Genomic DNA, 230686 nt, shown 5'->3' on the forward strand with positions numbered 1-230686 from the left:
ACACTTTTTACTAGATTAAAACAGCAGGCAATAGCAGAGCCATATCCAAGCCTTGAGCAAAGACGTATTTGGTTGCAGCGCTTAAAAACCGCGTTACTCAGTGAACAGGCCGCGCTCGTTGAGGCCTTAAATCAGGATTATGGTTATCGAAGTCGCTTTGATAGTACGGTTTGCGATCTGCTACCGGCCGTTTCACACATTAATTACACGCTAAAACACCTCAAATCGTGGACAAAATCGCAATCGCGTCATGCAGGTTGGCTATTATTGCCGTCGACAGTGAGCGTTCACTATCAACCCTTGGGCCTTGTGGGGGTGATTGTGCCTTGGAATTTTCCTATCGTGCTCAGTATGGCTCCATTAGTCACAGCATTGGCGGCAGGTAATCGCGCTATGGTCAAATTGAGCGAACATACGCCTTGCACCAACCAAGTGTTGATGCGTATTTTTGCGACGGTCGATGAAGCGGTTGATACTGTAGAAGGCGGGGCTGACGTTGCCGCACAGTTCAGTGCGTTACCCTTTGATCATCTGTTATTTACGGGGTCAACACCAGTAGGTAAATTGGTTGCCCAAGCGGCTGCGAAAAACCTAACACCAGTAACGTTAGAGCTTGGCGGGAAATCCCCCGTGATCATTGCACCTGATGCTGACCTTGCGCGCAGCGTTGACAACATCATGCTTGGCAAAGCCATCAATGCAGGGCAGATCTGTGTTGCTCCTGATTATGTTTTACTGCCGGAAGGCAAACAACAAGCCTTTGTGGAGCTCTATCTGCAACGCTTTAAGCGCTATTTTTCCACTAAAGATGGCTATGATACGTCACATATTATTAATCAAACCCAGTTTGATAGGCTGCAGCAATACTTAGACGATGCTAAACAAAAAGGGGCCACATTGCATCCCGTAGAAGGCGATGCAAAAGCGGGCACGTATCAATTTTTGCCTTGCTTAGTGACGAATGTGAAGGTCGATATGTTGTTATCCCAACATGAGATATTTGGCCCCATATTGCCGATATTGAGCTACCACAGTTTGGATGAAGCGATAGCTTATATCAACGCTCGCTCACGTCCGTTAGCTTTATATTTAATGAGTGATGATCACGAGCTGATTAAACAGGTTAGTACACAAACGCATAGTGGTGGCCTAGCTGTGAACGATACTCTGTTGCATGTGGCCGCCGATGATGCCCCCTTTGGCGGTATTGGCGATTCTGGGGTTGGGCACTATCACGGGATTGAAGGTTTTAAGACCTTTTCACACGCCAAAACCGTATTGTTTTCTAAGCGTTGGTTGCCACGTAGCCAGTGGATGCTGCGTTATCGTTTAGTGATGCTGGCAATATTACGCAGGCTATTTATTCGCTAATCAATGGACCACACATTTTTAATATCAGGCCATCCCCAGTTGGTCAGTGCAACGTCTTTGAGCACTCCCTGAAAGCGTAATGTTTGCTTATGGTGGAACAAAGGGATGAGGCAGTATTCGTTGATCAAACTCGATGCTAGCGGTTCCAACGCGATAAGGTAGTGTGTCAATGGTGTCGTTGACCGAATGTCGATTAACGCTTTGAGCAGCCATTGGCTCTCTGCGAGGCCAATGCAATGGTGTAACATTGGGTTGCCAAATAAGTGGCTAAATGCACTGAAATGCCGGTTGTCATCTAAATTAATATTGGTGATGACTATGGTCTCGTACAATTTGTCTTGCTGGGCCAGAAAATTCAATTCTCGGTAGGAGTAAATGTTGACGGCAACAGTCAGCCCCATCTCCTCTAAAATATGTTTCACGCCGAAGGCGCAATGAATCAGTACCGTGTAGTCATAGACGGCAATTGAGATTTGATTGGGCAGGCTTGCTTGGGGCGCTGGTGGTCGCACCACAGGTTGCCATACTGGCAGTAGGTTACTGGCAACGACGGCGTCAAACTTAGCTGGTTGTTGTGCTAAATAGTGCTCCAGTTTTTCTCCAGATATCTCGGTAGCTAGGTAGCGTTTCTGATTTTCATTAAGAGGTGAATGAGCACCTTGATTGAACAAAATAAACATGCAGCCATCTTCCACTCTTGACGACTGATTAGAGGTGATGATCGCCAGTTCTTCAACGTTACTCAGCTCTACATCGTGGTGGCAAGAGATGTTTTGTTGCTGATTTTTTTGTTTGATATGCATGCCTTGAGGGTACAACTCGTCTTCATTTAAAATCCAAATTGTGACGTGATCCGTTAAAGCTCGGCAGCCATAGAATTGGTCAAATGCGCTTAAAATGAGTTTGTGAGGCGAGTGATCTTGAACTTGAAATGGGCCACAACCTGTCACCATTGGGGAGTATGCACTGTTCACTTGGCTGGCTGGTTGAATGGAATATTTGACGCCAGAGAGCAACCCTGCAAATCCTAAATCAGATTGATTAAGAGAAAATACTACTTTTTGTGGTTGTGGTGCGCTTACATCAACCAAATGCGCGAGCTCTTTTTTGTACTCTTCCAAACTAGAGAGTTTGGCAAATAAACTCACGATCGTATTAGCATCAATCGGTGAGCCATCGTGAAACGCTAATCCGGGGCGAAGATAAAATACCCACTGAAAATGTTGCGCATCATACTCCCAGTGATGGGCTAATTCTGGATGAAAGCGTCCTTGTTCATCACACTGGATGAGGCAGCAATAGATTTGCCTGAGCAGAAATCGCTCACTACTACGTTGTATTTGATGGGGCACTAGCCGTTCAAATGGTCGTTTATACGTCAGTTGAATGTGTAAGCGACCTTCGCGAATAGATGCGCCGGAAGTACTTTGCAACAAACGCCCAAACACTACCTCATCATTATCCAGTATGGTTAAGGCTTTTTCATATTTCCCAGCCAAAATTTGCTCTTTCGCGAGCGTTTGTTTGATTGTGTCTAAATCGAGGTTCAGGCGCAGTATCGAGCGTTGGTTACGTCCGACTTTGGGTTGCCACTTGAGCCAACCTTGTTGCTGCATTTTAGCCACCAGATTTCGTGCATGACGCGGTGAGGTGAATAAACATTCTGCAACCTGTGTTAACGACACTTTAATCTCTTGACCCACACCAAGCACGGTCAGGCGTGTGTAATAACGTAATAAAGTAAGATCAGACACTCGCAAATCCTCTGGATGAAAGGGAAGAGATAGGCAGTTCAGTTCTTCGCACGGCCTTGCGCTTTGCCCTCCTTTATGGCCAAGTTGTTTGGGTATAGTAGCGAATTTATGAAGAACTAAATAAGAAATATTAATGATCATTTGTTCCTCATTTATTGATTTTTAGTTTTTAAATATCGTTTTAAGGCTAATTTCGATGATATAAGGAATTAAAAAATAAAAAATTCTCAGTTTTTGTATTCCTTGTTTTGATTCACAATCAACGCATCGATAGCTGAGGAGGTGAATGATGAACGACCCCATAACGACTGACACCAAACAGCCAACACCGCTGGCGATCTATTACCGCCAGCGTTTAGAAAAATCACGTAACCCTATAGAGGTGATGGCGATTTTAGCTCTGATTCATTTATGTCACTGGTGACCATGAATAAAGGCATCTTGCATACCCTAAACTCTTGAGTTAGCTATGCTCCTGTTACCCCCAACTGCATAATTGCAGGATGCCTTTCCTTTTCGATGCACATCACTTTTTCGTCGTCCTACTTTTCATCTTTATCGTAAACGACTACCATGACATCGCTTTTTTAAAGCCAATTTATATTTTAAATTCTCAGGGCGGGGTGAAATTCCCCACCGGCGGTGTATTTGTTTTTTCAGTTGAGAAGGCAGATGAGCCCGCGAGCGCTCGATGTATCGAGGTCAGCAGATCTGGTGAAAAACCAGAGCCGACGGTTATAGTCCGGATGAGAGAGAATGAAGAGACGCCAGTTAGTTCGCTAGCTGGTGCAATTTGTTTTGGATTTGATCCCTCATAGCAGCCCTGATTCTGGTGATTTTTTAGGAGTACAACCATGAATCAGCTATCTCTACTTGCCAAATTTGGCGACCCTATTACTCGTGTTGAAAACGCACTGTCTGCGCTTAAAGAAGGGCGAGGCGTGTTGTTGCTTGATGATGAAGATCGTGAAAATGAAGGCGATATCATTTATGCGGTTGAGTCACTGACCACACAACAAATGGCACTGATGATCCGTGAATGCAGTGGCATCGTCTGCCTATGTTTGACCGATGAACAGGCTAATCAACTGCAACTGCCCCCGATGGTAATGCATAACAATAGCGCAAACCAAACCGCTTTTACTGTCTCGATTGAAGCAAAAACAGGTGTAACCACGGGCGTTTCAGCGCAAGACCGAGTGACCACAATAAAAACCGCGGCTCGCTTTGATGCTAAAGCCGATGATCTTGCACGCCCTGGCCATGTTTTTCCACTTCGCGCTCGGGCGGGGGGTGTTTTGGCTCGTCGTGGGCATACAGAAGGGACGGTTGATCTTATGCAAATGGCGGGTTTAATGCCTGCGGGCGTATTGTGTGAACTCACCAATCCTGACGGTTCCATGGCCAAAACACCCGAGATCGTTGCGTTCGGGCAAAAGCACAATATGCCTGTATTGACGATTGAAGATATGGTGCTGTATCGAACAAGACTTGAACTCAAACAGGCTTAATGAATGTCGAAGGGGGCTAGGTGCGTCCCTTCACATTACTCCGATTTAATCTGCTTATTTTGAAATGAGAAGTGCATAAAATTATTAACGTTCGATTAAACTTATGTAGATTGACGATGTTATTTTTGCCGAGGTTGAGCATGCTATTTAATAAGAAAATGCAAAAAGAAAATGATGATTTGAAGGCTCAGATAGCTGCATTACAAGCACAGCAAAGACTTGAGCAACAAAAGTGGCAAGATGAAATTCAGCAGCTAAAAGAACAGCTGGCCTTATTGCGTACATCAACTCAATTAGAGTCTGATTTGATGGCCAGCCATTTGAGTGGTAGCCACATGCTAGAAGCCATCCGTTCTGGTCTGGCTCACAATGCTGAGAATTTATTGCGTGAGAACGAATCACTGAAGCAACTGAATAGTATTTTTGGTCAGACAAGCACAGCAATTAATCACTTATCTTCTCGAGCAGAAAAAATTGCAGAATACGCTCACGCTAGTATGGAGTCGGTGACTGTTCTAGATAAAACAACCATTTCGATTGGCCAGTTAGTCGGCACGATCCAAGAGATTTCGCAACAGACCAATTTATTGGCACTGAATGCAGCTATTGAAGCGGCACGCGCAGGTGAAGCGGGTCGAGGTTTCGCGGTCGTGGCCGATGAAGTACGGGCATTAGCTTCCAAAGCCAATGATGCCAGCACTAAGATTGAATCTTTAGTTGGGCAAGTTCAGAACCAAACGGAAAGTATTAAAGGTTCAGTGAATCAGAGTCAAGAATGTGCAATCGAAGTAGAAAATGCTTCAAATGAATTAAAACAGACGGTAACAATCGTTTTAGACAAATCAAAACAAATGCAAGAAGTTATTCGTATTGCGACGGCGTGTTCTTTCCTTGATACGGTGAAATTGGATCACGCAGTTTGGAAAAATGAAGTGTACGATCACATCCTCAATCGTCGGTTTGAACATGGGATGAATACTCATCAAGAGTGCCGTCTAGGTAAATGGTATTTTGAGGGTGATGGTGCGCGTGAATACAGCCAGCTTCCCAGCTTTGCTGGTTTGAATGCTCCTCATAAATTGGTGCATGATTCAGGAAAGAGTGCACTGAAGTCTGGTCAGAATGGTGATTGGACACAACTGATTAAGCAAGTTGATACTATGGAATTGGCCAGTAAATCGGTGGTTGATTCGATAGACCGATTACTAAAAGAGGTAGTAAACACACATTAAACTCAGACGGTATTACGTAAAATAGATAGGTGTCCGATCGCTCTTCTGCTACAGTGGCGCGCTATTTCTTCACAGTCTGTCATCTTGATGGCACTGGAAATCTAACCCTAGGATCTATTTTGACCAATAACGATATTTTACGCCGTATTCGCTACACTTTTGACTTTAAAGACTCAGCTATGGTTGAGATTTTTGCTGCGGCGGACGGCTGCGTTACTCAAGAGCAAGTGACTACTTGGCTAAACAAAGAGACGGAATCTGTGTTGAGTGATGTGGATCTAGCGATATTTCTCAATGGTTTAATCAATACAAAGCGTGGTAAACGCGATGGTGAACAACCTCAGCCTGAAACACGCTTAACCAATAATATGATTTTCATGAAATTGCGTATTGCGCTGGATATGAAAGCAGAAGATATTTTAGACACATTAGCTTTCATCGATTTTCGTTTAAGTAAGCACGAGCTCAATGCATTTTTCCGCAAGCCTGACAATAAACACTACCGTGAATGTAAAGATCAGATCCTGCGTAACTTTTTAATGGGTGTTCAGCGTCAACTGCGCCCAGAAGATAAACGCGAATATCAAGAAAAAATCGATTAAACCAAAGAAATCTTCTGTAAGTCATTAGGGATCTCTTCATTGAAAAAAGCCATGTTGACATGGCTTTTTTACTTAGTGATCAACGATCTTCATTCTGACGCTTACAAGTCTCAGTTTTACCTCTTCTTGCTAAACTTTAAAGCGGTCCACCAACTCATAGAGTTCGTTGGCTCGGCTATTCAACTGCTGGCTACCCGCTTGGTTCTGATTAGCCAGTTCAGCCGATTGACTACTTTGATCAGATATCACCACAATGCGCTCTGATATCTCTTGCCCAACAATACTTTGCTCTTCTGTTGCCGTTGCGATCAGCGCGTTCATATCCATAATCGTGGCAATAGAGTCTTGAATTTTTTGTAATGCTGTCGATGCGGCATTGGCTTTTTCTACGGTGCTTAAGCTACGGCTTTGGCTTGAATCCATCGCTTTAACTGCGGCATCAGAGGCATTTTTCAGTTGCCCGATCATGGCATGAATTTGCCCTGTACTGTCTTGGGTACGGCTGGCTAATTTTCGGACTTCATCCGCTACCACGGCAAATCCTCGTCCTTGCTCGCCTGCGCGAGCCGCTTCAATAGCTGCGTTTAACGCCAGTAGATTGGTTTGTTCCGCAATATCTTGGATAACCGCAAGTAGAGACGAAATGTTTTTCACATCGCCTTCCAGTTTTGAAATCACAAGGCTCGCTTCAGCGACCTCTTTGGCGAGATCCTGTACCGATTTTGCTGCCGAATCAACAATCTCATGGGCATCTTTGGCGTTGTCGTCAGCATCTTTTGCTGATTGAGCGGCATGATGGGCGTTGTTCGAGATCTCTGTTGCAGTCGTGGTCATTTCTGTCATCGCTGTCGCTACTTGATCGGTCTCTTCACGTTGCCCTGATGCAATGGCGTCAACTTGTTGTGCTCGTTGTGTCATGTCATTGGTTTCATCCACAACCTGTTGCCCAACTTGGTGCACGCGCGCAATGATACTTTGCAAGCTGGAGACAAAGGCATTGAAGTTATCACTTAATCTTGCAAATTCAGGGGCGTTGAATTTTTCCATTCTTGCAGTTAAATCAGCGTCACCGCTTGCAAATGAACGAATCGATAAATCAAATAGCTCGAGAGGACGCATGATACTGCGATTTAAAATGATGGCGAAAAAACCGACGATGAGGATAATGATCAAGCTCATCAAACCGATATTGACTAAACTGCTTTGCATATTTTCCGCAGCGAGTGTTTCCATGTTGGCGATTACGGCATCAATGTCATCGGTGTAAAAGCCAGTACCTATCATTAGATCCCATTGTGGCAAATAGGTAGAATAGGCCAATTTAGGTAGTGGTGTCGTCTCTCCCGGCTTGGGGAAATAGTAGGTAGTGAACTTATCTACTTTGGCATTTTTGATTAAATCTTGGATTAAATAGTTGCCATGCGTATCTTGCATGTTCCAAAAGTTATCGCCTAAACCAGCATTACTTTGGCCCAGTAGTAGTCGATCCCCTTTGCTATTGTAGCCAAAGATATAGCCACTATTTTCAAACGCGATGTCACGCAGTATGGTGATGGCTTCGCTGAGGGGAGCGTTCTTTTGTTTGAGTGATTTGAGCGCTGTATCGGCAATTTGCAGATATGAACGCAGCTCATTTTGTTTCATCTCCATCATGCTAGCGCGGGTAGCAGCCATTTGTTCGTGATTCAGTTTTTGTGTTTCTGAAAAACTGAGATACATCATACTTAACGAAATAATCAGTAGCGGAACAATGGATAGCACGTAGAGTCTTTGGCGAATAGTCAGGCTCATGGTTATTTCCTGTTGTTATGTTATTGGCCTTGGTACTTTAACTGACGGTTGACATGCTCGTTGTTGTTATAAATATAGCTTAGCTAAGTTTGCGGCACCGCGTCTTACAAAGAGCATATTTTCATATGAAAAATGGGTGTTATGTCAAATTGGAATGCTAAGTAGAGTTGTTATGCCCTCTATGACTTGCCAGTGGCTTTCATTTCACCGGTTTAAGCTTAATTTCTATATAGAGTATAGATAGGCTGTGATATACTCCGCGCCCACTTTACTTTCGAAGAGCCAGTGACCATGAGCCTGAAAAATGAAATTCAACAACTCAATAACCGCTTAGATACGTGTCGCCATAAGCTCGATGCGGCTAAAGGTCGTGGCGATCAAGTAATGATCAGCAAATTTACCGATGAAGTAGAACAACTGACGAAAAAGCTCGCTCAAGCAAAACACAAGCAAAATTATACGGTGAGCAAAGAGCGTAAGAGTTTGCTCGATATGCCATTTTCTCGTGAGTTGACCAAAGCCGAACAGGCGGATTTAGGTCAATTGAAAAAGTCAGTTAAAGGTTTAATCGTGGTACACCCGATGACAACAATGGGCAAAGAACTGCGTTTAGAAGTGATGACTGGTTTCGCCCCAAAAACCTTCTAACCGTCATTTTTTACGACAGAAAAGAGCCAGATTATCTGGCTCTTTTTGATCGTACCTGCGACTCAATAGCCCATAAGTTGCAATAAATTCTCGGCGGTGTGGATTGCCTCTTTGCGGTTAGCAATATTCAGTTTTTGGTATAGGTTGCGGATGTGGGTTTTGATGGTGGTTCCTGCGACATCCAGCTCTTGTGCAATTTGCTCATTGCTAAACCCAGAGTAGATAAGCCCCAAGACTTGCCATTCACGTTGAGTGAGTGGGCTGGTACGAACCAGCTCAGGAATATTTGGGTGATTAACCAGCTTCTCAACAAACTCTTCGTCGAAATGGACTGATCGGCTGCGCTGAGTGGTAGAGATCTCTTTCATTAACTGTTGTGCGCGGTGGCGTTCCAGATCTCCCAATTCGGATCGGCTAGAGAGTTTTTCCAACAAGTGGCCGATCTGCGAACCATCGATTAAAAAGTTACCCACCATACCCGTCTGATTGGTTAGCTGTAGCGCCTCTTTGAGTTTTTCTTTCGCCACTTCTTCGTTGTGCACTGTGGTGGCTAGAACGGCTTCGAGGATCAAATTACGGTTTAGGTCAGTAATCAACTGATAAGTTTGCGCTTCGTGCTGCATAAACGTCAAAGTTTGAGTCGCATCTTCCAAATGACCTAAGTGAATCTGAACTCGAGCAATATTGCGCCATTGAAGCTGTGAAAAGTGATTGCATGCTTTTTCTGGTCGAATGGTGGTCTTGAGCCACTGCAACATTGCTTCATCATTGCCACGAGCTTGCCAAAATAGAATCAGTGAGAGCGAAGCATTCGCCGTCCAGTCTACGTGATAAGTCGATTGTTTCAGTAAGTGCTGTATTTGTTCGATGAACTTACCCGCTTTATCGAGTTCACCACGGCCAATAGCAATACGTGCCAGCATTGAATAACTGTGCAGATGCTTGCTTGGAGAGTGGTTGCCCAATACGCGTAGTCCTTTATAAGCGCACTCTTCCGCTTCATCCAAGCGGTTCCAGCACCACAGGATTTGGGCACGTATCCGTAGTAAGAACTCATGCAATGGCACTTGCTGTAATTGCTGCTCTTCAATTAATTTGAAGGCAATATCCTGCACTTCAAAAGCGGCTTGCACATAACCTTGGGCAATCAAGATCTCGCTTTGCTGTAGTAATGCCCATAGCGCTTGGTGGTAAACCTGATACTGGCGTGCCAGCTTTTCGGTTTGTTGCATCATCGAGAGTGCGCGGCTTAATTGACCGAGCACGTGGTTCACTTCGCCGACGACTGAAGTGGCGACAATACGACTGCGGTAAACGGTGTGATCCAGTTGGCTTAGCGCTAACTCCGCCAGTTCTAAGGCTTTTTCTGGCTCATTTTGGTTGATCGCGACTTGAGCACGCAGGGCATTGAATTCGCCTTGTTCTTTGGTGCTGAGCTGAACATTGAGCGCTTTCATTTCGTTGGTTGATTTGGTCAGCAGATCTCCAACGTCAAAGTAGCGGTGCTGACTTTGAGCCAGCCAAGCTTGTAGCATACACAGTTTAGGCTCGCGATAGAGCTGAGTGGGGGAGAGTTGGTTAATGGCCTCTTCGAGAGCCAAAAGCTCGCCTTGGTTGAACATCTTCCAGCCAAATTGCGTCAAGATAGTAGCGAGTAAGTCAGTATCGTTGGCGAGCGTGGCGTGACGCAACGCTTGATGAGGTGTGGCTTCTTGCAACCAAGCGTGCGCGGCGGCACGATGCAGATCGTGCTCCTGCTGCGGGATGCGCGCCAAGCGTTCATGAGAGAGGAATTCCGCAAATAAGTTGTGGAACCGGTACCAGTTGTGCTCACCTTCCAGTGGATAAATGAATAAACCATAGCGGTTGAGCGACTCAATCATGCTCAGCGCGTCGTCACGTTTGGTGAGTGCAGAGACTAACACGTCATTAAAGTGATCGAGCACCGAGCATTGCATCAAAAATTGGCGCGTTTCTTTATCCAGCAGATCAAACACTTCCTCAACTAAGTAATCCCATAAATGTGCATGATTAAACTGCGATACCGACTCCGCTGTTTGAGCCAACGTGCGCTTTTGGTGCTGTGCTTGTAAGGCAATCAATTGCAGTGCAGAGGGCCAGCCTTCGACATAGGTGCACAAGTTGTTGGCAGTATCATCATCCACGCCATCAGAGACCCGTTGATTAAAGAAGCGTGTTGTTTCTTCGGTATCAAAGGCGAGTAGCTCGTTACCAATTTCGATCATCAAATCGCGTACGCGCAAGTTGGCCGTACCTAATGGTGGTGTGGCACGGCTAGTGACGACCAGCGTTAGGTTGTCTGGCATGTGTTTGAGGAAAAAGCGCATCGCTTCGTGGATATCGTCATCGGCGATCAAATGATAATCATCGAGAACCACATAGCACTCTTTGTTAAAGCCAGACATTTCCGAAAACACTTCACTAAATAGCGAGTGTAAAGAAGAGAACTGGCGTCGCTCGGCCAGTTTTTGGGCATTTGGACAACTTTGCTGAGTCGCTTTATTAATCGCTTGCAGTAAGTAGTTGATAAATCGGAACGCATCATTGTCGCTTTCATCGATGCTATACCAACCTACATTGGTCTTGTCTGATAACCATTGCGCTGCCATGGTGGTTTTTCCATAACCAGCAGGCGAGCGAAATAGCACGAGTTTGTAGCAAGGTGCTTGGGCAAGCAGCTCTAACACGCGCGGGCGAACGATGGCGTTGTGTAGGCGGCCGGGACGAGTAAGCTTAGAAGGTATCCACATCTTCCAGATTCCATTTATTGTTCTTGTTACTGACTTAAAAGCTGATCGCAGCTTTGGAGGTGCTTAGTAAGAAGAGCATCATTATTTAGGAGTACACAAGTGAACTATCACTCATTTTGTGTGGATGTTACTTGATGTCGTGACGCACGTTTATTGATCCATCCCGAGATTCTTGCAGGATTCACATTTACTCATCATCTACGCCCTGTAATTGTGACTTTAATCACTAAAACTTCTTTGTTATGCGCTATATAAAAACTGAGCATGTACAAAATCTCATGTAATTTGTAAATGAAGCTCATTTTTTTGAGAGCCAATTCTCATATTGAGAGATTGATATTCCTGATCGAAACCTTAGCGTCATGAGCGGTATTTAGGCTAGTGAGCAAGGTGATGTGATCACAATCACTGCTTATGAACCGCTATGTGCAACGAATGAGAGATAGATCACTGCGACTCTGGTGCTCGCCCTCTACGCCCTGAGCCCTCCTCCTAAACGAGGTCATTTTTAGGAGGATGCCGACCTTGCGTAGCTGATGCACGATATGCCGAAGATGAATTAAAACGACTAAGTGAGATTTCGCTAATGAAACCTACGCAACAGAAGAAGTTTGATAAAGCTTCGTTCCAAGACAACGTAAAGAAACACCTGACTGCCACCTACGCCACCACCATTGAAAATGCAGATAGCCGTTCATGGTATCTCGCAATGGGGCGCGCACTGGCTGAATTAACGATGTTTGATCTACTCGAAACTGAGCAAGACGAGCGCATTGTTAACGCTAAGGGTCTGAACTACTTATCACTTGAGTTCTTGATTGGCCGTTTAACGGGCAACAACCTCATCAGCATGGGCCTGTATGAGCAAATCACGGAAGCGATGGCTGATTTAGGTCAGAACCTAACGGATTTATTAGAAGAAGAACGTGACCCATCCTTAGGTAATGGTGGTTTAGGGCGACTTGCGGCATGTTTCATGGATTCGTGCGCTGCGCAAGAGTACCCAACCGTAGGTTATGGTTTACATTATGAATATGGTTTGTTTAAGCAATCTTTTAGTGAGGGCCACCAACAAGAAGCTCCTGATGAGTGGCGTTGTGTTGAAGGCTACCCGTGGGAAGTGGCACGACCACACCTAGCACAAGAGATTGGTTTTTACGGCCATGTTGACGTTATCAATGACAATGGTGTGGAAAAACGCCGTTGGATTCCGAGTATGTTTGTCCAAGCAATGCCTTGGGATTTACCGATCGTCGGCTATGAAAGCGACACGGTTTACCCACTTCGTTTATGGGAATGTCGCGCAATTGCGCCTTTCTCACTGGCTGATTTCAACAACGGTAACTACTTTGAAGCACAGCATGCCTTGATTGATGCAGGCAACATTACCAAAGTACTTTATCCAAACGATAACCACGAAAAAGGCAAGACACTGCGTTTGATGCAGCAATATTTCCATAGCGCGGCGTCAATGCGTGACATTTTGCGTCGTCATGCGGCGGCGGGTCATGACATTGCTGATCTTCCTAAATATCAAACCGTTCAGCTAAACGATACTCACCCAACGATTTCCATTCCTGAATTGATGCGTATCTTGATTGATGAGAAAGGCATGGGCTGGGATGAAGCATGGGCGATCAGCTCAAAAACGTTCGCCTATACCAACCATACGCTACTGCCTGAAGCACTCGAAACGTGGAGCGAGTCGTTGATCCAGCGTTTGCTTCCTCGCCATATGGAAATCATTTACGAAATCAACCACCGCTTCCTGCAAGAAGTACGAGCCAAGTGGCCGGGTGATGTGTCGAAACAGCAAAAACTCTCCATCATTCAAGATGGTTTCCACCGTGTAGTGCGTATGGCAAACCTTTGTGTGGTTGGCTCTTACGCTGTGAACGGTGTGGCGGCGCTGCACTCGGAGTTGGTAAAACGCGATCTTTTCCCAGAATTCCACGAGCTTTACCCAACACGTTTGCACAACGTAACAAACGGCATTACGCCGCGTCGCTGGTTGAAATTTTGTAACCCAGGTTTGTCGGCGCTTATTTCGGAAAAAATTGGCACTGAGTGGCCAGCGCACCTTGACCAGCTAGAAGCGATTGCGCAATACGCTGACGATGCGAAATTCCAAAAAGAGTTTATGGCGGTTAAGAAACACAACAAGCAGCGTCTGGCTGATTGGGTATCAGAGAACATGGGTATTGAGCTTGATACCAATGCCATCTTTGATGTGCAGATCAAACGCTTGCATGAATACAAACGTCAACATTTGAATATGTTACATATTCTCTCTTTGTATCATCGTTTAGTGAATGACCCAACGTTCGATATGACGCCGCGCGTGGTGTTCTTCGCGGCTAAAGCGGCACCGGGTTACCACCTAGCTAAAGAGATCATCTACGCCATCAATAAAATTGCGGAAAAAGTAAATAACGATCCGCGCATTGGTAACAAGCTAAAAGTAGTTTTCATTCCTGATTACCGCGTGAGCATAGCTGAAATCATCATTCCTGCTGCCGATGTATCCGAGCAAATTTCTACCGCAGGTAAAGAAGCATCCGGTACCGGTAACATGAAAATGGCGCTAAATGGTGCTTTAACCATAGGTACGATGGATGGTGCAAACGTGGAAATTCGTGAGGAAGTGGGTGATGACAACATCTACATCTTCGGTTTGGAAGTGGACGGAGTCGAAGCATTAAAAGCCAGTGGTTATAACCCATATGATTACTACAATGCGGATCCGCTGCTTAAGGCTTCACTGGATTTGTTGGTGGGTGAAGAGTTTACCCCAGGCGCTCCGGGTAAATTGAAAGCCACGTTCGATAGCTTGCTTGATGGTGGTGATCCATACCTAGTGCTGGCTGACTTCGCTTCGTATGTACAAGCGCATCAGGCGATGGACAAGCAGTACCGTGACCAGGCTGGCTGGGCGAAGAAAGCGATTCTTAACACCGCGTTGGTGGGTAAGTTCAGCTCTGACCGCAGTATCCGTGACTACGTTAACAACATCTGGAAATTAGAAACCGTTAAACGTTAATTTTCAAGTAAGCCAAGGCCTTAGAGCCTTGGCTCTATGATGACTCATTATAATAAAACCCTACCCATTTGAAGGGGAAAGAAGTCCCTTCGGAGAAAGCGATGAAACAACTAAACGCATTAAAACAAGTAGCGGCGATGGCGAACATTGCCGACAGCTACATAAGCGCGTGGGGCGACGAAGCGAAAGTGGAAGATGAAACCATTATCCGCTTATTGGCGTCTTTGGGCTATGACACAACCAATGATGAAACGCTGCTGAAATCAGCAGAAAAGAAACACAAGAAAGATGTATTAGATCCTGTTCTCGTTATTCGTGAAGGTGAAGCGGTGGAAGTGCCACTTTATCTAGGTGCCAGCGCACGTGAAAGCGAATTTAACTGGCGCTTAGAAACCGAGCAAGGAGAGGTACTTGAAGGCTATCTTCAATCGCAAGTCGTTCGTGATGAACGCGCTGAGGGTGGCCCTTTAGTGTTTGCATTGCCAAGCGATTTGGCATGGGGATATCACAAACTGTTGGTGACACGGAAACGCCGTAAAACACCGTATGAGCTCACGCTGATAGTGACGCCAAAAGCCTGTTACAAACAAGCACCTATTACTGAAGGTAAAAAATTGTGGGGCCCGAGTGTGCAGCTTTACACGCTGCGTACTCAGCACAACTGGGGTATTGGTGATTTTGGCGATTTAAAACAGTTAGTGGCGGATATTGCCTCTCGTGGCGGCGATTTTGTCGGCCTTAACCCGATTCATTCTCTCTTTCCTGCAAACCCGGAAGGGGCGAGTCCTTACAGCCCATCGTCACGCCGTTGGCTCAATATTTTATACATTGACGTGAGTTCAGTGCCTGAATTTGCTTTGAGTGCGGATGCGCAGCAAAAAGTAGGCAGTGCGGAGTTTCAGCAACGTCTTCAGAAAGTACGTGAAGCGCATTGGGTAAACTACACCGAAGTTGCAACATTAAAAATGAGTGTCTTGCCACTCCTGTTCACCGAATTTAAAAAACGCCATTTAGATAAAAATAGCGATCGCGCACAAGCCTTTTTGAATTTCGTTGAAGAAGGTGGTGAGAGCTTAGTGCACCAAGCGGCATTCGATGCGCTGCATGTCGATTTACATGCCCAAGATCCGAATGTATGGGGTTGGCCGGTTTTCCCTGAAAAATATCGTCGTTTTGAAAACAGCGCAGTACAGAAATTTATCGAAGACAATCAAGATAAAGTTCACCTATACATGTACTTGCAGTGGATTGCTGATGGCCAAATTAATGAAGCCCAAGCACTCGCGGAAGAAAAAGGCATGGCGGTCGGCTTATACCGCGACCTTGCGGTGGGTGTGGCTGATTCAGGCTCTGAAACTTGGGCTGATGCCGGTAACTTGATTTTAGACGCCAGCATTGGCGCACCGCCCGATATTCTTGGACCACTGGGTCAAAATTGGGGCTTACCACCGCTTAATCCACAAGTATTACAAGCAACCGCTTACGATGCTTATATCAAGCTGCTGCGCGCCAATATGAAACATTGTGGTGCGCTGCGCATTGACCATGTACTTGGTTTACTGCGTTTGTGGTGGGTACCAAAAGGTGAAAATGCCACTAAGGGTGCTTATATCTACTACCCAGTACAAGATATGCTCGCGATTTTAGCGTTGGAATCTCACCGCCATCAATGCAGCGTGATTGGCGAAGATTTGGGTACAGTACCCGATGAAATCGTCGATATTTTAGCCGATGCGGGTGTTCACTCTTATAAAGTGTTCTTTTTTGAAACCGCAGAAGATGGCGGCTTTATCTCACCGAAACATTACGCCGCTCAATCGATGTCGGCACTGTGCACACATGATATGCCAACGTTGCGTGGTTTCTGGCATTGCGATGATCTCAAAATGGGGAGCGAAATTGGTTTGTACCCCGATCAAGCCCAGCTCGAAGCCTTGTTTGAGGACCGTTTGAAATGTAAACAAGGCATTTTGGATTCGGTGGCATGGCATGGTTATTTGCCTGAGGGTGTGGGGCGCGACGCAAGCCTTGTTCCAATGGATTCATATTTAAGTGAGGCGCTGCAACTGCACGTTGCATCTGGTGCATCGACCTTGTTAAGTATTCAGTTAGAAGATTGGTTGGAAATGGATAAACCCGTTAATATTCCGGGCACCGTTAATGAGTACCCTAACTGGCGTCGTAAACTTTCAATGAATTTGGATGAAGTATTTGCGCGTGATAATGTCAATCGCATTGCTGCACGTTTAACGGAAGTGCGAGCGAGTGTAAGTAAATAATCACTTACTGAATAAACCTTGATGTGGCTTAGTGTTATCTTTCTTAATCATGGCATGAAGAATTTTAGTCTAGGTCACTCAATGTAACAGCAGAGTTCGGTACACTGAACCTCGCTAGTATGCCCGCCATTTTAGCGGGCATTTTTATACGTTTAAAGAAAGTTAGGTTAGGAGTAGGGATATGAAAACAAAAAAGCTTTCAAAGCTAAAGCAGGCATATAGCCAACTTTCCCATGCATCATTTACAGATCCATTCTCATTTTTAGGCCCTTACCTCGCACCCGATCAAGGTGCGCTACGTGTTTGGATGCCGGGTGCCGAAAAAGTTGAGCTGGTGGTGGAAAATCAACCCCGCATTCTGCTTGGGCGTGAAGATGAGTCGGGTTTCATCCTAAAATCAGATATTGATTTACGTTTTACCCACTACCAATTGGCGGTCGATTGGGCAGGTGTCGAACAGCTCATCGATGACCCATATCAGTACCATGGTTTATACGCTGAATATGATGATTTACATACGCCGAAATCGATGTATCACCACATGGGTTCGCAGTTCGTGACCATGGAACGTGGTGGTAAACAAATCTCAGGTATCCGTTTTTTAGTCTACGCACCGCATGCCAAAGCGTGCAGTTTGATTGGCGCATTTAACCAATGGGATGGACGTCGTAACCCAATGCAGCGCCTTGATTACGGTATTTGGGGGATTTTCATGCCCAACTTACCCGAAGGTACGCAATACAAATTTGAATTGAAAGGGCCTCATGGTGAAGGGTTACCGCACAAAGCCGATCCTTGGGGTCACTATGCTGAGCAATACCCTTCGTTTGCTTCAGTGACGTATGATCATCGGCGTTATGAATGGCAAGACAGTACGTGGCAAGCTCGCCCCATCACCGAAAAGCGCAAGCAAGCGCTCTCTTTCTATGAGTTGCACGTGGGCTCTTGGCGTCGTAATTCGGCGGGTGAATTTTTAAATTATCGTGAGCTGGCTGATCAACTGGTGCCTTATTTGGTGAATTTAGGCTATACCCATGTAGAGCTTATGCCCGTTTCTGAACATCCATTTTATGGTTCTTGGGGCTATCAACCTGTTGGCTTATTTGCGCCAACGAGCCGTTTTGGTACGCCCGATGATTTTAAATATTTCGTTGATCAATGTCACCAAGCCGGCCTTGGTGTGGTGCTCGATTGGGTTCCCGCACATTTTCCTGCCGATAGTCATGGTTTAGCCAATTTTGATGGCACTCCTTTATTCCATGATCCTGATCCGCGCCGTGGTTGGCATCAAGATTGGAGTTCGTATATTTACGACCTTGGCCGTGAACATGTGCGCCGTTTCTTAGTCTCGAATGCGTTATATTGGTTTGAACAGTTCCATATCGATGGCATTCGGGTCGACGCCGTTGCTTCGATGCTCTACCTCGACTACTCACGCAGCCATGATCAGTGGATCCCAAATGTGGATGGCGGCAGAGAAAATTACGATGCGATTGCCACCTTAAAGTGGATGAACGAAGAAGTGTACAAACACTTCCCGAATGCTATGACCATTGCTGAAGAATCAACAGCTTTTCCCGGCGTTTCAGCGCCAACCTTTATGGGCGGCTTAGGTTTTGGTTTCAAATGGAATATGGGCTGGATGCACGACAGTTTGGCCTATATAAAAGAAGATCCCGTCCATCGTAAATACCATCACAACGTCATCACCTTCCCGTTAGTCTATGCACACAGTGAAAACTATGTGTTGTCGCTATCACACGATGAAGTGGTGTACGGCAAGGGTTCGATCCACAACAAAATGCCCGGCGATGAGTGGCAACAAACGGCAAACTTGCGTGCTTATATGGGTTACATGTATGGCCAGCCGGGTAAAAAACTCAACTTCATGGGCACTGAATTTGGTCAAACGGCAGAATGGAATCATGATGATCAACTTCAGTGGTTCTTATTGCAGTTTGAACGCCATCAAGGAGTGCAGAATTTAACGCGAGATCTCAATAAGATGTATCAAGCCGAGCCTGCAATTTTTGAGTTAGACAGTGAGCCTCGTGGCTTTGAGTGGCGCTTACAAGATGCGGCCGATGCGAGCATTCTTGCGCATGAACGCATGAGTGACTGCGGTGAACGTATTTTAATTATCACCAATTTTACCCCTGTTCCTCACCAAGCTTTTCGTTTAGGTATGCCTGTCAAAGGTGAGTATCAATTACTGCTTAATACAGATGATAGACACTATGGCGGTAGTGGTTTTGAAGTCAAAAACCGTGTACTGACTGAAAACGTTGAGAGTGAGGGTTTAGACCAATCTATTTTGGTCTGTGTACCGCCACTGGCAACTCTCTACTATAAGCTAGAGACAAGGGTATAGTTGTCAACCCCATTGCAATTTAATGAGTTGAATGGTTCCTTGTGAAGTCTCAACATCAAAATCCCGATTTACAGTGTGAATCGGGATTTTTACATCTGGCTGTCTCAGAATGAGGGTAAGTTTTTACCCATCGAAGCAATATCTTGCTCATACTGGGCAGGTTTTTGCTCAATCAAAAATACATACAATATAAGTGTTTGATTTTAAATAGTAATAGAGTTGGCACTGACTTTGCTCTATGACGAGTGAACTTGTTTCATACCATTCATCATTAAAGTAAGGAATTTGCAATGCCAACTCCATGTTATATCTCTATCGAAGGCGAAACTCAGGGCCTGATCACTGCTGGTGCTCTGTCTACTGATTCAATCGGTGATGCGTTCGTTGAAGGTCATGAAGACCAAATGTTGGTTCAACAATTTGACCACGTTGTAACTGTACCGACTGATCCACAATCAGGTCAGCCTTCTGGTCAACGTGTTCACAAACCATTTAAATTCACCGTAGCGCTAAACAAAGCGGTTCCTCTTCTTTATAACGCACTGGCGTCTGGCGAGAAGATGAAATCGGTTGAGCTAAAATGGTACCGCACTTCTATCGAAGGTAAGCAAGAGAACTTCTTCACTACTACACTCGAAAGCGCGTCTATCGTGGACATTCACTGTGAAATGCCACATTGCCAAGATCCAGCGAACGGCGACTTCACACAAAACGTTACGGTTTCTATGTCTTACCGTAAAATCCTGTGGGATCACGTGAATGCGGGTACTTCAGGCTCTGACGACTGGCGCAAGCCTGTTGAAGCGTAATCACGCTTAGTTTTTGGGTCGCTCACTCGTGTTTCATGTCCTTGGGGTGAGTGGCCCACACCAAAACCTTAAGCTCAGTACGTAGCCTAGTTATGTATTGAGCTTAAGGTTTTTCGACATTCAAATGTGGAAGGTAAAAAGATGGCAAGGTTAAGTTTTAGGCTCACCGTGGAGGGTTTGGCAGACGACACGTTGGTGGTGCGTGAATACCAAGGCGTGGAATCGCTGTCTGATAGCGCGCAAGCGGGCCTGCATTGCTACGGTTTTCGCTATGAGATAAAACTGGCCAGTCGCCAATCTGGCTTAACGGCGCTGGAGCTGGTGGACAAAACCGCTCAGCTTGAGATGTTGCGTGATGGCCTTGTCGTGCAGCGCGTGCACGGCATTGTGCGCCAGTTCAGCAAAGGTGACATCGGCCATCATCACACCTTTTACTCATTGACCTTAGTCCCGGCATTAGAGCGGCTATCACTGCGCCAAAACAGCCGTATTTTCCAGCTCAAAACCGTTCCCGAAATCCTCTCCATCGTACTGCAAGAAATGGGCATTAACGACTACGCCTTCTCGCTGAAACGTGAGTGCGCGCAGCGTGAATTTTGCGTGCAGTACCGTGAGACGGATATCGACTTCTTGCACCGCTTAGCCGCCGAAGAGGGCTTGGTGTATCACTTCATTCATGAAGAAGGGAAACACACCCTCTTTTTCAGTGACGACAGCCAAAGCCTGATAAAGCGAGAAACGCCTATCCCTTACAACGCCCTCGCAGGTGGCGTGATGGAAAGCCCTTATGTGTCGCAATTAACGCAACACAGCCAAACCGAAGTGAGCCACAGCGCGCTGCAAGATTACAGCTTTAAAAAGCCGAGCTACTCGTTTGCTCAGCAAGCGCAAGGGCGCGAGATGGATTACCAGCAAGCGACCTACGAGCACTTTGATGCACCGGGTCGCTTTAAAGACGACATCAGCGGCAAAGCCTTTAATCAAATTCGCTTAGAGTACCTACGACGAGAAGCGCGTACCGCGACCGGAAAAAGTAACCATCCTGGCCTGCAAGCGGGCACAAAGTTCGACTTACAAGAGCATCTTGACGACAGCGCGAACCGCGATTGGGTTGTAGTGCAAGTGCACCACCAAGGGCGTCAGCCACAAGCTTTGGAAGAAGAGGGCGGCAGTGGCGCGACCACGTACAGCAACCAATTCACGCTCATTCCTGCCGATGTCACGTGGCGTGCGACACCGCAAGCCAAACCTCAAGTGGATGGCCCTTGCATGGCGTTAGTCGTGGGCCCTGATGGCGAAGAAATCTTCTGCGACGAACATGGCCGCGTCAAACTGCATTTCCCGTGGGACAGATATTCCAACGGCGATGAACACAGCTCATGCTGGGTGCGCGTCTCACAAGGTTGGGCTGGCAGCCAATATGGCATGATAGCCATTCCGCGCATTGGTCATGAAGTCATCGTCTCGTTTCTCAACGGCGACCCAGACCAACCGATAGTGACAGGCCGTACCTACCATGCGACCAACAAAGCGCCGTACACACTGCCGGATAACAAAACCAAAACCGTGCTGCGCAGTGAAACGCACCAAGGAGAAGGGTTTAACGAGCTGAGCTTTGAAGACCAAGCAGCGCAAGAGAAAATCTACCTACACGCGCAAAAAGACTTAGACGCCTTGGTGCTCAATGACGCCACGGCGCACATCAAGCACGACCAGCACCTCACGGTGGATAACGACCAGTTTACGCACGTTAAACATAACCACCATCTCACGATGGAGGGCGAAAGCCGCGAATCGGTTAAGGGTAGCTGTATATTAATGGTCGATGGTTCCTTGCACGTAAAATCAGGGCAAGTTTGGACTAATGAAAGTGGAGATGAAATCCACATCAAAGCTGGACAAAAAGTGGTGATCGAAGCTGGATCAGAAATTACCGTGACAGCCGGCGGCAGTTTTGTCAAAGTCGATCCTGCTGGTGTCCATCTTTCTGGGGCGGGCGTTAATTTAAACTCAGGCGGAAGTGCGGGCAGTGGCAGTGGTTTTAGTGGTGATTTACCGTTATTACCTGGTGAGCTTGAACTGCAAAAATCCCCCGCGCCACCTCAAACCATTCTTTACCAAGCGCTATTGCAAGCTGAAGAGGCAAGTATCCCTGCAGTAAGAGTTTGTCCTTTAGAGCAAACTCAAGGGTTAGTGAGTCCCCCACCGCCTCCACCTCCGCCATTAGCACCACCGCAACCAGTGCTGGTACAAGCAACGAATTTAGCATCAGATGCTCGTGTTCGAAATACAACTAAGCCTGCTCCGGAGTTTGGTACTCATTTCCCGACTTCCTCAATCGGTATCGAGAATGAGCTGAGTGGTTTGATTGTCGCGATGCCTGCCAATTCATCACAAAAATTTGGTTATGTAAAAAATGCAAAAGGCGAAGCGCTATTCATGTTGACCAAAGATATGAATCAAGGCAGTTATCATTGCCCGCCGCATCTTAAAAATGGTCGAGATTATACAGGGTGGCAAACTCATACAATTGAGCTTATTACTTACCCTTGTGCAATGGATGATGAAAAAGCCGTCGAGGATCGTAAAGCAGGTATGCTTTGGTTAGCGAAGTATTTCACATCGCACATTAGCCAGTTTAACCATCAAACGCTTGCGGCTACGAGTAGTGATGATGGTCAGTTTATTCTAGAAATCTCGAACGTGAATCATATTATCGCTGCTGGAAATGGTGTCGCTGCCGATTACCAAGGTCAAACAATCTCGATGACCCCGAGTGGGCAGCAGGTTACAGTTGGAGTTAGCGCTAAATTATTTGGAACGGGCGCTAATGCAGAGCTTCGGTTACTTGAATTAGCCCCTTGGTATAAAAAATCACTCAAGGATAAGTTTTTGTCATTAACTCGCGGTGAGCGGTTGGATGATGAAGAAACGGCTTCCTCAGTATTTGCTTACTTAACGTCCATCTATATTAAAACCGCTGAGTTGTCGAAAAAATTTGGTATTTATATCAACGAGTGGCAGCCAGAATCAGAAGGCATTACACCTAATGCTAATGGTTTAACGGACCCTAAAGTGAAAAATGCTTGGGAGATATTACCAAGAACTAAGCCTTCGAAAATGTTAGAGGTATTAAGTGCTAAGGATTCTCGAGTCGTGCGTAGCAAAATAACTCCAGAACTTTATTCGGTGTGTTCAAATGATCTCGCCGTTAATGTATTTCAATACTTTCAAAATGGTGGAGAAGTAGCTGGGCATGGCATCAATAACGCCACCATCGGTGATCCTAAAAGCCCACAACCAGCGATACTTTTTGAGTTTCGAACGGTTCCAAACGCGCTGCAAGGTTATTTACCCAAGGTGGAATCTACTGCAAAAACAGACACCAAGCTACTCGATGCATTTGAGGGTAAAAAACGTACATTAGTCAATAATCAAGTTGACGATGTTATCCAAAATAGTGGCGATCAATTTGATCTCTGGTACCAAAACTATCGGCAGAGTATAAACATGCCTCCAGTCAAAAATGCGAAAAAAAGCGCTTCAGCTAATCATAAAGCTGAATGGGTCAAGGCGGAAAAACCACAAGAATGGCAACGCATTACTAGCCAATAACCATCAAAATACAGGGATGTAATGATGATTAATCAATGGGTAACGCAACAAAGCGGATCTGTGTATTGGCTTGTTGGATATAAGACAATCAAGCATGCGATGCTTGAAAACGGCGGTATGAGTTTCGAAAACATGGCCGTACTATTTCATGGAGATACTTTTTCTTCAGTAATGGGCTTATCTCCGTGGCTCGTTCCAGTATCTGGGAAAGTGTTAAACCTGCCAGTCGAGATTTTGCTGCAAGGTCTATTTCTAACCAGTTCAACCCGTACTGAAGTAATGCTCGATCATTTACAAAGCTTATTGATAGCTTCACTTGATGGCGAAGAAGTGATGTTTCGTTTTTACGATCGTGATGTGATTATTCCCATACTACGAGCGATGGATGAAGCCGAGGTGAATCACTTTTTAGGCAACATCAACCAATTGATGGCGATTGATCACCATAAAGAAGACGCTCTCATTACCTTCAGTAATACCTCATGCAGTGAATTTGTGCTTCGTCACGGGACTTGGTGGAAGATGTCACCTCACCACCTAGCGCCTTTGTACAACGTAAATGTTCATGCCAACTCCTTAGAAAGACGTTGGTGGGAGCTACTGCCGCATCTTTTACAACGCCTAGAATCACCGCAGCAGACGATATTATCAGCCTTGCAATCAGCATTAGAAAAGCAAAATAGCTACGAGGTCGCAGAGCAGCATGCGTTAGTTGCGCTCGTCACTGCAACCGATACCGCGCTTGATGATTTATCCCATCCTTTACATTTAACATTGGATGAATTGAAAGAGTTAAAGGCCATTAAGGAGAGCTGGCAATGAGAAGTACAACAGGAGTTAGCCCTTTTTGTGCGCCGTGTGAAAATCGAACGCATTGGATTGAAATTATCATCCGTGATGAGTTCAATAAGCCATTTGAAGGCATCACTGGCACTATAACTGACTCTGCAAAGCATGAATTTCCCGTCGTATTAGGTGAAGCACCTATCTTGCTTAAAACGCTTGCCCCCGGCCCGGTGACGCTCACTCTCGATGCTGAACAATGGTTAAGAGAGTCTCAGGGCAAACTGAGAACACCCAATAATGAAGCCGATCCCACTTTGGATTTTGCCAAGCAATACCAAGACCATTTAGGTAATAGTGCTAGTTTTCTAAATGTAACCAGTGGCGATCTAACCGAATTAACGCCAGAACAAGCTCTACCCGTAAGACACCAAAAAGGCCAAGCGGATGCTTGTAATTTACTGACAGATAAAAGTTATGTCCTTAAAGTGAGAGGATTTAACTTTATTACCTTACGTGTAGGTATATTTTTTGATGGTACGGCCAATAATAGCTACAGTGCGCAGTGGGGGAAAACTCAGTTAGAGAATTACTATCAAACATGGAAAATGAAATACAACGTTGACTGCGACATTATTTCCAGAAAAACAGGGCGGCTTAAAAACGACATTCCTGCTACTCACTTATCGAGCGAGTGTTTTGATTATCCTAAAAAAGACAATTTTTTTATCTCTTTATTTAAAAATGATGAAGGCGAAGTAGAGACAGTGGCAGGCAGCGCTACTAATGAGCTAACTAATGTACAGAAGTTGTTTGAATTATACTCACAAGATAAATATCTCAGCGACCTAAATGTTTTTACACATGCTGAGTATGTCACTGGTATTGGCACTGGTAATAGTAAAAACATTGAACCCGCTGATGAATCTACGTTTGGGCAAGGGTTAGGGATAGGTCAGTATGGAGTCACAGCAAAAGTAACAACTGGCGTAAAGCAACTATCGGATAATATGCATATGGTTGTAAGTCAAATCTTTGCTCAGTTAGGAGATGATGTTGATGGAATAAATAAAATTCAGTTCGATGTGTTTGGTTTTAGCCGTGGAGCTGCCGCGGCAAGACACTTCATCAATGTGGTTTTGGATGGCGAGCAGGGCGAGTTTGCTCAAGCGTTTAGCAAGGCGTGCCAAAAAAGTGGCGTTCCCTTGGCGTATGGGTTTGATTGGGATGAAGCAGATGAGGCTAAAGCCAACTGTGAGATTACTTTTGCAGGCCTGTTTGATACCGTAGCTTCTGTGGTTGACCTACTCTCTTTTGATTTTTCAACTCATCATGATAACGGTGATGTTAGGTTATGGCTTGATCCTCAGCGCATTCGGCGTGCTGTTCACTTAACCGCCGATCCTAGTATTGAGTGCCGCTATAACTTCAGCCTTAACCATCTTAACTCTGTGGATTCGGCTGCGCATTTTCATGAATTTGTTCTTCCCGGAGCCCATTCCGATATTGGTGGTGGTTACCATTCACGCCTAAACTACAACAATAGTGATTATCTCTTGCCGATCTTAGAGAAGAAGTTGGTGAAGCGTGCGAGTCGCTCTTTCTCTGACCGCTGGGATAAGGATCGCGCCGAGCAATACGTGAGAAGAAAGCTGGCTGAGTATAAACAGCGTGATTTAGCCACTGGTTGGCAGGAGAGTGATTACACAGAGCCAGAAATTGAATTTATCAATCATAGTAAAAAAGAGGGCGGAAGAGTGGTTGGTCGCCTTTATATACAGCGCAAAGTGGAAGGAGAGCTCTCCCGTTTATACCTCAGATTGATGTATGGTTTAGCTGAGTTTCACGGGGTACCAATAACTGATGATAATGGTTTTTTATGGCAAGACCCAGATCGTGGTTCTTATAGAGTCATGGACTTTCCTGCACAATCGAATAATAGTTTAGCTGCTAATTTTAAGGCATTAAATCAAAAAGTACTGGATATGGCGAAGCAAGGGCAATATGCCAAGTTAGAGAGTGAGTTTGATGCAAAACGTAAACAAGAGTTGATGCAGTTAAACTTATTTCATCATTCTTCGGATGATAGTTTTGCACTCAAACCGCTTTGGGACGAAAGTCAAGGCTGCTATAAACGGTCTAGCTACTCATGTGAGAAAGGAAAATAAGTTGAATATTAAAGCAATACTTATCATTTTATCTTTGTGCTTGCTGAGTTCTTGCGCCTCTAGTGCAACATATATACCAAGAGATAAATGGCGAGTGGGTGTTGTTATGCCCTCTTTTTACCCTGTTAAAGTTACTCAGGCGTATGGGGTAAATGAAAATGAAAATTGGACATCATTGCTGCATAGTTTTACACCGCAATCTTTTAGTAATAGTGAGTTAAGTAACGCGCGTAAAAAGCTGCCTAACTATGATGGTTTTGGTCTTCCTCTTCATGCCATAAGTATAACAAGTCGATACCAAATAGGTGGTACGAATCACTTGCCAGATAGTGTTTATTTATATTGGGTTTCGCTAGTAAATACTCAATTTTATGTGACGAAATATATTGTGCCAGAGTCTATAAAGCAACTTATGGCAAAACAAGACAGCTATACTCGAGCTAATGGTTTTGTCGTCAATCCCTGCTATCGCACGGACTTTGTATTTGGGTTATTGCCAAATGGGCAAGCCAAAGTTTGGCTAAGAGGTTGTGGCGAGACCGTATATCTAGCAGAATTAGCACCAGATAAAGTCATGGATCGTGATAGCAACGGTTTTACAGCTGACACATATAAAGAGGCTTCTTATTTAGGGCGTATTCACCAACGCGCAAAAGACGCAGGTGTATCAATTGACCCGATTCCTTGGGATAAAGTGGATAAGGTGTACTCGGCTCAGGAGATTAAGCTACTCCAGAACTAGAGATTGCTTTGAATCAGAGTAGTGATCTGAACGTGTTTGATGCACTACTATAGAGGCACTGCTGACTTGAAAAGGAATGACCATGGTTACTGCTCTATATGCATCGATACTTTCAATATTATTTTTGTGGCTAGCGATTAACGTTATTAAACAGCGTCGGGCTAACCAAGTGAGATATGCCGATGGTGGAGTACCAGCACTGCAATTAGCGCGCAGCGCGCAAGGAAATGCCGCAGAATACATTCCTATTACTTTAATCCTAATGGGGTTATTGGAGTTTAATGGTGCCAGCGTATGGTGGATCCACGGGGTGGGTATTACGTTTATCGTTGGCCGAATTTTACATGCCAGAGCGATTTTAAGTGATCAACTTAAAGGGCGGATTCGTGGTATGAAGCTAACGTTCAGTGCGATGGTTATCTTGATCGTGCTGAATATTATTTACCTTCCTTTTGGCCAAGTATTGGGTTAAGAATGCTATTCATTCACGGTAGGGTGAAGTTTATCTTGATAAGTGGCCAATTCTCGGCGCAAGCCTTTAAATGTGGTAAAGGCACTGTCAGTGGACAGTTTGTTCACTAACCAGTTAGGTAGCGCACCTCCTGGATTAGCGAAGGCAATATAATCGATGTGAGTCATACCATTAGTCAGTTTTTGCAGCGTCCAATGTGCGTTGACTTGAGTGATACGGATGTATCCCGGTTGTTCAGGCAAGTAATTTAGGGCATCCACTATGTCTAAACTTAAACCATTAGGTAGCATCTCAAATTTTGAATAAGTCACCATATCTCTGTTTTTAGCTGGCCATGGTGCCGAGAATTGGGTGTAAACAATATTCTCGGTATCTGAAATTTTTTGCAGCACACGGCTATTACTCACGTTATCTATCCAGTTTGGTACATGTTCACTGTCATCTAATAGCCGCATAAAAGCGAAATAGCTGGTGGGTACGAACATTTGCGCCCGTATTTGGACTAAGCCATCGCTATGGTGTCGCGAGTAGATCGTAATGCCGTCTTCTGATTTTACCTGTAACCAATCGACCGAAGTCGCTGCCAAACTAGCAACATTGCTAAATAGTAGGCTTAAACCAACTATCCATTTCATCATGGTTCTTTCCTCATTGATGTTGTAGTACGTGGCCTTATTTTTGTCGTGTTGGTTACAAAAAGTGGGTTTAAGAACTGCACTAGCATAAAAACATAAATATATTATGTATACGTTTTGTTTTATTAGTTTTTGTTATGTTACTTAAAAGTTTGCTCAATGTTCAGGTACGGCAATGAAATCTTTAAGATGGTATGAGGTTTGGCTCTGTCTCATCCTATCATGGATTTCTATCCCCGCATGGGCAGCGCCATCCTCAATACACAATGGTCATATTATTCGTATTAGTGCTGGTGAATGGCCGCCGTTTATTGGTCAACACCTTGAAAATAATGGTTTTGTTGCTGAGATTATCCGTAAAGTATTTAAGGATGCCGGCTACGAAGTTGAGTTTCATTTTTTCCCATGGGCGAGAGCATACGCCGAAGCCAAAGCTGGACGTTATGATGCAACTGCTATTTGGATGTTTAACCAAGAGCGGACGGTAGATTTTTATTATAGCGAAGCGGTGAGCGATGAACGCTTCGTGTTTTTTCACCATAAAGAAACTGACTTTCACTGGGAAAGCCTCTATGATCTTAAGGGGTTACATTTAGGAGGTGGCATTGCCTACAGCTATGGTGCCGAGTTAGACAGATTGTTAGAAACGCAGCAAATAAAAATGTCTCGAGTCAATGATCCAAAACAGAACTTCGAACGGCTGGCGAAAAAGCGGATTGATCTCATGCCAGAAGAAATTCATATTGGTTATTACACTCTGGATAAATACTTACCACAATGGCGAGAAATGATCACGCACCATTCCAAACCTTTTCTCATCAATAATAACTATCTGTTGTTCCCTAAAATGGGTGAACGAAGTGAACAATTGTTGACGCTATTTAATCATGGACTGAAAGAAAGTGATGTCTCCATGGTGGAATGATTCGCTCTTTTTTGAATAGCCCTTCCTTCTTACCTTTCCGCAGTGAATTAAAAGGCGGTTAGATTAAGTTCAGAGACGCGAGCAGGAAGATGCCTAGTGTACAAGTAAACAGTGAAAATACGGTCGTCAATGCAATGATGTTGGCCGCTAAGGTTGCATTTCCTCCCATTGCTCTAGCCATAACATAACTGGCCGCAGCGGTAGGGGATGCACTCATTAAAAAGACTAGCCCTAGATCTAACCCGCGAAAGCCAAAAAGTAACGCACCCGATGTGATCAATATCGGGGCGAGAATCAGCTTATGGGCAGTGGCAAACCAAGCCGGTGATTTGTCGCTTCTGAGTGAACCTATATTGAGTGAGCCGCCAGTACACAGTAGTGCTAATGGTAGTGTCATATTAGCAAAATATTGGCCAGCATCAGTGACCATTTTCGGGATTGGAAGGGATAAGGAATAGCATAAAACACCGAGCAGAATACCAATAATTAGTGGGTTTTTGGTGAGTGTTTTGGCAATCACTCCAGCGGCTTTGAGCCCGGAACTTTCCCCTTTTGGCGTGAGTGTTATCACCGCTTGAATATTATAAAGGATAGTGGTTGCGGCAACGTACATCGCCGCTAATGCTAGCCCTGGTTCGCCATAAGTATTTGCGACATAAGCCAAAGCGATAATGGCGGTATTTGCACGAAACCCGCCTTGGATGATCACGCCGTGATCCAGATGTTGTGGGAACGCTTTTTTGGTGAAAAACGTCGTGAAAAGAAAAAATAGGAAATTAGCGAGTAGTCCATAGCCGATCAGTGCTGCACTGGAAGAAAAATCGTGCTGTGATTTGACGATGCTAAGAAATAGCATGGCTGGTAAGGTAACTTGGAATACGATGCGTGACGCGACATCGATGAAATTGTCGTTGATAACCCCCGTTCGCTTCAGTACAACGCCCAGTACTAACATCAAACAGATAGGCCCTGTAATTGAGGCCGAAAACAAAAGTTGTTCGATAATCGTTGTCATATCAATCCATTGAAGTTGCTCATAGCGTTGCTATTCTTCCACAGTTCCTCATTTTGCAAAATCAAATTTGCAAAAAAGAACGAACGTGCTAAAAATAGCATGGTATGAATTGAGAGTCGGCATAATATGAGCAAAGGTAGAATTACAAGAGAAAATGTACTGAACAAAGCGTTCGAATTAGCCAGTGAAAACGGTTTGGAAAGTCTCACTATCGGTGAGTTGGCAAAACAGTGCGGTTTATCAAAAAGTGGTTTGTTTGCGCATTTTAATGCTAAAGAAAATTTGCAAATTGCAGTATTAGAGCATGCCCATTCTGTGTTTACTGAGCGTGTTATTACGCCGGCTCGCCTGATTGGCGACGAGAATATCGAAGCTAAATTGCGAGTGTTGTTAGAGCACTGGTTAGGTTGGAATCATTCATTCCAAGGCAGTTGTATGTTTTTAGATGCGTGGAAAGATGCCGCAACTTGTGATTGTGCAATTCAAAAAGTACTTAAAAAAACCATCGCGACTTGGATTCATTACTTGCAAATTCAAATTCAAAAAGGGGTTGATAGCGCACAGTTTCATCCGAAATTGGATGTAAAGCAGGCTGCTTATGAATTGTATGGACTCTATTTAAGTGCTCATCTGTTCTACTCGATCTACGGCCAAATGGAAAGTTATCAACATTTTTGGAAAGGCGTGGACGATTTAATGTCTCGATGGCGAAATATAGTGAAGCAGCAATGTTAGCTAATTCTCGCTTTTCACAGCGAGAAGAACGAATCCGCAACAGCGAAAATGCACTTTTATTTAACAAAATAAAATGCTTAGCAAAATAAAAATTTTTAATTAGAAATAGTACGAACGTTCTATTTTATCGAGAGGAAGGGCAACTCAGTGAGTGAAAAAATCTATTTCAGCACCTCAAACACATTCAGTGTGAAACGTACATTGGTCAATATGAGCACTCGTCTTCATCACACGCTCGCACCGTCACATGCCAAAAAAGTTGCACGAAATGTATTGTTGACTCCGGCAAGAAGTAAGCCTCAAAATCAGCCGCCAATTGGCCTGAAAACTGGCCGTGTAATGTGCGTCGAAGGGGCTCTGACGACTTATCAACTCGGAAGTGGTCCCATTTGGTTATTGACCCATGGTTGGTCTGGCACGGCAAGTCAGTTTTATCCACTGATGGAGCATATTGCGGCACGTGGTTATACGGCATTAGCTTATGATCACCCAGCACATGGTCAAAGCGAGGGAGTGTATGGTCACATTCCTGCGTTTGTTGGAGGGTTGGAAGCGATACTCGATAGTATTGACAATGTTGCTGGTATCGTTGGACACAGTATGGGGACGGCCGCCGCATTAGAATGCCGACATCATAAAATTGAGCATTGTCCAATGCTATTGGTCGCGCCCGTGCTGGATTATTTGGATAACTTATTCAGCAGTGTGGCAAGGTCTGGCTATTCGATGCGCTTATTTGAGGCCGTTGTTGCGGAAGTTGCCGATCAATATCGTTATCCCATTCAATCTATCGATCCTTACCATAAGCTTGCTCAGCGTCAATCTCGCAGCGTCATTGTTCACGATGAGAATGATAAGTTCACCAAATATTCTGTGTCAAAGCGAGCGGCAGAAGAAATCGAGAAAGTGTCACTTATTACCACCCAAAACCAAGGACATGGACGTGTGATGAAAGGTGAACAAGTTAAGTACGGATTTGATTTGTTGGCAGGAATACCATGCTAAGGTGTTCGTTTTAAGCTCATTTGAAGCCGTAATTGGATGGGTGTAATTTAACCAATAGTTTTCCATTTATTTCAAAGTGTTAAATTGTTAACCATAGTCTTGATAAGGTTAACAATTTCGCAATAATTATTATCTCCTTGTTTGAATATGTGTGATCATATTGTTGCCAGTAGGCCCTCATAAGGAAAAATAATAATGAATAGAAATGATAGTGTCCCTTTACCCTCCAACACCCGAGAATGGTTTTTTAACCGTAACAGCCTTATCATCCTAGCCGATATTGTCCTGTTTTTTGTCCTGTACAATGCCTTGCCTGTTGATTCTAATGTCGCTTTGGGCATTAGTATGCTGGCATTTATTGCTGTGCTGTGGTTAACGGAAGCTTTACATGTCACGGTCACAGCCATTCTTGTGCCTATCATGGCCATCGTTTTTGGTGTTTTTAACACCCAAACGGCGCTCAATAACTTTGCTAACTCGATTATCTTCCTATTTTTAGGTGGATTCGCATTGGCTGCTGCTATGCATCGGCAGGGTCTGGACAAAGTTATTGCCGATAAAGTTCTTATCATGGCGCGCGGAAAAATGAGCGTTGCGGTATTCATGTTGTTTGGTGTGACTGCCGCGCTTTCAATGTGGATCAGTAACACCGCCACCGCTGCGATGATGCTACCGCTGGTGCTTGGTGTACTCAGCAAAGTGGATAAAGACCGTGGTCATTCGACCTATGTTTTTGTGCTGTTAGGTATTGCTTACAGCGCCAGTATTGGTGGTATCGCAACCATCGTAGGAAGCCCTCCTAACGCGATTGCCGCGGCTGAGGTTGGTCTTTCATTTACAGATTGGATGAAATTTGGTGCTCCAACGGCGGCGATTATGCTGCCCATTGCGATTACTATTTTATATTTCGCATTAAAACCGGATCTTAATGGAGAGTTCGAGCTCAATTATGAACCTGTTACTTGGGATAAAGGTAAAGTCGTCACGCTTGGTATTTTCGCATTAACGGTTTTTTGTTGGATATTTAGCAAACCAGTCAATGCCATGCTGGGTGGTTTTGCGAGCTTTGATACTCTGGTTGCGCTGGGTGCGATTGTTTTGGTCAATTTTGCCCGAGTGGTGCACTGGAAAGATGTAGAAAAAACGGCAGATTGGGGGGTATTACTGCTGTTTGGCGGCGGTATTTGCTTGAGCAACGTACTTAAGCAAACGGGAACCAGCGTTTTCCTAGCCAATGAACTAAGTGCCCTGATCTCTCATTTAGGTCTGTTCTTTATTGTATTCGTGATTGCTGTTTTCGTGGTGTTCCTAACGGAATTCGCGAGTAATACAGCCAGTGCAGCGCTGCTTATTCCGGTGTTTGCCAGTGTTGCTGAAGCCTTTGGTATCTCACCCGTGATTCTATCTGTATTGATTGCTATTGCGGCTTCTTGTGCATTTATGTTGCCCGTTGCGACGCCACCCAATGCGATAGTGTTTGCCTCTGGACACATTAAGCAAAGTGAGATGATGCGAGTGGGTATGATGTTAAATATTGCTTGTATTGGCTTGCTGACCATGATTGCGATGCTGTTCTGGTAAGCTAAGCACAAACTACTTCAATACTAATGAGCTCTCAATTCAGAGAGCTCATATTGAGATGTTATTACTGTTGGTTAACGAATTCTTTAAAGCGTGCTTTCGTTTTCTCATCAGCCTTGTTGTACCAAAAATGCAGCATTTCTTCGGCGGCGTTTTGTACATTTCCTGACTGAGCTAGTTCATTTTGCAGCATAGCAACATCCGTCATTCCAATAGCTGCAATACCCCCTGCGCGATTATAGTCATTTGCTTCACGGATATAGTCACGGCCTACTTGATACCCTTCTTTAAGAAGGCGATCTTGCTTTATCTCTAGTGTTTGGCCTGCTTGGTCAATCAGTGACCATTGCATTGTTTTAATCTCTTTCTCTGCTCGATGTGCATCACGGTATTCAGGCATGGCAAAATTCAGTTTTGCATCCTTTGCGGTGAATGTGGCAATGACTGCATCGCTTTCGATAATCACGCGGTCATTCCCTTGCGTAAAATAAGGCGCGTATTTGAAGACGATTTGTTGTTCACCATCGGCCAGCTCAAGGCTTTTCGCTGAGGAAAATAGGCTGCCAGAAGTTTCGGGCTTCTGACCATTCACCGCTAATAAGTTAATGGTGTCTGGAATTTCAAGAGTGATATTAGCCAATACAGAGGCACTAAAGATCATGGTTAATGTACATAAAGCCAGTTTAATTAGGTTCATTATTTTATCCTTGCAAGCAATAGAGTAGAGGTTGCCGATAGTTGGTTGTAAAAGCAAGTTCTCAACGGCATAAGTGACTAATTTTCATTGAAATGTAACATCTTTAGTGCGAGGCATGCGTCATGCATTCGTCAATATTATCAGATCGTTAGTCACGTGATAATGTCATTCTCTTAATTTTAAATTATGCCATTTAGTCTTCTTCAAAGGCCTTAATTAGCGTAAAAAATTAAATTTACCTGCTTTGCTTTGTCAAAATTCTGAATTCCTGACTCAGAATTGCTTTTAAGATGTAACACGGTGAATCCCCATAACAAAATTTTAACGATGACTCGAAAAGCGTTTTTATTTTTTTGCTAAAAAAAATAAGTCTTGTAAATACTGAAATGGATGTTCTTCAATGCCTTATCAGAAGAGCAGCTTGCTTAAATGTAAGTGAAACATTCAGAAATGAGAGATATTAGGTATGAATCGTATTACTTTGTGCGCCGCAAGTATTGCAATGGCTCTTTCGGGCACGGCAATGGCAGCACCAGCAACCCCTAGCGTCGATGTCTATGGGTCGAATAATCTACAGTTTTCTAAAGTTGAATTAGCCATGGAAAGCACGGCTGGTTATAACCAAATGGTCAAATATTATGACCAAGCGCCGATTGCCGTTAAGTTTAACCAATGGAGTGGTACAACGGGCAACACGTATAAAATCTATTTTGATGGCGCACAGGTCGCGACAGGCCCAATCACTGGCAGCCAAACCACCGCAAACTTCAGTTATGCACAAGGTGGTGTTTACCAAATGACAATCGAAGCTTGCGACGCGACAGGTTGCAGCAAAAGTGCACCCGTTGAGATAACAATTGCCGATACCGATGGCTCACATCTCAAACCTTTGGTGATGAATATTGATCCCAATAACAAGACTTACACGACCGATAAAGATACGGTGGTTGGAACCTACTTTGTTGAGTGGGGCATCTATGACCGGAAATATACGGTAGATAACATCCCGGCTGATAATCTGACGCATATTCTATACGGCTTCATTCCAATTTGTGGCCCTAACGAATCATTGAAATCCGTCGGTGGAAACAGCTACAACGCGTTGATGACCGCATGTAATGGGGTGGATGACTACGAAGTGGTGATTCATGATCCTTGGGCGGCGTATCAAAAGAGTTTCCCGCAAGCGGGTCACCAATATAGCTCCCCGATTAAGGGTAACTACGCCATGTTGATGGCGCTCAAACAGCGTAATCCGGATCTGAAAATTATCCCTTCTATCGGTGGCTGGACACTCTCTGACCCATTTTTTGATTTTACCACCAAAGCCAACCGCGATACTTTTGTAGCCTCAGTGAAGAAATTCCTAACCACGTGGAAATTCTACGACGGCGTGGATATCGACTGGGAATTTCCAGGAGGCGGTGGCCAAGCGGCGGATCGCGGTGACCCCATCAATGATGGCCCGGCGTACATTGCGTTAATGCGTGAACTGCGCGCCATGCTTGATGAATTGCAAGCTGAAAATGGCCGCACTTATGAGCTCACATCAGCGATTGGTGTTGGTCATGACAAGATTGAAGATGTTAATTACGGCGAAGCCATTCAATATATGGATTACATCTTTGCCATGACTTATGATTTTTATGGCGGTTGGAATAACGTATTAGGCCACCAAACCGCGCTTTATTGTGGTTCATTCATGCGCCCTGGTCAGTGTGACGGAAAAGGTGTGGATGAAAATGGCGAACCTTATAAAGGCCCTGCCTATACGGCGGATAACGGTATCCAGTTACTGCTAGCACAGGGTGTCCCTGCTAATAAGTTAGTCTTAGGTGCGGCCATGTATGGCCGTGGCTGGGAAGGGGTAATGCCGGCTTCATTAAGTGATCCAACCGATCCGATGACAGGGGTAGGTAACGGAAAATTGAAAGGCACTTCCGCGCAAGGCGTGTGGGAAGCGGGCGTGATTGACTATAAAGGCATCAAATCATTCATGTTAGGGGCTAATAATACCGGTATTAATGGCTTTGAATATGGATACGATGCACAAGCTGAAGCACCTTGGATTTGGAATCGTACAACGGGCCAACTGGTTACTTTTGACGATAACCGTTCAATCAAAGCCAAAGGCGCCTATGCTCGAAACCTTGGTTTGGCCGGGTTGTTCTCTTGGGAGATTGACGCTGATAATGGTGACATCCTAAATGCGATGCATGAAAGCTTAGCAGGAGGAGGCACTACACCCCCCGCGAACCGCGTGCCCACTGCAAATGCAGGTGTTGATCAATCGGTGGTTGGTCCGGTGAGTGTTGTTCTTGATGGCGGTGCATCAAAAGACAGTGATGGCACTATTGTCAGTTACGTGTGGCAGCAAACGGCGGGCACAGCAGTGAGCTTAGTAAACGCTAATTCTGCACGAGCCAGTTTTGACGCGGCCGAAGTGGTACAAGTACAAACGCTGACGTTCAAGTTGACGGTCACAGATAACAAAGGCGCAACGGCTTCTGATGTTGTGACTGTAACGGTCAAACCTAAAGCAACTGAGCCTGTGAACACGCCACCAGTGGCGGTGATTACTGCGCCAAGCAATGCCAGTGCTGGTGAGGTTGTGGTGGTGGACGCTTCCGCTTCAAGTGACGTCGATCAAGACACCTTAACTTTCGCATGGGATGTACCTGCAGGCCTAAATGCAACCATTCAAGGTGCGAGTGTTTCGTTTGTTGCTCCTGAGTATACCCAAGACACCACGCTAAGCTTCACTGTAACTGTCAGTGATGGTAAAGCGGCGGCCTCTGCAAGTGCATCGGTTATCGTGGCGAAGAAAGATTCTGGTGGTGGTGACACTTGCAGTAACTTGTGGGATAAATCAGCGGTTTATACTGGCGGTCAACAAGTTTCTTGGGCAGGTAAAGTATGGGAAGCCAAGTGGTGGACAACTGGCGAAAACCCATCGACTACTGGTGTGTGGGGAGTATGGAAAGAGATTGGTCCTGCGAGTTGCCCAACAAGCTGATTGCTTTAATAAACCAGTTACCTCAATAAGCTAACGGGTTTTAATAAACTTTTTATCGCAAACAATGACTTCAAGCCTCGTTCTAACACGAGGCTTTTTTGTGCGTTTTTCTATGTTTTTTCATTCATCACTTGCAATTCAATATTTTTGCTTTAGTGTTATATATGTGTATAACACTATATCGGTATAAAATTGTGACAGATTGGCAAGATAACCAACCCATATTCCGTCAGCTAGCCGACAAAATTACCGAGCAGATCCTACAAGGTATTTGGCTAGAAGATAGTGCGTTGCCTTCGGTAAGAACCGTTTCGGCAGATATGAAAATCAATCACTTAACTGTCATGAAAGGCTATCAACTGCTTGTTGACGAAGGCATTGTTGAAAAAAGACGAGGTCAAGGTATGTATGTCGCGAAAGGAGCGCTAGCGCAATTACAGGCGAAACAAAAGCAGCACTTTTTAGAGCAACAGATCCCAGAAATTGCACAAACACTCAAGCTATTGGCGATGCCGCTTGAGGATTTTATCAACCAACTACAACAGCATATTGAAGGTGACCAATGAATCCATTAGTCGAAGTCAACGGTGTATCTAAAAAGTACGCAAAGCATGCCGAGTCGGAAGCTCTGCAGAATGTGAGCTTTAAGCTCTACGCAGGACAGGTGCTCGGTTTGCTCGGACATAATGGTGCGGGCAAGTCGACCTTAATTAAGTCGTTGCTCGGTGCTCACCATTATCAAGGTGACATTTTGATCCAGGGCTTAAATCCGATTACGGAACATGCGCAAGTGATGGCGCATCTTTCCTACATTTCAGACGTCAATGTGTTGCCAGATTGGATGACGGTTAAACAAATTTTGCGTTATACGTCAGGCGTGCATCCCAGCTTCTCGTTAGACAAGGCCACGCAAGTCCTTACACAAACCAACATTCGTTTATCAAGTAAAATTCGTACCTTATCAAAAGGGATGAAAGTACAACTGCATTTAGCCATTGTGATTGCCACCGATACCAAAGTGCTGATTTTGGATGAGCCAACTCTTGGTTTGGACCTAATCTACCGTGATACCTTCTATCGTCACTTACTCGAATGGTTTCATGATGGTGAGCGTGCCTTGATTATTGCTAGTCATGAAGTATCGGAAATTGAACATTTGCTAACGGATGTGCTGATCTTGAAGCAAGGTAAGGTCGTGCTGCAAGACTCAATGGAGGCGATTACACAAGGGTATTTTGTTCTAGAGGCCAGTAACGCACATCAAGACGTTATCCAAACCTATCGTCCTTTGGCATCTCAGCCAAGCTTGGGAACAACAAAGTGGTTGTTGACTTCAGAACACCGTCAAGCCGTTGAAGGGCTTGGTTCTATTTACAGTGTAAAACTTGCTGAACTATTTCTTGCCTTGCAGAAGGAGAACGCATAATGCACCCCAGTATTTATATGCTTGAAAAAGAGCTGATTGAAAACAAAAATGTTACGCGTATTCCTTTGTTTCTATTGGTATGCGGAACCCTATTGTTCATCAGTTTGTTAATGAACAATACACTGCAACACAACCTGTTTTTTGAGATGGAATTTGGTGGTGACATCAGTGATGTCCATATCGAATTTGTGGATGATTTCAACACCTTTATCATCATGCTTGTTGGTTTTATTTCGCTAATGCTCAGTTCACTCTATTTCCCCAGAACATTCCGCAAGGAGCGTAAAGAGGGAAGCTCTATGTTCTGGCGCAGCATGCCAGTGACGAACAATATGACCCACATAGTGAAACTGGGGTTTGGCTTATTTGTAATCCCTGTGGTCTGTTCCGTGTTAATCATTTGTGCGGACGTTCTGCTGTGGGGGCTTAACTTAGCGACAGAAAACCGTTTAGCCCTACTATTTGAACAACGTTCTCTAGGATATGCCCTTCAACACTGGTTGAATTACCTCAGTATCATGTGGGTGATTGCTGTGACGATGCTGCCATTAGCCTGCTTTACTTTAGTTATTTCACAGATATTTAATTCGCCGATCCTTGTGATGTTCGTGGGCGGTTTCGCGCTTAAATGGATCTCGATTGTTATGCTGAATTCTGACATTGTAGGGGAGTTTTACCACGCGATTTTCAACTTGCCGTTGCAGTTAATGACTTCTTCAAACATGTTCACGGCTTTTGAAGGTGCTGGTTGGGGTAATTTATTTGTGTATATCATGATTGGTATCGCCAGTTACTGGATTAGCCACAAGCTCTATAGTACTGATGAACTTTCATTGAAGTCACTGTTGACCCGATAAGTTTCTGGTTAAGCTTAATCAAAAAGAGAGCGTTTGTTCTCTTTTTTTCGCCTACTTCCTGCGGTTACTATGGTGAGGATAGAAAAGGTTAGACCAGAAAAATTCACTCAAAATTAGAAGTTAGTTCCAAAGTGATGAGTAATCAACTCTCTGACTCACATGATATAAATGTGTTAAATGCACTATGCTATTTTGTAGTCCTTTGTGAGCAATGACAAAGACGTGGACTGCTTCAAGTTTTATTTCGAGGCTTGAAATTATAATGTCCAATTGATCGAGAATTCTATCGGTTTGAGTTAAATTACTATTACAAATAGGTCTACCTATGTTTAAAAAAATGTCGTTAAAAAATAAACTGGCGATTTCAGCCAGCGCTGCCATTATTCTTGGGGGATTACTCGTTGAAGCATTGTCGTATCGAGCTGCACTGGAGCGATTAGATATTGATGTTGAACAACGATTACAAAGTACCACCGCTTCTTATAATCAGTATGTGACGGACTGGTTACTGTCGAAAGAGCGTGCTTTAACCTCGCTGTCGCAAGATGCCGAGAAACAAGCCATCGTGACACATTTAAAACAAGTTCGAGATTCTGCAGCGTTTGACAACGTATTTCTTGCTTACCCCGACGGTTCGCAAAACAACGCTAATGGTGTCATCTTGCCGCCGGGGAACGATGATCCGCGCAAATGGGGCTGGTATACAAACGCTAAAGCAAACCCATCAAAAGTGTTTATGGATAACCCAACCGTTGCTGCGGCAACGGGCGCTAATGTGGTTTCATTAGGTAAGGCACTGAATTTAAATGGCCAACAAGTCGTTTTAGGCGCCGACGTAGAAATTACTGACATCCTCAACAGCATGAAGCAAGTTATTTTGCCGGGTGAGGGATATATGTTTATTGCTAACGATAAAGGCAATATTTTTACCCATAGTGATACTAAGCTGCTCAATAAAAGTGTTTCTGATCTGGGTTTAAATTTCGCTGATATCCGCCAAGCGATTGCGAAAAGCAGCGATTTATTGGTGGATATTCGAGGTGAGGAGTATGTTCTCTACGCTCGAAGCATCAACGGAACGAATCTCAGTACTGTTGTGGTCATCAATCACGATTCGCTCATCGCACCTTTATCTGAAGCTACCTTCAGCCAGCTCATTGTTACTGCCGTTGTGGTCATACTCTGTACTCTGCTGTTCAACTTATTGTGTAATATTTTGTTCCGTCCTTTGAATAATGTTTCTCAAGCGTTGGCACAAATTGCAAACGGTAGTGGTGACTTAACCCAACGTATTGAAGTAGAGAACAGCGATGAAGTAGGTGAATTGGCCAGAAACTTCAATACCTTTGTGGAAAGTTTACAACAACTTATTGGCCATATTCGTCACCAGTCTCATCAATTGGAAGCGCAATCAGAACATGGCGCGCATCGCGCTAATCAATCGGCATCAGAGCTTAGTCACCAGCAGCAAGAAATTGTGATGGTCGCTACTGCGGTCACTGAAATGGCGTCGGCAACGCAAGAGATAGCCTCTCACGCAGAGCAAACGGCAAAAGCGGCGCAAGACTCGGCAACCAGCACCAACAATGGACATGCCTTGGTGATTCATACCAAAGGCTCGATCAATAACTTGGCAAAATCAGTGAGTGAGGCCAGTGGCGTGATTGCCGCACTAAACCAACACGCGCAAGAGATTTCGACCGTACTGGCAACCATTCAAGGCATTGCAGAACAAACCAACTTACTTGCGCTGAATGCGGCTATTGAAGCTGCGCGAGCCGGTGAGCAAGGCCGAGGTTTCGCCGTGGTAGCAGACGAAGTTCGTGTGCTTTCTCAGCGCACCCATACTTCTACCGAAGAGATAAAATCAACCATTGATACCCTGCAAGAAACCACTAAACGTGCGGTATCGTTGATGCAAAGCAGCTCAACGCTCGCTGAGAACTCAGTGGAAGATGCCGATAAAGCATCCGGTGCGCTTGAAGAAATTAAAGCAGCGGTTGCCTTGATCAGTGATATGGCGACGCAAATTGCGACGGCAGCCGAAGAGCAAACGCATGTGACTAGTGAAATTACACAAAATGTTACTTCTATCAAGGATGTGACGGAGCAACTGGTCATTGGTGCAGAAGATAGCTTGAGCCAATCCAATGAACTCAAGCAGCAAGCGGAAGAGCTGAGTGCAAAAGTGGCGACATTTAAATTAGCGTAACGGTTGTTTCTTTCTTATTCAAAAGGCTCTGCGGAGCCTTTTTTTGATCAGATTGTTATGTTTTCTCACTTGGTGAGAAAGCAAGTCTGTTATTAATCTTAAATTCTCGATATATAAGAATCATAGTTGAGGCGTGGAATAAATGAGGCTAAAAAGAAAACATGAACGAAACGAAATTATCGGCCAGCCAAGTTAATGAAAAGTCACTGCAATTATTGATGCAAGTGGCGGTAAATGAAGAGCCAGTATCAGCGAAAACCTTGAGCGAACAATTGCAAGTTCCGCTGAGTAGTTTGTACCGACATCTGAAGATTTTGAAAGAGTGGAACTTGATCGAAGAGAGCCCACACGACAAAACGTTGATCATCGGTTCGGCGGCTCTACTTTTAATGCGCAGTTATGAAACGAGTCAACACAATTTAGATGCAGTCGATGCGGTGTTAAGTCGATTACAGAAACAGACAGGCGAAATGGCGGCATACATGGTTCCGGTGGGATACCGAGCCTTGTGCGTTAGCCAAAAAGAAAGTATGCAGGCACTTCGATGCAGCTTCGTCCAGGGTCAAAGTCAACCCCTGCTTCGAGGTGCCTCATCTAAAGTGATGTTGGCGTATTTACCCGCTCCGCGCTGTGAAAAAATTCTTCGTTATTTTGGTGAAGACCACCAAATGGAAAAATGGCAGACAGAGTTGGAAAAAATACGTCGTAATGGGTACGCCGTGAGTACGTCAGAGATTGATCCTGGTGTTTCCGGAATTAGTGCCCCTGTAATGAAAGGGAGTAAGTTGATCGGCGCAATTTCAGTGATGGCTCCAGCCCATCGTGTTGAAACCAACAAGCAGCGGATCATTTTACATGTATTACAGGCAGCAAGAGCGTTGCCACCAGAAAGGTAATTCATAATGCTAAGTTTATTCAAACGCTACCGTATGAGTCGTACACAGAGCCAACCCGCTTATCCATTCACGTTCATGACACTCTGTGAACAGATAAAGCCAATGTCTCAAGTAGAGTTTGAATTTGCTCAGCAGAGCCTTGAATTTGCATCAGATTGGCTCTATCAGAGTCAATCCACGCCTTGTTACTCTGATGCGGGACATATAGTCGTCAAAGATAAAAATGCCACCCGTTTTCAAGATACCTTGAGTCATCAATTAGCACTGAGCTCAGTGCCCGTCGTACTAGCGAATTGTCACGAAATGCTGCTCAATGCATTACCAGTGATGGCTTTTGAGAATGACGAAGTTGGTATTGTGAGTATCGGACATCATTTTGAGCTGAAACAAACGCTGGACCTACAAGTTGGCTCTGCATTTCATTTTGCACTCTCTCGCTATAACAATACGCGCCTATTTTGTATTGGAATTGATGAAATGCATCAATCCAACCAAGTGTGGGAGTATGCAGAAGATTTAGGCTGTGATTGGTTAACGCTGAATGAGTGCAGTTTTCGTCATCGTAATCAACTAAAAAGCCAATTAGGTCACTACATAGAGCATTGTGATCAACTGATCGTGACGATTGATTTAGCCTCTTTAGTTCCGGGAGTGGGGGTTGATGAGAACAACGCGTTAGATAACCAAATGGTATTAAGAACGTTAAGGCAATGTGCGCTTTCGGGCAAGGTAAAGCTTATCCAACTGGTGGGGGCGAAGGATAAATTGATTTATTCTAAGCAGACCAAAGAAATTTTAGATGAGCTATGTGCTTTATCGCCAGATGTAATCCACGCTGCGTAGTGGCACTGTCACCGTTAAGCAATGTAAATTTAACTTATTTGTCACGATAGACCGCTAAGCTGCTTGCAAAATCCAATAACAAGACAAGTAAAGTCAAGGAGCAAACATGTGGAAGCGTGAAGAGCAAGAGTCTCAATTTAGTGAAATGATCGAAGCGAGGCTCTCTCGTCGTCGTTTTATGGCGGGTAGTGCGGCAGTCAGTGCAGGCGCGTTTTTATCTTTAAATCCAGTTGCTAAGGCTGTGGCGGCAAAGTCGAGCTCTTCACTGCTCAACTTTGAAGCCATTCCTGTCTCAACGGCAGATGCCATCGTTGTTCCTAAAGGGTATAAAGCGACTCCGTTGATTTCATGGGGTGACCCCATTTCTGTTGATGCTCCTGAGTTTGACCAAAGTGGTAAACAAGATTCACGAGCACAAGAGCTTCAATTTGGTGATAACACTGATGGCATGAGCTTCTTCCCAATTTCGGATGATCGCGGTGTACTTGCGATTAATAATGAATACACCAACTACGAATACTTGTTTGATCACAAAGGTAAATCGATGACAGCAGATGATGTGCGTAAAGCGCAAGCTGCGGTCGGCGTTACTGTCGTCGAAGTGATGAACAAAAATGGCCAGTGGACGGTTGACCGCGCAGGGAAGCGTAACCGTCGTATCACGGCAAACACACCAATGCTGCTCACTGGGCCAGCTGCAGGCCATACGCTAATGAAAACCGCCACTGATCCTAAGGGCTTAAATCCACTGGGAACTTTTAACAATTGTGCGAATGGTCAAACGCCGTGGGGGACATACTTAACGTGTGAGGAGAACTTTGATGATTTCTTTGGTAGTAACCAAGATGGCGTGAAGTTAACGGCTGATCATAAGCGTTATGGTATTGAAGCCAAACCCAGTGACTATCAATGGCACCAACATGATGAGCGTTTTGACGTTGCGAAAAATCCCAATGAGCCAAACCGCTTTGGTTGGGTGGTGGAAATTGATCCGAACGATCCAACATCGACGCCACTTAAACGCACGGCGTTAGGCCGTTTCAAACATGAAAATGCGGCGCTTACTCTCAACAAAGACGGCCATGCTGTGGTCTATCTGGGGGATGATGAACGCGGTGAACATCTATACAAATTCGTTTCAAAAAATCGCTACCAAGTTGGTAACGATGCGGCGAATCGCAATTTATTAGAAGAAGGAACCCTCTTTGTCGCTAAGTTTGATATGAATGAGAAAGAACTGAAAGGTTCGGGAAAATGGCTTGAACTGACCTTTGGTAAAAATGGTTTAACGCCAGAAAATGGCTTTAAGGACCAAGCAGAAGTGATGATTTTTGCTCGCCGCGCAGCGACTCAAGTGGGTGCTACGACAATGGATCGTCCTGAATGGGTTGCGATTCACCCTGATAATAAGCACGTGTTCTGTACACTGACCAACAATAAAAACCGAGGTAAAGAGGGGCAACCTGTTGGTGGTCCTAACCCTCGCGCTAAGAATAACTATGGCCAGATTCTGCGCTGGATGCCAGCCAATGAGGATCACACTAGCACTGTGTTTGCATGGGATCTGTACTTGATTGCGGGCAACCCAACGGTACATAAAGGCGATCTCTATGCGGGCAGCGACAATATCTCAGCAGACAACATGTTCAACAGCCCAGATGGTATCGGCTTTGACAAAGCGGGTCGCTTGTGGATTCAAACCGATGGCAACTATTCCAACAAAGGGGATTTTGCCGGGCAAGGCAACAACCAAATGTTGTGTGGGGATCCAATTACTGGTGAAGTCAAACGTTTCCTAACTGGGCCGATTGCTTGTGAAATAACCGGGTTAACTTTTTCACCGGATCAAAAAACCATGTTTGTTGGCGTTCAACACCCTGGGGAAGATGAAGCGCCATCGCATTTCCCATACGGCGGAACCACCAAGCCGCGTTCGACCATTATGATGATCACTCGTGAAGACGGCGGGGTGATTGGCGCATAAGCCCTGATCATTTTCCGCTGAAGGGAGCTGCGGCTCCCTTTTTAACATTCCTGCTGTCGGTCAACGCTGTTACCATCATCCATTCACGGTCTTGGAGCCTCCTATCTTGCACGAAAGAAGACGTTGTTTCGCTTAGGCAGGACATGGTCTGGTTTGCCTTTCCTACACGTTATGTATGAATTCTTTGTGTCAGGAAAATAAGTAAAAAAGGTGAGATCGGGGCGATTATTTTCCCTCAAATTGACAATTGCTTGATACGTTCTTTGCGTGTCGTCCGTTATTATGCTGATCTTCAATAATCCAGCGGTGTCTATTGAGCGTGAAAAAGCAAATCCAAATGAAAAAATCGGGCTTAGTACTCTTAGCCTTGTTCTCGTTGCTGTTAGTTCCCATCTCATTGGTTGGGTCTTCGATTGATTTGACCACGCCAGTGAGCGAGGGCGTCGGTGCATTTTTTACCTATTTAACCGATTCGGCTGGTTGGCAAGGTTTTGGCTTTACCTTTGCTTTGTTGGCTTTTTTGGCAACACGGACAGCGACTTCCCGCATTGAACTGCTTAACCGCATTATTCAAATTGGCTTGTTATTGGTGATTGGTATGGCTGCCAAAACGGGTTTAAAACATCTGACAGAGAGCCCGCGCCCGTACACTGAATTGATGACGCATCAACTGCTTATTCCAAACCCTGCGCATTTTTATAAATTGAGTGAATTACAAAAAGAAAGTGTGATGACCGACATCGCAACCCAAGTCAGTGACTGGCGCTTACGTCATTGGCAGGGTGAAAAGGACTATTCATTTCCTTCTGGCCATACGATCTTCGCTGCTATTTGTCTGGCTTTCTTTGGTGGTCTGTTTATTGAACAAAAGCGCTATTTTTTTGCGGCGGGTCTACTGCTTTGGGCCTGTGGGATTGCCTTTAGCCGCTTATGGTTAGGGATGCATCGTCCGGTTGATTTATACGGCTCCTTGCTGTTTGTCAGCATGATTTACCTTGTGATACCCAAAGTGTACCCCTTAGATCACCCTAAATTAAAACCACTATTAACGCGTCTTCATCTCTGTTAACGGGTCACGAGTCATCATAAAAAAGCCAGCACATTTAAACGTACTGGCTTTTTTGTAATCACATTTTACCATCACATAAGTAACGGCAATCAGGCAAAGAAGGAGGAAGCCATACCAATCAAACCACCGAATACTCCGCCCCAAACAACCAACCAGCCAAGGTGCTGTTTAATCATCTTCTGTACCATCTCTTTCACCAATTTAGGCGTGAGTTCATTGAGACGTTGATCGATGATGTTTTCGATGTTAGCGGTGATCTCTTCAATCATCTCAGGAGCTTCTAACTGCTCTTTGAGCGCTTGTTTAACGCTATCGCTTTGGCTGATATCAATCATAGATTGCTGCATTTTTTCGACAAACGGTTGCTTGAGTGGTTGTAGCGCGTCGGTTCCACCAAACATCGCCAGCATGCCGCCAAATGGAGAGTTTGCAATCACTTCGACCAAAGAATCAAAGGTTGGGTTGAAGTCAACTTTGGCAATCACAGGCTCAAGATCCAACGTTTTACTGCCCGTCATCTCTTTACTGAGGAAGCGGTCAATATTGGACTGGGTGAAAAATTGCTCCATCATCAGGCTCTTGATTGCGGTTTTGAACTCTTCAAAGCGAGCAGGTATCACACCCGAGCCATAGAGTCCTGGCACTTTTTCAAACAGCATGTGAATCGCAAGCCAGTTGGTGATTGCGCCAGAAAAGGCAAATAAGCCCGCATACAGCGCAATAGTGTTATCCAGTTGATAGCCCGCTGCTAGGAGCGCTAGCGCAATGATATTAGTGAGTAAGCTCTTGTTCATAATCCAAATCTAGTTAAATAAAGGGAATGGGCGAATTCTAAGGAAAAAGAGTCAATTGTGGAAGCATCAACGGAGCGCAAACTCCGTTGATAAACCATTAAGCAATCTCAATGTCGTCGCAACCGATAAAGCCACCGGTTTGGTGCGCCCATAGATGTGCATAAATGCCGTTTTGAGCGATCAACTCTTGATGTGTGCCTTGCTCAACGACGTTACCTTTATCGAGTACGATCAACCTGTCCATTGCGGCAATGGTTGATAAACGGTGAGCAATGGCAATCACGGTTTTGCCTTGCATCAGCTCATTTAAGCTCTCTTGAATTGCCGCTTCCACTTCGGAGTCGAGTGCGGATGTGGCTTCGTCGAGTACCAATAGTGGTGCATCTTTTAACAGCACGCGGGAAATAGCAATTCGCTGACGCTGGCCGCCAGACAGTTTTACGCCGCGCTCGCCCACTTGCGCATCATAGCCTAGGTTACCAAATGGGTCGGTGAGTGTTTCGATAAACTCATGCGCGTGTGCCTGTCGGGTGGCTTGCAGCAGTTGTTCTTCACTTGCATCAGGGTTGCCATACAAAATGTTATCGCGGATCGAGCGATGCAGCAGTGAAGTATCTTGCGTCACCATACCAATTTTGCTGCGCAACGAATCTTGGGTGACCTCATTGATCGCTTGCCCATCGATGCGAATTTGACCACCTTCAACATCATGAAAACGAAGCAGTAAATTGACTAAAGTCGATTTGCCAGCGCCAGAGCGCCCTACTAAACCCACTTTTTCACCCGGTTTAATGATCAGGTTTAAATGGTTAATAACGCCTTTATTCTCGCCATAGTGGAAACTAACGTCATCAAATTCGATGCCACCTTGTGCAACCTGCAACGGTTTTGCGTTGGGTTTATCTTCAATGGTGATCGGTTTTGAGAGGGTTTTCATGCCATCCACGACTGTGCCCATGTTTTCAAAGAGTGCACCGACTTCCCACATGATCCATTTCGACATGCCATTAATGCGCAATGAAAGGCTGATCGCAATCGCGATTGCACCAATACTGATGGCACTCTGCATCCATAGATAAATCGAAGTCGCCGCAATCACGAACACCAAAATATAGTTAGCGAGTTCAACGCACAGGTTAAAGCCAGTCACTAAACGCATTTGGCGGTGAACTGTGTCTAAAAAGCTCTCCATGCCTTGTTCGGCATAGTCGGTTTCTCGGCGGGTGTGTGAGAACAATTTGACCGTGGCAATATTGGTGTAGCTATCGACAATGCGCCCTGTCATGGTTGAGCGAGCATCGGCTTGTTCTGATGCCACTTTTTTAAGCTGTGGTACAAAGTGAAGTTGAATGCAAATGTAGGCCGCGAGCCAGACGAGCATCGGCACCATTAAACGCCAGTCTGCTTGCGCCAACATCACCACAATCGCAGTGAAATAGACTGACACATAGACAAACACATCCAAAGTCTTCATCACTGTTTCGCGGATGGATAACGCCGTTTGCATCACTTTAGTGGCAATTCTTCCCGCAAAGTCATCTTGGTAAAAAGAGAGGCTTTGCTTGAGCAGATAACGGTGCGCTAACCAACGGATCGACATGGGATAATTGCCGAGCATAGTTTGGTGGATCAACAGTGAATAGATGCCAATCAAAAGTGGCATGATCACGAGTACCAAAATAGATAAACCGATCAAGGTGTCTCGGTTCTCAGTTAGGAAAGTCTCTGGGTTACTGGATGAGAGCCAATCCACCAGTTGGCCCATAAAACCGAACAGTGATACTTCAACAACGGCAATTAACGTGCTGATTAACGCCATTAAAATGAGTGGTTTTTCAAAGCCGCGCGTGTAGTAACGACAAAAGGCCCATAAGGTCGCAGGAGGCTGTTTGGGTTCCTCTTTGGGAAAGGCTTGGGTAAAGCTTTCAAATTTTTTATACATCGAAAATCCTTATGCCAATTCTCGCTAAAGTATGAGAGACCAAAAGCCTAGAACGCGAGAATCTAACGTTGAACTCCTATAAGGGGAGCAAATGATGGAGTAAGCCGAACAGAAGTATAACGAAATCACAACATAAGTGGCGGATTACTTTTCGCGTTTGGCTCTAGAAAACGGCGCCTGATTAATACGGTGGTTAATGCCGCAAGCATCGGCTCGAATGGTCAGTAACGTCCATCGGGTGAAAAAGTGAAGCGAGTAAAATATCGTTATCGACGATAAGAGAACCATAAACGAGTTGCGTTACTTTTAAGTGAGTTTTTACTGTGAATATTTTTTGAATAAGGGTGAATATTTTTAGGTGTGATGAGGATTTTGCCGTAATTTTTAATGTGAAAAATAGTTTTCTCAGTAATTAATAGGAGTTATTCGATGAAATAACCCAAAATTCAGTCAATGTTGTTTTAACATTATGCTTACAATTGGCCTAAAGTGAGTAGAAGGGAAAGTTTCTATGATGTTGCAGGAACAAGTGATCACACAGCCAGCCGTGAATACGGTACAAAATGCCAATTGTGTCGTAATGGTGCCGCCAAAAGAGTTCAAATTTAACGCTCAAACGGCACAAGATAATGAATTTCAACACCAAGTTGCATTGAGTACCGAACAAGTTCGCATCCAAGCCATGGCCGAATATCAAAGCATGGTTGAGACACTGCGTCTCGAAGGCGTACAAGTAGTGGAGTTTGATTACCCATTATCTGAAGTGGAAACGCCAGATGCCGTCTTTCCCAATAACTGGTTTAGCACTACGCCAGAGGGAACCTTGTTTACCTTTCCGATGGCTTGTAAAAATCGACAGCAAGAAGTGCGCCCACAAGCGTTGGTTGAAGCCCTTACGTTGTCAGGTCGCAAGGTATTGGCGCAAGATTCGTTGCTCGCGTATCAAGACCAGCAGGCTTATCTTGAAAGCACCGGTGTGATGGTGATGGATCACCTTAATCGAACCATCTATTCGGCGTTGTCACAGCGCTGCGACCGTGAAGTGCTAGAGGAGTACGCCAAACGTATCGGTTATGATCGCGTGGTCTCTTTTCAAACGGCGTTGCCTTCAGGCCAACCGGTTTATCACACCAATGTGATGATGGCGGTTGGTGAAGCATTCTGCGTGATTTGCGATGAAGTGATCCCGGAGTTTGAACGTCGTTTTGTGGTTAAATCACTGGCTAAAGATAAACAGATCATCTCAATTTCACTTGAGCAGATGAACTGTTTCTGCGGCAACATTTTACAATTAGAAACGGCGGCAGGAGATAAAGTGATCGCTATGTCGCAATCGGCGTTTGATGCCTTTTCGCTGGCGCAGCGTGCGCAGCTGGCCAGTCACGGTAAGTTACTGCCGTGTAATGTGAAGACCATTGAGGATATTGGCGGTGGTTCGGTGAGATGTATGTTAGGGGAAGTGTTTTTGCCTTCTATTGGCTAAGATTGATGTACTCAACGCCATTTTTGCCATTTTTCTTCACCTGATACATTGCTTGGTCGGCCAATTCATATAAGGTTTCAAAAGTATGCGTTGAGGTTGTGAATTGGCAAACACCAATACTAAAGCCAATTTGCACTTCTCCGTGGCTTAATTTTAGTGGTGAATAGGCTTTGGTGAGCAAACTGTCGATAAACTGCTTTAACGTTTCTGTGCTTTGATTGATGCACAAGAGGACAAACTCATCGCCGCCCAAACGAGCAATCGATGATGGTTGAGGCGCATTTTCTTGAAGCCATTGAGAAACTTGGAGCAGCACGAAATCCCCAGCTTGGTGCCCAAGATGATCATTGACGGTTTTAAAGTCATCCAAATCGATAAAAATCAGTGCCGCAGGGTGTTCGACAAGATCATTCATCTCGTCAAACTTAGTTTCTAACGCCTTTCGATTTAATAGGTTGGTTAATGGATCTTGCGCGGCGAGTTTGGAGAGTTCTAATTCATAATGTTTTTCATTGGTAATATCCGTGTGGGTACCCATCATGCGCAGCGGCTTTCCATTCTCATCATATTCAACGATTCGGCCGCGATCCGACACCCAGCTTTGACCTCCATCTTTGCGGATCATCCGGTGTATGACCTGATAGGTGTCAGCCTTGCCATTCAAATGGTCCTCAAAAGCGCCCACGGCTAAGTCATAATCATCGGGGTGGAGTTTGCTTTTCCAAATGTCGACGGTGGCGTCTAGCTCGTGTGATTGATAGCCAAGCATATCACCCCATTCTCTATTGAATATTTTAAGGGTTCCGCTAGGAATGTGTTGTTCCCAAAGACAAAGTCCAGTGCCTTCTAGCGTTGCATTCAGCTTTTCTTCAAGAGAGCTGTTTTCTTTTTTGAGATGCTCAACTTGCTCTTCAAGCTGCTTGATTCGTTTTAAGTACTCTTCCATAAACCGTGATGAACCGAGTCTGCATTTATGTCGAGTGTGCCACAGTTTGCCGATGGATTCACAAGGTTGTTGATATCTTGTTCAACATACATCTCATTTTCCCGTGGGTCACAAAGCTTATTTGGTTTGAATAAATTTGCTGTAGGTACTGACTCGGCCGTTGATGTACTCAATACCGCAGTGAATGCTGTGTTCGTTATTGCCAACAATCTGATATTCGACAATAAATTCACCGCTGATCACTTTGATAAATAAGAAACCGTCGATGACTTTCCATAATCCTTGTAGCGTTTTTTCACCAAACAGATCTCGCTCGACCAACGTGCCATTAGGCTTTAAATGCAAAGCGGAAGAAAAACCGTCTACATTGACTTTTACCCAAGTATGCTGGTGAGCCTCAAAGCTTAATATTTTGCGTCGACACTTAACCCATTCTGCCAGCGCTTGCTCTTGGGTTGGGGTGAGCGTAGGGAGCGCTTCCATTTCTAAAAGGGTGTGATGCTTTTCATACCAGAAGAGTTGTAAGTGAAGTAATTTCATTGGTTCTCAGAGTGTTATGCATCGGGGCGTTATCAAAAAGCAACTCTGCGCGATTGTGTTGGTGATGTCAATATTTGCCAAGAAAAGCTACCGCGCTCACGGGGGAGAGGGCGCGGCATTATCCAATATGAGGATGAAGGATGCATAAAAGATGCACCCGAGCACAATTTATAGGTTGAATAAATGATCTATAGGTTGAATAAACGAGGCGAATCAGCAGCATCACAAGCTTGATTTAGCCGATGCTGCGCAACACGAATATTGTGTTTCCAATGTTCATCTTGCGCCCACATTTCGATCACCATCGGCACAACACAGTTTGCCTCTTTCAGCGTTTGGGAAATAGCATCGAAATTGACTTCTCCTTCACCAATCACCAAGTCTCGAAATTGGCCCGTGGAACTAGAGGTAACACAATGGGTATCTTTAAGGTGGATCTGAGTAATGTGTGGCATACCAAGTGCCAATTCAGTACACACATCGTAGTTCCAACCTGAAATGTTGCCTACATCTGGATACGCCATAAAATAAGGGGAGGGTACTTCCCGCTTTAGTATTTCGAACTTGCTCAGTGAATTAAGATAGCTGGTATCCATGATCTCCACTGCCAGCATCACACCAGCACGCTCGGCCAGTTTGGCGGCAAGCTGCATGCCTTCAATGAAACGTTGATGAGTTTCTTTATTAGCGGGTTCGTAATAGACATCATAGCCTGCGAGTTGGATGGTGCGAATGCCCAGTTTGTAAGCTAAGGTAATCGCTTTCTCCATGTGCAGAATGGCTTGCTCTCTAATGGCGGGGTCTGACGAGCCAAAAGGAAACTTGCGGTGTGCACTTAGGCACATCGATTGCAGCGGGATTTGGTATTGCTCACACCATCTTCGTAGCTGATAGATGGTTGCATCATCCCAGTCTAAGCGTTGACGACGTTCATCCGACTCATCGACGGATATCTCTAAAAAATCAAACCCCAGCTCTTTCGTTGTGGCGAGCTTTTCTTCCCAACTGAAATGATTGGGTAGCGCTTTTTCATACAACCCGATACGTTGGCGTGGCAAATGCTGATACATACGGCCTCCTAGCACCAAAAACGATCGATTTGACTGCGCAGTGCTTCGGCAGTGACGCGACCTTTTTCACCGACCAATGCACGCCCCGCAATGAACGTTTTGGCCTTAATGCCTTCAAATAAATAGAGATCATCTGGCACGATGCCACCTGTGATGGAAAGTTCAAGCCCCATATCGGATAGAGTTCGCATCTTCTCAACATCTTCGCTTGTCCAACCAATACCGGCCAGTTCGGCATCTCTTGAACGGTGATAAATGGCTTGAGTGATACCAAGGTCAATCCACGCTTGTGCATCAGCAAAGGTCCAGTTGCCGTAAATTTCGATTTGGATTTCGCCATCCAGTTCATCGGCGACTTTCTTACACGCACTGATGGTGGCGATATGCGCTGCGGCAGAAACGGTGATCCAATCCGCGCCAGCTTCAAATGCCATCCGCGCTAAAATAGCGCCGCCATCGGTGGTTTTCATATCGCACACTAGAATATGGTCAGGGTGATTATGGCGTAACGTTTTGACGGCTTTCATGCCTTCAGCAAAGGCGAGGATGGTGCCCACTTCGATGACATCCACAAAGCTTGCTACGTTTTTTGCCACTTCGATGGCAGAAATAAGGTCAGTTTGGTCGAGAGCGATTTGGATCATTGGTTTAGTCATGAGAGTTATCCTTGAATTTTGTCACGGATCAAACGGGTGAGCCCGTCGTGATTGTTATCGGTTGTACAAATCAGTTTGGCGTGGGATTTCACCGTATCGTCGGCATTGAGCATCGCTACACCGAGCCCGGCGTAGTCGAGCATTGAAATGTCGTTATGGTTATCGCCGACAGCCAACACGTGATTAGCGTGGTAGCCAAGTGATTGCACATATTCAGCCAAGCGCTGACCTTTACTGTTACCTTTGGCAGCGAAGTCGACGCGATTCGACCATGAACGCTCACCGTTGAATGTTTCTTGTACCCAAGCTTGTTGGGCAAGACGTTCAACGGAACTCGGTAGCCCTTCAACCACAAATTTCCAAATAAACGTTTCTTGCTCGACGCGGTGACGAAACGAGTCAATTTGCTCGATTTTGGGCTGTGCTGTTGGTGGGTACTGGCTGGCCCATTTTTCTAACGCTTGCATGTAGGCGATTGGGCTACGCTTGGAATAGGTCATCGCGTCGGTCACATACATCACCAGTTTCATTTGAAACTCTTTAGCCAAAGCGAGAAAGGTCAATGCATCGTGCTTGGTGATGGCATTGTGCTTGAGCACTTTTTCATTTTGGTAGTCATACACATAAGTGCCGTTGCAGCAGATGATGGGGGTTGTGAGCCCCAATTCTTGATAATAGGGTTTAGCCGCCGTGTGGTGACGGCCAGTCACGATCACCACGTGGCAGTGTTGCTGCGCTTGTTGAATCGCCTGCTTTAGCTGAGGATGAATGGTGTGTTCATCAGTCAACACCGTGCCATCAAGGTCGAGCGCGAGAACTTTATACATAGCCGCTACCTTTGACCGTAGTAAGCGTTATCACCATGCTTACGTTGATAGTGTTTATCGGATAATTCCGGTTGAATCTTGATGCCACTGTTGAGTGAACGAGTCGCCAGCGCCATGGCAGAAATCTCCTCCAAGACGACGGCGTTATGAACCGCATCGTTAGCATCTTTGCCCCAAGAGAAAGGAGCATGCCCGGCGACAATCACGCTTGGCACTGCCATCGGATCAATGCGACGATGTTTGAACTCTTCGATGATCACAAGGCCGGTATTTTTCTCATATTGGCCAGCGATTTCATCGCAAGAAAGTTTGCGTGTGCAGGGGATGTCACCGTAAAAATAATCGGCGTGAGTGGTCCCTAAAGCAGGAATGTCGATGCCCGCTTGCGCCCAAATAGTGGCACTGCGCGAATGGGTGTGTACCACGCCGCCAATCTCTGGATAAGCTTTATAGAGTTCGAGGTGAGTGGCGGTATCACTGGATGGATTAAGTGTGCCTTCCACAATCGCGCCGTTAAGATCAACGATCACCATGTCATCGACTTTCATCACATCGTATTCTACGCCTGAAGGTTTGATGGCGATGACGCCCTTCTCGCGGTCTATTTCTGATACATTGCCCCAAGTGAAAGTGACTAAACCGTATTGGGGAAGCTTAAGATTTGCCGCAAATACTCGCTGTTTTAGTTCGCTATACATGACATCCTCACTCGACCAATTGTGCCGCTAACGCTTCATCAATTACTTGGTAAACATCCTGCGCGGTACGACAACGGCGCAGTTTATCGAGATCAACGCCAGTCTCGCTCTCTTCATCATCCAGCACTTGGGTTACTTCCATTAATCCTTCCATATGCTGATCAGACGAGCTACCAGCCAAGGTGATCAGCACATCGACCGGTTCATCTTCGCCGTCAAAATAGACAGGCGTTTGCAGCGTCACTAAAGCAAAGGCGGTTCTGATCACGCCATTTTCAGGACGAGCATGAGGCAGGGCAAGATTCGGCGCGATGACGATATACGGGCCTAATTGTTCAACGCTGCTGATGATGGCATCGTGATAGCAGGGGTGGATGGCTCCTGATTTGATCAGCCTATCCGTACCGATTTTGATCGCCTCTTGCCAAGTGCTCGCCTGTGCATTTAATTGGATGGAATCATTGTCGATCAGTGATTGTTTCAGTCCCATGGTTCTATCTCCAGAGTGGGTGCCAGTGCGTCTGGCACCTATTGTTTTTGTACCTATCGTTTTGTAGTAAATAGCTATTTCAAAGTGACAAAGTTTTTATCGATGATATCGAGCAGCTCATCACCAAAAGAGTTCGGATTCAGCATGTTTTGTACGCCGAGCACAAACTTGCCTTCTCCGGGCTCCATCTCACCAGAGAGATGTTTTGATGAGACGATGATGTCGGTGGTGGCGAGCTTAGATTTATAATCAGACACTGCGCAGGAATCCATCACGTGTGGAATGCCTTTTTTCTCCAGATACTTACCGATTTTCATCTTCATCATCATTGAGGAGCCTTGCCCATTGCCACACACGGCTAAAATGCTGACCGGGCGCACGCCATCACTGACTTTCAGTGCTTGTTCGACGGCGGCGATGACTTCTGGATCGTCACTGATGTTCACCAAACCTTGTGCATCTTCCTCTTCACGCAGTTTTTTAGAGGCAAAGAACATGTACACACCAGCCAATGCAATCAGTACAAAGAAGAACAGTTTTGAGACGGATAAGCCTTGCATGATTGGCGGGAAGACTAACGCCCAGTCGGCCATGCCCATCCAGCCACTGAATTCGGTGCCGTATTGGTTGAAGATGTGAATGGCCCATGCTGAGCCAACGACTTCGATGATACCCATCACAAAACAGATCTTCATGACCGCGCGCCAGCCGCCAAAGTGGTTGGCAAAAACACCAATGGTCGCGTTGGAGAAGAACATCGGGATAAAGCCGGGAATGATCATGATCGGTGCATCAAAAGCGAGCATGGCCAGCACCGCCGTAAATTGACCAATCGCGCCCCACATAAAACCAAACACCATGGCATTAGGTGAGAACGCGTAGATAGCGGCGCAGTCAATGGCTAAAACCGCGTTAGGAATGACGCGCTCTGAGATACCTTTAAAGGCTTCAGACAGTTCGGCAACGAACATACGCACACCCGCTACGATAACTTGAATCGCTACCGCAAATTTAAGGCCAGTTTCCAGAATGTAGATAGACCAATGGGTTTTTCCCGCCATTGCTTGCAGGTTGTCTAAACCAAATGAGAGCAAAATAATGCCGAAAAATAGCGTCATCACAATCGCGGTTGCGGCAATACTGTCGTGGAAAATGTGCAACCATTTAGGCAGCTCAAGGTGGTCGACACTCTCGTTTTTGTCGCCCAATTTGGGGGCAATCTTAACTGCAATCCAAGATGCGACTTGTTGCTGGTGGCCGATGGAGAAACCAGCGCCACCCGTGACGGCTTCGGTGGGTTTGAACATAATGTTGGAGGAGATAGACCAGTAGAGCGCCATCAAAACAGCCGAATAAAGGATGGTTTCCCACATGCTTGCGCCCAGCACAAGGTAGAACACCGCAATTAACCCTGCCTGTTGGAACATAATATGCCCCGTTAGCATTATGGTGCGAATGCCTGTGTAGCGGCGCAGCAAAACGAGCAAGATGTTGATCGCCAGTGCCAGTAGTACGGTATAACCAACCCAAGAATAATCATCCCCCATGATTTCCATGGTGGCCATCATTGAGGTGTACGGGTCGATAACCGAGCCAGTTAAACCATGATATTCCGATAATTTCTCAATCACAGGCTTAAAGCCTGCCACTAAGGTTCCTGCACCCACTTGTACCAACATAAAGCCGACGATGGTTTTGATCGACCCTTTAATGATAGTGGTGGTATCTCTTCTTAATAACCAGTAACCGATAAGGGTGACTAAGCCCAGCAGCAAAGGTGCTTTAGTCATTACTTGGCTATAAAAAATGTAGAAGATATCGTAGATGAACTGCATATCTTTACCCCTTGATTCTCTATTTATCGTTATGTGTATTCCCGTCTTACTCGAAGCTGGGTGTAGGTCAGAGTGAATCAGCAAGGTGATGCCGATTTCAATCCTGTTTTGCTCACGAAATAGACTTTACCAATCAAAAGTAATCATTCAATGCTCATTTGTGATTATTTTGATTTTTATCAATTTCTTCGCCAAATGGAGACATTATTTGATACTCAAGTCACAGTTAAAATTTTATTTCAAATAAAATCAATTGGTTATGTTTTATTGTGATCGAGAGGGAAGTTTTGTTCGTCCAGTGTTTGACATTGTGATGGATGAGAAATAGAATCAAAATAAATCATAAATAATCACCAAGTAATCACTTGATGAAAAGATAAGGTGATAACCATGAACGAAGTACAAAGACATAACGAGATACTGTCTTTGCTAGACAATATGCGCACCATCAACGTCACGCATATTATTGAGAAATTTAACGTGTCACCAGCAACGGCCCGCCGCGATATTTCTAAGTTAGATGAGCTAGGTAAGCTGAAGAAAGTTCGTAATGGTGCTGAACGTTTAGAGATTAGAAAGCGAGCGTGGACGCCGTTAAATATCGACAGTACGGATCATTTCCATGAAAAATCACAGATTGCCATGGCTGCGGCTAAGCTCTGCAACCCAGGTGACAGTGTGGTAATTAACTGTGGTTCGACCGCCTTCTTGCTCGGTAAAGAGTTGTGCGGCCAAGATGTTCAAATCGTGACTAACTATTTCCCACTGGCCAGTTACCTTATCAATGAAGATCACGACGATGTGATCATCATTGGTGGGCAGTACAACAAAGCACAAAACATTTTCCTCAACCCCGCCCCTGATTCGTTAGGCGGTTACGCCGGACATTGGATGTTCACCAGTGGCAAAGGGCTGACGGAAAATGGCCTATACAAAACCGATATGCTCACCGCCGTTGCCGAGCAACAGATGCTAGAGCAAATCGGTAAGTTAGTGGTGGTAGTGGATAGTTCTAAAGTTGGGCAGCGTACGGGCATGCTATTTTGCCCCGCCAGCAAGGTTGATATTGTTATCACTGGCAAAGCCGCCGATCCGCAAGTTATCCAAGCGCTACAACAGCAGGGGACAGAAGTGATTCTGGTATAGAAAGCACTTCGCTCTATACATTCTAATAATAAACACAGGCTCAGTGTCTTCACCTTTGGTTAAGACGCTTGGCTCCCTACATCCAAAATTTGTCTAACTGATCGTGAAATAAAAGGTGTTGCTATGAGTAAAATTGATGAAATCACACGCGATTCATGGGTTCTCAGTACGTTTCCTGAGTGGGGAACTTGGCTGAATGAAGAGATAGAAAAGACCGAAGTGGAAGCCAACACCTTTGCTATGTGGTGGCTTGGTTGTACAGGCATTTGGCTAAAAAGTGCCGGTAATACCAATCTTTCGATCGATTTTTGGTGTGGGACGGGTAAGAAAACGCAAAAGAATGCCTTGATGAATCAACAGCATCAGATGATGCGTATGGGGGGCGTGCGTGAACTGCAACCCAACTTAAGAACGTCTCCTTTTGTGTTGGACCCATTTGGCATCAAAGAGATTGATGCGGTACTGGCGACGCATGATCACGCTGATCATATCGATATTAATGTCGCAGCAGCTGTGCTGCAAAACTGTGGTGAGCATGTAAAATTTATTGGGCCACAAGCTTGCGTTGACCTGTGGCAAGGCTGGGGAGTACCGAGTGAGCGCTGCATTGTGGCGAAAGTGGGTGATTGCATTGAAGTCGGCGATATCAGTATCCGAGTGCTGGACTCTTTTGATCGCACTGCGTTGATTACGCTGCCTAAAGGTGTTTCATCTTATGATAAGGGGATTCTTGATGGTATGGATGATCGCGCGGTCAACTACTTATTGGAAACCTCCGGTGGCTCAATCTACCATTCAGGTGATTCGCATTATTCGAACTACTATGCCAAGCATGGTAATGACTACAAGATTGATGTGGCGCTGCTCTCATACGGTGAAAACCCACGAGGCATCACAGATAAGCTGACTGCATCTGATATTTTGCGCGCAGGCGAGGCGTTAGATTGTGAAGTGGTGATCCCATTCCATCACGATATTTGGGCTAACTTCCAAAATGACCCGCGTGAAATTGAAGTATTGTGGCAAATGAAAAAAGATCGTCTGCAATACGGTTTTGCGCCATTCTTTTGGCAAGTGGGTGGAAAATACACCTACCCAACCGACAAAGGACGTATGCATTACCAGCATTTCAGAGGCTTTAAAGACATTTTTGTCGACGAACCAGAGCTGCCTTTCAAAGCATTCTTGTAATATTCTGAAAGCAAAAATTAGAGAAAGAGGCCAATGGGCCTCTTTGTTTATTGGTAATCTCTTTGCTTATCAAGCGATGTGCATCGCTTGATTTTATACTTCAGGTTGGTAGTGCAAAATTGTCATTGATATGGGCGACTGTAACAACTCCCCTTCTGCATGGCCGGGTTGTACGTTACGTAAATTGGTATCGCATATCACTTCCCAGTTTTGGTTACGATCTTTAGGTAGAGTAAAACGAGCGGGTGCATTGGTTTGGTTGATCAAATAGAGCATTTCAGCCCCATCCGATCCAATGCCCATTTGCAACGCCACAGAACTTAAGCGGTTCCAATCATCATGTTCCATCAGTGTGCCATCCACGCGTCGCCAGAATACGCGGTTGGCATTACGTTCCTCACCGCTAAAAGCACGAATAAAGGGCACCATATAAAGGTGTCTTGCCGCCACCATTTGACTCAACCAATGCTTGAAGTAGCTTTTGCGTTCGGTCATGTTCCAGTCAAGCCAACTGATCTCATTGTCTTGGCAATAAGCGTTGTTATTACCTTGCTGAGTATGAGAAAGCACATCCGCGGTGAGAATATGAGGAATGCCAAAAGCAAAAAGTAAGCTCGCCATCATGTTGCGTTTTTGCTTTTCGCGAGTTGCTTTTATCACCATGTTCTCTGTTTCGCCTTCGACGCCATAGTTGTCGGAGCGATTGTCACCGTGACCATCTCGGTTCTGTTCACCATTCGCTTCATTGTGCTTATGCTTGTATGACACCAAATCTTGCATGGTGAAGCCATCATGATAAGTGATGTAATTGACGGTCAGTTTGTAGGGCCAGTTGGCGGCACTGTACAAGTCGCGCGAGCCCATTAAGCGTGTGGCGAACTCTTTTAAATAGCCTTGATCGCCGCGCCAGAAGCTGCGTGTGATATCACGTAATTTGTCGTTACATTCATTCCAACCGAAAGGAAAATTGCCTACTTGGTAACCGTTTGGACCAATATCCCAAGGCTCTGCAATCAATTTGACTCGTTTTAATGTTGGATCTTGCGCCACCGCTTTAAAGAACGCAGCATCGGGGCTGAAATTATCGCCATTTCTTCCAAGCGTTGCGGCCAAATCAAAACGAAAACCATCGATTTGGTATTCGCTAACCCAGTAGCGCAGCGTGTCCATGACTAGGTTAAGGGCGGGTTGATAAGAGAGATCAATGGTGTTACCACAACCGGTAAAATTCGCGTAATGTTGACCGTGTTTTAAATAATATTTAGGGTCGAGTGCTTTTAAATTGAAAATAGGCCCATCTTCGCCCCCCTCCGCTGAGTGGTTATAAACCACATCCAGTATCACTTCAATTCCGTGACGATGCAGTTCTCTGATAGCCGTTTTCAGTTCCGTTACCGCATCTTTTTGCGCATAACGTGGATCTGGCACCATAAACAGGTAGGGGTTATATCCCCAATAGTTGACTTTGCCCATATCCAATAGATGTGGCTCATGCATACAAGCCGCGATGGGCAGTAGCTGTAGTGTGTTGATGTTTTGCTTGCGATAAAACTCCAGCATCTCCTCACTGATTAAGCCTAAATAAGTACCTTGTTCTGCTTTAGGCACACGTGGATTGAGTTTGGTCACCCCTTTGACATGGGTCTCAAACAAAATAGTCTTATCGCGAGGTATGTGTGGCTTTTTAGTTGATTGCCAATCGAATTGATCGTCAACCACGACACACTTAGGCAGCTCGAAACTCTTTTTTGAACTAAATGGTGTTTTATAGCCTAAGTTTTTATCTATCGCCTTCGCGTAGGGGTCGGAAATATAGTGCGGCTCGTCACCATTTAAAATGAGGTAACCGTATTTTTGCCCTGCTTTAATGTTTGGCACATGAGTGTACTTCACGCCCGCATATTCATTCTCTAACTCGTGGGTGGTGAAACTTCCCTGTTGATCAAACAGAGCGAGTAGAAGCTGTTTATTTGCTGGAGCATGAATAGCAAAATTGCAACCTGTGTTATCAAGGGTTGCACCGAGTGGGTAAGGGCTAGAAATAGTACATTTCATATGGGCATCTTTAATTGTTATTTTGCTGCACGTCATCGCTTTAAGTAAAAAGCTTTGTTGATATTAGGTCAAGCGCCCAATGAATAAAATTTGAATGTAATTTTATTTCATTTTAATGATGTTATTGGCCCTAAATAGTGATCAATAAGGCATTTTGTATTCTATTTTATAACCATTAACTGATCTCCTCCCCCTGAAATCCGTGATCCGCGTTTTAAAAACGCCATACTATAAAATTACTCATCCTTTCTCCTCCCCCCCAAATTACTTTGAGGTGGAGGAAGCAAGCTTATTACGCCTTTAGTAACCTTATCACCGTTGAAACAACTGGGGACCTAGTCCCGTCTTACCTCTTCTTTTAGCGTCTATCTGTCAACTGCCTTGCAGGTTCCAATAGGAGAAGAGTGAAAGTTTTAAATGCTGTCCGTAGTTAAAATTTTCCATAAATATAAATCGTCCTTAATGGAGTTAAGAATGAAAAAAGTAAGTGTAATTGCTGCCGCAGTGGCTGCTACTCTAGCAGCAGGTTCTGCTTTTGCTGTTGATTTTAATGGTTATTTCCGCGCGGGTACCGGAATTAGTGGTCAGGGTAATGGTGATCTTGCTGTTAACAAGAATGGGGTAGGTCGTCTCGGTAACGAAAACGACAACTACTATGAGTTTGGTTTTGCTGAGGAGTTAAAGACAGGCGAGCAAACTTGGCGTGTCGAATCAATGATTGCACAAGGTAACAAAGGTGCAAATGGTTGGGAAGATGGCGATTTTAACGTTGCTCAGTTTGCGGTAAAAGCTAAAGGTCTTATTGCTGGTGATGAGTCTGCTGAAATTTGGGCGGGTAAATCTTATTACCAACGTAAAGATATCCACATCACCGATTTCTATTTCTTGAACACTTCTGGTACAGGTGGCGGTATTCAAAACCTATCAGTCGGCAATCAGAAACTGTCACTTGCTTTGATCCAAGATGGCGATAATACCAACTCAACGGGTTATATCTTTGATGCGCGCTTAGCCAATATCGGTCTTTGGGAAAATGCGAATCTAGAATTTGCATTGGCTTATAACTTTGCAACCGAAAAAGGTGATGCAACAGAGCAAGCTGATGATGGTTTGTTGGCATCAGCCATTCTGCACCAAGGCCTATCAAACGGCTTTAACCAAACAATTCTTCAAGTGGGTACCAATGGTTATGGCGTGCAAGCGGCTAATCTTTGGGGGGCAGGCACTTATTATAACCGTGGTAATGCAGATCAGAACGATGCAACTGGCTACCGTTTATTAAACTGGGGTGTAGTGAGTTTTGGTCAATCGTGGGAAATGGGCCATCAACTTGCGTACTTAGCAGGTTCTGATATTGGGGCTAGTAAAAAAGACATTGATCAGTATTCAGTTGTTGTGCGCCCAATGTACAAATGGGATGAGACAATGCGCACTGTATTTGAAGCTGGCTATAACGCTGGTGAGAAAATTAATAGTGCAGGCACAGCAACAGAAGATTTCGGCAATGCGAAATTGACAGTTGCACAAGCGTGGGCAATGGGAGACAGCTTCTGGGCTCGTCCAGAGTTCCGTGTATACGGCTCATACCTACTTGATACCGAAAACAAAAATGCATTTGCAACTGGCAAAGACACTGAATACGTCGTTGGCATTCAAGTGGAAGCTTGGTGGTAATTCCTCCTTGTTCTTATTAGTCTAAATCCATATGCTGATAGCCGACTGATGTCGGCTATTTTTTTAACGACTCGGAGATGAGTCGTTAAAAAAATACTAAAGGAGCGGAAAATGGTTTTTAAAACACTACTATTAGGTAGTTGCATTGCTTTAACTGGCTGTCAAACAGCTCCTGTTGTTGAGCAAACACAAAGTTCGGCAGTGCAAGCTGTCAATAATATAGAACAACTACAAGTCACAAAAGTGAAGCTACCGAGTACAACAAAAATGGTGCTCACAGCCAATACTCAGCGCTTGCATAACTCATTGATTCATAGCCCTGTCGCCGTGTTTGAAATACCAGCCGATCGTGGCCAAATGAATTTAACGGTCACCAGCGAAATTCAAGATTCAGTATTTTATCCTTATGTTGTTATCACAGATAAAACAGGAACCGTTTTAGAATCGTACACCGACACTGAGTTCGAATATCGCAAGCCACGTTTAAATTTGGGTAATCGTCTGGTTGCTGATTTGGAGTTTTATCCTCCTCAAGGTCATAAGACGCTGTTACTTATTGTTTATGCAAAGGAAAAAGATCTGTCAGGCGTAACTTATGTAGCACATCCCGGACGTATTGATGCCGAAGGCCGTGGTAACTACATGCCGGAATTAAAAGATATTCCGATGCCACACGGTTTGACTGGAACCATTGAGTTGGATGTTTCTGGTCCCAGCTTTCTATCGTTTGTGAAGCCTGAGAATAAAGTAAAGACAGTTTCAACGGATGAAGCAAAACTGACAAAAAAAGTGCAGCCAGATACTGAAACTTACTACAAGGTATCGATTCAGAAAGCGGTAAAAGCGAACGATATATCTAAAGCACTTAGCTTACTTGATGAAGCCAAAGCGCTAGGTATTGATGGAGCACAAGAAGTCTTTGTTAAAGCCGTGAATGAGAAATAATTAAAAATCGTACTACTGGCGTCCCTATGTGGACGCCTTTCTTTTTCTAGTCTCAAAATTCTGAGCTTCGATTACTAAAGATGACAAGCGAATTATCACTTCTCTCACTTTAGAACTCACTAGATCATTCAATGCAGAGATAAATATCATGGAACCCAAATGGTGGCATAGCGCTGTGGTATACCAAATATACCCGCGCAGTTTTTACGATTCTAATCACGATGGTATCGGCGATTTAAATGGCATTATTAGTAAGCTTGATTACCTTGCAGAGTTAGGCATTAACGTTATTTGGCTATCTCCTGTTTATCAATCTCCAATGGATGATAACGGTTATGATATTTCTGACTACCAAGCAATAGCTCAAGAGTTTGGTTCCATGGAAGATATGCAGCGTTTACTGAGCGAAGCACAAAAACGCAATATTAAGATAGTGATGGATCTTGTCGTTAATCACACATCGGATGAACACCAATGGTTTTTACAAGCGAAGCAATCACGAGACAATCCGTATCGAGATTACTACATTTGGCGGGATGCAAAACCGGATGGCAGTGTACCGGATGATATAGGGTCAATTTTTGGTGGCAGTGCTTGGCACTGGGATGAGCAAACGCAGCAATATTACTTCCACCTTTTTTCTAAACGTCAGCCAGATCTGAATTGGGAAAACCCTAAAGTGCAGCAAGAAGTGCACAGCATGATGAATTGGTGGATTGAACAGGGTATTGGTGGTTTTCGATTAGATGTTATTGATTTAATTGGCAAAGAAATTGATAAGGGCATTACTGGTAATGGCCCGCGCTTGCATCCGTTATTACAGCAAATGAATGCCGCCACCTTTGGTAATCAAGATCTGCTGACCGTGGGAGAAACTTGGGGAGCCACACCAGACATTGCAAAACTGTACAGTGCGCCGAGTCGTCGTGAGTTATCGATGGTTTTCCAATTTGAACACATCACTTTGACGTGGGAGCATGGTGACAAATGGAACCCTATTCCGTTAGATCTTAAGCAGTTTAAACAGGTATTAACCAAGTGGCAGATTGAGCTTGCCGATCAGGGTTGGAATTCATTATTTTGGAATAATCATGACCTACCACGCGCTGTATCTAAGTATGGTGATGACAAACGCTACCGAGTTGAATCTGCGAAAATGTTGGCAACGAGCTTACACTTTCTGAAAGGCACGCCTTATATTTATCAAGGCGAAGAGATTGGTATGACGAATGTGGCCTTCGATTCGCTCGATCAATACCGAGACATCGAGACGTTAAATTTTTATCGTGTGAAGACAGAATCGGGCGTTTCTCATCAGCATATGCTGGATGCTATTCATCAAAACAGCCGCGATAACGCTCGAACGCCAATGCAATGGTCAGCGGATAAACACGGCGGATTTACTCAAGGTTCTCCGTGGATAGAGGCGAATCCTAACTACCTAAAAGTCAATGTTGAACAAGCGCTTGCTGATAAACAATCGATTTACCATCACTATAAAAAGTTAATTGCACTGCGTAAAAAACACCTGTCCATCGTCTATGGATCGTTCACGCCTTTATTTGAAGAACATGACCAAGTGTTTGGCTATGTGCGCGAGTACCAAGGTGAGCAAATTGTCGTGGTCAGTAATTTTTCATCGGCCACGGTTTGTTTAACAATGCCCGAAAAGTTTCAATTGAGAGCGGTGGAGTGTTTGAGCTCTAATTATCAAGAGATTGAAAAATTAGAAGAAAACCTAGTACTCGAGCCTTATCACTCCATCGCGGTTTTGATGAGAGAGTAAAGTGAGTGGCTCATTTTTGATCTGGAATGAACGCAGCGATTTGGCTGCGTTTTTTCATTCATTGACCCAAATCGGAATCTATTCCTCAATTAGTGTGATTGTGCGTAACACTCTTGAAAAGAGTACGGTACTATCTTAGTGCTAAGGCTATGTGGCTTAATTAATCCACGAGCATTAGATATCACGAGCATTAGATATAGAGTGGCCTCTCTGTTTTGGATGAACGAATTTGACTGTTTCGTATGCTTTAAATAGTTCGAGACAGAATGAATGTGGTCAGACTTTTTCAAAGATTGAGAAAAATGGTCGATAATGAAGTTAATCAGCTAAATAAGATTTGAATCAATGAGCACTATTGGGATTGCCATAGGCGCAACCGGGTTATCACTTATCCTCATCTTCGTGTGGATGTTTTCGCTCTCTTTGCGCAAAAAACGCTTAGAGGAAGAGAGAAAAGAGAGAGAAATCGCTTATCGCAAAGCGATAGAAAAATCACGTGAACAAGAAAGACAAGATCGCTTGTTTAAGGCCGAAACAGGCCATGTGCCGACGATTTTGTATTTAGCGAAAGAAGCCGAACGAACCAACCTCAAAGAGGCGATGTACTGGTATGACAAAGCGGCAAATTATGACAATGTTACGGGAATGTATGGTGTTGTTCGGATTTGCCAAAAGTTTCGAGATGATCTGATTTTTCGGGAAAAAGAGAAGTTTTGGCAGACTTGTATTGCAGGAATTGAAGGTAACTTAACCGCAAAGTATGAAACTGGCATGGCCTATATTCATGGCCGTGGCGTGGAAGCGAATACTGCGAAAGGAGTCTCGTTAGTACAAGAGGCTGCGGAAGCGAATTTGCTCGACGCTGTGATTTTCATGGGGGATTGGTGTGTTTCACATGACAATATTGCGCCATCACCAGCGGATTCAACATTTTGGTATTCCAAAGCCGCGAAGCTAAATAGCCCGATAGGACAGATGAAACTAGGCTTGAATTACCTTAAGGGTGTTGGTGTCGCAATGGACCACAGTAAAGCTTGTTATTGGTTAGAGCGAGCTTCTGAAAAAGGTCATGTAGAGGCGATGTATCACGCAGGAGAAGCTTGGATAGATAAAGGTTCAAATGGCAATGCTATTGCTTATATTTGGTTATTTTTATCGGCTCATTTTGGTTTTGAACCAGCAAAGGTGCTAAGAGATCAAGTGGGCTCACGTATCGGTGTCGATTCTGTTGTGGGGTTGCAATCGTTGGCCAAACCACTCATGAAGAAAATCGGCGCGGGTACTGTAAGTAAACACTCAATTATTAAGGCGCTGAACAAGCTCTACAAACGTGGGATCCCTATCCCAGAGAAAGGGGAGTTGCCTGATGAAGACGATCTCTCATTGAGCGTAGTGGCGGATGCCTCCGAAGAGCGTTTGTCATCCAGCCCATCTGATGATCATGAGGTTCTAACGCGATTAGATTTCTCCAATACTTCAATGGACAGGTAATGCTGGATCGATAAAGTGGCTAAGCACTATAAATAAAAAATCTCTGAAATGAAAATCCCCAGCGAATCGGCTGGGGATTTTTGTTGGTATCGGTTTTAGTGTATCGAATGATTATGCTGATTTATTGTGCTCAGCTTGGCAAACCGCAGCGGTGAAGACAACATCTGTGGAGCTGTTGAGCGCGGTTTCGGCTGAATCTTGAATCACGCCTATGATAAAGCCAACGGCAACAACCTGCATTGCTACGTCATTTGAAATGCCAAATAGCCCACATGCGAGCGGGATCAGCAGCAGTGAACCACCAGCCACACCGGATGCGCCACATGCAGAAACAGCAGCAACGATGCTCAGTAGCAAAGCTGTCATCAGGTCAATTTCAATACCTACTGTGTTTACTGCAGCTAGGGTGAGAACCGTGATAGTAATGGCGGCACCAGCCATATTAATGGTCGCGCCGAGTGGGATCGAGACTGAATAAGTATCTTCATCCAGTTTTAGTTTCTCACACAATGCCATGTTTACTGGGATATTGGCAGCGCTTGAACGTGTGAAAAATGCGGTGACACCACTTTCACGCAAGCACTGGAACACCAATGGATACGGGTTTTGGCGAGTTTTCGCGTACACAATGATTGGGTTGACAACTAATGCGATGATCAACATGGCACTGAGCAATACGAATAAAAGATTGGCATAACCAGCCAAAGATTCAAAGCCAGTCGTGGCAAACGTGGATGCAACCAAGCCGAAAATACCAAACGGTGCTAGGCGAATAATAAAACGCACAATTTGTGAAACGCCGTGGCTTAAATCTTCAAATACGGCTTTAGTTGTTGCTGAGGCATGGTGTAAAGCTAAGCCCAACCCAACAGCCCATGCCAGAATGCCAATATAGTTTGCACTCATTAGAGCATTGACTGGGTTATCAACCAGCTTAAACAACAGGGTATTAAGCACTTCAGCGATGCCTTGAGGAGGCGTTGCACCTTCTGCCCCCGCAACCAATGTTAAGGTTGTAGGGAAGATAAAGCTCAATACAACGGCAGTAAGAGCGGCGGTGAAGGTTCCAAAAAGGTAAAGCACCACGATTGGGCGCATATAAGTGTGTTGGTTTTTCTTTTGGTTTGCGATGGACGCGGCGACCAAAATAAACACGAGGATCGGCGCTACGGCTTTAAGTGCGCCAACGAAAAGGTCGCCAAGTAGGCCGACGCTTTTCGCATCATCGGGTGAAAGGGTTGCTAATATCCCACCGAGAACGATACCGGCGAGTATTTGCAGAACCAAATTGCCACGCGCAAAACGGGCGAAAATATTGTTGCTTTGCATAGTTATCCCTGCAATAAATCGAATTACATCCTGCATGACCTAAATACTATGAAGCCATAGCATCGGTTATGGTAGACAAATAGAGTTATAGTGACATCAGTGAGCTCCACTGAAGGGGGTAATGATATCTACGCGGGATATTGTGTCTAGAATTAATTGATAATCAGCACAAATAATTAATCAATGTGTGGAAATGCAATCGATTTTGAGTGAAATGTAAATAAAATGTAGCATTTGTGGTGGTGGAATGATAAGCCTCTCGTCGGGATGTCTCGCTCTCGCCATTAGACTGGTCAATGAGCGTTTAGTGCGATGATAAAAGAGGGTAAGCCAACATCGCTCACCCTCTTCTTTTTAATGGTGTGCCATACCACTCATCACTTTTTTTACTGGTGCAGTAATGGTTTGCTGCTCACCATTGGCAAAGGTCAGTTGTACGTCAATCTTTTCACCTTCAACCAATGGTTTCTTCAAATCAAAAAGCATGATGTGCAAGCCGCCCGGTTTGAGTTCGACGTGCCCTTTGGCCGGAATTTTAAATTCAGTGACTTGACGCATTTTCATCACATCTCCTTCGGTGATTACATCATGCAACTCAACTTTCCCTGCCACATCGGTGTTGGCCGATACAATGAAACGGTCCGTTTCACCTTTATTCATGATTTGAGAAAATACTGCGCTGGTGGTGGCGGTTGGTGCGGTAGCACGTGCGTAAGGGTGATGTACCATAATATCTGTGTTCGCAAAAGCAAGTGGGCTAAAGGCAAGGCTTGCTAAAAAAAGAGCATTGAGCTTCATGTTATTTTCCTTGTGATGACGTCATTATTGTTTTGATGGCTTCAACAATGGGAGCCGGTGAAAGCGTGTGTGGAACTTTAGTGATTAATGTTCCATCTGGTTGTAAAAAGTAGAAGTAGGAGCTGTGATCTAATGTGTATTTCAGTTCAGATCCCTTTAATTCGGTTTTACGGAAAATGACGCCATACTGATGCGCCAGTGGTGTTGTAATGTCTAAAGGAGCAGAAAGTCCCTCGATCATAGGGTGGAAATATTGGGCGTATTGATGAGAAGCATCAGCAGCGTCACGCTCTGGATCGAGAGAGATAAATAAAGGGCGCAGCTTTGCTTTGGTTACATCATCCAGTTGATTGAGTGCACCTGCTAACATAGCCAGAGATGTTGGGCAGACATCTGGGCAGCGTGTAAAGCCGAAGTAAACAACACGTATGCGTTCATCTTTAGTATTAAAAATAGAGATGGGTTGATTTGCTTTGCCAAATAAAATTACCTCAGAAGATGAGCTATTACCGCTCTCTAAATCCATACTTTGCTGCGTATCAAAATAGGTTTTTATGCCAAAGCCTAATACAAACGCAACCACCAATGCCAGAGACCAATTTTTACTCATCTTTCCATCCTTATTGCCGGAAATACTTGGGTACGACCATCAGAGAGTTCGCCAATCCATGTCATTTTTTCAGTCGTGCAAACTGGGAGTACAATCTGTGCTGTGTAGAGCCCGTCTTCCTGCGGCGTCAGTACATATTTAGCGGTGCCCATCTCCATCTCTAGCCCATTGAGTGTGAGTGTGAGTTTACTTGCATTGGCTTGCGGCCATTCAACGGTCAGAGTGTTAGCCACCAAAGGTTGAGATTTATCGTGTGCCAATGTCATGACAACATCTCCTTGTCGACAAGGGGCACTCGACAATTGGCAATATCGATTAATGTCTGGAGAAGAGTGGGTTGAAGAGAGCCAATTGAAAATATCGCTGCTAAAGTAACCCGCTAGCAGGGCTAGAACAAAGACGCCGATTTTGATTGCGTTGTGCATGGGGACAATCCAAGCGGTTATAAAACGCGAATGTTATCACAGCTATCTTTTTTCAGTGGTGACGAATGGATAAAATGTGCAACAAATCAATATAGTAAAGGTGAGTTTCCCCACCTTTTCTCATTCATGCTATGCGGTGTGATTTACACATCGTGATGTTTTGCATATTGCTCCAAGCCAAGCACGAGGGCAACAGCGCAAAGCATCAATAAAATGGCTACCAGCAGTTGCGAAGGCTGTGAAGTGATGGACTCAAATTCCAATGGAGAAAGGTTTCGCTGTAGTAAAGGAACGAGCTCGCCGTGAGAATTGGTTCGCCAAGTGAGCGTTTCTTTCCAAGGCCAGATTTTGGGTAAGGTGCCGATCATTAATCCCGTAAGAAAAATTAAGGTCAAATCTCTAAATTGTTTGAGTAACCAAGATAATACGTGAGAAAAACTCAGTAAACCACCGACACATCCGAGTAGAAAGAGTGCCAAAATATCGGCTTGCATCTCTTTCACCGCGCCCAGTACCGGTGCGTACATACCAATCAGCAACAGGATAAAACTGCCTGAAATTCCCGGTAGAATCATGGCGCAGATGGCAATAGCACCGGCTAGAACTGTGTTCAGCGCTGTTGGTTCCATCTGCATTGGGTTAAGTACCGTAATACTGTAAGCAAACGCAATTCCCAGCAAAGCGAAGAGCAACCGAGAAAGTTTGAACTGCTCAATTTGTTTCACAATATGGAACACCGAAACCAGAATTAAACCGAAGAAGAATGACCAAATGGGAATAGGATGCGTGGCTAACAGCCAAGAAATGAGTTTAGCCAAAGAGAGGATACTGGTGAATATTCCCCCAAACAGTGCGAGCAAGAAGAAGCCATTAATATGTTGAAATGCAGCGGCTAACCCATCTCGTTTGACTATGCGCAATAAACTCGGGTTAATCCTACGAATGCTTTCAAGCAAAGTGTCATAGATACCAGTGATGAATGCAATGGTTCCACCCGAAACACCCGGCACAACATCGGCGGCGCCCATGGCCATCCCTTTTAAAAACGTACTGAAATAGTTCATTGAATCTGCATGATTAAGTGTATGTGCCGGAAGTATATAATGAAATAACTAAGAAATGCTTGTACAAAAGATGAGTGAGTGGTGCTGGCTTAAGGTGAAAAAGCGCAGAAAGTTAGTTTGTTTTATAGCAACTGAGTGAGTATTGTTTTGCATTCGTTTCGCATAATGCAATTTGCGTAATGCGAAAAAGTACTACATTTTGATGAATTAATGCGATGCACAGCTAAAAAACAGACCTTTTTTAGTTGGCATACTTCATGCATAATGCTATTCGACCCTTCTTAAAGCCGAGGGTCACCTAGCCAACTGACGTTGTTAGTGAATGAATTTGTTCACACTATATATAAGCCAATCGCATCATTGCGGTTGGCTCTTTTTTTGTCTGTTAGGTATGATACGCCTCCTCGCTCGTCTAATGAGAGTTTGCAAATGACAATCAAAAGCCGTGAGCGAAGATGTTTTTCGAGCAAAACCAGTTAGGCCATACGTTCGTAAAACCCATCAAATAAACATCGTATATCATTGTAAATAAACAATATCCATAAGGATGATCCGTATCGATCAATCGTATTTTTTTCGAGTTTATCAAGCTTTCTTTGATGATCTCCAAACTCATTAAGGAAGATGAGTGAAGCAGTAATAAGAGGTTATATGCACCATTTAATTTCAATTGGGCCCCTTGAGTCTTTCTTAATCGCTATTAGCGTGCTTTTTTTAGGTCACTTTATTAACGCAAAACTGCCTATCTTGGAAAAATTCAACATTCCTGAGCCCATCGTCGGTGGCTTAATTGTCGCTTTCGCGATCACTCTTCTACATTTTTACGGCTTAGATTTAGAGTTCTCATTGCCGTTGCAGAATATTTTTATGCTGATGTTTTTCAGCACCGTAGGCCTTGCGGCTAATTACACTCAACTGGTTAAGGGTGGCGCAAAAGTCTTTCTTTTCCTCGCTGTTGCCTCGTTTTATATCATCATCCAAAATGGCGTCGGTGTATCGTTAGCGACGGCTCTTGGTCTTGACCCACTGATGGGGTTGATCGCCGGTTCTATTACCCTCTCGGGTGGACACGGTACGGGAGCGGCGTGGGCTCAAACATTCAACGACAATTATGGGCTTAGCAATACGCTAGAAATTGCCATGGCCTCAGCGACCTTTGGTTTGATCATTGGTGGGATTATCGGTAGCCCAGTTGCCCAAAAACTCATTAATAAAAACGGGTTTGAATCTGAGTATGGACGAGGAACCAAAACGCACGATAAGTTCCCAGAGCTGGTTACGTACAATGAATATGAAGAAGATAAAGTCACCGCTAAGAAAGTGATTGAGGGTTTGTTCATCCTTCTTATTTGTGTCACTGGTGCTAAATATTTAGAACAGTGGGTAAGTGCATTTGAAATCAAATGGTTGATGATCCCCGATTTTGTCTATGCGCTTTTCATCGGTGTGTTCATTACCAATATGCTGGAATTGACGAAAGTTCATAAAATTGATGCTGAAACCGTTGACATCTTAGGCACCGTTTCTCTATCGCTATTTCTTGCTATGGCACTCATGAGTTTAAAGTTATGGAATGTTTTTGACTTGGCTGTCCCATTTCTGGTGATTTTAGCGGTGCAATCGGTGGTGTTGGGTATTTTTGCTTATTTTGTGACATTTAAAGTCATGGGATCAAATTATGACGCTGCTGTGATCGCTGGTGGGCACTGCGGTTTTGGTCTTGGAGCAACGCCAACCGCTGTGATGAATATGGGGTCGCTAGTGACACGATATGGTCCATCCCCACAAGCGTTTATGGTCGTGCCAATCGTTGGGGCATTCTTTGTGGATATTGTGAATTTGGTGATATTACAAGGGTATATTTCGTTTCTCGGTTAAAAATAATAGCAATACACCCTAACTTATTGGTTAGGGTGTATTGCTTACTTCAGCGTTAGTTTTGTGCCATCAAACTTCAATTGGCTTAATAAACTCTTTGCATTTTTGACACCTTCTTCATCAAACTGCACTCCGTAACGAGCATAGTGCAGTGAGCGTTGCAGGTTACAAACTTTACCCATCAAAGGCGCAAAGAATTGGCTGCCGCGAGGATCAGTAAATAATTCGAGACTAATCTTATCACCCACTTGGAAAGTACGTCCAAGAGGAGGTGTGACAAAACGACAGCCACTTTTGGAGAGATCTCTTACCTCACAATCCGACTTATGCGTTCCTACCGTTGCTTTTCCTGCTAGATTCACATCGTAACGAGCTTCTTTGCGCAGTTGGGTCACTTGCATGCTGTTGGGAATGGATAACATGGCGAGCGGTATAGGCTCTTGCAATACATGTAACAACTGGCTACGAAAATGGATTAAAGCCCCTTCGCCACGTGGTGAAATAGCTCTGATATTCATCCAAAAACCTTCTTGGAAGAAAAAAGAGAGATCATCTGCGGAAATTTTAGGAATTTCTACAAGGAGATGGGAATGAGAGTAGGTACCGATAAATGACGTTTTACACTGGAATTTCGTACCAACGGGAGTGGTTATACTTAAGGTTAGTTCGCTACTGTGTTCAACCATAGATAACGCATCAGTACTATTAAGTGTCGATAGGGTTTTATTACGTTCGGTTGAACGGTTTGGGTTCTGTTCATCTTTCAGCACTGCCGACTGCGATTCCATCTTAATTTTCTCCGTGATGCAGTAGCTGCATTTTATTCTAATTTTTGTAATAGTTTAAATTCTAGGGGTAGATGTTGGAAGATTCAATTCTGAGAATATCAATTTATTTGATTTATATATCAATTAGGACGTTACCATGATTCATGAAGTGCAACATGATATACAAAATTGTCAATATAAAGTACATCTTGAGGGAAATCTATTCGCTACTGTGACATACCAACAACAGGATAAAGTGCTGTTTATTACTTCGACTCGCGTACCGGATGAACTTCAGGGTAAAGGATACGGAAAAATAATGATGGAGAGTGTATTACCGCAAATTGAAGCGCAAGGTTACACCATCAAACCTGTCTGTAGTTATGTTGTGCATTATTTAAATCGACACAGTGAATGGCAGCATTTATTGCATCGAGAGTCGTAGCATACAAACCCATTAGCTCGGTGTAGTGTTTACTTTTAATGTGACCGCGACCAGTGCATGGTCAGTACTAAAGTTATCGAGCTCATAGCTCGGGTTGACCAGATGTTGATCAAGCACAGTATAGTGGCTGATATAGCTTTTCATTGGCTGGGTAAAAGGCGCGAAGTCTGCGGAAAGGAGAATATAGTCGAGTACAGATCCCGTGGAGCCGGCGTAATGAGTGGCTTTGCGAGGCTGCTCAACACTCTCGGTATGCAGATCCCAAGCATCGTAAAGCGCATAGCCAGCCAGCGGTTGTTGTGTTTCTGGTCTGCGGTATAAGGCCTGCGATAGTAGTCCTTGAAACTCCTCGTGATGTAACGGTTTATTAAAATCGCCCATTAGCACACAAGGCCGCCCAGTTTGTTTTTGAGTATTGACGATATATTGGTGAGTCAGGTTTGCTTCAAAGCCTCGCTTAACAGTAGAGAGCCAGCGTCCTAGCGTTTCTTGTTGCCATTCATCGATCAGATGATGAGGTATCGCAGGCAATTCTGCCGGACGTTGAGATTTAAAATGCACAATATAGACATCGATATCCCCGAGCATTGGCAGGCAAACCGTAGCGTGTAACGGTGTACGATTAAAGCAAAAAGGGGCAGCTTGGTTTGGTAACGTGCCATGTACGGCGCTCACTTGGCGCAGAGAATAGCGAGAGGCAATTACCACAACCGGATGGCTGTAGATGTATCCATCTTTGACGATAGGTTCATCTACACAGGCCACATACGGATAGCCTAAATCCATCATCTGGTTGCGCAGCTCATCAAAACTGAAAACTTCTTGAAAGCCAATGATATCGGCATCCAGCTGTTTGATCTTCTGGCTAAACCATTGCTTTTTTTTCTGCCACTCTGCTTGCGTGTAAATATTGTCGAACTGATAATATGCGTTCGGCGGAGCTAAATAATTGAATAAATTAATCGTTGCGAACGTAATCGTCATGTTAAATCCCACTATTTGTGTCTCGCTCGATCTTATACCCGAACGGTGTAATTTAGCAGTGCTAATCCCTAACCTTGTTTCCTGTTGTGATGAGCTCTCGCCTTTTAAGGCGACTTGAGTATATGATGCGCTGAAACATAGATAAGGATCTCTCATGTACCCTAAAGCCTCTCAAGGTTGGCGCACGCCACAAAATTTCCTATTGATTATCTCCATTATTGTGCCAATTGCATTTTCTAGTTGGATGGCACTGTTGAATAATTTCGTGATTGAAAAAGCGAATTTCGATGGTTCAGACATTGGCTTATTACAAAGTGTACGAGAAATCCCCGGATTTTTAGCCTTCACCGCCGTATTCGTTTTGCTGTTCATTCGAGAGCAGCGATTTATCCTGATCTCATTAGGTATGTTGACGTTAGGAACCGCGATGACGGGTTTTTTCCCTTCTTTAATCGGGTTACTGCTCACGACATTATTGATGTCGACTGGGTTCCACTACTTTGAAACGCTTAAACAATCCTTGTCTTTGCAGTGGTTAAATAAAGATGAAGCACCAGAAATGCTTGGCAAACTCATTTCGGTTGGAGCACTTGCATCACTGATCACCTACGGTGCTTTGTGGGTAATATTAGAAGTGTTTCAGCTCGATTTTAAATGGGTCTATGTCATTTCTGGCGGTGCTGGTTTTGTGCTGGTGTTGCTCATTGCCTTTGCCTTTCCTGAATTTAAAGCGGAAGTGCCACAAAATAAAAAGCTCGTGCTACGCAAACGTTATTGGCTGTATTACGCCTTGACCTTCATGAGTGGTGCGCGTAGGCAAATTTTCACTGTTTTCGCTGGTTTCCTTATGGTGGAGAAATTTGGCTATTCAGCGGCCGATATTACCTTACTGTTTTTGATCAACTATTTGTTCAACTTTTTGTTTGCTAAACGTATTGGTAAGTTCATTGGTGTAGTCGGCGAGCGTAAAGCGCTACTGTTTGAATACACGGGGTTGATTGTTGTTTTTGTTGGGTACGGTCTTGTACAAAACGCACATTGGGCGGCGGCGCTTTATGTGGTTGACCACCTCTTTTTTGCCTTGGCTTTGGCGATTAAAACTTATTTTCAGAAAATTGCAGATCCTGCGGACATGGCGTCTACAGCGGGAGTTTCTTTTACCATTAACCATATTGCGGCCGTGTTCATCCCCGCCACGTTTGGTTTAATTTGGCTTATCTCTCCGGCGAGTGTCTTTTACATTGGAGCGGTAATGGCACTTGTTTCGCTGCTTTTATCACTCAATATTCCAGTAAAACCCGAAGCGGGTAATGAAGTTAGAATTCTACGTTGGAGCGACAGATAACAAAAGGGTCGTTTACGACCCTTTTAACATGATGCCAATAGTCACTAGACAAGCAACATCTGGGTTGGCTGTTTTTCAACGTATGTCGTGACGGATGGTATCTAATGATCTATGTAGAGATAGTTTTGCCAACTTTTCATCCGGATGAGTACCTTACGCATAATCGAGACATGAGAGAAACTGTCTGAATAGATAGCGGCTTCAAAAGCAGTACCGAGTGGCAGGTGATAATCGCTTAAATCATCGGTGATTTTAAGGGTGACGAGTACGCGTCCATTGGTACGTAATGCCTCAGTTCCTAGCAAGGTACCTCGTGCTTGGATCTGGCTTTCACCAATAACAGGTAATATTTCAACCACCTCTCCTTTGAAGACTTTTCCGGGTAGTGCTCTGAACAAAAACTCGGCTTCAAAGCCCGGTTTTAGGCGTTGAAGAGAATTTTGCCTAAATGCAGCTGTGTAGATTTTATCTTCTGTGTGTACAAACGTCATCATTGGCGCTAAGGGTAATGGTACGGACATCGCACCTGGTCTGAGAGCTAATTGCGTCACATAGCCATCAGTAGGCGCTCTGACAATGGTTTGTTCAAGGTTGAATTGGGCTTGTCTAAAATCGGCAAGCAGGCGAGCAACGGTAGTATTCTCACCATTGATTTCTGAGTTTAAGGAGATATTGGCTTGATTTAGACGTGCTTGGGCGACTTCTACTGCTGCCTCTGCTGCTTTATAAGCTTGGCGACGGGTATCAAGATCTTGTTCGGTGAATGCACCTTTATCATACCCACGTTGATAACGAGCATACTCACGTTGTGCTTTATCCCGGTCAGCGATGGCCTGTACTTTCGCTGCCGCAGCTTCAGAAACATTCGATTCTAGGCCAAGTGCACCTTGGCTCGCCTCTTTGATCTGAGCTTCAATTTTTGCCAATTCCGCTTCAAAAGGCACAGGGTCAATTCTAAAAAGCACATCACCTTGTTTTAAGGGCTGGTTTGCTTGTACCGGAACCTCAATCACTCTTCCTCGTACTCCTGAGACGACAGGTGTTGTGGAAAAAACTTGGCTACCCAATTGAGTAAAAGGATGATTATAGTTCATCAGTAAGATCAGGGTGCCGATCAAAATAACGCCACCTAATACAGCGGTAGGGACGGTCCACTTATTTAATGGAATTTTAAAGACTTTGAATATCGCAATACATAAAGCGGCATAAGTCATGATCAGAAGTAAATCCATTATTTTGTCTCCTGATTACTGGCATGGTCGATGTTCGCTTGAGCAACGGGTGGCTTCGCTTTTAACTCATGTAATTCTCGAGTGAGTGTTGCGACTTGATCGATAAGTTCATCGACACGATGATGAATATCGTGCTGCTCTTCTTGAAGTTTAGTGAACCCCCACCCGCGATCTTTTCGCCACAAGGTTGCCCAAATCCACAAAAATGGCCAGATTGCATGTAAGGTAAATAGACTGACCCAGCCAGAAACATGAATGGCATCTTGATGTGGATGGTCGCGCTCTTTGGCGATTTCATAGGGGATATCATGAATGACGATGATTCCATAAAAAATGACCAAGGCTACGAAAATCAGTAGACCAAGGGCAAAGTAATCTAAAAACATAGTTGCTCCTGTATTTCAATGACGAGTGTAAACGGCAGCCAATAGCTTAACGTGATGGAAAGTTACTCAGTGCACACTTGGTTGCGGCCATTCGCTTTCGCGCGATATAAGGCTTTGTCGGCGCGGTAGAATGTGCGTTGTGTATTTTCACCATCTCGATGCAAGGTTATACCGATACTGACGGTTAAGCCGCGCTCACCTAGAATATCGTGCCAACCAAATTGGAATATGCGTTCTCGATAGTTTTCGGCATGCATTTCAGCTTGGTCGAGCGAGCAATCTTCTAAAATCACCAGAAACTCTTCTCCACCAAAACGGACACAGGAGGAGCCTCGGAATTTAAAGTAGTTTTTCAACTCACGTGAAACATTGACTATCGCTTTGTCACCAACCAAGTGACTAAGTTCATCATTAATCGATTTAAAATGGTCAATATCAATGACTAGAAATGCAAATAGCTTCTCATGAAGCAGTAGGTCTTTCAGCTTTACATCTAACCAGCGGCGGTTGTGTAAAGTGGTGAGTGGGTCAGTGAATACATCCTGTTGAAGTTGGGCTACGGCATTCTTTTGATGTTCTGTGGTTTCTTTGAGCTCGCGATTTTCAATCTCAGATAAGATCAATTTCAATTGCAATTCAAAGCGCGATAAGCGACGCAGTTGATTGGCCCCCAGCTCACTAATCGGGATGTTTTTCATCAGATCAGTTTCAATTCGAAAGCCTTTTTTTTCATAAATCAGGGCGGCTTGATAAAGGCCTTGGCGCTCGCACACGGCACTGAATGCTCGATACAGCTGCTTGGCCATCGTGGGTGACGTGTATCGTTGCAGACGTTTGTCTGTACTGGCCAGCATCATATTGGCAATATGACTTTTGCCTATTTTAGCCAGGCAGTTGGCCGTTTCAATTCGAATCATATTCGATAGCCAGGTGGAATTCATATTCCCAGCACTGTACTGAACACTAGAGAGCGTAATGAGCGCTTTATCGACTTGATCCTGATGAAGATAAAGTTGAGCTTGATAGAGTGAAATTTGCCCGGTAAGAATTTTATCGCTGACCAAAATACTCAGCTCTTCACACTCTTTAATTAGGTCGGTGGCGGCGGAGATTCGGTGCAGTTGAATGTAACACGATAGCATGTAAAGTTTATAACGCAGGCGTAATGAGCGGCTGGTGATTGCGTGATCAATACTATCAATTTTTTGATAGTAACGAAGGGCTCGGCTGTGCTCGCCATAAGCATCACACAGGTTACCCATGCCAATGACGGCTAGTACATATTCGTCAATGTAACCTGTGTCGACGGCAATATTAGAAGCGGACACATATTCGTTGAGCGCTGCGGCAAATTCACCGCTTTCCATTAGGCGATCGCTCAAACTGCTTTTCACAGACAAAATAATTTCGGCGTCCTTAGGCAATTCAAGTAATGCTAAGGCGTGACGAAGCTCCTCTATGCTGGCGGACGACTGATGCAGTTCTGAACGATACTCTGCACTGATGATGTAGCTAAGTGCTTTTTCTTTTGATGTTGAGGCTATATGTTGTCGGACGTGATTCCAGAAAATGATGGCCTCTTCTCCGGAAACGGAGGTGGCATCCAAACCCGTATCTTTAATCTTACTGAGCAGTACTTCCATGCGACCATTCCTGAGGTTGACTGTCTTCCAGTTGTTCTAATGTGAATGGGAAACTCAAAATGTCTTGGAACATCACTTGAGGTAGCGATCCCGTTAATCCTTTTCTTTCCCAGGGGTATATTTCAATCATCTTAGCCAATACATGGAAGACGTGCAGCGCTGCATCGCCTTTATCGGCAAGAAGCAGCGCTAAGCGTTCGCTACTTAAACGAGAAACGAGATCTTTTTGGTTACAGAGCGAGTGGGCAATCTCGGTACATACATCGAGGTACTTTGAGTCGTTATGTTGGATGACAATGACGGCGTGATTAGAATGCTTCAACTCGGTCTTGAACAGCATGAGTTGTTCCCACCAATAAGTCTCTGAAACCACATTGGAGAGATGTTTCTCTGGGTCGTATTCGTGTTGACCACGAATACGGTTAATGAGTTTACGTGCTCGTTGCTCAAGTTGTCGCTTAGAGGCTCTTGCTTTATCAAGGCCAATGCGCGCCGTTTGTTCTCGAAGCATCTCAACCGTAAATTGGCGATATTTCTTAAATGAGGCTAAAGAAGCTTTAAAATCACCACGCTGCTCTGCGACTAGGGATTGTTGGTAGCAAATTTGTGAAAGTAGCTCACCTTTATCAAATGAAGCAGCAGAGGCTTCAGCAAGAAGCAACAGCTCAGTTGCTTTCTTGGAGTCTTTTCTCAGCAGTTCCAAACGAGCTCGACTAATGAATGAGTGAGCCTTCATCCACACAAGGTTATGCTCAACAGCAAGTTCGAGTGCTTTGGTGGTTGCCGCTTCCGCATCTTCGATTCGTTCTAGTCCGAGCAGTGCTAAGCCGCGAAAATCCCAAACCTCGGCTTGCCAAGTTTTATCGGGATGATCCTGTAGCGCTTCTTCGGCACCATCGAGTACGGTCAGCATATCGATGTATTGGTTAAGTAGATAGAGATCCCATGCCCACAGAATACGGGCTTTGCCTTCTAACCAATGGATACGGGCATTATTAGCGACTTTAACGGCTAGCTCGTGTGTTGAACATGAAAGTTGATATTCGTTGGTAATACGCCAAACATTACCCAGACCAATGAGGCACTCTATCTGGATATCAACTTCATCAACCAGAGCTGATTGTTCTAAGGCATTTATCCAATATTGTTGGGCGGTATAATATTTTGCCTGACCCCAAAGTTGCAGCGCGTGAATATGCAGAATTTCGGGAAGGCAATCATCAGTATCGAGGGTATTTTGAGTGGATAAGGCTTCTTTAATGTATTTTAAACCCACGCGGTAGTCCATTAGACACCAAGCGCAGCGAGATAAAATGATCAAACATTGAATCGCCCCTTCTGGGAAAAAGATCTGCTGTGCTCTCAATAAACACTGCTCCGCGACGATCGACACCTTCTCCGGCTCAGTTTCAATACGGGCTCTAAGCTGTTCTATTTCAATTTCAAGAAGGTATTGGCTTTTATCCAAACGGGCTGTTCCTCAAAAGTAAGAAGCCTAAGTCACCGATTCATTATATGAAGCCAACGTTAAAGCGCACTATTTACTTTCCCAAAAGTGGGTGCATTGGTTATTCATTACCACAATAATCTGCGCTACTTCACAATCCACAGTCTAAATATAACCTAAAAATCTAAGAGAGTAGTTCTTTCAATGTCAGTGGATGTTTAGTTAATTCCAAATTTTGGGCGGCGGTGAATCCATATTTATCTTGGTAGCACAGATTGTGCCAAGCACGAAAAATATCCAGCATTGGTTGTAGGCCGCCAGGGCGAAGTTTGCGCCTCGGTTCGTTGATAAAGCTTTCGAATAACAGTTGGAAGCGTTTTTGATAGAACTCTGTTTGCTTAATCGATGCTTTATCGAGCCAAGCTTCGGGTGTTGGATTGTCTCCTGCCAAATAGCAAACACCTTTGGCAGCCTGTGCCTGATTGGCAATAGCCCAGCGATCTCGCCACCATCCCATGTGAACAATGTCCGTTTTATTCACGGAATGTCCATTTTGCCATTGCGGATCTTCCTCAACGTACATCAAGTCAACATTCTTACGCTTGATTCGCGGCAAACAGACGCTCAATGCGGCAGAACGTAAAACCGGATCTTGAGGCAGATAGATAGAAACTCGCTTATCTTCAAGGCACAAATCCAGCACGTGGAGGAAGTGAGCATAAGAGGTGTAAGGAGGGCGTATCAAGGCACCTTTAGAAGGGTAATGAAAAGTGGTGAGGTTACCCATGGGGTCTTCAACATTACCGCGGGCTAAAATTGTTTGGTATTTCTGATCAATACGCTCACGTAACAGCGGAGATGCGTCAGGAGTAGGTAGATTCGCTTCGGATGAATGTTCACGAGAAACAAAACGCGCGGGCGAGTGATAGGGGTTGTGATCAAGCTCGCCTGCAGGCTCTTCATTGGCGGAATAGTTTACGTGCTGACAGAGTATATAACCTGTTTTGGCTTCACCTGTTGCAAACCACAATACGCCGTTGTCGCTATGGGGCTGGAGCGGGATGTAATTGCAAGCCAGCTCATATTGGTTTGCATGATTCACCCAACGCGCATCAATCATGGCCAGTTTTCGCCGACAGCGACTGGCAATGTGCTCGACATGATCATAAAACGTTTTTGGGTTGATGGATAATTTACGGCAAATCTCTCGCACCGAATAACTCATGAAGAGTAGGCCGAGTAAGGTTTCTTGAAAAACGAGTTTTTTGTTGGCTCCTGACCACTTATCAACAAAGGTACTCTGACAAGCTTTGCAACGGTATCGCTGGCGATCGCCGCTGTAGCCAAAAGCGTGATAGAGGTGTTTGTGCGTATGAACAGATAAACCGAAATTTTGGCAATCATCACTGCGACAAGCGGGCAACCCGTCGCTGTGAAGCTGCCTTAAACGGTGTAATTCGTTTAACACTTCTCGGTTGTTAAGTAAGGGGGGGAAAGCTCCACATTCACGACAAACCATCGTTGGACGCTTCGGGTTTACGCGCTGCAGAACGTACCGTTCGGCTTCACTCAGTCCAAAGTTGTCACACGCCAATGTTTTACAAAAGTTGAGTTGTAAACCATCTGCGTCCTTGGGTAGTTGGTCGTTGGACACAATCGCCCCCTCGGGGTAATTTAAGGCTGCCAATTTGGGTGAGCAGCTGAGGTTTAAAAATTAGATACTAATCGCTGTTTCAAGCGCGACTTTCATCATGTCGTTAAAAGAGGTTTGGCGATCTTCAGAGCTTAATTTCTCACCGCGAATGATGTGGTCTGACACCGTAAGAATCGTCAATGCTTTTGCGCCTAGATCCGCTGCAACGCCATAAATACCGGCCGCTTCCATATCCACACCTAAGATGCCAAGCTTATTCATTTTTTCGAATAAATCACCTTCAGGTGTGTAGAACAGATCAGCGGAAAACACGTTGCCTACCTTCACGGGCACGTTTTGTGCGCGTGCTTGATTGACGGCTGTTTCAAGCAATCCGTAATCCGCAATCGCGGCAAAATCGTGGTTGTTAAAACGGATGCGGTTAACTTTGGAATCGGTTGAAGCACCCATACCAATAACGATATCCATTAGATTGACATCGTCACGAACTGCGCCACAGCTACCAATACGGATGATATTTTTTACACCGTATTCTGAAATCAACTCGTGAACATAAATCGAGCATGATGGAATGCCCATACCGTGGCCCATAACGGATACTTTTTTACCCTTATAAGTACCGGTATAACCGAACATACTGCGAACATCACAAACCTGTTTAGCATCATCTAAAAAAGTTTCAGCAATGTATTTTGCACGTAATGGATCGCCTGGCATTAGAACGGTTTCAGCGAAATCACCAACTTGCGCATTAATGTGTGGGGTTGCCATCGTTGTTACTCCAAAGTTTTCGAGTCAGCGATTTATCCGCAATAAGTGGATTAAATTACTAATTCTGTTGAATCTGATGTGTTTTGTTGAGGCAATACTAGCTAGACCTGACACTGTTCCTTGAGAGATTTGTCACAGAATGGAGGTTAATACCCTTTTTGTGGCTCATTGATAACTAAAAGTGTTGAAAGTGGTAAGGCAATCGATTTGGGTAAACGTTTACCTTTTATGTGTACATAAATATATTTTGTATAAGGTGGTTGGAGTGTGCTATATATTATACAACAAATATTTTTGTATATGAGGCGGCGATGAGTAATCCAGAAATTCGTATCGGGATCAGTGCATGTGTGCTGGGAGAGCAAGTCCGTTTTGATTCTGGCCACAAAGCGAGTGACTTTGTGACCAAAGAGTTAACGAATTATTTCTCTTTCATACCCGTTTGCCCAGAGGTTGCGATTGGCTTAACCGTGCCAAGGCCTACCATTCGCCTGATCTCTCACGAAGAGCGTTTAGCGCTGGTTGAAACTAAAGATGAAACCAAAGATTACACGCAAGCCATGTTCGATTTCTCAGAACGAAAAGTTGATGAGCTCGAATTGATGAAATTGTGTGGTTATATCGTTTGTGCGAAATCCCCGACATGTGGCATGGAAAGAGTCAAAGTCTATAAGCATCAACGAGCAGACAAAGAGGGTGTTGGGCTTTATACCGCCACTTTGATGCGTAAAATGCCGTGGTTGCCTGTAGAGGAAGATGGCCGTTTGCATGATCCTGTGCTTCGCGAAAACTTCATTACGCGTGTCTACTGTTTACATGACTTTTATCAATCGATAGGTGACAACCCGACACCGGGCAAAGTGGTGGCCTTTCATTCACGTTACAAATTGACGTTAATGGCGCATCACCCGCAAGCGTATCGAGAACTCGGCCGTTTGGTGGCTGAAGTTAAGCAGCATCCGCCACAGTATTTTATTGAGCACTATCGCCAAGGGCTAATGGATGCGCTTAAACACAGAGCGAGCCGTAAAAATAACACCAATGTTTTGATGCACATTCAGGGTTATTTCAAACGAGCCTTAAACAAAGAGCAGAAAGTGGAGTTAGCGCAATTGATTGATGACTATCGAACTGGCGAGCTTCCTTTACTTGCGCCTATTACGTTGCTCAAACATTACATAAAAATGTATCCCGATGCTTATCTGCAGCAACAGCACTATTTATCGCCTTATCCACAAACGCTAAGGTTACGTTATGGACTATGAGAACCCACTGACTGAAAACATGATGACTGAAAAATTATACGCTATTCGAGACGTTGCCGAGATGACTGGAGTAAAGCCCGTTACCTTGCGTGCATGGCAGCGCCGCTATCACCTCGTTCAGCCACAGCGCACGGAAAAAGGGCATCGCCTTTATTCACAAGAGGATATTGCGACGATTCGCACTATTCAAGGCTGGCTGGCGAAAGGGGTTTCGATTGGCAAAGTGAGTGCATTGCTTAGTGGCAGTGAAAGCATCATCGATACTTTGGCAAATCATGGTTCAGAGCTTTTAGAGCAAGAACAATTGCTGCAAGCTTTAGTGGATCTCAATAAAGGCAAAGCGGAATCAACCATTGCTACAGTATTGAAAGAGTATCCGTTAGAGATTGTTGAGCAGCAGTTTGTCTTTCCTGTCATCGACACGTTAGAGCGGGTTAAAGGACCGCTGCGCAGTTTGCAAAAAGGGCTTTTTCAGGCACTGATGATAAGCAAGTTGAGCTCGATCATTGAAGCGGAAAACAAAGCGGCAACTAAAGGAAAATGTCTTTGCGTTAATCTTGATCCAACATCGAGCATACTGGCTTGGTTATGGTTCGTGGGAAAGGTGGAAGCTGGGTATAACCTCACTATCTTAGATGGTGTCGAAGATCTTACCGCTCTTGTTGATCATGATGCTTTAGCAAACTACCAACAGGTTGCGCTGTTTGCCAATCGAGCGTTAACCGAGCAGCAAGTTCAAGCGTTACGGAAATTGCGTATCTCACTGGGAGATAAGCTTGCGTTGTCAGATGTGGTTGCTCGTCTGCACCATTCGTTAGATTAATCAGTAAGGATGTACAGTGAAATTACTCTGGCTGCGCCGAGATTTACGATCCGTTGATAATACGGCATTACATGCCGCCATTGATGGCGAAGAACCTGTTGTTGCCGTATTCATTGCAACGCCAGCACAGTGGCAAAAACACCATCTTGCTCCGATGCAGGCGGATCTTATTTATCGGCGTTTATTTGAGCTGCAACGTGAACTGCAAGCACTCAATATTGCTCTGCTGTATGAGGAAGTTGATGATTACGCTGATGCTGCGCAGCAGATTGCCACTATTGCTAAGCAGCTTAATGCCAGCGTTGTGTTGGTTAATCGCGAGTATGAAATCAATGAGTTGCAGCGTGATGAGATGGCGAGCCAGTTTTGCCTAGAGCGCCAGATCGAGTGGCGAGCATACGACGATAAGTGCATTATTGCCCCCGGTTTGGTCAAAAACAAGCAAGGTGATTATTTCAAAGTCTTTACGCCTTTTAAACGAGCGTGGTTATCACAAGCGGCTATTCCTCAAATTTTACCAACGCCTATTTCTGCACATTATAAACCCATAAAGGATCTTGAGCCGTTGCTGTGGAGCGAACACCGCTCGTTCAGCTATCCACGCATCAGCAGTGATCATTGGGTGGTCGAGTTCGATGCAATTCGCGCTAAATTACGCCAGTTTTGCCGTGATAAGGTACAGAATTACCACCAGCAGCGTGATTTTCCCGCGTTGGATTCGACCAGCGCACTGTCACCTTATCTCGCAATAGGGGCGCTTTCTGCGCGTCAATGTATGGCGCGTCTATACGCTGAATCGCAACATATTGGGTTGTCTGAAGGGGCGCAAACTTGGTTGAGCGAAATCATTTGGCGTGAATTCTATCAGCATCTGATCGGGTTTCGTCCTGATCTCTGCAAAGGAAAAGATTTTGCACCTTGGGGGAAACATGTATCTTGGTGGGAGAACTCAACGGCCTTTGAACGTTGGCAGCAGGGGCAAACCGGGTTCCCTATTGTCGATGCGGCGATGCGCCAACTCAATAAAACGGGGTGGATGCATAACCGATTAAGGATGGTGGTGGCCAGTTTTCTAACCAAAGATCTGCATATCGATTGGCGACTTGGTGAACAATATTTTATGCAAACATTAGTGGATGGCGATTATGCATCCAACAATGGCGGTTGGCAGTGGTGCGCTTCAACTGGGTGTGATGGGCAACCTTATTTTCGAATTTTTAACCCTACCAGCCAAGGGGAACGTTTTGATCCGAAAGGTGATTTTATTCGTCAGTGGGTACCTGAATTGGCTTCGTTGCCAGATAAGTACATCCACACGCCTTGGAAATTCCCTGCCGTCAATTCCTTGTCATATCCCGCGCCAATGGTTGATCATAAAGTAGAAAGAGAGATAACCTTACAGATCTATAAAGACGCCAAGGATACCTGATCACCATGCTACGCAAGCTACTCTCTTTGTGTTGTTGCTGGGGTGCGCTCAGTGTGAACGCGTTTGCCGCGACTTATGATTTTCCTGCCGAAGGCAGTAGCATGGTTGGCCGAACTCAATATCACGTGATTGAGCAGGGCGAAACCTTAGCGCAAATTGCAAAACAGTACGATGTTGGGTTTTTATCTTTGATGGCGGCTAACAAAGGAATTGACCCATTTTTGCCGCAGCAAGAGTTTGTGCTAACCATTCCGTCACAAATTATTTTACCGCACGTGGCTTACGAAGGCATCGTCATCAACTTAGCGGAACTGCGGCTCTATTACTTTGAGCCTGAAAAACGCAAAGTGCATATTTTCCCCGTCGGTATTGGCCGTATTGGTCGTGACACGCCCGAAATGGAAACCACTATCAGCCAAAAACGGCCGAACCCAACTTGGACACCTCCTCAATCGATCCGCACTGAATATAAAGCGAAAGGTATTGAACTGCCTGCGGTGGTGCCTGCTGGGCCAGATAACCCGCTTGGCGAATACGCGCTTCGTCTCGCTTATGGTGCGGGTGATTATTTGATCCACGGTACCAACAAAGATTTTGGTATTGGTATGAGAGTCAGCTCAGGTTGTATTCGTATGGATCCCAAGGATATTGAATGGCTGTTTAAGCAGGTTCAGCGTGGCGAGAAAGTGAAAGTAATTGATGAGCCGATAAAATTAGCCTTAGAGCCAGATCGAAGCGTATTTCTTGAAGCTCATGAACCTTTAACGCGCAGTAACGGCAGTAAAAAAGAGTTGCAGGTACCGCAAGAACTTCGCTGGTGGTTGGATGAATTTAACAAATCAGATGCGAAAGCGAGAGCGGTGATCTTGGCGCAAAATGGTGTGCCTGTCGAAGTTGTGGCTGCAGATTTTTCAACCTCATTGGAGTAATTAAAGAAGTTGATGAGTTCATTAATGGTGAACCATGTAATAGCAGCAATAAAAAAGGCTTGAATTAACAAGCCTTTTAAGGAATTTCAGCTATGGAATATAACGAAATTATTTCGTGTATGACTGAGCAATATTATCGATACGCTCGTTTGCACGAGCCGCTTCTTCTTGCGCAGCGGCAGCGGCATCAGCCGCTTGGCTTACTTTAGACGAAAGTGTCGATTGCTCGCTCTTAAGTGCAGAAATTTGATCACTGAGTTGGCTAACTTGGTTGCTTAGCTGATCCATTTTCGTCATTGCTGCGTCATCAGGGCCTGATGCACAACCAGCAAGTAGAAGTACAGAAGAGGCTGCAGCTGCAATTAACATCTTATTCATTATTGAACTCCTTGTTTGTAAGATTATTATCAATGATGCCCTATTATACTTTTCCTACTTGAAGCTACAGCGGTGCTGTTTACCTGCAACGTCAAGTCGTTTGGGTATACGCTTTTTTGGAAATCATCATATAGTGACGAACTCAATTGTAGACACTATTCTAGCGTTCACCCAGTAGCCGAACGTCAAAATAATCCAAGAATTTCAATTTATGCCCATTTACTCCGCTATGTCTCATCGTTAAGAGACGTATTTTCTATCTTCTTATGCCTTGAAAAAGTGTGCGTGCTGATTATTTTTATGTGATCTCTATCTATCTAAGCGCCTTTCGGGCTATCATATTGCGTTTTCATTTTGACCTCTTGCCCTATTTATTGTGGCAACTTTACAAATTTTTGGAGAATCCTTTGCAGTTTAAAGATTTAGGCTTAGATAATCGCTTATTGAAGACCCTCAAACACTATGACTTCAAACAAGCGACAGAGATCCAACAACAAGCGGTTCCCGTGGCGATTGCAGGTAAAGATTTGTTGGCATCCTCTAAGACTGGTTCGGGTAAAACATTAGCGTTTGTTTTGCCAATGCTGCATAAGTCTCTCAAAACTAAAGCGTTATCAGCAAAAGACCCTAGAGCTCTGATTCTCGCTCCGACACGTGAGTTGGCCAAACAAGTGTACGGTGAGCTACGTACTATGCTCAGTGGGTTGAGCTACGAAGCAACGCTGATTGTGGGCGGTGAAAACTTTAACGACCAAGTAAAAGCACTGCGCCGTTTCCCCCGTTTTATTGTGGCGACTCCTGGTCGTTTAGCGGATCACTTAGAGCACCGCTCGTTGCGTCTTGATGGTTTAGATACGCTGATCCTTGATGAAGCTGACCGCATGCTGGACCTAGGTTTTGCTCCGGAACTACGCCGTATTCATCATGCAGCGAACCACCGTCGTCGCCAAACACTGATGTTTTCCGCAACGCTTGATCACGGCCAAGTGAATGACTTTGGTACCGAGTTGCTTAAAGATCCAAAACGCATTTCGATTGGTGTTGCCAACGAAGAGCATAAAGACATCACCCAAAAATTCTACCTCTGTGATCATCTCGATCACAAAGAAGCCTTACTCGAACGCGTGCTGCAAGAAGCCGAATATCGACAAGTGATCATTTTTACCGCAACTCGTTCTGATACTGAGCGTTTAACGCTTAAACTCAACGAGCAGAAACTGAAAGCTGTTGCGTTGAGTGGTAACTTAAATCAAAACCAGCGCAACACCATCATGAGCCAGTTTGAGCGCGCCGTCTTTAAAATTTTGGTCACGACGGATGTGGCTTCACGTGGCCTTGATATCGCGAACGTGACGCACGTGATTAACTTTGATATGCCCAAACATACGGAAGAGTATGTGCACCGTGTTGGTCGTACAGGCCGTGCGGGTAATAAAGGTGATGCAATCTCGCTGGTTGGCCCAAAAGATTGGGACAGCTTCAAGCGCGTGGAAGCCTTTTTGCAGCAAGATATCGAGTTCTCTCAATTTGATGATCTGAAAGGTAAATTTACCGGACTAAAACCACGCGTTCCGGCCTTTAAGAAAAACGCAGCCGCTAAGACTAAAAGTACTAAGCCCAAGGCGCACACCGCCAATAAGAAGCCCGTTAAACGCGATAAAACCTTTTATCAGAATGTGGCAGTGGGTGATGCGGTATTTGTGCCGAAAAAGAGAGTTGCACCTAAAGTTGACGATGAGTAGCCGCGAGCGTCTTGTCAGCGTGACCTTTCGGTCAATCGAATCTGCTGACGGACTCAATGCCAGTATTTGCTGAGACAACCTCACCCTAATTATAAAAACACCGCCAAATTGGCGGTGTTTTTATATACACGCAAACGTTCACCCTTATAAATTTCATAATTTCTCTATTTTATATAAAAATGATAATTGATCTCATTATCGTTTAGTGGCAAGCTGCGCCTCATTATAATAATTGGCTATGTTTTCACTGATCATAATGAAATTACTCAATATCATTGCTTTTGTTGTTGGTTTGTCTTGTTTTCATTCATCTTATGGTGAGTTACTACAGTGGCTGGAAGATGGCTCGCGTAGCCAGCCTAAGGTTCGAGCACACCTTGAAGACCACAATAAAAAAACACAACAGTGGCTCAATCAAGCCGCACCACTTTCTAATGCACTAGTTAAAACATGGTCAGAGAGTCAGAGCGTAAAAGCACCGACACCTTGGCTCATCCAGTACCAAAATTACTATCATGATCAAGTAATTAAGGGTGAACGTTTTGTTGTTAAAAAGACCGCAGAAGACAGCCCAATTGAGCGCTTGGTCAATATCAGTGTAAGACAGCAGCAATCAGATTATTACCAGTTAGCCAATTGGGCGGTGGCAAAAGGGGACCGCTTTATTGCATTAAGCGAAGATTTTACTGGCGAAGAGCACTACACGCTGACGCTGGTGGATCGTGTATCGAAGCAGGAAATCGTGCTTAGCCAATCTGCAACGACTCAAGCGATTTGGTCTGAAAATGGCCAATATCTCTATTTTTTGGCGGCAGAAGAAAGCCGTTCTTCTAGCTTATTGCAGCGCTATGATGTGCTGAGCAAGCAGACAAAAACCCTATGGGAGTGGGCTGATCCGCAGTGGATCGTGTCTCTCTATTTGGCGGCGGATCCGCATTTTGCCCTCGTGCAAGTCAACAACGAAAACAGCAGTGAACAACGTATTTTAGAGACCAACAGCTCTCACTTAAGCCTTCCGCTTCGTGCCGCACAGCCGGGTATTGAATACTACGCAGACGTTGCTAATGGCTGGCTCTACATCAATAGTAACCTCAACGGCAAGTTTGCACTCTACCGTCGATTACTGAGCATGAATGAAAACCCTTGGCAGCTTTTTTATGCGCCAGATGATCATTCCACGCTGGATAATTTTTATTTATATCAAGCTGGCGTTGTGGTTAAAACCAACCAAGCACAGCATTCTCAACTGGCCATTATGGATCAGCATGGAAAGTTGAGAGCATCACAGCCTTTGGCAACAGAAAGTGAGGTCGCTTGGGTCTCTCGTAACGGTGATTGGCAAAGCAATAAACTGCGCGTGCGTTCAATGTCGATGGTTTCTGCAGGAGTTTGGCGTGAGTTTGATGTGGCAAGCTTACAATGGAAGCGACTGGGTCAAGACCACTATCCTGCTTATTTACCGGAACAGTATGAGTCACAACAGATTGTGGTGGATGTTGATGGCGTGGCTATTCCTGTCACTTTGGCGTACCGAAAAGACACCTTGAGCGCACAGTCCAGCGTCTTTCTTTATGGCTACGGCGCGTATGGCGTCACTATGCGTCCGTATTTTATGCCACAAGTGATCAGTTTATTGGATCAAGGCGTAATTTATGCGATTGCTCATGTGCGCGGTGGTGGTTATCACGGTGAATCATGGCACCGCGCTGGGTCTGGCATTCTGAAAAAAATAGGCATCTCAGATTTTCTTAACGTCGCCTCTTCGTTGCAGCATTTTAATAACGGCCAACGCGCTATTTATGCGATTGGCGGCAGCGCTGGTGGAACCTTAGTTGCGGCGGCGGTTAATCAAAACCCAGCACTTTTTGCTGGAGTGGTGCTGCAAGTGCCTTTTGTGGATGTGCTTAGAAGCATGTCCACAGAAGACTCCTCTTCACTCTCGGTGCAGCAGCGAGAAGAGTGGGGAGATCCTAGCCAGCCATTGCAACGCTCAGCAATTGAAGCTTATGACCCACTACTCAATATACAAGCCAAACCTTATCCGCCAACCCTCGTCCGTGTCGGGTGGTTTGATAGCCGTGTCCCTTATTGGGAAGGCGCGAAATACATAGAAAAAATGTCGATGATGAGTACGGGTATCGGGCCTTACTTGTTATGGACGGACTTCAATAGCGGGCACAGTAGCGATTCACGTAAGGCACTACAGCAACAGGCCGTGGAATACACCTTTCTTCTTACCATAGATAAAAACAAAAAAGCGGAGCAGTAAATGAAGCTTTCTCCAATCACCGCAGCGGTGCTTAGCGTGCTTGCGGTAGGGTCAGTGCATGCCGAATTCAGCCTAACCAAGCTTGAAGAAGTGGTGGTGAGTGCCAATAAAGTAGAACAGCCGCTGTCAAAAGTCGCCGGCTCAATATCAGCGATTGACGGTGAAACCATTGAAAAACAAGGCGCGACAGAACTGTATGATGTATTGAGTCATGAACCCGGAATCAGTGTTACGGGTGGCGCTGGCCGGCCACAAAACATCACGATTCGAGGGATGACGGGCAACCGCATTGCGATCATTCAAGATGGCGTCGCCGCATCGGACGGCTATGGTGCCAATGACATTAACGACAAAGTAGGCCGCAATACTTTCGCCTTAGACAACATAAAAAGCATTGAGGTTGTGAAAGGGGCAGGGTCTACCATTCATGGTTCAGGCGCGATCGGCGGCGTTGTGGTTGTCACCACAAAATCGCCGGCGGATTATTTGCAAGGACGTGATTTCTATATTGATGCCTCTGGCTCCTACACAGGGATCAGCAATCAATATAAGAGCAGTAGCACGCTAGCGGTGCGCAATGGAAATGGTGAAAGCTTGGTGACCATTTCATATTGGCAAGGCGAAGAGACTCGCAACTTTAACCAAGATCTCTATAACCGAGATATTGAAGGATTCAGTGCATCGTTAGCCCACGATCACATGGTCAATGATTCGCTGTTACTCAGTGCAAAATTTAACGCCTATAAAGATGAAAACATCCGCAAAGAAGGCATTGCTTCCATTCAACGCGATGACAAATGGGAAAGCAAAGAATTTTTTGAACAGGAACAGCACCAAACCTTATCGGCATCATTGGGGGTGCAATTAGATACCCTTTCTTTCTGGGCAGACCATGTGGACGCCAAGCTTTACTGGCGTGATAGTCAAAGTGATACTCAAACCAATCGCTTATTGACCAAAGAACATGCCTTTTTCGACACCCTTGAATTTCGTCGTGAGAGACGCGATGAAAGTTTTTCTGATCAGTTGATAGGGCTATCGGTTGATTTAGAAAAAGCAGCACGAGTCCACAACATCGAACACCAATTTATTTACGGTGCAGTGCTTAATACCAATCGTTATGAACGCCCTCGTCACGTGGATACCAAGGATTCCAATGGGGAAACCTACGAAAATATTATTCCGTTTGCACCGGCGAAGGCCTATGGTTTGGGCGTCTATTTGCAAGATAGATTCAGCCTTAACCAGTGGACATTTAGCGCTGGTTTACGTTTTGATTTGAATAACCTTACTCCTCAGTCAGAGCAACCTATTGCTGGTTTTGCTGTTAGTGAAATTCAAACCAGTGAATGGTCACCGAGCGCATCCGTAGCTTACCAGTGGACGCCATCATTCAACAGTTACCTCAGTTACAACCACGGCTACCGCGCTCCGACCTATGACAAAGCCTACGGTGCGGCAGACCACAGCTTTGTTCCACTGACGCCGTTTTTTATCGCGCCGAACATGAATTTACAGGCTGAAACCAGTGATAGTTTTGAGTTGGGTTCAAAATACGATAATGGCCAATCTCAAGCTTATGTCGCGGTTTTTTACTCTCTCTTTGACAATTTCATGGACACCAAAGATGTGGGATTTGATAGCGATAGAGGCGCTTGGATCAAGCAGTACCAAAATATTAATGGCGTCGAAACGTATGGTGTGGAGTTCACCTTCGCCCATCAACTGAATCAACAATGGTCAACCACGTTCAAAGCGGGTTATGTGGATGGTAAAGATGATCAAGATGAATACGTCCGTACCATCACGCCGTGGGAAGGAAATGGACAACTAAATTACCAGCAGCAAGATTGGGATGCCTACGCACGTTGGAACTGGGCGAGCTCGATGGATCGAGCACCAGCATGCTCTGATGATATAGGCCGTAAAGCGCAATGCGCGCAAACGTCGGCATGGTCTACGGTCGATCTTGGCGTGAGTTATCAAGTGATGCGTGACCTTGATGTGAGTCTCAACATCATGAACCTATTCGACCGTGAATACGTTCGTTATCAAGACGTCGCGGGTGTAAGTCAAAGTCAAACTCTCTATTCCACTGAGCCCGGGCGTTACTTTACCGCTACGGCTAAATACGTGTTTTAGGAGCTAGAGATGAAAAAAATTATCGTTCTGAGCACCTTGCTATGCTTGAGCCATTCCGCTTTTGCGGGGGAGTGGGACTATCCACTGGCGAAAACGATCATTGCAACGAAAGAGTCGGCTGAGCTGTATTTGAGCTCGCTTTATCCTGATGTTGGGACACTGAAGTTTCGTTATCAAACCGAGAGTTTACTGGGAAATCATTACAACTTTGATGTATGGCAGAACGGCCAATACCAACCGCAAAAAGCGTTAGTGCTCTCGACCGATCAGTCTGGCGTAGTGACGCGCGTGTTCAAAAGTTTGCACAATACAGTCGAGCGAGATGGCGTTGCATTGGTAGCGGCAGAGCTCGAATCGCCCCGCCGATTGATGGCGAATGAACCGCCTTCGCTCTCATCAGGAGATGTGCAGAGCATCAATGTGCAACTTTTTGACCCCGATTTAAGAACCATGGATCAACTGCCTGCACCAGATTCGGCGTGGAATGACCTTGCTGATTACCCAAACCAGCCGCACTACCAAAGTGTGAATGTCGAGATGTTGCAAAGTGCAGGTAAATATTACTTAGCCAATGAACGAGTACGACAAGTTGATGCCACCGCCATACAGCAACAAGATGATGCCAAGCAGTGGGTTGATAGCGGTGTTGGCTTACTTAGCGCTGAAGACGTGGCGCAATGGAACTCAGATGCTGAAATTCTCTCCATGGAAATGCTGGATGATCGCTTTGTACAGTTGATGGCTTTTTACCATCTTGATCAATCGATTGATTATACCAAACAGCTCGGTTTTTCCCTGTTTAGTGAACCCGTGAGGTTTGATGCGAGAGGTTTATCTAGCAACAACTCTTCTTATTATGTTGGCCCGAAAGCGGTGTTGTTTGGTGTTGGGGGCTCGCCCGATGCATTAGATGCCGACGTGGTTACCCATGAGCTTGGGCATGGAATTCATTATCAAATCGTTCCCGATTGGGCTTATGGACATTCGGGCGCGATTGGTGAAGGCTTTGGTGACTATTGGGCGGGTTCGCACAGTTTTCGCCGCCAGTATACACAAGGAAAAGCGTTCGAAATTGACACCGTGTTTAATTGGGATGGCTATTTTGGTTCTCGTATTTCGACACGCAGTTTGTGGAATCAGCGGGCAAAATATTTTGCATCCGCAGAGTATCGAGCGCATGAAAGTGTTGCAGGTGAGTTGGGTGACGAATTGTGGTCTACCCCTTTATTTCAAGCGCTGAAACAGGCCGTGAATGAGTACGGTCAAGAAGCGTTTTCTGAATTTGACCGTATTGTTCTTGAATCAATGTACGGCTTAGGTCGTGGTCTAAAAATGCATGATTTGAGTGAAAGCATGCTGTATACCGCCAAACAGCTGTACCCGCATCGCGCTTATGATGCGATGCTATTACAGCAATTTAAGCAACATAACTTAGTCCAAGAACCCTTCAAATTCCTGTTGGAACGTCGATTTGTGATGCCAACGGATCCGCTGAACGTGCACATTCAGGCCACGGATCGCCAAGCAAGTTTACAAACGGTAGCCACTTTGCAAGGTGAAACCGTTACTTTCGCTAGCGAAAAATTCCAGCAGCAGCAATGGAGCATCGCGCTGCCAACCACCTACACCTGCGGAGTCAAACAGACTCTACAACTTGAATCGAGTTATCAATATCAACCGTACCTTGCGATGCAATCTGACAAGCAAACTTTATCGTTTATCGTGGGTAAGCCACAGCTTGCAACGCCGCCAGTGGCCATAAATTCAGTATTGAAAGACGCCAGTATTGACGGTGCAGACACGGTTACGTCCGGATTTAAGAGCTATGGCTTGACGATCGATGTTGGCAACGTATTGATTGATGAAGATTTTGTGGTTCGCCTGCAGTTATCGCACCCAGAGCTACAAGAGCTGCGCGTTACCTTAATTTCACCCGCAGGGACACGCGTCGAATTACTCAACCAAGCACCATCGGCCATCAATGGTTTTGATGACTATTGGGTGCTGGCACATGATGCCATATTGGGCTCTTTACAAGGCGAAGCCCTAAGCGGCTACTGGCGTTTGGAAGTGGTTGACTACAACCCGGGAAATTTCGGCACCTTGATTGAATGGGGGGTAGGCCGCCTAGCGGGCTATCAATGCCCTCAACCTGTGACCAATGCACTTTCACCTGAAACAGGTGGCGGTTCGACTTCACTGCTCTTATTACTTCCTCTCGCGGCATTCGCCATAAGACGACGTAATTTGTTGGCTATTTTTTCACTTAAACTGAAGAACACATAACTATGCACTTAAGACTTTCAACACTTTCGCTGGCACTTTTACTGGCTGGTTGTGGTGGCGGTGGAAGTGGAGATGTAGCCAATACATCTTTACCCAGCCATAAAATTAGCGGGCAAATTCAAGCGCAAAACGTCGCACTTGATGCCACTGTCTGCATTGATTCTAACCAAAACTTTGCCTGTGATGTGGGCGAAATCAGCACGCAAGCCGATAGCCAAGGGCGCTACACCCTCACGAGTGACAGCACTCAAATCTACCGTTTTCCTATTGTGGCTGACGTTTCTACTGGCATTAGTGTCATGACGAGAAGTCGCCAAACCAGCCAATCATCGATCCTGATTGCGCCGGCGCTGGGCAAAAGCAGTGGCAACATCCTCAACGGTGTGAGTTCTATTTTTGCCGGCATTATGCTGGATGGAAATACGGAGAAAGAAGCGAATCGCTTGCTTGCCGAGCAGCTTTTGCAATTAGGCGTTGAAGTGAATGGTGATATTTCACAAAACTTTAGCCACACAGCATTGGCAATATTGGATGCCAATGCTGTCGTGTTGCTCCAAAAAGCGAAAGCAAGTGAACGAATTGATTTGCTGGCAACGCTTGGGCAAACCATGGCAAAAAATACACCACTGATTGCCTCTGAGAACGTTTCTGGCGAAAAGATGACCGAATATGCTAATACATTGATGGCGCAAGTATCGGAAGAGCGACCTCTGCAAGACACGGGCATTATTCAGTTCTATTCCGATCAAGGCGCACAAGCGCGGGCTGATGCTGATTATCCCGGTCAAGATGCTGAATATGGCCTAGATATTACCGCCAAAAATGGCGTGACGGGTAAGAGCTTTGCGTTCATCAAATTAGATGCGGCTGGCAATGAACTTGAGGCAGACGCGAGCGATTGGTCATGCGTTAAAGATGTTTACAGTGGACTTATTTGGGAAGTGAAGTCAGAAGATGCGGCGTCTTTGAACTATAAAGAACGGTTGTTTGCATTAGAAGTTGCCGACAAGTTTATCCCTTTTGCAAAAGATGTGACGGCTGCTTCCTGTCAGGCGGCAGGTGATGCTATTTGCACTACGCAAGATTACGTCAATCGTATCAATCAAGATAAATTGTGCGGGTTACAAACGTGGCGTTTACCGACCAACAGCGAGCAATACATGATGCTCGATTTAGGTGAAGTGGGTGACGATGCAGTTGGTTTCAACAAAGATTATTTCCCGCATCAGCCGCAGAACACCGAATTTTTTGATGGGCATACGTGGACTTCTGGCATTGCTTATCTCAATACCTCTCAATTTCAAAGCGATGGTTCGATGCAATATCTTTACACGGCGCTGTCTGGTGCAACCAAAGGGGAACGTAGCCCAATTGAGCTCTACTCCAGCAGTACGGCGGCGGACAATGACCCGTCTTATGTCTCGCCGATTCGAGTTGTTGCAACCAAGGAGAACAACCAATGAAATCTCATTTAATCGCGGCTTCTTGCTTGATCTTTTCTGCTGTCGGCGTCGCCCAAGAGTGTTCTCCTGATATGACGAAAAGCGCACCCAACACGCGCTATGTCTACAGCGAGCAGGGGACAATCAAAGATAAGCTCACTGGCTTAACGTGGATGCGTTGCCAAGTTGGTAAAACATGGAACGCCGCTACGGAGCAGTGTGATGGCGAAGCGACCGGGTTTCGTTGGCAAAGTGCTTTGCAAGAAGTGGCGGCTATCAACCATCCTCAAAGCCGACATGCATTGCACCAATTTGCCAGCCAAGCCGAATGGCGATTGCCGAATATTAAAGAGTTAGTGTCATTGACTGAAATGGCGTGTTTTGGCCCAGCGATGAATAGCAGAGCATTTGCCCAAGGCTTTAAGTATGAGACAGGCAATATCTTGTCGTATTTATGGAGCCAATCACCCCATCTAGCGAGTGGTCAGGTGTGGTCTTTTGATTCCGTCAATGGCGAAATTTACCACTACGCACCGAACTTTGAATTTGGTGTTTTGCTGGTGGCTGAAGAATAATTGTTATGAAATGACGCCACTTACGCTGTCAGGGAAACGATCAGTCATGTCATGTTGACATGACGATCGGTGTTTTGTTTCACTTCAGCAGCACCTAAGATTTGATCCATAGTTGTTGAGATAGGGCAGATGGAGAATTCAAACAGCTTCCAAACAAGGAAGCTGTTTGAATAAGTAAACGGACGGTTTACTAGGTTAGTTCAAGAAAATAGCCAGTTGTGATAGCGCTCCAGCGCGAAGCACGGCATCGGCCGCGTCTTGTGGTGCGAGAAAGGTTGTGTGTGTACCACTGTCCATTTTCACGAAGACTTTAGACGTATTAGTGATTACATCAGAGGGTACTGCGTTGGCTAATCCCAATAGTGTTGCTAGGGGTTCGGTGCCTGCACGTGTATTTGTGACATTGTTAGGCACACTCTCGTCTCCCGCCACTTGCAATAAATAAGTAGGGATTGTCGCGGTTCCACCACTGATTAGGTAACTTGCGTTTGTGTATGGATCCATAGTATCGAGCAAGGTTTGAGTCGCGTAGGTAAATTGATCCAACTGGCTTTGCAGCGCCGTTTTGTCTGAAGCAGATGCTGTGTTTTCAAACGTGGTGTAGCAAACTTTCTCTGTTAAACCTGGACAGTATTGGTCGGCGAATGCTTTGTATTTGGGGCTCGCACTTAAGGCGAGATTATGTTTAATGAGTGGGCCATAGTTTGCTGAACCCATTAACAAGTTACCGATTTGACCACCTGAGTTTGCAATGGCCATTCCAGAGAATTTATACAGCGCATCACCACTAGCATCACCGATAGTGCGGTTCGCGTTCGCGACAGCGCTTAAGCCGACGATTCCTCCCAATGAGTGGCCAAGGAATTTTGGTGGTGTCGTCTCGGTATTGGCTGCGTTTGCTAATTGAGAACCAACAAACAATCCTGCACTTCGTGAGTAAGTAATGGCCGCACGCAGCCCCATGATATCTAAGATACTCTGACGCGTGTTGTCACGAGCGACGGCCAAGTTGTTCAAATTGAGGTACGCTAGAATATCGGCATTAGCTGAGCGCTGTGCATCTAAACTGCGAGCACCATGCAGTGGTTGATCAATGGCAATCACGGCGATACCAGCATTGGCTAAATGTGCTGCTGTGAAGTACGCATCTTCTTTAACAGAAGTTATACCGTGTTGGTAAATCACGATCGGCCAGTTTGTTCCCGCGTTAGGAGTAAACAGTAAGAAATCAACGTCTTCTAACGATTTCACCTTAGGTACAGGGCTATAGCGTGTAATGATGCGCTGAGGATCGAGTGGGCTGCCATCAGACTTTGTGAGGGTCAATCCCACTAGCTTAAGCTGTTCACTTGGGCTGGTTGCTAGTTGAGTCACGTCGATATTGTTAGCAATGAGCTGATTGGCGATGGTGGCTTTTTCATTGTCATCTGCCAAAGCATTTTTAATCAAGGCCAAACTTGGCATTGCTGATTCAAACGGCTGTGAGTTCCAGTTGCTTCCTTTCTCTAAATAATAAGGGAGCTTAACCGTTCCAGTCGTGACATTAACGTGATAACTGCTGGTGTATTCATTTTTAATAAACGCTTTAGCGGTTGTTTTTTCTGCGCCAATGTAAGCTTGAAAATTTGCATCGTTATCAAGTGCGGTTACAAAATCGGTTGTAGCACCAAAGCTCATGGTGTAAGCGGCGCTCAAATTAAGGTTGTTTGGGTTCGCACCTTGCTTCCAAATATTGCCAATATCTGTCGTTGCAAGGCCTGCGGCGGTGGCGCCTTTCACACTGTAAAGTGTCTGACCAACAGATTGAGTACTAAACCAAGTTGAATAAATAATCTTGGTTTGATCCACCCCTGTCAAAGCGAAAATGCTTTCCACGCCTTGGGTCACTTTTTGTAATGCCCCTAGCTTATCATCGGTATAGATTTTCACTTTAGACTTCAACGCGGCGTAGCTGCTGGATGTGCCTGCAATATTGCCATTTACATCGGTAATCTCATCTGTCACGGCTAAAATATATTCACTGGCAGGGTTGAGCGCTTTGTTTGGTACGATTGCAATTTTATCGCTGCTGGCACTGGCGATGGCAGTAAAGTTGGTGTTCAATGTCAGCACATTTTTAACCGTTGGGCTGCCAATCATACTGTCGGTCAGTTCAATTAAATAAATACCGTTAGAGATAAGACCGTCAGCCAATCCTACGCCTTCAAAGTCTAAAAACAGTGGCATTGATGTTGACCAACCATCCATGGTGCCCATGGCGGCGACTGGATTGGTTAAGGCGTCATCACCCTTGGTTGGAATTTCTAACGTGCCGTCTTTGGCATTCATGAGTGCAAAAGAGGGCAGTGGTACATTTGCGTTTGCGCCACTGAGCGTGAACTTTATGCTGGTGTCGCGTGTTAACGCGTCTTGAATGTAGGCTTCGTAAGTGGGTGTTGTGCTTGCTCCCGAACTGTTCGTTTCATCACCACAACCGACTAACCATAACACAGAGCAGAGCAGCGATATTTTGAATGTTGTTTTAAGCATGACTTGTCCCTGAGTTTAGTTGAACGTGTAGTTAAGTTGAATAGCGCTAAGGTAAGCAGTCCCTTGCGATTCAAACGTCAATGTTTCATTGAGTTTGTTGGTTTCGGTAAACGTGCCGCTTTTACTTTTCACCAGTGCAAAACCCGCATCAATGGATAGCGAGTCGCTGATCACGTAGCTCACGCCCGCTGAATACCAATAACGATCGCTATCTGGAATACTCAATGTGGCTTCGCCAGCTTGTTCATCAAAAGCAAAACCGGCGCGTAATGTCCAAGTCGAGTTTAATTGATAAGTTGAGCCCAATGACCAACGGCCACTGTCTTCATACTTTTCAGATTTATAAAAACACTCTCCGTTGGTACATTGTGATGACGTTGCCTTTAACTCTTTGAATGAACTCCAGTCGGTACGTTGGTACCCGTAATGCAACGCCACGCTATCAGTGAGTTGGTGAAATGCGGAAACTTCCCACATCGCAGGTAGCGTGATTTTTAAACGTCCTTCAACAACAGCGTTTGTTGCAACACCTGAGCTATAGCTTGAAAACTCACCATCATCAAAATCCAGATCAACAGCAGAGCGGTAAGCAAAACCGACACGGTGGTTTTGGTTGAACTCATATAAGCTACCTATGTTCCAGCCCAAAGCCACGGTTTCTCCAGTCATTCCGACTAGGTTGTCAGAGGCAGAGCCGCCAGTAAATACGGCTAAAGCACCTTTATGTCGTGTCAGTTTTGCTTCGGCATAGACGAGGTTAACACCCGCAGCGAGACTAAGCTGTTCGTTAACACGGTAGGCAATATTCGGGTTTAAATTGACAGAAAGAAGAGAAGTATCGCCTGCAAGATCGCCTGCATAAATATCATTAGGGTAGTCTGTAGCGACGCCGTAAGTAGTGAATATTCCCATCCCCCAAGCCCATTTTTCATTGATTGGACTGACGTAGTAAGCCGCGGGAACGACTTGCAGTGGTGCAACATCGTTCATTTTCTGTTGGTTTTTCACATCATATATATCAACCTCTGGGTCAACGATGGATAGTGCACCAGAAAACTGTGTTGTATCAAACCGTGTCATGGCTGCGGGGTTGTGAGCAATCACACTCGCGTTATCGGCCACCGCTCCTTCACCAGAGAAAGCACGTCCTAGCCCTGAGGCTGAATGCTCTGCCACTTGGAAGCCTGCAGAGTGAACATTAAACGCTGTCAATATTGATAGCGCGAGTAGCGTGCGGGGTTTGATGATCATTCTCGACCTCCTAAGGCCTTGTTATGGTAATGGCATTGCAATGCGAGATGTTAATTTTGTGTTGCTTATATGTCAAAGAATATGATGTCTTTATTTCAATTAGCGGCGAATGATAGTGTGTAAGTATTTGTAAATCAAATGAAAAGTTGACAGTTTTGGTATGACCAGTAGGGTTGTGCTTATTTGGCGGGGTAATTGGTTTAGCTTGTGCTAAAGTTAATTTTTATGCTTCAACACGTTCATAATATTGATGTTTTGGTGGGTGAGTTTAAATTATTTGACCAAAAAAATGGTGAAGAAACAGAGGCAGTCACTATGGTGTTTGCAACTACCTCTGTGGTGGGTTTAACGGCCAACAAAAGCAATAACGACACGGTCATTATTTAACGTTCTAGAGAACAGATAGGCATTTTGCTGTTCAATCTCATGATGAATGCCTGCGCCAATGGCAGGGTGTGATTGACGAAATTGGCCTAGCGTTTGCCAATGCTTCAGCAGCGCTTGTCGCTCTTCATCCAGTGACCACACCATGTCAGAACGCGTACCTTGGTGAAAATCATCGGCGTAAGGGCCAACTTGACGTGCGACTTCATCACCGTAGTAAATTTGCACCGCACCCGGTGCGAGAAGCAATGCATTGGCGGCATTACGCTGCATTTCAAAGGAGTTAAAACGGCTAAAAAACAGCTCGGTATCGTGAGAAGAGAGGTAGCTCACGGGGGTAAAATCTGGGTATTTCGCTAGCGTTTGCGCGTAGTCGCGGTACACCATCGCCATTTGGCTTAAGCAGGCTGCGCCTTTATCGACTCTTTTTTGCATATCAAAGTTAATCAGTGCATCAAAGCCATCATCAAAATAGGGGCTGCGGTAAGCTGAATGGCCCCATACTTCGCCCATCATCCAAAAGGGTTGCCCTTGCTGCCCGTTTTGCTCGCGCCAAGCATCTAAACTGCGTGATGCCTCGCTTTTTAAGCGTCGCCATACCTCGCCTTCCACATGTTTTACGGTGTCGACGCGGTAACCATCAATACCAAAGCGTTTAACCCAATCGGTTTGCCACTCAATTAAGTAATCGGCAACGCTATACTGTTCGCGCGCTACCACGCGAGTGCCGGGGTTATTAAGTAGCCACTGCGGCGGCGTCACCGCTTGTGTTGATTCAGTGCGAAAATCCGGTAAGCCGGCCAGCGTCATCGTGATATCGCTAGAGCCGGGTTTTTGGTAGCCGGGCAACCCAGCGCGAACCCAATCCTTGCCCCACCATTGCGACCAGTTGGCGCTTTGATAATCAATGGATTGATTGTAGCTGTGCCAGTTTTCTTCAGCTTTCGGCATCCAATCAACCCATTTTTGCGGTAAATTTTGGGGATTAACCACCTCAATCTGATCCAATTGCAGGTCAGCCAAGGTGGCGTAGCCAGAATGGTTGAGCACCGCATCGAGCAAGATTTTTATGCCTCGTTTATGCGCTTCAGTGACCAGCGTTTTGAGATCCTCCTCATCACCAAAATTTTGATCGATCTTGGTAAAATCACGCGTCCAGTAACCGTGATAGGCATAAAAAGGGAACGAGCCACTGTCACCACCGCCGACAAAACCGTGCACCTGTTCCACAATCGGCGAAAGCCAAATCGCGTCGGTGCCTAAGCTTTTGATGTAATCGAGTTTTGCAATCACACCTTTTAGGTCGCCACCGTGGAAAGTACCCACTTCTTCTTTGCCATCTTTTTTACGGCCATAGCTATTGTCGTTACTTGGGTCACCATTGTTGAATCTGTCCACCATCACAAAGTAAATCGTGGCATTGCGGTAGGTAAAGGGTTCGCTGGCGGAATCCGTTGCGGGGGCAAGCAGCACCAATCCACCACTGGTTGGTGACGGCATTAAGGTGACTTGGCTATTTTTCACGCTGAGGATTTGGCCGGTAAATGTCTCTTTTAGTCGTGTGCCATCGGGGAACGTATTGCCCAGTTGTAAGGTCACTTCACCGCCTTGGTACTGCTCGCACGAAACACTCGGTATCGGCCGTTTAAATTTGCTCGTAGTGGATTTTTTGGCTTGGCGGACAAAGGTTAAGGTCTGCTGCTCGTCATCATAAGCGAAGGCGTAATCGCCAGTGAAACGTATCGTCAGCGGCAGTTCGGTTTCTTGCCCACAATTGAGGGCGATGGGCGCGTTGAATTTGATACTCTGCTGAGCCGGCGCGCTGCACTGGCCCTCAATCCCTGACACTTTTATTGTGTAGCTTTCTTTGGTCAAGGGAATGACTAAAGGCGTTTTCGCATCCAGCGGAAAGTCGCGGCTAGTCGTGGTGGTCGAAATGGTCAGATTAGGCGCGGCAAACACAACAGGCGCGGCAGCGCAAAGTGCGAGTGTTAACGTGGAGAATTTCATGCTCTATCCTTGGCCTTCATGGGTTAGGGTGATTCGTTTTTGCGTTATCGTCAGTCGCTGTAGGGCGAGGTGCTTCATCGCTAACAATAAAAGCAGAGAGAGAAGTTGACATCATTCTTGTGCCTAAGCCTTAAGAATTTGGCGTTGATCACAAAGCATGGCTTGGGGGCGTAGAAGCGATGAATTTTCCAGCGATATAAATTGTCAACGTGTAGTGAATCTCACAACTTCGGCGCGTAATCTTAACTTATTCGGTAGATTCATTGAGCCGTCATCGAAACCTGCTTAGGATGACGGCAATTAAGTCAAAGGAGACAACCAATGGTTGCTAAAGTAACAATCGCGCCGCAAGGGCCAGATTTTTCAGAGCTAGTACAAGGTTACTGGCGTTTGGCAGATTGGGGCATGACGCCACAACAGCGTTTAACGTTTTTAAAACAGCACATTGAATTGGGCATTAGCACGGTTGACCATGCGGATATTTACGGTAACTACCAGTGTGAGAAACTGTTTGGTGAAGCCTTAGCGCTGGAGCCCGCGCTGCGCGAGCAGATCCAAATCGTCACTAAGTGCGACATCAATTTGTGTGGCGCAAAAACGCCGCAGCGTAAGATAAACCACTACGATACCAGTTCTGCGCATATCTATCAGTCGGTCAATAATTCGCTGGAACGACTTGGTGTGAGCGAAATCGATCTGCTGTTGATCCACCGCCCAGATGCCTTGATGGATGCCGATGAAGTCGCCGAAGCGTTTTCTGAACTGCGCAAAGTGGGCAAAGTGAAGCACTTTGGTGTATCTAACTTCAGCCCGCGCCAGTTTGAACTGCTGCAATCTCGCCTAGGTAAACCGTTAGTGACCAACCAAGTGGAGATGAACCCGCTCAATTTCGATGTGGTGCACGATGGCACTTTGGATCATTTGCAAACGCAGCGCATTCGCCCAATGGCTTGGTCTTGTTTAGCTGGTGGCGAGATTTTTAACGGCCAGACTGAACAAGCCCAACGCGTGCGCAGTGAGCTAGAAGCGATCGCCCAAGAGATCGGCGCAGACAGTATTGATCAGGTTATTTACGCTTGGGTACTGCGTCTGCCTTCTAAGCCGCTGCCGATTATTGGCTCTGGTAAAATTGACCGCGTCAAAGCGGCAATTGCTGCGCTTGATTTAGAACTGACCCGCGAGCAGTGGTATCGGGTTTGGGTCGCCGCCAAAGGGCATGGCGTGCCATAGAGCGGATGTTTTTTGGAACAGGTGCTTTTTAGAACAGATGCTTTTGAAAACAGATGTTTTTGCCCCGCGATACGCTTTTCGTATTGCTATGATTTCAGTATTACGATTAGGTTTTAATCTCTCTCCCAACCAGCCCTCAGTGGCTGGTTTTTTTGTCTACTTCCCATTCACGTCATCCAGCCTGCCATTAACGCTGCATAATCCCCCTTTATCGCAAAGTGGCGCATCTGGCCTATTTACTGCGTAATCTGTTGTCATCAAGCAAATTTCATCACCAACGAATGAAAGGGACCATCATGATGACGACATTTTCTTATTCACGCTCACTTCGCAACCTGCTACTCAGTGTCGGGTTGCTGCTAAGCATCACGGTTGTTCAAGCTAATCCAAGCAACGCTTTAATTATGCAGTACAACCAAGTGGCCGAAGGCGACAGTGACAAAGTGGAACTTGTGCTTCACCAACTAGAGCAGTTGATTAAACAGCAAGGGGCCAAACCGCTCAGCTTAGCTTATCTGGGCAGTGCACAAACCCTGCAAGGGCGTGATGCATTCATGCCTTGGAATAAGATGAGATACGTCGAAGAAGGCTTGGCCACCATAGACAAGGGCCTGACTTTACTCAGCAATCACCCGCAGCCGCTTACTGAACAAGAGCGCGTCATGGGGCTGCCGGATAGCTATTTAACGCGCGCGGTTTCGGCCGCGACTTACACCTCACTGCCGGATATGTTCAACCATTTTGAGCGTGGTTATGATTTGTATCTCGACCTTCTTGTTGAACCCGAATTAACTGCACAACCTTTTGCCGCCACCGCATGGGTTTATCGATACGCCATTCAAGCCGCCCTTCGTGCCAACGACATTCCTCAAGCAGAGCAATGGCTTGCTCAGATGCAAACTCATCAGAAGCAAGGTAATCAAGTTGACAACCAGCCAGCGGAGCATCCGCAAATAATCCAAGCCAAGGCTTTGATTACAAATGCGTTGATTGAAAACGGATTGACTGAAAAAACGCATGAATTGAAAAGCGAATGAGGGAGGGCAACAAAATGCTACGATTTGAACAGATCAGTAAAACCTATCAATTAGGCATGCAGCCGCTGCTGGCGTTGAGCGCGGTGAATGGCGAAGTCAAACAAGGTGAAATGCTAGCGCTGTGCGGCCCGTCAGGTTCGGGAAAAAGCACTTTGCTCAATATCTTGGGTCTGCTTGATCAAGATTACCAAGGTGACATTGAACTGGCGGGTTACCCTTACCCAACCGATCCAAGAGAGGCGGCGGCGCTGCGCCGCAAAAAATTAGGCTTCGTTTTCCAAAAATTCAACTTAGTTCCGGTGATGACAGCGGCGGAAAATATTGCTTACCCATTGATGCTAAACGGCTACAGCCTGCGCGATCAGCGTACTTTAACGCGCACTATGCTGGCCAAAGTGGGCTTAGAAACGCTGGCTCACCACCGGCCGGATCACCTTTCAGGCGGTCAGCAACAGCGCGTAGCCATTGCGCGCGCGCTGATCCATAACCCTGAAATGGTGATTGCCGACGAACCGACCGCCAGTTTAGACAGCCATACCGCCAATGTGGTGATCGACATCATGAAAAGCCTTGGACACGAAATGGGCACCACTTTTATTGTGGCTACGCACGACGCGCGCATGGCCAACCGCTGTGACCGAACCTTGCAGCTTGTGGATGGCAAAGTGATTCAGGAGGCGATGAAATGGGCAAGCTGATTTCTATGGAATGGCGTATGGCGGCGCTGAATTTACTGCGTAATCGCCGCCGCAGCCTGCTTTCGGTATTGATCATTGCCATTGCGGTTTTCGCATTGACTAGCGCCGGAGGATTTGGCCTTTATACTTACCAAGCACTACGCGAATCCACTGCGCGCGACACCGGGCATTTAACGCTCAGCCAACCGGGCTTTTTTGAGCAAGATGAAGAGTCACCACTGGCTAATGGGATTGCCGACAGTGCGTTGATTGTTGAGCGATTAATCGACGATAAGCGGATACGAGGCATTCAGCCACGCATTGAGTTTAGCGGGTTGGTCTCTAACGGTAGCAAATCGACCATTTTTGTCGGTTCCGGCGTTAACCATAAAGAGTTTGATATGAAAGGGCCATTTTTGGACGTTCGCCAAGGCAAAACCTTGTCCAATATTGACTCACCTCGATTTGATGCGAGTGAACCGGAAGTAATGCTGGCGGTGGATCTCGCCAAAAACTTAAACGTGTCGATTGGCGACTGGATTACTTTACTGACCAGTACCGCTGATGGCGCGCTCAACGCGGTTGATTTCAAAGTGCACGGCATCTATTCCACGGGTGTGCCTGAATTGGATAAACGCCAATTGTATCTGCACATTCAATCGGCCTCTGAGCTGTTAGCTTCGAATAAAGTGAGCACCTTATCGCTGTTTTTGTTTAGTACCGAACAGACAGAAACCATGCGGCATTGGGTTGAAAACAAACTGTCATTAATGAGCCTTCGCCAAGCGATTCAAGTGACGCCTTGGCAGCAGCGCGCGTTTTTTTATCAAAAAGTAAAAGATCTTTACGATCGCATCTTCGGCATCATGGGGTTGGTGATGGGGTTGGTGGTCTTCGTCGCACTATTTAACACCTTAACCATGTCGGTCACGGAGAGAACCCGGGAAATCGGAACGCTGTCGGCGCTTGGAACTTACCCAAATGAAATCGTCGCCAGCTTCATACGCGAAGCCGTACTGCTAGCCATTTTAGGCACGCTGGTGGGTGCGGCGTTCAATGCCCTAACAAGCGTGTTATTGATGGTAGTCGATGTGCAAATGCCACCGCCACCGGGACGCACGGAAGGGTATCCTTTGCATATTTATTTTTCATGGGAATTGGTTCTGCTGAGTGCGTTTGGCGTACTGAGCATTTGTATTGCAGCGGCTTGGTTGTCGGCACGCAAAGGAGTCAACAAGCCAATCACGGAGGCACTGGCTTATGTATAAATGGATGATGTTATTACTGATCACGCTTAGCGGTGGCTACTCGGCCGCTGGCTGGGCGGCGCTGGATGCAGGGCAAATGACCAAAAACGCCGACCAATATCGCCTTGGTTACAGCGCGGCTAAAGTCGTCTCTTTGGTGTCGCTTTATGAACGTGGTGAGCTCGATAAAACGCGTCAATATCACGTGTATACCAAAGCCAATCGCGACTCGTTAGTGGTGTTCAAATCCTCCGTTGAAGCGGGGCAAAAAATGCTGATGCTCGATGAAAACTACTGGTTGTTGATGCCAAAAAGCCGCCGCCCTATTCGTATTACGCCAATGCAAAAACTGCTTGGTGAGGCTTCGGTGGGCGATATTTCAACACTGACGTGGAGCGAGGATTACCAAAGTCAATTGATGGGTGAAGAGCAGATAGAAACACCCAATGGTCAACCTTACCTGACGCATAAGTTGTCATTACTGGCTGTCACAGAAGGGGCGAACTACCAGCAAATTATCTTATGGTTGGATAAAGAGAACGATTTCCCAATCAAAGCTTCTTTGTATTTACGTTCTGGGAAACTGGCCAAGCAGGCTTGGTTTCGCGCTGGTGAAAAAGAGGGACGAATGCGCGTAACCAGTATGACGCTGCTTGATCAAATTCAACCGACCAAAAAAACGGTGGTTGAGTATCAACACATCGAGCCCATGGAGCTAGATGAAAAATATTACAACCCCGCCTATCTGACTCGTAACAGTCTATCGGAGTTATGAGATGAAGCGTGTTGTGTTCGCTTTTTTAACCAGTGTATTGAGCTTAGCGGCGCGGGCTGAAGCCCCCAGTTTTGATTGGGATTGGGTAATGAGCGCATCCACCACGGCGCATCGCGACAGCCTTTTTTTTCCTAGTAATCAAGCGCGCGATACGCAGCAGATTGAGGCGTTATTGGATGTAGAAATGAGGTGGCATGGCTGGTTGGGTCTAGTGGCTATCAAACAAAACGCCTTGTGGAGTAGCGATGCACAGCAGCACGCCGACAGCGAGTTCATTCTACAAGAACTGTTTTGGCAAGGCAGCCTAGTGCTGGCTGATGTGCCGTTTGAGCTGACACTAGGAAAAGTGCGTTTGGATTGGGGAGTGGGCTACGGTTATCGTCCGCTTGATCTCTTTAAGCCTTATCGCCGCAATCCGGTCGGTATTCAGGTAGAAGAGGGGGCCGGAACGCTCTCTGCTTCTTATTATGACCAGCAAGGTGAATGGACGCTTTTTTATACGGATTCTTCTTGGACAGAGCAGCAAGGCAGCGAATTACAACAAATGACCGAACAACAAGGGGCGGGCGTAAGGCGTTATCAGTTGATGGGCAATGCCGAATGGCAGGTGATTGCTTACTATGATGACGTTCGACGCGGCGTGCTGGGTAGCTCGTTTGTTACTGTGCTCACTGACGCATGGGAACTGCATGCGTCAGCGCTCTATCAGCGTCATTATTTGGCGTACCAACAGCCCAGTGCGTTGGCTCAAGCAGTTTACTCTCAACAACAAGAGATTGAATCGCGCATGGCTCTTGAATCACGAACGCAAGGCTATCAGGCGCTGATAGGGTTCAACTGGTCGGGAAGTGATGGGCAAAGCATCATTGCAGAATATTGGTTCGACAGTCGCAGTTGGGGAAAAGAGCAGTGGCAACAAGCGCAGAGCAACGCGGATTCGGTTCGTTATCAGCATAATCAAGCGTTAGGTTGGTCTTACGCACAAGGCTATAACCACGTGAATCTCGTGCAGCATAATGTGATGTTGCATGCTTCGTTAGATAGCCAAGCTTGGCATCATTGGCCGTGGAGCCAGAGTATTGAATGGTTGCAAGGCTTAGTGCCGACACTTGATGTGCTGATTGCACCGCAAGATGGCGGCGTGATCGTTACCCAATGGCTCAATTACTCAGTGTACGATTCGGGTACAGCCTCTATCGAAATCGAACTGGCCGCACGTTTTATGACTGGGCCTGCTGACTCCACATATGCAAACTTACCAGATAAGCATATGATTCTATTAAATATGAAAGGGAAATTCTAATGTGCGAGAAAGTTGAGATTCGAAATCTTGCCAAAAGCTTGTTATTTACTTCGCTGTTTTGTGTGGTGATCGCCTTTACCACTCAGGCCATTTGGCCCAGTGACATCACGTTGCACTTAGCAATAAGCTTTGGCTACGGTTACAGCGCAGTGGCCATTGCTCACTTACTGAGTCGCTTCGCACCGCAGTTGTCCGCACGTTTAGTGAACGTTTTTTCGCTCACGGGGTCGATGATTTTCGGTACGTTACATGCTTATTTATGGCTTAGTAAATACGCGCACTTTAGTCATTTTTCAGCAATGAAACCGGTGATTTTTCTCGGTTTCGTTTTTACTGGCGTTTGCTTTTTCTACTTCTACGCGCATGAACAAAAGCTGATTGCTGAAAAAGCGCTGGAAGCCTCCAAACGGCGTCAATCTGAACAAGAGAAAGCCTTGATTTTGAGCCAGTTGCAGCAGTTACAAAGTCAAATTGAACCCCATTTCTTATTTAATACGCTTGCCAATATCAGCGTGTTGATTGGCTCTGAGCCTTATAAAGCGCAAATGATGCTCGAAAAACTAACCGACTTATTGCGTGGGTCGCTGCGTAGTAACCGCAATCGCACCACAACGCTACGTGAAGAGTTACATTTAGTCGATGCGTATTTGGGTATTCAAAAAATTCGTTTAGGTGATCGGCTGGATTATGAGATTGCAATGCCTGGCGCAGCGGATGACATTCCTTTGCCGCCGATGCTGTTACAACCTTTGGTTGAGAATGCTGTTAGCCATGGTATTGAGCCTAAAGCCGCGGGGGGGAAAGTGACCATCAAAAGTGAAATTTATGACGAGTGGTTTGAAGTCAGTGTCTGTGACAGTGGCATTGGATTGCAGTCGAGTGCTCTTTCAGCAGGACATGGTATTGCGTTGGATAATATTCGCCAGCGCTTAAGCGGCCTATTCGCTGATGATGCATGTCTCACTATCGCCCAAAATCATGGTGCTGGCGTGACGGCAACGATTAGAATAAAGCGGCTATTATTGGACCAACTACAAGGAAGTGCCACATGAGTGCTGTCTCTGCGACCGCTATTATTGCTGATGATGAACCGTTATTGCGGCATCATTTAAACCGTGCATTAGGAGAAGTGTGGCCAGAGCTCGATATTGTCGCGCAAGCCGAAAATGGACGCGTGGCATTGTCCATGATTAAGCAGCATCAGCCTGAGGTGGCCTTTATTGATATTCGAATGCCAGAAATGGATGGTATGTCGCTCGCAAGGCAATTGGCTGGTTTGGCAAAGCCACCACTGATTGTATTTATCACCGCCTATGATGAGTATGCCATTCAAGCTTTTGAAGCCAATGCGGCGGATTATTTATTGAAACCGCTTTCTGAAGCGCGTTTAGTGCAGTGCTGTACTAAGTTGCAGCTAAGATTAGCCGAGCATTCTTCTGAGCGACAATTACCTGATTTGCAAACCCTTTTACAGCAGATACAGCATATAAGCCAACAGGCATCGCCGTCGTTTTTAAGCTGGTTAAAAGTTCAAAAAGGTGAAGATATTCACCTGATTTCGGTGGCGGATATGTTGTACGCTAAAGCCGAAGACAAATATTTATCCATATACGTAAAGAGTGATTCTGGAGTGCAGGAGTTTTTACTGCGCAGTTCATTGAAAGAGTTGCTGCAGCAGCTTGACCCGAATCAGTTTTGGCAAATTCACCGTTCAACGGCAGTGAATGTTGCCAAGATAGATAAAGTGAAAAAAGAGTTCACGGGTAAAATGTACGTCTTGATTGGTCATGATAAGTTACCCGTCAGCCGTGCGCTGCAAGCTCAATTTAAGTCGTAACTGAATTTAAACCGCCGTTCGATTGATCGTGTGATTAGCGGTGTGCGATCTGCTTGGCGGACAGGGTAAATTGGAAGAAAGCATCCACAGACATAGGTTCAGAATAATAAAAACCTTGGATGTAACGTACACCCAACAGCTCTAATTCTCTCACCTGATCTTGGTTCTCAACGCCCTCAGCAATCAGCCGCATGTTCAATTGCTTTGCTAGTTTAATCATCGACACTAACACCGAAGTAATGGCTGAATTTTGATGCAAGCTTTTAATAAACACTTGATCAATTTTGAGAGTATGGAAGTCATGTTGGTGGATAAAATTTAAGCCTGAGTAGCCGGTACCAAAATCGTCAATGGCGATTTTAAAGCCTAGCTGTTTCAGTCGCTGTAAGTTTTCCATGGCTAACTTCAACTCGTCCACGTTGAAATGGTTGTCCTCGGTGATCTCTAGCAGAAGTCGTGGAACAATAGCTGGGTGTTTTGCCGCGTAGCGTTTCATGTAATCCATAAAGTAATTATCAATGATCAATAACCGGCTGATGTTGATGCTGATGTATTGATCGTGCAACGCATGTTTGTGCTGCTCCACACATTCTGTCACCAATTTCAACACACGGTAGGTGATTTGGTGAATCACGCCAATACGCTCTGACAACGGGATAAAAATGGTGGGTGAAATATAGCCTTGAGAGGGTTCATTCCAGCGCAGTAGTGCTTCGCTACCAACAATTCTATTCTCGGTAATATCGACGATCGGTTGTAAATAGAGTTCCAACTGATGGTTTGATATTGCCTCTCTCAAAGAGACTTCTAAGGTGTTTCGGCTGAGGTAATAGTTGTGATAAGCAAGATAAATCAAAGAGATAATACTTGCTGTAAGCAAGACAAGCCATAAGTTATCGAGAAAATGGTAAGCATAAGATCCGTTATTTAAGTAGATCTGAATTGAGAGTGGGTAATGCTCGGATTTAAAGAGAAAGCTAGTATGAGCAGAATCGATCTCTTCCTGATCACTGCGAATACTTTGGCTTAACACGTTGACCTGATAGCCGTAGTGCCATTTGGCAAGTTTAGGAGCGACTAGGTTCATAAACTGTTCTGGAGGCATCAGTGCATTGAGGCCGCTCATATCTGGCTGTGAAGCATAGACAAAAAATGTTTGCTCTTTACTGCGAGATTTTGTTAATGAAATGGTCGTATTCGTTGGAGATTGTTTAAGCCTGTCAAGAATATGTTTGTACAAATGAATGGTGGTATGGCCTTCATTGCTGGTGCAAAAAATAGTCCCGTGAGCGTTGTACATGCCCACTTCTTTGACCATTTTCGAGCGAAATACATAGCTCCTCAGAGCAATGATGTCTTCTCTTTGGCAGTGCTTTGAAATGTTTTTACTTAACTGGTTCAGTTCATCCGACGTTTGATTGATGTGATGTTCCAGTTGTGTAATGGCTTGTTCACCGAAGCGGGTTGCCTGCCGGTTAGTGTTATAAAAGTTTTTAACTATCGCGAAAGTAAACACAAACAAGAAAATACCCAGAATAGGAATAAATGCGTTTATCTTTGCCGAAAGTATCTCTTTTGCAACGCTAAATTTGCTCGGTGAACTGTCATTCTTGTGCATTACAGACAGTGCTCATAGGTTATTACCAGTAAAAATCAGTATTGCTTTGATGTTGATTACTATAAGTAATTAATCCCTAAACGTAACCTAAGTAACTGTCTCAAAAATGAGATGACGTGCAGTAATCTGCTTGTCAATCTCTTTGCTAAACGTCTCTAATTTCATATTTTTCTTAATATACAAGCCGATAGGTTTTCTTATGTGGCGTTTCGCTAGGCAGACTCTGTTTTGACGCTAGTGATGCTTTAACGCACAATTATGCTCAGTGATGTAATTTACATAAATATAAATTTGCATAATCAATTGCGACTAAAATAACAGTTGTCTATTGCTCGTTTTCTGAATCGATTTGCTAAAGAAGTATCTGGGGGCTCTATGGATTTACATGTGGTTGTTCAACCTGCGTTAGTACAAGAAGTGGTTGGTGATGTTATCGCAGCAGATGCCAAAGGTAATGCGCGTAAAGTAAGCGCGGGTGATCAATTAAATAAAGATGAAATCTTAATCACAGTGAATCATTCGTCGGTGACGATACTGTTTAATGGCCAAGCTACCGTAGTCGATCAGAATTGTATTACTTGTTTTAGCAATGCGTCACCAGATTCTGAGAGCTCAGTTGACTTAGTTCAATTTCCGATTGAAGGCGAGATCAACGCTGATCTGAGCTTATTAGACGAGGTGAGTTTTGACGCAGATAATATTGCTGCCATCCAACAAGCCATTTTAGATGGCCAAGACCCGACCCAAATACTTGAAGCAACCGCCGCCGGAGCAGGTGGTGAAGGCTCTGCAAATGCTGGCTTCATCACCATTGATTACAATTTTGCAGAAGTATTGGCGAGTACGTTTTTCGAAACTGCAGGGCGTGATGCTCAGCAATCATTGACTGAAACGAATTTGAGTCCGTTGCGTTTTACCGCTGGGGGTGAATCATTATCAGCGGCATTAGTTGAAGGTTCGCTCTCACTAAGTTCGTATCCACAATCAGTGACGGCAAATGTTTTAATCGCGGCGGGAGATCTGCCACTGGATGCCGCCTCTTTTGTCCCTGAATCCCTTTCATTAGCTGCGCTATTGTCAGAGCTGAATAGCGATATTACTTCGGCTGGGCGAGCGGTAAGCTTTCGTTATGATGCTACGGCTAACCATATTGTCGGTGAACTTGACGGCAGTGAAGTGCTACGGATTGATTTAGTGGCGACGTCTGTCGGTAAAGACATCAACTTAGAGATAGTGACGACCATTAGTCAACCGATTGACCATGTTCCCTCCGTGGGAGGTGGCTTAGTTTCTTTTGCCAATGATCAAATTGCGATTCAATTTGATGTAACCGGTTCTGATGCGGGTGGAAATCCTATTCGCTCGCCGATTTCTATCGCAATCAGTATTGGTGATGGTAATAACCCTGTTATGTCCGATGAACCGTCGACGTCCGTTTATGAGGATAATTTGGCAAATATCGGCTCGGATGCCAGTGCTTCACAGACGATTACCGTTTCAGGACAGTTTGATACCCAATTGGGTTCTGATCAAATTGAAAGCTATCAGTTGGATTTAAGTGCTAATCCGTTGGCGGGGTTAACCTCGGCTGGTGTCGCGGTGCAATTGGCCTCATCCTCGTCATTGAACGGGGTTTATACCTATCAGGCGAGCGCCAATGGCCAGCCTATTTTTGAGTTGATATTAAACCCAGACGGTCGTTACCAGTTTACGTTACAAGGCGCGCTGGATCATCCAGTCAATAGTAATGAGTTATTACTCAACCTTTCGGTATTGGCAACCGATTATGATGGTGATAGATCTGAAAGTGTGCGTTTACCAATCAACATTATTGACGATAAACCTGAAATCATTGGTGTGGATGCGCTCAGCGTTGACGAAGACGATTTAGCGTCAGGCTCAGACAGCAGCAAAGAGCCGTTGTTCGCCGAAGGCTATTTCACCACTACCCAAGGGGCCGATACGGTAGCGAGTTATCAGCTTGATACCAGCATCAACCCCATAGCTGGATTAACCTCGCAAGGTGAAAGTGTGGTATTGGGCGCGGCGACAGTTGATGCCAACGGTAACTACCTCTATCAAGCAAGTACTACCCCAAGCGGTCAGACGGTATTTAGCTTAGTGCTTAACGCAGATGGCAGTTATCGTTTTACCTTACAAGGGCCAATTGACCATGCGCAGGGGAGCGATGAGCTACTGGTGAATTTCAAGGTGGTTGCAACCGACTATGATGGCGACAGCGCCAACATTCTGCTGCCTGTCACCATTCATGATGATCAGCCAATCATCGCGGGTGTGCAAGCGCTCAGCGTTGACGAAGACGATTTAGCGTCAGGCTCAGACAGCAGCAAAGAGCCGTTGTTTGCAGAGGGAATCTTTACCACTCAAAGCGCGGATAAGGTGGTGAGCTATCAGTTGGATACTAGCAGTAACCCGCTTGCAGGCCTAACTTCGCAAGGTGAAGCGGTGAGTTTGGGCGCGGCGACAATCGATGCCGACGGCAACTACCACTATCAAGCTAGCGCTGCACCGAGCGGCAATGCGGTGTTTAGTTTGGTGCTCAATGCGGATGGTAGCTATCGTTTTACCCTGCAAGGTCCGATTGACCATGCGCAGGGGAGCGATGAGCTGCTGGTAAATTTCAAGGTAGTGACAACCGATTATGATGGCGACAGCGCCAACATTCTGCTGCCCGTCACTATCCATGATGATCAGCCAATCATCACCGGCGTGCAAGCGCTCAGCGTTGACGAAGACGATTTAGCGTCAGGTTCAGACAGCAGCAAAGAGCCGCTGTTCGCTGAGGGAGTGTTTACTACTCAAAGCGCGGATAAGGTGGTGAGCTATCAGTTGGATACCAGCAGTAACCCGCTTGCGGGCTTAACCTCGCAAGGCGAAGCGGTGATCTTGGGCGCTGCGACAATCGATGCCAATGGTAACTACCACTACCAAGCCAGCACCACACCCAGTGGCAATGCGGTGTTTAGCTTAGTGCTCAATGCGGATGGCAGTTACCGTTTTACTTTGCAAGGTCCGATTGATCACGCCGCAGGCAGCGATGAGCGACTGGTGAATTTCAACGTGGTGGCGACGGACTATGATGGCGATGCCTCCGATATTCTACTGCCTGTCACTATTGTTGATGACAAGCCAACGATTGTCGGCATTCGCGCCGGTAGCGAACAGAGCGTGGATGAAGATGACTTAGCCACGATTGGTTCTGATCGTTCAGACAGCACCGTTATTGCTGGACATTTTGATGTGATTGACGGTGCCGATGGTATTGTCAGTTATCAATTATCGGATCTTGTAACGCCTGTCGAGAATTTAACGTCCGGTGGTCAAGAGATAGATATCATCCAAATTTCAAGCAGTAATGGTGTCACTGTTTATGAGGCGGTGATTAAGAATACGACGGACGTGGTTTTTCGTCTCACGTTAAATGGCTCGGCCGATAGTTACCAATTTGAACTGCTTAAAGCCATCGACCACCCTACTGCTGCTGGCGAAAATAGTTATATTTTAGATCTTCCTATCACCGCAACCGATAGAGATGGCGATGTTTCAGCTTCAGCGAGTTTGCCAATATCGATTGTTGATGATATTCCAACTTTGCATGATAAAAGCATCACTAGTGTTGAAAATACGGCGATAAAAACAGTCAATTTATTTAGCCAAGACAACAATACCTCGCCGGATACTCAAGGTGCAGATCATGGTGCGATCACTAAATTTGTGGCCGTTGATGAAGCGGGTCGGGATATTCAATTTAGAGAGGCTAACAGCGTAAGTTTAGCTAATGAAGTTCAACTTAACGGAGTAACCAAAACAGTCACGGTTGTCGAAATAAAAAATGGTGTTGAGCGTGATTTAGGCACACTGACGATTACGCCTAACGGTAACGCGACATTTAAACCAGTTGCTAGCCTTGAACATGGTGATGATCCGACCATTTCATTTACTGTCGATGTCACTGCGCAAGACTTTGATGGCGATGCCTCAACCGAACAGTTGAACATCAATATTCTTGATAGAAATGCCACTATCACAGTTGCTAATGTGATTGGCGCTGAAGATGCTGGACGCGATGGCGTCACTATTCCGTTTAGCAACCCCAATCAAATCACTAATAGCCAAGATAACCAGTCGGGTTTAGATACTTCACCGCTTAAAGTGGATTTGCGAGTCAACCTGCACGATTTAGATCGAAACGAATCGCTTGGCGAAGTGAAAATTACGGCCAGTAATGCTCATGGTGATTTTTATTATCTCAACGACTCTGGTGTCTATGTCAAACTAGAGGTCGTCAGTGGACGGTTTGTACTACCGGCTGATGCGGTTGAGCAAAGTCTAACCGGCAGCGTGGCGAAGGTTGAAAACTTGTATTTTGTGCCTGACCGCCACTATGCCAGCGCTGACGGTGGCTTCCAACTTAATATCGCTGTACAAATTTTGAATAATGGCCTGCATGATCATAATGTGAACGGGAAATTGCGCATTGAGGTGGAAAGTGTTGCCGATATTGCGACTTGGAACTCAAGCAGCCAATTTCATTATGATGCAGTAGAAGATAGTGACAATATTACTCTCGATGTTTTAGCGCAGACACAAGATAACAGTACCCCCGAAACAGTCCTGTATGAGATCCGCTTTACTCAAGGTGAAGGTGAGGCGCAGCTAGTTTATGCCGATGGTACGCCGGTTGTAATGAGCTCGGATGCTTCAGGTCACTATTATCTTGTTAGTACGAGTAACATTAACCAAGTACAAGTTGACCCCAATGATAATTTCAGTGGTCAGATCAAACTTGATATCACAGCGATCACGACCGAGCAAAATAACGCTCACGTTGGTAAAGAGAGCGCCCGATCAGAAACGAAAGAAATCGTCATAGATGTTAGCCCTGTTGCCGATATGGGTAGCTTCTCTGTCAATCGAATCAATGTTTTTGAAGATAATGCCGCTACGCAAAATACCGTTGACCCCACCACAGATCACGATCCCTTGTTATTAAGTGAAGTCATTACGATGGCCGGATCCGTTGATTCTGATGGTTCAGAAACACTCTATGTGCGTCTCTCTGATTTTTCAGAAACAGGTGTCACACTGATTTGGTTGGGAGCTGGAGCCAGCGAAATATCCCAAATAACCGATGCCAATGGTCATACTTATTATGAAGTTCCTGAACAATATCTTGACCAAGTTGAAGTGCTACCCCCGTTACATAGTAACGCTGATTTTACCTTCTCTGTTGAAGGGATTATTAAAGATGTGGTCAATCTTTCTACGGGTGCGGTGGCAGATGAAATATCGTTAGGTGCTAAGACGGTTAATGTTTCAGTTAAGGGCGTAGCAGACATTCCAACCATTGATTTTCACTCAAACAGTACTAACACTTGGAATGAATTTAGTGAAAATGGTCTGCAAGTGATTGAAACGACGATTGATGAAAATCAATCCGTTGGCTTTGGCTTTAGTGTGTTATCCGGTGAGCTTGCGGATAATCCAGCGGACAGCTCTGAGTCGATCACCGTTTTACTGTCGAACATTCCAGATGGTGTCAAACTGTATGACAGTGTTGGTAGCGTGATTAACTTGGTATTTGTTGGTTACGATACTGCGCAGCAACCTATTTATCAGGCGAATCTAACTTCAGCGCAGGTTGATTCAGGTATTCGAGTTGAGCCATCTCATTCATCGACCGAAAACATCAACATCAAAATGACCACCATCGTTACTGAAAATGATGGACATACGCGTCAAATTGAGTCGGAAATTCGCATTAAAGTGGCACCGGTGATTGATGTTGTTGACAACTATCAATCACACTCGCTTGGTAACGAGGACAGCCGCATTAATGTTCATTGGCAGCCAGAAGAGGAACAACATCTTGATGCTGATGAATATTTTGCCTCTGTTACACTTTCTGGCTTCCCAGCAGGTAGTACTATTTACGTCGATGGTGTTGTCACGACCTTAGATAGTGACGGCAAGCTCATTTTGACCCCCGCACTGGGACAGAGCGATCAAGATTTCTCAGTGCAAGTGCTGACAACTGGTTACGTTCAAGTTCAGCCACCAGAACACTCCAGTACTGATTTTACCTTGAGCACTGAGATTGTGGTTAAAGAGCAAGACAACGAATACGTCGATGCAATCAATTCTGGCGAAGGTATTGCTTCGAAAGTCATTCATGGCTCTGTTGATGTCACGGTAAGGCCGATAGTTGAAGCTGATGGACAACTGCGTGTTGAAGGCAACGGCGTAGTCATAAACAAAGCTGTCGCAGATGCCTCTGGTGCTATCTACTTTACTATTAATGATGCGGCCGGCGGCGAGCCTGATGCGAACGTTATACGCTTTGATAATGCAGACACTCAATCGACAGAAGGTTACCAATCATTAGAAGTGGTCGACCAACTGGTGGTGCGTTTTAGCAATATTACGCCACAGGTACTTGATCAACTACTGATTACTGGTGCCATTAATAATGGGGATGGTTCATGGACCATTGTTGATGAGCAGAATTTCAGTGTAAAAGCACCGAATGGCCTGACATTAGGTAGTGGTAACGATCCTGATGGTGATGGTTATAACGACATCACTGTGACCATTTTTGCCCAAGTGTATGACCAAGGGGAAGATAGCTCTGAAGCCAAAGTAGTTCGACAAGTGCAATCAGAGATCACCTTGCAATTTCCGCTCACGGCTACGGGCAACAACACGGTAGCGGCTGACATTACTTTAGTTGGCAATGCGGATGATATTGTATTAGGCATCGAAGATAACGCCATTAATTTAGGTCAGCAAATTCAAGATAAATTGATGGTGAGCGCTTCAGGTTTTGATGGTGTAGAAGATGAGCTCAGTATTGTTATCGCGCAAAGTGTATTGCCAGTTGGCGCAAGTTTATCTGGTGGTCATTTTGATTTCGTTGATGGCTTATATGTGTACAAAGGTACCGTGAATACCGATGGCTCGATTTCAGGGTTAGAAAATCTGCATCTGCATCTGCCCGAAGATTACGCTGGCGACTTTAATTTGCCGATCACTTTTGTGACGACAGACACGGCTTCTGGTGACGAAAAAACCCTCAGTACGCAAATCCCGGTGGCAGTTTCTCCGGTGGCCGATGTTCCCGGAACGCATCAACCGCAAGATGATAACATTAACCCTAAAGCGACATTGACTGTGGAAGGTTCGCTTGGGTTAGATGCAAATCATCAGCCGACTTCAAGCTCGTCCGACGTTCCGACCAATGACGGCATAGGGTATGAAGATGGTATTATTCATCTTTCGCTCGACATTGACCTTGCTGATATTCGCAATAGCGCCACGGAAGGGCAAGAGGTGCTGAGCGAAGTCACCTTAACCCTGCAAGGAACCAATATCGGAACCTTTGTTGATGCGCAAGGCCATGATCTCGGTACCAGTATCACTTTTAGTCAGTCTCAGCTACCTGCGGCATTAGACAATGTTTATTTCAAACCCGCACCCAATTATCCGACTGGCGATGATGATAATACCGTCAACATTACTGTGGCGGGGAAAGTGACCGATATCACGCAATTTGATGATACCAATGCCAATGCGTTGGGAGTAGTCAATACCGATGCCGATAAACCATTTACCACACAAGTAAGTTTTGATGTGACGCCAGTGGTAGACGACGTCATTATTTCCAGCGGTGGCAGCAGCAATATTGAAGTGAGCGGTTTGGAAGATGAGTGGATTGTCCTTTCTAAACCGGGTTCCGAATTTACCGTTGATCTGACCGATACAGATGGCTCTGAGGTATTTGTGTCGATCAAGCTTACTGGGGTGCCGACGGATTTTGTCGTGAGTTCTCTCTCTTCTGACTATACCGTGAAAAATAATGGTGGTGGTGAGTGGAGCATTCAGATTAACAACCCAGCACAAACCTCGATCAATTTATCCGATATTGCGATGAAACCGGCGAAGAACTTTAGTGGCGAAGTGGAAATCGGCATCAAGGTCTTTACCCAAGAATCCTTGCTTGGTGTGCCTGTAGAGCATAACGGCAGCTTTAGATTGGATATTACGCCCGTTGGGGATGTGGTGGATGCTGAACCAGTGACTAACGGCGCTGGCGATGAAGGCGTTGACATTGAAATTGATATCAACGCGCAAATTATCGATAAAGCCGATTCGATTGCAGCCGGTGCTAACCATAGTGAAAACTCGCCAGAAACGTTGCGAATTGAAGTTTCCGGGGTGCCAGATGGAGCAAGTATTGCATTGCCTGATGGCACGCTGGGGACTTACATCGGTGGTGGCGTATGGCTGTTGAATGCCGATGCGCAAAGCTTAGATAAACTGATTTTTAATTCTGGTGATTGGCATAAGGACACTTGGGCGGGAGATCTGACGATTAAAGTACAGTCGGTTGATACAGGGCTGGACGGTACTGAACATTTGGGACCTGCGCGTGAGTTTACTGTTTCAGTTGATGTTCAGGCGGTCAATGATGCGCCCACCATTGATACTGCTACGGTCACCACAACGATTGATGAAGAGGCGGGGCAAAAAGTTACCGGCTTGAGTGTGAGTGATGTTGATTACGCTGGATCACATACTAACGACATCATGACGGTAACTTTAAGCGTGAGCGAAGGTCTGCTCAGTGCCGTGATTCCCGCGTTAAGTTCTGTCACGCAGAGCACCAATTTGGCTGGAGAACTTGTCCTACAAGGCACGTTATCGGATATCAACGCACTACTCAATAGCAGCGATCCCGCCAGTGGTGTTTTTGTTGATGCCACCGCGATTGGCAGTGACCAGATTGATCTGACAATTAAAGCCAATGATGGTGGTATCTATGCCGACAATGTTTCTGGTATGGCGTTAGAAGAGACAGAAACCGTCAGTATTGCGGTGACGCCTAAAGCCAATACACCGATATTAACCCTTGATCCGAGCTTTAATTATATGAAGCAGACCTATGTTAGCCAAAGTGTCAGCGCTCAAGGTATTGCATTGCTGGGATTAATCGCTGCATTAACGGATAGCCATGAAGTGTTGTCATTGGAGATCGACAGTCTGCCAAGTGGCGCTGCACTTTCTAGTAGCTCGGGTAGCGTGACTGAGCAAAACGGGGTGTGGATTGTCTCCGCTGATGCTATCGACGGATTACAGGTTCGCGGGCTCGATTTAGGGCAACACACTCTGTCGGTAGCGGCTATCTCAACAGAAACGGATGGTAGCCGTGTAGCTTCTGCATCAATTGATATTGCGATTGAAGTATTGCCTGACGGTAGCACGATTGATCAATCAACGAACGGGGATGATGCGCAATTGCTCGCCGGTAATGTTGGAGCGCAGTTGCTAGGAGGCAGTGGTCATGATCACCTTGAAGGTGGCGATGGTGATGACTCCTTAGTGGGTGGTGGCGGAAATGATACCTTGATTGGCGGGCTTGGTGCCGACATCTTAACCGGGGGAAGTGGCGCTGACATATTTAAATGGACGCTCGATACTGTTGATGAGCAAACCGACACTATCACTGATTTCAACGCTGGTGAAGGTGATGTGATAGATCTCACTGATGTTGTTGCCGATTTACATTTGCCCATGGATCAACTGCTCGTTTCGCTACACACTTCTCATCAGATAGAAGCGAAAGTGATGACCAACACGACGGATGTGGAATTGGAAATTCTGACGGACAATAACGTACATCAAACCATTGTGGTGCAAGATCTTGCCAGCCAATTCAATTTTGATGGCATGGCGTCGATTGACATTGTTGGCTTCTTATTGGACAACAACATTATTAAGCATGACGTTTAAATAAAGAAAAGGGCAGTTAAATAAAGAAAAAGTGCACCCAACGGCTTCAGGCTCAGTTGGGTGCACTTTTTTATTTAGCAGTAAACACACCCCCAGCACTGTATCAGTCTGGGGCATTTACAGTGGGTTAACCAATGACGATTTGGCTCAGCACATAACCTAAACAGCACGCACTTACGACGCCAATTAAACCGACGGACATGAACGAGTGGTTGAAGTAGTACTTACCGATTTTGGTGGTGCCTGTGGTATCAAAGTTGACCGTTGCAATATCTGACGGATAGTTTGGAATGAAGAAGTATCCGTACAATGCGGGCATTAAGCCCACCAGTAGCGCAGGTTCTAAACCTAGCCCGAGGCCTACAGGTAACATCATCACCGCCACTGCGGCTTGAGAGTTCACTACAACCGAAACAATGAATAATGCCAGTGCGAAGGTCCAGTGATGGTCGGTAACCATTTCAACAATGCCTGATTTAAACTGCGGCATCGCATATTGGAAATAGGTATCCGACATCCAAGCAATACCGAAGATCGCAATCGCCGCCACCATACCCGATTTGAATACCACGCCGTTTGGTACATCACGTGGGTCTGTTTTGGTTGCCAGCAAAATGATACCGCCAAAGCAGAGCATCATCATCTGGATAACCACCGCCATACTGATCGGTTTACTGCCTTCAACAATAGTGCGTGTTTCTGGCACCATCGCTAGTACGACTATGGTTAATATCGCACCAATGAAAATCAACACAGAATTACGCGCTGCCGCGGGTAACGTTTCATTTAGCGTTGTCGCGGTTGTGTTTAGGATTTTCTCTTTCCACACCGGATCTTGCAGACGTTCTTGATACTCAGGATCATCATCTAATTCTTTCCCACGGCGCAAGCTGTACAAAGACATCAGCAGCGTACCGAATAAGGTCGCAGGCACAGTGACCAGCAAAATAGAGAGCAAGGTGATCTCGTGTTGAATATTCGACAATTGAGCAAGGTAGTAGACAACGGCCGCTGAGATTGGGGAAGCGGTAATCGCGATTTGCGAAGCAACAGAAGACGCAGCCATTGGACGTTCAGGACGGATCCCATTTTTCAATGCCACATCACCAATGATCGGCATGATGGAATACACCGCATGGCCAGTACCCAGCATAAACGTCATTGCGTAAGTGACGAACGGTGCAATCAAAGTGACATTTTTCGGGTTCTTACGCAGTAAACGTTCTGCCACTTGCAGCATGTATTTCAATCCGCCGGCCGCTTCGAGTATTGAAGCACAGGTGACAACGGCAAGAATGATCAACATGACGGTGATCGGTGGTGATGTGGGTGGCATTTTGAAGACAAAAACTTCAATGACCAAGCCAATACCAGAAACCACACCAAGGCCAATACCACCGTAGCGTGAGCCTATATAGAGCATTAATAGCAGGAATAAAAATTCCAAATACAACATATCTGTTTCCTATCCAAAGGTGTTAATGAAAATATTGTCTAACGTAACGTTAAAAAAAGATGAAACCTTGTTCACACAACCATTTAGCCTATAAATGAAACGACATTAATCAGAGGTTGCTCACGTATTTTATTCAATAAGTAATCAATATGAATAAACAAATGTAACTATTTTGTTGTGCTACAGGGGGGCTGGCGTTAATGATGAAGCTTATTTTCTCGCCGCGTAGGCTATTTGCCGATCGCCAACCCTAATTTAAGATAGCACAAAGGGTACTTAGCTATTGGCCTTTGGGGGTTGGAATGAAATGCATATGAGAAAACTCATCGTCCATTTGGTAGTGCGTAAACCCAAATCGCTGATACAAAGCACCGACGGGGCTACCTTGCAAATAACAGAGCTTACATGGGTATTGAGTCAGATTAGCTTGGTTGACGACCAGTTGTAACACTTGGCTACCCACCCCTCTATTTTGAAAATCTGGCAGAATAAAAAAGCGCGAGAAATAGAGATTTTCATGCTTGCTCTGCAGTAAATAAGTGCCTATTGGTTGGCCATCGGCGCAGATGATGGTTGGTAGACCAGAGTGCCATTCTTGGCGATGTAGCACTTGTTGCAACTCTTCATCCCAGCCAAATATCGCCGTAATACCATCCATTTCTGCGACTTTTTTTAGATCAAAAGCAAATTGATAATCGCTGTCACTTGCGGGGCGAAAGGTTACCTTCATACGCTTATCTTTTTGTTTAATAATACGTTGCTTACCAAGATATCAATCGTCGGCGTATTCATGTGCAATTGAGATAAAACGTTCTTCTATCGCCAAGAAAGCATCAATGACTTCTGGGTCAAAGTGGCGTCCTTTTCCTTCTAAAAGAATGGTTTTTGCATTGTCATGAGGCATTGCTTCTTTATAGATACGCCGGCAAATCAGTGCATCATATACATCAGCAACAGCCATTAAGCGTGCACTGAGAGGGATAGCATCACCTCGTAAGCCCTGAGGATAGCCAGAACCATCCCATTTCTCATGGTGTCCATAGGCGATCTCTTTCGCCATATCGATAAGGTCATTTTTCGCGCCTGACATCTTTTCCGCTTTTTCTAGCGCACGTAGACCTAAGCTGGCATGGCCTTTCATGATCTCAAATTCATCACTGTCCAGTTTTCCAGGTTTTAATAGTATGTTGTCGGCAATACCGACTTTACCAATATCGTGTAAGGGCGCAGCTTTAAAATAGGTATCAATAACATTTGGCGTTAGTTTTTGTTGATACTTTGGCAGTTTAGCCATTTGTTCGGCCAACGCTTTGACGTAATGTTGTGTTCGCAGGATATGGTTACCCGTATCCGGGTCTCTGGTTTCAGCAAGGCTGGCGAGTGCATACACGACCGCGTCTTGCATTTTATCCAACTCATTTGAACGTTTGATCACCTCTTTTTCCAAGTAGCCATTTTGGTTCTTAAGTATGTCTTTTGAGATCTTGTTTTGCAGGTGAGTATCTACTCTGGCTCTTAGCAATGGTACGCTTACGGGTTTGTATACATAGTCAACCGCACCTAACTCAAACCCTAGTTTTTGATCTTCAGGGTTATCTTTTGCGGTCAGAAAAATTACAGGAATATCTTGGGTGTTAGGATTTGCCATGATCTTTTGTATCACTTCAAAGCCTGACATTTCTGGCATCACAATATCGAGTAGCACCAAATCAATGGGAAATTTTTCTAAAATATTAAGGGCCATCGCTCCCGATTTCGCCGCTTTGATATGATACAGGCTTGCTAACCCTTGTGACATAAACGCAAGGTTATCTGGCGAATCATCGACGATTAACACGGTACAATTGTCCAAGTTTTCGATGGGCATGAGTCTTTCCTAATAAAAAATAGCAATTGAGCGGCGAAGGTTGGGTTTAAGTCTAAACTTATCAATAACTATAGCTAATCTCAGCGTTAGTAGAGTGAGAAAATTATTAAGAAGGCGCTTCACATGCGATCCATCCGAACTTTATTCACCGTCTTATTTATTGCTATGGGATTATGTTCCATTGCGATGTTTAGTATCACAGACAAAGTAGCCGCTCTGAGAACTGAGAGCCGACAACTGAACGACGAACTTTACCGTTTCTATCGTCTGTCACAAGAGTTGAAGCAGAGCTCAGATCACTTAACCAAATTTGCCCGAGCCTACGCTTCGACTGGCGATGAAAAGTGGCTCAACCTTTTTAATTATGTGCTGAGCGTCAGAAATGGTTCTGTGCCTTTACCGAAAGGGAATGAGTACGAATTTTGGGATGTCGTTGCACAAAACAAACTACTTGCCCGCTCACTGGGTGGCACACCAGACAACCCTTCGTTACTCGATAGAATGCGTCTTTCGGGCATTGAATCGGTGGAGTTTTTAGAGCTCAAAAATGCGCTTACTTTGTCTGATTCACTGGTGTTACTCGAAAGAGAAGCCTTCATGGCCATCAAAGGATGGAAAAAGAATAGCCAAGGCGAATTTGTCGACACAGGTGAGCCGGATCTGGAATTGGCTCGGGCTATTCTCTATGGTGAGCAATACTTCGCGGAAAAGGCGAAAATTATGCAGGCGATTGGTTCTGCGCATCAATCGATCATGCAACGCATGGAGCAAAACATTCAACGTGCCGATAGCGAAGCGCTGCGTTATGAATGGATAAACTTGGCGTTAGTATTAACCTTACTCAGCGTGATCATCGCCTCCTTTGTTCTGCTGTGGCGTCTTTACATCAATCCGTTAAGTCAGCTACTCAAAACGGTTGTGACTCAAGTCAAACGGGAAGATTACGCTTTTACGATCACTCAAACTGCCTATGCAGAGCTACAACATTTTATCGACAGTTTGAATGTGGTGTTTCATCACATCGCTGAGCAGCTTAGCCAAAATACCTTGCTTAAAGATTTCAATATCATCCTGCGCAAAAACGATTCTACGGACCGTTTGTGTAATGAAGTTACGCAATTCTTACTGCATCAATTTCCTTTGGAAATGGTTGGCATGTACATCTATCAAGAGGGCGTATTAAAACGAGTGGCTGGTGTGGGTTATGGTGAGAACTCGGCCAGACAATACACCGATCCATCATCGACGCAGCTTAGCGTGCTGCTCAGTGGCCAGCCCTATGCGATGAAAGCACTCGATGGCAACTGTCACATTGAATTTAACGGTGGCAAGTTAGTTATTAACGAAGTGTATTATTTGCCGCTGCACGTCAATCAGCATCCTGTCGCTTTACTAGAGCTGGGTACCATCGGGTCGTTGTCGAGTTTGCAATTTCAGTGGTTATCGCAAATGTTGGATGACTTATCGGTCAGTATTCAATTGAGCCAAAACATTGAAATTCAGCGACGAGCCGAGCAGAAAGTACTCGAACAATCTCAACTGAATCAAGAGATCCTCGATGCGACGCCGAACCCCATGTATTGCTTGTCGGCCTTGGGTACGTATCTCACCATTAACGCTAAGTTTATGGATTTAGTTGGCCTGTCGGCCGAGCAAATTATCGGTAAATCGCCGCAAGATATCTTTCAAAATGAAACGGCGACCATTTTTGCCCAAGTACATAAAAGGCTTGGAGAGGAGCAGTCTTCGCAAGATTACGAATTGTCTCTCTATGACGCTTCGCACCACAAAAGAGAGATGTTGGTATACGAAGCTTCTTTCCAAAATAATCGCGGTGAAGTCTCTGGAATTGTCGGAATTTTGCTTGATTTAACCGATCGCAAGCAGATGGAAGAGCAATTAAGAGAAGCTAAAGAGACCGCGGATGCCATGAGCCAAGCCAAAGGCGATTTCCTCGCGAACATGAGCCACGAGATCCGTACACCAATGAATGCCATTTTGGGCATGGCCCATCTAGCGCTCAATACCGAGCTCAATCCTACGCAACAAAAATACATTTCACGGATTAATGAATCGGCGAAAAACTTGCTTGGCATCATTAACGACATTTTGGATTTTTCCAAAATAGAGGCGGGCAAGCTGAATGTTGAGCACATTGATTTTAGCCTTGATGAGGTATTGGATAACCTCACCACCTTAATTTCGCTAAAAGCCCAAGAGAAAAACATCGAGTTTTTATTAGATATCGACCCACACATTCCAGTGGGCTTGGTGGGCGACCCGCTGCGTTTGGGGCAAGTTCTCGTTAACTTATGTGGCAATGCGGTGAAATTTACCGAACAAGGGGAGATCATCGTTTCGGCGCGAGTCGTGGGGCAAAACGACGCCAACGTGACCTTGAAGTTTACCGTTTCTGATACAGGTATTGGCATTGCTGAATCTAACGTAGCCACTCTATTCTCTGCATTTTCTCAAGCTGATAATAGCATTACTCGCCAATATGGAGGCACGGGCTTGGGGCTTAGCATCAGTAAACAGCTAGTCGGATTGATGGGTGGCGACATTCAAGTTCACAGTGAAGAAGGGTCAGGATCCACCTTTGAATTCACGGTTGAGTGTGGGCTGCAAGAAGCCAAAATGCGCGATATCGCTAAGCCACTCAGCGCTCTAGCAGGCAAACGTGCGTTGGTAGTCGATGATAATGACTCGGCGCGTAATATTTTAATGACATTGCTCAATGCGATGCATTTTGAAGCGAAGTCAGTCAGTAACGGTTTTGAGGCGCTAGATGAAATTCGCAATACGCATTTTGATATGCTGTTTATTGATTGGAATATGCCGGGTATGAATGGCATAGAGTTGCTGCAGAGAATGAAACCATTGGGTGTTTTTGATAACACTAAACGATTCCTCGTCACGGCTTATGGCCGAGAAATCTCCTTGGTGGGAGAAAACAGTAAATTAGTCGATGCCTTGATTGTGAAACCTGTGAACCCATCAAATCTCCTTGATGCCATTATGGACAGCTACGGCATCGAGCAATTAAGGCAGAGCCATGAGTATCTTGATCATGATACAAGGCCAACATTTATTGGGCAAAAAGTGCTTTTGGTAGAAGATAACGAAGTGAACCAAGAGGTGGCTTTCGGCCTGTTAGAAAGTACTCAATTGAGCATTGTTCTTGCTAATAATGGACAAGAAGCTTTGACGAAATTGCAGAAAGAAGCTTTTGATTTAGTGCTGATGGATATGCAGATGCCCATTATGGATGGTATCAGTGCGACGAAAGAGATCCGCCAACATGAGGAGTGGAAAACGCTACCGATTGTTGCAATGACCGCCAATGCGATGTCTTCAGATGTCGAGCACTGTTTAAATGCAGGTATGAATGATCATGTGGCGAAACCAATTGATGTACAGCGCTTGTATCAGGTACTGCGCAAATATTTAAAGGCTAATGAAACCACGCCAGTACCCTCTACGGTATTACCGGATCAAGTGAAACTGAGCACTGGCTACCCAGAATTGACGGGTATTGATGTGGAGCAAGCGATTTTCCGAATTGGTGGCAATGCGCAGCGATACTTTGAAATATTGGATCACTTCCTTGCCAGCCAGCAGCAAGAAATAGCGCAATTCCCTAAATTGATTGATAAGGGGCAGTGGGAAGAGGCAGAGCGAGTGATGCACACCCTAAAAGGTTCAGCGGCTAATCTAGGGATTGAGCCTATTGCGCAGCTAGCCAACGAGATGGAAGGGGTAGTGCAGCGACATACGAAACCCGCCATTCAAGATCTCAACACGGTCTCAAAGTTCATGTCTACTTTGTTGGATGAGTTAAGGGATTGGGAGCAGACACAATTATATCCGCAGCAAGAGCACCGTGATATTGCGTTGCTCTACCAACAATTAGTGCAATGTGTTGAAAACTACGATGCTGATGCGATTCATATGATCCACCAAATTAAACAATGCAATTTATGGTCTGACGAGCAAAAGAAAAGTTTGATGCATGCGATTGAAGATTTTGATTTTGAAGCGGCTAAAGAGGTATTGGCTCAGTTGCCAGTACCGACTGAAAAAATAAGTTGAAGTATGATGGTGCTTAAAATTGATGCAATAATTGTGGCGTAAAATTCGACATTTTGGCCATTCTCATCCTATGCTAAGAGCAATAATAACAATGAATAAACAGAAATAATTTCGTTGATAAATGAAGAAGGATACTTTTATGAATATCAACAACACCATGAAGCTCGTGTTTGCTGTCATCGGTATCGGTATTGTCATTAGTGTTGTGACGGTATTACAGCTCAATGGGCTAATGCAACAAGTTGATAATATGGCTCAAGTTCGTTATCAATCTTACCAAGCGGCCGATGAGCTTCGTCAAAGCTCTGATGACTTAACTCGGTTGGGCCGAACTTATGTGGTCAGTGGCGATGAAAAGTATGAAAAAATGTACATGGATATTCTTGATATTCGTAATGGTAAGAAACCTCGCCCGCAGAACTATCACACGATATATTGGGACCTTGTGTTGCAATATGGACAAAAACCTAAAGCAGACGGTAAGAATATCTCTCTCAACCAAATGATGACGGATCTTGGTTTTACTCCGCAAGAGTTTAGTTTGCTCAAAGAAGCTCAAGCTAATTCAGATGGCTTAGTGAACATGGAAGTCAAAGCGATGAATGCTGTTAAGGGGCTTTACCCTGATAGCAATGGCAACTACACCGTTAGAAAAGAGCCAGACCGTAATATGGCGATTTCTCTCTTACACAGTAATGAATACCATCAAGAGAAAGCCAAAATCATGGCTCCGATCGATAAGTTCTTTATTGAATTAGAAAATCGAACCAATAAACAATTCATGGATGCGGCGCAGAAAGTAAAAAGTACGGTATTGATTGGTAATATCTCCTTAATTAGCGTTTTTGTTATTGCCATTATTGGGTATGCCATTGTTAACCGAAAAGTAGTGAAGCCGATTGATACCATGGCTAAATTGCTACAACAAGTAGACAAAAATTCTGATTTGACTTTGCGAGTTGACGATAACAGTCACAACGAACTGGGTATAATCGGCGGCACCATTAATAAGGTGCTTGGGAGTTATGCCACCACCATTAGCAAAATAAACCAAGTAAACCACACCATTTCGGCCATTTCTGAAACGATAAGCGATGTCACCAAACAAAACGTCAAAGTGGCGAATCAGCAAAATCAACAGCTTGAAATGGCGGCGACGGCGATGGAAGAGATGACATCGGCGCTCTCTAGTGTGGCAGAAAGCACCACCATGGCAGAAGAGTATGCGGGCAGCGCGGAAAAAGAAGCCAGTACCAGTAAACAGGTCTTTGATAAAACGACCCATGAATTTGGTGATTTAGAGGGTGAATTTACCAAAACATCCGAGATCATCCAGCAACTTGCGAATGAGTCTAATAACGTTGGTAATGTGCTTGATGTGATTAAAGCGATTGCTGAACAAACCAACCTACTGGCATTGAACGCGGCGATAGAGGCTGCTCGTGCGGGTGAGCAAGGTCGAGGTTTTGCGGTGGTAGCGGATGAAGTACGCTCACTTGCCCAACGAACTCAACAATCGACGGGTGAGATCGAGAGCATGATTTCGATGCTGCAAGAGAAAGCAGAACAATCGACCAAAACGATCCGAGTGAGTGCTGATAAAATGCAGTCAACGCGCTCTAATATGTCGGTGGCGAACGAAGCGCTTGGTACCATCCAAGGATCGGCGATTGAGATCCATAAATTGAATACGTCGATATCGGCTGCGACAGAAGAGCAATTGGCTGTGAGCGACGAAATTTCCAGCAATCTTAGTAACATTAAAGCCCTTTCGGGGGATATGAACGTTGCCATCAATCAACTCGGGCCAGTCGTTGTTGATTTGCAACGTAATGTCGATGAATTAAACAGCGCGATTAAGCACATCCGCACTTAAATTTAATATCCTCCCCTTGCTATTTTTTAGGCTCTCTGTATTGAGAGCCTTTTGTTTGGCAAAATTTTTTATTTACAGAATGATGCACACTTAAGTGGTCATGGTAATACCGCAAGGTAAGCGATACGTTAAAGCTCTTGCTTCGGCTGACTTCTTCTTGCCAAACGTTGCCAAGGTAAAGAGAGCAAAATGAAGATAGTCAGAGCATACAGCATTGACCAGCCTAAGCAGATAAATACCGCAGTGCAGAGGATCAACGAAATCGCCGCCAACAGTTTGTTGATGCCACTGAGCAATTTATAAGCGGCGAACATCGCTAACAAATAAACTAAGACAAAGATTCCATTCGCAAGTTTTAGGAAAAATTCCAGATTGAGACCAGACCATTCACCAAGCAGGCAAGAAGCCATTAATACAACTCCAACAGCAATGGTTGCATTGGCTGGAACGCCGCGGATTGAAATTCTAGCGATTGCGCTTTCTGGTCGATATTGCCTTGCTTGTGCCCACACCATGCGAGATAAGCTTTGCGTGTATAAATTGATGCTCGCAAAGCATGCAAAAAAGCCGATAAGGCTTATCACCGTTGCCAAACTGCTACCAAAAATTTGTTCGCTCAGCCAAGGAATGGAGGTGCTATCAAATTCTGCGCTGCCATACGCACCAAATTTGAGGATGACTACCGAGCATGCCCAATAGGTGATTCCAGCCACAAAGCAGCCGACAATGATCGCGATCGGAAAATCGCGCTGTGGGTTTTTAAACTCTTCTCCCATATGAGCGAACGCTTCAATGCCAACAAAACACCAGAACATCACTCCGAGTGCAGCGCCAATCGGCCAAATACTGTCCGTGCTGAGTGCGGGCATGGTTAAATCTGCAGCACCAACATCGCCTATCCAGAAAAAAGCACCAACTAATACGAAAATGCTCAGCGCAATAACGGTTTGTAACTGCCCGGAAGATTTGGTGCCCGCCAAATTGACCGCAATCAGCAACAGTACGGTTAATACTTGCGCCATCAGCGCCGAGTTCAGTGGCGCAGGGAGGAGTTGTTGAGCAAAGCCTGCCGCCAATGCGACAGCGGCCGGAACGCCGACAGGGATCACGCTGACAAAAAGCCAAGCAACCGAGCGTTCCAACTTAGCGTTAAAAGCTTGGCGGACAAAGTAGGCGGTTCCGCCGGCGTTAGGGTAACGCTTACCCAGAGCGGCAAACGTCAGTGCAATCGGGCAAATCGCCACAAACAGCAGTAGCCATGCCCACAGTGAGAGCTCACCTGCAATCCCAGCGGCAATCGCTGGGATCATAAATAGCCCTGTTCCCATTAAAGTGGTGGAAAGTTGTCCAATGCCAGACAGCAAGGTGATCTCTTGTTTTAACTTATTCACGGCTTCCGTTCCCAAATATCGTTCTGGCGGTTAGCATACGCTGATGCGAAATAATATGCATCTATCTCAGTTTGCCTATGCCCATTGAGTGCAACGGCTCACCTGCAATATCAGGCCGTTTGGGCAGCGCCACATTCAGGTAGCGTTATGCGAGTCATTTCGTTATCGTCATTACCTTAAATCACCGAAACAACAGCGAGAAATCCATGACATTCACCGTTTGGTTATCACTATTTACCATTTGTATTTTAGGCGCGATGTCGCCAGGGCCAAGCTTGGCAATGGTGGCCAAACACAGCCTCGCTGGTGGGCGTAAAAATGGGTTTGCAACGGCGTGGGCGCACGCATTTGGTATTGGTGTCTATGCCTTCATTACCTTAATTGGCTTAGCGGTTGTACTGCATCAATCCCCCTTACTGTTTAAGACAGTAGGCTATGCAGGCGCGTTGTATTTGGCCTATTTGGGTATCAATGCATTACGTTCAAAAGGGGGTGTGGCGGCTAAATTAGAATCGGGTGAGACGGTCAGTGTGTGGCAGTCGGCTAAAGAGGGATTATTGATTTCTCTGCTTAGTCCTAAAATCGCGCTATTTTTCATCGCGTTATTCAGTCAATTTGTCGCCATCGGCAACGAACTGAGTAGCAAAGCCATTATTGTGTTAACACCATTTTTAGTGGACGGGCTTTGGTATACATTCATCACCTTAATTCTTTCTAGCCCAATATTACTCGATAAACTGCGCGCGCGTGCCGTATTGATTGACCGTTTGTCGGGCGTAGTACTGATTGCGCTTGCCATCCGCGTCGTCATGACTCTTTAGCTAATACCCAAAAAACGGGAGGAAATGCCTCCCGCTTCTAATGAGTTTCGCCGTGCCAATGAAAGAGTGCGAATAGGGTTGTTCATCGATAGTGTGCTTGAGTTTTTTCTTCATATTCACCTTCAATAACGTAGCCGCTTTTTGACGTAAAGGTGTAGCGCTTGAGCTGCTTTTCTATACGTTTGCCAGTGATGATCGCTGCAATAGCGAGAGGAATGGCGAGCAGTAAACTCAGCATCAACGCGAAAAACCCTACAATCAGCGCAAATGTAGTCACAATAAATCTATTCATAACCTGTACCTCTTTCTGAATTGAAGCTAGGTTAACGCAGCCAAGATGAATCCAACATGAATGTTGTGTCTCTAATTTTTTGGAGTTGTATGGACGACGTTCATTCCCCCAATAATATTGGGACTCTGACAGATAGTTCAAATTTTGAGTCATTTTGACACCTTGGTGTCTTTATTTGTTATTTTTTGGCAGTCAAATTGACATTGTTGTTGTATGGTTTTTTATTTATTCTTTTTAAAAACAAGTGGTTATATTTTGGCATGTATTATGCCCTAAAGGCTTCGGATAATAAGCGTGATCGACACGCCTCAAATAACTGGAGCTAAAATAATGTTCTGTATTCAATGTGAACAAACCATTCAAACCCCTGTGGCAAAAGGTTGTGCCTACTCTCAAGGCATGTGCGGTAAAACGGCTGAAGTTTCAGACTTACAAGATGTATTAGTGTATTCATTACAGGGCGTCTCTTTTTGGGCCAATTTAGGTCGAGCGTGTGGTGTGATCGATCAAGAAATTGATCAATGGGCTCCCAGAGCCTTCTTTGCCACGTTAACCAATGTCAATTTCGATCCTGAACGTATCCTTGAACTCGTTCAAGACTCCACGCAGTATCGTCAACGTTTGGAAGAAAACGTGAGAGCGGCTGCGGTATTAGTCGGATTTGAATTGCCTGAGCTCTCTGCTGCTGCCAAATTTGAATTACCACAGACCAAAGAGGCTCTGTTGGCCTTTGCACCGATAGCGGCCGTTAACCGTGGGCGTGAAAGCCTACATGAAGATGTGATTGGTTTGCGTTTACTTTGCTTATATGGGTTAAAGGGTGCGGCGGCTTACTTAGAACACGCTCGCGTTTTAGGCCAAAGTGATCAAGCCGTGTACGCTGAATACCACCAAATTATGGCTTGGCTTGGCACTGATCCAACTGACCTACAAGCGTTACTCGATACGGCAATGCAAATTGGTATGGTTAATTACCGCATTATGGAGATGTTAGATATGGGTGAAACCGAAACCTTTGGTCACCCTGAACCTACGAGCGTCAATGTGAAAACGGTAGCGGGTAAGTGCATCTTGGTTTCAGGCCATGACTTGCATGATCTGGAAAAAATTCTGCAACAGACTCAGGGCAAAGGCATTAATGTCTATACCAATGGTGAGATGTTGCCTGCTCACGCTTACCCGCAGCTAAATAAATATCCGCATCTTGTGGGCAACTATGGTAGCGCTTGGCAAAATCAGCAAAAAGAGTTTGCTAACTTCCCCGGTGCAATCGTGATGACATCAAACTGCTTGCTCAACCCGAATGTAGGGCAGTATGCCGACCGCCTATTTACCCGCAGTATTGTCGGCTGGCCGGGTGTGGCACACGTTGAAGGTGACGATTTTAGTGAAGTGATCGAATGCGCGTTAGCCCAGCCCGGTTTTAAACACGATGAAATAGAGCAACATATTACGGTTGGTTTTGGTCGTAATGCATTAATGGCGGCCGCGCCAGCCGTGATTGAACAAGTCAAACAGGGCCACATCAAGCACTTATTCCTGGTGGGAGGTTGTGATGGTGATAAATCTGAACGCAGTTACTACACTGATTTCACAACGCAAGCGCCGGAAGATAGCCTTATTTTAACGTTGGCGTGTGGCAAATTCCGCTTCAATAAAAATCAATTTGGTGACATCAATGGCATACCGCGGTTATTGGATGTTGGCCAATGTAACGATGCGTATTCAGCGATTCAACTGGCACTCGCACTGGCCAGTGAGTTTGATTGCGGTGTGAATGATCTCCCACTGACATTGGTTCTTTCTTGGTTTGAACAAAAGGCGATTGTTATTCTACTGACGCTACTCGCGTTAGGTGTGAAAGGAATTTATACCGGCCCAACCGCACCAGCATTCCTCACCGAAAACTTGATGAAGATTTTGCAACAAGAGTTCGATCTACGAGGAATTACTACTGCTGAGAATGATTTAAAAACGATTTTGGCTGCGTAATCGTCAGCATTAGGCTCTGCGTATTCAGAGCCTAATGCCGCTTAAGATGTTTGAATAAAGCATGATTTGAAAAAAGTATTGTATGAGGGATGGGTATGTCAGCTTGGGCTTACCAAGATGTGCTTGAATTAACTTGCCGCCAAAAATGGGCAGAAACCGAGGAAAGCGTCAGTTTTGAACTGGCCTCGAAAGAAGAGAGCGCCTTTCATTTTAAACCGGGTCAATTTGCAACTTTAGGCTTTGAATTACCAGAAGGCGTGGCGTTTCGTGCTTACTCCATCAGTTCAATGCCACAGCAAAACTTTCTGCGCTTTACGGTTAAACGAGTAGTAGGCGGAAAGGTTTCAAACCATATTGTCGATGCATTGAGTGTTGGCGATACGGTCTCGGTGCTACAACCGCAGGGTGCATTTAACAGTGTAGATTGCGCGCCGAAACGAAAAGTGACACTGATCAGTGCGGGTTGTGGTGTTACCCCTGTGATGGCTATGGCGCAACAATGGCTGCGACAAGGCGACATTGAGATCGATTTTATTCATGTCGCCAAAAGTGTTTCCGACACCATTTATTACGCAGAGCTGCAACAACTGGCACAATGTTATCCGCAGTTTCATTTAAAACTTCTGCTCAAAGAGACGACGGGCAGCTCGCATCAACAAGGGCGGTTGACTCAGGCTTGGTTAGTCCGATTGTGCCCTGATATTGCCGAGCGCAGTGTGTATCTGTGCGGTCCCGTTGGTTTTATGCAAGATGTTAAAAGCTACCTACAACGGCTGAATTTTGATATGGCACACTTCTTTGAAGAGAGTTTTACGCCATCAGTGTATGAAAGCGAAGTGAGCCACCACAAACAAGAGAGCTCAGATCAAGACGAGATTGAGCCTCAGGAGGTGACAGTCAGCACGCCAGCGTTTGCATCATCCGTGACCGTGAAAAAGGGCAGTTTACTGCTCGATGCGTTAGAGAAAGGTAATGTACCAGTGATTGCGGCTTGCCGAAGTGGGATATGCGGATCGTGCAAATGCAAAGTGAAGGTGGGTATAGTCGAGCGTTTGAGCACCGAAACATTAAGCGCACAAGAGATTGAACAAGGCTATGCCTTAGCGTGTTCAAGCACATTAGTTTCGGACGTTGAAATCTCATTGAACTGATCACTTCATAAAAAAGCCGCCTTATATCAAAAGGCGGCAAGCAGGGGAGGTGAGATAAACACTCACTATTATTATGTTGTGGAGATAAAAACAATATTAAGCCGTTTACTGGGCGATAGTTGGGAAAGTTCGGTAACGAACGCCCATCATCTGCTCCATACAATGTACAACTTGGCCGCTATAGCCAAATTCATTGTCATACCAAATGTAGAGTACGCAACGGTTATCTTGAGCGATCGTCGCTGCGCCATCAACCACGCCAGCATGGCGAGAGCCAACCAAATCACTGGAGACAATTTCTGTTGAGTCGGTGTAATCAATTTGCGCTGAAAGTGGCGAGTTAAGCGCCATTTCACGTAGATATGCGTTGAGATCTTGCTTATTCACTGCATTGGCTAAGTTGAGGTTAGCTACGGCCATCGACACGTTTGGCGTGGGGACTCGAATTGCATTACCGGTTAACTTACCAGCGAGTTCAGGTAACGCTTTGGCAACTGCCTTGGCAGCACCCGTTGAGGTTAACACCATGTTGAGCGATGCGCTGCGGCCACGTCGTTCACCTGAATGGAAATTGTCGATAAGGTTTTGGTCATTGGTAAAAGAGTGCACCGTTTCGATATGGCCAGAAAGTACGCCATATTGATCATGAATCGCTTTCAGTACTGGTGTGATGGCGTTGGTGGTGCAACTGGCGGCTGAGATAATGGTGTCTTCGGGCTGAATATCAGCGTGGTTTACGCCGAACACGATATTTTTAATCTCACCTTTGCCGGGTGCTGTCAGCAGCACCTTACTTGCCCCTTGACAGTTCAAGTGTTGACTAAGCCCTTCGCTATCACGCCAAACACCAGTATTGTCGACCACTAACGCGTTATGAATACCATAGTGTGAATAATCAACCTCTTGTGGCTTATTGGCGTAGATGATTTGGATATAATTGCCGTTGGCAATAATGGCCTTGCGAGCCTCATCGATGATGATGCTGCCGTTAAACTGGCCATGAACTGAGTCACGGCGTAGCAAGCTTGCCCGTTTTTCTAAATCTCCTGCTTTACCCCCACGAACGACAATCGCTCGCAAGCGCAGTGGATAGCCCGGGCCACTTTTTTCTATCAAAAGACGAGTCAGCAAGCGACCAATACGACCAAAACCGTACAGCACCACATCCTTAGGCTCACTGAGTGTTTCACCATTCAACGCACCATTAAGCGCCGTTAGCAGGTAATCCTCAAGGCCATGTTCATCACCATGTTGTTGCCAAAATTGATGAGCAAGTTGGCCAATGTCGATACGACATGGCGACAGAGCAAGCGTGGTCAACTTTTGTAAAATCGACATCGTTTGCTGGGTTGAAAGCGCCTCGCCCGTGTAGCGACGGACAACGCGATGTGCTTTGATGATATCAATGGTGGTGGCGTTGATGAGTGTTTTTCCAAATAAAACCACTTCAACACCTTGTTGGCGATAAAGCTGACCGATAAGGGGAGACATAGATTCAGCAATCGTTTGGCTGGCTTGCCAGTCTGAGAGATGTTTCTCTGGGCTCATATTGACTTGGGACCTTTCACGTTATGTTAAGCAGTAATGTTCACAGTGTAGGGCTGGTGAACGCGTATCTTGCACGGTCATCTGTGCTGAGATACAAGTCGATGTTTATTGTTGTTTTTATGTGGCCGGATTGTAAATGTGGAATGGTTATTCTGCTAGCAAAAATAATGACGACATTTTTTACTGAAAACTAGGTAAAAATCAGCGTATTGAGTGGTTTTTGGCGGTGGTTAGAGATATTGACAAATTCTAAAGTCGCGACTTATTTTGTGATGATAATGGTCTGCTTCAAATATTTGATGTGGAATGGTTTTTCTTTTTCATAAAAATGAGATTAGATTCAAATTGTTATCTTACAATGTGGTGAGTTTTCGGTTAATTCACCATCACGCTTATTGGATGAATCGTGACACGCAATGCTTTCGTTACTGCGCTGGTTTTATCTTAATAAGAGCGCAGACGCATAAAATAACGTCTACTATTTAACCATTGGCTAGGATGTATTACTTCCAAGGATGATAACAATGGTAATACTTACCCACTTCTCAATTAAGGCACGCTTGTTCTTACTCTGCCTCATACCAACACTGGTTATTCTGGCTGTGGCATGGCGTCTATTCCTCCCATTTGAAAGCCGTTTAGACACATACCATGTGTTGAACCAAAAGATTGGAGCAATCAATCAGGTCACCACCAGTTCAGCCCTTTTTTATACCTTGCTCAGTGCGCAGCTGCGCAGCGAAAATAGCGAGGACTCTCGGCCGCAGCTCAAGCAGGAGCTAGCTGAATCGCTGGATAAAATTGTGCTGGATACAGGTTCTACAAATAGTCATTTTGGGAGTAAAAGTAACCGTACATTGATAGAAAACCGTGTGCTTGACCTTCACCATTTGTTGGATGAGTTGCCGTCGGCCTCACAAAGCGAGACCCTAGAATTAGGCCGCCAAGTATTTAATCTTTTGTATGAAGTGATGGCCGATCTGCAAAAAACCAACAGTTTTCTTGCGCCTGTTGATATCCATACCTTGGATCTGGTGTATAGCGACCTGCATTGGTTTGCATTTTGGGTGCAAAAAGAGGCGTGGTTAATCAAAGAATTAACCATGGATAAAGGGGTATTTCAATCTCGACAAACAGAATACTTTCAAGCTGTTGAGCGCCAGCAACAATACTTCGAACGTATCATTGATAACGGCGCTCAACTCGAACAACTGGTGCAGTTGTTTACGCAACCTGAATTTCGCCAAGCTGCTTTGATTCGCGAAAAAATCGTTAGTAATGAAGCCGATCCTCAAGCATTAGCTTCTTATGTCAAAAATGTGGAAGAGCGTTACTTGGCGATAGATAAACTGGTGCAAAGTGTCAACCAACACTTATCGGCTCAACTGAATGTGCGTCTCCAGCAAGAAAAAATGAGTATGTTAAGTATATCGGCATCGCTGTTGGCCGTGTTGGCGCTGCTGTTTGTGCTAGGAGCAAGTACCTCATCTCGCATCTCGTCAAAGCTCAAGCGGATCATCAATACCATGAGTCGATTGCGTGAAAAGCAGAACGGCATTGAACAGATCCCGATTGATGGCAAAGATGAGTTTTCCCGTTTTACGATCAATCTCAACCATATTATTGAGAAACAGCAACAGTACGAGAGTGCTTTGGTGGAAACAAAGGAAGCGGCAATTGCCGCTAATCGAGCCAAAAGCGCGTTCTTAGCCAATATGTCGCATGAGATCCGAACGCCTCTTAATGGAATCATCGGTATGACTGAAATATTGTCACGCAGCGAGTTTACGGGGAATGAGCGTGAAATCCTGGCCGATATTGATACCTCTTCGCAAGCGTTGCTGATCTTGATTAACGATATTCTCGATTTATCTAAAATTGAATCAGGCAACTTGGAGCTTGCTCCACATCGCTTTGAACTCGCTGAATTGGTATACGACACGGTGAACTTGGTGAACGCGAAAGCGTTGAGCCAGCATATCGAGCTTAATATTTATCTCGACCCTACATTACCTCGTTTTATCATCGCGGATGAATATCGTCTGAAGCAGGTCTTGATGAATTTGTTGTCCAATGCGGTGAAATTTACCAAAGATGGTTATGTCAACACGGGTTTAACCTTAGAAACGGGCGATATAACCTCGATACGTTTTGCTGTATCCGATACGGGAAGTGGCATCGATAAAGAGATGTTGAATACGATTTTTGATCCATTTATTCAAGAAGATAGCAGTATTACCCGTCGTTTTGGCGGGACTGGGCTAGGGTTGGCTATCTGCCGTCAATTAGTCGATCTGATGCAGGGTGACATTCATGTACAGTCCACTAAAGGCTTAGGTAGCTGCTTTGAATTTGTCGTTCCCATTAAGGTTGCCGAAGATCAGCCGCAAGTTGAGCCTCTTGCCACGCAGGCGTTGTTAATTACCAATATGTCTAACTACTCATCCGCTATTCGGCGTGAATGCGTTCAATGGGGGATTCAACTCAATGAAGCACGTGATGTTGAACAAGCAGTCAAGAGTGGGCTTAGCGCCGTATGTATTTTATATTGCCAAAGCTTAAGCCACAGCATGCAATCGGATCTCATTGCGCTGCGTGAGCATTTTTCAAGTGCAAAAATAGTGGTTCTGCAGCATCACTTGTTCGTCAACAAAGACGCAATTCATCTTGCGCAGGCAAGTATCACGTTGCCTTTTTTAGGGGCGCGTTTTGAACGTGCCCTCAAAGCATTAGTGGCCGATACAGAAACGCTTTTAACGCCAGTCGAGGAGAGTCAGTTAGACTACTTAGAGTGCAATCATAAGCGTATTTTGATCGTTGAAGACAATTTGATGAACCAAAAAATCGCCAGCTTCTTCCTTGAAAAAGCAGGGATTGGTTATGTGGTGGCCAACAACGGGCAAGAAGCGGTAGATGCCATCACCCAAGGGGGACATTTTGCTGCGGTGTTAATGGACTGCATGATGCCAGTGATGGATGGCTTAACCGCGACTAAGAAAATCCGCGAATGGGAAAAAGAGCAAGGCGTTGAAAAATTACCCATTATCGCCTTAACCGCCAGCGTTTTGGAGGAGGATATTAAAAGCTGCTTTGACGCGGGCATGGATGCGTATTTGCCCAAACCTTATAAATCCAAGCAACTTTTTGATATTTTTAGCGATCTGCAAGTGGCGAACTCTTGAGAAGATAGCCTAATCGCTATTTTTATCGATTTTCGAAATTTAAATTAATTGACCTTACCCCTAGGGAAAGCTTTAGTCTGTGGGAGTTTTCAGTCAGATAGTGATATTGGATATGCAACTTTCGCTGCATACAATTTGGGTTTCCATGTTGGTGATGATGACGCTGCTTGCTTCAAGCTTAGTGTCTAGTGCACCTTTAATGGCGATCACAATGTCACCGACTTCGGCTGTATCCCATTCAGTGACTGACGATGCAAACCCGCCGCAACACTGCTCAAATATGAACGCTGCGCACCATGATTCTGATGCAAGTGACATGACTTCATCAGCGATGAGTAACGATTGCATCGATCACAGCGACCAAGGTGTTGATTCCTGTTGCAGCGTCATGTGCATGACCACGTTAGCTTTCTTTATCACTGAACACCAACCCTTCACACCTCACGCGGTTTTATTGTTGATCAATGCAGAAGCAACGCGTGGCATTGTGATGGTCGCCCGCTCACTTTACCGTCCCCCTATCGTTTAATTTCCCTTTCATTACGCCTATGGCGTGTTTGTGCGGCCTTTAACTAGGTTCGTGACTCTCTGTTGCATCTCAACCTTTTGCGATGCATGAAAGATGGAATTTTATTGTGAACTTTAAACTCTCTGTGATCGCTTGGTCGATCAGTATAGTGGGCGTTTTGTCATTCCCCTTGATGGTGAATGCAGCCCCACAAGCCGCGATGGCTCAGCCAGATTCGCATGCAAAACAATTAGCTCAGCTGATTGACGCTGCATTATCGAATGATGCCGTCCGCAAGCAATATTTTGCTCAGTCTCAAGCAATACAAGAAACTGGAATGGCCAGCTCAACCCTGATGGATCCTAAGATCAAAGTTGGCTTTGGTGGTTTGCCCACTGATAGTTTTAAGTTTGATGAAGATCCTATGACTAACATTTCTGTGGGCTTAATGCAGCAGTTTGAACGGGGTTCAAGCTTGGCATTACAAGCGAAAAAAGCAAAGCAACAAGCCACTGGCGTTGCGCTTCAGGTTAATTTACGTGAGTTGGAAGTGGCAAACAGCATGACTCAATTATGGTTAGAGTTAGGCTACCAACAACGCGCTGAACGTATTGTGCGGGCAAACCAAACCTTAATGCGTGAGCTGGTTGGTTTTATTGAAACGAACTATTCATTAGGTAAAAGCGAAGCGCAAGATCTGCTGCAAGCGCAGTTACAAGTTTCCAAGTTGGATGAAAAATTACAAGCCAATCAACAAATGCAGCAACGCATTGTGTCGCAATTATCCGAATGGTTAGGTAGCGCTTGGTTGGTTGAACAGCCTATGTTAGCCGCTGAAGAGTCAGTGAACTGGTCCCGTTTAGATGCGCAATTGGTTACGGTTAACGACAGCACCACTCACTACGCTTTGTTGGTCACGCACCCGATGGTCGGCATGGCCGAAGCGGCAATTCACACCAACCAAACGCAAGTCGAAATAGCACAAGCGGCCTATCAACCTCAGTTTGGTGTGGAAGTGATGTACGCCTATCGTCAGGCAAGCAGCATGCAAGGCGGACCCGCAGCCGATATGGTCAGTGCTTATCTCACCATGGATATCCCGCTGTTTACGGGGAGCCGCCAAGATAGAAACCACGCTGCGGCGCAATATCAAGTGGGCGCGGCTAAATCACAGCGCGATGTTCTATTGGCGCAGATGAACGCCAAAGTGAATGCCTTATTGGTTGATAAAATGAACCTCGAACAGCGTTTATCGCGCTATCAAACCACCTTATTAACGCAAGCGAAAGCCCGCACTCAAGCAGTTGAGAGAGGCTATGAAAACAATACCTCCCAGTTTAATGATGTCGTCAGTGCCGCCAGCGATGAACTAGCGCTGCAATTAGAGCAAGTACGCCTAATGACCGATTTAAACCTAACCAAAAGTAACCTCGCTTATCTATTAAATGGGTTCGATTTTCAAGCTATTGCCCCTTCACTTGCCTCTTTAGAAACACTTACGCCTGTAGAAAAGTAGGAGAACTCAATGAAATCATTAAACATAGCCGTATTTTCCTTAGCGATAGGTGGATTACTGGGGTTTAGTATCAATCAATACCTGTCTGGTCATGATATGGAGACAATGAACTCAACCAATGCGATGTCTGAACCGCTGTATTGGGTTGCGCCGATGGACCCAAACTATAAACGTGATAAACCGGGTAAGTCGCCGATGGGGATGGATCTCATCCCTGTGTACACCGAATCGCCGACGCAAGCACAAGAGAAGAGTGGCACGGTGACCATCAGTGCTGCGGTCGAAAATAACTTGGGTGTGAAAACGGAACCCGTGGTGTTTGCGCAGTTATCTCCACGTATTGAGACAGTGGGCTACATTGCATTTGATGACAGTTTATTGTGGCAAACGAACGTTCGCGTTGCTGGTTGGGTTGAAAAACTGAACATTAATGCGGTTGGAGAGCAGGTTCGTAAAGGCGATGTCTTATTTACGCTCTACTCTCCGGAATTGGTTAAAGCGCAAGAGGAGCTGTTAAATGCTCATCGAGCCAGCCGTGAAAGTTTACTGAAAGGCGCAACCGAGCGTTTGGTTTCACTAGGGGTTGATCGTGCACAGATCAGACAGATTATCGCTCGAGGCAAAGCCACTCAATCGATAGAGGTCAAAGCCATTGCTGATGGGGTGATTGCGAGTTTGAATATTCGCGAAGGGGGTTACTTATCGCCAGCGCAAGCAGTGATAAGCGCAGGCTCTTTAAACGAAGTGTGGGTTGATGCTGAGGTATTCGAGCGCCAAGCACATTGGATTACGTCGGGTAGTTTAGCGTCAATGACACTGGATGCTATTCCCGGCAAGGAGTGGCAAGGGAAGATAGATTACGTCTATCCCATTTTGGATCCGAAAACCCGAACGCTGCGTATGCGTTTGAAATTTCTCAATCCGAAGGGGGAGTTGAAGCCTAACATGTTCGCCAATATCGCTTTGCAGCCCGTATCGCAACAAGCGGTGCTCACCATTCCTAAATCAGCAGTCATTCATTCGGGCGGCATGACGCGCGTCGTACTTGCTAAAGGAAATGGCAAATACCGTTCAGCAAGGGTTGAAGTTGGCCGCGAAGCAGGCGAGCGCCTTGAAGTTTTACAAGGGTTAACGGAGCAAGACACGGTCGTCACGTCGGCGCATTTCCTATTAGATTCAGAGTCGAGCCAAAGCGCTGATTTATCACGTATTAATGGGGTGGAAGCTGCCAATGAAGCTTGGCTTACGGGAGACATCAGTACGCTTATGGCTGATTTCGGGATGCTCACACTTAACTATAAACCGGTAAGCAAATGGGGTTGGCAAGCAGGTCAGATCAATTTCACGGTCGACGAGGCGTTGGATCTCAGCTTATTTGCTGAAGGGCAAAGGGTTCGATTTCTAGTGGCAAAACAGGGTGACGAATATGTACTAAAAGCACTGGAAGCGAGTGAGCAGGCAAATAGTGAGACGAACATTACCGCCGCAGAAACGTTAGGAGGTCAACAATGATTGGTGCGATTATTCGTTGGTCGATCAATAACCGTTTTTTGGTGTTGGTGGCGGCTCTGTTTCTCACTTTGGGCGGACTTTACAGTGTAAAGAACACGCCTGTTGATGCTTTACCGGATCTCTCAGATGTGCAAGTGATCATCAAAACCAGCTATCCCGGCCAAGCTCCGCAGGTAGTGGAAGATCAGGTCACTTACCCGCTCACAACGGCGATGCTTGCCGTTCCGGGGGCAGAAACGGTCCGTGGCTATTCATTCTTCGGTGATTCCTACGTCTACATCATCTTTGATGATAAAACCGATATGTATTGGGCTCGCTCGCGGGTATTGGAATATCTAAGCCAAGTGACGCCAAAACTGCCACCCAATGCCAAACCAACCTTGGGGCCGGATGCGACGGGGGTTGGCTGGATCTACAGTTATGTACTGCAAGATAAAACCGGCCAACACGATCTTGCGCAGCTACGCAGTTTGCAAGATTGGTTTTTGAAGTACGAGCTGCAAACGGTGAATGGTGTCTCCGAAGTGGCTACCGTTGGCGGCATGGTTAAGCAGTATCAAGTGCAAATTGATCCGGCAAAGCTACGCGCTTATAACCTGACTTTACAACAAATCAATGCGGCGATCCAAAATGGTAACCAAGAGTCGGGAGCGTCAGTGATTGAGGTTGCGGAAGCCGAACACATGGTACGCACCAGTGGCTATCTGACCAGTATTGATGACATTAAAGCGCTACCACTGAAAGTGACCGACAAAGGAACGCCATTATTGTTAGGTGATGTGGCGGATATTAACCTTGGCCCACAAATGCGTCGTGGTATTTCTGAGTTTAACGGTGAAGGAGAAGCGGTTGGAGGCGTGATCGTGATGCGTTTTGGTGAAAATGCTAGCCAAGTGATTGATGACGTCAAAGCGAAATTGACTGATCTCCAACGCAGCTTACCGGGAGGTGTCGAAATTGTTGCCACTTATGATCGTTCAACCTTGATCAATCAAGCCGTTGAAAACCTTTGGCATAAGCTAGCAGAAGAGTTCATTGTCGTTGCGGTCGTGTGTGCGCTGTTTTTATTCCATATCCGCTCATCATTAGTGATTGCTTTGAGTTTGCCCGTGGGCATTCTATCGGCGTTTATTGTGATGCACTGGCAAGGTATCAATGCCAACATCATGTCACTTGGGGGGATCGCCATTGCTATCGGTGCTATGGTCGACGGGGCGATTGTGATGATCGAAAATGTGCATAAACATATTGAACGCACCCCACTGACCGACAAAAATCGCTGGCAGGTGATTGGCAAAGCCGCTGAAGAAGTCGGTGCGCCACTATTTTTCTCACTACTTATCATTACGTTAAGTTTTGTGCCCGTCTTCGCACTCGAAGGCCAAGAAGGCAAGATGTTCTCGCCATTGGCGTTTACTAAAACCTATGCCATGGCCGCCGCCGCAGGTTTAGCGATCACGCTCGTCCCTGTTCTTATGGGCTATTTTGTGCGTGGCAATATTATTTCCGAGCACAAAAATCCTATCAATAAAGGGCTTGTGGCACTTTATCGTCCACTACTCAACCTGAGTTTGCGTTATCCCAAAAGCATGATTGTATTGGCTTTGGCATTAATGGCTTCCGCTTATTACCCAATGAGCAAATTAGGCAGTGAGTTTATTCCGCCATTAGATGAAGGCGATCTCATGTACATGCCGACAACCTATCCGGGGATCTCGATTGGTAAGGCGCGTGAGCTATTGCAGCAAACCAATAAACTCATCAAAACCGTACCAGAGGTCAAAACCGTGTGGGGCAAAATGGGGCGTGCAGAAACCGCAACTGATCCCGCGCCCTTAACCATGATTGAAACGGTGATTCAACTTAAACCTCGCGATCAATGGCGTGAAGGCGTAACCACAGAATCGCTACGTAAGGAATTTGACAGCTTAGTGCAATTTCCGGGGTTAACCAACGCGTGGGTGATGCCAATCAAAACACGCATCGATATGTTAGCTACAGGGATCAAAACGCCGATTGGTATCAAGATAGCGGGTCCCGATCTCAAACAGATTGAAACCATCGGTGCGCAGCTTGAACCTATCCTTAACCGCGTTCAAGGCACGGCATCGGTTTATGCTGAACGTGTGGCTGGTGGCCGTTATGTAACGATAGACATCAATCGGTTACAAGCGGCGCGCTATGGGCTAAGCATTAAAGATGTGCAACAAGTAGTTTCAACCGCAGTGGGGGGCATGAATGTAGGGGAAACCATTGAGGGGTTAGAGCGTTATCCGATCAATGTACGTTACCCGCAAGATTACCGTGATTCGGTAGTGAAGCTGCAAAACTTACCTTTGGTGACTCAAAACGGTGCACGTTTGGCCTTGGCCGATGTGGCTGATATTCGCTACGAAGACGGCCCGCCGATGATCAAAACCGAAAACGCACGGCCAAACGGCTGGGTCTTTGTCGATATTGATGGACGCGATCTCGGTTCATATGTGGCAGAGGCGCAACAAGCGGTAGCGGAGCAATTACAGCTGCCAGCGGGATATTCTCTCGTGTGGTCTGGTCAATATGAATACATGGAGCGAGCAAAAGCACGCTTGAGTGTCGTCGCACCGATCACGATCGCAATCATCATGTTGCTACTCTATTTCAGTTTCCGTCGAATCGGAGAAGTGTTGATCATTATGGCGACATTGCCGCTGGCGATGGTGGGTGGCGTGTGGTTGATGCACTACCTTGGCTACAACTTTTCAATCGCCGTGGGGGTGGGGTTTATTGCACTTTCAGGTGTTGCGGTAGAAATTGGCGTGATCATGCTGGTTTATTTAAACCAAGCTTGGCACTACAAAAAAATTGATGCACAGGAAAATGGTGCGGCCATTGACAGCCAAGATCTCATCAATGCCATTGGCGAAGGAGCAGGACAGCGCGTGCGCCCAGTCATGATGACGGTACTGACAGTTATTATTGGCCTGATCCCGATTATGTATGGCACGGGAACCGGTTCGGAGGTAATGCAGCGCATTGCCGCCCCCATGATTGGAGGCATGGCTTCAGCACTATTACTAACCTTATTGGTACTACCCGCGGTATTCAAACTATGGAAAAACCGTGAAATCGCAACACTCAAATAGCGTGCAGTTGGCAAAGTATAAACTAAGCACCAATCGGAAAATAAATAGTAACTGAATCAATTTAAGGAAAATCAAAATGAAAAAAACACTAATTACACTTTCACTGGCGTTGTTCACCTCTTCTGTCATGGCTGAAATGGACCATAGCAAAATGGACCATGGCAGTATGGCGATGAAGCAAACAGACACGATGAACATGGCGATGGATGACATGTCAGAAGTCGGCATGCCTGCTAAAGGAGCAAAACCCGATAAAGTGGTGCATGTTTTACTCTCGGATGACATGAAAATAACCTTCAAAAAGGAGGTGAATATTGAACCTGATGATGTGGTGCAATTTGTCGTTATGAACACAGGTAAAATTGAGCACGAATTTTCGATTGGTTCAGCCGAGGAGCAGCTAAAACACCGAGAAATGATGCGCCAAATGGGCAATCATAAACATGATGGTGGCAGTGCCGTCACCGTGGCACCGGGTAAAGCGAAACAACTGTTATGGCACTTCCATGGTGATAATAATGTTGAGTTCGCCTGCAATATACCCGGCCATGCTGAAGCTGGGATGATTAAGGAAATTCAGCTTCAGTAAAAGTTGTCACGCTAACTCGTTAAAAGAAAAAACCGCCCTTCCAATTTGGCAGGGCGGTTTTTTTGACCATTGATTAATTATTTCAAATCACTAAGCGGTAGCCAGTTTACTTTAACACCCGCTTGTAAAAACATATCTTGGCTGACTTTGATCTTATCACCCCAACGGGATAAGAAGTCTTCTGTTTGCTCTGGGCAGTGTACTGCGGAAATCCCAGTTTGAATGATTTTTGCTGCACAGTTTGGGCAAGGAAAATGTGTCACATAAATTTCGCAACCATCCAAATCACGCTTGGCGAATAGGATGGCATTTTCCTCAGCATGCAGTGTTTTGAGGTATTTCATATCACGATCATCGGTGCCTGCACTGTCTGAAATACCATGCGGGTAACCGTTAAATCCAACCGAAACGATGCGATTTTGCTTAGTGATCACTGCGCCGACTTGCGTGGAGGGATCTTTACTCCAAGAGCCAACAAGTTCTGCCATTTGGTAAAAGCGCTGTGCCCATTTCGAAATCATGTGTTGTTCCTCTGACGATTTTCTTGCATTTCCTCAGTAGCGAGGGAGATATGTGATTAAGATCGACATTAATATCCTAGTTTTCTCACACTTAGTCTAGAGCAATTCTCATTTCTAAACAGAATTCAGCCGTGCCAATCAGTATTAGAGTGAGAGCTCTATCTCATTTCGTGCGGGGATCTTAGCTGCGGCGATAGGCAATTATAGGATTAAGTTTGTGAGAGATCTCTTACACGTATCGTGAGACTTTAACGTTTCGCTATGCAATAAAAAGAGATTGAATTTCTGTAATTATTTGAATTTAAATGATAATTTTCATTCGGTGTCTTTCTTGTAGAGAAAAAACAACAGGTGGGGGATTGCTGAAAAAAGTGAAATCCGTAATCTGAAGTTGTCAGCAGGAAGCGGACACGGAACAGGAAAGACCCAAGGATAGGTCATCTTCAGGACGAAGATTCGATAATTCAGGAAGAATGATCGGCAAGGATAGCGAAGGACATTAGCTGGATGCTGAATAACTAGGATGGTTATCAAGGAAAGTTAATGGACGGTGCAAAGGAAAAGTGCACAAATCTGTCGGGACGACGGAGTTAAGGACACCGCTAGGAAGGCGATGAAAGGGAATGTGCTGAGGGAATCAGCAGACTATCAAGGAATTGATGCAGGGAGCACTTATCAGTAGCTGGATTGCTGCGAGTAAGAACTGGAACCCCACTAAGCGAGAGCTTAGTGGGGTTTTCTTTATTTTGGTTACCTGAAAATAATGGCCACCTGAAAATAATAAGTGGTGAGGTTAACATTGCTTCCTGCGGAGTAACTCCAGATAATAGGTGAAAATAATGAAAGGATATGATGATGATTCGCTTAGCCGTTATTGGAACCAACTGGATTACTGACCAATTTATCGAAGGGGCATTAAAAACGGGGGAATTTCAGCTAGTAGCGGTTTATTCCCGTTCGCTGGACAGGGCGAAACAATTTGCCGAAAAATACGATGCTCCTGCTTTGTTTACTGACCTTAAGAGCCTAGGTGAGAGTGACAATGTGGATGCCGTGTACATCGCCAGCCCGAATGTACTGCATGGTCCACAGTCGATTCAAATGATGCAAGCGGGCAAACATGTTATCTGTGAGAAGCCGCTGGCTTCTGATTTCTCATTAGCACAGCAGATGTATCAAGTTGCCAAACAGCATGGCGTAGTATTATTTGAGGCTTTTATAACCCCACATTTGCCCAATTTTTCCGTTCTCAAACAAGAGCTATCGCAGATTGGCGCTATCCGTAAAGCGGTGCTCAGCTACTGCCAGTATTCCTCTCGTTACCCTAAATATCTCAAAGGTGAGATGCCCAATACCTTTTTGCCCGAGTTCTCTAATGGTTCGATCATGGATATTGGTTATTACTGTTTGGGCTCAGCCATTGAACTGTTTGGTGAGCCTAAATCGGTACAAGCCCAAGCGCATTTACTGGAGACGGGGGTTGATGGTAACGGCAGTGTGATCTTAGGATATGACGGTTTTGATGTGCTATTAATGCATTCAAAAACCAGTGACTCCTATTTGCCGAGCGAAATTCAAGGTGAAGAGGCCGCACTGCACGTTGAGATGATTTCTACCTGCAACCGCATTACGAGAATTAACCGTAGTGGTCAAACCCAAGATCTGAGTATTGAGCAACACGCCAACCGCATGTTTTACGAAGCACAAAAATTTTCAGATCAGATACAGAACAAGACAATAGATGAGCAATGCAAATTACGCTCACTCACCGTTTCCAAATTATTGACAGAAATACGTCGCCAAACGGGCGTGATTTTTCCAACCGATAACCTGTAGTTTCATCGCACAGAGAAGAGAGCAAAAATAATGCAAGCTGAAGTAAAGTGGGTCGAAAATTTCAAGTTCTTGGGCCAATCCCAATCTGGTCATTCGGTGGTGATGGATGGCAGTGGTGGTGCAACCGCGCCTAGCCCGATGGAGATGGTTCTGATGGCTGCGGGAGGTTGTAGCTCTGTGGATGTGGTTGATGGCTTAAAATCGGCTAATCAACAGGTCACTGCATGTAACGCCAAATTGACGGCTGAGCGCCGTGAAACTGCGCCGCGGATTTTTACGCTAGTCAATATCCATTTCGACGTATCAGGCGTTGATCTTGACCCTAATGTCGTTGAAAAAGTGACGACCGATTCATTAGAAAAGTACTGTTCTGTCTGCTTAATGTTAGGCAAAGGTGTCACAATGACTCACAGTTGGGCGATTGTTTAAGCCATTCAATCAATAAGACTAGGAAAAAGCAATATGCTCTGATCTTGCCTTTTCCTGTGCGTTACAGGTTGGTTGAAATTAAAGAGGAAAGTGAAACAGTGAGCTTTTCTCTTTTTTCTTTTGTTTATCCAAGTAGTCTAAATACACTAGATGCATAAGGAGGAACGGCTCATGACCGAAATGGAAAAAATGATGAATGGTATGGTGTTTGACGGTGCAGACCCAGAAATGGAAGCCATTCGTAGCAAAGCAGGACATTTACTGTTGCAGATCAACCAATGCGCCGATGCTACAGCCCGCCATCAATTGCAAACTCAGCTATATCGTCAAATTGGTCAACAAAGTGTGGTGCAGCCTCCTTTCTATTGTGAATTCGGTGAAACAATTTCCATTGGTGATGAAACCTTTATCAACATGAATGTCACTATGCTTGATGGCGCTAAAATCACGATTGGTAATCATGTTTTGATTGGCCCTAACACCCAGTTTTATACGCCAGCGCATGCTTTGGATTATCGCAGCCGCCGCTTGTGGGAAACATTTTGTAAGCCGATTACGGTTGAAGATGACGTATGGATTGGTGGCAACGTTGTGATTAATCAAGGAGTCACGATTGGTGCGCGTTCGGTTGTCGCGGCAAATTCAGTGGTCAATCAGGATGTGCCAGCTGATAGCCTAGTCGGGGGCACACCAGCGAGAGTGCTCCGTTCATTAAAAGAAATGAATGGAACATCTGACCTGCATAGTGCAGTTAAGGAAGGGCATCATTGAAGCAGCATAAACATACACTATTTGGTGTTGCGGCTATCTTGCTGTGGAGCTGTCTAATGGGGCTAATCAGAACGGTCACCGAGCAATTTAGCCCAATTGGTGGGGCGGCGCTGATTTACACTGTGAGCTCAGTATTTCTGATGCTTGTCATGGGCGTGCCTAAATTCAAACACTTTTCTCTGCGTTATGTTCTGATCGGTGGCGCGCTTTTTGTGAGCTACGAAATCTGCTTAGCATTAGCGTTAGGTATGGCCAATGATCGCCATCAAGCGCTCGAGATGGCGGTGATTAACTATTTGTGGCCAGCCTTGACGGTGTTGTTTGCGGTATTTCTCAGCCGTAAACCCGTCCATATTCTGGTGTATCCAAGCGTTGCGCTCGCATTTGTTGGGGTTGCTTGGACCATTACTGGTGATAGTGGATTTTCGGTGATGCAAATCTCAGCCAATATTGCGACTAATCCTTTAACCTATAGCATGGCGTTTGGCGGGGCGATTATTTGGGCTGTTTATTGCAATATCACCAAACAGTTAGCCAATGGACAAAATGCTATTATCCCGTTCTTTATGGCTACGGCTATCGCCCTCTGGATTAAGTATTTTCTTAGCAGCGAAAGCACTTTAGTGTTTAGCGTTCCAGCAACCTTGAATTTAGCGTTAACGGGTGTGGTGATGGGCAGCGGTTATGCACTTTGGAATGTGGCAATCTTGCGCGGGAATATGATGTTATTGGCAACTCTTTCTTATTTCACGCCAGTGATTTCAACCTTGCTTTCATCGCTAATCTTAGGTGTAGCGCTTGGGTTTAGCTTTTGGCAAGGTGTGATTATGGTGACGATGGGTTCTTTAATTTGTTGGTGGGCGACCAGAGAACGTCAATCGTCGGTGCAAGAGAAAATGCCAATAGCCTGACATCGCAACGGCTTTGCTATGTATAAAAAAAGCCCTCTCGGGAACGAGAGGGCTTTTTCCGTTTAATTGAGACTGATTAGCGAGCCACGTTCATGGTTAATTGCAGTACGAATGGCAGCTTTGATAAACGCTTATGTAGCGAGCGACGAGTACTTTCGATATCTTCGAGTGCAATCATTTCATTCTCATCAGGGCGAATATCGACATTGACCCACAGCTCATGACCGACTTTAGTCACCGCAGTCAACTCGATATCTTGCTCTGATTCTTCACCTACGGCAATGACACCTTGATCCACGGTTTTACAAATCTCTTTGCTTGGTGACATCATCAACAATTCACGCGTTGCCGATTTAAGCATGTCATAAGGCACTTTGATAAAGTAAAACGACATTAATAACATCATGATTGGGTCTGCATAGACGGCATATTTTGCCCAAGGAGACAAGGTCATCAACCAAGCGGCAATGAAGCCTACCGTTACCGCGACGCTTAGTAGTGTATCCATTTGCCACTGTTTTACTTCAGCGTCAATCAAACCAGAAGAGTAACGTTTACTCTTGTTGACCATGAACCACCACGCAATCGCACAACCAATCACGTTCACTGTGCCAAAAACAGTTGCGATAGAGGCATCCACTTCTCGACCACCGCTAAACAATGCCATGACAGCCGAGTACAACGAATAACTCACGACTAACAAAATAACGCTGGCTTTGATGGCAATAACCGCTGGTTCTAGCACCGCCCGTCCAAAAGGAAAAGTGGCGTCAGAAGGTTTACGAATGTAGCGTGACGCCACCAGCGACAATAATGTTAACAGCAAACTAACCAGTGAATACACACCGTCAAACACGATAACCAGTGAACCGACAAGCATACCAACTACCAAACCACTGCTAGCAAAGCCAGAAGCTAAAAGGGCTGAAATCGTCAAAATGCGATTTTCATTATTTCTTGTTCGAGCACACATAAAAGACTACCTGTTGAAAACATGCTGTTATTTTGGCTTAAAGCACAGTTTTGACAATCTCTAAGTGTATTGGTCGTTGGCTTGAATATTGGGTTGTGAGTTTATTTTTAATTAAAACAATTGGTTATGTTATTATTTGCCTGTCATAATAATTGACGCTGACTGTCTTCGCTTTAGATTGTTCAAAATATGGGCATCTTAAAAACTAAACAACGAAAATTAAAAATCAAACAAGAAAATTAAAAATCAAACAAATAGTCACGCAACTTATCGGCTAACCAGTTCATGCCAGGGTGTTCGGCCATGCCAGTGGCCGTAAACATGCAGTAATCTTCTTGAGTGAGACCGTAGGTGTGCTTAATCACCGTTAGCTTTTGTTCACGTAGGAAGTGGCGAATTAAAGGTTCTGGCAATACGCCCCATGCATTCTCAGTCAAAATGGTATTGAGCATGTAATCGAAACTGGAAAAGCCAATGTAGCGACGAGAGAAAGGTTGTAATTCGGGGTTATCTTTTTCGTTTAAATAGACCATCACGGCTTGCATTGCTCTGCGCAGTTCTTCGTCGGTCACTCGAGAAATCTTAGTTAGTGGGTGGTCACTTTTGCACACTGACATCATCCGGATTTTACCCAAGGGTTGATACGTGATCCGCGGGTCGTTGATTCTTTCGTAATCGACGCCAAAAGCAAAATCGACTTGATGAGTGGCAATCAAGTTGGCTAAGTCGCCGCTTGAAGCCAATACAAGGTTAAACGAGGTCGCGGGAAAACGATTATTCAGCTGGTGTGCAAAATCTTGCCACAAGGCATCAGGAAGAGAATCATCACGGGCAATCCACATCTCGGCGTTGAAGCCCCGTGATATTTGCGTACAGGTGTGTTTTATACGCGCAATGGTCACCAAAACACTTTCACAATCTTTATAAATTGCTTTCCCCGCTTCAGATAAGGTCAGGTTGTTGCCGGTGCGCACAAAAAGAGCGGTATCGAGCTCTTTTTCCAACGCTTTAATCGCCATACTGAGTTTGGTTCGGTTACATTCTAATTGTCGCGCCGCTTCAGAGACTGAGCCAGTGTCCGCGACAGAGAAAAATGCTTCAATTTGAGAAAGGTTCATAACGTTCTCTAAGGCACAATAATGGGTTGATCATAAACAATTTTAGTACCACTGCCTATCTGATGTTCTGCTACCAACTGACGGTTTTCTCGCCAATCAAAGCCAGTTCATCATTTCTTAGTCAAGATTGAGCTGTAACTCTATGAACGTAACACAGTTTTGGTTTATTCTTGGGAAAATTTCCCCAATACAAGAAGTAACACGGAGGCCATGATGGCGAACGAATGGGATGAGTGTGCAGCTCAGTGGGAGCAGGACGAATCCACAACGCTTTTTGCTCAAAATGTGTTTCAGCAATTGCAGAAACGGGTCACTCTCGAAGGTAAACATGTTCTTGATTTCGGGTGTGGTACGGGTTTGCTGAGCCAAATGATGTCTCGCCATGCCAGAGATATTGTCGCGCTCGATGGCTCTGAGGCCATGATTGAAGAGTTGGATAAAAAAGAGTTGGTCAACGTTGAACCCGTGGTGGATTTTCTGACCCGTGGTCTAGTCGCGCAACATCCGGCCTTTCGCAAACAGTTCGATCTTGTTGTGGCGTCATCTGTGTGCGCATTTGTGCCGAATCTTAATGAAGTATTTACCATCATTCATTCTCTATTAGATGAGCATGGCGTCTTTATTCATTGGGATTGGTTGGTTGAAGAAGATGATCCTGACTATGGCCTTAGCCAAAACCAAATTGAGACACAACTGAAAAGCGCAGGTTTTAGCCAAGTCGAAACCGCAGTTGCGTTTGAGATTAAAAATTCAAAAGGTCTAGCGCCAGTAGTGATGGGCATTGGTAGGAAATAACATCATAAAGTCGATGGTTTTCCAGATTGAGAATGGCTTATTTACATTATTTCACTGTTCCATAATGACCAACTTGCGTAAGCTCTAGCTTGTTGATAAGTGTCATGATAGTCACTCCCTAGAAGACTATAAGGCATTGATCACGAATAATTCTGTTTGTTGACTGATAACTCATGGCTAGGGTTAAGCAAAAATAAAAGCACATCAGAAGATAAATAAAGAAGGCCAGCGCAAAATAGTGCTGGCCTTCTTTATTTTAAGCATTGAGCTACTTTATTTTAAGCATTGAGCTACTTTATTTTGAGCATTGAGCTAAATTTTCAATGTTAATTCACAAACATCTGTGTGGTTTTTTGAGTTGATCACACAACCATTTCAAAGCTTGGTCGTTCATACTGGGCTTGTTCCACACTAAGCTGTAAGCCACTTTCCCATAATTGAAAGGTAACGGTTTGATGAGCAACTCCCTAGCTTGCATCGCTTGTTCCGCCCAGCGTTTGGAGCAAGTAAAGAGTGAGTCAGTATGTTTGCATAAGATGGCGGCCGCACCAAAGTCAGCAACAACAACCGGAACATGACGAGCTCGATGAGATTGAGCTAAATTCTGTTCAAAAAAAGGTTCAGCCAGCTCTTTGTCCATGATGCCGATATGCGATTGAGCAAGGTAGTGATCGATAGTGAGTTCTTCATTGGCTAAAGCATGATCACTACGCATTAAGCAGACCATTTCATCGTGAGCAATCACTTCCCACACGAGTTCTTTATCTCGCGTTGGGGGCTGGCTGATATCGTGTGGCAAAATGACGAAATCAATCAGCCCGCTTTGCAGGGCGTCGAAGCCATAGTGATCTTTCGAGTAGATAGTAAAGGAAGCTTGCGGTGCATGATTTTTTATTACGTTTGTCAAAATAGGAGCAAACAACTCGAAGGCACTTTCTCGCATCGCAAGGCGGTATTTCCCCTGATAATGTTGAGGTTCGAAATTTGAGTGATGCAGCAATCCATTCATGCTAGAGAGGATTGAATGGACAGTGGGGCCCATTTGTAGCGCGAAAGGGGTAGGTATTAAATGTGTACCATCACGATAAAATAGTTCATCTTCCAAGAGAATGCGCAATTGCGACAAGTTTTTACTGATGCTTGAAGGGCTAATGCAGAGCTGGGCTGCTGTCTGCGTGACGCTGCGGGTACTGAGCATGACGTGTAGCGCTGTTAAGTGTTTTAAACTGATTCTTGAAAGGTGAATATAATCCATAAATAAAGGCGGTTCCTCCAAACTTTTTCAAAAGCATATCACTGACATACTGACAAATTACACGAAAAGATGCGGGTTATTTGACAAGCTGCCGAAATATTTACCGCTATGCGCCTACATCAACTTCCATCGCCTTTATTTCAAGAATAATGTTTATGTAAACAGCGCGTGGATTTCTTCTAATACATGAGGATTAGCAATTGCACCTAAGTTTTTGACTGTCTCGCCATGCAGTACTTGCTTCACCGCGAGTTCTACCAGTTTTCCGGATTTGGTGCGCGGGACATCACTGATGGAATGGATCTGCGCAGGAACATGACGAGGGGAGCAGTTTTCTCTTAGGCGCTGTTTGATGGTGTTCACCAGTAGGGTGTTGAGTTCGCACTGTGGAACCAGTTGTACAAAAAGGATGATCTGCTCATCATTATCGATTTTCTGACCCACTGCGACCGAATCTTGTATTTCAGGCAAGCTATTCACTTGCTGATAAATTTCCGACGTGCCGATACGCACGCCTCCAGGGTTTAAGGTGGTGTCACTGCGCCCATAAAAACGTATTCCCCCATTGTCGCTCCACTCAACTTCATCACCGTGGTGCCATACACCAGAGAACTTGCTCCAATACGCATCGTGATAACGTTGGCCATCGTCATGCCAAAACCCGATGGGTTGATTAGGGAAACTGTTGCAGCAGACTAACTCTCCCCGTTGTTGTATCACGGGTTGACCAAGGTCGTTAAATACGGCGACATCAAGTCCTAAGCCTGCGCCTTGGCATTCTCCTCGATACACCGGCGATATGGGGTTGCCAAGCACGAAGCAGCCACAAATATCGGTTCCACCCGAGATAGAGGCGAGGTGTAAGTCCGCTTTTATGTTGGCGTATACATAATCAAACTGTTTTGGGTACAAAACCGAACCTGTTGAACATAATGTTTTCAGCGAGGAGAGAGGGTAGTAATCGCTCGGTGAATACGCGGTTTTTTGCAGTGCCTCTAAATATTTGGCCGATGTACCGAACAAAGTGATGTTGGCTTCTTCTGCCAAATCCCACAATACACCCGGTTGCGGATACATTGGGCTACCATCATAAATAACCAACGTAGCACCGCTAGCGAGCGCCGAAACATGCCAGTTCCACATCATCCACCCACAAGTGGTGTAATAAAACACACGATCGCCCGGTTGAATATCACAGTGTAATTGATGCTCTTTGAGATGATTTAAAATCGTACCGCCAACCGAATGGGCGATGCATTTGGGTTTACCTGTCGTACCTGATGAGTACAAGATAAACAGTGGGTCATTGAAGCCAATGCGTTCATAGCGTAGCCCACGTGGAAGGTAACTTGCGAGAATCGCATTCCAATCAGAAAAAGCGTCGTTAAAATCAGCCGTGAGTGAGCGTTGCTGTAAATATTCGATCTGACAAATGTTGTGTAGGCTCGAAATAGCATCGGCAATCTGACCGTTTTTTTCTTCCATGAGGTGAGTTTTGCCATTAAACGTATACCCATTGCAGCAGAATAAAATTTTGGGTTGTACTTGGCCGAAACGCTCCACTACGCTGTCGACACCGAAATCAGGAGAGGTTGATGTCCAAACGGCTCCTAAGCTAGTAGTCGCTAACATAGCCACTAAAGTTTCGGTCATATAGGGTAAGCAACCGGCGACAACATCACCTTTTTCAACTCCATTTTGTTTTAACCACTGCTGGATAATAGAAACCTGATCACTGAGTTGCTGCCATGTTAGCTTCTTGCTTTGCCCATTTTCATTTTTAAACCAAACGGCAATGCCTTCCGGTTGTTGAAACGCATAAGAGAGCAGATTTTCCGCGTAGTTCAATTGTGCTTGGGGAAACCAAATTGTGTCTCTGGCGGCGGTGAAGTCGTCCCATCTCGCAATCCCCTCACCGTAAATGCAGTTACCACGAAAGCCGATCACATCGCAAAATTGCCACACTTCTAACCAAAATTGTTTTCTCGCGGCAACGGACCAGAGATGCAGTTGTGAGTAGCTTTCTATCGCCTCACCTTGCATATTAATGTGCTCAATAAACTGGTTTAAATTGGACGCTTTGATGCGGTCTTGGCTAGGGACCCAAAGCGGTGTATGCGGCGTCAAATTTTCTTCAAACATAATCGCGATCCCTTGCACGTTTATTTTCTGATCTGTTGGCACTGTTTAGTGTTGTCGGCGAATGCCGTAAAGTCAAACGGGTTGGCCATAATCATATCCCTGATATCTAAGTAAAAAAACTATAAATGTAAAATATTTGTTACGCGTGAACGTCGTCAGATGTCGAGCCTAAGATTGGCAGACTTTTCACGAGGCGATAGGCTTAATGTAATCGGTTTGTTAAAAGGTTGTGGTATGACGCAGTATCATTCTAAGCCATTAAATAGTAAAGGTTTCATTGACTGGAGTAACGAAGAGAATCGGATTTGGTATGATCTGATCGCACGTCAAGAGACCGTCGTTGAGCAGCGAGCATGCCAAGCCTATTTGGATGGGTTAGCGATGCTGCAACTCTCTAAAGATCAGGTTCCTCAGTTGCCCGATATCAACCGTATTTTGCAACGTGAAACCGGATGGCAAGTCGAGCCGGTGCCCGCTTTAATTAATTTCGATCGATTTTTCGCCTTGTTGGCAGAGAAAAAATTTCCAGTTGCCACGTTTTTGCGTAGCCGTGAAGAGTTTGACTATTTGCAAGAACCGGATTTTTTTCATGAGATTTTTGGTCATTGCGCGATGCTTACTCATCCTGATTTTGCATCATTTACTCAGGTTTACGGCAAGCTTGGGGCTAACGCGAGCCCAAAACAGAGAGCTTATTTGGCGCGGCTCTATTGGTTTACGGTCGAATTTGGTTTAGTGCAAGAAAGTGACGGTGTAAAAATCTATGGCGGAGGTATTTTATCCTCCCCCGCTGAAACCGTGTATAGCCTTGATAATCAAACGGCCATACGTGAAAAATTTGACATCCAACAAGTGCTGAGAACGCCATATCGTATTGATATCATGCAACCCATTTACTATGTGTTGGATGATCTACGAGATCTGTACCATTTGAGCCAAGAAAATCTTGTACAGCAGGTAGAAAGTGCCATGCAGGCAGGCTTGTTGGCCCCCTTATTTCAACCCAAGGAAGAGACCCATGCTTGAAGAATTACGTTGTGAAGCTTGTAGCCTTGATGCGTTAGCATTATCGATCCCCGAGCAGCAGCAACTACTCACTGAACTTGAGGGGTGGTCTATTGTTGTACGTGATGGCATTCCCCAGTTGGAAAAAGTGTATGTGTTCAAAAACTTCAAGTTGGCGTGGGCATTTTCTAACCAAGTTGCTCAATTAGCTGAAGCGGAATTCCACCACCCCAGTTTGTTATTAGAGTGGGGAAAAGTGACCGTGACTTGGTGGAGCCATTCCATCAAAGGATTGCACAAAAACGATTTTATCTGCGCCGCAAAATGTGATGGATTAATCGATTAAAACCAATACTATCAATGTTTTAGTTTTAGATCTCGACCTGATGGTTATTTTCCCGTCGTTGTGCACTTGAAGTTGCAGCAGTGCTGGCTACGTTTGCTCACCCCAGCATAGGGTTTACTTGTGCTCATGGGGATGAGCTCACTTACCGCCTACCCGCAACTTCAAGCTGTTTGGATGTATCCGGTCGTTTTTCTACGCAAAAGCCAAACCGTGACCTACACTTTGAAAAGCTCATAATACAAATTTCATATAAACCCAGTGGCTGGGGGCGACGATGGCTTTACAAAAAGTTGTTCATTTCTATGCGTAGGGTTTGACTATGAAAATATCAACGAAAATCATTGCGGCATGTACTATCTTGTGTTCAGTTGGCGTGGTAATCAGCGGTGGTTTTGTTGGGTGGCGAGCATCAGAGCTCTCAAGCCAAGCACTTTATGACCGAGCCGCAAATCAACTTACCTCCGTACGCGAAATCAAAAAGAGTGAAATAACTAACTATTTCAAACAGATCCGTCTGCAAATTGAGACCTTGTCTTCCGAGGTATCGACTCAAGAAGCAATGGATTCTTTTACTCGTTCGTTCTCTCGTTATCCTGCCCACCGTATAATGCCCCAAGATACGGATGCGCTAGAACGGTATTATCGTGATCAGTTTGGTCGTACTTACCGTCAGGAAAACAATGGCAGTCAGCCAAATGAACTTGGTGCATTTGCACAGCTTTCAGAGCAGGGAAAAGCACTGCAGGCTCGCTACATCGGCGTAAACTCTAACGAGCTTGGATCCAAACATCACTTGGATTTTGATTCATTGGGCAGCAGCTATGATGAAGCTCACCGGCGTTATCACGCCTCATTTAGGCGATTTTTAGAAGCGTTTGGCTATTACGATATTTTCCTTGTCGATTTGTCAGGCAACGTGGTTTATACCGTGTTTAAAGAACTGGATTTTGCGACCAATTTATCAACTGGCGCATATCAAAATTCGGGGCTAGGCCATGCATTTGCTAAGGCAAAAAACTTGCAAGAGGGGCAATCCTACCTCGAAGATTTTGCACCTTATTATCCTTCCTATGAGGCAGCGGCTTCGTTTATTTCGGCCCCAATTTTCAAAGAACAGCAGCGGGTAGGCACGCTGATCTTTCAGATGCCGATCGATGTGATCAACAACATCATGACATTTGGCGGTAGCTGGGCTGATGCGGGGCTCGGTAAAAGTGGAGAAACTTACCTTGTGGGGCAAGATGGTTTATTGCGCAGTCAATCACGGTTTTTATTAGAAGATCCTGAGCAATACTTTCAAACCTTAACTGATATTGGTGTTGAGCCTGCCACCATTGAGCAAATCAAAACCAAGGGTTCGGCCATTGGACGTCAACGCATCAAGACCGACGCGGTACGACAGGCATTGGCGGGTGGACAAGGCCTAGAAACCATCAAAGACTATCGTAATGTTGAAGTACTTTCGGCCTACGCACCTCTGGATGTTTTGGGACAAAAATGGGCCATATTAACTGAAATCGACCAATCTGAGGCGTTACAAGATGTCTCGACTTTAGAGCGTTCAGTACTGCAGACTGTGTTGATTAGCATTGCTGTTCTTGTGGTGCTTTCACTCTTTATTTCTTACATCGTAGGAAGTGGTATATCCAAACCTATCCGCAGTGCGTCGTTAGAGCTGCATCGGATTAATCAGGAGAATGACTTAACCGCGCGTTTAAGTGAAAAGGGTAAAGATGAAATGGCGGAAGTTGCGGTTGCCTTTAATCAGCTATTTAGCAGCTTACAGAAAACCATTGAGCAGTTTGCGCGGGCGACGGAGTCACTCAACGGCAGCACTCATCGTATGTCTTCCAATATGGAGAGCACGCGAGGCGCCGTTGCCGAGCAGAGTATGAGAACAGAATCGGTCGCGGCGGCGGTAAATCAAATGAGTGCTTCAATTGGCGAGGTAGCGCAGTTTGCTAGCCGAGCTGCCGATTATGTGAAATCAGCTAATGATACAGGGTCACAAAGTGTCGACGTCGGGGAAGCGTTGGGAAATGAAATCAGTTTGTTGAGCGATGAGATGAGGATGGCGGTGGAAGCTATTGAGCGACTCCATAGTGAAAGTAATTCTATTGCTGAAGTGCTTGATGTTATCCAAGGTATCGCCGAGCAGACCAACTTACTGGCCCTTAATGCGGCGATTGAAGCAGCACGTGCTGGCGAGCAGGGTCGTGGTTTTGCGGTCGTTGCCGATGAAGTGCGATCATTGGCAGGGCGCACGCAGACTTCTACTGAAGAGATCCGTAAAAAAATCGATTCGCTACAACATGAAATAAACAGTGTGTCGCAAGGAATTGAAAAGGCCAATAAAACCGTGGTGAAAGGGGTTGAAACCTGCCATTTGAATACGGATATGCTTGCTCAAATCATGTCGATGTTAACCGAACTGAATGACATGAATGTGCAAATTGCTGCCGCGACAGAAGAGCAAAAATCAGTAACGGATGAAATCAGCAGCAGTATTACTTCGATTGCCGATGCTTCACTGTCGGTTTCTGGGCAGGTGAATGATGTTGATGGGGTACTTACCGACCTTTCTGGGCAAGCAGAGACACTAAATAGTGAGATTGCTCAGTTCAAATATAAGGCGTAACACTAAGACATTTCCTACTTAATCAGCAACTGTGTTGGTTACATTCGCTCCAAGCATAGAGTTATACTCGGTTTAACTATGCTTGGAGCGTTGAAGGCTCTGTCTCGTTGACCAAGTTATTGATCCAACGTTTGGAATAGATCCGTTGTGTTGTAAGGATAATTTTGACGGCCTCTTCAAGCATAATAACCATCATAACCCAATGCAAAGGCCAGCCAAGAACCAACCCAGTGTAATAAGCCAACGGAATTCCAATCGCCCATTGGCCAAATAAGTCAATGAAAATACTGTAGTTAATATCGCCGCCACTTTTTAACACGCCACCGATACCGACCATATTAAATACCCGTAGTACCATCCCAAACGCCATTACTAAGCAAACATTCACGGCCATTTGTGTATCATGCAGTGGACTTTTTTCGATCAAAGCGTAAATCCAAGGTTCAGCCAAAAAGCAGAACAATGCCAGCAGCAACGCCAGCCCGCAGCTAGTAAGTACATACCACCAAGAAGTCTGCGCGGCACGCTCGTAACGCTGTGCACCAATTTCATGTCCAAGCAAGATAGAGGCGGCCACGGCAAATCCAAGAAAGGCGGAAATGAGTACACTTTCAATGGGGGAAAGCAGTGAGATAATCGCAAGTTCAGAAACGCCCAACTGGCCGACAATAACGTTGTAAATCAAAATGCCAGCCGCCCATGCTGAATCGTGAATAATCATTGGCCTTGCGACTTTAAAATAGCGCTGTCTATGGTGTTTCATTTTTGCTTGCTGCCAGTTTTCGCGATTGGGCAATAGATGAGCGTAATGCCGCTTTACTTGCCAAAAAAGCAGCATGGTTTGGCAGCCGCGTGAGATGCTTGTGCCAATCGCTGCACCCACAACCCCCAATTCTGGAAAGCCGAACAGGCCAAAGATGAGTAAAGCGTTTAAGACTGCGTTAATAATGATGGCGAGAATGCTTACTTGAGTTGGCAACTTTGCCACGCCGACAGAACGTAGTGCGCTCTCTAGTGGCACTACTAATGCGGTACAAAATAAGCTAAGTGCTGTGATCCATAAATAATCCGTGGCTAGTGTGACGTATTGAGCATCATTGGCCACTAAAGAAACAACAGACTGAGGTATCCACAAATAGAGCAGCATAAAGGGGAGTGTAAACAGCAGAGCCACTATCCAAGACTGAGCCAATGTTCGTTTTATGCCCTCGATGTTACCTGCACCAAAATATTGCGAAGCTAACACGCTTACTGCACCGCTAGCGCCAACAATAACGATGAGATTAAAGAAAAATATTCGGTTGCCAACACCAACGGCCGCCGTAGCGGATTCACCTAATTGGCTGACCATAAAAATATCCACTACACCTAACAGTGAAAACAGCATTGACTGGAGGGATACCGGTACGCCAATATCGATCAATTTGCGCCAAAATTGACGGTCTAGCTGATGAAAGGGAGTCATAAACATGCTGCATTACCTCATTTTGATATGCGGCAAGTGTAAATCGAATCGTAATTTTTGTATTCTCTCAATACCTCTATAGCTTTTGCCAAACTCTCATATGTCAGACAAGCAAGAACGGTATTCCATCTCAGATAAAACACATCAAGAGTTTATTGACCAAAGTCGCGTTTTAGCATTGGAGCAAAGCGGCATTGTGCAATGCGGAATTGCAACCTGCCGCGAAATGTTTTCTGTTTATCGGAAAAATCAGAGCGTGCATATGCTGTTATACACGGTGAAGGGAAAAGGTTGGCTTACGAGTGGGAGCGACCGTTACTTACTGGAACCGAGCTCATTAATTGTGGTACCTGCGGGTGTCGAAAATGGTTTTGGAATTGAAGAAGAAGAGTGGCAAGTGGTGTGGATCTTTCTTGCACCACAGCGTCATTGGAAAAACACCGTAAAAGAAGAAATACATTACACATTAACGCCTATCGCTGCGGTCATGTATGCGAGTATTCAAGCGCTACTGCGAACCTTAACATTGCCTGCTGAGCTTGGTGAGCAGGTCGGGCAACGCATTGTTGAACAGATAGAAATCATGCTCCGAGCACCGATTGAACTGCCGCTCTCGCGTACTTTGTTGCGTTTAAATCGCGTCTTTCAGCGTGTCCAGAGCCAGCTGCATAAAGATTGGACAATAGAAAATCTCGCCGCATTATTTCCTTGCTCGCAAGCTCATTTACATCGTTTATGTCAGCAGCACTTTGGCCACAGTCCTAAAGCCCACTTAACGCGAATGCGTATGGAGTACGCCGCTCGTTTGCTTGTTTCTACCGACTGGCCAATCCAACATGTCGGTGACATTGTCGGCTATCCTAACCCAGCAAACTTTAGTACTCGTTTTAAGGTATGGAGCCATTGCACACCACGAGAATTTCGTAAAAAACGAAATGATTAATTCCACGGCATTGGTAAATGGCACTCTTCATTCATAAACTTTCTTATCTACTAAACGCGATGAAATTATTGCACCTCGAGCACGGCTTATGAAGGTGATTGAAATATCAATATCATTGAGGATATGGTTTGTAAAAATCAATTTATTCATCACATTAATTAGATTCTAACCACCAACAAAACGGTTATGTGCTAAACCTATAAGAGTAGGAATATTGTCAATATAGAGAGATAAGCGATGGATCTGTTTGCGGATTTTCGACAAGAGACTCAACCAAAGAGTGAAGAGAGTCATGAACTTAGTGTTGAAAATAAACCATGGCGAGTACTGCTAGTCGATGATGATGAGCAGATGCACCAGATCACTCGTTTAGCGCTAAGAGGGTTTTCATTTCAAGGACGGCCACTAGAGCTACTGTCTGCTATGTCTGGTCTTGAAGCCAGAGAAGTGCTGAATACTCAGCCCGATATAGCTTTAGCGCTCGTTGATGTAGTTATGGAGACGGAACACGCGGGGTTAGATTTAGTTAGGCATATCCGTGAAGAGTGTAAGAATAGAATCATTCGTTTGGTATTACGTACCGGGCAAGCAGGGCAAGCTCCCGAAGATACGGTCATCCAAGAGTATGAAATTGATGACTATAAAGAGAAAACAGAGCTTACCACACAAAAACTCAGAACCCTGCTCTATTCGATGTTGCGATCTTATCGGGATCTCTGTTTGATAGAAGAGCAGAAAGAGGGGCTTAAACGCGTAATTGAAGCCTCAGCGAAGGTACAAAATACTACCACCTTGCAAGCTTATGCTGAATCGGTATTAAGTCAACTCACCTCCTTGTTAAAGCTTCACGCATCTGCTTTTTACTGCATCGTTCAGCCTAAGTCAGATGGTGAAGGTTCGTGTGCTTTAACGCTCGCGGCTATTGGAGGATTTGTCGATTTTTATTCTGATTGTGATTTCTCGCGCTTACCTTCGGAAGTGGCTAAGCGTTGTCTTCTTGCTTTGCAGACCAAAATGTCTCATAGCTATGATGATGCTTCTGTACTGTATATGACAGACAGCCGTGGCGTAGAGAATCTACTCTATATCAATTTACTTGAGCGCTTGTCTGAAAACGATGAACGTCTACTTGAAATCTATATGCATAATATTGGGCTGACTTTTGAGAACTTGAACTTACAGCTTGATTTACGCGAAACATCGAGGGAGCTTGTTTATAACTTAGCCAATGCCGTCGAAGCCAGAAGCAAAGAAACAGGGGCTCACGTACAGCGTGTTTCTCTGATCTGTGAAAAATTAGCCACATTAATGACCCTACCTGAGCAGGATATTTATATGATTAAAAATGCGTCACCCCTGCACGACGTAGGTAAAGTGGCGATCCCTGATAGTATTCTTCATAAACCAGGGAAATTGGACGCTCAAGAATGGGCGATCATGCAAAAACATGTTGAATACGGTGTTGATATCTTAAGTCGTTCAAAACGCAGTTTAATTATCAAAGCGAAAGAGATTGCCGGTTCTCACCATGAAAAATGGGATGGAAGCGGTTACCCAAACCAATTAGCTGGTGAAGGCATTCCTATCAGTGGCAGAATCACCGCATTAGCTGATGTGTTTGATGCTCTTGGTTCTAAACGCAGTTATAAAGATGCTTGGCCGGAAGAGGCGATCAAGCAAGAAATTGTTGTGCAAAAAGGAAAGCATTTTGACCCCATGTTGGTTGATTTGATGCTGGCGCATTGGGATGATTTCATTGCCATTCGTGATCAACACCCAGATTAATAAATTTTTCCATCTTACCGCCAACGATTGATTGGCATCTTTAATGCTCTTTCTTTTGATCGGAACTCAGTGTGACCTCGCTGAGTTCAAGTGCTTTGGGTAGAGTAAAGACGTAATGTACACCTTGACCCACATTGGAATTAAATTGAAGTTTCCCCTTCAATTTCTGAGTGGCAAGGTTGAACACAAGATTTAAGCCAAGACCGGATCCTCCTCTACCTCTTTTGCTGGTAAAAAAGGGTTCAAAGATTTTATGGTGCAGTTTTGGTTCGACGCCACAGCCATTATCTTTATATTCTAAGAGGATATTTTCTCCTTCCTGTTTGAACGCAATGGTTATGATGGGGTTTTGCTCATCACTAAAAGCGTGGTTGACGCTATTCATCACTAGATTAGAGACTATTTGAGTCAATACTCCAGGTAAGCTGTTCATGGTGAGTCCTTCATCGCCCTCTAGTACGGGTATAACAGGGATTTTCCTGGTCTCGGGATGAAGACTAGCGATAAGCGCGCTTAATACTTGGTGGATTGAGAATTGACTACGACTCTCAGATACCTGATCGACCGCTGTTTGTTTAAAGTCTCGGATCAGTTTGGCAGCACGATTTAAGTTGCTTTCAAGCATCGTATTGGTTTCATTCATTCTCTGCATCAATTCAGAAAACTGCTGACTTGTGAGCGTTTGGTTGGCGAAGGCGCTATTTAGCTCTTGTGTTACCTCAATGATTACCGAACTTGCGGTCACCGCGATACCTAATGGCGTGTTGACTTCATGCGCCACCCCTGCAACTAAACCACCTAAAGCCGCTAATTTCTCAGATTCAATCAACTGTGTTTGCGTGGCTTTTAGTTGCTCAATACTGTTTTCCAGATCGCAGGTTCGCTTGGCGACTTGACGCTCTAAGTTTTGGTTGAGTTTTTGTAGTTCAAGCTGCGCCAGTTTTAGCTCGGTAATATTAATGGCTGTGCCCCGTAACCCGAGAAACATATCCTTCTCATATCGTGCTACTGCTTGAAACATCAAATAGTGCTTACAATCATTGATGATAATTGTCTCTTCACACATTGAAAACGAGCAGTGTTTAGTAATGGATTGGAGTAATTTTTTCATATCTCGCAGTGAGTCAATCTCTGAAAGTAGTGGCTTGCTATTTTCACTGATCTCTAAAGCTTGACGCATGGGTTCGGAAGTGTAAATCAACCTGTCAGTACTATCCGTCTCCCATAACCAGTCGGATGAGACGTCCGTAAAATCGGCTAATCGTTCTTGTTCAAGTTTTATATTACTGTACAACGTAGTTACATTTCCGGTAATTTTATTGGTCTCATCGGCCAGCCAAGTGAGTTCATCGTTATGCCCCATAATCCATTTCTTATGAGGAAGTTTTAGTGGTTTTGGTGGATGGCGAGGGTTGTATTTGCGTAAGTATTGAGCAATGGCGAAGACTCGTCGATTTACACTCTCATGGAAAATCATCAAAATAGCGTAACAAATAAAGGCAGTCTTAATCGCGTTCACGACCAATATCAATAGAAACTGCTTGATTAAGTAGTTGTAGATTTCTTGGGCATTAGACTCAACGTAGATCTCACCAATCTGCTCTTTGGCTTCCGTTTTTGGGTTGATATAAAGCATTGGATAACGGTGTGCAACTAATTGCTCCGTCACTTTTTCTCCGGCACTGAATTGATAACCGCCAGACGTGATTTCCAAATAATCAATTTTAGGCAAGTTTACTAAGCCATCTAAGCGCTGTTGAAGTGCCACGAGATCATAATTCCATAAAGAAGTGGCAAGCAGTTCGGCATGAACGAATTCTATTTCGTGATGACGCTGAGCCACATCATCGAACTCTCTATCATAGTCGAAATAGGTTTGTGCTAACGTTGTCATCAGGGTGACAGCACCACTCAAAATGACAAGGAAAAAAATGATCCTGCGACCAATACGACTCGATAGTGGGTTATCAATGCTTTCATTAAATGTTCGGCTTTTGTTCATCCTGCTTCTCATTTTTTTGAGTGATAATTTGAGTATAGATGTCACATGGGAAGTGTGAATAACATCTTATTGACTACACTATAAAAAAATAGCCGAAACATTGGAGGCAGTTCATGCGTTGGATATGGATATTGTGTGTGATAAGTGCACCCGTGATGGCGGGAAAAGTACTTTTAATAGAGAGCTACGAGCAAGGTTATGAATGGGACGCTAGCTATGTATCCGCCCTTAAGCAGTCGTTAACGCCTGCGCATGAACTGCATACCTTTGAGATGGACACCAAACGTGTACCAGCAAGCCGTTATTCACAAATCGCCGAACAAGCCTTTAGCCGATATCAGCAACTGAAACCACAGGTAGTGGTTTTAGGAGACGACAATGCGTTGGTTCATATGTTGCCGAAACTCTACAACGAGCCAATCTCAATCGTGTTTCTGGGTATTAATTCAAACCCACGAAAATTCATGGCTCAATACCAAGGGCAAGCCAAAGTGACCGGTGTTTTAGAGCGCCCCCTCTATGTGAAAACCATGGGAGAAATTGGCCGGATGCTCGATAAAGATAAACGTAAAGTATTGGTGTTATTTGACTCGGGTAGTACGGCGAGTATTGCGTTGGAATTTATGCAAACCCAAGCGAGTATGATTGAAAAGAATTTAGGCATTGCGACAGAGATAGCTTCGGTGGCGACAGAGAAAGAATGGCAGACAAGAATAAGCACAGCTAAAGAGCAAGGATTTGGCGCCATAGTTGTGGGGCTTTACCAAACCTTGGTCGATGAGAGCGAAAATAATGTGCCAGCGGATACTGTATTAACGTGGACAAACCAACATACAGAGGTTCCTTTATTTGGTTTTTGGGATTTTTCGATCGGTGCGGGCAAAGCGGCTGGAGGTGTTGTGTTAGCGGGTCGTGATCAAGGCGAAATGGCGGGCAAAACGGTGTTACGCATTTTAAATAATAATGAAGACGCAAGCCGCATTCCTATCCAAATCGGCCAGCAAGGACGTGCTATTTATCATCAGGGCGAAATGTCCCGTTGGGGGTTAAGCGTGCCGGAAGGATGGATGAAGATTGACTGACTTTGATGAGACTGTATTGAATTGTCGAATTCAGCATTACGTCTAAAATAAAAAAAGCAAATAAAAAAGCAGAGAGGCTGTGGCCCGTCTGCTTTTTCTTCATTACAGTTTATTAAACAGCCAATGGCATTTCATTTGATGGATCATGTTTACTGTAAACACGAATCAAACCAACCACAGCAAACACAGACATCAACAGCATCAATGCGCCAAGTGGCATCTGGTCATGAGCTGGAATAGCCGACGCTAAAAGGGTGGCTAAACCAGCCCCAAGGTTTTGCATACCGCCTAACACAGCACCTCCTGTTCCTGCATGGTAAGGCAGTGGTGTTAACGCTCCAGTGGTCGCTGCGGGAAAGAGAATGCCTGCACCGAGAAAATAGACAGTGGCACCACCAATTAGGGTCAATGCGCTGGTTTGCCCCAACACTCCAGAAACAAACACCACCAATGAACCTAATGCTATCGCTACCAAGCCCACATATAGGGCGCTTTTTTCGTTGAAGTTCAACGCAATAACACTCGATAGCGCCGCACCAACTAAATAACCAGGGATCGGTAAGACAAACAATAAGCTGACGGTGGTGGCAGGCAGTTGCAAAACGCCACCAAGTAATACACCTGCAGCGGCTTCAAACACCGCGACGCCAGAAAAAGTCGCCACGAGACAAATTAAATACCCTTGGAAACGTTTGTCACTCAGCACATAGCGATAGCTGTTTGCAACCGATTCGTGTCTGCGAGCCGCTTTAGGCAATGTTTCTACCATACTCGTCATCATAGTGATCACCACGGCAATCGCGAATAGGGATAAAAATAAGTAACTAGAGCGCCAGCCAAAACTTTCTGTTAAGTACCCACCAAGAACAGGAGCAATGAGTGGCGAAAAAATAACGCACATGCTGATAAGGCTATTGGCCTTATGCAATTCTGCTCCTGAAAAACAGTCTCGAGTAAGGGTTCGAGACATTGCACCACCACAGCCAATGCCAAGCCCTTGAATAAAACTACCGACCAAAAACCAATCGTATTGGTGAGCAAATAATGCGAGTAGCGATCCTGCAATATAAATCAGCAACCCAGCGATAATAATCGGTTTGCGTCCTAGGCGGTCTGACAATGGACCATAGACAAATTGTGATAGTCCATAAGGGATTAAATAACATGCCATGACCGCCTGCAGTGATGCAGGAGAAACTAAAAATTCTCCCGCCATATGGCCAATGGACGGGACGTACATCGTTTGTGTCATTTGGCCGACAGCGGTCAAAATCGCAATTAAAAATGTGAGTTTCACTAACGGAAACGATGCGGACATGGTCTATCTCCTGCACAATGGTGCAACTACGAAATATAATTAATCTGAATAATGAAACTAATGGCCAGCGTTAAAAGTATCACTCTTTCGGCGCGAGATATTAGTGAGGCTAGGCACTTTTATCAATCTAAAAGTGTGAAGTTGAGCAAGATAAAAATCTATGATTTGAATTAGAAAAACTAATCATTATTCGGGTGGGTAAAGAGAAATGAAAGACGGTTCCAATGCCTGTGTTGAGTATGGTTCTTGGTGTCTGATAATGTACCTAGTTTTTCTATTGCTTTTGCGCTGAACAGTGACTAATATTTAATGTAAATGAGAATCAATATCATAAAGGTGTGATTAATGATGTTACCTTTACTTGCTGCATTATTATTTATAGTGGGACTTGGCAAAAAGTTGTCGGTTCCAAATTCGTGGCTCTTCTACTATGCACTTTCTGTTGTATTGTTAAGCTGGCTATTCAGTATGAACCCCATTTTTGTCCTGATCCCGTTGTTTATCTTGTCACCTTGTCTTATCCACTATCGACATATCAAGGTGAGTAAAATGGCTTATGTGGGCTGTCTGCTGCTGTCTTTTTTCGTCTCTTGGCTTGTGTAAACCAATCCATGTCTTTTCTCGCCAGACATTCCAAGTAGTTTGGGGATAGTATTTGTGAAAATCATAAGGTAGGATCGCCGGCCTTTTTCTGATGCTAGGAGGTAGCGATGTTTATTGGTTTTGACTATGGAACGGCGAACTGTTCTGTCGCTATGATGCAAGATGGGCAACCAACATTGTTACCCATAGAAGGTAAAAGCCACTACATTCCTTCGACAATATGCGCCCCGACGCGAGAGTCCATTTCTGAGCATCTGTTCCGTCATCACAATATTACGCCAAGCGATAAAATTGGTGAGCAAGTACTTCGCCGCGCGATCAATGTGAATAGAGAAGAGAGTATTGAACTTGCCGTGCAAGACATTGCCTTTGGCCAAGCGGCGCTCGATCTTTATCTGCAAGATCCGCGCGATATTTATTACGTTAAATCCCCTAAATCATTTCTAGGCGCGGCAGGTTTACGTGATGTGCAGGTCAGTTTTTTCGAAGACTTGGTGTGCGCCATGATGGTCAATATTAAGCATAATGCAGAGCAGCACCTTCAGCGCACCATCCAAGATACTGTGATTGGTCGTCCTATTAACTTTCATGGCCGAGGTGGTGAAGAGGCCAATCGACAAGCGGAATCTATTTTACAACGTGCGGCGAAACGCGCCGGTTTTCAGCACATCAGTTTTCAGTTTGAACCCGTTGCGGCGGGCTTAGAATATGAAGCGACTCTGGTGCAAGATCAAACCGTACTTGTGGTTGATATCGGTGGTGGAACCACCGACTGTTCATTGCTAAAAATGGGGCCGAGTTGGCGAGGGCGTGACGACCGCACCGCGAGTTTGCTTGCGCATAGTGGCCAACGGGTCGGAGGCAATGATCTTGATATCTATATTGCTTTCAAACAGTTGATGTCTTCTTTTGGATTAGGAAGTAAAGCCATTTCTGGCATTGATATGCCGATCACGCAGTTTTGGAACCCGATTGCAATTAACAACGTGGAAGCGCAACGTGACTTCTATGCTCAGCAAAACTTGGCAGCATTGAAATTGCTACACAAAGAGGCGCAGCAACCAGAAAAGTTGGCGCGTTTGCTGAAAGTCTATTTTGAAACGCTCGGCTATCAAATTGTACGCCGTGCAGAAGAGGCAAAAATTGCTCTATCTGATCTTACACAATGTCAGGTGGTGCTCGATCTTCTTTCTGAGCAGATCGAAGTGCAAATTGAGCGTGAGCAAATGATCGACGCCATTGAATCCCCTAAAGCGAAAGTGGTGGAATTGGTCAAAGAAGCGGTTGAACAAGGTGACGTAAAGCCGGATGTTATCTTTATGACGGGCGGATCTGCTCGTTCTCCAATATTACGCCAAGCGGTAGAGCAACAACTGCCCCACGTACCCGTTGTCAGCGGTAACTACTTTGGTTCAGTGACTGCTGGTTTGGCTCGTTGGGCTGAGATTTGCTATCGCTGATATGAGCGCTTAGCGCTTCGTTTTTGATGCGTTGGGGGCCGGTAATGTTGCGAATGATCGTGTTTCATTAAAACATTACTGGCAACCAAGCTACCTAAGCTTATCAACCCTAATCCGATCCAAGTCAAAGGCGTTGGCATCTCACCAAAAACGGGAATCGCCAACAAGGTTGCCACGACTGGTGTTGCAGAGCCAAAGGCAGCGGAGCGTTCTGCGCCGAGTGTTGAAACTGCATATAAATAGGTAAATGCTGCAATGAGCCCCGCCCCGACACCTTGCAGCAGTGTGTGTCCCGCCAGTTCTTTCCACGGCCAGTGTGCAAAAGAGTGTGTGGCTAAGTAGCTATCGACGATGCCTAAAGCGATTAGAACGGCCAATAAAATAGTAGAAAGTAAAGCAACCCATCCCGCGCTGACGAGCGCATGCAAATTCGCTACCCGCGCACAAATTGTAAACATCGCCCACATCAGGCTGCCGGTTAAAAACATCAAATGTCCGGTCAAACGGTTTGACTCAAAATCAGTGGCACTTGAATAGAGGAAAATACCAACCCCTGCCACCACTAAAGTCAGCCCAGTTATTCGATGGCGGCTTAACGGCTGTTTAAACAGCAACACCGCGATACCCGAGACAAACAGCGGCAGCACGCCCGGAACAAGCGCGCTACCATCAGAAACCGGAACGTAGTGCATCGCATGGCTTGTCACTAGTAAATAGGGCAATCCGCAGCCAATAAATAGACCAATCAAGTAACGTATAGGTACATTTTGCAATTGATATCGAGTTCTCCAAACCAATGGAGAGAGCAACAAAGCGGGCAGTAAAAAGCGCGTTAATGCAATATCCGCAGGGGTTAATAGGCCGCTGGCTCCTGCCTTTAAAGAGAGGAAAAAGCCGGACCATAATAACAGTGTGGTGCCTATCGCGAGGTAGCCATAAATCATAATTTCATTCACATCAATGGATGGTTTCTCACCATTATCTATGGTTCGGCTTACTTTTATCCGGCAAGTTCACCCTTATTGCTAGATGGTTTAGCACTTATCCGCTATAAATTAGCAAAATATTAGTGGATTTCATCAAGGATCGAGTAATGGATAGAATAGACCGCCGCATGTTGACCTTATTACAAACAGAGGGACGCTTAAGCACCGCAGAGCTTGCAGAAAAGGTTGGATTATCCCCTTCTCCCTGCGCAAGACGCTTGAAACGATTAGAGGAGAGCGGGATCATTGATGGCTATCAAGCTCGCTTAAGCCGGCAAGCTGTCGGGGTCGGTATGACGGTTTTTGTTGAAGTTAGCCTGAATAATCATCAAGCCGCTTCCATTGATAGTTTTGAAGAGGCAATCAAAGAGATGGAGGAGGTGATCAGCTGCCATGTGGTTTCAGGTGCGTATGATTACTTGTTGGAAGTCGTTAGTGCCAATTTATCAGGGTACGAAGCATTTACGCGTCAGTTACAGCGGCTCAACAATGTAAAAGATATGCATACCCACCTCGCCATGCGTCAAGTGAAAGCCGCTACCGCGATGCCTATTTGGGTTTAGAGACAGCACTTGCGTGCTGTCTTCAAGGTCAGGCGTGCTTATTCAAATTGAAATGACGCGAGAGAGTTTTTACTGATTTCGTTGGCAATCAATTGATGGATGGCCGTGGTAGGGTGCGTCACGCCCCAAAATACGTATTTGTCAGAGCTATGGTAAGCGCAATCATTGGTTAAGCTATGACGGTACAAGTAATCTAAAGCTGAATTGCGATTGATGTTGAGGCATGCATCGGTTGCATTTTCAAAGCCGTATTGCTGTGGATTGGCTGTGAGGTTTTCAAACAAGCTATGAGCATCAAACAGGATGATATTTACCCCTTGCATCTGATAATACAGTGCTTGTTGCTGAATAAACGCATTGAAGGTGGTGATCTTAGCGCTGACTTTCGCTATCTCTTCTGCTGTTGAATATTTGAACTGCGGGGCTTTGGTTGCATCGGGCAGGGTGAGTAGAATAATATTTTTGGCCCCTGAATCCACAAGACGAATCATCGCGCTGCTAAAATCTGCTTTGACTTCATATACTTCACGGTTGTAATTCATAAAGTCATTTAAGCCAAATTCAAGGGTAAAGAGCGTATTTTCTGGCTGGTAGTTTTTGGCCATTGTCATGTAATTTAGATAAGAGCGGACTTGATCGTTCACACCCGTCAGCGCGATATATTGATTACGCCCTGCGGCACCGCCAATCGCCCAGTTATATACAGGTAAATCGTGCATTTTTGCTAAATACTCTGTCCACACCAAACCATTGGAAAAGTGTCCTAAAAACCAAGAGTTAGGATTGGGAAATTTCCATTGTGACGCATTGAATATATTTCCTGTATCCGAAAGGCTGTCACCTATGGTCACCATTTTATTAATGACGGGTTTGGCATTTTGTTTATCGTTAGTCCAGATCGAATGATTGTATGAGAACCTATTGTCTGCCGCGAAATAAGTAATATCTGCAGAATCGTGACTGACGCCGAGCGTCTCTTCACAACGCTGTTTTATTTCATATTGTGAGGTGTCGGTATAAAACATATTTTTAAAGCGCACAGACGACCACCAGTAACCACTAATGGTGTAGTCATTTCCTTGTTCATCCAATGCCCATTCCCAATCCGTTGCTGGGTCATCATGATTGCCAGCGGGCCGATACCAACAGCGTACATAAGTGTAGGTTTGCTTATTTTGCGTATTCATTACGCCATAAGCGGTAACTGATTCTGAGGAGGTATCCGTATTTTCTGCAATCGCCATGGAGAGTGGCAATATTGAGGTCATCAATAACGTCATTAGTTTCATGTTTTTTTCTTATTGGTTTAGGCACGTATCTACTAAAGAATAAGTGCGAAAGTGAAATTAACAAACTGGTCAGACCTATTTTGGATTTATGGTGTTAAGCGTCAATCAATAAACGACTATGTTGAACATTATTTGGTATTAAGATCAAACAATGAACTGTCAGTGAAGAAAATACGAAGGGTTTGTATAAATCCTAATTTAGATAAATAACAATAAGGTTTTGCTTTATTAATTTGTTCTAATGTTAAATCTTAGTTGCTTAATAAAAATATCAATAAAATTATAATCAGTCAATATGTGTAAAAATTAAACAGTTTTATTGTGATTTTAAGCCACATTAAAAATCATTTCTCTTTGTGTTTGTTATTTTAAGATCTATTAATAATTCGCCACAAAGGTGCCAAAAAACCAATGTCCTTTTATTTTGTGGTCTGAAAAAATGGGTATTCATTTTCTTTTAAATACTGTGATAACAATAAAAATGCTTACGAGGTTTATATGTCAATAAACAGAAGAAAAGCACTTGGCGCTATTGCCATTATGTCAGGTTTGGTATGGAACACCGCTCAAGCTGACGTGAATCAGCCGCAAGGTTTGGCCATTGAAATGTTCAGTGAGCTTCAGGATGACAGCCAAATCAATTACTTCAATGCGAGCTATTGGTTACAAGGAGAGGTTGAGCCCCCGACACTAATGCAGATTCGTGACGATGTACTGAATCAACGTATGCGCTATTTTGTCGATTTCAGTACGATTGAAGGTGAGTCGCAAAAGACAGAGGCGAAAGCACTGCTCAGGAAAAAACTGGGCTTAGCGTTTGCCAGTGACTTTTTGATCATCAGTGAACACAAAGGAGAATTGTTGTTCACACCGTTAGATGACGAGAATGATGCCAACATTCGTCTACTGGAAGCCGCCCCAATTGCCCATTCTCGTCAGCGCCGTAGTACGGCCAGTATGGTGTCAAATAGTGGTTCGGAAACGAACTCTTTGCCACACGTCGCGTTTTATTTGAATGTCAATCGGCCTATTACTGATAATGAATGTACGTTTAATAACTCACATCTTTGGGATCGAGGCACGCGAGTGTTTTGCGATAACCCTAATATCTCGTTGATTTATCGAGTTAATTTAGAGCGTTCATTACAATATGGCACCATTGGTTCTGCGACACCGGACGCGAAAATTGTTCGCATCAGCTTAGATGATGATACAACGGGTGCGGGGATCCATCTCAATGACCGTCTTGATTATCGTCAATCGGGTGCTGATTACACGACATTAGATGCTTATTTCCGAGACTGGTCGACCGATGCCATCGCTCAAGACTACCAATTTGTATTTAACTCTTCGAACAACAAAGCGCAGATCTTAAAAACGTTCCCGAGAGAAAATCTCAATGCCGAATATGAAGTCAAAGAGGTATCCGGCTTCCAGCTAGGAGTGAGTGGTGGTGTCGAGGTTAGTGCTGATGGGCCTAAAGGCAAGCTAGAAGCCAATGCCAGCTACAACCAAAGCCGTTGGTTAACCTTTAAAACGCACGATTATCGTGTTGAACGTAGCACCAATAACGCGCAAAACGTCAGCTTTAAATGGAATCGTAGCCAATACGCGACTGCCGAATCGATGTTAAATCGTTCAACGGATGCGCTGTGGGTCAATACTTATCCTGTGGATACCAACCGCATTAACCCGATTGGTTACGCGAGCTTTGTACCAAAAATGGATGTGATCTATAAAGCCGCTCCTAATGCAACAGGGACAACGGAATTTACCATTGATTCTTCGGTCAATATTCGTCCCATTTATAACGGTGCTTATAAGCATTATTATGTTGTAGGTGCGCATCAGTCCTACCATGGTTTTGAAAATACGACGCGCCGCAGAGTGAGCAAAAGTGCTAGCTTTACTGTCGATTGGGAGCACCCAGTATTCACGGGCGGCCGTCCAGTGAATTTGCAATTGGGCAGCTTTAATAATCGTTGCGTTGATGTGGCTGATAATGGCGCGCTCTCTGCCTCAAGCTGTGATGAAACCAAAAACTCACAATCTTTTATTTATGATCAGTTAGGTCGTTATGTGAGTGCAAACGACATCCATCAATGTTTGGATGGACAATCACTTGGTCAATTACAAACCTGTAGTTCGAGTTTAAGTCAGCGTTGGGAATGGATAGAAAACAGCGATAAGCTGAGTAATGTTTTCTCTCATGAGTTACTTGGTCATGATAAAACAACCGGTGAGTTAGGTTTGTATGCTGATGGCAGTGATCAGGTAAGTGTGCGCACCATTACCGCTTACACCAACGTATTTCATTCAGATAGTGAATCGGCCGTATTTGGGTTTACATCGGGTTCATTGGCCTTACAAGATGTTGGTCAATCGGGGACACTGTATATTCGCCATGGCGCTGCGATTGATGCAATTGGTACGCAAGCCAATGCGATGCAAGGCGGAGAAAGTGGTAGTTTGACTGAAATTGATCTGAAACGTGTTACGCAAATAACCGTTACTTCCGGTGAGTTCAAGTACGGTGGCAACCATTTACTTCGTATGGCTTTTAAGCTTGATGATGGTTCAACCAAAGTAGTGGGGTCAAAAGACTACGCAATCAGTACCCACGATGAAGTGTTTGAGCTGCCAGCCGGATCGGCCATTTGGCAAGTCAAGGTTTGGTCTGAAGGTTGGTTAGCCGATGGTATTCAATTTATTTTAAAATAGCGCGATCCCTTCATCGTTTCGTAGTAAAGAGCACTCATGCTTTTGGCCTGGTTGGCTAAAACGTGAGTGCTCTTTTTGTTAATGTAATGTTAATTTTATCTGTTGTTTTTTTCGATTCATTCACGAAGCTGGCAAGATGACATGAAATAAAGTGCTTTTCTTCTACAGTTAGGGTGCTCCTCAGAGGTCTAATCTCTGGTGTGGTAACGGTAGGTTAGATGTATGCCGCGCCTAAACCAGGCACTACAATAAGAAGGAATTTACTTTGAAAAGAACGATTATTATTGCTGCTTTTTGTCTGCTGAGTACCACGGCGCTGGCGGCAACCAGCACTGTGGCGTTAAGTAAGACAGGCTATACCCAAACCCAGTATCCTATTGTGTTAGTTCATGGCTTATTTGGTTTTGATACGCTGGCCGGAGTCGATTATTTCTACAGCATCCCACAATCACTGACGAAAGATGGTGCAAAGGTCTACGTGGCTCAAGTCTCCGCAACCAACAGCTCTGAGCTGAGAGGTGAACAACTATTGCAACAAGTGGAGTCACTTTTAGCCGCCACGGGCGCTCAAAAAGTGAATCTGATTGGTCATAGTCATGGGGCCCCAACCGCTCGTTATGTTGCATCAGTCCGGCCCGATCTTGTGGCGTCTGTGACTAGCATTGGTGGCGTGAATAAAGGCTCAATCGTGGCAGATTTAGTGCGTGGGCACATCAAAGAGGGCTCCATTTCTGAAGCGATTGCCGTCAAAATGGCGCAAGGATTGGCGGGTTTGGTTGGCCTTCTTTCTGGGGGAAGTAACCTAGATCAAGATCCTTTAGCTTCCTTAGAAGCTTTAACTACCCAAGGTTCGCTAGCGTTTAATCAACACTACCCAGAAGGCGTTCCAAGCAGTGAATGTGGTGATGGTGAATTACTGGCTGACAATGGTGTTTATTACTATTCGTGGACAGGATCTTCGACCTTTACCAACCTCCTTGACCCAACTGATGCTGTGATGATGTTGACTGGACTTGCCTTTAATGGCCCTAATGATGGTTTAGTCGGCGTATGCAGTACTCACTTGGGTAAGGTGATCCGCGATGATTACCAAATGAACCACTTAGATGAAATCAACGGCTTGCTTGGGATACACCACCTTTTTGAAACTGATCCCGTTACCTTGTATCGCCAGCACGCTAATCGATTGAAGCTTCAAGGTTTATAACTTCGAGGTTGATAGTTTCGAGGTTGATAGTTTCGAGGTTTATAACTTCAAGTTTTGTAACATCAAACTTTATAAGGATTGGCTATGAAAAAGCCCGCACTATTTGGTTTTATCGTGATCATCTTGGGGAGCATCGGTGCGGTGCTTTTTCTGCAAAAGCCAGTATCATCACAGAGCGCATTACAAACGCCATCTCAACAAGATACGCAGATAGACAGTGCATCGAGTCTTGATTTAATTCACTATTTTATCTCTACATTAGGAGAGAGCTCATTGCCTGAGGTTGAGCAGCGCATTGCCCAGCATGCTGAGCAGGATGAGGGCGTGGTGATCGATCCAATGCTTTTTGAACAGTTTATCCAATACAAACAAGCATTAGCTGAGTTAGAGGTTAATGCTTCCATCGCCAATCTCGATCTTGCTACCTTAGCTGAGATCAATCAGCAGTTACTGAAAATACAAAGTCAATTTTTTAACGTTGATCAGCAAAGTATGTTGTTTGGTGAAGAGAATGCGTTACGAAATTTAGCGTTAGAAAAGCTGCGCATTAAAGCTCAAGCAGTAGATTCATATGATGAGCAGCAGCAGTGGCAAACGTTATTAGCACAGCAGCCAGAATACATTCAGCGTAGTGAACGCAATGTACAACTACTGCCAGCACTCAACGCGAGTCGCCATTTGTCCACGCAAGAGCAATACTTAGCTTGGAACGAGTTGGTTGGCGAACAAGGAGCACAGCGGTTAACGCAGCTTAGTGAACAACGAGAGCAGTTTTCTCAGCATCTCGAAAACTATCTACAACAGCGTTCGGCGGTGCTTGAAAATACGCGCTTGAGCCAAGATGAAAAAAATCAGCAAATTACGCAACTGCGTACCCAAACGTTTGAGGTCAAACAACTCAAACGCGTCGAGGCGTTGGAAAGGTTACGTGATCAATCGCTTTAATTCTGTTTATCCAATAAAGAAGAGCGCGACCGAAGCCGCGCTCAAGTTCTCTAAGAGAAAATAGAATAGGTGGTTACAAATTCACCACAATGGTGTTAGTCACTGTTGCACCTTTGTCATCCATCACTTTAATTTTCACTTCATGTTTTCCAGAGCTTGGGAAAATGGCGGTGAAGAGTTTGCCACGTTTTATTTTTCCATTCGGCAGGGTCCATTCCGTATCGACAATACGCCCATCGCTATCGCTGCTGGTTGACCACATCGTTACCCAGCGTCCAAGGTGGATATATTTAGCACTGGCTTGCGGTAATGCGTTAGGCACTTCAACCTGTATTGTGCGCGTTGTGGTGTTGATTGCGCCTTTATCATCCGTTACGGTTAGGCTTACGGTGTATTGTCCTGCTTTGGTGTAGCTCCAGCTTGGCGCCATTTCACTGCTCATTTGGCCGTTACCAAAATCCCATGCGTAACTGACTAGCTCGCCATCTTCATCATGGCTGTAGTTGAGAGCACTGACAGATAAACCGTCGGTTTTAAGCTCAAAGTTAGCGACAGGAGCTTGGTTTTGTTCGCTGACTTTTGATAAGCGAATTACGCCGTACTCATTGTCTTGGCCTTGGTTGAGGATGTCGATCATCAAGCCAAATTCCGTTAACTTACGCCCAGCATCTGGTACTAATGGTGAGCTGTAATCCGCGCCATCAGAGAAATTACCATTACCGATTAAGCTTGTGTCTTCGAGCACATCACCATCGGCAGCGACTAAACGTAGAGGTGTTTGATCTTGCAATGAGAAGGTTGCATCTCGCACTTGGAAGCGCGTTTGTGCGGCCTCACCGGTTTTTGACCAAACCAATGCGTTTTGATCCGCATCGACGACACCTAACCAACCTTCACCTGGGTGGTTACCTACCCAGTTATCCGTGTAAGATTCATCCACATACCAAACCAGTAGGCCGGGTTCGAAAGTCATCAACTGGCCCATGCGTTTGATATTGGCTAAGCCTTGGTCGACGTCATTGTGGCTACGCCATTGCAGTAAATAATAGTGTGGCGCTTCATGGAAGCCATTGTTGGTGGTGTAACCTTTAAAGGCGAAGGTGGATGTTCCTTCGGCATCATCAATAAGGGTTTGCTGCCCGTCGACCTCTAACTGTAGGTTATCAAGGTAAAGACCTTCCATGGCTAAGCCGCCATCAGTGACATAGTCAAAGCTGAGTGTCACTTCTTGGCCTGCCCACTGGGAGACGTCAAATATCGCATCGACCCAGCCATCCGACTGACCAGCAATAGCAGGTACAAGCCCTGTATTGTACGGGTCATCCATGGTGGTGATGTTACCTGCAATCGCTTTACCATTGATCAGTACGCGTGCAAAGTCGTAGTCTTTTTCAATCTGATACCATGCTTTAAAATTCAGCGTAGCTTGTTCACCTGTAGGGATAGAAAGCTTACGAGACATGCTATTTTTCAGATCATCGCCTCGGTTTGAATAAAAAGCGGACGAACCTTGATAAGGCTTCACTCCATCAACACGTTTCAGTGGTAAATCAATCTTCACCATATTTGGTCGAGCATTGTCAGTGGTTTGGAATAGGGTAAATACGCGAGGATTTTTCTCTAACTCTGCAATCGAAATTTGATCGTCATTGATCCAACGACCACCGACCGCTTTTTGTAAGAACTGTTTAGACCAAGAGCTGAATGCCGTCGGTTGTGTTCCGCCAATTTTTCCGGCCCAACTGCCAGAAGACATGATGGACCAATAGGAAACTGGCTCACCTTTACCTGTGTATTGGGTATCGTATTCGTCAGGCAAACCTAAATCGTGGCCATACTCGTGTGCGCAAACCCCAGCGGCCGCATCAATCGGTTGCATGGTGTAATCAAAGGCGGCATATTGGCCGTTAAAGCGATCTGGAAGCGTACTTTTTGTGCCTTGAAGGACATAAGGTTGGCCGAGATTATAACGGTGGGACCATATGGCGTCAGGTCCAAGCACACCGCCGCCGGCTTCTTCACCAACGGATGCATGGAACACCATCAAGTGATCGATTACGCCGTCCGGTTCGCGGAAGTTGCCATTACCATTGTAATCGTAACGATCTTCAATATCGTAATCGGCCAGATTAATACTAGGGTCTTGCGCCAGTTGGTTCAGTGCTTCGCGCACCAACTCTTGCGCATTCATATCTTTGTCTGTTGTTGCAGAGTTGCCCCCGTAAAACGCGGCGTTTTTAGACGCGCGATACCAACCTGCGGCTTGCCCGGCCACACTGTAGCTTTGCCCAGACTCGCTTTCATAATACTGACGCATCGAGATGAAATTTTCTCCATTAGGGCCTGCATAGCCCGCATCGGAAAAAAGCAGATCTTGATAGTGAGGTGGATTGTAGCTGGCATAGAGCATTTCAGTATGCTCTTTGGTCAGGCGGTTATCGTTCCAAGGTAAATCGGGAAAATCAATTAAAAGCGCTAATACCTTATCGGTGCGTTTGGTGCTGATATCGAGAGCAAAAACGCTGGCTTTTTGCTGGCCTTTTTGTTTTTCAATGGTTTTTAATACCCGTGCGCGTTGCTCAAGAGCTTGCTTACCAAATTGCGCATCGCCGTGGAAGCCCGATTTGATTTTCTGCTCTAAATAACGATCCAAGGCATCGCGCTTGATTGCATCGGTAGCATTGCCATCCACAACACCGTTACGCACTAACATTTCAATGAGTTTATCTTCATTGACTACCCCTAAATCAATCGGGGTGTGCGCATAAGCACTGACGTTAAATAGTGTTACCATTGCTGACGCAAGCAAGGTTTTCCTTATGTGTTTCATCTGCTTTCCTTATTTTTCTTTCTGTATTTATGGTATTAACAATTTCACTGAACTGATTTCCATACGACTGAGCGCTATAGAGAATAAATGGCTTTCATCGCCATAAAATAGAATTCATGGACGCAATGAGTGGCTGGTATATTCTTATCTAGGCAAGTTTTCTGAGTGTTATTCAGTGAAGATTGAACGGGTGATTTAGTCGCTCTTCGGCGGAGAAATACACGCTTCTTCTTGATGAGTTGTCGAATTTAGAGACTTTTCTTTGTGGTGTTTTCTTTGTAGATAAAGGGCAAGTGCTTGTTGTTGCTGTTCTGATGTCAGCCCTTCACATATCACACCTCGTTCGATTAATGAGGCGAGCAACCGTTCATCATCAACTGAAGATTGAGCAAGGCTAATTGATGAGTAACTAATTAATAAAAAATAAATTAAATGTTTCACAGTATATCCATATAATGTGTGAATTATTCGTAACAATCTATATATCAGTCATACGCATAGCAAGTGTAAATAATTGTTGTTTTGAAATAACATCATATTTTAAACATAACTAGTTAACATTTGGTTTGTTTTTAATTGATAAATATGTCGGTTCTTTATTCTTAAATTTAGAATTAATAATTGATGGATTTGTATTTTATTCTTAGTGATGAAGATGAAATTCTTTAGATAAATAAAGTGATAGGTTAGAATTCAATCGAAAGTAAATGTTGGGTCAAAACCAACAATGACTAATAATAGGTTTAGTATTTTTAATAATATGAACTTTGCTAAAAGATGATCTTAGTTCAATAAATAATTCATCATTTAAGCCAGCATTTAAGAGTCATTAACTTGTGGCGTTGATGAGCCAAGTGGCAAAGGTATCGTTGCCTGGACACCTTGCAGCCATTGAGCAAACGTGCTTTATTGAAATCAGTGACTGATTATTTTGGAATGTTTGCATTATGTGCCGCTGGCTCGCCTACCAAGGAACTCCTATCTACCTCGATCAACTGGTTTATCAACCGGAACACTCTCTCGTGCACCAAAGTTTAGAAGCGCGTAAAGCGGTCACCCGTGTCAATGCTGATGGATTTGGATTGGGTTGGTATACCGAACGAACTACCCCCGGGCAGTTTCATGAAGTCTTACCCGCTTGGGGAGATGAAAACCTGCGATCCTTAACGCATCACATACGTTCTCACCGTTTTATGGCGCATGTGCGTTCGTCCACCGGAACGCAGGTTTCCCGTTCTAACTGTCATCCGTTTATTTTGGATAACTGGATGTTTTTACATAACGGGCAAATTGGTGAGTTTGAAAAAGTGAAATTCGCCTTAGAACGGCAGTTACCGGAATCGCTATACGTCAAACGTGTTGGAACAACAGATAGTGAATTGATTTTTTTATTGATGATGAGTAATGGGTTACGCAGTCAGCCAGTACAAGCCATTACGACCACGATTGGTCAAATTGCGCAGGCTTTGGCGGAGAAACAGATAGTCACACCTTTTAAAGCTTCGATTTGTATCTCTGATGGGCAAGATTTTTGGTTAGTGCGTTATAGCTCTGATGGTAATCCGCCGACCGTGTTTAGTAAAAGCGAAGGCGATAATATGGTGGTTGCGTCAGAACCCCTTGACAGTGAAAGTGGTTGGCAAATGATTGAGCCGCAAACCATTACTCATGTGATTGGCACTCAATGTACTGTGTATCCGATCACTTAGTTAGTGGTGGAAAACAATTAGTAATGTATTGATATATAATATCTATTGGTTAATCGATTGCTCTCTCATGAGAGCAATTCTTTTTTGAAGTAAGATCTTGGTTTCTATGCGCCAAGTTTCATTTTATTAATGTGATTCTGATATAAACCGCGACTCATTTATTTCTATGACCTATAGAGAGTCGTTACTATGCGTATTGCTCCTGTTCCATCTATTCATTCCCCTCGTCCCAAACCTAATGCTTTGCTATTGGCATTATCGTTAGCAGGATTACCGTCTTTTTCTTATGCATTAGATGCCTGCCAGTTTAATGATATCACCCAAGCACAAGAGCCCATTTTAGCGATTAAAAATGCACAACCAGACTGTTATAACTCGTGGTTTTATACCGATAGTAAAGCCATCTTGGGTCTATACAGTGAAAAGAATATAGACAGCATTAACCGAGCGCTGGCGTTAGAAATTTCGCAATATCAAGGAACGGAAGCGCAAGCCAAATCTATTGCTAATTTGGGGGAGTTTATCCGTGCTGCGTATTATGTGCGCTATGGTGTAAAACAAGAGTTTGGTGATTATTCGGACCAATTGAGTAATGCGATTGCGGATACGATTAACCAGTTTATGTTATCGCCTTATAGTTTGAGCTTAGGTCGTGAACAAGTGGCGGCCATGTCGAGCTTAACGTTAATGGTCGATAATGTGAAACGCCTACCTTCAACGATGGCGAATTTCATCGTGCTATTGGACGCCTTTAACCCACAAACGGCGCAAGATGTGCAGTTTGTTGATGGTTTAAATAACTTATTTCGATCCATGAGCGGCCATGCTTCGCGTGATGATTTTTATCAAGACATTGAAGCCCATCCAGAATATTTGGAGACACTGTACCGTTTTGCCACTGAGCATGATTGGGCGTTAGGAACCGATGCCGATTTCATTTTGTACAATGCGGTGCGTGAAACGGGGCGCTTACTGGTTAGCCCTTACCCAAACACCAAAACTCGAGTCATTGCGATTTTAGAAAAAGTATTGGAACGTTACCCGCTGGGTGGACGTAGCGATAAACTCTGGATTGCTGCGGTTGAAATGCTTTCTTACTACGCGCCAGAGACATTGGAAGCGCTTAATTTAACGCAAGCTAAGCAGCAACTTGAACAGCGTATCATGCCAAATCGCCATCAATGTGATGGGCCTGCTATTATCCGCTCGCAAGGCTTAACACCTCAGCAAGCAGAGCAAGCGTGTGGCATTTTGAATGAGAAAGAAGCGGATTTCCATACCGTTGCCAACACAGGTTTCACGCCCGTGGCCGATGATCTTAATCAACAAGTGGAAGTGGTGGTATTTGATAGCAACGAAAGTTATGTCAGTTATTCCAACTTCTTGTTTGGCAATACCACTAATAACGGCGGGCAATACCTTGAAGGCAACCCGGCTGATGCCAACAACACAGCGCGCTTTGTCGCTTACCGATATGCGCAGGATGAGGCGTTGTCTATTCTCAATTTAGAGCATGAATATGTGCATTATTTGGACGGACGCTACAATCAATACGGTTCGTTTTCTCTCAATTTAAGTGAAGGCCATATCGTGTGGTGGTTGGAAGGCTTCGCTGAATACATGCACTATAAAAAAGGCTACCAAGCGGCGGTAGACTTAATTGCTGAGAAAAAACTGAGCCTCACGCAAGTGCTAGCCACTACTTATCAAAATGACACCAATCAAATTTATCGCTGGGGCTATTTAGCGGTTCGTTTTATGCTGGAAAACCATCCCAATGAAGTGGATCAACTGCTAGCGCTATCACGTAGTGGCGATTTCAAAGCATGGGCTGAGCAAGTGAAACGGATCGGCAAAAGCCTAGACAGCGAATTTTCAACTTGGTTAGACACTTTGACAACGGACAGTGGTAATCCAGAAGATCCGACTGTGCCACCAATTCAACCAGAAGACACGATGAATCATTTAGCGTTAGGGCAGAGTGTTACCTTGTCGGGTGAGCAGTACAGTGAACAACTCTATTATATTGATGTTCCAGATAATGTCAGTGAATTGTCGATTAATATTAGCGGTGATGGTGACGCCGATCTTTATTTAAGTTATGAAAAAATTGCGCATTATTATGATTATCAAATAACAAATTTTGAACTGCATAGTAATGAAACAATTGCACTAGAAAAACAAGCCAATGGTACCGTTTTACCGGGTCGCTATTATTTTAGTATTACGGGTAGAGAAGCTTACCAGCGTGTTGAATTAAATACGAAAGTAAGTTACGCCATTACCGATAATACGCAAAAGCCTAGTGATGATTTAGCACCTGTTGTTCTCGAAAATCGTCAGCCAATGACGTTGGGTATTCATCAAACTCGCTATGCAGCGATTTATGTACCAGAGGGAATGAGCACTGTCAAAGTTTGGCTCCAGCCTATTGATAAGATGGCAGCCCACAATGTTGATCTTTATGCAGAAAGCGAGCACTGGCCTACATTGACTCATTTTGACCAAGCGTCTAAACGCGCTGATAGCTATGAGTATATTGAACTGCCAGTAACGCAAGCGGGCTATGTCCATTTCATGCTTAATGCACAGCAAGCCAATAGCCAAGTTGAGCTCTATGCAACTTATGAATAATTAATGAATAAAAAGAAGTGTAAAAGCACTTCTTTTTATTAAAATCATATAATTAGCCATAAAAGTAATAGCTATATTAACATTGTGTAATTTAATCTTTACTTAATAATAATTTGATCTTGTGGGAAGAATATAAATTAACACTCTATTTATTTCTTGAAAGAATAGCATTCGGTGATATTGTGTTTTTATGTAGAGTTATTACTCTATGTTGTAATTAAAAATATTAAGGGTTCATTATGAGATATATAACACCCGTTTCATTACTGCTTGTGGCCACTATTATGGGGTGCAACTCAGAAGAAGCGACAACCAGTAGCACCAGCCAATCCAATGCTGATGCGATTGCACAGCAAAAAAGAGCGTTAGCACTGCAACTGAGTGAAAGTTACGCCGAGCTTGAAACCACACTTAAAACTGAAATCAGCGCGCAAAACCTATCCATTTCTGTTTCCACTTTGTTTGAAGAGCAGCCTGATTCCGATTTTAGTCAACAGATGGTTGTAGCGGACGCGCAAATTCGTTCAATGAAAGGCATTGAGGATTTTACTGAGCAATTGCTGCAACTGCGTATTGCCGATGCGTCGATGATTAAAGAGTGGCAAGAAGGGCAAAGCCCGTTGTTTGCTTTTGAGCCCAAAGGTAATGATGCGTCTTGGCAATATATTGAAGCGTTTGATGTGTACGGACAGGTGCATCAACTGGACGTATATCAAATGCCAGATGTACCCGTTTTCGTGGTTGATAGTAATAGCGAAGTGGAATTGCGCGCAGGCTTACAAGCAATGCGTGCACAGATGAACGCATTGGGTCAATCGACCACATTGACCACAGTAGAAAGTGGTAGCGTCGCCGCGCAAGCGATGGTCCGCAGCAGCGATAATAGCGCTGAGCCTATTTCCACCACAGTACTGAAAAAAATTCGTTTAGCGGATGACAAAGAACCGTGGATCTCTGGAGCGGCTGAAATTTATGCGATTGTTACAGGCATCAATCCAAGCCGAGATGAGCCGACCATTGACTTAGTTGAAATGCCTTATTTGGATTACGACAAGCAAGATTACTTCCCAAATCAAGTGATGATCCAATGGTCTCGTTACCGTTGGGGCGCAGCCGATCTTATCTTGATGGAGCAAGATGATGGTACCGACTATAAGGAGCTGGCTAAATTACTCGTCAAAGTAGCGGAAGAAGTGCTGAAGCTTATCCCTGATCCAGAAGTGCAGGCGTATGCGATTATTCCGCAAATCACGGGCAAGATCATTGATGCGATTCCCGATGGTTTACTGGTCAACGACGACGATTATGTCGATGTCTTTTACACCTTGATGCAAGACACCAGCTATGTTGATCATCCTGGAGCGAGTGGTAACGCAGTGGCCACTTTTGAGCCTTTGACGATTAACCCGACACGTCCATAACATTTCTCTCCCCCTAGAAAGCGAGCGCGAATCTCTTATTAGCGCTCGCTTTTTCATCATTCTTGCTGCTTCTGATCATCATGGCTGATTTTGATGTGAATAGGGTTGCTTGAACGACTGTCAACGATTATATTACCCGAACTTAATGCGAATGCTTATCAAAATCTGTCGCAGTTATTTTAAATGGGAACCTATATGAAATCGTTGTTTAGTTTGGCAGCACTTGGCTTGCTTACCTCTTTTACTCTCAGTGCTAAAACCGTTTCTGTGGATCATCAACTCGGTACCACGACGATCGAGCAAAATCCGCAACGTGTGGTTGTCATTGGTTTAGGTGCGTTAGATACGTTAGATCGCTTTGGTATTGAACCTGTCGCGGTATCGAAAGTGACTGAACTGCCGAATTATTTAGCGAAGTACAACAGCGATAAATACGCACCTGCTGGTTCTTTATTTGAGCCTGATTTCGAAACCATTTATATGCAAAAACCAGATGTGATTGTGATTGGGCCGCGCGCAGCAACCAGTTATGACGAGCTATCTAAAATTGCACCCACTATCGTTTTTGCAGCCGATGCAAGCCAAGGCTACTGGCAGAGTACGCAGCAGCAGTGGCGTAATCTAGGCAAAGTATTTGCTATTGAAGACCAAGTGGAAGCCAAAATTGAAGATTTAGATAAGCAGTTTCAAGCGCTTCGTAGCTTTAATCAGAACAACCAAATCGATGCGCTCACAGTGATGAGCTCTGGCGGTAACATTACCGCTTTTGGGCCTGAATCACGTTTCTCGGCGGTGTATAAAGATTTTGGATTCAAAACGACCGTCGATAGCATCAAAGCGACACGCCATGGCGATCTGATCTCTTATGAATTTATTCGCGAACATGATCCTAAAACCTTATTGATCATTGATCGTGATACGTTGGTCAACAAAGGGCAAAGTCACACTCGCCAAGAGTTTGAAAATGACCTGATCAAAGCGACTGCGGCCTACAAAAATAAAAGTATGGCCTTTTTAGACCTTAATGCTTGGTACCTATCCATTTCTGGTGTGACTGCTACAGAGCAGATGATCAGCGACGTTAGAAATGCTGTACACATTCACTAATTTGCCACAAACAAGCTGAGGTTAGCTTTGAAAAAGTTATTGCTTGCTTTGTTGGTAGTCAGCCTATCTTCACTGTTTGTGGGGGTAGGCAATCTATCACTAATGGCATTACTGCAAGGGGATGCCCATACTTGGCAACTGCTCTTTACCAGTCGTTTGCCACGTTTGTTGGCGATTGTTTTAGCCGGGGCAGGGCTCAGTATCGCGGGTCTTATTATGCAGCAAATCAGCCAAAACCGATTTGCCGCGCCTTCTACCTCCGGTACCATTGAATGCGCCATGCTGGGCTATGTGTTGAGCTTAGTTTTTTTTGGCCACGGTGAAAGCTTGTGGCTTATTTTCTCGGTTTCGATTGCGGGCACTTTGCTGTTTGTGCAACTGATTCAGCGCGTGCAGTTTAAAAATGCCATTTTTGTCCCTTTGATCGGCATTATTTTTGGCAATGTGGTGGAATCCGCCGCCTCCTTCATCGCTTACAAATACGATGCGATACAAAACCTTTCTAGCTGGACGGTAGCCAATTTTGCCAATTTGCTGAAAGGGGATTTCGAACTGCTCTATATTGCGATTCCGGTTGCCCTCTTTAGCTATTTGTATGCGGCGCGAATTTCGGCCGTCGGCATGGGTAAAGATTTTGCTGTGAACTTAGGGCTTAACTATCAGCAAGTGCTGGTGATTGGCGTTTGTTTGGTGTCGGTGATGTCTGCGACGGTTGTGATGATTGTCGGTCAACTGCCTTTTTTAGGGTTGATTGTGCCTAATTTAGTCAGCCACTATTACGGTGACAACTTGCGCAAAAATATCCCTCGTACGGCCATTTTCGGTGCGTTATTGGTGCTGCTATGTGATTTGGGCGGTCGTTTGATTATTTTCCCCTATGAAGTGCCGATTTCGATGATCATCAGTATTCTCGGTGGCAGTGTATTTATTGTGTTGCTGTTGCGAGGACAACGCCATGGGTAAGTCTGTATGTGCGAGCATCACTTTGCGTGATCATAGCAAACTGTGGTTACTGGTTTTGGCTTCTCTGCTTTTTGCTGGGTTGTTTATTGGTGTTGGATTGAACGCCGACAACTATCACTATTTTCTTTCTCGTCGTGTACCCAAAGTATTGGCGATGGTGTTAGCGGGTATTGCCATTGCGCAGTCCTCTCTAGCGTTTCAAACCATTACCCACAACCGAATTTTAACGCCCAGCATCATGGGGTTTGATTCACTTTACCTGTTCGTGCAGGTGCTAGTGGTGACTCTTTTTGGTGGCCTAAGTAGCTACGCGCTCAATGCTTATCTCAATTTTTCGTTGTCCGTTGCTGCCATGTTGCTGTTTTCTAGTTTGTTATTCGCTTTTTATTTTCGTAAGCAGCAGAGCAACTTAATGGTGTTGTTGTTATTAGGAGTCATTCTGGGGCAACTGTTTTCCAGCATTTCCTCTTTTTTGATCATGCTGATGGATCCGAATGATTTTTCATCGGTACAGTCCAATATGTCTGCGAGCTTCAACAACGTGAAAGTGGAACTTGTGTATTGGGTAACACCATTACTACTGCTGGTTTGCTTTGGCCTGTTTCGCCTGCATCGCGTGTTGGATGTTTTATGGTTGGATAACGATAACGCGGTCAGTTTAGGGGTGGATGTACGTCGAGTGACGCACCATGTATTGATGCTTAGTGCGGTATTAATTGCTATTTCTACCGCTTTAGTTGGGCCCGTGATGTTCTTTGGCTTATTGGTCACCAACTTAACGCGCGAGTGGTTTCGTTCATACCAACACCGAACCTTATTGATTGGTTGTTCCGCGATGGCGGTGTGTGCATTGCTTTCTGGTCAATGGGTGGTTGAAAAAGTATTCCAGTTTGAAACAACGCTGAGTGTGGTGATCAATTTCATCGGAGGTCTCTATTTTCTCTCCCTCCTTTTACGTAATAAAATGGTTTAATTTCATATGATTCAGCTAGATAAACTGACTAAAGTGTTTGGCCAACAAGCCGTTGTGGATAAGGCCTGTGCGCAGTTTGAAAAAGGCAAAGTCACTTCAATTATTGGCCCTAATGGTGCAGGGAAAAGTACCTTACTGTCGATGGCCAGCCGTTTGGTTAGCCGTGATAGCGGTAAAGTTTGGATTGAAAGCAAAGAGCTGGTTGAATGGGATACTAAAGCGTTGGCTAAAAAGCTATCAGTTCTGCGCCAAGCCAATACTCTGACCATGCGTTTTACCGTGAAAGAACTGGTGGCTTTTGGCCGTTTTCCTTATTCGCAAGGTAAATTAACGGCCAACGATCATGCGATGATTGAGCAATCGATCGAATATCTTGATCTTAAAGCGATAGAAGATAAATACCTCGACGAACTGAGTGGCGGCCAACGCCAGCTGGCCTTTATTGCCATGGTGATCGCCCAAGATACCGATTACATCTTTCTCGATGAACCATTGAACAACCTCGATATCAAACACTCATTGCAGATCATGGCCACTATTCAGCGTTTAGCACATGAGTTGAATAAAGCGGTGGTCGTGGTGATTCACGACATCAATTTTGCATCCTGTTACTCCGATTCCATCATTGCGCTGAAACGAGGCCAAGTAGTAGCAACTGGCACAGTACAAGAGGTGATTCAATCGTCGGTTTTGAGCGATATCTATGAAACGCCGTTCAACGTATTAGAAATAGAAAGCAAGCGTATTTGTATGTATTACACCCATTGATGCGGTTTAACTGCCGGTGTGTGTAACGTTACGAGTACTGAACAGAACGCTTTCGATTCACCGTAAGCCCCCTTTTTACTGCCTAATGTTGTCAACGCAAAATGGTGGAAGCGCAGATGTTTACTGCGCGCTACAGGATGGACTTAAATATTGATATATTTCTCACTTCAAAAGAAATAATAACTTGCCTCAGATCAAGAAAAAATCGTTTGGCATGATGCTGAAACTAAAACAAAGTTGAAAGATTAAAAAATTATTGAATAATGAGGGTCACGTAAACCAAGAAGTTGTATACTTCAACACTTAGTCTAAAACAGGAAACTTACCCCATGTCGAACTCGTTTGTTTTGGTTATTAACTCTGGCAGCTCATCACTGAAGTTTGCGGTGATTGATTCAAATACGGGGGATGCCGTACTGAGTGGTCTAGGTGAATGCTTTGGGCTTGATGATGCCCGTATGAGCTGGAAGTTTAACGGAGAAAAAGCCAATTGTGCGATTCAAGGTGAAGCGAATCACCACCTGTTGGCGGTTGCAAAACTGGTTGAGCTTGTGAAAAGCTACGGCTTGATTGATGACGTCGTTGCAATTGGACACCGCGTAGTACATGGTGGCGAGAAGTTTACTAAGACCGTTAAGTTAGACGAAAGAATTGTCAACGAAGTTGAAGCGCTTAGTGATTTAGCACCGCTACACAATAAAGCACACGCGATTGGTATGCGCGCGGCAATGCTAGCGTTTCCTGAGTTACCGCAGTTTGCTGTTTTTGATACCGCTTTCCACCAAACCATGCCAGCAAAAGCCTACACAGGTGCGATTGCAAAAGAGCTGTACACTGAGTTTGGTATTCGCCGCTATGGTTTCCACGGAACTAGCCACTATTTTGTGAGCCGTGAAGCGGCAAAAATGATCAACAAGCCAGTTGAAGAAAGCAGCTTTATTTCTGTTCACCTTGGTAATGGTGCGTCAGTGTGCGCAATTAAAGATGGCCAGAGTGTCGATACCAGTATGGGTTTTACACCGCTTTCCGGTTTGATGATGGGCACTCGCTGTGGTGACCTTGACCCAGGCATCATTGAATTTCTATTGAAGAAGGGGTGGACACAAGAACAAGTGTTTAATTCATTGAACAAAGCCTCTGGTTTCTTGGGTGTTTCTGGTTTAACCAGCGATGCACGTGGCATTCTCGAAGCCATGGAGCAAGGTCATGAAGGCGCTACATTGGCCTTCCAAGTCTTCACCTACCGTGTGGCGAAATACATCGCGTCATACCTTGCAGCGCTTGATTCGCTCGACGGTATTATTTTCACCGGTGGCATTGGCGAAAATGCATTGCCTATTCGTCGTGAGATTCTACGCAACCTGAAAATTCTTGGTTTTGTGGAAGATGAGCAAGGCAACGAGCAAGCTCGATTCGGTAATGCTGGCATTATCGCAAAATCAGACATGCTAAATGCAGTAGCGCTTGTGGTACCAACTAACGAAGAATTCGTGATCGCTCAACAGTCGGTTGAGTTGCTATAATTACATTTAAAATCAAATGGATAAAAGCGAGCTTAGTGCTCGCTTTTTTTGTACTCATATGTTGGATAGACCATCGCTAAGGATGTGCATGGCGACACACACATGGCTTACTAAATTGCCTTATACAATTCATTTTTGTGCCCTTAAATCAACAAGGTTCGTGTTGACTTGTTTATGCCCCGAAACAAGCTAACGCAATTACTCTAAAGATCGGCTTTGAACGACAAGCAGACACTAGTAGATAGTAAACTCACAGGGTATGCTACCTTGCAAAGTCTTGCTGATAAATGATACCTACAGGTAAATATGCGAAATTTTCTTGTCTTATTAATTACGATTCTTGCTTGTAAGTCATTCACAGCTACAAATAAGGAACCTAGGGGTATAAAATGGCACGTAGAATGCTAATTTGATGTAGGTTATCATCACCTGAACACCTCCGCTTTAATTGTTTTTTGGCGAATTTATTGTGTGCTTAAATATTCAGTTAATGTTTGGTTATAGATAAATACTTAGGTACAACCAATTATGCTTGACGCTTTCCTAGAGCAGTTACAAAAAAATGACTTTACTCGACACGAAGTAGAACAACTAAAGCAATCTGCAAAGCTTTGTTCTTTGCCTAGTCGGCATATTTTTCACCATCAAGGGGAAGTTGCAAAAGAGATTTTCTTTCTATTAGAAGGAATATGTCACGCTGTTTATTTTACTGATAAGGGCAAAGAGTTTAGCAAACAGTTTTATTGGGAAAATGACTGGATCATTGGTTTTGAAAGCCTAGTTAACCAAACGCCATCACCATACCAACTTGAATCACTTACCCCTTGCTCGATTATGTCTCTCCCTATCGAAACATTAAGAACATGGCGTAAGAATAAATATAGTATTTATCTCAAGCTATTGGAAATACAACTGATGTATAAAGAAAACAAAGAACGTTTTATGTTGCTTTATACTCCAGAAGAACGCTATCAACAGTTCTGTAACAGTTATCCTAACTTGTTAGAGCGCCTCACCGATTATCAAATTGCAGCTTATCTTGGCATTACACCGATCAGCCTGAGTCGTATCAAAAAACGCAATCCAACTTAACAATTGTTAATGTCTAGACTTATTCACCTTGCTACATTTCGGATATCACTATGTGTAAGGCTGAATTAAAATGATTACTTGGCAACTCCATCCGTTTCTCCAATTAACAACAATGCAACTATATCAACTGCTAAAACTCAGAGTGGACGTGTTTGTTGTCGAGCAAGAATGTCCCTATCCTGAGTTGGATGGTAAAGATCACCAAGAAGGTGTTTACCACTTACTGGGTTATCAAGGTGGCAAGTTAATAACCTGCGCACGCTTAATGTCAAAGGGGGTTAGTTATCCATCCGTCAGTATTGGTCGTGTTGCTATTTCAAAAAATTCTCGTGGAGGGGGCATAGGGCATCAACTGGTACAAGAGGCTCTATGTGCATGTGACAAGTTGTGGCCCAGAGAGTCAATCGAAATTGGCGCTCAAGAACACCTATCAGAATTCTACCAAAACCATGGATTTATGCCGACTTCTGTAATGTATTTGGAGGATGACATCCCACATATCGATATGAAGTTGGAAAAATAACAGTGTCTTTTCCTGTGGTAAACCTCGCGATTATCTTTCTCATATTAGGTAATCTTGCTGCTTCACTATCTGATGTCGCAGTTAAGTTACTTAATGGGGAGGTATCAGCCTTTCAGTACATTTTTATACGGCAATTATTTTCTACTTTAGTTATTTATCCTTTATGGTTAAAGCAGTCCAAGCAAAAGCGAAAACTGTATAGCGTTAAACTCAATCTATTTAGGGCACATCTAATTATAATAGGCAGCGGTTGCATGGTAATTGCAATCACTCACTTAACTTTAGCTACGGCTAATGCGATTTTTCATGCTGCGCCACTAATGATGCTTCCATTATCGATTTTACTTCTCCAAGAGAAACTAACGATTAAGAGCAGTGTATTATCTCTTATAGGGTTTTCAGGAGTGATTGTGGTTTTAAGACCATCAGAATTTGAATTGGCGGTAGTCTTCGCCCTTGTTACTACATTTACAATTGCCTTGTTCAACCTTACCGCGAAAAAATTACCAACGGAGCAAACTGTTGTCAGCACGCTTTTTTGGACATCATTACTTTCACTACCGATCTCTGGCTGCCTAGCTATATTCCATTGGGTGCCTCTTTCGACCACGAATCTGCTGTTCATTTTGGCAAGTGCAACTTTGGTTCTTACTTACAACGGATTAGCTGTTGCTTCGTATCAACGAGCACCTGCTAATTCTATTGCCCTAGCAGAGAACTCAGGACTGGTATTTGTCACCTTATTTGGTGTTACTTTATTCAATGAAGTGCCAGACTTTTTTACCATATTAGGGATATTGATGATCATACTACCTTTATTACCTTGGAAAATGTTGTTACAAGTAAATCGGTTGAATCAACCGTCCGAATAAACCCAAAAGGCATAGGCGAAAGTGAATTAGAAAATATATTGATGACATCTACCATGAATATAAACCCAACCAATGAAGAGCTGGTAATTGCTCGTGAATGTGTAGAGCGTATTTGACCGTAAGTCTTGCAGCCAATAAAAAGCCCGAGCGTTTAAACTCGGTTTTTTTATTGGCTACGGTTTATTGAATTTGAAGTTATCGACTAAGCATGCTCAAACATCAGGAAAAGATAAACCACAAACAGAACCAAATGCGTTGCGCCATGTAATACATTGGTTCGGCCACTACTGAATGTTACCTTGCACACCATTAAGGTGGTGACAAGTAATACCAAATCAGCAGAGGATAGCCCAAGACGCACCTCTTGATCCATCATCGCGCCGATGAATAGAACGGCTGGCACAGTAAGCGCGATAGTCGCTAGCACAGAACCGAAATAGAGGTTCATTGCCCTTTGCAGTTGATTATTGAATGCTGCTTTAAGCGCACCAACGGCTTCAGGTGCCAGCACAATACACGCAACAATAAAACCACCTAACGCCGCAGGGGCTTCCATAACATGCACCCCATAGTTGATAGGGATTGCTAACGTTTTCGCCAGCATGATTACTACCAAAAGGTAGGCGAATAGCATGAATGTATGGTAGATATTGCTCTGGAGTGGGCCATGATGATCTTCATCATTTTCACGATCATTGCCAACGAAAAAATGGCTGTGACTACGGGTCTGAATTAATAGAAAGACGCCGTAGAGCAACACCGATATGATAATTAGCATCCAAGACATAGCGCTAGACAGGCTTCCCTCACTTCCACCCTCAGTAAAGTTTGGTAGAACGAGACACAGCAGCGCTAGTGGGATAATTGCGACCAAATAAGATTTAACGCCCTCTAAATTAAAGCTTTGGGTATGGTAACGCCACCCACCCAGTAGCAAAGTAAAGCCAACAAGGCCGTTGGTGACTAGCATTACGACGGCGAACATAGTATCGCGAGCCATCGTTGGGTTAGGTTCACCAGTGAGCATTACAGAAGAGATCATTACCACTTCAAGTGAGATCACCGAGAGGGTAAGAATCAAGGTACCAAAAGGTTCACCAAGTTTGGCTGCTAGAGCATCCGAATGGCGAACAACTGAGAATATTGCCCATGTCACAATAGCAAATAGCCCAGTAGAAACAAGAATATAGATCCAAAATGGGGTAGTATCTGATAGTAAATCAGCCCCTAATGTTTTAAAGAAAAACAGAGTCAATAGACCAAAAAGCAGGGCAATTTCCTGGTGGAAAAATATTTTCATAGGCAATCGTCTTTTCTAGAACGGTACAAACCATTCGACATGGATAAAAGGTTCACCCATAGAGGGTGAATAATAATCGAATTGTTATGATAGTGTGTTCGTCTTGGAAATACACATTTTCATTCATAACTCAATGACTTTATTTCATTTATTCACAATCCGCAGGTACAGTAAAGTAATGGGTTGTGGTAGTGATGACGTTCGGTATTTATTCGATTTAACTATCAATATCACTGCGCTGTTGACTTCGTACTTAGTAAAGGCGCTTTTCTTTTTAGTGAGCTTAGTTTTAATGAATCTAGCTTCAAAGGACGTAACTGCTTAATCTTGATTGCTTGTTTCTTCGCCCATTGAATATGACAAATCTCCATTGCCAAACCAAACGCCATCGCAAAATAGACGTAGCCTTTATTGATGTGCAGCTCAACACCTTCCGCGATTAACAAGCCGCCCAACATCATTAAAAACAGTAATGCCAGCGTTTTAAACCCCGGATAACGGGTGACTAAGGCGTTAATGCGCGCTGCGGTTAATACCATGATCACCGCAGACGCTAAAATGGCCGCGACCATGATAGGAATGTCATTAGTTAGACCCACCGCAGTGATTACCGAATCCATGGAAAATACCGCGTCAACCGCGACAATTTGCAGTAACACGACCGCAAGGCCAGCACTTACTGTCGTCGTATGTGAATGCTCATCAGGCATTAGCCAGTTCCACAACTCTTTTGCTGCTTTGAATAACAGAAAAGCACCGCCGAAGATGAGGATAAAATCTCGTCCAGATAATTCGTTGTTAAACCAAACGACTATCGGTGCAGTTAACGACATCAGCCAACTGATAGAAAAAACCAAACCAATCCGAGCGATAACCGCTAACAAAATGCCTAAGTTACGCGCAAGTGGCCGCTGCTGAACGGGGAGCCGTTCACATAAGACGGAAATGAACACTACATTATCAACGCCAAGAACCACTTCTAAAGCAAGCAGTGTGGCAAATATCGCCCAAGTTTCGGGTAGTAGGAAGAGTTCTAACATGTGGCCTCCTTAAGTAAGGGGGCACGGTGAAGGTGGGAATCAGTAAATATTGGTCGCCTGAAGGGGTCGTCCATTGTCAATAAAAGCCTCTGTTGCTAGGGAAGCGACAGTAAATCATTGACTGAACCACAAGACAAGAGGGCGATTTGTAACAAAATACATATTCATCTTATCGAACAACGCCCTGCGAGCTATTTGTTCGCTCGCAGGCTAATTGTATCTTCAAAATGATGAATCTTATTTAAATCTCGCTTTGCGATAGAATCTTAGTTTGTCGTGTTGATGAGGTGGCGCATAGTTGAACACTGCTCTCCGGGGTAACCAGGCAGAGCCTTAGCGGCTGAGCTACATGCCAGTTGTGCCGCTTGTTCGAGTCGTTCTGGGAGCGTACTCGCATTGACTGGCACCCAATTCATTTGCTCCCCAAGCCAGCTAGCCCAAGCAAACTCAACAAAATAAACCTGTTCATGCTTGCTGTAATAACCGGCATCTTGTAGTTCACCAGCCAAAGAGCGGTAGGGGTAGTCGGGTAGCTTACTTATGTGTGCAGGTAATTGATCGGGAGTTAGCGGGGCTCCTTTTTCATCGCGCAGCCATGTCCAGTGGTTGCCTTGCATGTCTTGCCAAAAGCTCTCCTTGTTGTCGAGGTGAGCAAGGATGTGGACGGTCACCTCGACAACACCTTGCTGCCAAAGCGCCTTAGTTAGATGATGTCGGTCAACCAACCAATACTGGCCATCAGCATCTACGATTACCGGAATCTTTTTCTTTTTCATATACTTTTTAAGTTGTGCTGGGCTTTTTGTCGCCAGTTTGGCTTGTGTTTTATCAACTTGTTGTTGACCAACCCCGGCCTGAGTGGGGTGTAGCTGATTAATATCCAGGCTGCACCAGTCCCCGATGCCACTGTCTGTCCCGCAAGGAGCGAGTGCCCATGCTCCCTGACTGATGATTGCGGCGGCAAGCAATATCCATCCTTTGCTCAACATACTATTCCTTTTGAATGATGACGGTACCAATGCAATCAAATGCATTGTTGAGTATTCAATATGTAAAAGTGAAAGTTTAGCCTTCACCGACCCTCTGCCTTGCATTGTAGGAGTTTGAAGCCTAACGGTACAGAAAACATCGATAAGGTGTTGGAGAATTTATCAGTCGGCATGTAGTTTGATAAAAATCACAGGGTTACAGTGAGGGTGTAAAGTTATAACTTTGAATGAATGCATTAACGTTTACCATTTGGAGTGTGTTTCAGAGTAGAGTGATTAGCGAGCCGTCAACACACTTTTGCCCCAAATCTTCTTAGAGCCATCGAGCTCAGTCGGTTAATCTTGCGATTTTTGACTAAATAAATCTAATCCAAATTTTGAGGTGGTTATTCGTCCCCCCTATAAAAAGAAACTCAACGCTGAGTTAAAGCTCTACGTTGAGTATTGACACTGTATTCTCCGAACTTCAGATCGTACTTAAAGCCCTGTTTGAGCCTTTACAGGACTTTATAGTCAACGGCCTATGAAAAATTTTGCAATGGTTGAATTGAAGCGTATCGGTCGCTTAATGCTGCCATAGATACTAAGTGAATGAGATTTTCATCGATTGGATTACCATTTTGATCAGGTAATGATCGTGTTGCACAGGCGTCTTCACAAACAATAACATCGTAACCTAACTCTACAGCTTTGATAGTTGTCGCAGTAACACACATATGGCTCATGAAGCCGAGGATAATGAGTTGCTTGCGTCCAGTTAACTGCAGCATCTCTTCTAGGTCGGTATTGAAAAATGAGTTAGGTAGTGTCTTATGAACTACTGTCTCGTTGTCATTAGGTTTTACAACATCTATAGCATCTGACAAAGGTGAATTGCAGTTAAATACCGGTGATGCTGAACTCGCTTTGTGAAGTATATGGAAAACTGGGGCATTCTTACTTCGAGCGGTCTCTAGTAGATTTTCTGCGTTCTCCAGTGCTGTTTTTCCTGCTTTGCCTAGTGACAAAACACCATCCACATATTCATTTTGGTAATCAACAAAAAGAACAGCTGCATTATTCCAATCAACCTTATGCTCTTGTAGACCAGCAATATTTCGAAGTGTATTTAATTGATTCATGTTTTTTCTCCTATGAAACTGAAGCAAATCATACCTACATATAAATTCTTAGTTAATTCCTATTTTTGCAAATGACATGTGCAAAAATTTAGTGGAGGCGATTTATAAGTAAAATAACACCAATATTAATTGCACATACTATATGCGAAAATTTTTATATAAATATTCAATGTGTTAATTTACTTTTACCATAAACGTCGGAGGGATTATGAACAACATATCATTACCAATATATAACTCTTTAAATAATGCTAATAAAAAGCTTAAAGGGAGTTTTCATGCGTTACCCATACAAAATCTTGGAAAAACAAAAGATGTCGTAGTGAGTGAGGATTTTAACGCTAGGTTATCTAAGGTAAAAGAACTAGAGCTATCACTTACCTCACCATTTTTCGATAGTTTAACTGATCCAAGTAAAGCTATAGATGAATCAGCGAATATATTGAAAGATATGTATGGTTCTGACTTGTCACTGTTCGTTACGTGCGGTAGCACAATATCAAACAAAATTATAATAGAAGCTATTTGTAAGTCATCTGATAAGGTCTTATGTCAAAGAGGTGTTCATCAATCTATATACTTTTCATTGAAGGCTCAAAATAGTGATGTGAACTATGTACAGGATCTGATTTGCAATGATGATGCTTATATCTACTCTGCTGATACCCAAGGCATAATTGATGCGTTAGTCAGAGCTGAAGAGACTGGAACATCCTATACAACCCTCATCATCAACAGTCAGACCTATGATGGCGTGTGTTTTGATTTACAAGAGTTTCTTCCTGTTGTCTGTGAAAGAGCTAAAGGCATAAAGAACATCGTGATAGATGAAGCATGGGGGGCTTGGTCTACTTTTGATCCTAAGATGAAAGAGAAAAGTGCAATACAAAACGCCTCAACTCTCTCAAAGAAATATGATGTTAATTTTATAGTGACGCATTCTGTTCACAAGTCCTTATTTGCATTGCGACAAGCAAGCATAATCAATGTTTTTGGTTCGGAGGATTGTCAAACTAAGGTTGTTGGTAGTCACTTTCGAAATCATTCCACCTCTCCTAGTTATCCTATTCTGGCAAGTACGGAACTCGCTTTGAGTCATGCTAACCAATACGCAGTACAGTACTCGAATAGAATAAGTGAACAGTGTGAATACCTTAAATCCTTCATTAACGATTTGAGCCTGTTTAGATATCTTAGTTTGACTCTTGAAGAAGAATATCTAATTCAAGACCCGACAAAGCTATGGATAACATGCACCACTAAACTATTAAGCGGCGCTAAAATTCGAGAAATCCTATTTAATAAATATGGGATATATGTTAGCAGATATTCACATAATTCAATTCTTCTAAATCTTCATCATGGGATTTCAAATGAATTAATTGGCTTACTGGCTAATGCTCTATGTGAAATAGACAAGAAGTATAAAACCAAAAACAACCTACTAAATATCAATGTCGGTGATATAGCGAATTCATTCTATATTTTATATCCACCTGGGATTCCGATTTTGACACCAGGACAAACCATTTGTAACAACGTAATAACTAAAATTAACCAATCAATTTTTGACGATACATCTCTATTAATTGTTGAAGGGAATTAAATAATGCTTCCAATAGATAAACTAAAGGAAATATCCTCTGCTCGAGGAAATAAAAACGCCGTCATTTTCGGTGACAAAAAAGTCACATGGTCTGAGTTTTATAGAGAGGCATACAAAATCACGGTAAACCTGTCTTCGAAGATAGACAACAATCGTGCCGACCTATGTATGTGTTACATCTCACCGAATTGCCTAAAACTGGTTTACCTAATGTCAGCGGCATCTTCATTAAAGATACCATGCACTGGTATAGACTATACGCAGAATACTGAGAAAATCGAGTCGATGTTGACTTCAACCAATTGCAATATTTTGGTTGTATCATCGTCATACTGTATTGAAAATAATATCAATTTACAGGAACTTGCTAAGCGTGTGACTATCGTTGATTTAGATAGTCAGTTGAAGAATAGCATCAACTTCTGTGAACTGTTAGAAGATACAGAGGATCTGTCGGGAGCAATCAAAGTACAGCATCGTCCTTTCAGAAGTATATCATTCACTTCAGGTACCTCTGGTGTACCAAAAACAGTCGTGCGTAGTAAGTCTTTTGATGCTCGAAGATTTTCATTCTTCACTGCGCGTTACGGCTTCTCTTCCGAAGATGTTCATTTGCTTGCAATGCCTTTGTATCATGCTGCCGGTAGTGGTTGGTCACGATTATTCATGCAGTTAGGCGCTACTATCGTTATCGCTAAACCACATGACACGCTTAATATGGCCAACCTAATTAAAAGTGAATGGATTACTACAAGTGCCATGACTCCCCCACTTTTGAATGATGTGGTCACTCATTATTCTCTAGGTGGTTATGCATCTAATGATAACAATTTAAAATTCATCATTGTTGGTGGTAAACATTTTCACCCACAAGCGAAACTTCAAGCTATCAACGCTCTTGGCCCCGTAATCCATGAGTACTATGGGACAACTGAAACTGGTGTTAATGCACTAGCTGAACCATGTGATTTGATCACTAACCCTACAAGTGTTGGTCGAGCTTATGATGGCAACAAAATCAAAGTGGTCGATCAGAACGGTAACCTGCTTCCAAATCATCAAGTTGGACGCATTGCTATTTCGAGTTACATGAACATGGATGGTTATGGAAACCAAGATTCTGAATATGTCGTGATCGATGATGATAAATACCTTATCACCGCAGAGACAGGCGAAATGGATGCTGATGGAAATATTTATCTGAGAAACCGCGCACAAGGTGAAAGCGCACTAAATGTCTATGAACTTGAAAACGATGTAAGACACCTCCCGGGAATCAAAGATGTAGCGATGATACCGGTCTCAAAGAACTCCATACTTTGTGGGTATGCGATTAACGAGGAGTTTATTGTTGATGACGCCGAATTGGTCAGAAACATTAAGTACATCTGCAAAAAGCTCAAGGTGAAACTTGAAGGTGTTTGCCAAGTCGATTCAATTCCATATTCACCATCAGGCAAAGTTCGTAATGATGAGCTCAAGCAGATGATATTGAATAAAGCGACTGTTCAGCCATCAAAGAACTCGGAATCAAAACCAACCAAAGCGTCGAGCATTTCATTCACACAATTTGTAATAGCAATCTTATGCTTGTTAGGTACTGCTATCTCTTGGGGGGCGATGTTCCCAATAGCGAAGAACGCTTTAACGACAATGGATGCAGTACATATCAGTTTAATTCGATATGGAACCGCGTCTCTCATATTTGTAGCGATATTAGCAGCTAAAGAGGGACTATCATCTTTATTGCCAGGCAGAGACTTCTTCAAACTATGGTTGTTTGGCTCATTTGGATTCGCAGGTTTCAGTATCTTAGCTTTTGCTGGTCTGGCTTACACTAAACCACAACATGGCGCGATAATTATGGCGCTGATGCCTTTAATCTCAGCTGTTATGATGTGGACACTGAAAAAAATAAGACCTTCAAATTTCACTATTGTATCGATCGTTTTTGCTTTGCTTGGTGTTCTACTAGTGATTACCAAAGGTGATCTTTCAGCTCTATCAGGTGGCAGCTTATTACCAAGCTTAGTTATTCTTGCGGGTGCGTTTTGTTGGGTAACGTATACATTAGGCGCGAGCTACGTAAGTGGATATTCAGTACTACGCTATACCGCGCTGTCCTGTTTCTTTGGTGCATTTACCATCGTATTAGTTGCGTGTTTTACCAACTTCGCTGGAATCACTCAGGCGCCGTCGCTTAACCAAGTTCTAGCAGTTAAATGGGAGTTAATCTACTTGATCACATTTGCTGGTGTGATTGCTGTTTTCTCTTGGAACCACGGAATAAGCACTTTAGGCCCAATCAACGGCGTGTTGTTTATTAACATGGTACCAATTACTGCTTTCACTATTGGCATGTTCAGAGGTGAAACGATCACGAATACTGAGGTTTACGGCGCTGGTATTACAATCCTCGTTCTAGTGCTAAACAACATTTACAGTCGCTTAGCATCAAAGCCTAAAACTGTAAGTACAAATCGCTTCCAGGTACAAACAGCTCAAAGCTAAAAGAACCTCTCCTTTAAAGAAATGGCAGGATGCCCTGCCATTTTTATTAGTTTTTCAGCTCATTCTTAAACATTTTCACCAACTCTTCCATGACAAGCTTCTTTGGTGTGGACATTGAAGTCTTCTTCGAAGTGAGCATCCATATCTCGCGAGTAATAGGATTTTCTGGTTCAATCGAACTCAATGAGCTTAAACCTAGTGTTAGTCGTGGTAGAAGTGCAATGCCGTAGCCATGCTCGGCCGCTTTCTTCTGAGCGGATATTGTGTCTGTTTGGAGTTTTATAGCCTTAGTCCCGAACTTTTCAATCAGGAATTTACACTCTGTCAGATGACTGAATTCTGCCGTGTAAGTGATGACATCGACTGGTTCATCGTTTACCAATCGTTCTATCCAGTAATCTGTACCGCACAATACAAACTCTACTTCACCTAGTTTCTTACAAATTGATTCACCCTTTTCAGGAAGATCCAAACGTAATGCGATGTCAGCTTCTTGTTTAGCTATATTCACGTTTCGATTTGATGTATCAATTTCAAATCTCAGTTCGGGAAATCGTGAGTGCAACTTCTTCAGGTTTTCGATGACGAAGTGTTCTGCCAAAAACGGAACCATAGAAATTTTGGCATTCTGATTAAACTTCGATTCAGGCGAAAGAGACTCGGATAGACTGTTGATTTTATCTCTTAGGTCAACCGAACGTTCGTATAAAAGCTTACCTTCAATCGTTGAATTAAATCCATCGCCTGTACGGTTAAATAATTTAAGTTTTAAAGAATCTTCCAATCGATCTATGCGCCTCGAAACTGTCGCGTAATTTACATTCAATCTATTAGCTGCTGTACTTACCTTGCCCGACTCATAAAGCACTAAGAAAAACTTCAAATCATCCCAGTTACTATTGTTCACTTATTGTCCCTTTGCTTAATTTTTATCGAATCCGTTTTTAGAGTATACAATCCATCAATAGGTTGCAAAATAGTCAGTAATAGAGGTGAAGCAATAAAAATGTCCTTCAGGACACAATAAGAGAAGCGAGGATTTTTAAAGTATGCTCGCAGGAAGTTTATAGAGTTAATCCACTCTACAAATAGGTGACTGATGTGAGTTTTTCGGTATTCCTTCTCTATTCACACAACATCCTGCATACGGGACCGCACAGGGCGTTTCAATTAGACTATTAGTACAGCCACTGACTGAAATTTGCCCCAAAGTGCGTTAGCACTAACAGTTCAGGCTATTTCGCATGCTGATAACTGGCTTAAAAACTCTACGTGGTTGGGTTGCCAATTTTTTGTAACTTGTGACCATTTGAGCCACAAAAATTGCTTGTATCGGGTAAGTGACTGTGCTCATATCATCCTACCGTATTTTGCGATAAAGTGTTGAAATTTAGTGAGACTTGCGCAGCGAAAGACTCATGAATTTCATTGTGCGCTTTATGGAGATGATAAATGAGTAATGATGTCAAACAACAGAGCAATCCATTTTCTACTGGAGGTGGTGGTGTTAACTTTGAAACTAGAGTTCAAGCTGCTTTTGCATTGTCATTACTAACAAAGTCTTGTGTTCCCTGCTTATCACAGGATATGAGGGCAAAAGAGTTAAAGTTTCAGAATAAATATGATGGCGTAAATACGGATGACTTTGTTTTAGTAGCGACTGATAAAGCAAGTAACCAAAGCCAGCTTTTTGCTCAGATTAAGCATGAAATCACTATAAGCGGGGCTGTTGATTCAATGTTTGCTGAAGTTATTCATAGTGCGTGGAATGATTTTCAAAGTACTGACTTTAATGTTGAAAATGATTCAATTGCATTAATAACAGGCCCGTTACCCAAACTTGAAGTCAATAATACTCTACCAATATTGGAATGGGCTAAGTATTCGTCAAACTCAGCAGAATTTATTAAAAAATCTAAAACGAAAGGCTTCACTAGTGAAGCAAAAGTTAACAAGCTTAATATATTCAGGTCACAATTAACCGCTGCCAATGGTGGGAATGCTGTTACTGATGATGAATTATGGCTTTTCTTAAAAGCTTTTCAATTAGTTTCATTCGACTTAGATGCAAAATACTCAGTAGTTGCAAATCTTTTGTGCTCTTTGATTGAATGTTACTCGGATGAGTCACCACCTCTTGTTTTGTCTAAATTAGTAACTTGTGCTCAAGAATTTAACCAGAATGCAGGAACTCTAACTCAAGATAATGCACCTGAAGAAGTTAAGTTGCTATTTAATCTGAGAAGTAAAGTAAATTTTGAAAATGATTTCTTAAAGCTTAAAGAGCGTGGTGAACATATATTTAATGGAATATCGAACACTATTAATGGTTTTCATATAGATAGGGCTGATCAGATAGCAGAAATATCTGAACTGTACGAGGTAAATGACTTTCTTTTTGTTACTGGAGCTAGAGGTGTTGGAAAGTCTGGAGTTGTTAAAGACTTTATCTCAACGAAAGGTAAAGACGTTCCTGTTTTCTATTTAAGAGCTGAAGACTTAGATAAAAACCACCTTAACGATGTATTTACATCTATCGGAATGAATTCTACGTTAGGTCAGATTGAAGGGTACTTCTCGTTACTTAAAGAAAAAATACTTGTTATTGAGTCTCTAGAAAAAGTTTTAGAGCTAAATTATCAAGATGCATTTATTGATTTACTTCAATACATAAAAAAACAAGCGGGTTGGACCATTATTGCAACGGGCCGTGATTATGCATATCAACAACTTACTTTTAATTATCTTCAACCTAGTGCTATCCAGTTTGACAGTGTGAATGTGGAAGGGCTTACTACGGATCAAGTTGCCCAAGTCAGTGAGCATATTCCTGAGTTAACAGGGTTAATATCTAATGACTCGTTAACTGAATTGCTTAAAGTACCATTCTTTATCGAGATAGCAGTAAGAGCTATTGGTAATGGTGCACAATTTAAATCTGGTGATACCGAAGTCGATTTTAGAAATACTGTCTGGGCAACAGTGATTTCAAAAGAGGCAGATAGAAAATCAGGAATGCCAGATAAGCGAAGAACAACTTTTATTAATATTGCAAAACAACGAGCGAAAAAAATGTTGTTTGGTATTAGAGCTAGTGAGTTTGACCCTGAAGTCATTGCTAAATTGGAAGAGGATCATTTAATCCACCGTGACCAGAAGTCTGCCACTATAAGTCCAATGCACGATGTATTAGAGGACTGGGCATTGGAAGAATACATTGAGAGCGAGTACGTTGAAAATTCGCATGACTTAATTCAATTTTTATTAACTATTGGTAATGAACCTGCAATTAGTAGAGCCTTCCGGTTATGGCTATACAGAAAATTGAAATTTGATGATGCAACCAATGAATTTGTTGAAGAAGTCTTGACTACTGATGGTATAGAAAGTTACTGGAAGGATGAAGCTATTGCAGCGATTATGCAACATGGCTCGCCAGAAGATTTTCTATATTCTCTTAAGTCTCAGCTGCTAAAGGATGATTGTGCACTTTTGGTCCGCTTTTGCTTTATTCTCAGAATAGCCTGTCAAAGACCAAGCTCACTATATAATAATTTATTGGTTAAAGATGAAAAATCAGGGATTTTGAAATCTTTGTTTTTACAGCCTTATGGTAACGGTTGGGAGGCATTGTTTAATTTTATCTATGAGGTTAAGCATGACTTGAGTAACACTATGCTTACTCAAGTTGTTGAGGTGATAAATGAATGGTGTGGACTCATTAATATATATGAGGAACTACCAAATGCATCACAAAAGGTTGGCTTGTTATGTTTATGGCTGCTTGAACCAGTTAAAGATTCTTATCGTGATGAGGGGCGAAGAAAGAAAATACTTAATGCCTTATTAAAGGTTTCGACAGCAATCAAAGAAAAATTTGATGAATTAATGGCTCAGGATGTTTTCATCTCCAAGGTAAAGCCTAGAAGGTTAAGCTATGTTGATGAGCTGACTAGTTTAGCCCTTGTAGGCACTAATGTGCCTATGTTGTGCAAGCGTGATCCTGACTTTATAGTTAAGCTTTCTTTGCATGAGTGGTTACTGCAAAAAACAGAAGAAGATGAGTTTGGCTATAGTTCTTATGGCCGAATTGATGTTGAAGAATCCTATGGTTTAGATCGAGAGCGTGATTTTTTCCCCGCAAGTGGTTCTAAAGGACCTTTTAAGTACCTCCTGGAATCAAAACCTAGATTAGCGTTAGATTTTATTATTAAATTATGCAATTTAACTGCACAGAAGTATGCTGAATCTGAGTTTGGCGCTCCTTCTGCGGATGAACAAGAAAAGTACTTCTCTGATGAAACAGCTGCAAAGCAAGTGGGTGTAATTCTCAATGATGGAACATTAATAAAGCAGTATGCCTCACCTCACCTTTGGAAAGGTTACCGAGGTCAGTCAACATTACCATATCTTCTTCAGTGTGCGCTTATGGCGTTAGAAAATTGGTTGGTTGAATATGTAGATACGTGTAGTGAAGACAATGAAATAGAATGGATATACGATTACTTGCTGAGAAAAAGTAACTCTGTAATGCCTACTTCTGTTTTATCTTCTGTGGCGACAGGTTTCCCTAATAAAGTAGGAAAAGCAGCATTTCCTTTACTGAAAACTCCTGATTTATACCATTTAGATTTAATTCGAATGACGCAAGAAATGGGGGGGAATGAATTACACTTTTTTAGTCATCAAAGAGATGTAATGACAAAAATTTACATCGAGGAAAGAAGAAAAGCCGCACTTAGACCTTGGAGAAAAGAGTCTTTAGAAACCTTATTAACAAGGCTTCAATTCGTCAGTGAGTTAAGAGATGATGCTTTAAAAATTGTTGATGAATTGACAGGTGAAGCGATTGCTCGTAATGAAAAAAAACTTCGGTATATGGTACACCGAGTTGATACAAGGACTTGGGAAGCTGTTGAAGATAAAGATAATGATCGAATATTGCTTCAAAGCTCGTCTGAGCTTCCTGCAGATTTAAAGCAAGATCAACAAGAGTTTAACGAACAGTATGCAATTGATAACACTGTAACTAGTTTGAAATTATGGGGCCGAAAATTATTCGAAGAGAAGTTGCTCGAAGAAAAATATTTCTCTTCATATCAAGATGCATTAATAGCCGCAAAAGAATCACTCAATTCCCTCCAAAAAGGTGAAATTCACAACTTTGCCGATATGGCGGTTGGTGCAATCACAACTGTTGCTGCTGTTTGTGTTAGAGATGATCTTTTGAACTTAAGTGATGGAGATAAAGAGTGGTGCCTAGGAGTTATCCTAGAGTCCATATTTATGCACGCAGATAATATGAATGGAACAACCGCCCATGATAAGACTGATTATTATGGCTCTGGAGCGTGTGCATTTGTTTTGCCTAAATTATTTGAATTAGAGCTAGATTCAGAACAAGAAGAGCATTTGAAGTTTGCTTTGGCAACAGCGTTAACCCATGAGAACCTTAATGTTAGTGCTTATGCTGCTAAGGGGGTAAGGGAATTTCTTTGGTCAAGAGACGCTGAATTAGCATCCAGTTGTATAGCTGGAATAGTTGAGTATTCCAGATTACGAAGAGAAGATAGTGTGGTACGTAGGTTTTATCATCTACAAGGTGATGAGTTGCAAGCAGCTATGGAAAAATGGAATGCCCTTATAACAACATTTCGCAATGAATTAGTTGATGGAAAATTTAAGCTTTCGGTTAACGACATTTCTTTGGAAAGTCATTGTTCATGGTTTCTTCATTTACCAATGTTAATGGTTCCATATTGTACTACGGATGATGTTCAGATTCAGTTGGTTAACAGGTTAGTGAATTTTGTATTTGATACTGAATATCAAAATCATCGTTCAAGTGGTGATGAAAAAATAAATCATGACATTAAAAAACAGATACAAGATTGCCTTTCTGAGCATGTTATTTACTCAAGAAATAATAATTTTATGCCCTTTAAAGAGTTATTGGTCTTAGGGTGTTCAAAAGCCCCCAGCTTTATTTACTCTATAACACTCTCATATAATGTAGTAGTGGAAAAAGAAGATGATTACTACGCAGTCTGGGCACTTTGGAGTTTGTTAGCGCCAGAGGCACATAAGATAGCCATGAATGATGTCAATGACCGCTATGTAGGGTTACAGAATGATTTAAATCAGCTATTACGTGGACTAATGTATGCGGATAGTCCTTGGCAAGGTCATCCTAATGAAGAGCGTGACATGAAGGCTGGGGCACACTATTTATTGGAATTTGCCAATCAATCTGCTGGCAATAGCCACGTTTTTGAAGCTTTAGCGTCTTTAATATATCACTTTCATAGTGTGTTCTTTGATAAAGGTATTCATCTTCTAGCTTCAAAGTTCACTGTGAACTCAGAACTTATAGGTAAGCAAATTAATACGGCTTATTACTTAGAAATGTCGATAGGACGATATCTTCAAATAGAAAATAGAGGTGTATTAAATAGGAAAATGTATAACTCATGCCTTGAGCTACTTAATGGAATTGTAGAAACTGGTTCTGCAAGGGCTTATTATCTACGAGAGCACATGATTAGATCGAGAAAAATACGTGTTTAGTTATACTAAATTTTACTTGCTCAGACTTTATCTTACAGTCATCAAGTGCGTCTTGGTGGCTGTACTTGAGCCCGAATATTTAAAATGTAGGTCTTCGATATTTTTCTCATCTAACTTAGCAGTTATAGGACAAAAGTCCTAACTCATTTTTGTCCAAAAATCGTTTTACAGCCTAACAAAAAGGCGAACTTCTCAGTTCGCCTTTATTATTGAATATTGATAACAAAGTCAGTCACAACCTAAAAGATGATCATAAACTGTGACGACGCGCCATCAACATCAGCACCTACTCTTGGTAGTTATCGATACTTGGGCATGAGCAGACAAGGTTACGGTCACCGTAAACGTTATCGACGCGGCTCACGGTTGGCCAGTATTTTGATGCCTTAGTATGAGCGGATGGGAAGCAAGCCGTTTCACGAGAATATGGGTGAGGCCATGCTTCACTTGCGAGATCCGATTGTGTATGCGGCGCATTCACTAACGGGTTATCGGCTAATGGCCATTCGCCTGATTGAACTTTCTCCATTTCGGCGCGAATCGCAATCATCGCCTCGCAGAAGCGATCCAATTCGGCTAAATCTTCCGATTCGGTTGGTTCAATCATCAAGGTGCCAGCAACAGGGAATGACATCGTCGGTGCGTGGAAGCCATAATCCATCAAACGTTTAGCAATGTCTTCTTCGCTGATACCTGTCGCTTCTTTAAGCGGACGAATGTCAATAATGCATTCGTGCGCTACGCGGCCGTTACTACCACGGTAAAGAATAGGGTAGTGTGGGCGCAGTCTTTCCATCACATAGTTAGCATTTAAAATAGCGACTTGAGTCGCCGTGGTTAAGCCTTCTGCACCCATCATGGCAATATAAGCCCATGAGATAGGTAAAATAGAAGCGCTGCCTAAATCGGCCGCAGATACGGCGTGATCGCTGCCTTCAACTCCCCCTTCAATATGTCCCGGTAGGAAAGGCGCTAGGTGAGATTTTACACCAATCGGCCCCATACCTGGGCCGCCGCCGCCATGTGGAATACAGAATGTTTTGTGCAGGTTGAGGTGAGAAACATCAGAGCCAATAAAGCCCGGATTGGTTAAACCAACTTGCGCGTTCATGTTGGCACCATCAAGGTAAACTTGGCCGCCCGCGGCGTGAACCATGTTACAGACTTCTTTAACTTGTTCTTCGTAAACGCCGTGCGTTGAAGGATAAGTGATCATGATGCTAGAGAGGTTCTCTTTATGCTTCTCAATTTTGTCTGCGAGGTCTGCGATATCAACGTTGCCGTTATTATCACATTTCACGACCACCACCTTCATCGAAACCATTGAAGCGGTTGCAGGGTTAGTGCCGTGTGCTGAGCTCGGAATTAAGCAGACGTTACGGTGCCCTTCACCACGGCTTTTGTGGTAGCGCTGAATCGCCACAAGCCCTGCATATTCGCCAGAAGCACCGGAATTTGGTTGTAGCGAGAAAGCATCATAGCCTGTGATTTCACAGAGCTTTTCTTTTAAATCCTTAGCGAGAGCGGCGTAACCTGCGGCTTGCTCTTTCGGTGCAAATGGGTGGATTGAACCAAATTCTGGCCAAGTGACAGGGATCATCTCGGCTGCGGCGTTCAGTTTCATGGTGCAACTGCCAAGCGGGATCATGCCGTGAGTTAATGAAAAATCTTTATTCTCAAGTTTTTTCAAATAACGCATCATTTGCGTTTCACTGTGATAGGTGTTGAACACAGGATGCGTTAGGAAGCGAGATTGACGACGGCAGTGTTCTGGAATCGCTGCAAATTCGTTGGCGGCAATTTCTGCCGACAGCGCGCTTACCGATTGCTTAATATCGAAAACCGCAAACAGGGTTTCAAGATCAGCGGTGGTGGTGGTTTCATCCAAACTGATGCCTAATTGGTCATCAAATCGGCGTAAGTTGATGTCGGCTTGCTGCGCTTTTGCGTACAGAGCTTGAGTTTGAGTGGCGCTCTTTAAGGTAATCGTGTCAAAGAAGCTGTTGTGTACCAATTCGTAGCCCGCTTGAGTTAAGCCTGCCGCTAGAATTGCTGTCATATGATGAGTACGGCGCGCAATGGTGCGCAACCCTTCTGCGCCATGATAGACCGCATAAAACGAGGCCATATTAGCCAGCAGGGCTTGCGCGGTACAGATGTTCGAGGTCGCTTTTTCGCGGCGAATGTGCTGCTCGCGAGTTTGCATTGCCATGCGCAGTGCTGGGTTACCTTTAGCGTCAATCGACACTCCGATCACGCGGCCGGGCATAGTGCGTTTGTGCGCTTCACGCGTGGCCATAAAGGCGGCGTGTGGGCCGCCGTAACCCATAGGGACACCGAAACGTTGAGCTGAGCCAATCACGACATCCGCGCCCATTTCACCTGCTGGTTTCAGCAAGGTGCTGGCCAGTAAATCCGTGGCAACAGTAACCAAGATTTTATTGGCTTGCGCTTTAGCAATTATATCGCTTAAATCACGCACTTCACCTGTGGTGCTTGGGTATTGCAGCAGCGCGCCAAACACATCTTGTTCAGGCAATGAGTCGAGTGCGCCGATTTGTACCTCAAAACCGATAAATTCAGCGCGAGTTTTTACCACTTCAATGGTTTGTGGATGAACATCGTCCGCCACAAAAAAGACGTTACTTTTGCTTTTCCCTGCGCGTTTACACAGTGTCATTGCTTCGCCAGCGGCGGTTGCTTCATCGAGCAGCGACGCGTTGGCAATATCCATCGCTGTTAAATCCATCACCATTTGTTGGTAGTTAAGCAGCGACTCCAAACGACCTTGAGAGATTTCTGGCTGGTAGGGCGTGTAAGCCGTATACCAACCGGGATTTTCCAGTACGTTACGCAAAATGACGTTCGGCGTGAAGGTATTGTAGTAACCTTGACCAATGAACGTGCGTTTAATCTGGTTTTGATTGGCAAATACTTTCATCGCGCTGAGCATATCGGCTTCGCTTTTAGGCGCAGCAAGGGACATTGGGCTTTCTAAGCGAATTTGCGCAGGAACGGTTTGTTCGATTAACGCGGCTAAGCTTTCGGCGTTGATCGCGTTGAGCATTTTTTGTTGATCGGCTGAGTTGGGTCCGTTGTGGCGTGCAACAAACTCATTTTCGGTACTTAACTGGCTAAGCAGTGGGCTGTGAAGTAATTCAGTCATTTCCTTTACCTTTTCAAAGATCGTGTGCGACCTTAAAAAAAAGCCGCCCATGCTGGGCAGCTTTGATCCGTGATGGGCTAATTAATCTTCTTCGATAGAGTTTTGGTACTCTTCTGCATTTTTTAGATTGTCGAGTTCAGAAGCATCAGACATCTTCACTTTCACAATCCAGCCACCTTCATACGGTTCTTCGTTGATGAGTTCTGGGCTATCTTCTAGCTCTTCGTTGATTTCAACGATGACACCTGTAATCGGTGCGTAAATATCTGAAGCGGCTTTGACAGATTCAACCAGAGAAAAACTGTCTCCAGCATCAATTTCCGTATCCACTTCAGGTAGGTCAACAAACACGACGTCACCAAGCATCTCTTGCGCATGCTGAGAAATACCGATGGTCACTGTGCCGTCACCGTTGTCGCGCACCCACTCGTGGCTATCTGCAAACTTCAGTGTATTGTCCATTGCTTTATCTCCAAAAAAGTATCGTATTGATTTGAACTTGTGTTTAATTTAAAAAGGCTATTGGTAGAGTGGGAAGCGTTGGCACAGCGCTTTAACTTGTTTGCGCACACGTTGCTCAACATCACTGTTTCCTTCTGGGCTCACAACAAGGCCATCGAGAACATCGCCAATCCACTCACCGATGAGTTTGAATTCTTCACGACCAAAACCACGGCTGGTTCCAGCTGGCGTACCTAAACGAATACCCGAAGTAATCATAGGCTTCTCGGTATCAAATGGGATGCCATTTTTGTTACATGTGATTCCTGCACGTTCTAATGCTTGTTCGGCGATATTCCCCTTCAGCCCTTTAGGGCGAAGATCAACAAGCATGAGATGAGTGTCAGTCCCGCCAGTCACAATGTCACAACCGCGAGTTTGCAATACTTCGGCGAGAACTTTTGCGTTATCGATCACCGAATCAATATAACGATGAAACTCAGGGCCTAACGCTTCGCCTAGTGCTACCGCTTTGGCCGCAATTACGTGCATTAACGGGCCACCTTGCAGGCCGGGGAAAACCGCCGAGTTAATTTTTTTGCTGATCTCTTCACTGTTGGTCAAAACCATACCGCCTCGTGGGCCGCGCAAGGTTTTATGTGTGGTGGTCGTGACAACGTGGGCATGCGGCAATGGGCTTGGGTGAGCACCAGTGGCGACTAATCCGGCAATATGCGCCATATCGACCATTAAGAGCGCGCCCACTTCATCAGCAATGGCTCGGAATTTGGCAAAATCAATCACGCGAGGAATGGCAGAGCCGCCCGCAATGATCATTTTTGGTTGATGCTCTAACGCGAGGCTGCGTACATCATCATAATTGATTTCTAAGGTCGTGCTATCGACACCATATTGGATAGCATTAAACCACTTACCAGAGAGGGCAGGCCGAGCGCCATGAGTGAGGTGGCCTCCGGCATCCAGAGACATACCTAAAATCGTGTCACCCGGTTGCAGTAAAGCCAGCATCACCGCGCCATTAGCTTGTGCGCCTGAATGCGGCTGCACGTTGGCGTATTGACAATGGAATAGGGATTTTGCACGTTCAATCGCAATGGTTTCGACGGTATCAACGTGTTCGCAACCACCGTAATAGCGACGGCCGGGGTAGCCTTCTGCATATTTATTGGTGAGACAAGTACCTTGCGCTTGCATAACGGCTTTTGAAACGATGTTTTCTGAGGCGATCAGCTCAATTTGTTCATTTTGGCGCACGTATTCGGCTTGAATACCCGCAAAGACAGCATCATCAGTGGCAGCAAGGTTGGTTGAGAAAAAGCTCTCAAGGCAGTGGTTGGGGTAACTTTTGTTCACGTTGGCATTCATGGTAGATGACCTTCCAATAATCCGACGGATTGGCTAAACATTCCGTCATTCCTTTTTAGTGGCTGCCTTATCGTTAAGCCGTTAGGCGACAACAAAAAAGCAGAGTGTCAGTTATCCTTAAACTGGATTGCAACCCCAACAATACGGGGTGAAAAGCCACTTAAACCTTGTTAAATCCCTAACCGCAATAAGTGGTAAACTGCATCTCTTTATCTAACAAGTCAGTAACATACTCTTTGGCTTATAAACAATCAATCAAAAATTTCCTATAGGAAACATGGTTTCTTTTTTTGTAAGCAAGAGCACGCTTTATTTACGTGCAGCCTCTTTAACCTTGCGTTGGCTTTATGCCACAATGATGGCCGAAATCAGGAAGATAACAATCGAGGGAAAGCATGTCTGAAGACATTTATGATGAGTACCCATCGTTGACTTTGGCCAAGGAAACTGGTGAACAAACGATCGAACCGCTTAAGCTTGGGCAACGTATTAAAGAGATCCGCTCTAAGCTTGGGATTACGCTAGAAGAGGCGAGCCAGCGGACAGGATTAGCTCGATCTACATTGAGTAAAATCGAAAACGAACAGATTTCTCCAACCTACCAAGCGATGCAAAAACTCGCTCATGGATTGCAGATAGATATGCCTCAACTATTTGAGCCACCAAAGAAAATTGTGGCAACAGGTCGTAGGGATATTTCTCGTATTGGTCAGGGAAAGCCGCATCCCACCCCAACTTACGAGCATGAATTGCTCGCCACGCAGCTCTCTAATAAGAAAATGATGCCGTTTAAAAGCCGAGTGCGAGCTCGTGCATTTGAAGAGTACAGTGACTGGGTTCGTCACGATGGTGAGGAGTTTTTGTTGATCCTCACGGGTGAAGTTTTGTTCTATAGCGAATTTTATGAACCGGTTCGATTGGCGGAAGGTGATAGCGTTTATTACGACGCTAACATGGGGCACATGCTGGTCTCTGTCAGCGAAGAGGATGCATTGATTTTGTGGGTTACGGCAAAATGAGTGTGAAAACGCGAAGTTTCTTATAGTGACAGCAATCGTTTGCCATTTGTTGGCTTTGCCATCTGTAGTGTGCTTTTAATCACTTTTAGCTCAGGCGATGGTAAGCATCTCGCGACTTTTAATTGTGATTGGGTTGTTAATTTTGACAATTCATCTTGTTTTGAACTTGTTAATCCGCCCGAACGGGCGCATTCTTGTTCACTATTGGAAACATGGTTTCCTCTTCTTTGGACATAATAGCCAACATTTGGTGGTGAATTCCCTGCTGGGTCGGCTGAAATGGAGATAAAAATGACTCAAGAACATGCAAATCAAACACTACTCACTACTCCTTTACATGCGCTGCACATCGAAGTTGGAGCGAAAATGGTGCCATTTGCTGGCTATGACATGCCCGTTCAGTACCCATTAGGGGTAAAGAAAGAGCATTTGCATACTCGCGAGGCGGCTGGTTTGTTTGATGTTTCGCATATGGGCCAACTTCGTTTGCATGGAGCCAATGCCGCGCAAGCATTGGAGTCATTGGTTCCGGTCGATATTATTGATTTACCAGCAGGTAAGCAGCGTTACGCCTTTTTCACAAATAAAGAAGGCGGCATTATGGATGATTTAATGGTCGCTAATCTGGGTGATCATCTGTTTGTTGTGGTTAACGCGGCTTGTAAAGCACAAGATATTGCTCATCTACAAGCATATTTGCCACAAGGTGTTGAGCTCGAAGTCATTGATGATCGCGCGCTGTTAGCGCTGCAAGGGCCAAAAGCCGCTGAAGTGTTAGCTCGCCTGCAACCACAGGTGATGACGATGCACTTTATGGATATTCAGCTAATGGACATCGATGGAGCCCAGTGCATTGTCAGCCGAAGTGGTTATACCGGTGAAGATGGTTATGAAATTTCTGTACCAGCAGAACAGGCCGAAGCATTGGCGTGTAAACTGACCGCTTATGAAGAAGTGGAATGGATTGGTCTAGGCGCGCGCGATTCACTGCGTTTAGAGTGCGGTTTATGTCTTTACGGACATGATCTCGATACCAGCACAACACCAGTTGAAGCGAGCTTGTTATGGGCGATAAGCAAAGTGCGTCGTGCTGAAGGTGAGCGTGCGGGTGGTTTCCCGGGTGCAGACATTATTCTTGGGCAGATCGAAAGCAAAGATGTTGCACGTAAACGTGTAGGTTTAGTGGGGTTAACTAAAGCGCCAGTACGTGAAGGAACGGAGCTATTTGACGCTGATGGCCAGCATATAGGCGTAGTGACCAGTGGTACAGCGGGACCGACGGCCGGCAAGCCCGTGTCTATGGCCTATATCCGAGCTGATTTATCAGCGATAGGCACAGAAATTTTTGCTGATGTGCGCGGAAAAATGCTGCCTATGGTGGTTGAGAAAATGCCGTTTGTGGCTCAGCGTTATTATCGCGGCTAAAGCATCATAAAATGTAATAAAAGTGCATTTAAAGATGTTTCATATCGATAACGGATTAAGTACTATCTGGGTTCAAAGTGATAAGGAATGACATGATGAACAAATGGGTAGTACTTTTTTCTTCGCTCGCCTTCTCTGGCAATGTGTTCGCCGTTGATGCTCAGCCCTACATAGTAAACGGCTCGTATGCAAGCGTGGCGGAGTTTCCTTCTATAGCGAGCTTGTTTTTTGATCAAATTGATTATAACGGTTCGTATGGAAGAGGAAGCTATTGCGGTGCTTCGTTGCTCAATAACCAATATGTATTGACGGCTGCGCACTGCGTTTATGGTAATAGTGCAAATCAGCTTTTCACCTCTGTTGTACCTAAGCTGCAAATTGAAACAGATTTCCCATACAACATATTAGAAAAAGCGCGAGTGGCAGAAATTTATTATCCATCAACCTATAACAGCACTACCTTTTTGGATGATATTGCGATCCTCAAGCTTGAAGCGCCTTTGACAATGCTGTCGTCTGCTGACTACTTAACGCGGCCTACCGCAAATTCTGATAGTACTTATCGTTCATTAAGTGAAACCTTTATTGCCGTTGGGCATGGTAATACCTCTTCTAATATTGATACTAAAACGTATCTACAGAAAACTAATTTAGCCTATGTGGCTAATAGTTCTTGTATTTATAGTTCTACTGCTGTGCCCGATACTAATTTATGTATGAGCGGTTCGATAAGTGCACTTACATCGCTAAAAAATGCAACGTGCCAAGGAGATTCTGGGGGCCCGTTATTTTGGCATAATGGCGGTAACTATATCCAAGTTGGTATAACCAGCTTCGGGCCAAATACCAAGTGTGGAGACCCACTGATTACTGCTCCATCGGTATTTACGGAAATCCTTGACTATTCTACTTGGATAGAGAGTGTTCTGCTTGGTTCTGAACCACCAAAATTTGTCGCAACAGAAGCGAAACGCCAAGCTTATTTAAACCCACCTTCTGACAGTGGTGGTTCATTCGGCTGGTGGTCTTTACTGCTGATGTTTATCCCCTTCATTCGTAGACGTTGAACCCTTATTGATTTCGAGCGACCTGTTTAGGTCGCTTTTTTATTGCCTTTTTTGAGCAGGTTCCACTTAGGGCGCTAAACTTGAAAGTGATACACGCGTATCTTTCTAGATGAGTGACGAGGTGATGGATGTACAAATGGATACTGTTCAGTGCGATGCTATCAGCAAATGCTTATGCGGTTGATTTCCAGCCTTACATTGTGAATGGTTCGGATACCAGCAGTGCCACTTACCCTTCTTTTGCTAGCCTTTTATATCAAAGCAGCGCTCAGTATAGTACCAACAGTTTTTGTGGGGCGAGTATTATCAATTCACAGTTTATTTTGACGGCAGCTCATTGTATTTACGGTAAAAAAGATACCATGCTTTATACGGTGGTAGTGCCTCAGTTGGATAATGTGGCCGATTTCCCCTACGGGAATATCCAGATATCGCGCGCGGCGGCTTTTTATTACCCCAGTACTTACATCAATTCGTCCAGTGCACTCTGGCGTGATGACATTGCGATTATCAAGCTCGAAACACCGCTCAATGTGGCGGACTATTCTGCGCTACTCAATACTCAGTTAAATAATGATTACCCTGCTGGTAATAATTACAAAGCGATTGGTCATGGCTACATGGCGGGTAATGTCGCGAGTTCAAATACTCAGTTACAAGAAACGACCCTCACTTTTGTTAGTAATGCCGTCTGTAGCGCTTTCTATGGCCCGACATTGACCTCAAAGCAGATCTGTTTTGATGGTGCGGTAAGCGGTGCTTATAAAAACTCCACCTGTTCTGGCGATTCCGGTGGGCCTGTCTATTGGTTTAATGGCTCGCAATACATTCAAATTGGTTTAACCAGCTTTGGGCCTTCACTATGTGGTGATACTAACCAACCGATCACCTCGGTATTTACGGAGCTTTATGATTATCAGAGCTGGATTCAGCGCGTTCTTACAGGGGCAGAGGTGCCTAAATATTATGTTGCCACTCAAAATGGGGTACGTGTTCTGATTGATACTCAAACTGTTGCCCCTCAAGAGGAGAGCGGTGGCAGTTTGAGTATCCTAGGGTTGACTCTACTGCTGTTATTTCGCTTTCGGGCGCATAATAATTTTGGTTCGTCTGTTGTGGTGATTAAAAATTTGCTTGGCTCTCAACGTCATCTCTTGTGCGGTGATTTGGTTTGCCGTTTGCTCTATGTTAAACAACGCATCGATGCCGTACCCGTGCAGTGAATAACGTTGAATAAACCAATTCATCTGCTTGGGGTCGTCTTTGAGTGGTTTGAGATCGGCAATCAACTGTTTTGCTGCGGTGAGCGTTTCCTCTTCCGTTATTTCGACAGATAAACCGTCAATCAGCTTATCAATGGCTTGCTCTGCGGTATCGACATCATTGGATGAAATGTCCACGCTAAATAGCCAATCATTATGTGGTTCACTATCGGCTGAAACCGAAAAAGCATTGGGAGCGTAATCCAACCCTAGCTGTTCACGCACCTGATTCACCATGCGGCGGTTTGCCACACGCCACAACATATCATCCATAAAGATAGTAGTAGCCGATTTGTGTTCCGGGTCGTTACTGATCACTCTGGCAAGATAGGCACTGCTTTTTTCATCGTTGATCGCCATGTCGATTCGAGGCTGAAAGTCTGCGCGATAATCAATGCGATAATCGACCTCAGGTGCAGAGCTGAAGGTTAATGACGCTACATAGGTACGCAATAGCGGTTTCAGTTCGGCAGGTTTAATGTCTGCGGTAATAAAGAGTTTAAAGCCTCTATTTTTCTTAAAGAGATCATCATGGGTTTGCATCAGTTGTTCAACACTCACCGTATTGATGTCCGATCCTTCGTATAACCAATGAGTGGTGTTCGGCAGATAGCTATTGCGATTAATGGCGAGCGCCATCTGGCCAATGGGTGAGCGAAGAAAAGTATCTCGATTTTGCTTAAACTCTTGTTTTGTTAACTGCAGATGGCTGTCGTCGATGTTGATGGCTGTCATCGCCGTATAAAGGGCCGCAAACGCTTCGGCTAACTCATCTTTAGATGATTCAAGGCTGATACCATGCGACGTAAAGTCGATGTAGGGATTCAATATGATGCCGTGTCTTCTCAGGTGATTATCCAACTGAGAGCCGCTAAAGTTACCAATTCCACCGCGTATGGCACTCGGAATAAGCACTTCAGAAGCTTTACGCAAATCGTGCTCTAAGCTTGCTTTACCACCAAGGCTTGCCAAAGAGGCATACACTTTTTCCCCTGCGTTAATGTCTCTGCGATACCACACTTCAACACCGTTACTTAGCGTCCAAATGGTGATATCCATCGGCTCTTGAGGTTGAGATTCCGACAAAATAGCACCTATCTGCGTAGGTGTTACAAAAGCTTGATTGACCTCTTGTAGTAGCGGTGGCTGCCCTTTTTGGGCAAACAGGGTTTTGAGTGTTGGCAGTGTCGCGACGACTAATTCTTTGTCTTCACTTTTATCCAACCCAATATTGATCTGGTAGTCGCTAGACAATAATTTGCGAAGGTGTTCATCGAGTATGGCACTGTTGGTGGTCGAGATAAATTCGGTTAACGTCGAACGTCGGTCTAAATGCGACTGGATCGGTTGATCCAATGTGCGCGCCAGCGTTTTTTCTTCGACTAAATCTATCGCGGTGGCTTTTTGCCAATTGTTATCGAAGTTCGCTAGCATCTCTTGATACTGACGGAAAATCGCCTGAAACTCTTGCTCACTCACACCATGATCACGCAGTGCAGCAAGTGTGGAGAAGAAGAGATTTTGCGATGCTTCTCTTGAGTCCACTGGAAACCCGACCTCTGCAAACGAATAGCGCTGGGTTTCAAACGGGATAGTTTGGGAATAAATCCAAAGTGCCGGAAGGTTGGCGTCACTGAAATTGCTGGATAACCGCTGTTGTATCAGTTGCTGGGCGATATCATCGAGCCACCACTGGGCTTGTTGTTCACGGCTGGCTATTTTTTGCTCGCCACGGTCGATGAATAGGCTAATGTTCGGTGAGTCATTGGCACCAATGTAACCCACAAAATCTGTATTATTGGCCGTAATGCTGTGATTTCTAGTCGGCATTGGCGTGCTGCCTTTTTCCCAGCTCGCGAAGTGTTTTTCTATCAATGCCGTGGCTTGCTCTAATGTGATATTGCCGGCGATAACGATTTCGGTAAGCTGTGGCTGATACCAAGTGCGGTAAAAATCGGCAATCCCTTCGGGTGTCGCTTGGTTTACGCTCTCTTTGGTGCCCAAGGGATCATGTTGTGCATATAAAGTATTAGCAATCATGTGCTCATAAACGTTTTGAGCGTAGCTCTTCTCCTCTTTACGTGAAAAACGAAACTCGCCCATGATCACGCGTTTTTCATTTTCAACCGATGTAGGAGTAAGCTCTATACCATCGGCAATATCTCTAAACCAAACCAGAGCTGGCTCTACCGCTTGGTTATCGGGTAAATCCAGTTTGTAAACCGTTTCTTGATAAGCAGTATAAGCATTGATGTCAGGGCCAAAACTGACCCCCGATTGCTCAAAGGTTTTGATCGCATCATTTCCGGCATAATGAGCGCTGCCATTAAAAGCCATATGCTCAAGAAAATGAGCGTAGCCCTGTTGCTGATTGTTTTCTTGAAATGCCGCTGCGTGAACAATCAAGCGGATGGAAACGGGTTCTTTTTGATTGGGATAAATGTGGTATTTCATGCCATTGGCCAGCTCGGCGCTCGCCCAATAGGGATCTTCTTTGATCGGAGTGAATGCTTGATTTGAAGCACATCCCAACAGAAATAAGCAACTAACGAATAGTAGACGATATATTTTCATAACAACCTCGACATGTATTTGGTGGCAATATACGTCATGAGGTTTGAATTATTTTGGGGAATGTGACTGTCAACTCAGGTTTTGAGAAAGAAGTTTCAATTTTTTCGTAACAATGAATGTTATTAATTACATTGTGTAACGGTAGTGTTAGGTTTTGAATAGTTTACCCACCTTTGTATTGGATATCTCTAACACGTCAGCTAACACCATAAAACAGAGAGGCTGGCTAATTTCTTCAACAGTGGAAGCATTAGCTTCACACTGCTGAGAGATTAGTTCGGTGATCTACTGGCTTTCTTCACTGATACGAGGGGCTTTTTGCAGTGAACGTTTACGCATTAACCAACTCACCAGTACCGTTGAGATAGCGATCAACAGTGTCATCAGTGGTGCTAATATCAACGCATGATTGGCTATTTTGGCAAGCTTGTCGGGCAAAAGAGAAATACCTAAGCCTGAGCCGACCAAAAACAGAATCCACGCCAGCGCGCTCAGTGGTGAGACGAGCAGGAAGCGTGTTGGTGTTACTGCATTACGCAGCCCCATTACCATAGGCAGCAAAGAACGAACTACCGGCAGA

Annotated in this window: 166 protein-coding genes, 1 pseudogene and 1 riboswitch (2 of these 168 cut by a window edge); of the genes and pseudogenes, 104 read left to right on the forward strand and 63 right to left on the reverse strand. The window is 44.6% G+C overall.

Annotated features, from left to right (window positions below; all coding sequences use genetic code 11):
* On the forward strand, positions 1-1371 hold the 3' portion of the coding sequence (locus EXZ60_RS00740; protein WP_088729797.1) for a coniferyl aldehyde dehydrogenase. It extends 45 nt beyond the left edge of the window; only the last 1371 of its 1416 coding nucleotides appear in the window; its start codon lies off the left edge, out of view; it ends in the stop codon at positions 1369-1371.
* Here the strand turns inward: EXZ60_RS00740 and EXZ60_RS00745 are convergent.
* Positions 1368-3266, reverse strand: coding sequence for an SgrR family transcriptional regulator (locus EXZ60_RS00745; RefSeq protein ID WP_208891977.1), 1899 nt, complete (start codon positions 3264-3266; stop codon positions 1368-1370). The two genes, EXZ60_RS00740 and EXZ60_RS00745, sit on opposite strands and share 4 nt — an antisense overlap.
* A gap of 145 nt (positions 3267-3411) precedes the next feature.
* On the opposite strand from EXZ60_RS00745, the gene EXZ60_RS00750 reads away from it, so the two are divergent.
* The 4 genes from EXZ60_RS00750 to EXZ60_RS00765 all read left to right on the forward strand — a co-directional run bounded on the left by EXZ60_RS00750 (position 3412) and on the right by EXZ60_RS00765 (position 6470).
* A complete protein-coding gene (locus tag EXZ60_RS00750; RefSeq protein WP_013868191.1) occupies positions 3412-3549 on the forward strand; it encodes a hypothetical protein in 138 nt (45 codons plus the stop codon).
* 181 nt (positions 3550-3730) lie between these two features.
* Positions 3731-3887, forward strand: a riboswitch (FMN riboswitch).
* 92 nt (positions 3888-3979) lie between these two features.
* Entirely contained in the window at positions 3980-4636 is a 657-nt protein-coding gene (gene ribB / locus EXZ60_RS00755; protein WP_013868190.1) for a 3,4-dihydroxy-2-butanone-4-phosphate synthase, read from the forward strand.
* 71 nt (positions 4637-4707) lie between these two features.
* Entirely contained in the window at positions 4708-5868 is a 1161-nt protein-coding gene (locus EXZ60_RS00760) for a methyl-accepting chemotaxis protein (protein WP_017042353.1), read from the forward strand.
* A gap of 119 nt (positions 5869-5987) precedes the next feature.
* Positions 5988-6470 (forward strand): DUF1456 family protein, encoded by a 483-nt coding sequence (locus EXZ60_RS00765; protein ID WP_038148283.1) that lies wholly within the window; start codon positions 5988-5990, stop codon positions 6468-6470.
* A 129-nt stretch (positions 6471-6599) separates the two neighbouring features.
* Here EXZ60_RS00765 and EXZ60_RS00770 read toward each other — a convergent pair whose 3' ends face one another.
* Entirely contained in the window at positions 6600-8261 is a 1662-nt protein-coding gene (locus EXZ60_RS00770) for a methyl-accepting chemotaxis protein (protein ID WP_194575337.1), read from the reverse strand.
* A gap of 291 nt (positions 8262-8552) precedes the next feature.
* Here EXZ60_RS00770 and EXZ60_RS00775 point away from each other — a divergent pair, with 291 nt between their 5' ends.
* A complete protein-coding gene (locus EXZ60_RS00775) occupies positions 8553-8909 on the forward strand; it encodes a YibL family ribosome-associated protein (protein ID WP_026027197.1) in 357 nt (118 codons plus the stop codon).
* Positions 8910-8971: 62 nt separating this feature from the next.
* On the opposite strand, the gene malT is transcribed toward EXZ60_RS00775, so the two are convergent.
* Positions 8972-11680, reverse strand: a complete 2709-nt coding sequence (malT, locus tag EXZ60_RS00780) for an HTH-type transcriptional regulator MalT (protein WP_013868185.1) — start codon at positions 11678-11680, stop codon at positions 8972-8974.
* Between the two features lie 586 nt (positions 11681-12266).
* On the opposite strand from malT, the gene EXZ60_RS00785 reads away from it, so the two are divergent.
* The 9 genes from EXZ60_RS00785 to EXZ60_RS00825 all read left to right on the forward strand — a co-directional run bounded on the left by EXZ60_RS00785 (position 12267) and on the right by EXZ60_RS00825 (position 27959).
* Complete coding sequence (locus EXZ60_RS00785) at positions 12267-14720, forward strand: glycogen/starch/alpha-glucan phosphorylase (protein ID WP_013868184.1); 2454 nt, start codon at positions 12267-12269, stop codon at positions 14718-14720.
* Between the two features lie 101 nt (positions 14721-14821).
* Positions 14822-16999, forward strand: coding sequence for a 4-alpha-glucanotransferase (gene malQ / locus EXZ60_RS00790; protein ID WP_026027198.1), 2178 nt, complete (start codon positions 14822-14824; stop codon positions 16997-16999).
* A gap of 181 nt (positions 17000-17180) precedes the next feature.
* A complete protein-coding gene (gene glgB, locus EXZ60_RS00795) occupies positions 17181-19370 on the forward strand; it encodes a 1,4-alpha-glucan branching protein GlgB (protein ID WP_277435106.1) in 2190 nt (729 codons plus the stop codon).
* Between the two features lie 290 nt (positions 19371-19660).
* A complete protein-coding gene (locus tag EXZ60_RS00800) occupies positions 19661-20179 on the forward strand; it encodes an Hcp family type VI secretion system effector (protein WP_013868180.1) in 519 nt (172 codons plus the stop codon).
* Between the two features lie 141 nt (positions 20180-20320).
* Positions 20321-23794, forward strand: coding sequence for a type VI secretion system tip protein TssI/VgrG (tssI, locus tag EXZ60_RS00805; protein WP_277435107.1), 3474 nt, complete (start codon positions 20321-20323; stop codon positions 23792-23794).
* 21 nt (positions 23795-23815) lie between these two features.
* Positions 23816-24616 carry a DUF4123 domain-containing protein gene (locus EXZ60_RS00810; protein ID WP_277435108.1) on the forward strand — a complete coding sequence of 267 codons (801 nt, stop codon included), beginning with the start codon at positions 23816-23818 and terminating at the stop codon, positions 24614-24616.
* A complete protein-coding gene (locus EXZ60_RS00815; RefSeq protein ID WP_277435109.1) occupies positions 24613-26745 on the forward strand; it encodes a DUF2235 domain-containing protein in 2133 nt (710 codons plus the stop codon). Before EXZ60_RS00810 ends, EXZ60_RS00815 begins: the two co-directional genes overlap by 4 nt.
* A gap of 1 nt (position 26746) precedes the next feature.
* Complete coding sequence (locus tag EXZ60_RS00820) at positions 26747-27487, forward strand: DUF2931 family protein (protein WP_277435110.1); 741 nt, start codon at positions 26747-26749, stop codon at positions 27485-27487.
* Positions 27488-27563: 76 nt separating this feature from the next.
* Entirely contained in the window at positions 27564-27959 is a 396-nt protein-coding gene (locus tag EXZ60_RS00825) for an MAPEG family protein (RefSeq protein WP_017043566.1), read from the forward strand.
* Positions 27960-27964: 5 nt separating this feature from the next.
* Here EXZ60_RS00825 and EXZ60_RS00830 read toward each other — a convergent pair whose 3' ends face one another.
* On the reverse strand, positions 27965-28594 hold the full coding sequence (locus EXZ60_RS00830; protein ID WP_026027526.1) for an START domain-containing protein: 630 nt from the start codon (positions 28592-28594) through the stop codon (positions 27965-27967).
* A gap of 175 nt (positions 28595-28769) precedes the next feature.
* On the opposite strand from EXZ60_RS00830, the gene EXZ60_RS00835 reads away from it, so the two are divergent.
* Positions 28770-29519: a transporter substrate-binding domain-containing protein gene (locus EXZ60_RS00835; protein ID WP_277435111.1), complete on the forward strand. Its 750-nt coding sequence runs from the start codon at positions 28770-28772 to the stop codon at positions 29517-29519.
* Between the two features lie 58 nt (positions 29520-29577).
* Here the strand turns inward: EXZ60_RS00835 and EXZ60_RS00840 are convergent, their stop codons facing one another.
* Positions 29578-30534, reverse strand: coding sequence for an AEC family transporter (locus tag EXZ60_RS00840; protein ID WP_094126662.1), 957 nt, complete (start codon positions 30532-30534; stop codon positions 29578-29580).
* A gap of 126 nt (positions 30535-30660) precedes the next feature.
* Here EXZ60_RS00840 and EXZ60_RS00845 point away from each other — a divergent pair, with 126 nt between their 5' ends.
* The 3 genes from EXZ60_RS00845 (at position 30661) to EXZ60_RS00855 (ending at position 33855) form a co-directional block, all read left to right on the forward strand.
* Positions 30661-31269, forward strand: coding sequence for a helix-turn-helix domain-containing protein (locus tag EXZ60_RS00845; RefSeq protein WP_019283475.1), 609 nt, complete (start codon positions 30661-30663; stop codon positions 31267-31269).
* Between the two features lie 147 nt (positions 31270-31416).
* Complete coding sequence (locus EXZ60_RS00850; protein ID WP_115339947.1) at positions 31417-32274, forward strand: alpha/beta fold hydrolase; 858 nt, start codon at positions 31417-31419, stop codon at positions 32272-32274.
* 195 nt (positions 32275-32469) lie between these two features.
* Positions 32470-33855, forward strand: coding sequence for a DASS family sodium-coupled anion symporter (locus EXZ60_RS00855; RefSeq protein ID WP_017043564.1), 1386 nt, complete (start codon positions 32470-32472; stop codon positions 33853-33855).
* 64 nt (positions 33856-33919) lie between these two features.
* Here the strand turns inward: EXZ60_RS00855 and EXZ60_RS00860 are convergent, their stop codons facing one another.
* Positions 33920-34552, reverse strand: coding sequence for a DUF2057 family protein (locus EXZ60_RS00860; RefSeq protein WP_277435112.1), 633 nt, complete (start codon positions 34550-34552; stop codon positions 33920-33922).
* 466 nt (positions 34553-35018) lie between these two features.
* Between EXZ60_RS00860 and EXZ60_RS00865 the strand changes: the two genes are divergently transcribed.
* The 9 genes from EXZ60_RS00865 (at position 35019) to EXZ60_RS00905 (ending at position 46855) form a co-directional block, all read left to right on the forward strand.
* Complete coding sequence (locus EXZ60_RS00865) at positions 35019-37568, forward strand: glycosyl hydrolase family 18 protein (protein ID WP_277435113.1); 2550 nt, start codon at positions 35019-35021, stop codon at positions 37566-37568.
* Between the two features lie 194 nt (positions 37569-37762).
* Positions 37763-38134 (forward strand): GntR family transcriptional regulator, encoded by a 372-nt coding sequence (locus EXZ60_RS00870; protein ID WP_026028428.1) that lies wholly within the window; start codon positions 37763-37765, stop codon positions 38132-38134.
* Positions 38131-38994, forward strand: coding sequence for an ABC transporter ATP-binding protein (locus tag EXZ60_RS00875; RefSeq protein ID WP_277435114.1), 864 nt, complete (start codon positions 38131-38133; stop codon positions 38992-38994). Before EXZ60_RS00870 ends, EXZ60_RS00875 begins: the two co-directional genes overlap by 4 nt.
* Positions 38994-39851, forward strand: coding sequence for a hypothetical protein (locus EXZ60_RS00880; RefSeq protein ID WP_277435115.1), 858 nt, complete (start codon positions 38994-38996; stop codon positions 39849-39851). Before EXZ60_RS00875 ends, EXZ60_RS00880 begins: the two co-directional genes overlap by 1 nt.
* Before the next feature lie 325 nt (positions 39852-40176).
* Positions 40177-42063, forward strand: coding sequence for a methyl-accepting chemotaxis protein (locus EXZ60_RS00885; RefSeq protein WP_094124805.1), 1887 nt, complete (start codon positions 40177-40179; stop codon positions 42061-42063).
* A 161-nt stretch (positions 42064-42224) separates the two neighbouring features.
* Positions 42225-42959: an IclR family transcriptional regulator gene (locus EXZ60_RS00890; protein ID WP_010316838.1), complete on the forward strand. Its 735-nt coding sequence runs from the start codon at positions 42225-42227 to the stop codon at positions 42957-42959.
* 6 nt (positions 42960-42965) lie between these two features.
* Positions 42966-43802 (forward strand): arginase family protein, encoded by an 837-nt coding sequence (locus EXZ60_RS00895; protein ID WP_277435116.1) that lies wholly within the window; start codon positions 42966-42968, stop codon positions 43800-43802.
* 106 nt (positions 43803-43908) lie between these two features.
* Complete coding sequence (locus EXZ60_RS00900) at positions 43909-45786, forward strand: PhoX family phosphatase (protein WP_094123614.1); 1878 nt, start codon at positions 43909-43911, stop codon at positions 45784-45786.
* Between the two features lie 313 nt (positions 45787-46099).
* A complete protein-coding gene (locus EXZ60_RS00905; protein ID WP_277435117.1) occupies positions 46100-46855 on the forward strand; it encodes a phosphatase PAP2 family protein in 756 nt (251 codons plus the stop codon).
* An 89-nt stretch (positions 46856-46944) separates the two neighbouring features.
* On the opposite strand, the gene EXZ60_RS00910 is transcribed toward EXZ60_RS00905, so the two are convergent.
* A complete protein-coding gene (locus EXZ60_RS00910) occupies positions 46945-47649 on the reverse strand; it encodes a DUF445 domain-containing protein (protein ID WP_277435118.1) in 705 nt (234 codons plus the stop codon).
* Positions 47650-47746: 97 nt separating this feature from the next.
* Positions 47747-49591 (reverse strand): ABC transporter ATP-binding protein, encoded by a 1845-nt coding sequence (locus EXZ60_RS00915; protein WP_277435119.1) that lies wholly within the window; start codon positions 49589-49591, stop codon positions 47747-47749.
* A 511-nt stretch (positions 49592-50102) separates the two neighbouring features.
* On the opposite strand from EXZ60_RS00915, the gene EXZ60_RS00920 reads away from it, so the two are divergent.
* Positions 50103-51074, forward strand: a complete 972-nt coding sequence (locus tag EXZ60_RS00920) for an arginine deiminase-related protein (protein ID WP_170907367.1) — start codon at positions 50103-50105, stop codon at positions 51072-51074.
* Here EXZ60_RS00920 and EXZ60_RS00925 read toward each other — a convergent pair.
* The 8 genes from EXZ60_RS00925 to EXZ60_RS00960 all read right to left on the reverse strand — a co-directional run bounded on the left by EXZ60_RS00925 (position 51064) and on the right by EXZ60_RS00960 (position 58136).
* Positions 51064-52020, reverse strand: coding sequence for a diguanylate cyclase (locus tag EXZ60_RS00925; protein ID WP_026028163.1), 957 nt, complete (start codon positions 52018-52020; stop codon positions 51064-51066). The genes EXZ60_RS00920 and EXZ60_RS00925 overlap by 11 nt on opposite strands.
* Before the next feature lie 117 nt (positions 52021-52137).
* Complete coding sequence (locus tag EXZ60_RS00930) at positions 52138-52560, reverse strand: hypothetical protein (protein ID WP_010316849.1); 423 nt, start codon at positions 52558-52560, stop codon at positions 52138-52140.
* Positions 52561-52748: 188 nt separating this feature from the next.
* Positions 52749-53630, reverse strand: a complete 882-nt coding sequence (locus EXZ60_RS00935) for an L-ribulose-5-phosphate 3-epimerase (protein WP_029189691.1) — start codon at positions 53628-53630, stop codon at positions 52749-52751.
* A gap of 8 nt (positions 53631-53638) precedes the next feature.
* On the reverse strand, positions 53639-54286 hold the full coding sequence (locus tag EXZ60_RS00940; RefSeq protein ID WP_017049270.1) for a 3-keto-L-gulonate-6-phosphate decarboxylase UlaD: 648 nt from the start codon (positions 54284-54286) through the stop codon (positions 53639-53641).
* Positions 54287-54291: 5 nt separating this feature from the next.
* The gene (locus EXZ60_RS00945; protein WP_277435120.1) at positions 54292-55113 is read right to left on the reverse strand and encodes a Cof-type HAD-IIB family hydrolase; all 822 of its coding nucleotides are present in this window, start codon (positions 55111-55113) and stop codon (positions 54292-54294) included.
* Positions 55114-55118: 5 nt separating this feature from the next.
* Positions 55119-55811: an L-ribulose-5-phosphate 4-epimerase gene (locus EXZ60_RS00950; protein WP_013868339.1), complete on the reverse strand. Its 693-nt coding sequence runs from the start codon at positions 55809-55811 to the stop codon at positions 55119-55121.
* Positions 55812-55818: 7 nt separating this feature from the next.
* Positions 55819-56301, reverse strand: coding sequence for a PTS sugar transporter subunit IIA (locus EXZ60_RS00955; RefSeq protein WP_013868340.1), 483 nt, complete (start codon positions 56299-56301; stop codon positions 55819-55821).
* Between the two features lie 74 nt (positions 56302-56375).
* On the reverse strand, positions 56376-58136 hold the full coding sequence (locus EXZ60_RS00960; protein ID WP_026028425.1) for a PTS ascorbate-specific subunit IIBC: 1761 nt from the start codon (positions 58134-58136) through the stop codon (positions 56376-56378).
* Between the two features lie 390 nt (positions 58137-58526).
* Between EXZ60_RS00960 and ulaR the strand changes: the two genes are divergently transcribed.
* Positions 58527-59282, forward strand: a complete 756-nt coding sequence (gene ulaR / locus EXZ60_RS00965; RefSeq protein WP_026027147.1) for an HTH-type transcriptional regulator UlaR — start codon at positions 58527-58529, stop codon at positions 59280-59282.
* 123 nt (positions 59283-59405) lie between these two features.
* Complete coding sequence (gene ulaG, locus EXZ60_RS00970; protein WP_013868344.1) at positions 59406-60473, forward strand: L-ascorbate 6-phosphate lactonase; 1068 nt, start codon at positions 59406-59408, stop codon at positions 60471-60473.
* Between the two features lie 93 nt (positions 60474-60566).
* Here ulaG and glgX read toward each other — a convergent pair whose 3' ends face one another.
* Positions 60567-62528 carry a glycogen debranching protein GlgX gene (gene glgX, locus EXZ60_RS00975; protein ID WP_088729365.1) on the reverse strand — a complete coding sequence of 654 codons (1962 nt, stop codon included), beginning with the start codon at positions 62526-62528 and terminating at the stop codon, positions 60567-60569.
* A 474-nt stretch (positions 62529-63002) separates the two neighbouring features.
* On the opposite strand from glgX, the gene lamB reads away from it, so the two are divergent.
* The 4 genes from lamB (at position 63003) to EXZ60_RS00995 (ending at position 68424) form a co-directional block, all read left to right on the forward strand.
* Complete coding sequence (lamB, locus tag EXZ60_RS00980) at positions 63003-64202, forward strand: maltoporin LamB (protein WP_017042148.1); 1200 nt, start codon at positions 63003-63005, stop codon at positions 64200-64202.
* Between the two features lie 111 nt (positions 64203-64313).
* Positions 64314-65147: a MalM family protein gene (locus tag EXZ60_RS00985; RefSeq protein ID WP_129532904.1), complete on the forward strand. Its 834-nt coding sequence runs from the start codon at positions 64314-64316 to the stop codon at positions 65145-65147.
* A gap of 148 nt (positions 65148-65295) precedes the next feature.
* Positions 65296-66933, forward strand: coding sequence for an alpha-glucosidase (locus tag EXZ60_RS00990; RefSeq protein WP_277435121.1), 1638 nt, complete (start codon positions 65296-65298; stop codon positions 66931-66933).
* Between the two features lie 345 nt (positions 66934-67278).
* Positions 67279-68424 carry a tetratricopeptide repeat protein gene (locus tag EXZ60_RS00995; RefSeq protein WP_064626592.1) on the forward strand — a complete coding sequence of 382 codons (1146 nt, stop codon included), beginning with the start codon at positions 67279-67281 and terminating at the stop codon, positions 68422-68424.
* Between the two features lie 111 nt (positions 68425-68535).
* On the opposite strand, the gene sstT is transcribed toward EXZ60_RS00995, so the two are convergent.
* From sstT to EXZ60_RS01020, 5 genes are all read right to left on the reverse strand, one after another.
* Positions 68536-69753, reverse strand: a complete 1218-nt coding sequence (sstT, locus tag EXZ60_RS01000) for a serine/threonine transporter SstT (protein WP_026028166.1) — start codon at positions 69751-69753, stop codon at positions 68536-68538.
* Between the two features lie 354 nt (positions 69754-70107).
* On the reverse strand, positions 70108-70551 hold the full coding sequence (locus EXZ60_RS01005; RefSeq protein ID WP_017048143.1) for a copper chaperone PCu(A)C: 444 nt from the start codon (positions 70549-70551) through the stop codon (positions 70108-70110).
* Between the two features lies 1 nt (position 70552).
* Positions 70553-71161, reverse strand: coding sequence for an SCO family protein (locus tag EXZ60_RS01010; RefSeq protein ID WP_088733129.1), 609 nt, complete (start codon positions 71159-71161; stop codon positions 70553-70555).
* The gene (locus tag EXZ60_RS01015) at positions 71158-71586 is read right to left on the reverse strand and encodes a hypothetical protein (RefSeq protein ID WP_013868356.1); all 429 of its coding nucleotides are present in this window, start codon (positions 71584-71586) and stop codon (positions 71158-71160) included. The genes EXZ60_RS01010 and EXZ60_RS01015 overlap by 4 nt, the downstream gene beginning before the upstream one ends.
* A gap of 143 nt (positions 71587-71729) precedes the next feature.
* The gene (locus EXZ60_RS01020; RefSeq protein ID WP_094126690.1) at positions 71730-72650 is read right to left on the reverse strand and encodes a DUF368 domain-containing protein; all 921 of its coding nucleotides are present in this window, start codon (positions 72648-72650) and stop codon (positions 71730-71732) included.
* 651 nt (positions 72651-73301) lie between these two features.
* On the opposite strand from EXZ60_RS01020, the gene gltS reads away from it, so the two are divergent.
* Positions 73302-74528 carry a sodium/glutamate symporter gene (gene gltS, locus EXZ60_RS01025; RefSeq protein WP_277435122.1) on the forward strand — a complete coding sequence of 409 codons (1227 nt, stop codon included), beginning with the start codon at positions 73302-73304 and terminating at the stop codon, positions 74526-74528.
* 44 nt (positions 74529-74572) lie between these two features.
* Here gltS and EXZ60_RS01030 read toward each other — a convergent pair whose 3' ends face one another.
* The gene (locus EXZ60_RS01030; RefSeq protein WP_017042158.1) at positions 74573-75316 is read right to left on the reverse strand and encodes a flagellar brake protein; all 744 of its coding nucleotides are present in this window, start codon (positions 75314-75316) and stop codon (positions 74573-74575) included.
* Positions 75317-75452: 136 nt separating this feature from the next.
* Here EXZ60_RS01030 and EXZ60_RS01035 point away from each other — a divergent pair, with 136 nt between their 5' ends.
* Positions 75453-75740: a GNAT family N-acetyltransferase gene (locus tag EXZ60_RS01035; protein WP_017042159.1), complete on the forward strand. Its 288-nt coding sequence runs from the start codon at positions 75453-75455 to the stop codon at positions 75738-75740.
* A gap of 12 nt (positions 75741-75752) precedes the next feature.
* Here the strand turns inward: EXZ60_RS01035 and EXZ60_RS01040 are convergent, their stop codons facing one another.
* A complete protein-coding gene (locus EXZ60_RS01040; RefSeq protein ID WP_277435123.1) occupies positions 75753-76880 on the reverse strand; it encodes an endonuclease/exonuclease/phosphatase family protein in 1128 nt (375 codons plus the stop codon).
* Between EXZ60_RS01040 and EXZ60_RS01045 the strand changes: the two genes are divergently transcribed.
* Positions 76879-78069, forward strand: coding sequence for an MFS transporter (locus EXZ60_RS01045; RefSeq protein WP_194575487.1), 1191 nt, complete (start codon positions 76879-76881; stop codon positions 78067-78069). The genes EXZ60_RS01040 and EXZ60_RS01045 overlap by 2 nt on opposite strands.
* Before the next feature lie 101 nt (positions 78070-78170).
* Here EXZ60_RS01045 and EXZ60_RS01050 read toward each other — a convergent pair whose 3' ends face one another.
* The 6 genes from EXZ60_RS01050 to deoD form a co-directional block, all read right to left on the reverse strand.
* Complete coding sequence (locus EXZ60_RS01050; protein WP_017045041.1) at positions 78171-79301, reverse strand: HlyD family secretion protein; 1131 nt, start codon at positions 79299-79301, stop codon at positions 78171-78173.
* Positions 79301-79687, reverse strand: a complete 387-nt coding sequence (locus EXZ60_RS01055) for a DUF3302 domain-containing protein (protein WP_088729371.1) — start codon at positions 79685-79687, stop codon at positions 79301-79303. The genes EXZ60_RS01050 and EXZ60_RS01055 overlap by 1 nt, the downstream gene beginning before the upstream one ends.
* A gap of 62 nt (positions 79688-79749) precedes the next feature.
* A complete protein-coding gene (locus tag EXZ60_RS01060) occupies positions 79750-81330 on the reverse strand; it encodes a diguanylate cyclase (protein ID WP_277435124.1) in 1581 nt (526 codons plus the stop codon).
* Positions 81311-82798 carry a hypothetical protein gene (locus tag EXZ60_RS01065; RefSeq protein ID WP_013868366.1) on the reverse strand — a complete coding sequence of 496 codons (1488 nt, stop codon included), beginning with the start codon at positions 82796-82798 and terminating at the stop codon, positions 81311-81313. The genes EXZ60_RS01060 and EXZ60_RS01065 overlap by 20 nt, the downstream gene beginning before the upstream one ends.
* A 163-nt stretch (positions 82799-82961) precedes the next feature.
* Entirely contained in the window at positions 82962-84431 is a 1470-nt protein-coding gene (locus tag EXZ60_RS01070) for an IS1 family transposase (protein ID WP_194664042.1), read from the reverse strand.
* A gap of 60 nt (positions 84432-84491) precedes the next feature.
* On the reverse strand, positions 84492-85202 hold the full coding sequence (deoD, locus tag EXZ60_RS01075; protein WP_013868368.1) for a purine-nucleoside phosphorylase: 711 nt from the start codon (positions 85200-85202) through the stop codon (positions 84492-84494).
* A 311-nt stretch (positions 85203-85513) separates the two neighbouring features.
* On the opposite strand from deoD, the gene EXZ60_RS01080 reads away from it, so the two are divergent.
* From EXZ60_RS01080 to EXZ60_RS01095, 4 genes are read left to right on the forward strand one after another with little or no spacing between them, the layout of a single operon-like run.
* Positions 85514-86467: a DUF523 and DUF1722 domain-containing protein gene (locus tag EXZ60_RS01080; protein WP_026027151.1), complete on the forward strand. Its 954-nt coding sequence runs from the start codon at positions 85514-85516 to the stop codon at positions 86465-86467.
* On the forward strand, positions 86457-87290 hold the full coding sequence (locus tag EXZ60_RS01085) for a MerR family transcriptional regulator (protein ID WP_277435125.1): 834 nt from the start codon (positions 86457-86459) through the stop codon (positions 87288-87290). The genes EXZ60_RS01080 and EXZ60_RS01085 overlap by 11 nt, the downstream gene beginning before the upstream one ends.
* Before the next feature lie 16 nt (positions 87291-87306).
* Complete coding sequence (phrB, locus tag EXZ60_RS01090; RefSeq protein WP_277435126.1) at positions 87307-88719, forward strand: deoxyribodipyrimidine photo-lyase; 1413 nt, start codon at positions 87307-87309, stop codon at positions 88717-88719.
* A 5-nt stretch (positions 88720-88724) separates the two neighbouring features.
* Positions 88725-89648: a L,D-transpeptidase family protein gene (locus EXZ60_RS01095; RefSeq protein WP_017049254.1), complete on the forward strand. Its 924-nt coding sequence runs from the start codon at positions 88725-88727 to the stop codon at positions 89646-89648.
* Between the two features lie 108 nt (positions 89649-89756).
* On the opposite strand, the gene EXZ60_RS01100 is transcribed toward EXZ60_RS01095, so the two are convergent.
* Positions 89757-90026 carry an Lpp/OprI family alanine-zipper lipoprotein gene (locus EXZ60_RS01100; protein WP_026027153.1) on the reverse strand — a complete coding sequence of 90 codons (270 nt, stop codon included), beginning with the start codon at positions 90024-90026 and terminating at the stop codon, positions 89757-89759.
* 395 nt (positions 90027-90421) lie between these two features.
* Between EXZ60_RS01100 and EXZ60_RS01105 the strand changes: the two genes are divergently transcribed.
* From EXZ60_RS01105 to EXZ60_RS01130, 6 genes are all read left to right on the forward strand, one after another.
* Positions 90422-91768, forward strand: a complete 1347-nt coding sequence (locus EXZ60_RS01105) for a DEAD/DEAH box helicase (RefSeq protein WP_088733584.1) — start codon at positions 90422-90424, stop codon at positions 91766-91768.
* Between the two features lie 256 nt (positions 91769-92024).
* Positions 92025-94037, forward strand: a complete 2013-nt coding sequence (locus tag EXZ60_RS01110; RefSeq protein WP_277435127.1) for a prolyl oligopeptidase family serine peptidase — start codon at positions 92025-92027, stop codon at positions 94035-94037.
* Entirely contained in the window at positions 94038-96179 is a 2142-nt protein-coding gene (locus tag EXZ60_RS01115) for a TonB-dependent hemoglobin/transferrin/lactoferrin family receptor (RefSeq protein ID WP_017045047.1), read from the forward strand.
* Between the two features lie 9 nt (positions 96180-96188).
* Positions 96189-98465 (forward strand): proprotein convertase P-domain-containing protein, encoded by a 2277-nt coding sequence (locus EXZ60_RS01120; protein ID WP_277435128.1) that lies wholly within the window; start codon positions 96189-96191, stop codon positions 98463-98465.
* Positions 98466-98467: 2 nt separating this feature from the next.
* A complete protein-coding gene (locus EXZ60_RS01125; protein ID WP_088733138.1) occupies positions 98468-99928 on the forward strand; it encodes a DUF1566 domain-containing protein in 1461 nt (486 codons plus the stop codon).
* Complete coding sequence (locus EXZ60_RS01130; protein ID WP_017042172.1) at positions 99925-100482, forward strand: DUF1566 domain-containing protein; 558 nt, start codon at positions 99925-99927, stop codon at positions 100480-100482. Before EXZ60_RS01125 ends, EXZ60_RS01130 begins: the two co-directional genes overlap by 4 nt.
* A gap of 195 nt (positions 100483-100677) precedes the next feature.
* On the opposite strand, the gene EXZ60_RS01135 is transcribed toward EXZ60_RS01130, so the two are convergent.
* The 3 genes from EXZ60_RS01135 to EXZ60_RS01145 all read right to left on the reverse strand — a co-directional run bounded on the left by EXZ60_RS01135 (position 100678) and on the right by EXZ60_RS01145 (position 106656).
* On the reverse strand, positions 100678-103011 hold the full coding sequence (locus EXZ60_RS01135; protein ID WP_277435129.1) for a VolA/Pla-1 family phospholipase: 2334 nt from the start codon (positions 103009-103011) through the stop codon (positions 100678-100680).
* Between the two features lie 15 nt (positions 103012-103026).
* The gene (locus EXZ60_RS01140) at positions 103027-104262 is read right to left on the reverse strand and encodes an outer membrane protein transport protein (protein WP_277435130.1); all 1236 of its coding nucleotides are present in this window, start codon (positions 104260-104262) and stop codon (positions 103027-103029) included.
* Positions 104263-104607: 345 nt separating this feature from the next.
* A complete protein-coding gene (locus tag EXZ60_RS01145; RefSeq protein WP_277435131.1) occupies positions 104608-106656 on the reverse strand; it encodes an alpha-amylase in 2049 nt (682 codons plus the stop codon).
* A gap of 321 nt (positions 106657-106977) precedes the next feature.
* Here EXZ60_RS01145 and EXZ60_RS01150 point away from each other — a divergent pair, with 321 nt between their 5' ends.
* From EXZ60_RS01150 to EXZ60_RS01190, 9 genes are all read left to right on the forward strand, one after another.
* Positions 106978-107886, forward strand: coding sequence for an aldo/keto reductase family oxidoreductase (locus EXZ60_RS01150; protein ID WP_017048162.1), 909 nt, complete (start codon positions 106978-106980; stop codon positions 107884-107886).
* An 88-nt stretch (positions 107887-107974) separates the two neighbouring features.
* A complete protein-coding gene (locus EXZ60_RS01155; RefSeq protein WP_199867458.1) occupies positions 107975-108133 on the forward strand; it encodes a hypothetical protein in 159 nt (52 codons plus the stop codon).
* A complete protein-coding gene (locus EXZ60_RS01160; protein ID WP_277435132.1) occupies positions 108105-108923 on the forward strand; it encodes a hypothetical protein in 819 nt (272 codons plus the stop codon). Before EXZ60_RS01155 ends, EXZ60_RS01160 begins: the two co-directional genes overlap by 29 nt.
* A gap of 14 nt (positions 108924-108937) precedes the next feature.
* On the forward strand, positions 108938-109621 hold the full coding sequence (locus EXZ60_RS01165; protein ID WP_020477135.1) for an ABC transporter ATP-binding protein: 684 nt from the start codon (positions 108938-108940) through the stop codon (positions 109619-109621).
* The gene (locus EXZ60_RS01170; RefSeq protein WP_277435133.1) at positions 109609-110868 is read left to right on the forward strand and encodes an ABC transporter permease; all 1260 of its coding nucleotides are present in this window, start codon (positions 109609-109611) and stop codon (positions 110866-110868) included. The genes EXZ60_RS01165 and EXZ60_RS01170 overlap by 13 nt, the downstream gene beginning before the upstream one ends.
* Complete coding sequence (locus EXZ60_RS01175) at positions 110861-111622, forward strand: outer membrane lipoprotein-sorting protein (protein ID WP_017042180.1); 762 nt, start codon at positions 110861-110863, stop codon at positions 111620-111622. Before EXZ60_RS01170 ends, EXZ60_RS01175 begins: the two co-directional genes overlap by 8 nt.
* Before the next feature lies 1 nt (position 111623).
* Positions 111624-112925 (forward strand): hypothetical protein, encoded by a 1302-nt coding sequence (locus EXZ60_RS01180; protein ID WP_277435134.1) that lies wholly within the window; start codon positions 111624-111626, stop codon positions 112923-112925.
* Complete coding sequence (locus tag EXZ60_RS01185) at positions 112925-113977, forward strand: histidine kinase (RefSeq protein ID WP_277435135.1); 1053 nt, start codon at positions 112925-112927, stop codon at positions 113975-113977. Before EXZ60_RS01180 ends, EXZ60_RS01185 begins: the two co-directional genes overlap by 1 nt.
* Positions 113974-114762 carry a LytTR family DNA-binding domain-containing protein gene (locus tag EXZ60_RS01190; protein ID WP_277435136.1) on the forward strand — a complete coding sequence of 263 codons (789 nt, stop codon included), beginning with the start codon at positions 113974-113976 and terminating at the stop codon, positions 114760-114762. Before EXZ60_RS01185 ends, EXZ60_RS01190 begins: the two co-directional genes overlap by 4 nt.
* Positions 114763-114796: 34 nt before the next feature.
* On the opposite strand, the gene EXZ60_RS01195 is transcribed toward EXZ60_RS01190, so the two are convergent.
* Positions 114797-116380, reverse strand: coding sequence for an EAL domain-containing protein (locus EXZ60_RS01195; protein ID WP_277435137.1), 1584 nt, complete (start codon positions 116378-116380; stop codon positions 114797-114799).
* Between the two features lie 375 nt (positions 116381-116755).
* Between EXZ60_RS01195 and EXZ60_RS01200 the strand changes: the two genes are divergently transcribed.
* Positions 116756-126190 carry a retention module-containing protein gene (locus EXZ60_RS01200; RefSeq protein WP_277435138.1) on the forward strand — a complete coding sequence of 3145 codons (9435 nt, stop codon included), beginning with the start codon at positions 116756-116758 and terminating at the stop codon, positions 126188-126190.
* 127 nt (positions 126191-126317) lie between these two features.
* Here EXZ60_RS01200 and EXZ60_RS01205 read toward each other — a convergent pair whose 3' ends face one another.
* The 3 genes from EXZ60_RS01205 to EXZ60_RS01215 form a co-directional block, all read right to left on the reverse strand.
* The gene (locus EXZ60_RS01205) at positions 126318-127646 is read right to left on the reverse strand and encodes an anaerobic C4-dicarboxylate transporter (RefSeq protein ID WP_019282634.1); all 1329 of its coding nucleotides are present in this window, start codon (positions 127644-127646) and stop codon (positions 126318-126320) included.
* 280 nt (positions 127647-127926) lie between these two features.
* Positions 127927-128376: a GNAT family N-acetyltransferase gene (locus EXZ60_RS01210; protein WP_010318425.1), complete on the reverse strand. Its 450-nt coding sequence runs from the start codon at positions 128374-128376 to the stop codon at positions 127927-127929.
* A 42-nt stretch (positions 128377-128418) separates the two neighbouring features.
* The gene (locus EXZ60_RS01215) at positions 128419-129513 is read right to left on the reverse strand and encodes a two-component system response regulator (RefSeq protein WP_277435139.1); all 1095 of its coding nucleotides are present in this window, start codon (positions 129511-129513) and stop codon (positions 128419-128421) included.
* A 123-nt stretch (positions 129514-129636) separates the two neighbouring features.
* On the opposite strand from EXZ60_RS01215, the gene EXZ60_RS01220 reads away from it, so the two are divergent.
* Both EXZ60_RS01220 and EXZ60_RS01225 read left to right on the forward strand, forming a co-directional pair.
* The gene (locus EXZ60_RS01220; RefSeq protein ID WP_277435140.1) at positions 129637-133605 is read left to right on the forward strand and encodes a response regulator; all 3969 of its coding nucleotides are present in this window, start codon (positions 129637-129639) and stop codon (positions 133603-133605) included.
* 139 nt (positions 133606-133744) lie between these two features.
* Positions 133745-135481 (forward strand): methyl-accepting chemotaxis protein, encoded by a 1737-nt coding sequence (locus EXZ60_RS01225; RefSeq protein WP_064626621.1) that lies wholly within the window; start codon positions 133745-133747, stop codon positions 135479-135481.
* A 128-nt stretch (positions 135482-135609) separates the two neighbouring features.
* On the opposite strand, the gene yjeH is transcribed toward EXZ60_RS01225, so the two are convergent.
* Positions 135610-136872 (reverse strand): L-methionine/branched-chain amino acid transporter, encoded by a 1263-nt coding sequence (gene yjeH / locus EXZ60_RS01230; RefSeq protein WP_026027403.1) that lies wholly within the window; start codon positions 136870-136872, stop codon positions 135610-135612.
* Between the two features lie 206 nt (positions 136873-137078).
* Between yjeH and EXZ60_RS01235 the strand changes: the two genes are divergently transcribed.
* The gene (locus EXZ60_RS01235) at positions 137079-137693 is read left to right on the forward strand and encodes a LysE family translocator (RefSeq protein ID WP_013868407.1); all 615 of its coding nucleotides are present in this window, start codon (positions 137079-137081) and stop codon (positions 137691-137693) included.
* An 82-nt stretch (positions 137694-137775) separates the two neighbouring features.
* Here the strand turns inward: EXZ60_RS01235 and EXZ60_RS01240 are convergent, their stop codons facing one another.
* Positions 137776-137985 carry a hypothetical protein gene (locus tag EXZ60_RS01240; RefSeq protein WP_064626983.1) on the reverse strand — a complete coding sequence of 70 codons (210 nt, stop codon included), beginning with the start codon at positions 137983-137985 and terminating at the stop codon, positions 137776-137778.
* Positions 137986-138315: 330 nt separating this feature from the next.
* Here EXZ60_RS01240 and hcp point away from each other — a divergent pair, with 330 nt between their 5' ends.
* Positions 138316-139977 (forward strand): hydroxylamine reductase, encoded by a 1662-nt coding sequence (hcp, locus tag EXZ60_RS01245; protein WP_017043140.1) that lies wholly within the window; start codon positions 138316-138318, stop codon positions 139975-139977.
* Positions 139978-140072: 95 nt separating this feature from the next.
* Positions 140073-141128: a hybrid-cluster NAD(P)-dependent oxidoreductase gene (locus EXZ60_RS01250; protein ID WP_064626622.1), complete on the forward strand. Its 1056-nt coding sequence runs from the start codon at positions 140073-140075 to the stop codon at positions 141126-141128.
* 105 nt (positions 141129-141233) lie between these two features.
* On the opposite strand, the gene EXZ60_RS01255 is transcribed toward EXZ60_RS01250, so the two are convergent.
* Positions 141234-142676, reverse strand: coding sequence for a glyceraldehyde-3-phosphate dehydrogenase (locus tag EXZ60_RS01255; RefSeq protein ID WP_277435141.1), 1443 nt, complete (start codon positions 142674-142676; stop codon positions 141234-141236).
* A gap of 515 nt (positions 142677-143191) precedes the next feature.
* Here EXZ60_RS01255 and EXZ60_RS01260 point away from each other — a divergent pair.
* The 6 genes from EXZ60_RS01260 (at position 143192) to EXZ60_RS01285 (ending at position 153108) form a co-directional block, all read left to right on the forward strand.
* Positions 143192-145858, forward strand: coding sequence for an ATP-binding protein (locus EXZ60_RS01260; protein ID WP_346780459.1), 2667 nt, complete (start codon positions 143192-143194; stop codon positions 145856-145858).
* 112 nt (positions 145859-145970) lie between these two features.
* Complete coding sequence (locus EXZ60_RS01265) at positions 145971-146387, forward strand: hypothetical protein (RefSeq protein ID WP_094125608.1); 417 nt, start codon at positions 145971-145973, stop codon at positions 146385-146387.
* Between the two features lie 82 nt (positions 146388-146469).
* On the forward strand, positions 146470-147882 hold the full coding sequence (locus EXZ60_RS01270; protein WP_277435143.1) for a TolC family protein: 1413 nt from the start codon (positions 146470-146472) through the stop codon (positions 147880-147882).
* Positions 147883-147891: 9 nt separating this feature from the next.
* A complete protein-coding gene (locus tag EXZ60_RS01275) occupies positions 147892-149394 on the forward strand; it encodes an efflux RND transporter periplasmic adaptor subunit (protein WP_277435144.1) in 1503 nt (500 codons plus the stop codon).
* Positions 149391-152519, forward strand: a complete 3129-nt coding sequence (locus EXZ60_RS01280) for an efflux RND transporter permease subunit (RefSeq protein WP_277435145.1) — start codon at positions 149391-149393, stop codon at positions 152517-152519. Before EXZ60_RS01275 ends, EXZ60_RS01280 begins: the two co-directional genes overlap by 4 nt.
* Before the next feature lie 76 nt (positions 152520-152595).
* Positions 152596-153108 (forward strand): cupredoxin family protein, encoded by a 513-nt coding sequence (locus tag EXZ60_RS01285; protein ID WP_346780460.1) that lies wholly within the window; start codon positions 152596-152598, stop codon positions 153106-153108.
* A 77-nt stretch (positions 153109-153185) separates the two neighbouring features.
* Here the strand turns inward: EXZ60_RS01285 and EXZ60_RS01290 are convergent, their stop codons facing one another.
* The gene (locus tag EXZ60_RS01290) at positions 153186-153629 is read right to left on the reverse strand and encodes a cytidine/deoxycytidylate deaminase family protein (protein ID WP_010319355.1); all 444 of its coding nucleotides are present in this window, start codon (positions 153627-153629) and stop codon (positions 153186-153188) included.
* Positions 153630-154478: 849 nt separating this feature from the next.
* Here EXZ60_RS01290 and EXZ60_RS01295 point away from each other — a divergent pair.
* The 4 genes from EXZ60_RS01295 (at position 154479) to yddG (ending at position 157576) form a co-directional block, all read left to right on the forward strand.
* Positions 154479-155465, forward strand: coding sequence for a Gfo/Idh/MocA family oxidoreductase (locus EXZ60_RS01295; RefSeq protein WP_017043149.1), 987 nt, complete (start codon positions 154479-154481; stop codon positions 155463-155465).
* Positions 155466-155495: 30 nt separating this feature from the next.
* On the forward strand, positions 155496-155894 hold the full coding sequence (locus EXZ60_RS01300; protein ID WP_026027404.1) for an OsmC family protein: 399 nt from the start codon (positions 155496-155498) through the stop codon (positions 155892-155894).
* Positions 155895-156065: 171 nt separating this feature from the next.
* On the forward strand, positions 156066-156665 hold the full coding sequence (locus EXZ60_RS01305) for a sugar O-acetyltransferase (protein WP_026027405.1): 600 nt from the start codon (positions 156066-156068) through the stop codon (positions 156663-156665).
* Entirely contained in the window at positions 156662-157576 is a 915-nt protein-coding gene (gene yddG / locus EXZ60_RS01310; RefSeq protein WP_277435146.1) for an aromatic amino acid DMT transporter YddG, read from the forward strand. Before EXZ60_RS01305 ends, yddG begins: the two co-directional genes overlap by 4 nt.
* A gap of 76 nt (positions 157577-157652) precedes the next feature.
* Here the strand turns inward: yddG and EXZ60_RS01315 are convergent, their stop codons facing one another.
* On the reverse strand, positions 157653-158549 hold the full coding sequence (locus EXZ60_RS01315) for a cation diffusion facilitator family transporter (RefSeq protein WP_064626630.1): 897 nt from the start codon (positions 158547-158549) through the stop codon (positions 157653-157655).
* 239 nt (positions 158550-158788) lie between these two features.
* Positions 158789-159667, reverse strand: coding sequence for a LysR family transcriptional regulator (locus EXZ60_RS01320; protein ID WP_010319645.1), 879 nt, complete (start codon positions 159665-159667; stop codon positions 158789-158791).
* A 213-nt stretch (positions 159668-159880) separates the two neighbouring features.
* On the opposite strand from EXZ60_RS01320, the gene EXZ60_RS01325 reads away from it, so the two are divergent.
* On the forward strand, positions 159881-160462 hold the full coding sequence (locus EXZ60_RS01325; RefSeq protein WP_049785471.1) for a class I SAM-dependent methyltransferase: 582 nt from the start codon (positions 159881-159883) through the stop codon (positions 160460-160462).
* 331 nt (positions 160463-160793) lie between these two features.
* Here EXZ60_RS01325 and EXZ60_RS01330 read toward each other — a convergent pair whose 3' ends face one another.
* Positions 160794-161717, reverse strand: coding sequence for a LysR family transcriptional regulator (locus tag EXZ60_RS01330; RefSeq protein ID WP_277435147.1), 924 nt, complete (start codon positions 161715-161717; stop codon positions 160794-160796).
* A 153-nt stretch (positions 161718-161870) separates the two neighbouring features.
* The gene (locus tag EXZ60_RS01335) at positions 161871-163844 is read right to left on the reverse strand and encodes an acetoacetate--CoA ligase (RefSeq protein WP_277435199.1); all 1974 of its coding nucleotides are present in this window, start codon (positions 163842-163844) and stop codon (positions 161871-161873) included.
* Positions 163845-164093: 249 nt separating this feature from the next.
* On the opposite strand from EXZ60_RS01335, the gene phhA reads away from it, so the two are divergent.
* From phhA to EXZ60_RS01350, 3 genes are all read left to right on the forward strand, one after another.
* A complete protein-coding gene (gene phhA / locus EXZ60_RS01340) occupies positions 164094-164885 on the forward strand; it encodes a phenylalanine 4-monooxygenase (protein WP_277435148.1) in 792 nt (263 codons plus the stop codon).
* Positions 164878-165210, forward strand: coding sequence for a 4a-hydroxytetrahydrobiopterin dehydratase (locus EXZ60_RS01345; protein WP_017049984.1), 333 nt, complete (start codon positions 164878-164880; stop codon positions 165208-165210). Before phhA ends, EXZ60_RS01345 begins: the two co-directional genes overlap by 8 nt.
* Before the next feature lie 313 nt (positions 165211-165523).
* Positions 165524-167848, forward strand: coding sequence for a methyl-accepting chemotaxis protein (locus EXZ60_RS01350; RefSeq protein ID WP_277435149.1), 2325 nt, complete (start codon positions 165524-165526; stop codon positions 167846-167848).
* Between the two features lie 76 nt (positions 167849-167924).
* On the opposite strand, the gene EXZ60_RS01355 is transcribed toward EXZ60_RS01350, so the two are convergent.
* Complete coding sequence (locus EXZ60_RS01355) at positions 167925-169319, reverse strand: MATE family efflux transporter (protein ID WP_064626635.1); 1395 nt, start codon at positions 169317-169319, stop codon at positions 167925-167927.
* Between the two features lie 94 nt (positions 169320-169413).
* Here EXZ60_RS01355 and EXZ60_RS01360 point away from each other — a divergent pair, with 94 nt between their 5' ends.
* Together EXZ60_RS01360 and EXZ60_RS01365 are read left to right on the forward strand one after the other, a co-directional pair.
* A complete protein-coding gene (locus EXZ60_RS01360) occupies positions 169414-170256 on the forward strand; it encodes an AraC family transcriptional regulator (protein WP_277435150.1) in 843 nt (280 codons plus the stop codon).
* 237 nt (positions 170257-170493) lie between these two features.
* Positions 170494-172041 (forward strand): DUF3369 domain-containing protein, encoded by a 1548-nt coding sequence (locus EXZ60_RS01365; protein ID WP_277435151.1) that lies wholly within the window; start codon positions 170494-170496, stop codon positions 172039-172041.
* Between the two features lie 40 nt (positions 172042-172081).
* On the opposite strand, the gene EXZ60_RS01370 is transcribed toward EXZ60_RS01365, so the two are convergent.
* Complete coding sequence (locus EXZ60_RS01370; protein ID WP_277435152.1) at positions 172082-174043, reverse strand: ATP-binding protein; 1962 nt, start codon at positions 174041-174043, stop codon at positions 172082-172084.
* A gap of 113 nt (positions 174044-174156) precedes the next feature.
* On the opposite strand from EXZ60_RS01370, the gene EXZ60_RS01375 reads away from it, so the two are divergent.
* Positions 174157-175125, forward strand: coding sequence for a sugar ABC transporter ATPase (locus EXZ60_RS01375; RefSeq protein ID WP_019282669.1), 969 nt, complete (start codon positions 174157-174159; stop codon positions 175123-175125).
* 112 nt (positions 175126-175237) lie between these two features.
* On the opposite strand, the gene emrD is transcribed toward EXZ60_RS01375, so the two are convergent.
* Positions 175238-176443, reverse strand: a complete 1206-nt coding sequence (gene emrD / locus EXZ60_RS01380) for a multidrug efflux MFS transporter EmrD (protein ID WP_129532870.1) — start codon at positions 176441-176443, stop codon at positions 175238-175240.
* Between the two features lie 345 nt (positions 176444-176788).
* Between emrD and EXZ60_RS01385 the strand changes: the two genes are divergently transcribed.
* Complete coding sequence (locus EXZ60_RS01385) at positions 176789-177046, forward strand: hypothetical protein (RefSeq protein WP_088729404.1); 258 nt, start codon at positions 176789-176791, stop codon at positions 177044-177046.
* A gap of 107 nt (positions 177047-177153) precedes the next feature.
* On the forward strand, positions 177154-178506 hold the full coding sequence (yegD, locus tag EXZ60_RS01390) for a molecular chaperone (protein WP_277435153.1): 1353 nt from the start codon (positions 177154-177156) through the stop codon (positions 178504-178506).
* Here the strand turns inward: yegD and EXZ60_RS01395 are convergent.
* Positions 178497-179450, reverse strand: a complete 954-nt coding sequence (locus EXZ60_RS01395) for a DMT family transporter (RefSeq protein WP_194662190.1) — start codon at positions 179448-179450, stop codon at positions 178497-178499. The two genes, yegD and EXZ60_RS01395, sit on opposite strands and share 10 nt — an antisense overlap.
* A gap of 149 nt (positions 179451-179599) precedes the next feature.
* On the opposite strand from EXZ60_RS01395, the gene EXZ60_RS01400 reads away from it, so the two are divergent.
* Complete coding sequence (locus EXZ60_RS01400; RefSeq protein ID WP_026027548.1) at positions 179600-180055, forward strand: Lrp/AsnC family transcriptional regulator; 456 nt, start codon at positions 179600-179602, stop codon at positions 180053-180055.
* A gap of 38 nt (positions 180056-180093) precedes the next feature.
* Here the strand turns inward: EXZ60_RS01400 and EXZ60_RS01405 are convergent, their stop codons facing one another.
* Complete coding sequence (locus EXZ60_RS01405) at positions 180094-181344, reverse strand: SGNH/GDSL hydrolase family protein (RefSeq protein ID WP_277435154.1); 1251 nt, start codon at positions 181342-181344, stop codon at positions 180094-180096.
* 498 nt (positions 181345-181842) lie between these two features.
* On the opposite strand from EXZ60_RS01405, the gene EXZ60_RS01410 reads away from it, so the two are divergent.
* The 3 genes from EXZ60_RS01410 (at position 181843) to EXZ60_RS01420 (ending at position 186217) form a co-directional block, all read left to right on the forward strand.
* The gene (locus EXZ60_RS01410; RefSeq protein ID WP_277435155.1) at positions 181843-184065 is read left to right on the forward strand and encodes a leukocidin family pore-forming toxin; all 2223 of its coding nucleotides are present in this window, start codon (positions 181843-181845) and stop codon (positions 184063-184065) included.
* 265 nt (positions 184066-184330) lie between these two features.
* Complete coding sequence (locus EXZ60_RS01415) at positions 184331-185272, forward strand: triacylglycerol lipase (protein ID WP_277435156.1); 942 nt, start codon at positions 184331-184333, stop codon at positions 185270-185272.
* Positions 185273-185356: 84 nt separating this feature from the next.
* Positions 185357-186217: a lipase secretion chaperone gene (locus EXZ60_RS01420; protein WP_277435157.1), complete on the forward strand. Its 861-nt coding sequence runs from the start codon at positions 185357-185359 to the stop codon at positions 186215-186217.
* 73 nt (positions 186218-186290) lie between these two features.
* Here EXZ60_RS01420 and EXZ60_RS01425 read toward each other — a convergent pair whose 3' ends face one another.
* Both EXZ60_RS01425 and EXZ60_RS01430 read right to left on the reverse strand, forming a co-directional pair.
* The gene (locus EXZ60_RS01425) at positions 186291-189047 is read right to left on the reverse strand and encodes an immune inhibitor A domain-containing protein (protein WP_277435158.1); all 2757 of its coding nucleotides are present in this window, start codon (positions 189045-189047) and stop codon (positions 186291-186293) included.
* A gap of 195 nt (positions 189048-189242) precedes the next feature.
* A complete protein-coding gene (locus EXZ60_RS01430; RefSeq protein WP_017043657.1) occupies positions 189243-189488 on the reverse strand; it encodes a hypothetical protein in 246 nt (81 codons plus the stop codon).
* 506 nt (positions 189489-189994) lie between these two features.
* Here EXZ60_RS01430 and EXZ60_RS01435 point away from each other — a divergent pair.
* The 11 genes from EXZ60_RS01435 to EXZ60_RS01485 all read left to right on the forward strand — a co-directional run bounded on the left by EXZ60_RS01435 (position 189995) and on the right by EXZ60_RS01485 (position 202632).
* A complete protein-coding gene (locus EXZ60_RS01435) occupies positions 189995-190756 on the forward strand; it encodes a class II glutamine amidotransferase (protein ID WP_258428840.1) in 762 nt (253 codons plus the stop codon).
* A 189-nt stretch (positions 190757-190945) separates the two neighbouring features.
* A complete protein-coding gene (locus tag EXZ60_RS01440) occupies positions 190946-193390 on the forward strand; it encodes a M9 family metallopeptidase (protein WP_277435159.1) in 2445 nt (814 codons plus the stop codon).
* A gap of 239 nt (positions 193391-193629) precedes the next feature.
* Entirely contained in the window at positions 193630-194811 is a 1182-nt protein-coding gene (locus EXZ60_RS01445) for a DUF3103 domain-containing protein (RefSeq protein WP_170900897.1), read from the forward strand.
* 195 nt (positions 194812-195006) lie between these two features.
* On the forward strand, positions 195007-195918 hold the full coding sequence (locus EXZ60_RS01450) for a siderophore ABC transporter substrate-binding protein (RefSeq protein WP_069212134.1): 912 nt from the start codon (positions 195007-195009) through the stop codon (positions 195916-195918).
* Positions 195919-195945: 27 nt separating this feature from the next.
* On the forward strand, positions 195946-196881 hold the full coding sequence (gene vctD / locus EXZ60_RS01455) for an iron chelate uptake ABC transporter permease subunit VctD (protein WP_277435160.1): 936 nt from the start codon (positions 195946-195948) through the stop codon (positions 196879-196881).
* 22 nt (positions 196882-196903) lie between these two features.
* Positions 196904-197854 (forward strand): iron chelate uptake ABC transporter permease subunit VctG, encoded by a 951-nt coding sequence (gene vctG, locus EXZ60_RS01460; RefSeq protein WP_277435200.1) that lies wholly within the window; start codon positions 196904-196906, stop codon positions 197852-197854.
* Between the two features lie 6 nt (positions 197855-197860).
* A complete protein-coding gene (gene vctC, locus EXZ60_RS01465; protein ID WP_013868453.1) occupies positions 197861-198622 on the forward strand; it encodes an iron chelate ABC transporter ATP-binding protein VctC in 762 nt (253 codons plus the stop codon).
* 329 nt (positions 198623-198951) lie between these two features.
* Positions 198952-200145 (forward strand): acetate/propionate family kinase, encoded by a 1194-nt coding sequence (locus tag EXZ60_RS01470; protein WP_115340049.1) that lies wholly within the window; start codon positions 198952-198954, stop codon positions 200143-200145.
* A gap of 528 nt (positions 200146-200673) precedes the next feature.
* Positions 200674-201237: a Crp/Fnr family transcriptional regulator gene (locus tag EXZ60_RS01475; protein ID WP_194568242.1), complete on the forward strand. Its 564-nt coding sequence runs from the start codon at positions 200674-200676 to the stop codon at positions 201235-201237.
* A 70-nt stretch (positions 201238-201307) separates the two neighbouring features.
* A complete protein-coding gene (locus EXZ60_RS01480; RefSeq protein ID WP_277435161.1) occupies positions 201308-201760 on the forward strand; it encodes a GNAT family N-acetyltransferase in 453 nt (150 codons plus the stop codon).
* 2 nt (positions 201761-201762) lie between these two features.
* Entirely contained in the window at positions 201763-202632 is an 870-nt protein-coding gene (locus EXZ60_RS01485) for a DMT family transporter (protein WP_194568238.1), read from the forward strand.
* 202 nt (positions 202633-202834) lie between these two features.
* Here the strand turns inward: EXZ60_RS01485 and EXZ60_RS01490 are convergent, their stop codons facing one another.
* The 4 genes from EXZ60_RS01490 to EXZ60_RS01505 form a co-directional block, all read right to left on the reverse strand.
* On the reverse strand, positions 202835-203932 hold the full coding sequence (locus EXZ60_RS01490) for a calcium:proton antiporter (RefSeq protein ID WP_194568236.1): 1098 nt from the start codon (positions 203930-203932) through the stop codon (positions 202835-202837).
* 230 nt (positions 203933-204162) lie between these two features.
* Positions 204163-204972: a TerC family protein gene (locus EXZ60_RS01495; RefSeq protein WP_194568234.1), complete on the reverse strand. Its 810-nt coding sequence runs from the start codon at positions 204970-204972 to the stop codon at positions 204163-204165.
* A gap of 266 nt (positions 204973-205238) precedes the next feature.
* Positions 205239-205961 carry a ParB-like protein gene (locus EXZ60_RS01500; protein ID WP_277435162.1) on the reverse strand — a complete coding sequence of 241 codons (723 nt, stop codon included), beginning with the start codon at positions 205959-205961 and terminating at the stop codon, positions 205239-205241.
* A 521-nt stretch (positions 205962-206482) separates the two neighbouring features.
* Positions 206483-207082, reverse strand: coding sequence for a cysteine hydrolase family protein (locus EXZ60_RS01505; protein ID WP_064626255.1), 600 nt, complete (start codon positions 207080-207082; stop codon positions 206483-206485).
* Positions 207083-207290: 208 nt separating this feature from the next.
* Between EXZ60_RS01505 and EXZ60_RS01510 the strand changes: the two genes are divergently transcribed.
* A complete protein-coding gene (locus EXZ60_RS01510; protein WP_064626256.1) occupies positions 207291-208688 on the forward strand; it encodes a lysine decarboxylase in 1398 nt (465 codons plus the stop codon).
* A 3-nt stretch (positions 208689-208691) separates the two neighbouring features.
* A complete protein-coding gene (locus tag EXZ60_RS01515) occupies positions 208692-211199 on the forward strand; it encodes an AMP-binding protein (RefSeq protein ID WP_277435163.1) in 2508 nt (835 codons plus the stop codon).
* A gap of 46 nt (positions 211200-211245) precedes the next feature.
* On the opposite strand, the gene EXZ60_RS01520 is transcribed toward EXZ60_RS01515, so the two are convergent.
* Positions 211246-212106, reverse strand: a complete 861-nt coding sequence (locus tag EXZ60_RS01520) for a LysR family transcriptional regulator (RefSeq protein ID WP_064626258.1) — start codon at positions 212104-212106, stop codon at positions 211246-211248.
* Between the two features lie 545 nt (positions 212107-212651).
* On the opposite strand from EXZ60_RS01520, the gene EXZ60_RS01525 reads away from it, so the two are divergent.
* Positions 212652-217766 (forward strand): hypothetical protein, encoded by a 5115-nt coding sequence (locus EXZ60_RS01525; protein WP_277435164.1) that lies wholly within the window; start codon positions 212652-212654, stop codon positions 217764-217766.
* Between the two features lie 286 nt (positions 217767-218052).
* Here EXZ60_RS01525 and gcvP read toward each other — a convergent pair whose 3' ends face one another.
* The 3 genes from gcvP to EXZ60_RS01540 all read right to left on the reverse strand — a co-directional run bounded on the left by gcvP (position 218053) and on the right by EXZ60_RS01540 (position 222759).
* Complete coding sequence (gcvP, locus tag EXZ60_RS01530) at positions 218053-220932, reverse strand: aminomethyl-transferring glycine dehydrogenase (RefSeq protein WP_277435165.1); 2880 nt, start codon at positions 220930-220932, stop codon at positions 218053-218055.
* A gap of 81 nt (positions 220933-221013) precedes the next feature.
* The gene (gene gcvH / locus EXZ60_RS01535) at positions 221014-221394 is read right to left on the reverse strand and encodes a glycine cleavage system protein GcvH (RefSeq protein ID WP_277435166.1); all 381 of its coding nucleotides are present in this window, start codon (positions 221392-221394) and stop codon (positions 221014-221016) included.
* 57 nt (positions 221395-221451) lie between these two features.
* Positions 221452-222759: a serine hydroxymethyltransferase gene (locus EXZ60_RS01540; protein WP_017043957.1), complete on the reverse strand. Its 1308-nt coding sequence runs from the start codon at positions 222757-222759 to the stop codon at positions 221452-221454.
* A gap of 395 nt (positions 222760-223154) precedes the next feature.
* Between EXZ60_RS01540 and EXZ60_RS01545 the strand changes: the two genes are divergently transcribed.
* From EXZ60_RS01545 to EXZ60_RS01560, 4 genes are all read left to right on the forward strand, one after another.
* Positions 223155-223778 carry an XRE family transcriptional regulator gene (locus EXZ60_RS01545; protein WP_010320321.1) on the forward strand — a complete coding sequence of 208 codons (624 nt, stop codon included), beginning with the start codon at positions 223155-223157 and terminating at the stop codon, positions 223776-223778.
* Positions 223779-224069: 291 nt separating this feature from the next.
* Entirely contained in the window at positions 224070-225203 is a 1134-nt protein-coding gene (gene gcvT, locus EXZ60_RS01550; protein ID WP_194567926.1) for a glycine cleavage system aminomethyltransferase GcvT, read from the forward strand.
* Positions 225204-225280: 77 nt separating this feature from the next.
* Positions 225281-226270 (forward strand): trypsin-like serine protease, encoded by a 990-nt coding sequence (locus EXZ60_RS01555; RefSeq protein WP_277435167.1) that lies wholly within the window; start codon positions 225281-225283, stop codon positions 226268-226270.
* Positions 226271-226398: 128 nt separating this feature from the next.
* Positions 226399-227493, forward strand: coding sequence for a trypsin-like serine protease (locus EXZ60_RS01560; RefSeq protein WP_277435168.1), 1095 nt, complete (start codon positions 226399-226401; stop codon positions 227491-227493).
* Positions 227494-227568: 75 nt separating this feature from the next.
* Here EXZ60_RS01560 and EXZ60_RS01565 read toward each other — a convergent pair.
* Positions 227569-230106, reverse strand: a pseudogene (locus tag EXZ60_RS01565) (insulinase family protein); the annotation flags it as partial.
* 285 nt (positions 230107-230391) lie between these two features.
* On the reverse strand, positions 230392-230686 hold the final stretch of the coding sequence (locus EXZ60_RS01570) for a DedA family protein (RefSeq protein WP_277435169.1). 389 nt of this gene lie beyond the right edge of the window; only the last 295 of its 684 coding nucleotides appear in the window; its start codon lies off the right edge, out of view; it ends in the stop codon at positions 230392-230394.

Origin of the sequence: Vibrio sp. 1151_11 (genome assembly GCF_029478525.1) — a bacterium.
Lineage (GTDB): Bacteria > Pseudomonadota > Gammaproteobacteria > Enterobacterales > Vibrionaceae > Vibrio > Vibrio anguillarum.

Bases quoted from the DNA above. Each gene is read 5' to 3' on its own strand.
- EXZ60_RS00745 (WP_208891977.1), bottom strand. From the start codon at position 3,266: ATGATCATTAATATTTCTTATTTAGTTCTTCATAAATTCGCTACTATA.
- EXZ60_RS00750 (WP_013868191.1), top strand. From the start codon at position 3,412: ATGATGAACGACCCCATAACGACTGACACCAAACAGCCAACACCGCTG.
- ribB (WP_013868190.1), top strand. From the start codon at position 3,980: ATGAATCAGCTATCTCTACTTGCCAAATTTGGCGACCCTATTACTCGT.
- EXZ60_RS00770 (WP_194575337.1), bottom strand. From the start codon at position 8,261: ATGAGCCTGACTATTCGCCAAAGACTCTACGTGCTATCCATTGTTCCG.
- EXZ60_RS00775 (WP_026027197.1), top strand. From the start codon at position 8,553: ATGAGCCTGAAAAATGAAATTCAACAACTCAATAACCGCTTAGATACG.
- malT (WP_013868185.1), bottom strand. From the start codon at position 11,680: ATGTGGATACCTTCTAAGCTTACTCGTCCCGGCCGCCTACACAACGCC.
- EXZ60_RS00785 (WP_013868184.1), top strand. From the start codon at position 12,267: ATGAAACCTACGCAACAGAAGAAGTTTGATAAAGCTTCGTTCCAAGAC.
- malQ (WP_026027198.1), top strand. From the start codon at position 14,822: ATGAAACAACTAAACGCATTAAAACAAGTAGCGGCGATGGCGAACATT.
- glgB (WP_277435106.1), top strand. From the start codon at position 17,181: ATGAAAACAAAAAAGCTTTCAAAGCTAAAGCAGGCATATAGCCAACTT.
- EXZ60_RS00800 (WP_013868180.1), top strand. From the start codon at position 19,661: ATGCCAACTCCATGTTATATCTCTATCGAAGGCGAAACTCAGGGCCTG.
- tssI (WP_277435107.1), top strand. From the start codon at position 20,321: ATGGCAAGGTTAAGTTTTAGGCTCACCGTGGAGGGTTTGGCAGACGAC.
- EXZ60_RS00810 (WP_277435108.1), top strand. From the start codon at position 23,816: ATGATGATTAATCAATGGGTAACGCAACAAAGCGGATCTGTGTATTGG.
- EXZ60_RS00815 (WP_277435109.1), top strand. From the start codon at position 24,613: ATGAGAAGTACAACAGGAGTTAGCCCTTTTTGTGCGCCGTGTGAAAAT.
- EXZ60_RS00825 (WP_017043566.1), top strand. From the start codon at position 27,564: ATGACCATGGTTACTGCTCTATATGCATCGATACTTTCAATATTATTT.
- EXZ60_RS00830 (WP_026027526.1), bottom strand. From the start codon at position 28,594: ATGAAATGGATAGTTGGTTTAAGCCTACTATTTAGCAATGTTGCTAGT.
- EXZ60_RS00835 (WP_277435111.1), top strand. From the start codon at position 28,770: ATGAAATCTTTAAGATGGTATGAGGTTTGGCTCTGTCTCATCCTATCA.
- EXZ60_RS00840 (WP_094126662.1), bottom strand. From the start codon at position 30,534: ATGACAACGATTATCGAACAACTTTTGTTTTCGGCCTCAATTACAGGG.
- EXZ60_RS00845 (WP_019283475.1), top strand. From the start codon at position 30,661: ATGAGCAAAGGTAGAATTACAAGAGAAAATGTACTGAACAAAGCGTTC.
- EXZ60_RS00855 (WP_017043564.1), top strand. From the start codon at position 32,470: ATGAATAGAAATGATAGTGTCCCTTTACCCTCCAACACCCGAGAATGG.
- EXZ60_RS00860 (WP_277435112.1), bottom strand. From the start codon at position 34,552: ATGAACCTAATTAAACTGGCTTTATGTACATTAACCATGATCTTTAGT.
- EXZ60_RS00865 (WP_277435113.1), top strand. From the start codon at position 35,019: ATGAATCGTATTACTTTGTGCGCCGCAAGTATTGCAATGGCTCTTTCG.
- EXZ60_RS00875 (WP_277435114.1), top strand. From the start codon at position 38,131: ATGAATCCATTAGTCGAAGTCAACGGTGTATCTAAAAAGTACGCAAAG.
- EXZ60_RS00880 (WP_277435115.1), top strand. From the start codon at position 38,994: ATGCACCCCAGTATTTATATGCTTGAAAAAGAGCTGATTGAAAACAAA.
- EXZ60_RS00885 (WP_094124805.1), top strand. From the start codon at position 40,177: ATGTTTAAAAAAATGTCGTTAAAAAATAAACTGGCGATTTCAGCCAGC.
- EXZ60_RS00890 (WP_010316838.1), top strand. From the start codon at position 42,225: ATGAACGAAACGAAATTATCGGCCAGCCAAGTTAATGAAAAGTCACTG.
- EXZ60_RS00895 (WP_277435116.1), top strand. From the start codon at position 42,966: ATGCTAAGTTTATTCAAACGCTACCGTATGAGTCGTACACAGAGCCAA.
- EXZ60_RS00900 (WP_094123614.1), top strand. From the start codon at position 43,909: ATGTGGAAGCGTGAAGAGCAAGAGTCTCAATTTAGTGAAATGATCGAA.
- EXZ60_RS00910 (WP_277435118.1), bottom strand. From the start codon at position 47,649: ATGAACAAGAGCTTACTCACTAATATCATTGCGCTAGCGCTCCTAGCA.
- EXZ60_RS00915 (WP_277435119.1), bottom strand. From the start codon at position 49,591: ATGTATAAAAAATTTGAAAGCTTTACCCAAGCCTTTCCCAAAGAGGAA.
- EXZ60_RS00920 (WP_170907367.1), top strand. From the start codon at position 50,103: ATGATGTTGCAGGAACAAGTGATCACACAGCCAGCCGTGAATACGGTA.
- EXZ60_RS00925 (WP_026028163.1), bottom strand. From the start codon at position 52,020: ATGGAAGAGTACTTAAAACGAATCAAGCAGCTTGAAGAGCAAGTTGAG.
- EXZ60_RS00930 (WP_010316849.1), bottom strand. From the start codon at position 52,560: ATGAAATTACTTCACTTACAACTCTTCTGGTATGAAAAGCATCACACC.
- EXZ60_RS00935 (WP_029189691.1), bottom strand. From the start codon at position 53,630: ATGTATCAGCATTTGCCACGCCAACGTATCGGGTTGTATGAAAAAGCG.
- EXZ60_RS00940 (WP_017049270.1), bottom strand. From the start codon at position 54,286: ATGACTAAACCAATGATCCAAATCGCTCTCGACCAAACTGACCTTATT.
- EXZ60_RS00945 (WP_277435120.1), bottom strand. From the start codon at position 55,113: ATGTATAAAGTTCTCGCGCTCGACCTTGATGGCACGGTGTTGACTGAT.
- EXZ60_RS00950 (WP_013868339.1), bottom strand. From the start codon at position 55,811: ATGTATAGCGAACTAAAACAGCGAGTATTTGCGGCAAATCTTAAGCTT.
- EXZ60_RS00955 (WP_013868340.1), bottom strand. From the start codon at position 56,301: ATGGGACTGAAACAATCACTGATCGACAATGATTCCATCCAATTAAAT.
- EXZ60_RS00960 (WP_026028425.1), bottom strand. From the start codon at position 58,136: ATGCAGTTCATCTACGATATCTTCTACATTTTTTATAGCCAAGTAATG.
- ulaR (WP_026027147.1), top strand. From the start codon at position 58,527: ATGAACGAAGTACAAAGACATAACGAGATACTGTCTTTGCTAGACAAT.
- ulaG (WP_013868344.1), top strand. From the start codon at position 59,406: ATGAGTAAAATTGATGAAATCACACGCGATTCATGGGTTCTCAGTACG.
- glgX (WP_088729365.1), bottom strand. From the start codon at position 62,528: ATGAAATGTACTATTTCTAGCCCTTACCCACTCGGTGCAACCCTTGAT.
- lamB (WP_017042148.1), top strand. From the start codon at position 63,003: ATGAAAAAAGTAAGTGTAATTGCTGCCGCAGTGGCTGCTACTCTAGCA.
- EXZ60_RS00985 (WP_129532904.1), top strand. From the start codon at position 64,314: ATGGTTTTTAAAACACTACTATTAGGTAGTTGCATTGCTTTAACTGGC.
- EXZ60_RS00990 (WP_277435121.1), top strand. From the start codon at position 65,296: ATGGAACCCAAATGGTGGCATAGCGCTGTGGTATACCAAATATACCCG.
- EXZ60_RS00995 (WP_064626592.1), top strand. From the start codon at position 67,279: ATGAGCACTATTGGGATTGCCATAGGCGCAACCGGGTTATCACTTATC.
- sstT (WP_026028166.1), bottom strand. From the start codon at position 69,753: ATGCAAAGCAACAATATTTTCGCCCGTTTTGCGCGTGGCAATTTGGTT.
- EXZ60_RS01005 (WP_017048143.1), bottom strand. From the start codon at position 70,551: ATGAAGCTCAATGCTCTTTTTTTAGCAAGCCTTGCCTTTAGCCCACTT.
- EXZ60_RS01010 (WP_088733129.1), bottom strand. From the start codon at position 71,161: ATGAGTAAAAATTGGTCTCTGGCATTGGTGGTTGCGTTTGTATTAGGC.
- EXZ60_RS01015 (WP_013868356.1), bottom strand. From the start codon at position 71,586: ATGCACAACGCAATCAAAATCGGCGTCTTTGTTCTAGCCCTGCTAGCG.
- EXZ60_RS01020 (WP_094126690.1), bottom strand. From the start codon at position 72,650: ATGAACTATTTCAGTACGTTTTTAAAAGGGATGGCCATGGGCGCCGCC.
- gltS (WP_277435122.1), top strand. From the start codon at position 73,302: ATGCACCATTTAATTTCAATTGGGCCCCTTGAGTCTTTCTTAATCGCT.
- EXZ60_RS01030 (WP_017042158.1), bottom strand. From the start codon at position 75,316: ATGGAATCGCAGTCGGCAGTGCTGAAAGATGAACAGAACCCAAACCGT.
- EXZ60_RS01035 (WP_017042159.1), top strand. From the start codon at position 75,453: ATGATTCATGAAGTGCAACATGATATACAAAATTGTCAATATAAAGTA.
- EXZ60_RS01045 (WP_194575487.1), top strand. From the start codon at position 76,879: ATGTACCCTAAAGCCTCTCAAGGTTGGCGCACGCCACAAAATTTCCTA.
- EXZ60_RS01040 (WP_277435123.1), bottom strand. From the start codon at position 76,880: ATGAGAGATCCTTATCTATGTTTCAGCGCATCATATACTCAAGTCGCC.
- EXZ60_RS01050 (WP_017045041.1), bottom strand. From the start codon at position 79,301: ATGGATTTACTTCTGATCATGACTTATGCCGCTTTATGTATTGCGATA.
- EXZ60_RS01055 (WP_088729371.1), bottom strand. From the start codon at position 79,687: ATGTTTTTAGATTACTTTGCCCTTGGTCTACTGATTTTCGTAGCCTTG.
- EXZ60_RS01060 (WP_277435124.1), bottom strand. From the start codon at position 81,330: ATGGAAGTACTGCTCAGTAAGATTAAAGATACGGGTTTGGATGCCACC.
- deoD (WP_013868368.1), bottom strand. From the start codon at position 85,202: ATGGCAACCCCACACATTAATGCGCAAGTTGGTGATTTCGCTGAAACC.
- EXZ60_RS01080 (WP_026027151.1), top strand. From the start codon at position 85,514: ATGAGTAATCCAGAAATTCGTATCGGGATCAGTGCATGTGTGCTGGGA.
- EXZ60_RS01085 (WP_277435125.1), top strand. From the start codon at position 86,457: ATGGACTATGAGAACCCACTGACTGAAAACATGATGACTGAAAAATTA.
- EXZ60_RS01095 (WP_017049254.1), top strand. From the start codon at position 88,725: ATGCTACGCAAGCTACTCTCTTTGTGTTGTTGCTGGGGTGCGCTCAGT.
- EXZ60_RS01100 (WP_026027153.1), bottom strand. From the start codon at position 90,026: ATGAATAAGATGTTAATTGCAGCTGCAGCCTCTTCTGTACTTCTACTT.
- EXZ60_RS01110 (WP_277435127.1), top strand. From the start codon at position 92,025: ATGAAATTACTCAATATCATTGCTTTTGTTGTTGGTTTGTCTTGTTTT.
- EXZ60_RS01115 (WP_017045047.1), top strand. From the start codon at position 94,038: ATGAAGCTTTCTCCAATCACCGCAGCGGTGCTTAGCGTGCTTGCGGTA.
- EXZ60_RS01120 (WP_277435128.1), top strand. From the start codon at position 96,189: ATGAAAAAAATTATCGTTCTGAGCACCTTGCTATGCTTGAGCCATTCC.
- EXZ60_RS01125 (WP_088733138.1), top strand. From the start codon at position 98,468: ATGCACTTAAGACTTTCAACACTTTCGCTGGCACTTTTACTGGCTGGT.
- EXZ60_RS01130 (WP_017042172.1), top strand. From the start codon at position 99,925: ATGAAATCTCATTTAATCGCGGCTTCTTGCTTGATCTTTTCTGCTGTC.
- EXZ60_RS01135 (WP_277435129.1), bottom strand. From the start codon at position 103,011: ATGCTTAAAACAACATTCAAAATATCGCTGCTCTGCTCTGTGTTATGG.
- EXZ60_RS01140 (WP_277435130.1), bottom strand. From the start codon at position 104,262: ATGATCATCAAACCCCGCACGCTACTCGCGCTATCAATATTGACAGCG.
- EXZ60_RS01145 (WP_277435131.1), bottom strand. From the start codon at position 106,656: ATGAAATTCTCCACGTTAACACTCGCACTTTGCGCTGCCGCGCCTGTT.
- EXZ60_RS01150 (WP_017048162.1), top strand. From the start codon at position 106,978: ATGGTTGCTAAAGTAACAATCGCGCCGCAAGGGCCAGATTTTTCAGAG.
- EXZ60_RS01155 (WP_199867458.1), top strand. From the start codon at position 107,975: ATGATTTCAGTATTACGATTAGGTTTTAATCTCTCTCCCAACCAGCCC.
- EXZ60_RS01165 (WP_020477135.1), top strand. From the start codon at position 108,938: ATGCTACGATTTGAACAGATCAGTAAAACCTATCAATTAGGCATGCAG.
- EXZ60_RS01170 (WP_277435133.1), top strand. From the start codon at position 109,609: ATGGGCAAGCTGATTTCTATGGAATGGCGTATGGCGGCGCTGAATTTA.
- EXZ60_RS01175 (WP_017042180.1), top strand. From the start codon at position 110,861: ATGTATAAATGGATGATGTTATTACTGATCACGCTTAGCGGTGGCTAC.
- EXZ60_RS01180 (WP_277435134.1), top strand. From the start codon at position 111,624: ATGAAGCGTGTTGTGTTCGCTTTTTTAACCAGTGTATTGAGCTTAGCG.
- EXZ60_RS01185 (WP_277435135.1), top strand. From the start codon at position 112,925: ATGTGCGAGAAAGTTGAGATTCGAAATCTTGCCAAAAGCTTGTTATTT.
- EXZ60_RS01190 (WP_277435136.1), top strand. From the start codon at position 113,974: ATGAGTGCTGTCTCTGCGACCGCTATTATTGCTGATGATGAACCGTTA.
- EXZ60_RS01195 (WP_277435137.1), bottom strand. From the start codon at position 116,380: ATGCACAAGAATGACAGTTCACCGAGCAAATTTAGCGTTGCAAAAGAG.
- EXZ60_RS01200 (WP_277435138.1), top strand. From the start codon at position 116,756: ATGGATTTACATGTGGTTGTTCAACCTGCGTTAGTACAAGAAGTGGTT.
- EXZ60_RS01205 (WP_019282634.1), bottom strand. From the start codon at position 127,646: ATGTTGTATTTGGAATTTTTATTCCTGCTATTAATGCTCTATATAGGC.
- EXZ60_RS01210 (WP_010318425.1), bottom strand. From the start codon at position 128,376: ATGAAGGTAACCTTTCGCCCCGCAAGTGACAGCGATTATCAATTTGCT.
- EXZ60_RS01215 (WP_277435139.1), bottom strand. From the start codon at position 129,513: ATGCCCATCGAAAACTTGGACAATTGTACCGTGTTAATCGTCGATGAT.
- EXZ60_RS01220 (WP_277435140.1), top strand. From the start codon at position 129,637: ATGCGATCCATCCGAACTTTATTCACCGTCTTATTTATTGCTATGGGA.
- EXZ60_RS01225 (WP_064626621.1), top strand. From the start codon at position 133,745: ATGAATATCAACAACACCATGAAGCTCGTGTTTGCTGTCATCGGTATC.
- EXZ60_RS01235 (WP_013868407.1), top strand. From the start codon at position 137,079: ATGACATTCACCGTTTGGTTATCACTATTTACCATTTGTATTTTAGGC.
- EXZ60_RS01240 (WP_064626983.1), bottom strand. From the start codon at position 137,985: ATGAATAGATTTATTGTGACTACATTTGCGCTGATTGTAGGGTTTTTC.
- hcp (WP_017043140.1), top strand. From the start codon at position 138,316: ATGTTCTGTATTCAATGTGAACAAACCATTCAAACCCCTGTGGCAAAA.
- EXZ60_RS01250 (WP_064626622.1), top strand. From the start codon at position 140,073: ATGTCAGCTTGGGCTTACCAAGATGTGCTTGAATTAACTTGCCGCCAA.
- EXZ60_RS01255 (WP_277435141.1), bottom strand. From the start codon at position 142,676: ATGAGCCCAGAGAAACATCTCTCAGACTGGCAAGCCAGCCAAACGATT.
- EXZ60_RS01260 (WP_346780459.1), top strand. From the start codon at position 143,192: ATGATAACAATGGTAATACTTACCCACTTCTCAATTAAGGCACGCTTG.
- EXZ60_RS01265 (WP_094125608.1), top strand. From the start codon at position 145,971: ATGCAACTTTCGCTGCATACAATTTGGGTTTCCATGTTGGTGATGATG.
- EXZ60_RS01270 (WP_277435143.1), top strand. From the start codon at position 146,470: ATGCATGAAAGATGGAATTTTATTGTGAACTTTAAACTCTCTGTGATC.
- EXZ60_RS01275 (WP_277435144.1), top strand. From the start codon at position 147,892: ATGAAATCATTAAACATAGCCGTATTTTCCTTAGCGATAGGTGGATTA.
- EXZ60_RS01280 (WP_277435145.1), top strand. From the start codon at position 149,391: ATGATTGGTGCGATTATTCGTTGGTCGATCAATAACCGTTTTTTGGTG.
- EXZ60_RS01285 (WP_346780460.1), top strand. From the start codon at position 152,596: ATGAAAAAAACACTAATTACACTTTCACTGGCGTTGTTCACCTCTTCT.
- EXZ60_RS01290 (WP_010319355.1), bottom strand. From the start codon at position 153,629: ATGATTTCGAAATGGGCACAGCGCTTTTACCAAATGGCAGAACTTGTT.
- EXZ60_RS01295 (WP_017043149.1), top strand. From the start codon at position 154,479: ATGATGATGATTCGCTTAGCCGTTATTGGAACCAACTGGATTACTGAC.
- EXZ60_RS01300 (WP_026027404.1), top strand. From the start codon at position 155,496: ATGCAAGCTGAAGTAAAGTGGGTCGAAAATTTCAAGTTCTTGGGCCAA.
- EXZ60_RS01305 (WP_026027405.1), top strand. From the start codon at position 156,066: ATGACCGAAATGGAAAAAATGATGAATGGTATGGTGTTTGACGGTGCA.
- EXZ60_RS01315 (WP_064626630.1), bottom strand. From the start codon at position 158,549: ATGTGTGCTCGAACAAGAAATAATGAAAATCGCATTTTGACGATTTCA.
- EXZ60_RS01320 (WP_010319645.1), bottom strand. From the start codon at position 159,667: ATGAACCTTTCTCAAATTGAAGCATTTTTCTCTGTCGCGGACACTGGC.
- EXZ60_RS01325 (WP_049785471.1), top strand. From the start codon at position 159,881: ATGGCGAACGAATGGGATGAGTGTGCAGCTCAGTGGGAGCAGGACGAA.
- EXZ60_RS01330 (WP_277435147.1), bottom strand. From the start codon at position 161,717: ATGGATTATATTCACCTTTCAAGAATCAGTTTAAAACACTTAACAGCG.
- phhA (WP_277435148.1), top strand. From the start codon at position 164,094: ATGACGCAGTATCATTCTAAGCCATTAAATAGTAAAGGTTTCATTGAC.
- EXZ60_RS01345 (WP_017049984.1), top strand. From the start codon at position 164,878: ATGCTTGAAGAATTACGTTGTGAAGCTTGTAGCCTTGATGCGTTAGCA.
- EXZ60_RS01355 (WP_064626635.1), bottom strand. From the start codon at position 169,319: ATGTTTATGACTCCCTTTCATCAGCTAGACCGTCAATTTTGGCGCAAA.
- EXZ60_RS01360 (WP_277435150.1), top strand. From the start codon at position 169,414: ATGTCAGACAAGCAAGAACGGTATTCCATCTCAGATAAAACACATCAA.
- EXZ60_RS01365 (WP_277435151.1), top strand. From the start codon at position 170,494: ATGGATCTGTTTGCGGATTTTCGACAAGAGACTCAACCAAAGAGTGAA.
- EXZ60_RS01370 (WP_277435152.1), bottom strand. From the start codon at position 174,043: ATGAACAAAAGCCGAACATTTAATGAAAGCATTGATAACCCACTATCG.
- EXZ60_RS01375 (WP_019282669.1), top strand. From the start codon at position 174,157: ATGCGTTGGATATGGATATTGTGTGTGATAAGTGCACCCGTGATGGCG.
- emrD (WP_129532870.1), bottom strand. From the start codon at position 176,443: ATGTCCGCATCGTTTCCGTTAGTGAAACTCACATTTTTAATTGCGATT.
- EXZ60_RS01385 (WP_088729404.1), top strand. From the start codon at position 176,789: ATGATGTTACCTTTACTTGCTGCATTATTATTTATAGTGGGACTTGGC.
- yegD (WP_277435153.1), top strand. From the start codon at position 177,154: ATGTTTATTGGTTTTGACTATGGAACGGCGAACTGTTCTGTCGCTATG.
- EXZ60_RS01395 (WP_194662190.1), bottom strand. From the start codon at position 179,450: ATGATTTATGGCTACCTCGCGATAGGCACCACACTGTTATTATGGTCC.
- EXZ60_RS01400 (WP_026027548.1), top strand. From the start codon at position 179,600: ATGGATAGAATAGACCGCCGCATGTTGACCTTATTACAAACAGAGGGA.
- EXZ60_RS01405 (WP_277435154.1), bottom strand. From the start codon at position 181,344: ATGAAACTAATGACGTTATTGATGACCTCAATATTGCCACTCTCCATG.
- EXZ60_RS01410 (WP_277435155.1), top strand. From the start codon at position 181,843: ATGTCAATAAACAGAAGAAAAGCACTTGGCGCTATTGCCATTATGTCA.
- EXZ60_RS01420 (WP_277435157.1), top strand. From the start codon at position 185,357: ATGAAAAAGCCCGCACTATTTGGTTTTATCGTGATCATCTTGGGGAGC.
- EXZ60_RS01425 (WP_277435158.1), bottom strand. From the start codon at position 189,047: ATGAAACACATAAGGAAAACCTTGCTTGCGTCAGCAATGGTAACACTA.
- EXZ60_RS01435 (WP_258428840.1), top strand. From the start codon at position 189,995: ATGTGCCGCTGGCTCGCCTACCAAGGAACTCCTATCTACCTCGATCAA.
- EXZ60_RS01440 (WP_277435159.1), top strand. From the start codon at position 190,946: ATGCGTATTGCTCCTGTTCCATCTATTCATTCCCCTCGTCCCAAACCT.
- EXZ60_RS01445 (WP_170900897.1), top strand. From the start codon at position 193,630: ATGAGATATATAACACCCGTTTCATTACTGCTTGTGGCCACTATTATG.
- EXZ60_RS01450 (WP_069212134.1), top strand. From the start codon at position 195,007: ATGAAATCGTTGTTTAGTTTGGCAGCACTTGGCTTGCTTACCTCTTTT.
- vctC (WP_013868453.1), top strand. From the start codon at position 197,861: ATGATTCAGCTAGATAAACTGACTAAAGTGTTTGGCCAACAAGCCGTT.
- EXZ60_RS01470 (WP_115340049.1), top strand. From the start codon at position 198,952: ATGTCGAACTCGTTTGTTTTGGTTATTAACTCTGGCAGCTCATCACTG.
- EXZ60_RS01475 (WP_194568242.1), top strand. From the start codon at position 200,674: ATGCTTGACGCTTTCCTAGAGCAGTTACAAAAAAATGACTTTACTCGA.
- EXZ60_RS01480 (WP_277435161.1), top strand. From the start codon at position 201,308: ATGATTACTTGGCAACTCCATCCGTTTCTCCAATTAACAACAATGCAA.
- EXZ60_RS01490 (WP_194568236.1), bottom strand. From the start codon at position 203,932: ATGAAAATATTTTTCCACCAGGAAATTGCCCTGCTTTTTGGTCTATTG.
- EXZ60_RS01495 (WP_194568234.1), bottom strand. From the start codon at position 204,972: ATGTTAGAACTCTTCCTACTACCCGAAACTTGGGCGATATTTGCCACA.
- EXZ60_RS01500 (WP_277435162.1), bottom strand. From the start codon at position 205,961: ATGTTGAGCAAAGGATGGATATTGCTTGCCGCCGCAATCATCAGTCAG.
- EXZ60_RS01505 (WP_064626255.1), bottom strand. From the start codon at position 207,082: ATGAATCAATTAAATACACTTCGAAATATTGCTGGTCTACAAGAGCAT.
- EXZ60_RS01510 (WP_064626256.1), top strand. From the start codon at position 207,291: ATGAACAACATATCATTACCAATATATAACTCTTTAAATAATGCTAAT.
- EXZ60_RS01515 (WP_277435163.1), top strand. From the start codon at position 208,692: ATGCTTCCAATAGATAAACTAAAGGAAATATCCTCTGCTCGAGGAAAT.
- EXZ60_RS01525 (WP_277435164.1), top strand. From the start codon at position 212,652: ATGAGTAATGATGTCAAACAACAGAGCAATCCATTTTCTACTGGAGGT.
- gcvP (WP_277435165.1), bottom strand. From the start codon at position 220,932: ATGACTGAATTACTTCACAGCCCACTGCTTAGCCAGTTAAGTACCGAA.
- gcvH (WP_277435166.1), bottom strand. From the start codon at position 221,394: ATGGACAATACACTGAAGTTTGCAGATAGCCACGAGTGGGTGCGCGAC.
- EXZ60_RS01540 (WP_017043957.1), bottom strand. From the start codon at position 222,759: ATGAATGCCAACGTGAACAAAAGTTACCCCAACCACTGCCTTGAGAGC.
- EXZ60_RS01545 (WP_010320321.1), top strand. From the start codon at position 223,155: ATGTCTGAAGACATTTATGATGAGTACCCATCGTTGACTTTGGCCAAG.
- gcvT (WP_194567926.1), top strand. From the start codon at position 224,070: ATGACTCAAGAACATGCAAATCAAACACTACTCACTACTCCTTTACAT.
- EXZ60_RS01560 (WP_277435168.1), top strand. From the start codon at position 226,399: ATGTACAAATGGATACTGTTCAGTGCGATGCTATCAGCAAATGCTTAT.